Annotated in this window: 209 protein-coding genes, 3 pseudogenes and 1 other annotated feature (2 of these 213 running past the window's edge); of the genes and pseudogenes, 114 read left to right on the forward strand and 98 right to left on the reverse strand. The window is 56.7% G+C overall.

The features are described from left to right. On the reverse strand, positions 1-302 hold the 5' end (the start) of the coding sequence (locus GO007_RS06035; protein ID WP_095096807.1) for a LysE family translocator. Its footprint begins 406 nt before the window's first position; only the first 302 of its 708 coding nucleotides appear in the window; it begins with the start codon at positions 300-302; the stop codon falls past the left edge of the window. A 320-nt stretch (positions 303-622) separates the two neighbouring features. Here GO007_RS06035 and GO007_RS06040 point away from each other — a divergent pair, with 320 nt between their 5' ends. From GO007_RS06040 to GO007_RS06050, 3 genes are all read left to right on the forward strand, one after another. Beyond that, a complete protein-coding gene (locus GO007_RS06040; RefSeq protein ID WP_095096810.1) occupies positions 623-1984 on the forward strand; it encodes a YncE family protein in 1362 nt (453 codons plus the stop codon). Positions 1985-2482: 498 nt separating this feature from the next. Beyond that, entirely contained in the window at positions 2483-2929 is a 447-nt protein-coding gene (locus GO007_RS06045; RefSeq protein ID WP_095096813.1) for a DUF3290 domain-containing protein, read from the forward strand. Positions 2930-2937: 8 nt separating this feature from the next. Further along, positions 2938-3573 carry a DUF421 domain-containing protein gene (locus tag GO007_RS06050; protein ID WP_095096816.1) on the forward strand — a complete coding sequence of 212 codons (636 nt, stop codon included), beginning with the start codon at positions 2938-2940 and terminating at the stop codon, positions 3571-3573. Between the two features lie 441 nt (positions 3574-4014). Here GO007_RS06050 and GO007_RS06055 read toward each other — a convergent pair whose 3' ends face one another. Next, positions 4015-4296 (reverse strand): hypothetical protein, encoded by a 282-nt coding sequence (locus tag GO007_RS06055; RefSeq protein ID WP_095098099.1) that lies wholly within the window; start codon positions 4294-4296, stop codon positions 4015-4017. Between the two features lie 81 nt (positions 4297-4377). Beyond that, a complete protein-coding gene (locus tag GO007_RS29505) occupies positions 4378-4554 on the reverse strand; it encodes a YnfU family zinc-binding protein (protein ID WP_218029264.1) in 177 nt (58 codons plus the stop codon). A 153-nt stretch (positions 4555-4707) separates the two neighbouring features. On the opposite strand from GO007_RS29505, the gene GO007_RS06060 reads away from it, so the two are divergent. Beyond that, complete coding sequence (locus GO007_RS06060; protein WP_095096819.1) at positions 4708-4941, forward strand: hypothetical protein; 234 nt, start codon at positions 4708-4710, stop codon at positions 4939-4941. 19 nt (positions 4942-4960) lie between these two features. Here GO007_RS06060 and GO007_RS06065 read toward each other — a convergent pair whose 3' ends face one another. Beyond that, on the reverse strand, positions 4961-13543 hold the full coding sequence (locus GO007_RS06065) for a glycoside hydrolase family 94 protein (protein WP_095096822.1): 8583 nt from the start codon (positions 13541-13543) through the stop codon (positions 4961-4963). 155 nt (positions 13544-13698) lie between these two features. Beyond that, positions 13699-13857, reverse strand: a complete 159-nt coding sequence (locus GO007_RS29080) for a YnfU family zinc-binding protein (protein ID WP_218029263.1) — start codon at positions 13855-13857, stop codon at positions 13699-13701. 326 nt (positions 13858-14183) lie between these two features. Here GO007_RS29080 and GO007_RS06070 point away from each other — a divergent pair, with 326 nt between their 5' ends. Beyond that, positions 14184-14483 carry a putative quinol monooxygenase gene (locus GO007_RS06070; RefSeq protein WP_095096825.1) on the forward strand — a complete coding sequence of 100 codons (300 nt, stop codon included), beginning with the start codon at positions 14184-14186 and terminating at the stop codon, positions 14481-14483. A 150-nt stretch (positions 14484-14633) separates the two neighbouring features. Here GO007_RS06070 and GO007_RS06075 read toward each other — a convergent pair whose 3' ends face one another. The 3 genes from GO007_RS06075 to yeaG form a co-directional block, all read right to left on the reverse strand. Next, positions 14634-14942, reverse strand: coding sequence for a hypothetical protein (locus tag GO007_RS06075; protein ID WP_095096828.1), 309 nt, complete (start codon positions 14940-14942; stop codon positions 14634-14636). A 248-nt stretch (positions 14943-15190) separates the two neighbouring features. After that, on the reverse strand, positions 15191-16474 hold the full coding sequence (locus GO007_RS06080) for a YeaH/YhbH family protein (protein ID WP_095096831.1): 1284 nt from the start codon (positions 16472-16474) through the stop codon (positions 15191-15193). Positions 16475-16634: 160 nt separating this feature from the next. Then, the gene (yeaG, locus tag GO007_RS06085; protein WP_095096834.1) at positions 16635-18569 is read right to left on the reverse strand and encodes a protein kinase YeaG; all 1935 of its coding nucleotides are present in this window, start codon (positions 18567-18569) and stop codon (positions 16635-16637) included. 429 nt (positions 18570-18998) lie between these two features. On the opposite strand from yeaG, the gene GO007_RS06090 reads away from it, so the two are divergent. The 3 genes from GO007_RS06090 to GO007_RS06100 all read left to right on the forward strand — a co-directional run bounded on the left by GO007_RS06090 (position 18999) and on the right by GO007_RS06100 (position 22248). Beyond that, entirely contained in the window at positions 18999-19745 is a 747-nt protein-coding gene (locus GO007_RS06090; RefSeq protein ID WP_095096837.1) for a MipA/OmpV family protein, read from the forward strand. A gap of 92 nt (positions 19746-19837) precedes the next feature. Next, positions 19838-20692, forward strand: a complete 855-nt coding sequence (locus GO007_RS06095) for an aldo/keto reductase (protein WP_095096840.1) — start codon at positions 19838-19840, stop codon at positions 20690-20692. A 98-nt stretch (positions 20693-20790) separates the two neighbouring features. Continuing rightward, complete coding sequence (locus tag GO007_RS06100) at positions 20791-22248, forward strand: DASS family sodium-coupled anion symporter (protein ID WP_095096843.1); 1458 nt, start codon at positions 20791-20793, stop codon at positions 22246-22248. A 91-nt stretch (positions 22249-22339) separates the two neighbouring features. Here the strand turns inward: GO007_RS06100 and GO007_RS06105 are convergent, their stop codons facing one another. Together GO007_RS06105 and gapA are read right to left on the reverse strand one after the other, a co-directional pair. Continuing rightward, positions 22340-23227 carry a D-hexose-6-phosphate mutarotase gene (locus tag GO007_RS06105; protein ID WP_095096846.1) on the reverse strand — a complete coding sequence of 296 codons (888 nt, stop codon included), beginning with the start codon at positions 23225-23227 and terminating at the stop codon, positions 22340-22342. Between the two features lie 87 nt (positions 23228-23314). Then, positions 23315-24310 (reverse strand): glyceraldehyde-3-phosphate dehydrogenase, encoded by a 996-nt coding sequence (gene gapA, locus GO007_RS06110; protein WP_045855008.1) that lies wholly within the window; start codon positions 24308-24310, stop codon positions 23315-23317. Between the two features lie 339 nt (positions 24311-24649). On the opposite strand from gapA, the gene msrB reads away from it, so the two are divergent. Together msrB and GO007_RS06120 are read left to right on the forward strand one after the other, a co-directional pair. Continuing rightward, positions 24650-25063, forward strand: a complete 414-nt coding sequence (msrB, locus tag GO007_RS06115) for a peptide-methionine (R)-S-oxide reductase MsrB (protein WP_095096848.1) — start codon at positions 24650-24652, stop codon at positions 25061-25063. 44 nt (positions 25064-25107) lie between these two features. Beyond that, positions 25108-25383 (forward strand): YeaC family protein, encoded by a 276-nt coding sequence (locus tag GO007_RS06120; RefSeq protein ID WP_095096852.1) that lies wholly within the window; start codon positions 25108-25110, stop codon positions 25381-25383. Positions 25384-25457: 74 nt separating this feature from the next. Here GO007_RS06120 and yajD read toward each other — a convergent pair whose 3' ends face one another. The 5 genes from yajD to sppA form a co-directional block, all read right to left on the reverse strand. Beyond that, positions 25458-25802, reverse strand: a complete 345-nt coding sequence (yajD, locus tag GO007_RS06125) for an HNH nuclease YajD (RefSeq protein ID WP_095096855.1) — start codon at positions 25800-25802, stop codon at positions 25458-25460. Between the two features lie 148 nt (positions 25803-25950). After that, entirely contained in the window at positions 25951-27204 is a 1254-nt protein-coding gene (chiD, locus tag GO007_RS06130; protein ID WP_095096858.1) for a chitinase ChiD, read from the reverse strand. Positions 27205-27375: 171 nt separating this feature from the next. Continuing rightward, the gene (pncA, locus tag GO007_RS06135; RefSeq protein WP_095096861.1) at positions 27376-28017 is read right to left on the reverse strand and encodes a bifunctional nicotinamidase/pyrazinamidase; all 642 of its coding nucleotides are present in this window, start codon (positions 28015-28017) and stop codon (positions 27376-27378) included. 10 nt (positions 28018-28027) lie between these two features. Further along, positions 28028-29044, reverse strand: coding sequence for an asparaginase (gene ansA / locus GO007_RS06140; RefSeq protein WP_095096864.1), 1017 nt, complete (start codon positions 29042-29044; stop codon positions 28028-28030). 468 nt (positions 29045-29512) lie between these two features. Next, the gene (sppA, locus tag GO007_RS06145) at positions 29513-31366 is read right to left on the reverse strand and encodes a signal peptide peptidase SppA (RefSeq protein WP_095096867.1); all 1854 of its coding nucleotides are present in this window, start codon (positions 31364-31366) and stop codon (positions 29513-29515) included. Positions 31367-31531: 165 nt separating this feature from the next. Between sppA and GO007_RS06150 the strand changes: the two genes are divergently transcribed. Continuing rightward, on the forward strand, positions 31532-32083 hold the full coding sequence (locus tag GO007_RS06150) for an NAD(P)H nitroreductase (RefSeq protein WP_095096870.1): 552 nt from the start codon (positions 31532-31534) through the stop codon (positions 32081-32083). Positions 32084-32128: 45 nt separating this feature from the next. Here GO007_RS06150 and phoC read toward each other — a convergent pair whose 3' ends face one another. Continuing rightward, positions 32129-32875 (reverse strand): acid phosphatase PhoC, encoded by a 747-nt coding sequence (gene phoC / locus GO007_RS06155; RefSeq protein WP_095096873.1) that lies wholly within the window; start codon positions 32873-32875, stop codon positions 32129-32131. Positions 32876-33102: 227 nt separating this feature from the next. On the opposite strand from phoC, the gene selD reads away from it, so the two are divergent. Together selD and GO007_RS06165 are read left to right on the forward strand one after the other, a co-directional pair. Further along, positions 33103-34146 carry a selenide, water dikinase SelD gene (selD, locus tag GO007_RS06160; protein WP_095096876.1) on the forward strand — a complete coding sequence of 348 codons (1044 nt, stop codon included), beginning with the start codon at positions 33103-33105 and terminating at the stop codon, positions 34144-34146. A gap of 4 nt (positions 34147-34150) precedes the next feature. Further along, a complete protein-coding gene (locus GO007_RS06165) occupies positions 34151-36103 on the forward strand; it encodes a DNA topoisomerase III (protein WP_095096879.1) in 1953 nt (650 codons plus the stop codon). 86 nt (positions 36104-36189) lie between these two features. Here GO007_RS06165 and gdhA read toward each other — a convergent pair whose 3' ends face one another. From gdhA to xthA, 3 genes are all read right to left on the reverse strand, one after another. Next, entirely contained in the window at positions 36190-37533 is a 1344-nt protein-coding gene (gdhA, locus tag GO007_RS06170) for an NADP-specific glutamate dehydrogenase (protein ID WP_095096882.1), read from the reverse strand. Between the two features lie 309 nt (positions 37534-37842). Continuing rightward, positions 37843-38253, reverse strand: a complete 411-nt coding sequence (locus GO007_RS06175; RefSeq protein WP_095098102.1) for a pyrimidine (deoxy)nucleoside triphosphate diphosphatase — start codon at positions 38251-38253, stop codon at positions 37843-37845. A 255-nt stretch (positions 38254-38508) separates the two neighbouring features. Further along, positions 38509-39315, reverse strand: a complete 807-nt coding sequence (xthA, locus tag GO007_RS06180) for an exodeoxyribonuclease III (RefSeq protein WP_095096885.1) — start codon at positions 39313-39315, stop codon at positions 38509-38511. A 446-nt stretch (positions 39316-39761) separates the two neighbouring features. On the opposite strand from xthA, the gene astC reads away from it, so the two are divergent. From astC to spy, 6 genes are all read left to right on the forward strand, one after another. After that, positions 39762-40982, forward strand: coding sequence for a succinylornithine/acetylornithine transaminase (gene astC, locus GO007_RS06185; RefSeq protein ID WP_095096891.1), 1221 nt, complete (start codon positions 39762-39764; stop codon positions 40980-40982). Continuing rightward, complete coding sequence (gene astA, locus GO007_RS06190) at positions 40979-42013, forward strand: arginine N-succinyltransferase (protein WP_095096894.1); 1035 nt, start codon at positions 40979-40981, stop codon at positions 42011-42013. Before astC ends, astA (GO007_RS06190) begins: the two co-directional genes overlap by 4 nt. After that, positions 42010-43488 carry a succinylglutamate-semialdehyde dehydrogenase gene (gene astD / locus GO007_RS06195; protein ID WP_095096898.1) on the forward strand — a complete coding sequence of 493 codons (1479 nt, stop codon included), beginning with the start codon at positions 42010-42012 and terminating at the stop codon, positions 43486-43488. Before astA (GO007_RS06190) ends, astD (GO007_RS06195) begins: the two co-directional genes overlap by 4 nt. Next, complete coding sequence (astB, locus tag GO007_RS06200) at positions 43485-44810, forward strand: N-succinylarginine dihydrolase (protein WP_095096901.1); 1326 nt, start codon at positions 43485-43487, stop codon at positions 44808-44810. The genes astD (GO007_RS06195) and astB (GO007_RS06200) overlap by 4 nt, the downstream gene beginning before the upstream one ends. A gap of 10 nt (positions 44811-44820) precedes the next feature. After that, positions 44821-45786, forward strand: a complete 966-nt coding sequence (gene astE, locus GO007_RS06205) for a succinylglutamate desuccinylase (protein WP_095096904.1) — start codon at positions 44821-44823, stop codon at positions 45784-45786. 356 nt (positions 45787-46142) lie between these two features. After that, complete coding sequence (spy, locus tag GO007_RS06210; protein WP_095096907.1) at positions 46143-46625, forward strand: ATP-independent periplasmic protein-refolding chaperone Spy; 483 nt, start codon at positions 46143-46145, stop codon at positions 46623-46625. Between the two features lie 88 nt (positions 46626-46713). Here the strand turns inward: spy and cho are convergent, their stop codons facing one another. Together cho and nadE are read right to left on the reverse strand one after the other, a co-directional pair. Beyond that, entirely contained in the window at positions 46714-47583 is an 870-nt protein-coding gene (cho, locus tag GO007_RS06215) for an excinuclease Cho (RefSeq protein ID WP_095096910.1), read from the reverse strand. Positions 47584-47684: 101 nt separating this feature from the next. Then, complete coding sequence (gene nadE / locus GO007_RS06220) at positions 47685-48509, reverse strand: ammonia-dependent NAD(+) synthetase (RefSeq protein WP_095098105.1); 825 nt, start codon at positions 48507-48509, stop codon at positions 47685-47687. Positions 48510-48787: 278 nt separating this feature from the next. Between nadE and osmE the strand changes: the two genes are divergently transcribed. From osmE to cedA, 8 genes are all read left to right on the forward strand, one after another. Further along, positions 48788-49126 (forward strand): osmotically-inducible lipoprotein OsmE, encoded by a 339-nt coding sequence (gene osmE, locus GO007_RS06225; protein ID WP_041145135.1) that lies wholly within the window; start codon positions 48788-48790, stop codon positions 49124-49126. 283 nt (positions 49127-49409) lie between these two features. Further along, positions 49410-49730, forward strand: a complete 321-nt coding sequence (gene chbB / locus GO007_RS06230) for a PTS N,N'-diacetylchitobiose transporter subunit IIB (RefSeq protein ID WP_095096912.1) — start codon at positions 49410-49412, stop codon at positions 49728-49730. A gap of 168 nt (positions 49731-49898) precedes the next feature. Then, positions 49899-51257 (forward strand): PTS N,N'-diacetylchitobiose transporter subunit IIC, encoded by a 1359-nt coding sequence (gene chbC, locus GO007_RS06235; protein ID WP_095096915.1) that lies wholly within the window; start codon positions 49899-49901, stop codon positions 51255-51257. A gap of 52 nt (positions 51258-51309) precedes the next feature. Further along, complete coding sequence (chbA, locus tag GO007_RS06240; RefSeq protein ID WP_095096918.1) at positions 51310-51657, forward strand: PTS N,N'-diacetylchitobiose transporter subunit IIA; 348 nt, start codon at positions 51310-51312, stop codon at positions 51655-51657. A gap of 12 nt (positions 51658-51669) precedes the next feature. Continuing rightward, on the forward strand, positions 51670-52509 hold the full coding sequence (gene chbR / locus GO007_RS06245) for a transcriptional regulator ChbR (RefSeq protein ID WP_255430873.1): 840 nt from the start codon (positions 51670-51672) through the stop codon (positions 52507-52509). Between the two features lie 102 nt (positions 52510-52611). Then, entirely contained in the window at positions 52612-53958 is a 1347-nt protein-coding gene (locus tag GO007_RS06250; RefSeq protein WP_095096925.1) for a 6-phospho-beta-glucosidase, read from the forward strand. A 12-nt stretch (positions 53959-53970) separates the two neighbouring features. Further along, on the forward strand, positions 53971-54729 hold the full coding sequence (gene chbG / locus GO007_RS06255) for a chitin disaccharide deacetylase (protein WP_095096928.1): 759 nt from the start codon (positions 53971-53973) through the stop codon (positions 54727-54729). Between the two features lie 271 nt (positions 54730-55000). Further along, positions 55001-55240 (forward strand): cell division activator CedA, encoded by a 240-nt coding sequence (cedA, locus tag GO007_RS06260; protein WP_095096931.1) that lies wholly within the window; start codon positions 55001-55003, stop codon positions 55238-55240. 70 nt (positions 55241-55310) lie between these two features. Here the strand turns inward: cedA and GO007_RS06265 are convergent, their stop codons facing one another. From GO007_RS06265 to hxpB, 4 genes are all read right to left on the reverse strand, one after another. Continuing rightward, positions 55311-56702: an L-cystine transporter gene (locus GO007_RS06265; RefSeq protein ID WP_095096933.1), complete on the reverse strand. Its 1392-nt coding sequence runs from the start codon at positions 56700-56702 to the stop codon at positions 55311-55313. Positions 56703-56835: 133 nt separating this feature from the next. Continuing rightward, positions 56836-57426 (reverse strand): metal-dependent hydrolase, encoded by a 591-nt coding sequence (locus GO007_RS06270; protein WP_095098108.1) that lies wholly within the window; start codon positions 57424-57426, stop codon positions 56836-56838. Positions 57427-57517: 91 nt separating this feature from the next. Beyond that, entirely contained in the window at positions 57518-58279 is a 762-nt protein-coding gene (gene kduD, locus GO007_RS06275; RefSeq protein ID WP_095096936.1) for a 2-dehydro-3-deoxy-D-gluconate 5-dehydrogenase KduD, read from the reverse strand. A gap of 144 nt (positions 58280-58423) precedes the next feature. Continuing rightward, a complete protein-coding gene (gene hxpB / locus GO007_RS06280; protein WP_095096939.1) occupies positions 58424-59092 on the reverse strand; it encodes a hexitol phosphatase HxpB in 669 nt (222 codons plus the stop codon). A gap of 151 nt (positions 59093-59243) precedes the next feature. On the opposite strand from hxpB, the gene GO007_RS06285 reads away from it, so the two are divergent. Beyond that, positions 59244-59780, forward strand: a complete 537-nt coding sequence (locus GO007_RS06285; protein ID WP_095096942.1) for a YniB family protein — start codon at positions 59244-59246, stop codon at positions 59778-59780. A 33-nt stretch (positions 59781-59813) separates the two neighbouring features. On the opposite strand, the gene yciA is transcribed toward GO007_RS06285, so the two are convergent. Beyond that, on the reverse strand, positions 59814-60212 hold the full coding sequence (gene yciA, locus GO007_RS06290; protein WP_095096945.1) for an acyl-CoA thioester hydrolase YciA: 399 nt from the start codon (positions 60210-60212) through the stop codon (positions 59814-59816). A 185-nt stretch (positions 60213-60397) separates the two neighbouring features. Between yciA and GO007_RS06295 the strand changes: the two genes are divergently transcribed. Continuing rightward, the gene (locus tag GO007_RS06295) at positions 60398-60634 is read left to right on the forward strand and encodes a hypothetical protein (protein ID WP_095096948.1); all 237 of its coding nucleotides are present in this window, start codon (positions 60398-60400) and stop codon (positions 60632-60634) included. 168 nt (positions 60635-60802) lie between these two features. Here GO007_RS06295 and GO007_RS06300 read toward each other — a convergent pair whose 3' ends face one another. Both GO007_RS06300 and GO007_RS06305 read right to left on the reverse strand, forming a co-directional pair. Further along, the gene (locus GO007_RS06300; RefSeq protein WP_045855040.1) at positions 60803-61339 is read right to left on the reverse strand and encodes a septation protein A; all 537 of its coding nucleotides are present in this window, start codon (positions 61337-61339) and stop codon (positions 60803-60805) included. A 54-nt stretch (positions 61340-61393) separates the two neighbouring features. Further along, positions 61394-62137 (reverse strand): YciC family protein, encoded by a 744-nt coding sequence (locus GO007_RS06305; protein ID WP_095096951.1) that lies wholly within the window; start codon positions 62135-62137, stop codon positions 61394-61396. A gap of 363 nt (positions 62138-62500) precedes the next feature. Here GO007_RS06305 and ompW point away from each other — a divergent pair, with 363 nt between their 5' ends. Continuing rightward, positions 62501-63136 (forward strand): outer membrane protein OmpW, encoded by a 636-nt coding sequence (gene ompW, locus GO007_RS06310; protein WP_095096954.1) that lies wholly within the window; start codon positions 62501-62503, stop codon positions 63134-63136. Positions 63137-63252: 116 nt separating this feature from the next. On the opposite strand, the gene GO007_RS06315 is transcribed toward ompW, so the two are convergent. Then, positions 63253-63960, reverse strand: a complete 708-nt coding sequence (locus GO007_RS06315; protein ID WP_095096957.1) for an SDR family NAD(P)-dependent oxidoreductase — start codon at positions 63958-63960, stop codon at positions 63253-63255. A 120-nt stretch (positions 63961-64080) separates the two neighbouring features. Between GO007_RS06315 and GO007_RS06320 the strand changes: the two genes are divergently transcribed. Further along, positions 64081-64983: a LysR family transcriptional regulator gene (locus tag GO007_RS06320; RefSeq protein WP_095096960.1), complete on the forward strand. Its 903-nt coding sequence runs from the start codon at positions 64081-64083 to the stop codon at positions 64981-64983. A 164-nt stretch (positions 64984-65147) separates the two neighbouring features. Here the strand turns inward: GO007_RS06320 and GO007_RS06325 are convergent, their stop codons facing one another. Further along, positions 65148-66095 carry a quinone oxidoreductase family protein gene (locus tag GO007_RS06325; RefSeq protein ID WP_095096964.1) on the reverse strand — a complete coding sequence of 316 codons (948 nt, stop codon included), beginning with the start codon at positions 66093-66095 and terminating at the stop codon, positions 65148-65150. Between the two features lie 77 nt (positions 66096-66172). Between GO007_RS06325 and GO007_RS06330 the strand changes: the two genes are divergently transcribed. After that, positions 66173-66637: a MarR family winged helix-turn-helix transcriptional regulator gene (locus tag GO007_RS06330; RefSeq protein ID WP_095096967.1), complete on the forward strand. Its 465-nt coding sequence runs from the start codon at positions 66173-66175 to the stop codon at positions 66635-66637. A 23-nt stretch (positions 66638-66660) separates the two neighbouring features. On the opposite strand, the gene trpA is transcribed toward GO007_RS06330, so the two are convergent. The 6 genes from trpA to trpL form a co-directional block, all read right to left on the reverse strand. After that, on the reverse strand, positions 66661-67470 hold the full coding sequence (gene trpA / locus GO007_RS06335) for a tryptophan synthase subunit alpha (RefSeq protein WP_095096970.1): 810 nt from the start codon (positions 67468-67470) through the stop codon (positions 66661-66663). Further along, positions 67470-68663: a tryptophan synthase subunit beta gene (trpB, locus tag GO007_RS06340; RefSeq protein WP_095096973.1), complete on the reverse strand. Its 1194-nt coding sequence runs from the start codon at positions 68661-68663 to the stop codon at positions 67470-67472. Before trpB ends, trpA begins: the two co-directional genes overlap by 1 nt. Before the next feature lie 14 nt (positions 68664-68677). Continuing rightward, a complete protein-coding gene (trpCF, locus tag GO007_RS06345; protein WP_095096976.1) occupies positions 68678-70036 on the reverse strand; it encodes a bifunctional indole-3-glycerol-phosphate synthase TrpC/phosphoribosylanthranilate isomerase TrpF in 1359 nt (452 codons plus the stop codon). Positions 70037-70039: 3 nt separating this feature from the next. Continuing rightward, entirely contained in the window at positions 70040-71635 is a 1596-nt protein-coding gene (gene trpD / locus GO007_RS06350) for a bifunctional anthranilate synthase glutamate amidotransferase component TrpG/anthranilate phosphoribosyltransferase TrpD (protein WP_095096979.1), read from the reverse strand. Continuing rightward, positions 71635-73197 carry an anthranilate synthase component 1 gene (locus GO007_RS06355; RefSeq protein WP_095096982.1) on the reverse strand — a complete coding sequence of 521 codons (1563 nt, stop codon included), beginning with the start codon at positions 73195-73197 and terminating at the stop codon, positions 71635-71637. Before GO007_RS06355 ends, trpD begins: the two co-directional genes overlap by 1 nt. Positions 73198-73232: 35 nt before the next feature. Next, positions 73233-73328: a sequence feature (Trp leader region), on the reverse strand. Beyond that, a complete protein-coding gene (trpL, locus tag GO007_RS29510) occupies positions 73305-73352 on the reverse strand; it encodes a trp operon leader peptide (protein WP_143350152.1) in 48 nt (15 codons plus the stop codon). (Overlaps the previous feature by 24 nt.) Before the next feature lie 135 nt (positions 73353-73487). On the opposite strand from trpL, the gene rnm reads away from it, so the two are divergent. Next, positions 73488-74351 (forward strand): RNase RNM, encoded by an 864-nt coding sequence (rnm, locus tag GO007_RS06365; RefSeq protein WP_076945376.1) that lies wholly within the window; start codon positions 73488-73490, stop codon positions 74349-74351. Positions 74352-74366: 15 nt separating this feature from the next. Next, on the forward strand, positions 74367-74987 hold the full coding sequence (locus GO007_RS06370; RefSeq protein WP_095096985.1) for an L-threonylcarbamoyladenylate synthase: 621 nt from the start codon (positions 74367-74369) through the stop codon (positions 74985-74987). Between the two features lie 86 nt (positions 74988-75073). Here GO007_RS06370 and GO007_RS06375 read toward each other — a convergent pair whose 3' ends face one another. The 3 genes from GO007_RS06375 to GO007_RS06385 all read right to left on the reverse strand — a co-directional run bounded on the left by GO007_RS06375 (position 75074) and on the right by GO007_RS06385 (position 77834). Beyond that, entirely contained in the window at positions 75074-75955 is an 882-nt protein-coding gene (locus GO007_RS06375; RefSeq protein ID WP_095096988.1) for an ABC transporter permease, read from the reverse strand. Further along, entirely contained in the window at positions 75952-76695 is a 744-nt protein-coding gene (locus GO007_RS06380) for an ATP-binding cassette domain-containing protein (protein WP_223261757.1), read from the reverse strand. The genes GO007_RS06375 and GO007_RS06380 overlap by 4 nt, the downstream gene beginning before the upstream one ends. Before the next feature lie 206 nt (positions 76696-76901). Beyond that, the gene (locus GO007_RS06385) at positions 76902-77834 is read right to left on the reverse strand and encodes a LysR substrate-binding domain-containing protein (RefSeq protein ID WP_095096994.1); all 933 of its coding nucleotides are present in this window, start codon (positions 77832-77834) and stop codon (positions 76902-76904) included. Positions 77835-77940: 106 nt separating this feature from the next. On the opposite strand from GO007_RS06385, the gene betC reads away from it, so the two are divergent. The 5 genes from betC (at position 77941) to GO007_RS06410 (ending at position 84294) form a co-directional block, all read left to right on the forward strand. Next, positions 77941-79479, forward strand: coding sequence for a choline-sulfatase (betC, locus tag GO007_RS06390; RefSeq protein ID WP_095096997.1), 1539 nt, complete (start codon positions 77941-77943; stop codon positions 79477-79479). Beyond that, positions 79479-80426, forward strand: a complete 948-nt coding sequence (gene choX / locus GO007_RS06395; RefSeq protein WP_223261758.1) for a choline ABC transporter substrate-binding protein — start codon at positions 79479-79481, stop codon at positions 80424-80426. Before betC ends, choX begins: the two co-directional genes overlap by 1 nt. Further along, on the forward strand, positions 80423-81676 hold the full coding sequence (locus tag GO007_RS06400) for an anaerobic sulfatase maturase (protein WP_095097000.1): 1254 nt from the start codon (positions 80423-80425) through the stop codon (positions 81674-81676). The genes choX and GO007_RS06400 overlap by 4 nt, the downstream gene beginning before the upstream one ends. Positions 81677-82126: 450 nt before the next feature. Further along, positions 82127-83782, forward strand: coding sequence for a tyrosine-type recombinase/integrase (locus tag GO007_RS06405; RefSeq protein ID WP_157349085.1), 1656 nt, complete (start codon positions 82127-82129; stop codon positions 83780-83782). 35 nt (positions 83783-83817) lie between these two features. After that, the gene (locus tag GO007_RS06410) at positions 83818-84294 is read left to right on the forward strand and encodes a hypothetical protein (RefSeq protein WP_143350138.1); all 477 of its coding nucleotides are present in this window, start codon (positions 83818-83820) and stop codon (positions 84292-84294) included. A gap of 29 nt (positions 84295-84323) precedes the next feature. Here GO007_RS06410 and GO007_RS06415 read toward each other — a convergent pair whose 3' ends face one another. Then, positions 84324-84563 (reverse strand): hypothetical protein, encoded by a 240-nt coding sequence (locus GO007_RS06415; RefSeq protein ID WP_095097006.1) that lies wholly within the window; start codon positions 84561-84563, stop codon positions 84324-84326. Positions 84564-86836: 2273 nt separating this feature from the next. On the opposite strand from GO007_RS06415, the gene GO007_RS06420 reads away from it, so the two are divergent. The 15 genes from GO007_RS06420 to GO007_RS06490 all read left to right on the forward strand — a co-directional run bounded on the left by GO007_RS06420 (position 86837) and on the right by GO007_RS06490 (position 100803). Further along, on the forward strand, positions 86837-87028 hold the full coding sequence (locus tag GO007_RS06420) for a hypothetical protein (protein WP_143350139.1): 192 nt from the start codon (positions 86837-86839) through the stop codon (positions 87026-87028). Between the two features lie 15 nt (positions 87029-87043). After that, positions 87044-88000 (forward strand): hypothetical protein, encoded by a 957-nt coding sequence (locus GO007_RS06425; RefSeq protein WP_189339825.1) that lies wholly within the window; start codon positions 87044-87046, stop codon positions 87998-88000. A 10-nt stretch (positions 88001-88010) separates the two neighbouring features. Next, positions 88011-88214: a hypothetical protein gene (locus tag GO007_RS06430; RefSeq protein WP_095097009.1), complete on the forward strand. Its 204-nt coding sequence runs from the start codon at positions 88011-88013 to the stop codon at positions 88212-88214. Positions 88215-88217: 3 nt separating this feature from the next. Beyond that, positions 88218-88370 carry a hypothetical protein gene (locus GO007_RS06435; protein WP_157349086.1) on the forward strand — a complete coding sequence of 51 codons (153 nt, stop codon included), beginning with the start codon at positions 88218-88220 and terminating at the stop codon, positions 88368-88370. After that, positions 88370-89014 (forward strand): phage baseplate protein, encoded by a 645-nt coding sequence (locus tag GO007_RS06440; protein WP_095097013.1) that lies wholly within the window; start codon positions 88370-88372, stop codon positions 89012-89014. The genes GO007_RS06435 and GO007_RS06440 overlap by 1 nt, the downstream gene beginning before the upstream one ends. A gap of 102 nt (positions 89015-89116) precedes the next feature. Next, positions 89117-89491, forward strand: a complete 375-nt coding sequence (locus tag GO007_RS06445) for a hypothetical protein (RefSeq protein ID WP_095097016.1) — start codon at positions 89117-89119, stop codon at positions 89489-89491. Between the two features lie 292 nt (positions 89492-89783). Further along, positions 89784-90230: a hypothetical protein gene (locus GO007_RS06450; protein ID WP_095097022.1), complete on the forward strand. Its 447-nt coding sequence runs from the start codon at positions 89784-89786 to the stop codon at positions 90228-90230. Between the two features lie 811 nt (positions 90231-91041). After that, positions 91042-91284, forward strand: a complete 243-nt coding sequence (locus GO007_RS06455; protein WP_032754115.1) for a hypothetical protein — start codon at positions 91042-91044, stop codon at positions 91282-91284. Between the two features lie 2 nt (positions 91285-91286). Beyond that, positions 91287-91658: a hypothetical protein gene (locus GO007_RS06460; RefSeq protein ID WP_095097025.1), complete on the forward strand. Its 372-nt coding sequence runs from the start codon at positions 91287-91289 to the stop codon at positions 91656-91658. A gap of 15 nt (positions 91659-91673) precedes the next feature. Beyond that, entirely contained in the window at positions 91674-92714 is a 1041-nt protein-coding gene (locus GO007_RS06465; RefSeq protein ID WP_095097028.1) for a major capsid protein E, read from the forward strand. Between the two features lie 294 nt (positions 92715-93008). After that, on the forward strand, positions 93009-94808 hold the full coding sequence (locus GO007_RS06470; RefSeq protein WP_095097034.1) for a hypothetical protein: 1800 nt from the start codon (positions 93009-93011) through the stop codon (positions 94806-94808). 208 nt (positions 94809-95016) lie between these two features. Continuing rightward, complete coding sequence (gene rluB / locus GO007_RS06475) at positions 95017-95895, forward strand: 23S rRNA pseudouridine(2605) synthase RluB (RefSeq protein ID WP_095097037.1); 879 nt, start codon at positions 95017-95019, stop codon at positions 95893-95895. A gap of 174 nt (positions 95896-96069) precedes the next feature. Continuing rightward, positions 96070-97434, forward strand: a complete 1365-nt coding sequence (locus GO007_RS06480) for an MFS transporter (RefSeq protein WP_095097040.1) — start codon at positions 96070-96072, stop codon at positions 97432-97434. An 18-nt stretch (positions 97435-97452) separates the two neighbouring features. Continuing rightward, positions 97453-99804: a beta-glucosidase family protein gene (locus GO007_RS06485; RefSeq protein WP_095097043.1), complete on the forward strand. Its 2352-nt coding sequence runs from the start codon at positions 97453-97455 to the stop codon at positions 99802-99804. A gap of 24 nt (positions 99805-99828) precedes the next feature. Next, complete coding sequence (locus tag GO007_RS06490) at positions 99829-100803, forward strand: helix-turn-helix transcriptional regulator (protein ID WP_095097045.1); 975 nt, start codon at positions 99829-99831, stop codon at positions 100801-100803. On the opposite strand, the gene cobO is transcribed toward GO007_RS06490, so the two are convergent. Continuing rightward, on the reverse strand, positions 100775-101365 hold the full coding sequence (gene cobO / locus GO007_RS06495) for a cob(I)yrinic acid a,c-diamide adenosyltransferase (protein ID WP_095097048.1): 591 nt from the start codon (positions 101363-101365) through the stop codon (positions 100775-100777). The two genes, GO007_RS06490 and cobO, sit on opposite strands and share 29 nt — an antisense overlap. Then, positions 101362-102123, reverse strand: coding sequence for a YciK family oxidoreductase (locus GO007_RS06500; RefSeq protein ID WP_095097051.1), 762 nt, complete (start codon positions 102121-102123; stop codon positions 101362-101364). The genes cobO and GO007_RS06500 overlap by 4 nt, the downstream gene beginning before the upstream one ends. A 255-nt stretch (positions 102124-102378) precedes the next feature. Between GO007_RS06500 and sohB the strand changes: the two genes are divergently transcribed. Further along, on the forward strand, positions 102379-103425 hold the full coding sequence (gene sohB, locus GO007_RS06505) for a protease SohB (protein ID WP_095097054.1): 1047 nt from the start codon (positions 102379-102381) through the stop codon (positions 103423-103425). Positions 103426-103486: 61 nt separating this feature from the next. On the opposite strand, the gene GO007_RS06510 is transcribed toward sohB, so the two are convergent. After that, a complete protein-coding gene (locus GO007_RS06510; RefSeq protein WP_095097057.1) occupies positions 103487-103738 on the reverse strand; it encodes a YciN family protein in 252 nt (83 codons plus the stop codon). A gap of 411 nt (positions 103739-104149) precedes the next feature. Here GO007_RS06510 and topA point away from each other — a divergent pair, with 411 nt between their 5' ends. From topA to acnA, 4 genes are all read left to right on the forward strand, one after another. Further along, a complete protein-coding gene (gene topA, locus GO007_RS06515; protein WP_095097060.1) occupies positions 104150-106747 on the forward strand; it encodes a type I DNA topoisomerase in 2598 nt (865 codons plus the stop codon). 334 nt (positions 106748-107081) lie between these two features. After that, positions 107082-108056 (forward strand): HTH-type transcriptional regulator CysB, encoded by a 975-nt coding sequence (cysB, locus tag GO007_RS06520; protein WP_095097063.1) that lies wholly within the window; start codon positions 107082-107084, stop codon positions 108054-108056. Positions 108057-108300: 244 nt separating this feature from the next. Next, positions 108301-108468 (forward strand): YmiA family putative membrane protein, encoded by a 168-nt coding sequence (locus GO007_RS06525; protein WP_071844914.1) that lies wholly within the window; start codon positions 108301-108303, stop codon positions 108466-108468. A 403-nt stretch (positions 108469-108871) separates the two neighbouring features. Then, complete coding sequence (acnA, locus tag GO007_RS06530) at positions 108872-111544, forward strand: aconitate hydratase AcnA (protein WP_095097066.1); 2673 nt, start codon at positions 108872-108874, stop codon at positions 111542-111544. 44 nt (positions 111545-111588) lie between these two features. Here the strand turns inward: acnA and ribA are convergent, their stop codons facing one another. Then, positions 111589-112179 (reverse strand): GTP cyclohydrolase II, encoded by a 591-nt coding sequence (gene ribA / locus GO007_RS06535; RefSeq protein ID WP_041145188.1) that lies wholly within the window; start codon positions 112177-112179, stop codon positions 111589-111591. Positions 112180-112343: 164 nt separating this feature from the next. Here ribA and pgpB point away from each other — a divergent pair, with 164 nt between their 5' ends. From pgpB to yciH, 5 genes are all read left to right on the forward strand, one after another. Beyond that, entirely contained in the window at positions 112344-113111 is a 768-nt protein-coding gene (gene pgpB / locus GO007_RS06540; protein WP_095097069.1) for a phosphatidylglycerophosphatase B, read from the forward strand. A 135-nt stretch (positions 113112-113246) separates the two neighbouring features. Further along, on the forward strand, positions 113247-113555 hold the full coding sequence (locus GO007_RS06545) for a LapA family protein (protein ID WP_041145190.1): 309 nt from the start codon (positions 113247-113249) through the stop codon (positions 113553-113555). Positions 113556-113561: 6 nt separating this feature from the next. After that, the gene (lapB, locus tag GO007_RS06550) at positions 113562-114731 is read left to right on the forward strand and encodes a lipopolysaccharide assembly protein LapB (protein WP_095097072.1); all 1170 of its coding nucleotides are present in this window, start codon (positions 113562-113564) and stop codon (positions 114729-114731) included. Positions 114732-114925: 194 nt separating this feature from the next. Next, positions 114926-115663 (forward strand): orotidine-5'-phosphate decarboxylase, encoded by a 738-nt coding sequence (pyrF, locus tag GO007_RS06555; protein WP_095097075.1) that lies wholly within the window; start codon positions 114926-114928, stop codon positions 115661-115663. Then, positions 115663-115989: a stress response translation initiation inhibitor YciH gene (gene yciH, locus GO007_RS06560; RefSeq protein ID WP_095097078.1), complete on the forward strand. Its 327-nt coding sequence runs from the start codon at positions 115663-115665 to the stop codon at positions 115987-115989. The genes pyrF and yciH overlap by 1 nt, the downstream gene beginning before the upstream one ends. Before the next feature lie 104 nt (positions 115990-116093). Here the strand turns inward: yciH and osmB are convergent, their stop codons facing one another. The 7 genes from osmB to GO007_RS06595 form a co-directional block, all read right to left on the reverse strand. After that, a complete protein-coding gene (gene osmB / locus GO007_RS06565) occupies positions 116094-116312 on the reverse strand; it encodes an osmotically-inducible lipoprotein OsmB (protein WP_026612282.1) in 219 nt (72 codons plus the stop codon). A gap of 282 nt (positions 116313-116594) precedes the next feature. Then, positions 116595-117344: a DNA-binding transcriptional regulator YciT gene (yciT, locus tag GO007_RS06570; RefSeq protein ID WP_095097083.1), complete on the reverse strand. Its 750-nt coding sequence runs from the start codon at positions 117342-117344 to the stop codon at positions 116595-116597. Positions 117345-117416: 72 nt separating this feature from the next. Continuing rightward, positions 117417-117599 (reverse strand): YciZ family protein, encoded by a 183-nt coding sequence (locus GO007_RS06575; protein WP_095097086.1) that lies wholly within the window; start codon positions 117597-117599, stop codon positions 117417-117419. 159 nt (positions 117600-117758) lie between these two features. Further along, entirely contained in the window at positions 117759-119693 is a 1935-nt protein-coding gene (locus tag GO007_RS06580) for an exoribonuclease II (protein ID WP_095097089.1), read from the reverse strand. An 80-nt stretch (positions 119694-119773) separates the two neighbouring features. Further along, entirely contained in the window at positions 119774-120931 is a 1158-nt protein-coding gene (locus GO007_RS06585; protein ID WP_095097092.1) for a CMD domain-containing protein, read from the reverse strand. Positions 120932-121136: 205 nt separating this feature from the next. Continuing rightward, on the reverse strand, positions 121137-121925 hold the full coding sequence (gene fabI, locus GO007_RS06590) for an enoyl-ACP reductase FabI (protein WP_045855073.1): 789 nt from the start codon (positions 121923-121925) through the stop codon (positions 121137-121139). A 297-nt stretch (positions 121926-122222) separates the two neighbouring features. Further along, positions 122223-122765, reverse strand: coding sequence for a HutD/Ves family protein (locus tag GO007_RS06595; RefSeq protein WP_095097095.1), 543 nt, complete (start codon positions 122763-122765; stop codon positions 122223-122225). A gap of 308 nt (positions 122766-123073) precedes the next feature. On the opposite strand from GO007_RS06595, the gene GO007_RS06600 reads away from it, so the two are divergent. Further along, positions 123074-124450, forward strand: a complete 1377-nt coding sequence (locus GO007_RS06600) for a purine-cytosine permease family protein (protein ID WP_189339840.1) — start codon at positions 123074-123076, stop codon at positions 124448-124450. A gap of 72 nt (positions 124451-124522) precedes the next feature. Here the strand turns inward: GO007_RS06600 and sapF are convergent, their stop codons facing one another. From sapF to GO007_RS06645, 9 genes are all read right to left on the reverse strand, one after another. Next, positions 124523-125332 (reverse strand): peptide ABC transporter ATP-binding protein SapF, encoded by an 810-nt coding sequence (gene sapF / locus GO007_RS06605; RefSeq protein ID WP_095097098.1) that lies wholly within the window; start codon positions 125330-125332, stop codon positions 124523-124525. Between the two features lies 1 nt (position 125333). Beyond that, positions 125334-126326: a putrescine export ABC transporter ATP-binding protein SapD gene (sapD, locus tag GO007_RS06610; protein WP_095097101.1), complete on the reverse strand. Its 993-nt coding sequence runs from the start codon at positions 126324-126326 to the stop codon at positions 125334-125336. Continuing rightward, a complete protein-coding gene (sapC, locus tag GO007_RS06615) occupies positions 126326-127216 on the reverse strand; it encodes a putrescine export ABC transporter permease SapC (protein WP_095097104.1) in 891 nt (296 codons plus the stop codon). The genes sapD and sapC overlap by 1 nt, the downstream gene beginning before the upstream one ends. After that, the gene (gene sapB / locus GO007_RS06620) at positions 127203-128168 is read right to left on the reverse strand and encodes a putrescine export ABC transporter permease SapB (protein ID WP_095097107.1); all 966 of its coding nucleotides are present in this window, start codon (positions 128166-128168) and stop codon (positions 127203-127205) included. The genes sapC and sapB overlap by 14 nt, the downstream gene beginning before the upstream one ends. Continuing rightward, entirely contained in the window at positions 128165-129823 is a 1659-nt protein-coding gene (sapA, locus tag GO007_RS06625; protein WP_095097110.1) for an ABC transporter substrate-binding protein SapA, read from the reverse strand. Before sapA ends, sapB begins: the two co-directional genes overlap by 4 nt. 551 nt (positions 129824-130374) lie before the next feature. After that, on the reverse strand, positions 130375-131943 hold the full coding sequence (locus GO007_RS06630; RefSeq protein WP_095097113.1) for an EAL domain-containing protein: 1569 nt from the start codon (positions 131941-131943) through the stop codon (positions 130375-130377). A gap of 291 nt (positions 131944-132234) precedes the next feature. After that, on the reverse strand, positions 132235-132549 hold the full coding sequence (locus GO007_RS06635) for a PTS sugar transporter subunit IIB (protein WP_095097116.1): 315 nt from the start codon (positions 132547-132549) through the stop codon (positions 132235-132237). A 502-nt stretch (positions 132550-133051) separates the two neighbouring features. Continuing rightward, positions 133052-133339 (reverse strand): hypothetical protein, encoded by a 288-nt coding sequence (locus GO007_RS06640; protein ID WP_095097122.1) that lies wholly within the window; start codon positions 133337-133339, stop codon positions 133052-133054. Between the two features lie 166 nt (positions 133340-133505). Beyond that, on the reverse strand, positions 133506-134411 hold the full coding sequence (locus GO007_RS06645; RefSeq protein ID WP_095097125.1) for an SDR family oxidoreductase: 906 nt from the start codon (positions 134409-134411) through the stop codon (positions 133506-133508). A gap of 97 nt (positions 134412-134508) precedes the next feature. On the opposite strand from GO007_RS06645, the gene GO007_RS06650 reads away from it, so the two are divergent. After that, the gene (locus tag GO007_RS06650) at positions 134509-135351 is read left to right on the forward strand and encodes a helix-turn-helix transcriptional regulator (RefSeq protein ID WP_095097127.1); all 843 of its coding nucleotides are present in this window, start codon (positions 134509-134511) and stop codon (positions 135349-135351) included. A 1-nt stretch (position 135352) separates the two neighbouring features. Here the strand turns inward: GO007_RS06650 and GO007_RS06655 are convergent, their stop codons facing one another. After that, on the reverse strand, positions 135353-137665 hold the full coding sequence (locus GO007_RS06655) for a helix-turn-helix domain-containing protein (RefSeq protein WP_095098117.1): 2313 nt from the start codon (positions 137663-137665) through the stop codon (positions 135353-135355). A gap of 173 nt (positions 137666-137838) precedes the next feature. Here GO007_RS06655 and GO007_RS06660 point away from each other — a divergent pair, with 173 nt between their 5' ends. Together GO007_RS06660 and GO007_RS06665 are read left to right on the forward strand one after the other, a co-directional pair. Continuing rightward, complete coding sequence (locus GO007_RS06660) at positions 137839-139008, forward strand: M20 aminoacylase family protein (protein WP_095097130.1); 1170 nt, start codon at positions 137839-137841, stop codon at positions 139006-139008. 25 nt (positions 139009-139033) lie between these two features. After that, complete coding sequence (locus tag GO007_RS06665) at positions 139034-140425, forward strand: MFS transporter (RefSeq protein ID WP_095097134.1); 1392 nt, start codon at positions 139034-139036, stop codon at positions 140423-140425. On the opposite strand, the gene pspF is transcribed toward GO007_RS06665, so the two are convergent. Further along, complete coding sequence (pspF, locus tag GO007_RS06670) at positions 140416-141405, reverse strand: phage shock protein operon transcriptional activator (RefSeq protein ID WP_189339826.1); 990 nt, start codon at positions 141403-141405, stop codon at positions 140416-140418. The genes GO007_RS06665 and pspF overlap by 10 nt on opposite strands. Positions 141406-141557: 152 nt before the next feature. On the opposite strand from pspF, the gene pspA reads away from it, so the two are divergent. From pspA to GO007_RS06710, 8 genes are all read left to right on the forward strand, one after another. Next, positions 141558-142223 (forward strand): phage shock protein PspA, encoded by a 666-nt coding sequence (gene pspA, locus GO007_RS06675; RefSeq protein ID WP_041147594.1) that lies wholly within the window; start codon positions 141558-141560, stop codon positions 142221-142223. Between the two features lie 141 nt (positions 142224-142364). Beyond that, positions 142365-142589, forward strand: coding sequence for an envelope stress response membrane protein PspB (gene pspB / locus GO007_RS06680; protein WP_041145218.1), 225 nt, complete (start codon positions 142365-142367; stop codon positions 142587-142589). Beyond that, positions 142589-142948: an envelope stress response membrane protein PspC gene (gene pspC / locus GO007_RS06685; protein ID WP_095097137.1), complete on the forward strand. Its 360-nt coding sequence runs from the start codon at positions 142589-142591 to the stop codon at positions 142946-142948. The genes pspB and pspC overlap by 1 nt, the downstream gene beginning before the upstream one ends. 18 nt (positions 142949-142966) lie before the next feature. Continuing rightward, on the forward strand, positions 142967-143185 hold the full coding sequence (gene pspD / locus GO007_RS06690; protein ID WP_095097140.1) for a phage shock protein PspD: 219 nt from the start codon (positions 142967-142969) through the stop codon (positions 143183-143185). Positions 143186-143307: 122 nt separating this feature from the next. Next, entirely contained in the window at positions 143308-144705 is a 1398-nt protein-coding gene (locus GO007_RS06695) for a YcjX family GTP-binding protein (RefSeq protein ID WP_095097142.1), read from the forward strand. After that, complete coding sequence (locus GO007_RS06700) at positions 144702-145763, forward strand: YcjF family protein (RefSeq protein ID WP_095097145.1); 1062 nt, start codon at positions 144702-144704, stop codon at positions 145761-145763. The genes GO007_RS06695 and GO007_RS06700 overlap by 4 nt, the downstream gene beginning before the upstream one ends. A 187-nt stretch (positions 145764-145950) precedes the next feature. Then, positions 145951-147492, forward strand: coding sequence for a transcriptional regulator TyrR (gene tyrR / locus GO007_RS06705; RefSeq protein WP_095097148.1), 1542 nt, complete (start codon positions 145951-145953; stop codon positions 147490-147492). A 69-nt stretch (positions 147493-147561) separates the two neighbouring features. Continuing rightward, on the forward strand, positions 147562-148632 hold the full coding sequence (locus GO007_RS06710; RefSeq protein ID WP_189339827.1) for an AbrB family transcriptional regulator: 1071 nt from the start codon (positions 147562-147564) through the stop codon (positions 148630-148632). Between the two features lie 57 nt (positions 148633-148689). Here GO007_RS06710 and tpx read toward each other — a convergent pair whose 3' ends face one another. Continuing rightward, positions 148690-149196: a thiol peroxidase gene (gene tpx / locus GO007_RS06715; RefSeq protein ID WP_095097151.1), complete on the reverse strand. Its 507-nt coding sequence runs from the start codon at positions 149194-149196 to the stop codon at positions 148690-148692. A 103-nt stretch (positions 149197-149299) separates the two neighbouring features. On the opposite strand from tpx, the gene ycjG reads away from it, so the two are divergent. Continuing rightward, entirely contained in the window at positions 149300-150265 is a 966-nt protein-coding gene (gene ycjG, locus GO007_RS06720; RefSeq protein ID WP_095097155.1) for an L-Ala-D/L-Glu epimerase, read from the forward strand. Here the strand turns inward: ycjG and mpaA are convergent. Then, the gene (gene mpaA / locus GO007_RS06725; RefSeq protein ID WP_095097158.1) at positions 150256-150969 is read right to left on the reverse strand and encodes a murein tripeptide amidase MpaA; all 714 of its coding nucleotides are present in this window, start codon (positions 150967-150969) and stop codon (positions 150256-150258) included. The two genes, ycjG and mpaA, sit on opposite strands and share 10 nt — an antisense overlap. A 188-nt stretch (positions 150970-151157) precedes the next feature. Here mpaA and GO007_RS06730 point away from each other — a divergent pair, with 188 nt between their 5' ends. Beyond that, the gene (locus tag GO007_RS06730; RefSeq protein WP_095097162.1) at positions 151158-152777 is read left to right on the forward strand and encodes a peptide ABC transporter substrate-binding protein; all 1620 of its coding nucleotides are present in this window, start codon (positions 151158-151160) and stop codon (positions 152775-152777) included. 75 nt (positions 152778-152852) lie between these two features. Here GO007_RS06730 and GO007_RS06735 read toward each other — a convergent pair whose 3' ends face one another. From GO007_RS06735 to GO007_RS06740, 3 genes are all read right to left on the reverse strand, one after another. Next, complete coding sequence (locus tag GO007_RS06735; RefSeq protein ID WP_095097166.1) at positions 152853-153422, reverse strand: DJ-1/PfpI family protein; 570 nt, start codon at positions 153420-153422, stop codon at positions 152853-152855. A gap of 602 nt (positions 153423-154024) precedes the next feature. Then, complete coding sequence (locus GO007_RS29515; RefSeq protein ID WP_369125009.1) at positions 154025-154120, reverse strand: YnaM/YnfT family protein; 96 nt, start codon at positions 154118-154120, stop codon at positions 154025-154027. 276 nt (positions 154121-154396) lie between these two features. Next, complete coding sequence (locus tag GO007_RS06740; protein ID WP_370525521.1) at positions 154397-154522, reverse strand: small membrane protein; 126 nt, start codon at positions 154520-154522, stop codon at positions 154397-154399. A 510-nt stretch (positions 154523-155032) separates the two neighbouring features. Here GO007_RS06740 and GO007_RS06745 point away from each other — a divergent pair. Then, positions 155033-155548: a hypothetical protein gene (locus GO007_RS06745; RefSeq protein ID WP_095097169.1), complete on the forward strand. Its 516-nt coding sequence runs from the start codon at positions 155033-155035 to the stop codon at positions 155546-155548. A gap of 136 nt (positions 155549-155684) precedes the next feature. Here GO007_RS06745 and GO007_RS06750 read toward each other — a convergent pair whose 3' ends face one another. Continuing rightward, entirely contained in the window at positions 155685-155930 is a 246-nt protein-coding gene (locus GO007_RS06750) for a DinI family protein (RefSeq protein WP_095097172.1), read from the reverse strand. Positions 155931-156087: 157 nt separating this feature from the next. Further along, on the reverse strand, positions 156088-156282 hold the full coding sequence (locus tag GO007_RS06755; protein WP_076945414.1) for a hypothetical protein: 195 nt from the start codon (positions 156280-156282) through the stop codon (positions 156088-156090). A gap of 279 nt (positions 156283-156561) precedes the next feature. On the opposite strand from GO007_RS06755, the gene umuD reads away from it, so the two are divergent. Both umuD and umuC read left to right on the forward strand, forming a co-directional pair. Next, a complete protein-coding gene (umuD, locus tag GO007_RS06760) occupies positions 156562-156996 on the forward strand; it encodes a translesion error-prone DNA polymerase V autoproteolytic subunit (RefSeq protein WP_095098126.1) in 435 nt (144 codons plus the stop codon). Next, entirely contained in the window at positions 156980-158242 is a 1263-nt protein-coding gene (gene umuC / locus GO007_RS06765) for a translesion error-prone DNA polymerase V subunit UmuC (protein ID WP_095097175.1), read from the forward strand. The genes umuD and umuC overlap by 17 nt, the downstream gene beginning before the upstream one ends. 184 nt (positions 158243-158426) lie before the next feature. Here the strand turns inward: umuC and GO007_RS06770 are convergent, their stop codons facing one another. The 3 genes from GO007_RS06770 to GO007_RS06780 form a co-directional block, all read right to left on the reverse strand. Beyond that, the gene (locus GO007_RS06770; RefSeq protein ID WP_095097178.1) at positions 158427-159509 is read right to left on the reverse strand and encodes an oxidoreductase; all 1083 of its coding nucleotides are present in this window, start codon (positions 159507-159509) and stop codon (positions 158427-158429) included. Positions 159510-159522: 13 nt separating this feature from the next. After that, positions 159523-160269 carry a DeoR/GlpR family DNA-binding transcription regulator gene (locus GO007_RS06775; protein ID WP_095097181.1) on the reverse strand — a complete coding sequence of 249 codons (747 nt, stop codon included), beginning with the start codon at positions 160267-160269 and terminating at the stop codon, positions 159523-159525. Between the two features lie 176 nt (positions 160270-160445). Next, a complete protein-coding gene (locus GO007_RS06780) occupies positions 160446-161516 on the reverse strand; it encodes a YncE family protein (RefSeq protein ID WP_095097184.1) in 1071 nt (356 codons plus the stop codon). A 435-nt stretch (positions 161517-161951) separates the two neighbouring features. On the opposite strand from GO007_RS06780, the gene fhuE reads away from it, so the two are divergent. From fhuE to dbpA, 4 genes are all read left to right on the forward strand, one after another. Further along, positions 161952-164138 (forward strand): ferric-rhodotorulic acid/ferric-coprogen receptor FhuE, encoded by a 2187-nt coding sequence (gene fhuE, locus GO007_RS06785; RefSeq protein ID WP_095097187.1) that lies wholly within the window; start codon positions 161952-161954, stop codon positions 164136-164138. Positions 164139-164351: 213 nt separating this feature from the next. Beyond that, positions 164352-165335: a zinc transporter ZntB gene (gene zntB / locus GO007_RS06790; RefSeq protein WP_095097190.1), complete on the forward strand. Its 984-nt coding sequence runs from the start codon at positions 164352-164354 to the stop codon at positions 165333-165335. Positions 165336-165617: 282 nt separating this feature from the next. Beyond that, the gene (ynaL, locus tag GO007_RS29520) at positions 165618-165803 is read left to right on the forward strand and encodes a proline-rich small protein YnaL (RefSeq protein ID WP_095097193.1); all 186 of its coding nucleotides are present in this window, start codon (positions 165618-165620) and stop codon (positions 165801-165803) included. Between the two features lie 14 nt (positions 165804-165817). Further along, positions 165818-167191, forward strand: coding sequence for an ATP-dependent RNA helicase DbpA (dbpA, locus tag GO007_RS06795; RefSeq protein ID WP_095097196.1), 1374 nt, complete (start codon positions 165818-165820; stop codon positions 167189-167191). A 48-nt stretch (positions 167192-167239) separates the two neighbouring features. Here the strand turns inward: dbpA and ttcA are convergent, their stop codons facing one another. Next, positions 167240-168175 (reverse strand): tRNA 2-thiocytidine(32) synthetase TtcA, encoded by a 936-nt coding sequence (gene ttcA, locus GO007_RS06800; RefSeq protein ID WP_095097199.1) that lies wholly within the window; start codon positions 168173-168175, stop codon positions 167240-167242. A 46-nt stretch (positions 168176-168221) separates the two neighbouring features. Continuing rightward, a pseudogene (locus GO007_RS29525) lies at positions 168222-168629 on the reverse strand (tyrosine-type recombinase/integrase); the annotation flags it as partial. A 516-nt stretch (positions 168630-169145) separates the two neighbouring features. Between GO007_RS29525 and GO007_RS06810 the strand changes: the two are divergent. After that, a pseudogene (locus GO007_RS06810) lies at positions 169146-170078 on the forward strand (omptin family outer membrane protease); the annotation flags it as partial. Positions 170079-170484: 406 nt separating this feature from the next. After that, positions 170485-171216: a hypothetical protein gene (locus GO007_RS06820; RefSeq protein WP_143350143.1), complete on the forward strand. Its 732-nt coding sequence runs from the start codon at positions 170485-170487 to the stop codon at positions 171214-171216. 363 nt (positions 171217-171579) lie between these two features. Here GO007_RS06820 and uspF read toward each other — a convergent pair whose 3' ends face one another. The 8 genes and pseudogenes from uspF to GO007_RS06860 all read right to left on the reverse strand — a co-directional run bounded on the left by uspF (position 171580) and on the right by GO007_RS06860 (position 183084). Next, a complete protein-coding gene (uspF, locus tag GO007_RS06825) occupies positions 171580-172014 on the reverse strand; it encodes a universal stress protein UspF (protein ID WP_095097205.1) in 435 nt (144 codons plus the stop codon). A gap of 81 nt (positions 172015-172095) precedes the next feature. Next, positions 172096-172308: a KTSC domain-containing protein gene (locus GO007_RS06830; protein ID WP_095097208.1), complete on the reverse strand. Its 213-nt coding sequence runs from the start codon at positions 172306-172308 to the stop codon at positions 172096-172098. Positions 172309-172453: 145 nt separating this feature from the next. Continuing rightward, positions 172454-173112 (reverse strand): annotated as a pseudogene (locus tag GO007_RS06835) (porin); the annotation flags it as partial. A gap of 385 nt (positions 173113-173497) precedes the next feature. Next, positions 173498-177025, reverse strand: a complete 3528-nt coding sequence (gene nifJ / locus GO007_RS06840) for a pyruvate:ferredoxin (flavodoxin) oxidoreductase (RefSeq protein WP_095097211.1) — start codon at positions 177023-177025, stop codon at positions 173498-173500. 253 nt (positions 177026-177278) lie between these two features. Beyond that, complete coding sequence (locus tag GO007_RS06845) at positions 177279-178838, reverse strand: carbohydrate porin (RefSeq protein WP_095097214.1); 1560 nt, start codon at positions 178836-178838, stop codon at positions 177279-177281. 132 nt (positions 178839-178970) lie between these two features. Further along, positions 178971-180368: a PTS transporter subunit EIIC gene (locus GO007_RS06850; RefSeq protein ID WP_095097217.1), complete on the reverse strand. Its 1398-nt coding sequence runs from the start codon at positions 180366-180368 to the stop codon at positions 178971-178973. Continuing rightward, a complete protein-coding gene (locus GO007_RS06855) occupies positions 180355-182040 on the reverse strand; it encodes an alpha-glucosidase (protein ID WP_095097220.1) in 1686 nt (561 codons plus the stop codon). The genes GO007_RS06850 and GO007_RS06855 overlap by 14 nt, the downstream gene beginning before the upstream one ends. 45 nt (positions 182041-182085) lie before the next feature. Then, positions 182086-183084: a LacI family DNA-binding transcriptional regulator gene (locus tag GO007_RS06860; protein WP_095097223.1), complete on the reverse strand. Its 999-nt coding sequence runs from the start codon at positions 183082-183084 to the stop codon at positions 182086-182088. A gap of 299 nt (positions 183085-183383) precedes the next feature. On the opposite strand from GO007_RS06860, the gene GO007_RS06865 reads away from it, so the two are divergent. Continuing rightward, positions 183384-183650, forward strand: a complete 267-nt coding sequence (locus GO007_RS06865; protein WP_041145253.1) for a putative hemolysin — start codon at positions 183384-183386, stop codon at positions 183648-183650. A gap of 74 nt (positions 183651-183724) precedes the next feature. On the opposite strand, the gene hslJ is transcribed toward GO007_RS06865, so the two are convergent. The 3 genes from hslJ to GO007_RS06880 all read right to left on the reverse strand — a co-directional run bounded on the left by hslJ (position 183725) and on the right by GO007_RS06880 (position 185907). Further along, entirely contained in the window at positions 183725-184147 is a 423-nt protein-coding gene (gene hslJ / locus GO007_RS06870; protein ID WP_095097226.1) for a heat shock protein HslJ, read from the reverse strand. A gap of 122 nt (positions 184148-184269) precedes the next feature. Beyond that, positions 184270-185259 (reverse strand): 2-hydroxyacid dehydrogenase, encoded by a 990-nt coding sequence (locus GO007_RS06875; RefSeq protein ID WP_095097230.1) that lies wholly within the window; start codon positions 185257-185259, stop codon positions 184270-184272. A 147-nt stretch (positions 185260-185406) separates the two neighbouring features. Next, positions 185407-185907 (reverse strand): DedA family protein, encoded by a 501-nt coding sequence (locus tag GO007_RS06880; RefSeq protein ID WP_095097233.1) that lies wholly within the window; start codon positions 185905-185907, stop codon positions 185407-185409. A 214-nt stretch (positions 185908-186121) separates the two neighbouring features. On the opposite strand from GO007_RS06880, the gene GO007_RS06885 reads away from it, so the two are divergent. The 3 genes from GO007_RS06885 to GO007_RS06895 are packed head-to-tail and all read left to right on the forward strand — an operon-like array spanning position 186122 to position 189298. Continuing rightward, the gene (locus GO007_RS06885; RefSeq protein WP_095097236.1) at positions 186122-188782 is read left to right on the forward strand and encodes a YdbH family protein; all 2661 of its coding nucleotides are present in this window, start codon (positions 186122-186124) and stop codon (positions 188780-188782) included. Positions 188783-188796: 14 nt separating this feature from the next. Further along, complete coding sequence (locus tag GO007_RS06890; RefSeq protein ID WP_370525527.1) at positions 188797-188967, forward strand: YnbE family lipoprotein; 171 nt, start codon at positions 188797-188799, stop codon at positions 188965-188967. Positions 188968-188974: 7 nt separating this feature from the next. Continuing rightward, a complete protein-coding gene (locus GO007_RS06895; RefSeq protein WP_095097242.1) occupies positions 188975-189298 on the forward strand; it encodes a YdbL family probable chaperone protein in 324 nt (107 codons plus the stop codon). Here GO007_RS06895 and feaR read toward each other — a convergent pair whose 3' ends face one another. Next, positions 189299-190207: a transcriptional regulator FeaR gene (feaR, locus tag GO007_RS06900; protein ID WP_095097245.1), complete on the reverse strand. Its 909-nt coding sequence runs from the start codon at positions 190205-190207 to the stop codon at positions 189299-189301. It lies immediately after the preceding gene. 234 nt (positions 190208-190441) lie between these two features. Here feaR and GO007_RS06905 point away from each other — a divergent pair, with 234 nt between their 5' ends. The 4 genes from GO007_RS06905 (at position 190442) to GO007_RS06920 (ending at position 195974) form a co-directional block, all read left to right on the forward strand. Beyond that, a complete protein-coding gene (locus tag GO007_RS06905) occupies positions 190442-191941 on the forward strand; it encodes an aldehyde dehydrogenase family protein (protein WP_095097248.1) in 1500 nt (499 codons plus the stop codon). A gap of 468 nt (positions 191942-192409) precedes the next feature. Then, positions 192410-193939 carry a DUF2235 domain-containing protein gene (locus GO007_RS06910; RefSeq protein ID WP_095097251.1) on the forward strand — a complete coding sequence of 510 codons (1530 nt, stop codon included), beginning with the start codon at positions 192410-192412 and terminating at the stop codon, positions 193937-193939. Between the two features lie 127 nt (positions 193940-194066). After that, the gene (locus tag GO007_RS06915) at positions 194067-194957 is read left to right on the forward strand and encodes an oxidoreductase (RefSeq protein ID WP_095097254.1); all 891 of its coding nucleotides are present in this window, start codon (positions 194067-194069) and stop codon (positions 194955-194957) included. Positions 194958-195029: 72 nt separating this feature from the next. Then, positions 195030-195974: a zinc-dependent alcohol dehydrogenase family protein gene (locus GO007_RS06920; protein ID WP_095097257.1), complete on the forward strand. Its 945-nt coding sequence runs from the start codon at positions 195030-195032 to the stop codon at positions 195972-195974. A 72-nt stretch (positions 195975-196046) separates the two neighbouring features. Here the strand turns inward: GO007_RS06920 and tynA are convergent, their stop codons facing one another. Beyond that, entirely contained in the window at positions 196047-198314 is a 2268-nt protein-coding gene (gene tynA / locus GO007_RS06925; protein ID WP_095097260.1) for a primary-amine oxidase, read from the reverse strand. Between the two features lie 188 nt (positions 198315-198502). Then, on the reverse strand, positions 198503-200548 hold the full coding sequence (gene paaZ / locus GO007_RS06930; protein WP_095097262.1) for a phenylacetic acid degradation bifunctional protein PaaZ: 2046 nt from the start codon (positions 200546-200548) through the stop codon (positions 198503-198505). 285 nt (positions 200549-200833) lie between these two features. On the opposite strand from paaZ, the gene paaA reads away from it, so the two are divergent. The 13 genes from paaA to paaY all read left to right on the forward strand — a co-directional run bounded on the left by paaA (position 200834) and on the right by paaY (position 212009). Then, a complete protein-coding gene (paaA, locus tag GO007_RS06935) occupies positions 200834-201763 on the forward strand; it encodes a 1,2-phenylacetyl-CoA epoxidase subunit PaaA (RefSeq protein ID WP_095097265.1) in 930 nt (309 codons plus the stop codon). An 11-nt stretch (positions 201764-201774) separates the two neighbouring features. Further along, entirely contained in the window at positions 201775-202062 is a 288-nt protein-coding gene (gene paaB, locus GO007_RS06940) for a 1,2-phenylacetyl-CoA epoxidase subunit PaaB (protein ID WP_095097268.1), read from the forward strand. Between the two features lie 7 nt (positions 202063-202069). Then, positions 202070-202825: a 1,2-phenylacetyl-CoA epoxidase subunit PaaC gene (gene paaC / locus GO007_RS06945; RefSeq protein ID WP_095097271.1), complete on the forward strand. Its 756-nt coding sequence runs from the start codon at positions 202070-202072 to the stop codon at positions 202823-202825. Positions 202826-202837: 12 nt separating this feature from the next. Further along, positions 202838-203335 (forward strand): 1,2-phenylacetyl-CoA epoxidase subunit PaaD, encoded by a 498-nt coding sequence (gene paaD, locus GO007_RS06950; RefSeq protein WP_095097274.1) that lies wholly within the window; start codon positions 202838-202840, stop codon positions 203333-203335. A gap of 7 nt (positions 203336-203342) precedes the next feature. Further along, complete coding sequence (gene paaE, locus GO007_RS06955; RefSeq protein WP_095097277.1) at positions 203343-204413, forward strand: 1,2-phenylacetyl-CoA epoxidase subunit PaaE; 1071 nt, start codon at positions 203343-203345, stop codon at positions 204411-204413. Next, positions 204410-205177: a 2,3-dehydroadipyl-CoA hydratase PaaF gene (gene paaF / locus GO007_RS06960; RefSeq protein ID WP_095097280.1), complete on the forward strand. Its 768-nt coding sequence runs from the start codon at positions 204410-204412 to the stop codon at positions 205175-205177. Before paaE ends, paaF begins: the two co-directional genes overlap by 4 nt. Positions 205178-205179: 2 nt before the next feature. Beyond that, positions 205180-205968, forward strand: coding sequence for a 2-(1,2-epoxy-1,2-dihydrophenyl)acetyl-CoA isomerase PaaG (gene paaG / locus GO007_RS06965; RefSeq protein ID WP_095097283.1), 789 nt, complete (start codon positions 205180-205182; stop codon positions 205966-205968). A 3-nt stretch (positions 205969-205971) separates the two neighbouring features. Further along, the gene (locus GO007_RS06970) at positions 205972-207399 is read left to right on the forward strand and encodes a 3-hydroxyacyl-CoA dehydrogenase (protein WP_095097286.1); all 1428 of its coding nucleotides are present in this window, start codon (positions 205972-205974) and stop codon (positions 207397-207399) included. Then, positions 207389-207811, forward strand: a complete 423-nt coding sequence (paaI, locus tag GO007_RS06975; RefSeq protein ID WP_095097288.1) for a hydroxyphenylacetyl-CoA thioesterase PaaI — start codon at positions 207389-207391, stop codon at positions 207809-207811. The genes GO007_RS06970 and paaI overlap by 11 nt, the downstream gene beginning before the upstream one ends. Beyond that, the gene (gene pcaF / locus GO007_RS06980; protein ID WP_095097291.1) at positions 207811-209016 is read left to right on the forward strand and encodes a 3-oxoadipyl-CoA thiolase; all 1206 of its coding nucleotides are present in this window, start codon (positions 207811-207813) and stop codon (positions 209014-209016) included. Before paaI ends, pcaF begins: the two co-directional genes overlap by 1 nt. Before the next feature lie 26 nt (positions 209017-209042). Next, positions 209043-210359 (forward strand): phenylacetate--CoA ligase PaaK, encoded by a 1317-nt coding sequence (paaK, locus tag GO007_RS06985; protein WP_095097294.1) that lies wholly within the window; start codon positions 209043-209045, stop codon positions 210357-210359. A gap of 117 nt (positions 210360-210476) precedes the next feature. Further along, positions 210477-211403, forward strand: a complete 927-nt coding sequence (gene paaX, locus GO007_RS06990; protein ID WP_189339828.1) for a phenylacetic acid degradation operon negative regulatory protein PaaX — start codon at positions 210477-210479, stop codon at positions 211401-211403. 9 nt (positions 211404-211412) lie between these two features. After that, positions 211413-212009: a phenylacetic acid degradation protein PaaY gene (paaY, locus tag GO007_RS06995; RefSeq protein ID WP_095097300.1), complete on the forward strand. Its 597-nt coding sequence runs from the start codon at positions 211413-211415 to the stop codon at positions 212007-212009. A 25-nt stretch (positions 212010-212034) separates the two neighbouring features. On the opposite strand, the gene nadS is transcribed toward paaY, so the two are convergent. The 3 genes from nadS to azoR all read right to left on the reverse strand — a co-directional run bounded on the left by nadS (position 212035) and on the right by azoR (position 213501). Then, positions 212035-212319: a NadS family protein gene (gene nadS, locus GO007_RS07000; RefSeq protein ID WP_095097303.1), complete on the reverse strand. Its 285-nt coding sequence runs from the start codon at positions 212317-212319 to the stop codon at positions 212035-212037. A 1-nt stretch (position 212320) separates the two neighbouring features. Then, positions 212321-212653 (reverse strand): type II toxin-antitoxin system RelE/ParE family toxin, encoded by a 333-nt coding sequence (locus GO007_RS07005; protein ID WP_095097306.1) that lies wholly within the window; start codon positions 212651-212653, stop codon positions 212321-212323. A 242-nt stretch (positions 212654-212895) separates the two neighbouring features. Next, the gene (gene azoR / locus GO007_RS07010; RefSeq protein ID WP_095097309.1) at positions 212896-213501 is read right to left on the reverse strand and encodes an FMN-dependent NADH-azoreductase; all 606 of its coding nucleotides are present in this window, start codon (positions 213499-213501) and stop codon (positions 212896-212898) included. A 258-nt stretch (positions 213502-213759) separates the two neighbouring features. On the opposite strand from azoR, the gene hrpA reads away from it, so the two are divergent. After that, complete coding sequence (hrpA, locus tag GO007_RS07015) at positions 213760-217605, forward strand: ATP-dependent RNA helicase HrpA (protein WP_255430877.1); 3846 nt, start codon at positions 213760-213762, stop codon at positions 217603-217605. A gap of 667 nt (positions 217606-218272) precedes the next feature. Here hrpA and GO007_RS07020 read toward each other — a convergent pair. The 7 genes from GO007_RS07020 to GO007_RS07050 form a co-directional block, all read right to left on the reverse strand. Beyond that, positions 218273-218932, reverse strand: coding sequence for an O-methyltransferase (locus tag GO007_RS07020; protein ID WP_095097315.1), 660 nt, complete (start codon positions 218930-218932; stop codon positions 218273-218275). Positions 218933-218947: 15 nt separating this feature from the next. Then, on the reverse strand, positions 218948-220333 hold the full coding sequence (locus tag GO007_RS07025; RefSeq protein ID WP_095097318.1) for an efflux transporter outer membrane subunit: 1386 nt from the start codon (positions 220331-220333) through the stop codon (positions 218948-218950). Then, positions 220330-221415: an HlyD family secretion protein gene (locus GO007_RS07030; RefSeq protein ID WP_095097321.1), complete on the reverse strand. Its 1086-nt coding sequence runs from the start codon at positions 221413-221415 to the stop codon at positions 220330-220332. Before GO007_RS07030 ends, GO007_RS07025 begins: the two co-directional genes overlap by 4 nt. Before the next feature lie 28 nt (positions 221416-221443). After that, positions 221444-223096, reverse strand: coding sequence for an MFS transporter (locus GO007_RS07035; protein ID WP_095097324.1), 1653 nt, complete (start codon positions 223094-223096; stop codon positions 221444-221446). Beyond that, on the reverse strand, positions 223096-223527 hold the full coding sequence (locus tag GO007_RS07040; RefSeq protein WP_095097327.1) for a MarR family winged helix-turn-helix transcriptional regulator: 432 nt from the start codon (positions 223525-223527) through the stop codon (positions 223096-223098). The genes GO007_RS07035 and GO007_RS07040 overlap by 1 nt, the downstream gene beginning before the upstream one ends. Before the next feature lie 173 nt (positions 223528-223700). Beyond that, positions 223701-224975 (reverse strand): Glu/Leu/Phe/Val family dehydrogenase, encoded by a 1275-nt coding sequence (locus GO007_RS07045; protein ID WP_095097330.1) that lies wholly within the window; start codon positions 224973-224975, stop codon positions 223701-223703. Between the two features lie 237 nt (positions 224976-225212). Beyond that, entirely contained in the window at positions 225213-225482 is a 270-nt protein-coding gene (locus tag GO007_RS07050) for a hypothetical protein (RefSeq protein WP_143350144.1), read from the reverse strand. Between the two features lie 21 nt (positions 225483-225503). Between GO007_RS07050 and GO007_RS07055 the strand changes: the two genes are divergently transcribed. The 5 genes in view from GO007_RS07055 to astE (GO007_RS07075) are tightly spaced (at most 22 nt apart) and all read left to right on the forward strand, a layout consistent with a single transcriptional unit that may run on beyond the window. Beyond that, complete coding sequence (locus GO007_RS07055) at positions 225504-226709, forward strand: bifunctional succinylornithine transaminase/acetylornithine transaminase (protein ID WP_095097333.1); 1206 nt, start codon at positions 225504-225506, stop codon at positions 226707-226709. Positions 226710-226727: 18 nt separating this feature from the next. Then, entirely contained in the window at positions 226728-227744 is a 1017-nt protein-coding gene (gene astA, locus GO007_RS07060; RefSeq protein WP_189339842.1) for an arginine N-succinyltransferase, read from the forward strand. Further along, on the forward strand, positions 227735-229201 hold the full coding sequence (gene astD / locus GO007_RS07065; RefSeq protein ID WP_095097339.1) for a succinylglutamate-semialdehyde dehydrogenase: 1467 nt from the start codon (positions 227735-227737) through the stop codon (positions 229199-229201). The genes astA (GO007_RS07060) and astD (GO007_RS07065) overlap by 10 nt, the downstream gene beginning before the upstream one ends. 22 nt (positions 229202-229223) lie before the next feature. Then, positions 229224-230564: an N-succinylarginine dihydrolase gene (astB, locus tag GO007_RS07070; RefSeq protein ID WP_095097341.1), complete on the forward strand. Its 1341-nt coding sequence runs from the start codon at positions 229224-229226 to the stop codon at positions 230562-230564. A 10-nt stretch (positions 230565-230574) separates the two neighbouring features. Beyond that, positions 230575-230686 carry the 5' portion of a succinylglutamate desuccinylase gene (astE, locus tag GO007_RS07075; RefSeq protein ID WP_095097344.1) on the forward strand. Its footprint extends 884 nt past the window's final position, so 112 of the gene's 996 nt are visible here — the first part of the coding sequence; its start codon is at positions 230575-230577; its stop codon lies beyond the right edge, outside the window.

The raw sequence follows: 230686 nt of genomic DNA on the forward strand, positions 1-230686 counted from the left end.
CGGGTATCTGTGCCTGATGTCGCGATCATCTTAAATCCCAACCAGATCAGGTAAGCGGCACCTACCCACCTCAGCAGATCCAGCGCAACCGGCCAGGCGTGAACAACGGTTACAAGCCCCAGAACCAGAAAAGATACCTGCACAGATCCTGCAACGAAAACATTCCCCATGACTGTAAGCAAAGCAATACGCCTTCCCTGACCAACTCCCCTCGCGATGGTCAGCATCATGTCTGGGCCCGGAGAGATCTCCAGAAGTGTAAGAGCTAACAGGAAAGTCATAAACGTTTCGATGGAAGGCATGTTGATTGCGTCCGGTAAAAATATTCCTGTACGTTACCTCACTCCGATCGGAGCCGAAAGCGGAACATATCGCGACGTCCTCTTCAGGCACAATGCCGCCCCCTAAGCGGAAATCTACAGCTCGCTCACAAGCTATACATAAAACGCCCTGCATTTAAGATACCACCCAAAACAGTAATGATAACTATTTACATCGGTGTGGTATGTTAAATGCGCTTATAACAAGACATATTTCTCATGGCAGAAGGTAAGACTCAGCGCATGGGGTATAACCGGTGGCTGCGTTGAGATGCAGCATCAATACAATTTATGGAGATAAGATGAGAAGAATTTCAGTGCGTTCAGTGCTGTTGGCCTCCGCTATTGCGATGTCAACCGCCACAGCGGCATACGCCGATAGCCAATGGGCAACTGCCACCACGACGTTCCCTGGCAGTATCCGTGCCGGGTCACGGGACGTTCCCGTTAAGCCCGGAGATAAAACTGTCATAGCGATTAAGAGCCTGCAGGCGGGCACGACCGTCACCATGCTGAATGGCACTGAAGTCCTGACACCGAAACCATTGACCGCTGACGAAAAGGGAAACCTTACTATTCCGCTAACCGTTCCGGCCGATGCCGCTACAGGCCTTCATCCACTCACTGTTATCACGCAAAATCCCGCGAGCGTTTCGCAGGTCATGTTGAAATTGTCCCAAATTGTTCCCCCGAAAAACACCGAGGCTTTCAGGCTGCAAACAATTCCCGTGGGTGAGCGGGCTTACCAGTCGGCAGTTTCGGCCGACGGGAAGCTGTTCGTGACCTCTGCACGCGGCCCGAAGGATGGTAGCCGCCTGATGAGGCTGAACGCTGGAACGCTGGCTGTCGAAGCGGAGGCTACTCTGCCTAAAGACAAAAAGGGTGAGCAAATTGGTGTCTTCGGCGTCGGTGTTGATAATGTCCATAATCATGTCTGGACGACGAACACGCTTGCCGAGACGGTGACCGTCTATGATGCAAAAACGCTTTCCGTCGTGAAAGTCTTTCCGGAAGGGTCGGTCACACATCCACGCGATGTGGTTATTGATGAAGCCCGCAATCGGGCTTATGTCAGCGCAGCGCTGACCGGTTTTATCGAGGTATATGATACCAAAACGCTGGAACATATCGGTCAGATGGAGTTCGTGACGAACCGCGGCCGCGACCAGTTTTACAGTACAGATCTTGCCCTCGACAGTACCGGTGGGAAACTCTATGGCGTCAGCCGCGATACGCCCTGGGTGGGCTGGATTGATCTCAAAACGGGCAAGAGCACGACGGTGAAAATACCTCAGGCGCAAGGTGCAACCGACATCGCTCGCGATCCGGAGACCGGCCGTCTTTACGTCGCTTCCCAGGAGACAAACAATGTCGTGGTTCTTGATGCGGACGGCAAGGTTCTCGCTGATACTTACATTGGCGCCGGGGGCGTCTCTGTTGCCTGGGATCCCGTGACGTCGCAGGTTTTCGCCGCCACGCGTGCAGGCGGAACCGTTGCTGTTCTGGACAAGGACGGTAAACTGGTCGCTAATATCCCGATGGATGATACGCCAAACCACCTGACCGCCGGGCCTGATGGTGCCGTTTATCTGGTGTCTATGTATGGTACTACCGGGGATAAAGCTCAAACAGGCTCAGTGACGAAAATCACCCCCATAAAATAACGGCTTTAATCCGCTATGTTATTCGCGGGCAGGTCAGCCTGGCATTATTACTAGCTCTCAGCAGCATATGGGATGGGGGTGTGTTCCCGGCATAACTGGCCGGTATTCACATCCTCTTCCCCGAGCCAGGCTGACGTCCATCGTTCTCCATAAACACAAATTTTTAACAATACGCCGTGTGTAATGTCTGCTGCACGAAGCCGCCGTGTGCAACTCTCTAAGAGGCTGCTTTGAGCAAGCAGCAGACATTATTCATGTGCGCCTTTGATTAAGCTGTTAATGGAAATCAGGGAATTTTTCGAACCAACTACCGCCCTCGCCAGATACTTAAACCATCGATGATTTATACTTCTTATCTATACTTCAGCTTAAAAAATCAATGACAGACCTCAGATGATAGCTGATAATTATTAGTTGTTATGTAACATCAGCGTGAAAAATGGCAATGAATCACTATAATAAAGGTGGGAGTCTTAAAAAATCAGGAGTTATGCCTAGATGAAGTTTTATGGAATAAATTATCTACAAATGCAGTCTAATATAAATGATTATTTAAAATATATTATTATATTTAGCACTTTGTTTATCCTCATTGTCGTTTTTAGCCTGTATATGCGTCATCGCCTGCAGACTAAATATCGGGACTTAACGATTATCGCCTTCTTATTTTTACTCTTCATTTCGGGTGTTCAGTATGCAGATTATACAGATAGCCAAAATGTACACTCACAATCATCGCAAATGGTTAATTTTGTGAGGTTGTTATCAAAAGAAAAAGATGTGAGTGTAAACTCGATCTTTCCCAGTTCAGTACAATTATCGGATGGCGTCATTGTTAAAATTAATGATTCCTATTACCGTATCAACTTAAGTGTGGATCAAAAGACTTACAGGTTAGTAGAAGTCTCGTTAATAAACCCCGAAATAGAAATTATAAGAAATTGAGGAATAAAATGATTGTTTACACACCTATCATTATAAAGTTGGGGCTGGGAATACTGTGTTTGATTGTTCAAATAAATCTCATGGGAAAAGGGAATCTGGCCCCCTCATCCGCAATGGATCAGGTTCAAAACTATGTATTAGGCGGGATCATCGGTGGCGTAATTTACAATGAATCGATAACCGTACTACAATTTATACTAGTGTTGATTATCTGGACTTTGCTTGTTTTTGTTCTTAAGTTTTTAAAAGAGAATAATCGCTTCGTTAAACGAATTATTGATGGCAAGCCTATTACCTTGGTACATAATGGCAGCGTTAATGTTAAAGAGTGTTTAAGAAATGGTGTTTCCGCAAATGATTTGATGTTTAAATTAAGAGCAAATGGCATATATGAAGTGGAGCAACTAAAACGCGTGGTTCTCGAACAGAATGGGCAGTTGACTATTATCCAAAGTGGCGATGAAAATATACGTTACCCAATTATAGTAGATGGGTTAGCTAACCATGATCTGCTTGAGATTATTAACAAAGACAGTGATTGGTTAGAAGGTAAAATTGCGGAGCAAGGCTTCAGTAAAATCAGTGAAGTATATTTAGGTGAATATTTGTCAGGCAGGATTAATTTGTACGGATATGAAAAATAATATCCAAAGTTAACTCTACTTTACTACCCTTATGCTATTGATAACATTGTTTTTTTGAAGTGTTTGATTATCAGGGGGCAGTGATTCCACGTCTGGCTCTGTCTAAGGATACTGACATTAACGTCCGCTTCAGGCATGGAGCGGACAGGCCCGAGGCCATATGACGACGGCTATGAACGAGGAGCGGAAATTACGTCTGTGAGGGGCCGGTCAATGCCGCCGAAGAGGGTATGGCTCGTTTACACCTTGTATCTTTTTTCTTTCATGTGCCTGCATGTTATGGCGCGCAGGATAAATAACGGTAGGGCTAATATTTAACGGCGTATGTTAACGTTGATGATGCTCATCTATTTAAATAGAATCGCCAAAATGCAGAGTTTAGTCAGGGCCAGAAATTATAACTTTTCGGTTTGCATCAGTAAAATATCCCTCTGGGTTATTCTATATATGCCAGTAATGTTCATGGAATTGTCTGGCGGATTCCTTTTCGTCAAGGTATTCAAACCCGAGCAGGCGAATTTTTTCATGGTTGTAAAACCATTCGTTCCCGTGCCGTTCAATGATCTCCCCTGGCGTGAAGCACTGCCCTGATGCTACCCGCACAATCGCATATTTATCATTGCTAAATCTGACCCTGTGAATGCAGAAAGGTTGATTTATTTCGCCGGAAAGACGGCTGCCAATGATATCTCCTTCAATCAGAACAACTTTACTGGTTTTCATAAGCATGACCTTCATTACAGGAGTAAAACAGGTAGGTCGCCATTTTCCCATTTGTGTATCTTTAAAATGCGAGACCGCCGATCAGCCTCCAATACACCAGCATTCTGACGGTCTGAATAATAGCCCGCAGGCGGGGCACTCCAGAACCGCATTTTTCCGTAATTTACCTGCTTTCTGATCGGCCCGGTGGGCACATACCGGGCAAGCCACGTGAACGGGTCTCTCTTTAAAATGCCTGAGTCCATTTGTATAAGACATAAATTGATACTCTATGGAGTGTAATATTCATTATACGCCTTTAAACAAGATTATTTAGATAATGTTATGTGGATTTATTACTAAATCAGCAAGTCAGACCCGCAGACCACCTGGGTGATTTGTGATATAATACCCTTCCGTGAGAAATTTATAATGAAATCAGAAGACATCCTCGACTGGTACCCGGCGCAATTGCCGCCAGTGAAAATTATCCTTGGTGAAGCCGTGCTGGCCGTCGGCAAACAGGGCCGCCCCATTAACACCCGGACGTTGCTTGAGTACCTGCAGGTGATGCAGGACAAACAAAAAAGAAGGGATGACAAAACCGCGATGAAGACCGCAATTGATGTTCTCCGGGACAATCAGCGCACTAACGGCAGACGTTAATGCGCACGCTAAGCCAGCGTCAGTTCTGAATGATATCAATGGTATGGAATTGTCCGTCATCCATCAGCGGAATGCTGTCATCGGGGAGGATGATGCCGTCCAGAGTGGCCTGGTATTTCCCGACGCCACGTGAAACGCTAATGTGATACTGACTGTCGCCGTACTGATATGTCATGGAAAACGACGGCCAGTTGTCCGGCAACAGAGAATGAACGGTAAGGGAAGTACCGCAACGTTTTATCCCCAGCAGCTCCTCTGCCAACAAACGGTATGCCCAGCCTGCGGAACCGGTATACCAGCTCCATCCGGCACGACCCGTATGTGGCGCGACGCTGTACACATCAGCGCTCATGACGTAGGGCTCCGCTTTATATCTTTCCACTCCACCGGCATCCAGCGTGTGGTTTATCGGGTTGATCATTGACCACAGCTGCCACGCGCGTTCTGCATTCCCCATCCGGGCAAACGCCATCACCGCCCAGATGGCGCCATGAGTATACTGCCCCCCGTTTTCCCGCACTCCTGGCAGATAGCCCTGGATATATCCCGGATTCAGCCCGTGTCCATCGAAAGGTGGCGTTAACAGTTTGATTAGCCCGGCCTCGTTATCCACCAGATGCTTATCCAGCGCCTGCATCGCCATGACGCTACGCGCCTCGCTGGCGACCCCGGACAGTACCGACCAGCTTTGCGCAATCGCATCAATTCGACAGTCCTGCGACGCTTTTGAGCCCAGGGGAGTACCATCGTCAAAATATCCTCGCCGGTACCATTCACCGTCCCATGCCGAGGTTTCGAGATTTTTTTGCAGGCGCAGCGCCTCTGAACGACACATTGAAGCGACGCTGGCATCCTGTCGCCGATCGGCAAGCGAAGCGAAGCGTTGTAAAATATCGTACAGGAAGAAGCCCAGCCAGACGCTTTCACCTTTTCCCTCAATGCCCACCTGGTTCATCCCGTCATTCCAGTCGCCGGCCCCCATCAGCGGGAGACCGTGCTGCCCGAAGCGTAATCCATGCTGAATAGCTTTGACGCAGTGTAACCATAGCGTCTCTTCGCTGCTGCTGATGACCGGCGTGTCGTAGACGGACTCTTCACCCGGATGGAGCGGGCGACCTTGCAGATAAGGAATATTCAATTCCAGTATTTCTGTGTCCCCGATCGTTTCGACATAGTGACAGACTGCGAGCGGGAGCCAGAGATAGTCATCCGAACAGCGTGTACGCACGCCGTTACCGTGAGGAGGGTGCCACCAGTGTTGCACGTCTCCCTCAACAAACTGCCGTGTTGCGCACAGCACTATCTGTTCGCGCATCCTTTCCGGGGCGGCGTGACTGAGCGCCAGCGTATCCTGCAGCTGATCGCGAAAACCAAATGCGCCGCCGGACTGATAGTAACCGCTACGCGCCATAAGGCGACTGGCCATCGTCTGGTACAGCAGCCACCCGTTGACCAGTAAGTTCACGGAGGTATCCGGGGTATTGACCACCATTTTATCGAGTACGTGATGCCAATAGCGGTGAACGTTGTTCAGCTCCTGGCGGACGGTATCCTCATTCAGATAGCGGGCCAGGGTCTCCTGAGCCCGGCTATGATTTTCATCCACGCCAAGGACAAAAATAAACGTTCTCTGGTCGCCATCAATTAGCGTGGCCGCGGATTGTACTGCTGCGCAGGGATCCAGCGCGGCCCCCGTTTTCCCCGAGAGCCTGCGCAGCTTCATGGCGTCCGGATTTTGCAATGAACTGTTTCGGCCAATAAACTCGCGGCGGTCGCCCGTCAGCGAGCAGTAGGAGCCGCTGACGGCAAAAAATGCCGTGCGCTCGCCGCCGTTAGCGCCGTAAAAGTTGTTGGCCATCACCCCGCAACCGCCAGAAATGTTGACTGGATACGTAACGATATGGGAGGCCGAACGGGTTCGTAAATCCCCAAGCGTCCACTCCGCATACCCGGTGACGGACAGTTTACGCGTTCGTCCCGAATTATTACTGAGCGTCAGGATCGCCAGTTTAACCGGTGCCTGTTCGGCGACCAGTATCGTCAACTCACTGTCTATCCCGCTCTCCCGGTGGGCAAACACGCTGTAGCCAAAACCATGACGGGTCAAATAGTCGCCGTGGCCGCGCACTGGCAGTATCGTCGGCGACCAGCACGCACCGCTCTCTTCATCACGCAGATAGAAGGCTTCACCACTGCGGTCGCTCACCGGATCGTTTTCCCAGGGCGTTAAGCGGTATTCATGGGCATTTTCATACCAGCTGTAGGCCTGTCCCGCCTCTGAGATAACGCTGCCAAAATCGGCGTTTGCCAGCACATTTGACCACGGAGCTGGCGTCGGCTCGTTTTCCCTGAGGACAATCTGATACTCCCGACCATCCTGAGAAAAGCCGCCGAGCCCATTGAAATGGCGCAGCTGATGGGTATCAGGCGTCCAGTCGGTATGTCGATTGCCCTCCGCTGCAGGGTGCGGAATTAGCAACCTGGCCTGGGGTTTTAGGGTATGAATGCGCTGGTTAAGCTGTTCACTTAGCCCGCCGGCTCGATCATCAAGATACAGGCAGGCGACGCTCATCAGAAGCTGCTTATCCTCGGCGGAGAGATGCTCGCCATTACGGACAAAAATCCCGCCTGATTTATCCAGCAGGCTGGCTCCCGATCTGGCATAAATCAAATCCATAATCTGGTTTTGCAGCGCCTGCTGGTAGCCGCCAGGGCTCTCATTGAGGATCACCAAATCGACCTCCAGCCCTTTCTGGCGCCAGTATCGGTGCGCCTGAATAAGTGTTGTTACCGAGGCGATACCCTCTTCGCTGGTGATACTGAACAGCACTATCGGCAGATCGCCTGAAATCGCCCAGCCCCACAGACCGGACTGACCTCGCCGGTTACGGCTGATAATCTGGCCGTCGGCGCGCAGCTCGTGACAGGGGTAAAGCACCGCGCTGGCGAGACGGTTAAACAGCGTGGCATCATCTTCACTGGCGTTCATCTGGCGTAACACCACCAGACTGTGGGACCAGGCCAGTTCAAAGATGCGGTCAGCGATGGGGTGATCTCTGTATTTTTCAAGCAACGCCAGGCTGTGCTGGCGGCTTTCGCTGATACCGTAAACGATATCGATAGTGACAGGCTGTCCCGGTAGTAGCGTGATAGCGTGGCGAATCGCCAGTATCGGATCAAGAACGGCCCCCGAGGTATTGCTGAGCGGTCCTTTTTTTACGCTTGTCAGCGCATTTGAAGGGGTTCTGCCGCGGCCAATAAATGCTGCCCTGTCGGTTTCAAACGAGATGCTCTTACTGTTATTGCCATGCACGACCACCATGTGAAACATGCACGGGTTCTGTTCGTCCAGCGAACGCGGGCGGCGATGGCACAGGATCGCGTCACGATCGGGGTTAATCTCGGTCTGGATGAATAAATTGCTGAATGCCGGATGGGCCCGATCGCTGGCGTCGGGCGCCAGCACCACTTCGGAATAGGTGGTCAGTTCAAGGTCACGCGGCATTCGCCCCCTGTGTACCAGCGTGAGCCGCCGTAGTTCAATATCATCTTCCGGGGAGACCACAATCTGGGTTCTGACACTCAGCGATCCGAAAGTACGCCTGTATTCAGCGCCGGCATCGGTAAAGATCGCCTCGTCGCCGTTATCGGCGTCTTTGCCGGTGGGATGCCAGGTATTGCTCCAGACTTCGCCCGTTTGCGTATCGCGGATATAGCAGAATGCTCCCCAGTTATCCCGGGTCGTATCGCTGCGCCAGCGCGTGAGGGCAATATTGTTCCAGCGGCTATAGCCACCGCCACCGGGGGTTAACATCAGATGGTAATGGCTGTTGGACAACAGCTGAACTTCAGGCACCGGCGTATCTGCTCCGGTAAAAATACGCGGTTCGTAGCGAACGGGTTTGACCCTTCCTTCATGGGATTCGAAATGACGGCGCGGGCTGTAGAGATCGACCGCATCCGGCACGCGCTCCTGTAACAGCAGGCTCGCCGAGCGGAAGACGGTACTGGACATGAATCGCTCCGTCATCGGGGCGTTAAGCAGCACGTGAGCCAGCGCCTGAAATGCCATCCCCTGATGGTGCGCCATCCAGGACTGCACGACGGCATATAGCTGCCCGGTTGCGAGGCGGGAGGGAGTATAGTCCAGCGCTTCATAAAAACCGTATTCGCCGCGCGCGCCGTTTTTTTCCAGGCTGAGCAGATTCTCGCAGGCTTTCTGCGGAGAGATCGTTAGCGCCAGCAGTGTCGCATACGGGGCGATGACCATATCGTCAGCAAGTCCTCGCCGCAGACCGAGACCCGGTACGCCAAATGCCTGATACTGATAATTGTGCTGAACGTCAAAAGCATGATAACCGGACTCCGATACCCCCCACGGCACCCCACGCTCTTTGCCCCAGCGTATCTGACGCTTAACCGCGGACTGGCTCATTTCATCGAGAAGGCTACCGGGCCAGGTGGGCATCACCAGGTTCGGCATCAGGTATTCAAACATCGAACCGCTCCACGACATCAGCGCGGTTTCATGGTCAATGGTGGTGAACAACCGTCCCAGGGCATACCAGCTTTTTAACGGCAGCTGGTTAGTCGCGATGGCGAGAAAACTGGTCAGACGGATTTCAGACGGCAGAAGATCGTAATGGCTTTTATCGGGTGTGTTCGTATCACAGTTGTAGCCGACGCTGAGCAGGCTGGTCGCCTCGCTGTACAGAAAAGCAAAATCCATTCTCGCATGATCGCTCAGCCGCTGTTCAAGTTCAGTGATAATCTTCAGCCGCATGCGGGCCAGCGCCGTAGCCGATGCCGGAGGCGTTCCTTCGCCGCAATAGCTCGCGCCGGCAAGCCAGCTCAATGTCGGCAGCATCTGTTCGCTATACGTCTGAGGTATCCAGCCAAGCAAATGCGACCATTCATGGCAAAGCTGCACCAGCTGATGCTCAAGGTGTCCTGTCCAGCGCACCACAAGGCTGCTCTCCTGAGCGCACTGCGTCGTCAGATGGTTACACTGGGCGCGCATTTTTTTAAGTTCGCTGAACAGCTGCGCCGGAGGCAGCGACGCTGCGTTCAGGCAGTGCTTGCGCAGCAGTCGCAGACCGGTTGGCGCGTTCTGACCCCAGTGTTTTTCCAGAATGATTATCGTATCGTTCAGCCCGGCCAGGATCTGCTCGCTGTTCAAAACCGGCTGATGACGCATGGCGGACAGGCCTTCGCGCAATGTCAGTAAATGGCCGGCCATATTGCCGCTGTCAACGCTCGAAACATAGCGTGGGCTGAGGGGCGCAAGCGTGCGGGTGTCATACCAGTTAAAGAGATGGCCCCGGAAGTGTTCCATTTTATCCATTGAGTCGAGAGTCATCGTCACGCGCTGTAAAACCTCTCCCCCGGGCAGGTAGCCAAAATCCCAGGCGGTCAGATTGGCCATCAGGGAAAGTCCGATATTGGTGGGGGAGGTGCGATGTGCGATGGTTGGCTGCGGTATTTCCTGGTAATTGTCCGGTGGAAGCCAGTTCTCTTTTGCCGTGGCAAAGGTTTCAAAGAAGGCCCAGATTTCGCGACTCGTCTGACGCAGCAGCTGCTTCTGTTCCTGGTTCAGCGAAATCGCCTTACGTTCAGGCTGGCGGCTTAGCCAGCTCAGCAGCAGGGGGCCCAGACACCATAGAACGCCGACGGGCAGAGCGATAGTCAGAAGCCGTGGGGAAAAATGAAAAGTCATCATCGTCAATGCCGCCCCGGCGACAACATTCAGCCACATCGCCCGATAAAAACGAATCACCGAAACGCCGGGCTGATGGCCGTCGGGGCTGTGGCTGGTCCACTGGATGAGATTGCGCTGACTGACGCCAAGACGCCAGAGCGTCACGGCAATGGCGTACAATGAGTATCCGGCCTCATGCGGCAGTATCGCAAAATTGAGCCCGATACGGGAAAACCGTTTCAGCGCCCCGGCCGCGACGAGTGGAATATGCAGCCGCAAAGGGCGACGAAGAGGTTTATGCAGAAGGTCGTGGCTGATGCTCAGCGCTGAAGGCAATAACCACACCAGCGCCAGCGCGCCAAGCCAATAAAGCGGGTTGGGGACCAGCAGCAGGGAGCAAAAAAGAAGCGCCAGCAAAGACGGGCTGACCAGGCTGCGGCGTAAATTGTCGAATAACTTCCAGCAGGAAAGCGCCGATAGCGGATTTTTATCCCGGGTTCCATCCGCCTTTCTGACGTACGGGCTGAGCCAGTTAAGCAGCTGCCAGTCGCCACGGATCCAGCGCGTGCGGCGGGCAACGTCTGACAGATAGTTGTTCGGGTACTGCTCGTAGAGTAAAACTTCACTGAGTAGCCCGGAGCGAGCGTAGCACCCTTCGAGTAAATCATGGCTGAGGACCAGATTTTCCGGGCAGGCGTTGGCGGTGGCCAGGACAAAGATATCGACGTCATAAATGCCCTTACCAACGAACGATCCTTCGCCGAAGAGATCCTGATAGATATCTGAAGACATCATCGAATAGGGATTATTACCCGGCACGCTGCTGCGCATGGCGGCATAGCGTCCCTGTCCGTTGCGCGGCATTTCCTCCGCCAGCCCGGGCTGTAAAATGCCGTACCCTTTGACGACCCTCTGCCGTAGCGGATCATACTCTGGCAGGTTGAGCGGATGCGCCATTGTCGCGACCAGCTTATGCGCCGTGTCGCGCGGTAACACCGTATCGCTGTCCAGGGTGATGACATATTTAATATGACCCGGCAACAGATGCGCTGGCGCATCTGCGACGCTGGAAAATTGCGCCGCGGGATGGCGCAACCAGTTGTTCAGCAACGCCAGCTTTCCCCGTTTGCGTTCATAACCCATCCATTTTTCCTGCGTGGGGGCCCATTCTGGCTGTCGGTGCAGAAGATAAAAGCGTGGGCGGCTGGCTGGATAGCGGCGGTTAAGATCCTCTGTTTCCGAGATGGCCTGTCTGAGCAGCCCGCTGTTTTCTGGCGGTTTTTCAACGGCGGAATCGGCAAAATCGGTGAGAAGGGCGAAGCGGAGGTTTTCGTTCTGATTACCCAGCCAGCACACTTCCAGGCTGGTGAGGAGCTTGCTGATGCTTTCGTGACTTGTCAGCATACAAGGGACCACTACCAGGGTCGCGCAATCCGCCGGAATTCCAGCGGAAAAATCCATTCGCGGCAGCGGTCTGGGTATTCGAAAGCGGGTGGTCGCTTCGCTCAACAAATCGTTCATTAACTGACTGACCGCCAAAATAAGCGGCAACGCCAAAAGTATCAGCATCCAGCCCATTCCCTGCTGCGCGGTTTCGTGCAAAATTCCGGCCGTCACCGCTGTCGTCAGCAGGCTCAGGCTGCCAAGCCATGACAACAAGGGGATTTTGTTGAAACTATGCCGCAGGCGTATCAGCCCTGAGGTATCTGCGGAAAGCTGCACTTCCAGCAGCTCGCGGCCTCCACCGGCCAGATAATAACCAATATGATGCCCCGGCGTGCCGGGCGCATTTTCCACAGAAAGCGCCAGTACCCGGCTGGCTACCTCTGACTCGCTGAAACGACTGTCTCTGGCCAGGATCTCGATGACGTGGCGGTAATGATCCCGGGTATCAAAGTGCATACGGGAATAGGTGCCGGCAGGATCGAGACGCAATGTCTGTTCTACGACGCTGATTGCCTCGGCGAAATCAGCCCAGTTCGTTTCGCTCAGCAAACGCAAGCCCGCGATGCTGTTGCTGACGGAAAGCTGGCTGGCCGCAAGCTGTTGATTGAAGCGGTGAATAAGAACCTCGGTTGTCACGCCCTGTTCAGCAAGACGCTGGTCCACCCAGGTCAGCGGCAGTGCCAGCGCATTGCCGCGCCCCTGCAGGCGGCGTACCAGTTCTGCGACAAACGCACTGCTCAGCGGCGGCCGCGCGCGCGCCATGTCGGCGACCACCATGATTAAGTCTGCCGGAGTATTCTCGGCACATTCGAAAATCCGCGTAATCCATGTATCTGCCAGGCTGCGCTCTTGCTGGGCTTTTACTACTTCCATACTGACGCGACGCAGATTTTCGATTAGAGACAGACGCAGCATGCCCGGTAGCGCCCAGACCTCGCCTAACGTCAGCGGCGTCACCTGCTGATACGCCGCAATATAGCTGGTCAGGCTGGCCACGTCCCAGCGCCCGTCACCGTGGGCAATAGCTTCAGATGCGATATCGTAAATACGCGGGCAGTGGTGAGGCGATGCCAGGGACGGGAGGCCTTTGCCAAAGCTTTTTGGCAGATGCTGGCGGACAATGCGGATTTGTTCCTCAATCAGGTAGTAATTATCAAGCAGCCACTCACCCGCGGGCATGATGCTCGATTTTTTCCCGGCATTGAGCGCATAACAGTTTTGCGTGATCGCAGCCTCATTATCCCCCAGCCGTTTAAGAAGATAGTAAGGCAGCTTGTCCGGCGACAACTTATGAGTATGCGCCAGTTTCTGGCCGTAACGTTCCATCTGAGGCGTCGAAAACAGCTCTGAGCGCAAGCTATTTTCGCTTGTTGAGTCGTTGGCAGGAAACGGCACCAGTTCAGGGGCTTTCGTAGACATACGGGAGCGGCTAAACCATGCTCGGGGATTCATTTTCATAGCGTTGCTCTGATGCGACATTAACGCGCAGGAGCAGTTGCGAAATCAGTTCAGAAACGTTCTCTCAGGATGGGCGTAAGGCATCAGGGATTTAACAGCTGCCGGTCTTTATTTCAGTATAGAACACCGGTTTGTACGTGAGCCGGCGTAAGGGGTTAGCGTGGCGAGACAAAAAGGGCCTTACATCCCGGGCATAGCATTGCCTGCTTTAACCGAATCTTTGATGCAGGCTGGGGGGATTTTAAGCCGCAGATGGGGCAGGTGGCGGTGGACGTTCCACCGATGAGCTTCATTGCGTAATCGAGAAATGACATGATGATTAACCTTTCAATGAATGTGTTTCAGTCTACCACGTCTGGATAAAATTTAATCTATATAAAAACCTCCCCGTTTATATTTGCTGCTTCTCTCCCTCATCTCAGGCACAGCTGTAGTCCACTTCTGCCACAAAACTGCCCGCGACCCTCCTTTGACTTTCCCGAGGGAAGGGCGGACCGTCGTGCACTTCCCGAGAGCAAAGGCTATGATGCTTGCAGAAAATGACCAGCGTCAGCGCTATCCCAACGGAGAACGGGCCTGATGACGCTGAGGTATCATTCGTCCCCGGCGAGTCAGTATTCGTTTTAACTAAGAGGCGCGTATGTTAAAAGTCACTGCCGAAGATTTTATAAAACCCGAATGCGTTGAAATCGTTCTCCCTTTGTACCGGGAACTGGTATCGGCAACGAAGAAAGAGCCGCGCTGTATCGCTTATGATTTATATATTGATGAGAAGGATCCCGGACATTTCATTTTTATTGAGGAGTGGCCAGACCACGCGGCCCTCGACGCGCATTGCGCCAGCGAGCATTTCAGACGACTGGTCCCTTTAATCGACCAGCATAAGCGAAAAGACGCCCGCTATATCCTGATGAATTGCCGGGTGAATCCGGAGGAATAGCCAGGCCGGCGGTAATGCGGCGCCATCTTGTTGTTCAGGCGGCTCGCGGCGGGTCGATTTAAAGTCCGAATTATCTTCCCCGGTGATGGATGACCTGAGGCGGCTTTGGGCGAAGCGTCACTCACGACCGCCAACGCAACGCCGCTTCCGTTATTCTGCTCCCGCCGGAGCCTTGCGCCTTATTTCAATCATATGGACATAAAAGTCATGGAACTCCTGGTCCTGTTTGGCAACCATTTCAGGAGGCAATGATTTGCGCTCGTCTCTCCACTGCCTGAGCGCTTCCTCGCACTGCCGGTAAGCAGCGTCAACAATCTCAATGGCTGGCTTATCCGTTTTAATGAACGGGACCGTGTGATTATCAAGGCAGATTGATACGGGAGTGCCAAATTGCTCTGCTGATGCGCCGCCCGCGATAGCTCCCAGCAGCCAGCACATGTTCTGAAGCTTTTTTCTCATTACTCTCAACCTCTTAATAAGCCGAAGCAGCAAATTAGCACGGTAGGTCCTCGCTGTCCCCAGGGATAATAACCGTGGCGTTGGCTAAGCGTGATAATGGCGCGACCGAGGACGCGGCGTACGGGAAACGAAAAGGGGAGCATAATGCCGGAACAGGCGCTAACCATTGCGTCAGCGGGAGAATAATATTGCGTGGGAGGGATAGAAAATCAGCCAGAAAATATAATTAACTGGCTGATTTATTTACGTTAGCTGGTGGTATTGGCACTCTGCTTATGGAACAGCTCGCGGAATACCGGATAGATATCTTCCTGGTCGCGTATATGCTGCATGGCGAAGTTTTCAAAGGTCGCCTGCAGGTGTTCATATTCACGCCATAACGTCTGGTGGGCGCGACGGGTGATTTCAATATAGCTGTAGTAACGCACCACCGGCAGGATGTTCTTCGCCAGCAGTTCGTGACACAGCGGCGAGTCATCCGCCCAGTTATCGCCGTCCGACGCCTGCGCGGCATAGATATTCCACTGCGACGGGTCGTAGCGCGCTTTAACCACTTCATCCATCAGCTTCAGCGCGCTGGAGACGATCGTGCCGCCGGTTTCCTGCGAATAGAAAAACTCGTGTTCATCCACCTCTTTTGCCTGGGTATGGTGGCGGATATAGACCACCTCGACGTTTTTATAGGTCCGGCTGAGGAACAGATACAGCAGGATGTAAAAACGTTTGGCCATATCTTTGGTGACCTGATCCATGGAGCCGGAAACGTCCATCAGGCAGAACATCACCGCCTGGCTGGAGGGCTCGGGCCGTTTTTCATAATTCTTATAGCGCAGATCGAAGGTATCGATAAACGGCACGCGGTCAATCTTCGCCCGCAGCTCGGCTATCTCCTGACGCAGCCGCTCTTCTTCCAGCAGCTGTGCCGGTTCGCTTTTAGTGATGACGTCCAGATCCGCCTCCAGCGCGCGCAGCTCGCGTCGCTTACCGGCGGTCATGGCGGTACGTCGCGCCAGGGAGTTTTGCAGCGAACGCACCACGCTGATGTTAGCCGGGACTCCGTTAGCGGTAAAACCCGCCCGATGCGTTTTAAACTCGGTAAGCTGCCGCTGCTGGTTTTTCTTCAGATTCGGCAGGGCGAGATCCTCAAACAGCAGGTCGAGATACTCGTCTTTGGATATCTGAAAGACAAACCCATCCTCGCCTTCGCCATCGGCGCTGGCTTGCCCCTGGCCGCTACCTCCGCCGCCGCCGCCACCCTGCGGTCGTTCAATACGGTCATTTTGCACAAAATGGTCGTTGCCGGGATGCACGCGATTGCGCAGGCCGCCGCGACCCTGATGAAACATCGGTTCGTTGATATCATCCGTCGGAATAGAGACGGATTCTCCGCTCTCAATATCGGTCACCGAGCGCTTGTTGATCGCCTCGGAGATCGACTGTTTGATCTGCGCCTTGTAGCGACGCAAAAAGCGCTGGCGATTCACCGCACTTTTATTCTTCCCGTTCAGGCGCCGGTCTATAAACCAGGTCATATGCCCCCCGTACTGCATTTGCCAACCATACACGTCATACTTCAAGCCGCATTGTGCGTTGCTTACCCCGGACGCTTACCTGAGTAAACCTCCGGGGCTCCCTGCAACTCGAATTGTTGGTATCTCTTTTTTGCCCCGCAGCGATCGGGCTTGCCGCACGTCAGGACGATTTACGTACGCGCAAATACCATTCGCACAGCAAACGTACCTGCTTACGGGTGTAGCCTTTCTCCATCATCCGGTCGACGAAGTCATCGTGCTTTTTCTGCTCGTCGGTAGAGGTTTTGGCGTTGAACGAAATGACCGGCAGCAGCTCTTCGGTATTGGAGAACATTTTCTTCTCAATAACCGTGCGCAGTTTTTCGTAGCTGGTCCAGTTCGGGTTGCGTCCGCTGTTGTTTGCTCTGGCGCGCAGCACGAAGTTGACTATCTCATTACGGAAGTCTTTCGGATTGCTGATCCCCGCCGGTTTTTCAATTTTCTCCAGCTCCGCGTTCAGCGATTCACGGTCGAACAGCTGGCCGGTATCCGGATCGCGGTATTCCTGATCCTGAATCCAGAAATCCGCATAGGTGACATAGCGGTCAAAAATGTTCTGCCCGTATTCGGAGTAGGATTCGAGATAGGCGGTCTGGATCTCTTTACCGATAAACTCGGCATATTTCGGAATAAGATAGCCTTTGAGGAATTCCAGGTAGCGCTCCGACTGCTCCTGCGGGAACTGCTCGCGCTCAATTTGCTGTTCCAGGACGTAGAACAGATGAACCGGGTTAGCGGCAACCTCGGCATGATCAAAGTTAAATACCCGCGACAATATTTTAAAGGCGAAGCGGGTGGAGAGACCGTTCATACCTTCGTCGACGCCGGCATAATCGCGATACTCCTGGTAGGATTTCGCTTTCGGGTCGGTATCTTTCAGGCTCTCGCCGTCATAGACGCGCATTTTGGAGTAAATGCTCGAGTTTTCCGGCTCTTTCAGGCGCGACAGAATCGAGAAGCGCGACAGCGTTTCAAGGGTGCCAGGTGCGCAGGGCGCATGGGTCAGCTCGCTGTTATTCAGCAGTTTTTCATAAATACGCATCTCTTCAGAAATGCGCAGGCAATAAGGCACCTTGACGATATAGACGCGGTCGAGGAAGGCCTCATTGTTTTTGTTATTACGGAAGGTCACCCACTCAGATTCGTTCGAGTGCGCGAGGATAATCCCGTTAAACGGCAGGGCGGAAATCCCTTCGGTGCCGTTATAGTTTCCTTCCTGAGTGGCGGTCAGCAGCGGATGCAGCACCTTAATCGGCGCTTTGAACATCTCGACGAATTCCATAATCCCCTGGTTGGCGCGGCACAGGGCGCCGGAATAGCCGTAGGCATCCGGATCGTTCTGGGCGTAGTGCTCCAGCTTGCGAATATCAACCTTACCGACCAGGGCAGAGATATCCTGGTTGTTCTCATCGCCGGGTTCGGTTTTGGCGATGGCAACCTGCTCCAGAATCGACGGCCACACCTTGATGACGCGGAATTTGGTGATATCGCCGCCAAACTCATGCAGACGCTTGGCCGCCCACGGCGACATGATGGTGCCGAGATAGCGGGTTGGTACGCCATATTCCTTCTCGAGGATCTGCGCATCTTCCCGCGGATTAAACAAGCACAGAGGATGGTCGTTCACCGGGCTGCGCTCGCCGTTCGCGCTCAGCACGTAAACCGGTACGCGCTGCATTAATGATTTCAGACGCTCGGCAAGGGATGATTTACCGCCGCCCACCGGCCCCAGCAGATACAGAATCTGTTTCTTCTCTTCCAGACCTTGCGCAGCATGCTTCAGGTAAGAAACGATCTGTTCAATGGCATCTTCCATACCGTAAAACTCTTCAAATGCCGGATAGCGTGCGACAACCCGGTTTGAAAAGAGACGGGACAGCCTTGGCTCCAGGGCCGTATCGACCATTGCGGGTTCACCAATGGCCATCAGCAGCCTTTCTGCCGCGTTGGCATAAGCACTGCGATCTTGCCGGCAGATGGTAAGAAACTCCTGCAGTGTGAACTCTTCGTCCTTGGCAGCTTCATAACGCTGGCGATAGTGATCGAATATATTCATGGCATGCCGTCCTTTCGTATTTAGCACAAGTTGAGAGCGTTCATATGAATAGTGGGTGCTCCCGGAAGAGGCAAGCAGAGCGCGACGTCTACAGATTCTCCAGCAACCCTTATGCCAGGTTGTCGACAAGATTAAGATAACGTGCCCTGCAATGACATCTTCTAAATTAAAGCGTAGATGCATTTAGAAAACTTGCATGCAGCGAAAAATCAATTTCAATGACATATCAATAACTCATCCTAAAAAAGGCCGCTTTTTCGCACGTCCTGCCGGGGGCCTTCATCGTGTTGTCATGAAGCTGCAGGTCCGAAACCCTGTATTGATGAGCGGGGGAGTCATTTTTTGTAATGACGGGTAAAGAATTTGAGGCATGAGGGCTACGACGTTAAACTGCCTGCGCGGATTATTTGACAAACGGGAATATGGATTGTGAAGAAGATCAAATCTCTGGCACCAGGCGTGTGCCTTTTGGCTTGTGTGTCGGCAGCGCACGCCGACGGGAAGTTAACGCTGGGGGCCGGCGTGGGTATCGTCGAAAGCCCGTATAAGCAATATGACGTCGATGTTTACCCGGTGCCGGCAATCAGCTACGAGAGCGACAGCTTTTGGTTCCGTGGCTTAGGCGGCGGTTACTACTTATGGAATGACGAGAGCGATAAGCTGTCGGTTACCGCCTACTGGTCGCCGATGTACTTTAAGCCGGGCGACAGCGACAGCGAACAGATGCGTAAGCTGGATCGGCGTAAATCGACGATGATGGCCGGGCTGTCTTATGTCCACAACACCCCGTATGGCTTCCTGCGTACCACCCTCGCCGGCGATACGCTGGATAAAAGCAACGGGATTACCTGGGACATGGCCTGGCTCTATCGCTACACCAACGGCAACCTGACCTTAACGCCGGGTATCGGCGTGGAGTGGAGCAGCGACAACCAGAACGAATACTACTACGGCGTTTCGAAGCGCGAATCCGATCGCAGCGGTATGCGCAGCTACGACCCGGATAGCAGCTGGAACCCGTATCTCGAACTGTCGGCAAACTATCGCTTCCTCGGCGACTGGAGCGTATACGGCGCGGCGCGCTACACCCGCCTCTCCGACGAAATCACCGACAGCCCGATGGTGGACAAATCCTGGAGCGGTTTGATCTCCACCGGGATCACCTACACTTTCTGATTGTGCATCTTTATAGACACATCTGTGCATCAAAACAGGGCGTAGCGCCCTGTTTTGCATTACGGTGGTGCAATAAGCGACGGGAGGTAGCGATGACGGTAAAAATGGGCCGCTTTGGCGACCAGCAGGCGGTTCCTGCCATCGGGCAGGGGACCTGGTATATGGGACAAAACGGCGCGCATCGCTCGCAGGAAGTGGCTGCACTGCGAGCGGGCGTTGAGCTCGGGCTGACGGTTATCGATACCGCCGAAATGTATGCCGACGGCGGGGCGGAAGAGGTGGTGGGCGAGGCGCTTCGCGGCCTGCGCGACCGCGTGACGCTGGTTTCCAAAGTCTATCCGTGGCACGCCGGTGGGCGCAGGATGCGCGAGGCCTGTGAAGCTAGCCTGCGTCGTCTGAAGAGCGATTATCTCGATCTCTATCTGCTGCACTGGCGGGGTGATTTCTCGCTGGCAGAAACCGTCGAGGCGATGGAGGCGCTGGTTGCTCAGGGCAAAATTCGCCGCTGGGGCGTCTCCAATCTCGATACCGACGATATGCAGGCGCTGTGGCAGGTGCCCGGAGGCAGACGCTGCGCGACCAACCAGGTGCTGTATCATCTGGCATCGCGCGGCATTGAACACGATCTGCTGCCGTGGTGTCAGCAGCAGCAGCTGCCGGTTATGGCCTACAGCCCGCTGGCCCAGGCCGGTCGCCTGCGCGATGGCTTAATGAATCATCCCGCCCTCAGCAGCCTGGCGCTGGAAAAGGGCGTCACGGTCGCGCAGCTCCTGTTAGCGTGGGTAATCAGCCACAAAGGGGTGATGGCGATTCCAAAGGCCGGAAGCATCGCGCACGTTAAAGAGAACGCGGCCGCGCTCGAGGTGGTGCTGGATGAGAACGATATCGCGGTGATGGAAAGGGCCTTTCCGGCGCCGGGGCGCAAAACGCCCTTAGATATGGTGTAAAGGCGCTGATTTTACAAAGACATCTGCGGGTTTCGTTGATGGATATCAATGCTCAGTTGTGATTATCCTTTTAAAGATAAAAGAAAAAGGAGAATGACATGACTGAACCTAACAAGCCTCTGGACGTGAAGCTGGCTTTTCCCCTCTGGAAAGCCGCCCTGACAATCCTGTTCGGCGCAATTATCTGGTTTACCCCTCCCCCTGAAGGGTTGGCCATTCATGCATGGCAAATGTTTGCTATTTTTGCCGCAACGATCTTTGCCATCATCCTGAAGGTGATGCCGATGGGGGCGGTGACGATGATTGCGCTGATCGTCTCCGCATTTTTAGGGGTGACGCCTCTCTCGCCGGGTAAAAGCGACAAAATCGCGGCGCTTTCCGGGTTTGCCAACGGTACGATCTGGTTGATTGGTATCGCGATGTTCATCTCCCGGGCGGTGATTAAGACGGGGCTGGGCAAGCGGGTGGCGCTGTGGTTTATTTCCAAATGCGGTTCAAGCATGCTGGGCGTAGCCTATGGTCTGGCCCTGTCTGACGTTGTCCTGGGGCCGGGCATTCCCTCGGCGTCGGCGAGGGGCGGCGGCATTATGTATCCTATTACGCAGTCCATTGCGACCGCATACCAGTCGGAACCTGGCGCGACGGCCAGAAAAGCCGGCGCCTTTTTAATGCTCTGCGTTTCTCAGATTGACGCCATTGTCTGTACGATGTTTTTAACGGCGATGGCGGGTAACCCGCTGATAGCCGAACTGGCGAGAAGCCAGGGCATTGAAATCACCTGGACGACCTGGTTTGTCGGCGCGATCGTGCCGGGGATTGCCTCTTTGATCCTGCTGCCGCTGGTGCTGTACGCTATTTATCCGCCGCAGCTGAAGAAAACGCCGGAAATTCCCGCGATCGCCAGAGAAGAGCTGCGCAAAATGGGGCCGATGTCGCTGGCGGAAAAAATCCTCGCGCTTGATTTTGTCCTGCTGATCTTGCTTTGGACGGTGGGCGACATTTTCTTTGCCATTCCCGCCACCCTTTCCGCGTTTATTGGGCTGATGGTGCTGCTGGTCAGCAATATCATGTCGTGGAAAAACATTATTGAAGAAAAAACGGCCTGGGATACGATGTTCTGGTTCGCCGTACTGGTGATGATGGCCAACGCGCTCAACAAGTACGGCATGATTAGCTGGATATCGGAGCGGATTGTCGGCTATGTCGGCCACTTCGAGTGGATAACGGTCTTCTTACTGCTGGTCGCGGTCTATTTCTATACCCGCTATTTCTTCGCCTCGGCGATGGCGCATATTTCCGCTATGTACCTGGCGTTTCTGGCCGTTGCCGTTTCCGTCGGCGTGCCGCCGCTTTTCGCCGCCCTGGTGCTGGGCTATACCTCGAACCTGTCGATGGGGCTGACGCAGTACTCTGGCGGCCCGGGGCCCGCTCTGTTTGGTTCCGGCTATAACACCACGGGTCAGTGGTGGGGCGTCAGTTTCGTGGTGTCGATTGCGTCTATCTTCATCTGGCTGGTGCTGGGGGGCGCGTGGATGAAGCTGGTGGGGTTCTGGTAACGGAACAACGTCGCATGCGGCATCAGTAAAAAAACAGGGCGATTGCGCCCTGTTTTTGATCCCGCGTCTCCGGTTCAGGAGCGCAGCGGCATTAGCCTCTTTTCGCGACGCGGATAGTTTGCGCCAGGCGAGACGGTTTTTCTTCGCTGGCTTTCTGCGATCCGGTGACGCAGCAGGTTTCGACGCAAACGAAGGTTTTGTAGCCGTCGTCCGGCATATCGCCCATGCTCACGGAAAGCGCCGGGCCAGGGTTCCAGCCCACCACGTTGTTGTTATGGTGATGAATAACGTCAATGCTGCGGTTCAGCGCGCCGTCGTGAATAACGCTGCAGGCATCCGCGTTCAGATAGACGCGGTCGGTACGATCCGGGAAGGTCTCCTCGCCGTGGCTTAGCACGCCTTCCTGCGCGTTGTTAACCTTATCAATATAGCGATCGCCCAGGCCGCTGACTTTCACCGCCGCGATATCCCCGACGTTGAAGTAGGTATGCAGGGCGGAGGTGGTTTCAAATTCGCCGTGCGCTTCCAGTTCGATTTCGCAGGTTTTACCCAGCTTGAAGCGCGCGTAGAGCGTAAATTCGTGCGGCCAGTACTGCCGGGTCTTATCGCTGCTTTTCAGTTCGAAGGTCAGCATCACGCCGCTTTCATCTTCATTGTGACCTTTCAGCGTCCACGGCAGGTTGCGCGCAAAGCCGTGGGCAGGAAGACCCTGCTGCGCCGCCGGGCCAAACCACGGCCAGCAAACCGGCACGCCGCCGCGCAGCGCGATGCCGCTTTTAAACGGGGTGTTTGCGCTGAGCCACAGAACTTCTTCTTCGCCGGCAGGTTTCCAGGAGAGCAGGTGGGCGCCCTGGAAGGCGACGGAAGCTTTAACTTGCGGATGGTCAACGACAATCAGGTCGAGGTCGTCAAGCTGGCGGCGGGAGAGGACAGGAGTAACTTGTTCAATAACCGGGAGAGCAAAAATTTTGTTAATCATGGTGCAATCCTTGGTGTACAGGTACTGAGTTAAGCCATAAAAAAAGGCGACCGAAGTCGCCTTTTTGGATCAGGTTCTCATCTCAACTTATTTGGAGATGTGAGCGATCAGGTCCAGAACTTTGTTGGAGTAACCAGTTTCGTTGTCGTACCAGGAAACCAGTTTCACGAAGTTGTCGTTCAGGGCGATACCTGCTTTAGCATCGAACACGGAAGTGCAAACTTCGCCGTTGAAATCGGTAGATACAACGTCGTCTTCGGTGTAGCCCAGAACGCCTTTCATTGCGCCTTCGGAAGCAGCTTTGATGGCTTTCTTAATTTCTTCATAAGAAGCAGCTTTTTCCAGACGAACGGTCAGGTCCACAACGGATACGTTCGGAGTAGGAACGCGGAACGCCATACCGGTCAGTTTGCCATTCAGTTCTGGCAGTACTTTACCTACTGCTTTAGCAGCACCGGTAGAGGACGGGATGATGTTCTGGGATGCGCCGCGGCCGCCGCGCCAGTCTTTGTGAGACGGGCCATCAACGGTTTTCTGAGTAGCGGTAGTCGCGTGAACGGTGGTCATCAGCGCTTCGACGATGCCGAAGTTGTCGTTGATAACTTTAGCCAGCGGTGCCAGGCAGTTAGTGGTGCAGGATGCGTTAGAAACGATGTCCTGGCCTTCGTATTTGTCAAAGTTAGCGCCTTTAACAAACATCGGAGTGTTGTCTTTGGACGGGCCAGTCAGAACGACTTTTTTCGCGCCAGCAGTGATGTGTTTACGAGCGGTTTCGTCAGTCAGGAACAGACCAGTTGCTTCAGCAACGATGTCAACGCCAACTTCGTCCCACTTCAGGTTAGCCGGATCGCGTTCAGCGGTAACACGGATTTTTTTACCGTTAACGACCAGATGACCGTCTTTCACTTCAACGGTACCGTTGAAACGGCCGTGAGTGGAGTCATACTTCAGCATGTAAGCCATGTAGTCAGCGTCTAACAGGTCGTTGATTGCAACGATCTCGATGTCAGAACGTTCTTGAGCAGCACGGAAAACAATGCGACCGATACGGCCAAAACCGTTGATACCTACTTTGATAGTCATATATTCCACCAGCTATTTGTTAGTGAATAAAAGGTTGCCTGTAAAATTACAAAAACCTTACGCAGCGTCAAGCGGAATCGTGTCAATCATTGCGACAAATCAATCCAGAGCACACCTTTGCGCGATTGATTTGCCTCACTCTCCCTTTGAGCCCAATTCCATATGGGGACTGCGCGCGGAATTTTAAAGGTCATTAAAGATAAAAATGTGATTTATGTCACAATTATCTAGCTGCCCATCGGCATCGAATAAGTTTAGAACAAAAGTCCACGCTTCATTGTTAATGTTTTGTTAGAATCGAGCAGTTAAAGTTGTCCTTTCACAGCGAGAAGCATGCACATGTCGAATAAACCCTCCTCGGACGAGCTCAAAAAAGAGTTGAGCGAGATGCAGTTTTACGTGACGCAGAATCACGGCACCGAGCCGCCGTTCACCGGCCGACTGCTCCACAACAAACGAGACGGCGTCTACCACTGCCTGGTGTGCGACGCGGCGCTGTTTCACTCGCAAACCAAGTACGATTCGGGCTGCGGCTGGCCGAGCTTTTTTGAGCCGGTAAGCGACGAGGCCATTCGCTATCTGAACGATTACTCTCACGGTATGCAGCGCACGGAAATTCGCTGCGGTAAGTGCGATGCTCACCTCGGACACGTCTTCCCGGATGGTCCGCAGCCGACCGGCGAGCGTTTTTGCGTAAATTCGGCCTCGTTAAGCTTCAGCGACGATGATAATGGCGAGCAGATCAAGGGCTAAAGAAACGATTCAGCAAATTATTCCAATGCGGAGTTGAGCGGACGATGGATATCGAGCAAATTATCGACAGTATGACCCCGGAAGTTTATCAGCGTCTGGCCACGGCGGTGGAGCTGGGAAAATGGCCGGATGGGGTGGCGTTAACCCCGGAGCAGAAAGAGAACAGCCTGCAGCTGGTGATGCTGTGGCAGGCGCGACACAACGTCCAGGCCCAGCATATGACGATCGATACCAACGGGCAGATGGTGATGAAGAGCAAGCAGGAGCTAAAAGTGGAGTTCGGCATTTCGCCAGAACCTATTGTGACGTTTAAATCCTGATCGGCTCGCGCGGGTATGCTGCTTACGCAGGCCCGGCGGGTTTCGCCGCCGGGCGCTGAAGCTTTACGGACCGGTTACTTCTTGTTCATCATCGCTTTAAGATCGGCAAAAGGGTTATATTTCGCGTCGCCGACGCTCTTTTGCGCGTCTTCGCCCGCCACCACCGTTGAACCATACTGATCGGCTTCCGTGTACTTGGAATGCTCGTGGTCGTGACAGTACAGGCACAGCATCTCCCAGTTACTGCCATCTTCCGGGTTGTTGCCGTGATCGTGATCGATATGGTGCACCGTCAGCTCACGCAGATTCGAATAGACAAATTCACGGGAACAGCGTCCGCAGACCCACGGGAAGAGTTTTAACGCCTTTTCGCGATAACCGACTTCCAGACGGGCGTAGTTTTTGGGGATAAAAGCCATAAAGCCCCATGCCTCCTGTAGCAAATGAAAAGCTGCGCCAAAACCTGGCGCCGCCGATTGCGACAATCATAACCTATCGCCGGACGCGACACACCTCATCTCCTTCAGGGCGCCGCGTCCCGCGCTGCGGGCGGTAACGATCCTGAGGTTAGTGTTTAATCCCTAACGACTCGGCCAGCTGTTTGGCCAGCTGGTTTTGCTCATCGGCGCCGTACTCCCAGAACATCGCGCCTGCCAGCCCCTTACTCTTGATATAGTCGGCTTTGAGCGCAACGGAGCGTGGGTTTTCGTAGGACAGCGCAAACAGCGCCTTGCCGTCCGCCGACTGCACCGACAGCCACGGCACCTTCGCCTGGTCATCCCAGTGCTCGCTAAAGCGCTGGCGCGGATCGTTAAGCAGCTTCGCGACGATATCGTTGTACTTTACGTAGGTATCTTTGCTCAGATCGAAGCCCAGGGATTTGAACAGCGCGATCTGCTCGGTTCCGAACCAGGGCTGAGTCACGGGATTTTTCTGCGCATCGGGTTTGCTCCAGTCGATGCCCGGCTCAACCGCCCGTTTTGGCACCCGACCATAGAAACCAATGCCGAGGTTCATCTGGCCCGGCTTCAAACCGGCGGCAAGATAGTTATTAACCACAAAATCGGCGCTGTACTTATCCGCCGCCACCACCGTCGGCCACCGGGTTGAGTCGTACAGATTAGAGTTGAAGTACTGGGTGCCGTAGGCCATGTCGTAGGTCATCAGGTTGATGTAATCCAGCAGCGGGGCGATAGCTTTGACATCGACCCAGCTTTTGGGGCTTTCGGCGTTGGCTCCCACGGCGATGGTCACCAGCTTTTTCTGGCCAAATGCGGCCCGCAGCTCCTTCAGCAGCGCGGTAAAGTTATCGCGATCGGCCGGCTGGCTGGCAACCAGTCCCCACGCGCCGTTGACCGGATACTCCCAGTCGAGGTCGATACCGTCCAGGCCATACTGCGCGACGATCTCCTGCGCAGAGCGGATAAACGCCGCGCGGCTCTCCTCGCTGGCCGCCGCGCCGGAAAATCCGCGTGCGCCCCAGCCGCCAACGGAAAGCAGAACCTTCAGCTCCGGGTTCTGCTGGCGCAGCGCGGGGATTTTGCGCAAATCAGCCTGTACTTTTGGCGACAGCCAAATTTGATGCAGCCTGGCAGGGTCTTTTAACGCCGCGTTGGTTTCATCCTTTTCGTCGTTGTAGACCAGGCCAAAGGAGTAGTTGAGATGGGTAATCTGGCGCACGTCCAGTTTATCGATATCGCCGCCCGGCCCGGCGGTCACGTCGCCGCCGCCGTTAAAATAGCCGACGGACATCAGGGAGTGAGCAGAGACAACTGAGGCGAAAAGCAGGGGTAATGCTGCCAGTAAAGGCAAAAGTTTCATGGACGATCCTCTTTGACATTAAAAAAAGCAAACACGCCACGGGAATGGCGTGGCGAAAAAAAAGCCCGCCCACACTATCAGCAATAGCCTGTTGAATCTGCGAGTTTGCTCAATGAATCGCTCAGAGGAGGCGCAAAGAAGTGGCCCGAAGCGGCGGCTTCGGGCGAAGGATCAGGCCTGGGTTTCCAGCCAGTCGCTGAGGGTATAGAGCGTCGCGCCGGCGGCGGCCATAGCCATAAAGGCGTGGGCGCTGTCCTGCGGCTGGATATTGACGCCGCGACAGCCGTCGGTAATCACGTTAACGCGATATCCGAGGTCGAGCGCGTCCAGCACCGTAAACTGAACGCAGTAGTCGGTCGCCAGACCCAGCACGATCAGTTCGGCGATCCCGCGCGCGCGCAGCCAGTCGTCGAGCTGGGTTTTGTGGCGATGACCGTTGTCGAAAAAGGCGCTATAGCTGTCGATCGCCGGATTTTCGCCCTTGTGGAACACGGCGGAGATATCCTGCTGCTGAAGCAGCGGATGCAGCTCCGCCCCGGCGCTATGCTGCACGCAGTGATCCGGCCAGAAGGTCTGCGCAAGGCCATCGAGTTCGCCCTGCGAGTAGGGCTCGGCCTGATGCTGGCTGGCGAAGCTGCCGTGGTTTGCCGGATGCCAGTCCTGGCTGGCAACGACTATTTCGCCGCGCGCCAGGCTCCAGTCGATCAGCCGGTTGGCGACATCAACGGTGCTATCGCCCTGCGGAACGGCGAGCGCGCCGCCCGCGCAAAAATCATTTTGTAAATCAACCAACAGCAGGGCACGATTGGTCATCACAAGCTCCTTACTCATCGGGAGTCAGCTCACCGCGCAGGTTTTCCTGCATCAGGCGGCGAATGGCCTCAACGTTCAGATTCTGGCTCAGCAGGTAGTGCAGCTTGGTCAGCGTCGCCTCGACGGTCATGTCGAAACCGCCGATCACGCCCGCCTGGGCGAGGGCGTTGCCGGTGGCATAGCCGCCCATGTTGACCTTGCCGGACATGCATTGCGTCAGGTTAATCACCACAATTCCGCGCTGGCTGGCTTCGGTCAGAACCCGAATAAACTCGCCGTTCTGCGGGGCGTTACCGACGCCATAAGAGCGTAGGATCAGCGCCTTCACCGGCTGGCGGAGAAAATTGCGCACCACGTCGGCGGAGATCCCCGGATAAATCGTCACCACGCCGATCGGCTGCGGCGTAATCGGGTGCACGATCAGTTCGCCCACGCCGTGCGGCGCCGGCGGCGTCCCGAGGCGGCGGATATGGATCCCGGCCTCCAGCAGCGGCGCCAGATTCGGAGAAGCAAAGGCGTTGAACCCGTCGGCATGGGCTTTAGTGGTGCGGTTGCCGCGATACAAACAGTTGTTGAAAAACAGCGCCACTTCGTTAATCGGGTAATTTGCGGCGACGTACAGCGCGTTCAGCAAATTGATCTGCCCGTCGGAGCGCAGCTCGGCTAGCGGAATTTGTGACCCTGTCACAATTACCGGTTTGCCCAGATTCTCCAGCATGAACGACAGCGCCGAGGCGGTAAACGCCATGGTGTCGGTTCCGTGGAGGATCACGAAGCCATCATACTCATCATAGTGGGCGCGAATATCTTCCGCGATATGCTGCCAGTCTTCCGGCGTCATGTCGGACGAATCCATCAGCGGGGCATATTCGTGAATAGTAAAGTCCGGCATCTCCGGACGGTGGAACTCAGGCATCAGCGCGAGCTGACGCTGCAGGTGGCCGGAGACGGGAATATAGCCGTGTTCGGAGCGCTGCATACCGATGGTCCCACCGGTGTAGGCAACGTAAATCGATTTCTTGTGCATAGCATCGCTTAGGTTGTACGTAGACAGGCGCAGTATAAGGTGGTCGGGGAAAAAATACAGCGTATATACCCGTACCCGTCATACTTCGAGCTGCAGATGCGTTGGCGGCGCTTACTCACCCGGTCACATAGTGGCCTATGCTCCCGGGGATTCGCTCGCTTGCCGCGTGATTCGGCCTACGGCCTCACCCCTTCGGGGCCAGCGCAAGCGCTGTTCAAAACGGTTAACCGTTTTGTCATGCAACTCGAATTATTTAGGGTATACCCGGTATTCGGGTTACTGCTGTGCTGGCTGCCCGGTCACATAATTAGCCTATGCTCCCGGGAATTCGCTCGCTTGCCGCGTGATTCGGCCTCCGGCCTCACCCCTTCTGGGCCAGCGCAACGAATTATTTAGGGTATACCTGCTATTGCGGGGGAAAAATAAAACCCCGGCCGATAGCCGGGGTTTGTTGTCGAACGGGGCGGGCTAGCGGATATTGGCGCAGGTTAAGCAGAAGGCGTAGCGGTTCTGCGGATCGTTAAATGCCGCCAGCTTGTCGCTTTCGGCCTTCACCGCATCGGCGGCTGCCGCGACGGGGGCGGGCAGCCAGGCCTGCAGCGCTGCCGGCAGCGACGCGCGAACGGAACCGGTCAGGCTATCAACCACCATTGAGAAGAAGGTCGGATCTTCCTGGTAGTAGTTAATGTGCCACTGTTTCAGCTTCGCCAGCTCTGCGGCTTTCGTCACCGCATCATCGAAGTCGCCGAGGCTATCAACCAGGCCGTTGGCCTTGGCATCTTCGCCGGTCCAGACGTGGCCCTGGGCAATCTGGTCAACTTTCTCCGGGGTACTCTTACGCGCGTTAGCAACCAGCGTAATAAAGCGCTTATAGCCGTTCTCAATGCTCAGCTGCATCATTTGCTGCACTTCAGGCGGCAAGGATTTGGTGGTTGAGACATCCGCCAGCGGCGAAGTGGACACGCCGTCGGTATGTACGCCGATGGAGCCCAGGGTATTTTCAACGGTGTTGATCACGCCAAAGATGCCGATGGAGCCGGTGAGGGTGCTCGGGTTCGCCACGATGTAATCCGCCGGGGTGGAAATCCAGTAGCCGCCGGATGCCGCCATGCCGCCCATAGAAACTACCACCGGTTTGCCCGCCGCTTTCGCCGCGGCCAGCTCTTCGCGAATCACTTCCGAAGCGCTGACGCTGCCGCCAGGGCTGTTAACGCGCAGCACGATGGCTTTCACCTTCGGATCGAGGCGCGCATCGCGGATCTGGGCCGCCGTGGTATCGCCGCCGACGTTGCCCGGCGTTTCTTCACCGTCCATGATCGCGCCGTTCGCGAAGATAACCGCAATTGCGGCACCCTGGTCGGACGGTGTCTTAACGCTGTAATCGTAATAGCTGATGGCGCGATAGTTGTTATCCGCTTTGCTCCAGCCAAACTGTTTGGTCAGCGCCTTTTCGATATCGGTAGAGGTTGCCAGCTCATCAACCAGCTTGCTGTCCAGGGCGTATTTCGCCGTATCGCCGTCGACCTTGCGCAGGCCGTCGAGCACGCCCTGGGCGCCGGGGAACAGCTGCTGGGCGGTGATCTGCCGGTTGGCGGCGATGGTATTGAGATAGTTCTGCCACAGCTCGCCTATCCAGCGGCTGTCGGCTTCACGGGCGGCCGGGGACATATCGTCGCGGATAAACGGCTCGACCGCTGACTTATAGGTTCCGACGCGGAAAACGTGGGTGGACACCTTCAGCTTATCGAGCAGCGACTTGTAGTACAGGCCGTTGGTGGCAAAACCGTGCAGGTCAACTTCGCCCTGCGGCGAGAGCCAAATTTTATTGGCGAAGCTTGCCAGATAGTACTGCCCCTGGCTGTAGCTGCTGCCGATGGCGTAGACCGGCTTGCCGCTATCGCGGAATTCGCGCAGCGCTTTGCCGATGTACTGCATCGACGGCTGGTCACCGCCGGCAAAATTCTTCAGATCCAGCACGATGCCGGTGATATTGCGGTCGTCTTTCGCCTGACGGATGGTTTGTACGATATCAAACAGCGAGTTTTCCTGCAGGCGGTCCGAGCTGGCGCCAAACAGCTGGCGGCCAATCACGCCAAGCTTGCTGCTGGCCGAAGGCTTGTCGACCACTACGCCGGTAATATCCATCAGCAGCGCGCCGCGAGCGGCATGCTCCGTGGTGGTACTGCTGAACTGCGCCCAGATGCCGATGCAAACCAGCACCAGCAGCAGGAAAACCAGGTTTAGCGCGAGCTGACGAACAAAATTAAGTACTCGCCACGTCCATTTAAAAAATCCGGCAATCAGTCGCCAAAGGGTTCGCATGTATTCTCCCTAACATTATAAAAAGTGGGCTAACCGCAGGGGCTGCCGCGTCTGGCTATCCTAAAGAGACCATCGGCGCTTGTCAGCAGGAATCACCCGTCGGGCTGTAACAAAATTCGTGAGCATGTTAATTTTATGAAAAATAACCTCACAGGAGTCACATAGATGGATGCTCTCGACCTACTGGTTAACCGCCGCAGCGCCTCACGCCTGGCTGAACCGGCTCCGGCCGGCGAACAGCTGGAAAATATTCTCCGCGCCGGCCTGCGCGCCCCGGATCACGGGACATTACAGCCGTGGCGGTTCTTTATTATTGCCGATGAAGGGCGCGAGCGCTTCAGCCAGCTGTTGGAAAAAGGCGCGCTGGCCGCCGGGCAGGATGAAAAGGGCGTAGAGAAAGCGCGCAGCGCGCCGTTCCGGGCGCCGTTGATTATCACCGTGGTTGCCCGCTGTGAGGATCATCCGAAGGTGCCTAAGTGGGAGCAGGAGATGTCGGCGGGCTGTGCGGTCATGGCGATGCAGATGGCCGCGCTCGCTCAGGGATTCAACGGTATCTGGCGCAGCGGGGCGTTAACCGAAAGCGCCATCGTGCGTGAAGGTTTTGCCTGCCGCGAACAGGATAAAATCGTCGGTTTCCTCTATCTGGGCACGCCGCTGCTTAAAGCATCAACCAGCATCGCCGTCGCCGATACCGCGCCGTTCGTCGTGCGTTTCTGAGCATGAATTGCCCGGCAGGCGCTTGCCGCCGGGCTGCCTTACTGACTACTTCTGCTGTTTCGCAAACTCATCTTTCGCTTTCTGCAGCTGCTGCTGGAAAGCCGGATTGGTATGCAGCGTCGCCACTACCGCTGAGCCGACAATGCGCGCGGCATCGACGTCGCTTTGCCAGTGATAGCCGCAGATGACCCGGCTCTCGCCGAGCTCGTAGCCGCGCTTGAGAATTTCATTCTGCCGCTGCGGGTTAACTTCGGCCAGTACCAGCGCCGTGGCCCAGCCGATAGAGGTGTGGCCGGAAGGATAGGAGCCGTTTTTCGACAGCTTATCCTGCTCGGTGGTGTTGCAGGTGGCAACGCCGTAAAACGCGAACGGACGAATGCGCATGTACTTCTCTTTCGCCCCGCGGGTTGCGAGGTCGCCGGCATCTTCAATCATATTGGTCAGCAGCTTGTGCAGCGCCGGCGCGTCTTTTTCGGTGATCGGGGAGCCGAATGCGCCGGAGAAGGCGTTCGCCACGCCGCCTGCGCTAAGGTTTGCGTCCTCTGCCGCCAGCTTACCGCGCTCGGTCGCCCGCAGCAGACGTCCTTTCTCATACATGGCCTGATCGTTTAAAAAGGCAATACTGCCCACTTCCGGCGGTGGCGGCAGGAGCGCCAGGCTATCGATGGCCTGCGCATTTTTCAGGTAATAGAGGTCAGGTTTGGTCGTGGCATCGTTACCCGTTGCCACCAGGGCAAAAGCGTTAACGGAGAAGAGGCCTGCCAGGCAAAGGGCGAGAACGCGCTTTTTCATCAAAATTTCCTTTCGTTGTTATCTGTCCAGAGAGAGCAGAACGTTTCTTTGTCACATTTCTGTCATCTTTTAGTAAAAGTTAAAATGCCGTTAAAAAAATGGCTCCCTATCGCAAAATCGCATATTTGTGTGCTTAATGAGCAACTATTCGCGATTTCAGACTGTCGTACTTACCACCTCGACGTTTGGGCGCTACCATAGCGGGATTGCAATGACAGGAGATGTCCATGAGCGAGCAAGCTATTCGTTTAACGCAATACAGCCACGGAGCCGGTTGCGGGTGTAAAATTTCCCCTAAAGTGCTGGAAACTATCCTTAAAAGTGACCAGGCAAAATTTATTGACCCCAACCTGCTGGTGGGCAATGAAACCAGCGACGATGCGGCGGTCTATGACCTGGGTAACGGCACGTCCATCATCAGCACGACCGACTTTTTTATGCCGATTGTCGATAGTCCGTTCGACTTTGGGCGCATTGCCGCGACTAACGCCATCAGCGATATTTTCGCTATGGGCGGCAAACCGATTATGGCGATAGCCATCCTCGGCTGGCCGATTAACACCCTGGCGCCGGAAATCGCCCGCGAAGTGGTTGACGGCGGCCGTTTCGCCTGCCAGCAGGCGGGGATCTCTCTGGCCGGCGGCCACTCCATTGACGCGCCTGAGCCTATTTTCGGTCTCGCGGTGACCGGCGTGGTGCCCACCGAACGTATCAAGAAAAACAGCACCGCCGAGGCGGGATGCCGGCTGTTCCTCACCAAACCGCTGGGGATCGGCGTGCTGACGACCGCCGAGAAAAAATCGCTGCTCAAGCCTGAGCATCAGGGGCTGGCTACCGAAACCATGTGTCAGATGAACCTCGTCGGCTCCGCATTTGCCAATATTGATGGCGTGAAGGCGATGACCGACGTCACCGGTTTTGGTCTGCTTGGGCACCTGAGCGAAGTGTGCCGCGGGGCGGGCGTACAGGCGCAGCTGAACTATGCCGACATCCCGAAACTGCCGGGCGTGGAAGAGTACATTCTCGCCGGCGCGGTTCCCGGCGGCACCGGGCGGAATTTTGCCAGCTACGGCCACCTGATGGGCGAAATGCCGCCGGAGTGGCGCGATCTGCTGTGCGATCCGCAAACCTCCGGCGGCCTGCTGCTGGCGGTATCGCCGGAAGCCGAAGCCGAGGTCCGCGCGGCGGCCGAGGCGTCCGGCGTGACGCTGGCCGCTATCGGCGAGCTGGTTACCGCCCGCGGCGGACGCCCCATGATCGAGATCCGTTGATTACATGCGGCTGTTTATTGCAGAAAAACCGAGCCTCGGCCGCGCCATTGCCGAGGTGTTACCCAAGCCGCATCGCAAGGGCGACGGCTATATTGAGTGCGGCAACGGGCAGGTGGTCACCTGGTGTATTGGCCATCTGCTTGAGCAGGCGCAGCCGGATGTCTATGACGGGCGCTACGCGCGCTGGAACCTGGTCGATCTGCCCATTGTCCCGGATAAGTGGCAGCTACAGCCGAAACCGTCGGTCAGCAAACAGCTTAACGTCATCAAGCGGCTGCTGGGCGACGCCGAAGAGGTGATCCACGCCGGTGACCCGGACAGGGAAGGTCAGCTGCTGGTGGATGAAGTCCTCGACTATCTGCAGCTGGCGCCGGAAAAGCGCCTGCAGGTGCAACGTTGCCTGATCAACGATCTTAACCCGCAGGCGGTCGAGCGGGCGATTTCTCGTCTGCGGGCCAACAGCGAGTTTATTCCGCTATGCGTATCGGCACTGGCGCGCGCGCGCGCCGACTGGCTGTATGGGATCAACATGACCCGGGCCTACACGCTGCTTGGGCGCAACGCGGGCTATCAGGGCGTTCTCTCGGTTGGGCGCGTGCAGACCCCGGTGCTCGGGCTGGTAGTGCGTCGGGATGAAGAGATCGAGAACTTTGTGGCGAAGGATTTCTTCGACGTTAAGGCGCATATCGTCACTCCCCTGCAGGAGCGCTTCGTCGCGACCTGGCAGCCGAGCGATGCCTGCGAATCCTGGCAGGATGAGGAGGGGCGCCTGCTGCATCGCCCGCTGGCCGAACACGTCGTCGCGCGGATTACCGGCCAGCCCGCGATGGTCACGGCCTACAACGATAAGCGGGATTCGGAACCTGCTCCGCTACCGTTTTCGCTCTCGGCGCTGCAGATTGAGGCCGCAAAGCGTTTTGGCTTCAGCGCGCAAAACGTGCTGGATATTTGCCAGAAGCTGTACGAGACCCACAAGCTGATCACCTACCCGCGTTCGGACAGCCGCTATCTGCCGGAGGAGCACTTCGCCGGCCGCCATGCGGTACTCAACGCCATTGGCGTCCACGCGCCGGATTTATTGCCCCAGCCGGTGGTTAACCCGGAAATCCGCAACCGCTGCTGGGACGATAAAAAAGTTGATGCGCACCATGCCATCATTCCCACCGCGCGCAGCAGCCAGGTGCGGCTGACGGAGAACGAGGTCAAGGTCTACGGCCTGATCGCGCGCCAGTACCTGATGCAGTTTTGTCCGGACGCGGTATTCCGCAAATGCCAGATTGACCTTGAGATCGCCAACGGCAAGTTTGTTGCCAAGGCCCGTTTCCTCGCCGAGGCCGGCTGGCGGGCGCTGCTGGGCAATAAAGAGCGCGATGAAGAGAACGACGGTACGCCGCTGCCGGTGGTGGCGAAGGACGATGAGCTGCTGTGTGAAAAGGGTGAAGTGGTGGAGCGGCAAACCCAGCCGCCGCGCTATTTTACCGATGCGACGCTGCTCTCCGCGATGACCGGGATTGCCCGCTTTGTGCAGGATAAGGATCTGAAGAAGATCCTGCGCGCTACCGACGGCCTGGGTACGGAAGCGACCCGCGCCGGAATTATTGAGCTGCTGTTTAAACGCGGGTTTTTAGTCAAAAAAGGGCGCTATATCCACTCCTCGGACGCAGGACGCGCGCTGATTCACTCCCTGCCCGAAATGGCCGCCAGGCCGGATATGACCGCGCACTGGGAATCGGTGCTGACGCAAATCAGCGAAAAGCAGTGCCGCTATCAGGACTTTATGCAGCCGCTGGTGGGAACGCTTTATCAGCTTATCGACCAGGCGCGCAGCACGCCGGCTCGCCAGTTCCGCGGTATCGTTGCGCCGGGAGGCGGTAAGAAGGAGTTCAGCAAAGGCAAGCCGAGAGCCAGGACGAAGGGCAAAAAGCCGGCGGCGGATGCGCCTGCCGACAATCCATAATAAAAGACCCCGCAGGCCGGGGTCTTTATCCGTAGGAACCCATCAGCTGCTCTCCCGGATACGCGCGACCCGGGAAAGCCTGCGGATTAAATCACGCCCTGCGCCAGCATCGCGTCGGCCACTTTAACGAACCCGGCAATGTTGGCGCCGCGCACGTAGTTAGTCTGCTTCGCTTCGCCGCCGTACTCCACGCAGGCGTGGTGAATGTCGAGCATGATGTGGTGCAGGCGGGCGTCAACCTTCTCTGCTTTCCAGCTCATTCGCGCGGCGTTCTGCGCCATTTCGAGACCGGAAGTCGCCACGCCGCCGGCGTTAGCTGCTTTACCCGGAGCGAACAGCACGTTGGCTTCGAGGAACAGATCGGTTGCGGCGATGGTGGTCGGCATATTTGCGCCTTCGGCCACGGCCTTAACGCCGTTGGCGATCAGCAGGCGAGCGGCGTCAACGTCCAGCTCGTTTTGCGTGGCGCACGGCAGCGCAATATCCACCGGCACGGACCACGGCTGCTGGCCTTCGAGATAGTTCAGACCAAACTCGCGGGCATAGTCGGCAACGCGACCGTCGCGGCTGGCTTTAATCGCGCACAGGCGCGCCAGTTTCTCAGGGGTAAAGCCCGCTTCGTCGACCACGGTGCCGCTGGAGTCAGAGGCGGTGATCACGCGCGCGCCAAGCTCCATAGCCTTTTCGATGGCGTACTGGGCCACGTTGCCGGAGCCGGAAACCGCTACGCGCATTCCTTCGAAGCCAAGACCGTGGCGTTTAAGCATCGCTTCGGTGAAATAGACCAGGCCATAGCCGGTCGCTTCCGGGCGAATCAGGCTGCCGCCGAAGGAGAGCCCTTTGCCGGTGAACACGCAGGCGCTGTTGTTGGAGAGCTTACGCATCATCCCGGCCATAAAGCCGACTTCGCGACCGCCAACGCCGATATCGCCAGCCGGTACGTCGGTGTCCGGGCCTAAATGACGATACAGTTCGGTCATCAGCGACTGGCAGAAGCGCATCACTTCGCCGTCGCTTTTCCCTTTCGGGTCGAAATCGCTGCCGCCTTTACCGCCGCCCATTGGCAGGGTGGTCAGGGCGTTTTTAAACGTTTGCTCGAAGCCGAGGAATTTCAGGATCGACAGGTTGACCGACGGGTGGAAGCGCATGCCGCCTTTATACGGGCCGATGGCGGAGTTGAACTGCACGCGCCAGGCGCGGTTAACCTGAACCTGATTACGGTCATCAACCCACACGACGCGGAACTGGATGGCCCGCTCCGGTTCAACCAAACGTTCCAGCAGATTGAGCTGGCGATAGCGCGGATTTTCCTCAAGGAAAGGCCACAGGGTGGTCATCACCTCGCGGACGGCCTGAGCAAATTCGGTTTGATGAGGATCGCGCTGTTGAACGCGGGCGAGAAAACCTTCCAGAGTGCACGTCTGATCCATAGATATAACTTCCCCTTATGGTTGTGGTTGCGTTTATACATCTCATCCGTCAGGTCTGCCTCTTTGCCGGCTGCGCTCGCTCACCCCCGCCGCTTACCGATGTCAGCCGCCGGGGAGCGACTCTTTTGCCGCCGTGATGCAACCTGAATGATTTTATGTATTTTTATTATGGTTCGGCCCTTGAAAAAGCCGATTTTCCGACTATAACACCAGCAATCGTTAGGCAAGCAAGGAAAAGTTATCCTGACAGCAAAATTTATAATCCGCCGGCTGTCATAACTAAAAACGATGATGACGGCAGCGGAGGGGTCAGCGGGGAAGGTCGGCGGCGCTACGGGCGATAAAGGCTTCCAGCAGGGGGATATCCGCCGGCGCGAGGTTGAAGGTTAAGGCTTCCTGCGGCGAGCACCAGCGCAGCTGGCTGTGATAGTGCGCGGTTGGGGTACCGCTAAAGCTGGGCACCCACCAGGCGTGGAGATGAATCAGCCGCCCGGAGACCTCCCGCTGGTGGCTGGCGATGTAGCGGGCGGGAAGGGCGGTGATGCCAAGCTCCTCCTGCAGTTCGCGGGTCAGCGCCTGCGCCTGGCTCTCGCCGGATTCCACCTTTCCGCCGGCAAACTCCCACATTCCCGGCTGGTCAGCGTGCGGCGGACGCTGTGCAAGCAGAATATTGCCATCCTGCTCAATAATGGCGGCGACAACATCAATGGTTTTTAGCATCTGAATCATCGTTCTGTACGGAATAATGGCCTATTATCACCGCCTTTGCGCCGACCAGACAACCCCTTAGCCCGCTGGAGATATGCCGTGCCCGACCGCCCTGGGATCGCTGCCACCAGAACGGCGCCCGGTACCGCGTGGCGATAATATATAACGCGACACCGGGCAGATTGCCGGGGGCGCCGCTTTGTTGATTTTGCTCAGGATAATCAGATTCTCCGGCCAGCCGCGGCCGGAGAGTTGGGGCTGCGGGGGTTACGGCTTAAAGGTAGCCCAGACCGGCGCGTGATCGGAAGGTTTTTCCATGCCGCGGATTTCGTAATCAATTCCGGTTTCTATGCAGCGCTGCGCCAGCGGCGTGCTTGCCAGCAGCAGATCGATACGCAGACCGCGATTATCATCGAAGCCCTTGGAGCGGTAGTCGAACCATGAGAACTGCTCGTTGTTTTCCGGGTTGGCGTGACGCCAGGTATCGACCAGACCCCAATCCAGCAGGCGCTCCATCCACTCGCGCTCTTCCGGCAGGAACGAGCACTTACCGGTGCGCAGCCAGCGCTTGCGGTTCTCTTCGCCGATGCCGATATCGAGATCCGTCGGGCTGATGTTCATATCGCCCATAATCAGCACCGGATTGTCTTTTTTCAGCTCAGTATCGAGGTAGTTTTGCAGGTTCTGGTAAAACGCCGCCTTGGCGGGGAATTTTGTCGCGTGATCGCGGCTCTCGCCCTGGGGGAAGTAGCCGTTGATCACCGTCACGTTACCGGATGCGCAAGGGATTTCAGCCATGATGATGCGGCGCTGGGCCTCTTCATCATCGCCCGGGAAACCGCGGCGCACGCTAACCGGCGTCTCTTTGGTCAGCAGGGCGACGCCGTAGTGACCTTTCTGCCCGTGGTAGAACACGTTGTAGCCGAGCTTTGCCACCTCTTCGAGAGGGAACATATCATCGTGAACTTTGGTTTCCTGTAGGCCAATGACGTCAGGCTGATGCTTGTCGACGATGGCGGCCAGCTGATGCGGGCGCGCCCGCAGGCCGTTGATATTAAAAGAGACAAATTTCATAGTCGCTGCCACTGTGCAAGGTGAATAGTGCAGGGATGTTAGCAGAAATTCGGCAGGCTGGCTGCCGGAAGGCATTTTATTGTCCACAACGCCGGGAGTACGGCGGCGAATGGCTAAATCCTGCACCATTCTGGCGCGCCGCGCGCCAAAAAAGGGCGAATATCTACGATAAATTTCGTAGAGGATCACAAATACAGAATTATATCTTACCGATGAATAAACTATCTATTTTATTCACTGTTCATCACCGTTAATCGGATTGTTATTCACTATTTATGCATTTAATGTGAATATTTTGGTTTTGTAAGCTATTGATATTCCGCGATCAACTTCAATTTATGCATTTTCTCCTCTGGCTGGCACGATGCGTGCAATCTACATTTACAGCGTAATAACTCATAATATTTAACATTATGCATACTTTTTATTTACCGGAAGAGGTCGATATGTCTCAGTCAATTACGCGTAGCAACTTTGATCAATGGATGATGCCGGTTTACGCGCCGGCGGCGTTTATTCCGGTACGCGGCGAGGGCTCACGCCTGTGGGATCAGCAGGGGAAAGAGTATATCGATTTTGCCGGCGGTATCGCGGTGAACGCGCTCGGGCACGCCCATCCTCGTCTGGTTAACGCGCTGACGGAGCAGGCCGGCAAGTTCTGGCATACCGGCAACGGCTATACCAACGAGCCGGCGCTGCGGCTGGCGAAACAGCTTATCGACGCCACCTTTGCCGATCGGGTCTTTTTCTGCAACTCCGGCGCTGAGGCCAACGAAGCGGCGCTGAAGCTGGCGCGCAAATACGCTCACGATCGCTACGGCAGCCAGAAAAGCGGCATCGTGGCGTTCAAAAATGCGTTCCACGGGCGGACGCTGTTTACCGTTTCCGCCGGCGGGCAGCCGGCCTATTCCGCAGACTTTGCGCCGCTGCCCCCGCAGATCCAGCACGCGGTCTATAACGATCTTGACTCCGCCCGGGCGCTGATTGACGACGATACCTGCGCGGTCATCGTCGAGCCGATGCAGGGCGAAGGCGGCGTGGTGCCGGCAGACCCGGCTTTCCTGCGCGGTCTGCGCGATCTGTGCGACGCCCATAATGCGCTGCTGATTTTCGATGAGGTGCAAACCGGCGTCGGGCGCACCGGCGAACTCTATGCCTACATGCACTATGGCGTGACGCCGGACGTGCTGTCGACCGCCAAAGCGCTGGGCGGCGGCTTCCCGATTGGCGCGCTGCTGGCCAGCGAAAAATGCGCCAGCGTGATGACCGTCGGTACCCACGGCACGACCTACGGCGGCAACCCGCTGGCCTGCGCCGTCGCCGGAGAGGTGCTCTCCATTATCAATACGCCGGCAGTTCTGAACGGCGTTAAGCAGCGCCACCAGTGGTTCAGCGAGCGGCTGGGGGCGATTAACGCCCGCTATGGCCTGTTCAAAGAGACCCGCGGCCTCGGACTGCTGATTGGCTGCGTGCTGAAGGATGAGTACGCCGGGAAGGCAAAAGCTATCAGCACCCAGGCGGCGGAGGATGGGCTGATGATCCTGATTGCCGGCGCGAGCGTGGTTCGCTTTGCGCCAGCGCTGATAGTGAGTGAGGAAGAGGTTAACGCGGGTCTGGATCGCTTTGAGCTGGCCTGCCACCACTTTCTCGCGGGAGCGTCATCATGATGGTTATCCGTCCGGTGGAACAGGACGATTTGGCGGGCCTGCTGGCGCTTGCGGGGGTAACCGGCGGCGGCCTGACGTCGCTGCCGGCCGATGAAGCGACGCTGGCGGCGCGTATCGATCGTTCGCAAAAAACCTGGCGCGGCGAGCTGCCGAAAAGCGAGCAGGGCTATGTCTTCGTGCTGGAGGATACGGCCAGCGGGAAGGTTGTGGGGATCTGCGCCGTCGAGGTGGCGGTGGGGCTGAACGATCCCTGGTACAACTATCGCGTCGGCACGCAGGTGCACGCCTCGAAAGAGCTGAACGTCTATAACGCGCTGCCGACCCTGTTTCTCAGCAATGACCACACCGGCAGCAGCGAGCTGTGCACGCTGTTTCTCGACCCGGCGTGGCGTAAAGAAGGCAACGGCTATCTGCTGTCGAAATCGCGCTTTATGTTCATGGCCGCCTTCCGCGAACGCTTTAACGAAAAAGTGGTGGCGGAGATGCGCGGAGTCATCGACGACAGCGGCTACTCGCCATTCTGGGAAAGCCTGGGCAAGCGCTTCTTTGCGATGGAGTTTGCCCGCGCTGACTATCTGTGCGGCACCGGACAAAAGGCGTTTATTGCCGCGTTGATGCCGAAGCATCCGCTCTATATCGACTTTTTATCCGATGAAGCGCGGGCGGTCATTGGCGAGGTGCATCCGCAAACCGCCCCTGCCCGGGCGGTGCTGGAGAAAGAGGGGTTCCGCTATCTTAACTATGTCGATATTTTCGACGGCGGCCCAACCCTCGAGTGCGATATTGACCGGGTGCGTGCGATTCGCAAAAGTCGGCTGGTCGCCGTGGCTGAAGGACAGCCGGCGCCGGGTGAGTGGCCGCTGTGCCTGGTCGCCAACGAGCAGTATCAGCAGTTTCGCGCGATGCTGGTGCATGCCGACCCCGATAGCGATCGTCTGCTGCTGAGCGCCCGCGAGCTGGATGCCCTCAAATGTCACCCCGGTGACCGTATCCGCATGGTGCGCCTGATCCCTGAGGAGAAAAAGTCATGAGTCTATGGATTAACGGCGACTGGCAAACCGGGCGCGGCCCGGCACGCAGTAAAAGCAACCCGGTGAGTGGAGAACAGCTATGGCAGGGCAATGATGCCGACGTCGGGCAGGTTGCGCAGGCGGTTGAGGCCGCCCGGCGCGCGTTTCCGGCCTGGGCCAAAGAGCCGTTTCGCGCCCGGCAGGCGATCGCCGAAAAGTTTGCCGCCCTGCTGGAGGCCAACAAAGCGCAGCTGACGGCCATCATTGCCGAAGAAACCGGCAAACCGCGCTGGGAGGCGGCGACGGAAGTTGGCGCGATGATCAATAAAATTACCATTTCGCTAAAAGCCTACCACAGCCGTACCGGCGAGGCGCAAACCGTCATGAGCGACGGTTCGGCGACGCTGCGCCATCGGCCGCACGGCGTGCTGGCGGTATTTGGCCCGTACAATTTCCCCGGCCATCTGCCGAACGGCCATATCGTTCCGGCGCTGCTGGCGGGGAATACGGTGGTGTTTAAACCGAGCGAGCTGACCCCGCAAAGCGGTGAGGCGGTGGTGAAGCTGTGGGCCGAAGCGGGCCTGCCGCCGGGCGTACTGAACCTGCTGCAGGGCGGGCGCGAAACCGGCGAAGCGCTGAGCGGTCAACCGGATATCGACGGGCTGCTGTTCACCGGCAGCTCCGCTACCGGCTTTCAGCTGCATCGCCAGCTGGCCGGGCAGCCGGAGAAGATCCTCGCGCTCGAAATGGGCGGCAACAACCCGCTGATCGTTGACGAGCCGCGGGATATTGATGCCGCTGTGCATCTGACCATCCAGTCGGCCTTTATTACCGCCGGCCAGCGCTGTACCTGCGCCCGCCGTCTGCTGGTGAAGCGCGGCGAGGTCGGGGATGCGTTCCTGGCCCGGCTGGTGGCCGTCGCGCAGCGGCTCGTTCCCGGCGCGTGGAACGCTGAACCCCAGCCGTTCCTCGGTGGTTTAATTTCCCCGCAGGCGGCGCAGAAGGTCCATCAGGCCTGGCTGCAGCATGTCGCCAGCGGCGGCAGAACGCTGCTGGAGCCGCGGCTGCTGGAGGCCGGAACCTCGTTGCTGACCCCGGGGATCGTCGAGCTTACCGATGTCGCCGAGGTCAAAGATGAGGAGGTCTTCGGTCCGCTGCTGTGCGTCTGGCGCTATGACGAATTTGAGCAGGCGATCGCGCTGGCGAACGCCACGCGTTTTGGATTATCGTGCGGGCTGGTTTCTGCCGAGCGCGAGAAGTTTGATCGGCTGCTGCTGGAAGCGCGGGCCGGGATCGTCAACTGGAACAAACCGCTGACCGGCGCCGCCAGCACCGCACCGTTTGGCGGCACAGGCGCCTCCGGCAACCATCGTCCCGGCGCCTGGTACGCGGCGGATTATTGCGCCTGGCCGATGGCCAGCCTCGAATCGCCGGATCTGACGCTGCCGGAAACCCTCAGCCCGGGCCTCGACTTCCGGCAAGGATCGGCCCGATGAACGCGTGGGAAGTTAATTTTGACGGCCTGCCCGGCCTGACGCACCACTACGCCGGGCTTTCATTTGGCAACGAGGCGTCGACGAAGCATCGCTATCGGGTATCGAACCCGCAGCTGGCGGCGAAGCAAGGGTTAAAAAAAATGAAGGCGCTGGCGGACGCGGGCTACCGGCAGGCGGTGATCCCGCCGCAGGAGCGGCCGAACGTCGCGCTTCTGCGCCAGCTCGGCTTTACCGGCAGCGATCCGCAGGTGGTGGAACGTGCCGCGCGGCAGGCGCCGGACCTGCTGTCCGCGGTCAGCTCCGCTTCTTCAATGTGGGTGGCGAACGCGGCGACGGTGTCGCCCTCCGCCGATTCGCTGGATGGCAGAGTGCATCTGACCGTTGCCAATCTGAACGACAAATTCCACCGCGCCAGCGAGGCGCCGACCACCGAGGCGCTATTGCGCGCCATTTTCCCGGACGAACGGCGGTTTGCCGTGCATCCGGCGCTCCCGCAGGTGGCGCTGTTTGGCGACGAAGGGGCGGCGAACCATAACCGGCTCGGCGGCGAGTACGGCGCGCCCGGCCTGCAGCTGTTTGTCTATGGCCGCGAGCAGGGGGGCGACGGCCTGCCGGTGCGCTATCCGGCGCGCCAGGCGCTGGAGGCCAGCCAGGCCGTCGCCCGGCTGAATCAGGTCAACCCGCGGCAGATTATTTTCGCCCGGCAAAACCCGGCGGTGATCGATAAAGGCGTTTTTCATAACGATGTCATTGCGGTGAGCAATCAGCAGGTGCTGTTTTGCCATGAAGAAGCGTTTGTCGGTCAGCCCCAGCTGCTGCGCCAGCTGGCCGGGCTGGTGGCCGGATTTACGCCGGTCGTGGTGCCGACGAGCGCCGTGAAGGTCGAAGAGGCGGTTGCGACCTACCTGTTTAACAGCCAGCTGTTGAGCAAGCCCGGCGGGGCGATGCGGCTTATTTTGCCCCAGGAGGCGCAGGAGCACGCCGGCGTCTGGCGCTATCTGAACCGGCTGCTGGAGCAGGACAACCCCATCGACGAGCTGCAGGTCTACGATCTGCGGGAGAGCATGGCCAACGGCGGCGGCCCGGCCTGCCTGCGCCTGCGGGTGGTGCTAACGGAAGACGAGCTGCGGGCGGTTAACCCGGCGGTGCTGATGAACGATCGCCTGTTCATCGCGCTCAATGACTGGGTCGAGCGCTACTACCGCGATCGTCTGACGCAGGCGGATCTGGCTGACCCGCAGCTGCTGAGCGAAGGACGCGAGGCCCTTGACCAACTGACGCAGATTTTGCAGCTCGGTTCAGTTTATCCGTTCCAGCAATAAAGGAGACGCAGTGGACGACTTTCTGGCATTAACCCTGGCGGGGCGTTTGCCCCACCATTTTCACGGCGAAACGGCGCACTTCCGCTGGCACTGGCTGGACTGCGGTATTTTACAGCTCACGCCGCACGCGCGCTGCGAGCGGGCGCTGGTGCTCTCCGCCGGGCTCCACGGCAATGAAACCGCGCCGGTAGAGATGATCGATATTCTGCTGCGGCAGCTGTTCAGCGGCGAGCTGCCGCTACGCTGGCGGCTGCTGGTGGTGTTGGGCAACCCTCCGGCGCTGCGGGCCGACAGGCGCTACCTCGCCAGCGATATGAACCGTATGTTCAGCGGACGCTGGCAGGACTTTCCCGCCAGCGATGAAACGAGGCGGGCGCGGCGGCTGGAAACGGTGCTGACGCGGTTTTATGCCGACGCTGGCGGCGCCCGATGGCATCTTGATTTACATACCGCGATCCGCGGATCGCATCACCTCCGCTTTGGGGTGCTTCCGGCGCGACAGACTCCGTGGGATGACGGTTTTCTGAGCTGGCTGGGCGCGGCAGGGCTGGAGGCGCTGGTATTTCATCAGCAGCCGGCGGGCACGTTTACCCACTTCAGCAGCGACCGCTTTGCGGCGCTCTCCTGCACCCTTGAGCTGGGCAAGGCGCTGCCGTTTGGCGCGAATGAGCTGGAGCGGTTTGCCGTCACCCTGCGCGCGCTGATGCGCTTACTGGTCGGCGATCTGGCGGTAGAAGAGGGGCACGAAGCGCTGCGTTATCGGGTGGTCCAGCAGATCACCCGCGGCAGCGAACATTTTCAGCTGCATATGCCGGCGCAGACGCTCAACTTTACGCCGTTTAGCGCCGGGACGCTGCTGGCGGAAGATGGTGAGACCCGCTACGTGGTGGAAAAGGCCCTGGAGTATGTCCTGTTCCCAAACCCTTCTGTCGCGCTGGGCCTGCGGGCCGGGCTGATGCTGGAGCGGTTGTCCTGAACATAAATACGCCCGCTGCCCGTCCGCGGCGGCGTAGATTTTCACCGTGAACCGGATCGTATAATCTTATTTTTTCGTGCCCCGACGTTTGATTACAGATTATTCCTGGCTAACCGCTTTGTTTTTAATCTCTGCTGCTTTATAATCTCCATTATTTCTTTATAAAACAGCTTATTAAATATTTTTAGTTGCAATTACCTCCTCATTTTCCTTATTTTCTCCACAATTGGTGAGAAAATGTTTTTTACACTTTCATTGTTTTACGCTTGCTCTGACTAATTGACGATAAACGTCGTAAAGTTTATCTCGTCAACACGGCACCAGGCCGTGAGAATAACTTAAAGTAAGGACTGAATATGAAGAAGATTACTGCTCTGTTTGTTGCCTCTACTCTGGCCCTGGGCGCTGCTAACCTTGCTCACGCCGCGGATACCACCGCGACCCCGACCGACAGCAAGCCAATGATGCACCATAAAGGGATGCCCGGCGGCCAGCACGATATGATGTTTAAAGGCCTGAACCTGACCGATGCGCAAAAACAGCAGATCCGCGACATCATGAAAAGCCAGCGCGAAAATATGAAGCGTCCTTCCCTCGACGAGCGCCGCGCGATGCATGAGCTAATTGCCAGCGATACCTTCGATAAGGCGAAAGCGGAAGCGCAAATCGACAAGATGGAAGCGCAGCATAAAGATATGGCGCTCTCCCGTATCGAAACCCAGAACAAGATTTACAACATTCTGACGCCGGAACAGAAAAAACAGTTCAATGCTAATTTTGAGAAGCATCTGACAGATCGTAAAGCGCCGGAAGGTAAAATGCCTCCATCTGCTGAGTAATTCAGCCCGCGGAATGAAGACCGCCGGTTCTGCCCAACATACGCCGTCAGGCTTTGGGCAGGACCGGCGGTTTTTTTTCGTCCTCTTATCACGCTGACCCGAGCGGATGTAGCGTAAAATCGCCGCGCAGCAGCGGCTTGCAGAGAATTTTGTAGCCATCATGATCGAAGCCCGCCGGCAGCTGCGTCAGCGTTTGCGCCTGCGCTAGCGTCTCGACCGCCCCCAGCCACAGCCAGTTATGAATCACGTGATAGCGGGTCATATCAGGCCCGGTCTCTTCCAGCGCAACCGGGCCTGGCCAGGGCCAGCACACCAGCTGCAGCTGCGCCATACTGGCGTGCAGCCGGGCGTTATGGGCCTCGACGCTCTCTTTACCGCAGCAGGCGCCGGCGCAGCGTCCCAGCGCCGAACGAAAACAGGCCCGGCCGCGGCTTAGCGGTTCCAGCCCCAGCAGGCCGTAGCAGAGCTGATGTTCATCAGCGAGGTTGGTCAGCGCCTGCAAAGCGGCTCGGCGGTTCGCGAACAGGCCGTGCAGATGCTCCTGGCGGGAAAAGTCCAGCTCACGGGCATACACCACCTGCGGGCGGGAGTCGCTCAGCAGCAGCGAGCAGAGCTGTTTAGTGCGCCGTAGCCGCTTATTGAACAGCGGCTGCTGCTCCTTAATAAGCTGCGCTTCGAGCAGCAGCGCGCCGAGTTCGCCCGCGGTACGATGCCAGCTAATGCGCCGCGCCTGGCGCAGCATGGCGGCTTCATCCGGCGTGCGCAGATGCGATAGCACCCGGCTGCGAATATTGACGCTTTTACCGATATACAGCGGCAGGGTGTCGCTTTCGCCGTGAAACAGATAGACGCCCGGCAGGCTGGGCAGAGACGCCAGCCAGGGACGCAGATGTTCGGGATATGTATAAATTGCCGCCGCTTCAAACTCCAGACGCGGGGCGGATTGCCTTCTGACCACAATGGCTCCTGATGCTGTTTATATAACCAGTATAGCAGTCCGTGGGGGCGGGCGAAAAGAGCAAAAAATAACCCCGGCGGGTGCCGGGGCTGCGGAGAGGATTATTTCTTCCAGAAGTCGTCGAAGACGGTGATCGGCGGCCGACGTTTGTGTTCCGTTTTCAGGTACCAGCCTTCAATAATTTTGGCCGTTTTCTCGTCGAGGGTTTTCCCTTCCAGATAGTCGTCGATATTATCGTAGGTGACGCCCAGCGCGGCTTCATCCGGCAGGGAGGGGCGGTCATCTTCCAGATCGGCGGTTGGCAGCTTCTTGTACAGATGCTCCGGACAGCCCAGCCGCGCCAGCAGCTGTTTACCCTGACGCTTGTTAAGGCGGAAAATAGGGTTGATATCGGTGCCGCCGTCGCCGTATTTGGTAAAGAAGCCGGTGATCGCTTCCGCCGCGTGGTCGGTGCCGACCACCACGCCGTGGGTCATGCCGGCGATGCTGTACTGCGCCTTCATGCGCTCGCGCGCTTTTTCATTACCGCGAACAAAGTCGCTGAGTTCAATCCCGGCTTCCCGCAGCGCCTGCTCGCTGGCCAGCACCGCACCCTTAATATTTACCGTCAGCACGCGATCCGGCTGAATAAAGGCGATGGCATCCTGACAATCCTGCTCATCCGCCTGCGCGCCGTAGGGCAGGCGGACGGCGATAAACTGGCGGCTGTCGTCGCCCTCCGCCCGCAGCTCATTGATCGCCTGCTGGCACAGTTTACCGGTCAGGGTTGAATCCTGGCCGCCGCTGATGCCCAGAACCAGCGACTTAATAAAGGGATAGGTTTGCAGATAGGACTTCAAAAAATCTACGCTGCGGCGAATCTCACCGTCTGTATCGATCTGGGGTCTGGCCCCCAGCGCCTGAATAATTTCTTGTTGTAGCGTCATCGCGCCCTCCGGAAAGTGAATCTGTTTGGCAACCAGCATGGCTTAAAGCTACCTCTTTGCCGTTGAAACGACAAGGATCGTCGTTTTGAGTGCTGCAAAAGAAGGCAATCAATGACATACGATTTTTTTATGGTACGTACTGCGGCCCGCAGGATGCATTGTGCGGCGGGTGAATCTGGCCCTATCGGCCTGAAATTTAGCTTAAATCCACCTTCGGCTTGAAAAGTAACGATATTTATTCCAGGCTTATTCACACGCCAAATAAAAGAGGACGGAATATGAATAAGAATTTAGCAGGACTTATGGGCGCAGCGGCAGTACTGACCATGCTGGCTGGGTGTACAGCCTACGATCGTACTGCAGACCAGTTCACACAGCCGGTTGTTAAAGATGTCAAAAAAGGGATGTCGCGCTCCCAGGTACTGCAGGTGGCGGGCAAACCGTCATCTGAAGTGACGATGATTCACGCCCGCGGCACCTGTCAGACATACATCCTGGGTCAACGGGATGGTAAAATGGAGACCTACTTCGTCGCTCTCGACGAGACCGGTCACGTAATGAACTCTGGCTATCAGACCTGCTCGGAATACGATACGGACCCGCGCAACAGCAAGTAGTATTTGATACTGAGCCCTACGAAGGCCCGACCATTGGTCGGGTTTTTTTATGCGCGCTGATTCTTATTTAATTGCGCGAATTATTTGAGGGAAATGTGAGGGTAGTCAAAACGTGAGGTCAATGAGAGACAATTTTGTTTAACCAGGAATTATCCAGGCGGCAGGCGATGTCGTATACTCAATGCATAAACAATATCAATTGAACAGTGACATGCCTTACCCGGCTCTTCGGCATAATATTCTGCCAGAAGGCCGCCAGGTTCTACAAATTGAGGAAGCGTTCATGGAAAAGAAACATATCTATCTGTTTTGCTCGGCTGGAATGTCCACTTCGCTGCTGGTATCCAAAATGCGTACCCAGGCTGAAAAATATGAAGTGCCGGTCATTATTGAAGCATTTCCTGAAACCCTCGCCGGGGAGAAGGGGCCGGAAGCCGACGTTATTTTATTAGGCCCACAGATTGCGTATATGCTTCCCGAGATTCAGCGGCTGCTGTCCAATAAGCCGGTGGAAGTGATCGACTCTGCGCTGTACGGCAAAGTTGATGGTTTAGGTGTTTTGAAAGCGGCCGTTGCGGCCATTAAGAAAGCTGCTGCACAATAATTTAATTTTAAAACTCGACCTTTCGGGTCGCTGGCGAAGCGAATTTTCGGCTTAATGAAATATCTGCCGTGCCGGCCGCCCGAATAATAAAGAGTTTATTTTCCCGTCAAAGAGTAATTTCATCATTATGCCGTAATCGCACAATTACGGCTTTAAAGGGTATTGACTATGAGTAAAGTGATTGACTCGCTTGAAAAGGTACTCCTTCCTTTTGCTGTTAAAATAGGAAAGCAACCGCACATTAATGCGATTAAAAACGGCTTTATTAAATTAATGCCGTTGACCCTCGCCGGGGCCATGTTCGTATTAATTAACAACGTCTTTCTCAGCTTTGGTGAAGGCTCTTTCTTCTATTCAATGGGGGTCCGCCTGGATGCCTCAACCATTGAAACCTTAAACAGCTTTAAAGCTATCGGCGGTAACGTTTATAACGGTACCTTAGGCATTATGTCGCTGATGGCGCCGTTCTTTATCGGCTCGGCGCTGGCGGAAGAGCGCAAGGTCGACCCGATGGCCGCCGGGCTGTTAGCCGTCGCGGCATTTATGACCGTCACTCCCTATAGCGTCGGCGATGCTTACGCCGTAGGCGCCAACTGGCTGGGCGGGCAAAATATTATTTCGGGGATGATCATCGGTCTGGTGGTGGCGGAGCTGTTTACCTTCGTTATTCGTCGCAACTGGGTCATTACCCTGCCGGACAGCGTGCCGTCATCGGTATCGCGTTCGTTCTCGGCGCTGATCCCAGGCTTCCTGATCCTGTCGGTTTTCGGCATCGTCTCCTGGCTGCTGGCCTCGTATGGCAGCAACTTCCACCAGATTATTATGGACTCCATCTCCACGCCGCTGGCGGCGATGGGCAGCGTTGTCGGCTGGGCGTACGTTATTTTCAACTCCCTGCTGTGGTTCTTTGGCGTACACGGTTCGCTGGCGCTGACCGCGCTGGATAACGGCATCATGACCCCGTGGGCGTTGGAAAACATTGCGCTGTATAACCAGTATGGTTCCGTTGAAGCGGCCATTGAGGCGGGCAAACAGTTCCATTTCTGGGCCAAGCCGATGCTCGATTCGTACATCCTGCTGGGCGGCTCCGGCGCGACTCTGGGCCTGATTATCGCCATCTTTATCGGCTCGCGCCGTGCCGACCATCGTCAGGTTGCTAAGCTGGCGCTGCCGTCAGGCATCTTCCAGATTAACGAACCGATTCTGTTCGGCCTGCCCATTATCATGAACCCGGTGATGTTTATCCCGTTCGTGCTGGTGCAGCCGATTCTGGCAGCCATCACCCTGGCGGCCTACAGCATGGGGATTATTCCTCCGGTGACCAACCTGGCCCCGTGGACCATGCCGACCGGTCTGGGCGCCTTCTTTAACAGTAACGGCAGCGTCGCTGCTCTGCTGGTGGCGCTGTTCAACCTTGGTGTCTCGACCCTGATCTACCTGCCATTTGTCGCGATTTCCAATAAAGCGCAAAGCACCATCGAGCAGGAAGAGAGCGAAGAAGATATCGCTAACGCACTGAAATTCTGATGTCGAGCGGTACGGGAGCTTTCCCGTACCGCCTGAGAAATGAGGGAATAATATGTTTGATTTGGACCATATCGAAGCAGAAGAGATGCCTGAGAATGACCTCGAAGAGGTGGTGATGGGGCTGATTATCAACTCCGGACAGGCCCGCAGCCTGGCCTATGCCGCGCTGAAGCAGGCGAAACAGGGCGACTTCGCCGCCGCTAAAGCGATGATGGAGCAGTCGCGGGTGGCGCTGAGCGAAGCCCACCGCGTACAGACTCAGCTGATTGAAAGCGATGAAGGCGAAGGGAAAATGAAGGTCAGCCTGGTGCTGGTTCACGCGCAGGATCATCTGATGACCTCAATGTTGGCCCGCGAACTGGTCGCCGAATTGATTGAGCTACATGAGAAGGTACAATAGGCCATCTACACGATGAGGCAGCCAAAGATGATGACCACAGAAATCAGTACCGCCCGCGAACAGCAGCTCTTCAACGGGAAAAACTTTCATGTGGTCATCTACAACAAGACGGAAAGCGTTAGCGGGCTTCACCAGCACGACTATTACGAATACACCATCGTTTTAACCGGGCGCTATTATCAGGAAATTAATGGCAAACGGGTGCTGCTGGAGCGCGGGGATTTTGTCTTCATCCCAATGGGGTCGCACCATCAAAGCTTTTACGAGTTTGGCGCGACGCGCATTCTTAACGTGGGCATCAGCAGGAGTTTCTTTGAGAAACACTATCTGCCGCTGCTGCCGTTTGGGCTGGTCGCTTCGCAGGTCTACGCGGTCAAAAGCACCTTTCTCAGCTACATCGAATCGGTGATTGCTTCGCTGAATTTTCGCGAAACTGAATTTGACGAATTTATTGAACTGGTCTCGTTTTACACCATTAATCGTTTACGGCACTACCGCGAGGAGCCGGTGCAGGATGTCATTCCGCAGTGGCTAAAAAATACCGTCGAGGATATGCACGATAAACATAAATTTGGCGAAGGGGCGCTGGAACAGATGGTCGAGCTCTCCGGGAAAACTCAGGAATATTTAACCCGGGCGACCCAACGCTATTATGGTAAAACGCCGATGCAGATTATTAATGACATTCGCATTAACTTCGCCAAGAAACAGCTGGAAATTACCAACTACTCGGTAACCGATATTGCTTACGAATCAGGCTACAGTAGCCCCAGTTTGTTTATTAAAACATTCAAAAAACTGACCTCATTTACGCCAAGCAATTATCGTAAGAAGCTTACCATCGTTAATTAACCGGAGCGGAACCTTCCGCGCTGGAAAATATTCAGATTAACTGTCCGTATTGATACGGAGAGTGGGCTACGCGCAATTCGTGGCGCCACAAGGGAGAATATAATGAGCCAGAAATTAAAAATCGTTACTATCGGCGGCGGCAGCAGCTATACCCCTGAACTCCTCGAAGGATTCCTGAAGCGTTATCACGAGCTGCCGGTTACGGAACTGTGGCTGGTGGATGTGGCGGAAGGGCAGGAGAAGCTCGATATTATCCACGCTCTCTGCGAGCGGATGGTGGAAAAAGCCGGCGTCCCGCTGAAAGTCTATAAAACGCTGGATCGCCGCTCGGCGCTGGAAGGCGCGGACTTCGTCACCACTCAGCTGCGCGTTGGTCAGCTGAAGGCGCGTGAAAAAGACGAGCGTATCCCCCTTAGCCACGGCTATCTTGGCCAGGAAACTAACGGCGCCGGCGGCCTGTTCAAAGGTTTGCGCACCATTCCGGTGATTTTTGATATCGTCAAAGATGTGCAGGAGATCTGCCCGGACGCATGGGTAATTAACTTTACCAACCCGGCGGGAATGGTGACCGAGGCCGTATATCGCCATACGAACTTCCGGCGCTTTATCGGCGTGTGCAATATTCCGATCGGCATGAAAATGTTTATTACCGACGTGCTGCAGCTGAGCCCGGGCGATGAGCTGAATATCGACCTGTTTGGCCTCAACCACCTCGTGTTTGTGCGCGACGTGCTGGTGAACGGCGTATCGCGCTTCGACGAGCTGCTGGACGGCGTCGCGTCCGGGAGCCTGAGCGCCAACTCGGTGAAAAACATCTTCGATTTGCCGTTCAGCGAAGGGCTGATTCGCTCCCTGCGCTTAATTCCGTGCTCCTATCTGCTGTACTACTTCAAGCCGAAAGAGATGCTGGCGATTGAAATGGGCGAGTACTATAAGGGCGGTGCCCGCGCTCAGGTGGTGCAGAAGGTGGAAAAACAGCTGTTCGAGCTGTATAAAAATCCGGATCTCAACGTTAAGCCGAAGGAGCTGGAGCTGCGCGGCGGGGCATACTACTCCGACGCGGCCTGCGAAGTGATCAACGCTATCTACAACGACAAGCAGACCGAGCACTACGTGAATATTCCGCACCATGGCCACATCGATAATATCCCGGCCGACTGGGCGGTGGAAATGACCTGTACGCTCGGCCGCGACGGGGCGAAGCCGACGCCGCGCATCACCCGTTTCGATGAAAAAGTCCAGGGGCTGATTTACACCATCAAGGGCTTTGAAGTGGCGGCGAGCCAGGCGGCGATAAGCGGCGAGCTGAACGATGTGCTGCTGGCGCTCAATCTGAGCCCGCTGATTCACTCCGACCGCGATGCCGAAATGCTGGCGCGTGAAATGATCCTCGCCCACGAAAAATGGCTGCCTAACTTTGCGGCGACGATTGAGAAACTGAAACAGTAACGGGAGCGGCTGATGGAACGCGTGTTAATCGTTAATGCCGACGATTTTGGCCTCAGCAAGGGGCAGAACTACGGCATTATTGAAGCTTGCAAAAACGGGCTGGTGACCTCGACCACCGCGCTGGTTAACGGCGCGGCAATCGGCCACGCGGCCCAGCTCAGCCGCTGCGTGCCGGAGCTGGGCGTCGGGATGCACTTCGTCCTGACGCTGGGCGAGCCGCTCTCCGCGATGCCGGGCCTCACCCGCGAAGGGCGTTTGGGGAAGTGGATCTGGCAGATGGCGGAAGAGGGAAGCCTGCCGCTGGATGAGATCGCGCACGAGCTGGAGTGTCAGTATCAGCGGTTTATCGAGCTGTTTGGCTATGAACCGACGCATATCGACAGCCATCACCATGTGCATATGATTGCGCAGATTTATCCCATCGTGACGGCATTTGCCCGCGAGAAGGGCGTGGCGCTGCGTATTGACCGTCAGCAGGCGCAGCGCGACGGCCTGGCGCAGGATGCGGCGCGCAGCAGCGATGGCTTTGCCAGCGAGTTCTATGGCGACGCGATTTCTGAAGCGTTGTTCCTGCAGACTCTGGATGATTCAATCCAGCGGGAAGAGGCGTCGTTGGAAGTGATGTGCCACCCGGCGTTTATTGATCACGCCATCATGAGCAGCGCCTACTGCTACCCGCGGCTGGCTGAGCTGCAGGTGCTGACCTCCGAGGCGCTGAAATATGCTGTGGCCGAACGCGGCTATCGTCTCGGGACCTACCGCGACGTATAAGGCGCGGATTGGCCCGCGGTAAAGGCCCGGCAGGGGAGACGCTGCCGGGCCTTTTGCTATGCCGGGAGCGCCGCCATCAGGGTTAACACATTAACCATCGCGCCGTTACGACAAACGGTCGTTGCTGAACCCAAACCCCGATGACAATGGAGCGTTACGGCTGTTGCGTTTTGTCGAAGCAAAACGAGTGGCAAGCAGGGGGCGACGCAAAGGGGGATCTTCGGCTATGATGGCGGTTCTGTTCCCGCTTTGTTTAGTGAATCCATGAGCTATGAAAACACTTCGCCAACAAAATCGCCCTGTCATTAGCTACGTGCCTCGAGCGGAGCCAGCGCCGCCGGAACACGCCGTCAAAATGGACGGTTTTCGCGACGTGTGGCTGCTGCGGGGTAAGTACGTGGCCTTTATTTTGCTCGGGGAACGCTTTCGTCGCTCTCCTGCGTTTAGCGTGCCGGAAGCGGCGCAGCGCTGGGCGACGCAAACTCGTCAGGAAAACGAGCTGGCGCCCTGAGCGCAGAATTGAGCAATAAAAAAACCGCAGATAGGGCGCTATCTGCGGTTTTTTTTATCCCGACCTGAGGTTAACGGTGCGCCAGCTCGGCGTCGTCTTCGCTCTCAAGAATGGTTTTATCCGTCTGGCGCAGCCACTGGCTGGTCAGGGTTCCGGCGGTCATTGAACCGCTAACGTTCAGCGCGGTGCGGCCCATGTCGATCAGCGGCTCAACGGAGATTAACAGCGCGACCAGCGTCACCGGCAGGCCCATCGCCGGCAGGACGATCAGCGCGGCAAAGGTTGCGCCGCCGCCGACGCCGGCAACACCGGCGGAGCTCACGGTAACAATCCCGACCAGGGTGGCAATCCACAGCGGATCGAGCGGGTTGATGCCGACGGTTGGCGCGACCATCACCGCCAGCATTGCCGGGTAGAGGCCGGCACAGCCGTTTTGACCAATCGTGGCGCCAAACGAGGCGGAGAAGCTGGCGATCGATTCAGGTACGCCCAGACGACGGGTTTGCGCTTCCACGTTCAGCGGAATGGACGCGGCGCTGGAGCGGCTGGTGAAGGCAAAGGTCAGCACCGGCCACACTTTGCGGAAGTATTTCAGCGGGCTCACGCCGTTAACCGCCAGCAGCAGCCCGTGGACCACGAACATGATGCCAAGTCCAAGGTAGGAGGCGACAACGAAGCTACCGAGCTTGATGATGTCCTGCAGGTTGGAGCCCGCCACGACTTTAGTCATCAGCGCCAGCACGCCGTACGGCGTCAGCTGCATCACCAGGCGTACCAGCTTCATCACCCAGGCCTGCAGGGTATCGATGGCGGTCAGCACGCGCTGGCCTTTGGCGACGTCGTCCTTCAGCAGCTTCAGCGAAGCGACGCCGAGGAAGGCGGCGAAGATAACAACGCTGATGATAGAGGTCGGGTTAGCGCCGGTCAGGTCAGCAAACGGGTTCTTCGGCACAAAGGAAAGGATCAACTGCGGAACGCTGAGATCCGCGACCTTACCGGCGTAGTTGCTCTGAATGGCGTTCAGGCGGGCGGTTTCCGCGCTCCCCTGGACCAGCCCTTCGGCGGTCAGGCCAAACAGGTTGGTCACCAGTACGCCAACCAGGGCGGCGATAAGGGTGGTGAACAGCAGGGTACCAATGCTCAGGAAGCTGATTTTACCCAGCTGTGAAGCATTGTGCAGGCGCGCGACGGCGCTCAGAATAGACGCGAATACCAGCGGCATTACGATCATCTGCAGCAGCTGCACGTAGCCGTTGCCAACGATATTGAACCATTGAATGGAATCTTTTAGTACCTGGCTGTCGGAACCGTAAATAAACTGCAGCGCAAGACCGAACACGACGCCAATGACCAGACCGACCAGCACTTTTTTGGCGAGGCTCCACTGTTTGTGGCGAGTTTGGGCCAGCGCAAACAGCAAAATCGCGAACACGATAACGTTCGCTATAAGTGGAAAGTTCATCCCCGTTCTCCTGATATCTTTATTACCTGGGCTGGCCTGTTTACCAGCTCTTATGGCGCAAGGTTAGCAGAAGCGGAATTCATTACTTATATTCAAATGGAATTGATTATAACTAATTTGATATTTCGTTTATTTATCGTCCGGTCTGCTGACTAATGAAGCGATTAAAGGTTATCTGCAGCGTATTAATCATGCCGGACGACCAGCGCACGGCGCTATTTTCGGCGAGAGTTTGCGGCATCCACACCGCGTAGACAAACAGCGCCATGCACAGCGCGCGCTCCAGCTGGTTGCCCTTGCGCGGCGCGAGGATAGGCAGGCGAAAACGCCAGCGGCAGGGCCACAGCAGCGGCACGCCGGCGGGGGTCAGCATGTCGGCAAGAATATGACTGAGATAGCCGAGCACCAGCCCCTGCAGCGCGTCGGCGGGCACAAACCAGCTTTCCGGGACTTTCAGATAGAAAAGGGTGATCGCCGCGAATACCGCCAGCAGGCTGTGGGTGAACCCCCGATGACCAAACGCGCGCGCCACCGGCCTGGAGATCCAGCTCAGCCGCTGGCCCAGAAGTGATTTAGGGTGATCGATATCGGGCAGCAGGCAGGTCAGCACCGCGGAGGGGACGATATGCCACCAGTCGCCCTGCGCCAGCACGGGCGTGAGCTCCGCATTTTTAGCAAATACCGCACAGGCGATAGAAAAGAAGAGATGGCCTTCCGCCGTCATGATAAAAACCCTAAACTGTCGATTCATACAGTATAGGGTTTTTATACAGTGTGCGAAAGAGGTGACGGTGTAACTCTTTGTCACAAAATTGTCAGCGTGCCAGCCATCCGCCATCCACCGCCAGGGTGTAGCCGTTCACGTAATCCGCCGCGGCCGAGGCGAGAAACACCACCGGTCCTTGCAAATCGTCCGCTACTCCCCAGCGCCCGGCGGGGATGCGGTCGAGGATCTCTTTGCTGCGCTCGCTATCGTCACGCAGCTGTTGGGTATTATTGGTCGCCATATAGCCCGGCGCGATGGCGTTAACGTTAATGTTGTGTCCCGCCCATTCGTTGGCCATCAGGCGGGTTAAGCCGAGTACGCCGCTCTTTGAGGCGGTGTAGGACGGGACGCGGATCCCGCCCTGGAAGGAGAGCATCGAGGCAATATTAACGATCTTGCCGCCGCCGCCCTGCTGAATAAACTGCCGGGCGACCGCCTGGGATAAAAAGAACACCGACTTCAGGTTGAGGTTCATGACATCGTCCCAGTCGCGCTCGCTAAAATCGAGCGCATCGGCGCGACGAATAGTCCCGGCGTTATTGACCAGAATATCTATCCGACCCATGGCGGCAACGGCTTTAGCCACGATTTGGCTTATCTCGTCCTGGCGGCTGAGATCCGCCTGAACGGCGCTGAAGCGGCGGCCCAGCGCCTGGACTTTTTCTGCGGTTTCGTACGGGACCTTACGGTTGACGCTGACGATATCGCACCCGGCCCGGGCAAGCCCCACGGCCATTCCCTGACCCAGCCCAGTGTCACATCCCGTCACGATCGCGACCTTACCCGTAAGATCGAAGGCGTTAAGTACCATATGTCCCTCCGTATGCTGATGTATGCGTGAATACACGCCGTTGCAGCCAGCATAGAGGCACCAGAAGGAAAAAACAATTAAAAATGAAACGGTGTTTTATTTTATGTGGTGAGGCAGCCGTTGCTCCCTCATCACTCCGGCCGCTTAGCCGCGCAGGTCGCTGACGCTAAGCGCCGTCAGCGTTGTCAGCTTAACGTCGCCGAGCGCAAATCTCCGGTCATGACTATGCTCCTCGGCCGGGATCACGATTGAGCGCATGCGCGCCGCCTTGCAGGCGATCATGCCGTTAACCGAGTCTTCGAGCGCCACGCAGTTCATCGGGTCAACGCCTAGCTTTGCCGCGCAGTCGAGGTAGACCTGCGGATGCGGTTTGCTGTACGCCAGCAGCTCGGCGGAGGCCAGAGCGTCGAACTGGTCGCGCAGTTCAAACATGGTGAGCACTTTTTCCAGCATCCGCAGCGGCGAGGCGGAGGCGAGACCGATCTTCAGCCCCTGCGCCTTGCACAGCGCAACGGCTTCGCGCACGCCGGGCAGCAGGGGACGCGAGGCTTCCACCAGCTCAATGGCACGGCTGATAATACGCGCGGTGACGTCGGCGCGGTCCGGCCCCGTCCACGGCTGCTGCGCAAACCACAGGTCCACCACTAAATCGATGCGCAACCCGAGAATATCGGACAGTTCGCCGCGACGGCTGATATCCACACCGAGGCTTGCTATCACCTCCAGCTCCGCCCGATCCCATAGCGGCTCAGAATCAATCAGTAATCCATCCATATCGAAGATTGCGGCATGAATTTGGCGCCTGGCTGACATATGTCCCTCTCCTGTAGCGTAAGTCGATAACCAATTTGCGTTCATGGTATATCATACCGCGCTTTATTGGGCGAAATTCGCCAGTGAAGGTAGACTTAGAACCTGACCGGTTGGTTCTTGGCAGTGAAGGCGTCTTAAACAAGGGGAACCCATGACGTATCAACAAGCTGGACGCATTGCAGTACTTAAACGTATTTTGGGGTGGGTCATCTTTATTCCCGCGGTAATATCGACGCTGATTTCCGTACTGAAGTTTATGTATGAGCATAGCGAGAAGAAACCGGGTATTGATGCGGTGATGATGGACTTTGCGCACGTAATGATTGAAATGATGCGTTTCAATACGCCGTTTCTTAACTTTTTCTGGTACAACTCGCCGCTGCCGGACTTTAAGCACGGCCTGAATATTGGCTTCTGGATAATCTATATTCTGGTCTTTGTCGGGATGGCGCTGCAGGCCTCCGGCGCGCGGATGGGCCGCCAGGCGAAGTTTCTTCGCGAAGGGGTTGAGGATCAGCTGATTCTGGAACAGGCCAAAGGCGCGGAAGGGCTGACGCGGGAGCAAATCGCTGAACGTATCGTGGTGCCGCGCCATACGATCCTCGTGCAGTACTTCCCGCTGTACGTTCTGCCGGTGGTGATTATTATTATCGGCTACTTCTTCTTTTCGCTGCTCGGCTTCCTGTAAAGCGATAGATTGCCCGGCCTGCCGGGCAATGTTTCACTCGCCGGGGATGGCGCGCGGCTTGCCCTGATTGTCCACCGCTACGTAAATAAATAACGCTTCCGTTGCCTTGTAGCGCTGCCCGATGGGTTCCGATGAGACCTTTTTCACCCAGACTTCAATATTAATGGTGATAGAGGTATTGCCGCGTTTTACGCAGCGGGCGTAGCAGCACACCACGTCGCCGACGGCGACCGGACGCAAAAAGGTCATGCCGTCCACGCGGACGGTGACGACGCGGCCGTGGGCAATCTCTTTGGCCATAATCGCGCCGCCGATATCCATCTGCGACATCAGCCAGCCGCCAAAAATATCGCCATTCGCGTTGGTATCTGCCGGCATCGCCAGGGTGCGTAAAACCATTTCGCCCTTCGGGGCGAGGTCTGTTGTTGTCATTCTGTACTCTGTGTGGTCAATGAAGATCTGGCGCGATGCTACTATGAAAATCGCCGCGTGAGAATAGCCGTCGCCGCGCGGCTATTGGCCGTCAGCTGCCAGGCCGGCTGAATATTAATGGGTATGGAAAATGTATGACGGCTAAATCATACTCACTCCCTCGGTAATAAGTTGAGGACGCTAGTATGAACGACGATTTCCAGGCGATAAAAGATGAATTCGAGAAGCATGGGGAAGATGGCGGGGAAGGGATCGCGCAGGCAATGTATGAGGCCTTATCGCAGCGTCTGGCGCCTTACTTCTTTAACCTGGATGACATCAATAAGCGCAGATTTCTCATCAAATTAGATGAGGGAGAAAAAGAGATCGGCACGCGGCAAAAGTATGATTGGTTTGCCGCCCTCAACAGGAACAAACCCTAGCTCGTCAGGCGGCCTCCGTGAGTGCCGCAAACCCGTCGCGAGCAGATCGGGGTCAACGCTCCGCGGCGCAAAAAAAGCACGCTTCGCGTTATCAGAACCCGCAGCGTGCTTTTTAGTTTTAAATTCACAATCAACGATTTGATAGATTAAGGTTTTTACCTTTATCGATCACTTATCATCCTGCGGCATATGTCGATAGATATAGACGCCGCTCAGCAGAGTGAAAACCAGGGTCAGCGCGGTGAGGCCAAAGACCTTGAAGTTGACCCAAATGTTCTGCGGCAGCCAGAACGCAATGTAAATATTCGCCAGCCCGCAGAGGATGAAAAACACCGCCCAGGCCAGGTTCAAACGTGACCATACGTGCTGCGGCAGCGTCAGCTCTTTGCCGAGCATGCGCTGAATCAGCGGCTTTTTCATGACCCACTGGCTGAACAGCAGGGCGCCTGCGAACAGCACGTAGATGACGGTAACCTTCCATTTAATAAACTCGTCGTTATGGAAGAAAATCGTCAGGCCGCCAAAAACGGCGACCAGCACAAAGGTGATCAGCGCCATTTTTTCAATTTTGCGATAGCGCACCCAGGTGTAGATCAGCACGACCGCGGTGGCGACAATCAGCGCCGTGGTGGCGGCGTAGATATCGTAGAGCTTATAGAATGCGAAGAAGACGACCAGCGGTAAAAAATCCAGAAACTGCTTCATGCATAGGTTCCGTAGTTCAGAGCGGGTCGGGAGGTTTCCCGACCCTGGTTAAATTTAGTTGCGGATAAGCATATACAAGCGGAATAAATAGATCAGCAACAGCGCAGAAATCAGGTTGCTGATGGTATTAATCACCACCGCGCCGACGTTTGGCGTCAGTACCGCAAAGCTGGAAGCCAGCAGCAGCAGCGCGGTTTTGGCCAGCAGCCAGCCGAGAACCGCCGGCGCGACCAGCCGCATATTCGCCCACGCCAGGCGGATGCTGCCGCGCATTGCGCTGAAAATCCCCAGCTTATCCTGCACCAGCATAATAGGGGCAAAGGCCAGCACGATGGCTAACAGGACGCCCGGCACCAGCACCAGCATCATCCCGATCTGCACCACGAAGGTGGTGAACAGGATCAGCAGCAGCAGCTTCGGCAGAACCGGCGCCGAGGCGCCAATCGCGCGCAGAGCGCTGACGCGCTGCCCGGCGGAGACCAGCTGAATCATCAACAGAACCCCGCCTGCAAGGATGGCGTTGCCCACCAGCCCGGAGAAGGTTGAGGCCGCTGAGGCGCGCAGCAGAACCTGCTGTTGCTCCGGCGTCATGTTCTGCACCAGCTCAAACAAGCCTGCGCTACCCGCCAGATTATCGCCTTCGCTTAGAATCGAGAGCTGCTCTTCGCTGGGTGAAAACGCGTGGCCAAGGACTACCGTTATTAGCGCGCACAACAACGCAACCAGCAAAATGGTAATGAACTGATTACGAAAAAAATTTCCCGTGTCACGGTAGACGGACTTCGCCGTGATAGACATGCACTCTCCTTGAGTATTGCAGGTGTTAACTAGCCGGCGATTGTACCGCAAATCGCTTCAGCGTAGCAGCCTCTGCTCACGCCAGGCTAAGTATATCTTTGTAAAGAGGAGTGAGCGCCGTATCCCGCTGAGTATGGCTTTTGGCACGGTCGCTGTCGCCGCAAAAGCGGGGCGATGGCTCGCCTGGGCCAGAAAATGCCAAAAATTGATCTGCCTAATCATTTGCTTATTACATTCGACCGCAAAAATTAATCTGGATCAACAAATGTTAAAACTAATGATTTTGTGTGATCTATGTTGGATCAAACATAACTCATTGTGGGTATATTCTTCGCGCTTAATAACCATAATGAGGAAGTGGGTATGAAGAAGTTAGCAGCGGTAGGATTAATTTTGAGTACGCTTTCCGGGGGCGTCTGGGCGCACGAAGCCGGAGAGTTTTTCATTCGCGCAGGTTCGGCCACCGTTCGTCCGACGGAAGGTTCTGACAACGTGTTAAATAGTCTGGGTAGTTTTAACGTCAGTAATAACACTCAGCTGGGATTAACCTTCACCTATATGGCTACGGATAATATCGGCATCGAGCTGCTGGCGGCCACGCCGTTCCGCCATAAGGTAGGTACCGGCCCGACGGGAACCATCGCGACGGTGCACCAGCTGCCGCCAACCCTGATGGCGCAGTGGTATTTTGGCGATGCGCAAAGCAAAGTGCGTCCCTATATCGGCGCCGGTATTAACTACACCACCTTCTTTAATGAAGACTTTAACGATACCGGCAAAGACGCCGGGCTGTCCGATCTGAGCCTGAAGGATTCGTGGGGCGCCGCCGGTCAGGTAGGGCTGGATTATCTGATTAACCGCGACTGGCTGCTCAACATGTCGGTGTGGTACATGGATATCGACACCGACGTGAAATTCAAAGCCGGCGGCGTGGACCAGAAGGTCAGCACCCGCATCGATCCGTGGGTGTTTATGTTCTCTGCGGGATATCGGTTCTAAGCCTCTCAGCAGCACTGGTCGCTATCTGATCAGTGCTGTTGTGATACCTGCGAACGACTTACGTACGTATCCGCCTTACGGAGCGCCTTCCACCCGTAATGTCGTCCTGTGACGCATTACCACGGAACGGTGCGTCCCTGATAATCCAGATACTCCAGCCCCGGCCGCTGGCGTTTTTCCAGCAGCACCCTGATCAGGCTGGGGATGGTCTCCTCGATGGTCAGCGGCGCATCGCCGCCGCCCAGCGCGGTGCGGATCCAGCCCGGCGCCATTGCCACCATAGGATGTGTCGCCGAAGCCGCGCGGGCGGCAAAACTGCGCATAAACATATTCAGCGCGGCCTTGCTGCCTCTGTACAGTTCGCGCTGTCCGCTAAGGTTATTGCCGAGGCTCCCCTGTCCGGAAGACATCACGCCGAGCAATCCCGACGGGGTAACGTGCCGCTGCAGGCGCTCTATGACCCGCATTGGCGCCAGGGCATTGGTCTGCATCACCTGCATAAACTCCTCTGTGGAGACTTCGCCGATGGTCTGCGAAGGATCGCGGTTGGTGGTTCCGGCATTGACAAAGAGCATCTGCAGGCGGCTTCCCGAGAGCCTGTGGTCCAGCGCGGCCAGCTGTTCGTCGTCGCAGATATCCAGCGTTTCCAGGCGCACCCGGCCGGGGTTGTCCTGCGCGAGCTGATGAAGCGGCGTCGGATGCTGAATATCGCGTACGGTGCCGATCACGTTCCAGCCGTGCTGCAAAAATTCGGCGGCCATGGCGTGGCCCAGCCCGCGAGAGGCTCCGACGATTAAAACGCTGTGATGAGCAAGAGGGGTCATAGTAGAAATCCGCAACAAAGAGTGAGGATCTGACTATAGTCATAGGTTATATCAGGCGGAAGGCGCAGCATATGCACTGTTAACATGCGCCGCACGCCATATCTTACGCCAGGATACCTCATGACCGACCCCGATTTTAATCTACTCGTTGCGCTGGAGGCTCTGCTGGCCGAAGAGAGCGTTGCCGGCGCGGCGCGGCGTCTGGGGCTCAGCGCATCGGCAATGAGCCGGACGCTAACCCGCCTGCGCGATGCGACCGGCGATCGGCTGCTGGTCAGGGCGGGGCGTAAAATGGTGTTAACCCCGCATGCGCAAAATATCAAAGCGCGAACCCAGAATGTGCTGTTCGAGATGCGCTCGGTGCTGAATGCTTCCCTTGCGCCGCTCCATCTCCCGACGCTGGAGCAAACTTTCACGTTGCGTACCAACGAAGGCTTCGTCGAAACCTTTGCTCCGGCGCTGATTGCTGCCTGCGCGCGGGATGCGCCGGGGGTGACGCTGACATTTGTGGCTAAGACCGAGAAGGACCCGCAGTTTTTACGCGAGGGGCGCGTGGACCTCGAGATTGGTGTACTCAAGAATATGGGGCCGGAAATCCGCCTGCAGGCGCTGTTTCGCGATCGCTTCGTCGGCGTGCTGGCAAAGAGCCACCCGCTGGCGCAATCGGCAAGCATGACCCGGGAAGCGTATATCTCCTGCGGGCACGTGATTACGTCTCGCCATGGCATGGTGCGGGGGCCGGTTGATGATGCGTTGGCCGGGTTTGGCCTGCAGCGTAAGATTGCCGCGGTGGTGCCCAGCTTCGCCGCCGCGCTGGCGGTTGCCCGCCGTTCACGGCTGATTGCGCTGGTCCCGGCGTCCTACATTGGCGATAGCCTTGCGGCCGATGTTGCCGTTTTTGAGCTTCCGGTGCAGACGCCGGAAATTACCGTTTCGCAGATGTGGCATCCCCGACAGGAGCAGGAGCCGGGCCACCGCTGGTTGCGTCAGCAGGTGCTTAGCGTGTGTCGTCAGGCGTCATAAGAGCAAAAAAAAGCCCGCAACGGATGCGGGCGAAAAATACTGGAAGCAATGTGAGCAATGTCGTACCGAATACCTGAGTGTTTTGCTCAACTATTCGGTAATGAGAAAGATAATGTTTCTCATTTAAGATATCAACCCCATCTTTTGTGCGGAAGCGATTTTTTTTACTCGATCACAAAAACGCTGCGCTTCTGGCTGTTGTCGCGAGGCCAGGCCGCCGCCACTTCGCGCAGCGGCAGCGGCGTGGTGGCGATAGTAAACCCGCCGGCCGCGGCGGCCTGCAGCATCTCCCCGGTCGCTGCCAGCAGCTGGGTCATTGACAGGCTGCCGATCCCGCTTCCCAGCAGCTGCAGCGGCGCCGAACGCAGTACCGCGCCGTTGAGTGAGATATCTGCCCCGGAGAGAGAGCCGACCTGGACGTAGCGCACCGGCGCATGGCCGGGGCTGCTTTTTGCCAGCGCCGGTAGCAGCAGTTCGGCGCTGGGGCCCCACAGATAGTCGACGACGACGTCGATCTGCCCCGCAGCAAGCTCGGCGAACTGAGCCCGCAAAGTGGGATCGTCTGCGGTCAGGTTGATGCAGACATCCGCGTCGAGCGTTGCCAGCGTCCCTGCGTTACGTCCGGTGGCGATCACTTTTTTCGCTCCCAGATAGCGGGCGATCTGGATTGCCAGCTGGCCGGCGCTGCCGGTGGCGCCGTTGATCAGCACCGTCTCACCGGCGATAAAGCCCGCGCGTTTCACCAGCGCAGCCCAGGCCGACATCCCGGGGTTGGCCATAGCGGCGGCGGTAACATCGTCCAGCGCATCCGGCAGCGGCAGGCAGTTAGCCGCGGCCACCGGCGCCCGTTGCGCCATGCTGCCCCAGGGGGCGCGAGGGAAGGCGAAGTAAACGCGCTGCCCGTTCGGCAATGTTCCCACGCCGTCGATGCCGACGACAAAGGGCAGACGACCGTCAAAGCTATAGTGTTTGCCGCTTGCCCGGCCCTTGACGACATGGCTGATGGCGGCGGCGCGTACGTCAACCAGGAGATGGTTTTCATCGGCCTGCGGATCGGCAAAGTCCGCCCACACCGGGCCCTGCTGGAGTTCAAATACGACGGCTGCTTTCATGGCGTTACCTCCGGGAAGAAATTACGTGTAAAATGCACATATCAGATGGCGGCACTATACACCGGGTTAAATAATATATGCAATATGCACATAATAATTATGACATCACCGACTTTCACGGGGCGCTGCTGGATATCATCCGCGTGATGAATCTGCCGGTGCGCGATGAGCAGATACTGCAGGCCGCCGAGGTGCAGCTCGATCAGATCCTTTTTCCGCTGCTGGTGGCGATAGGGCGCTATGGGCCGGTTGGCGTGGTTGAGCTGGCGGATAGCCTGGGACGGGATTACACCACCGTTAGTCGGCAGGTGAAAAAGCTGGAGGCGCAGAACCTGGCGCTGAAGCAGCTTAACGTCAGCGATCGACGGATTAGTGAAGTGACTTTGAGCGAGCAGGGTAAGGCGCTGATTGAACGCATTGCGCTTGCCAGAACGCGGCTGATGAATCAGGTGCTGATGGACTGGACGCAGGAGGATGTGCTGGCGCTGTTCCGCCTGACGCGCAAATACGCGGACAGCCTGCAGCAAAAAACAACCGCCTGACGAGCCGCCAGGCGGTAGAGGTGTTACGCCGCTTTAGTGGCGGCTTTAAGGCCCTGCACAAAAGCCTTCAGCTCGGCCAGCATCGTTTGCGGATCGCTGAGGTTACGTTCGATGATTTTGACGATGGCGGAGCCGGAAATCGCCCCGGCGGCACCGGCGTCAATCGCGGCGGTAACCTGATCGGCGGCGGAAATACCGAAGCCCTGCAGCGGCGGCGCGGCGTTATACTCGCGCAGCTTCTCAATGAGATGATGCAGCGGCAGGGCGGCGCGGTTTTCCGCCCCGGTGACCCCGGCGCGCGACAGCAGATAGGTATAGCCGCGACCAAAGGAGGCGATCTGGCGCAGCAGATCGTCATCGGCATTCGGCGGACAGATGAAAATGGGCGCGATATTGTGCCGCATCGCCGCCTGGCGGAACGGCGCCGACTCTTCGATGGGGACATCGGCGACCAGCACGGAATCCACGCCAACCCGCGCGCATTCGGCATAGAACGCGTCAATGCCGGGGCTGAACACCAGGTTCGCGTACATCAGCAGGCCGATAGGGATCGTCGGGTGCTTGTGACGGATCGCCGCCAGCATCTCGAAGCACTGCGCCGGCGTTACGCCGGCGGCGAACGCACGCAGGGCTGCGCCCTGGATCGTCGGGCCATCGGCCAGCGGGTCGGAGAAGGGAATACCCAGCTCCAGGGCGTCGGCGCCCGCTTCGATCAGCGTGTCGATGATTTGCAGCGACAGAGCCGGATTTGGATCGCCAAGCGTCACGAAGGGAACAAACGCGCCTTCCTGGCGGGATTTCAGTTGTGCAAACAGCGTCTCATAACGTTCCATCAGATTTCCCCTCGCGCTTTCAGAATATCGTGTACGGTGAAGATGTCTTTATCGCCGCGACCGGACAGGTTAACCACCAGCAGCTGCTCTTTTTCCGGATTTTCACGCATCATTTTTAGCGCATGGGCCAGGGCGTGGGAGGATTCCAGGGCCGGAATAATCCCCTCATGGCGGGAGAGCTCTTTGAAAGCCTCCAGCGCTTCGTTGTCGGTTATCGACACGTAGTCGGCGCGGCCGGTGCTGTTGAGGAACGCATGCTGAGGGCCCACCGACGGGAAGTCCAGCCCGGCGGAGATAGAGTAAGATTCTTCAATCTGGCCGTCATCGGTCTGCATCATCGGCGATTTCATGCCGAAATAGATGCCAATGCGACCGTGCTTCAGCGGCGCGCCGTGCTCGCCGGTTTCAATTCCGTGGCCCGCCGGTTCCACGCCGATCAGGCCGACGTTGGTTTCCTCGATAAAGTCAGCAAACATGCCGATTGCGTTGGAGCCGCCGCCGACGCAGGCGATGACCGCATCCGGCAGACGGCCTTCGCGCTCGAGGATCTGCGCTTTGGTCTCTTCGCCGATCATGCGCTGGAATTCGCGGACGATGGTCGGGAACGGGTGCGGGCCGGCTGCGGTACCGAGCATATAGTGAGCGGTATCGTAGCTGCCGGACCAGTCGCGCAGCGCTTCGTTACAGGCGTCTTTCAGCGTGGAGGAGCCGCTGTGCACCGGGATCACTTCCGCGCCCATCAGACGCATGCGGAAGACGTTTGGCGACTGACGCTCAACGTCTTTCGCGCCCATATAAATGCGGCATTTCAGGCCGAGCAGCGCGCTGGCGAGCGCGGAGGCCACGCCGTGCTGTCCGGCACCGGTTTCGGCAATGATTTCGGTTTTGCCCATGCGCTTCGCCAGCAGCGCCTGGCCCAGCACCTGGTTGGTTTTATGCGCGCCGCCGTGCAGCAGATCTTCACGCTTGAGGTACAGCGTGGTGCGGGTGCCTGCGGTCAGGTTACGACATTTGGTCAGGGCCGTTGGGCGACCGGCGTAGTTTTTCAGCAGGTCGCTAAATTCAGCCTGGAACTCAGGATCTTTCTGCGCGCTGACGAAAGCTTCTTCCAGCTGGCGCAGGGCGGGCATCAGGATCTGCGGGACGTACATACCGCCAAATTCGCCAAAATAGGGGTTCAGTAAAGTACTCATTATTGCATTGCTCCTTAATATGCGCGCAGCGTCTGGAAAACCGAGGCCAGCTTGCTGGCGTCTTTAATACCCGGCTGCGACTCAACGCCTGAATTAAAATCGAGTCCGGCACAGCCGCTTTTGGCGGCTTCTACGCAGTTATCGGCACCGAGTCCGCCTGCCAGCAGGACGTTACGCAGGTCCTGGCCTTGCAGAAGCGTCCAGTCGAAACGCTGGCCGCTGCCGCCCTGGCCGTTATCGAAGAGATATTTATCGACGTGCTGCAGGTTGCGTTCCGGCAGCGTGTCGCCCACGCTGAGCGCTTTCCAGATCTGGATTTGACCCGGCAGCCGCGCACGCAGCGCGTCGATATAGGCCTGGTCTTCGCTGCCGTGCAGCTGAACCGCAGCCAGCCGCAGGCTCTCTGCGCGGTCAGCCACCTCCTGGAGCGGCGCATCGCGGAACACCCCGACGTAGCGCAGCCCGGCGGCCTGGATAATCTCTTTAGCCTGCGCCTCGTTGACGACGCGCGGTGAGCCAGGGACGAAAATCAGCCCGCCGTAGAGGGCGCCGGATTCATAGGCCACCTGCGCGTCCTGAGCACGGGTCAGGCCGCAGACTTTGTTTTCACCGAGCAGCACGCGCTTAACGGCCGCGTCGAGGTCATCGTGCTCCATCAGCGCTGAGCCAATCAGGAAGCCGTTAGCAAAGTTGCTGAGATCGCGAACCTCGGCGTAGGTATGAATCCCGGATTCGCAGATCACGGTGACGTCATGGCCCAGACGCGGCGCCAGCTGGCGGGTGCGGTTGAGGTCAATCGACATATCGCGCAGATCGCGGTTGTTGATCCCGACCACCTTCGCCTTCAGCGCGATGGCGCGCTCCAGCTCTTCTTCAGTACTGACTTCGGTCAGCACGCCCATGTTCAGACTGTGCGCGACGGCGGCGAGCTGGCGATACTGTTCATCGTCCAGCACCGACAGCATCAGCAGGCAGGCGTCGGCCTGATAGTAGCGCGCGAGATAGATCTGGTAAGGATCGATGGTGAAATCCTTGCACAGTATCGGCTGCGGTGCGATGGCGCTGACGATGGGCAGAAAATCAAAGCTGCCCTGGAAATATTTCTCATCGCACAGCACCGAGATCGCCGAGGCGTAGTTTTTATACACTCCGGCGATGGCCGCCGGGTCAAAATCCTGGCGAATCAGGCCCTTCGACGGCGAGGCTTTTTTGCACTCGAGAATAAACACGCTGCGCGTCCCGGCAAGGGCATCGTAAAAGTTACGCTGCGTCGGGACGACCTCGTTTTGAAAACTGGCTAACGGCTGCTGCTGCTTGCGGGCTTCTACCCAAATCGCTTTGTCGGCAACGATTTTTGCTAAAACGGTCTGCATTATTTACCCTCTTGCCGCTAATGCGGTCACTCTGTCATAGGCCGCTCCGCTGCGCAGCACGTCAATCACCTGTCGGGCGTTGGCTTTCAGGTCTTCATGCCCGTGTAAACGCATCAGCATAGCGACGTTGGCGGCGACAGCGGCTTCGTGAGCGGCTTCACCTTTACCTTGTAGTAAGCGCGTCAGAATGTCACGGTTTTCTTCCGGCGTGCCGCCGGCCAGCTGTTCCTGGTGATAAGGCGTCAGGCCAAAATCATCCGCGGTCAGCTGATAGCTTTTGATCTCGCCGTTATTCAGCTCCGCGACCACCGTCGGCGCGTGGAGCGACACCTCATCCATGCCGCCGCTGTGGACGACCGCTGCCCGCTGGTAGCCCAGCACGCGCAGGGTTTCCGCGATAGGCAGCACCAGCTCCGGGCTGTAGACGCCAATCAGCGCCAGCGGCGGATGCGCCGGGTTAATCAGCGGCCCCAGCACGTTGAACAGCGTCCGGGTCTTCAGCTGCTGACGGACCGGCATCGCGTGGCGAAAACCGGTGTGATATTTCGGCGCAAACAGGAAGCAGACGCCCAGCTCATCCAGCGCGGTGCGGGATTTATCGGCGTTCATATCCAGGTTGATGCCGAATGCGGCCAGCAGGTCGGAAGAGCCGGATTTGCTGGAGACGCTACGGTTGCCGTGCTTCGCCACCTTCAGCCCACAGGCTGCGGCGACAAACGCGCTGGCGGTAGAAATATTGATGCTGTTGCTGCCGTCGCCGCCGGTGCCGACGATATCGGCAAACGGGTAGTCAGGACGCGGGAACGGCGCGGCATTTTCCAGCAGGGCGGTGGCCGCTCCGGCAATCTCCTGCGGCTGCTCGCCGCGCACCTTCATGCTGACCAGGGCGGCGGCCAGCTGCTCGGGCTTCACTTCGCCGCGCACCACCGCAGAAAACAGCTGGTGGCTCTCCTGCTGGCTGAGGGTTTCCGCCTGATACAGCTTTTCCAGAATCGGCTGGATGGTATTGGTTTGCTCCAGCTTCTGCAGCGCCCAGGCCAGCGTTTGCTCCAGCAGACGCGCGCCCTGGGTGGTAAGAATCGACTCCGGGTGGAACTGGAAGCCGCAAACGCGATCGGCATCATGACGCACCGCCATCACCATCCCGTTATAGTTGGCGTTGATGGTCAGCCCGGCCGGAATATTGCTGCCGACCAGCGAATGGTAGCGGGCAACCGGCAGCGGGTTAGTCAGGCCGGCAAACATCGCCTGGCCGTCGTGCTCGATGCTGGAGGCTTTACCGTGCAGGATTTCGCCCGCCTGGCCCACGTAGCCGCCGTAGGCTTCAACAATCGCCTGATGGCCAAGGCAGATGCCGATGATCGGCAGCTTGCCGCGCAGCCGGGTCAGCAGCTCCGGCATGCAGCCGGCTTCGCTCGGCGTGCCCGGGCCTGGGGAGAGCATCAGCACCGGATTGTCCATCGTGCCGATACGCTCAATTAAGGTCTGCGCCGGAACCGAGTTACGGTAAATCACCACGTTATGGCCGTTGGCGCGCAGCTGGTCTGCCAGGTTATAGGTAAAGGAATCGATATTATCGAGCAGCAGAATGTCGGCCATTAGAAAGTCTCCTTAGCGTGGTGGGCTTGGGCAATTGCGCGCAGCACCGCGCGGGCTTTATTTCGGGTTTCATCTGCTTCTGACTGAGGCACTGAATCCAGGACAATACCGGCGCCGGCCTGAACGGTGGCAATGCCGTCCTGCACGTAGGCAGAGCGAATCACGATGCAGGTATCCAGGTCGCCGTGGGCGGTGAAATAGCCGACGGCGCCGCCGTAGCTCCCGCGACGCTTGCCCTCGGCGGCGGCGATAAGCTGCATCGCGCGCACCTTCGGCGCTCCGCTCAGGGTGCCCATATTCATACAGGCGCGATAGGCATGCAAAACGTCGAGGTCGTTACGCAGCTCGCCGACCACCCGGGAAACCAGGTGCATCACGAAAGAGTAGCGGTCGACTTTGGTCAGGTCGGCCACGTAGCGGCTACCCGGCGTGCAGATGCGGGCGAGGTCGTTACGCGCCAGATCGACCAGCATCAGGTGCTCGGAGAGCTCTTTATGGTCGGTGCGCATTTCGAGTTCGATACGGCTGTCGAGATCGCGATCCAGCGAACCGTCGGCGCGACGACCGCGCGGGCGGGTACCGGCAATCGGGTAGATCTCAATCTGGCGGCTGACGGCATCGTACTTCAGCGAACTCTCCGGCGACGCGCCGAACAGGGTGAAGTCGTTATCCTGCATAAAGAACATGTACGGGCTCGGGTTGCTCTTCTTCAGCACGTCGTAGGCTGCCAGCGGCGACGGGCAGGGCAGAGAGAAGCGACGCGATGGCACCACCTGGAAAATTTCGCCGGCGCGAATTGCGCGCTGCATTTTGCGGACCACGGCGCCGTACTCGTCGTCGCTCTGGTCGCAGTCGCAGGTCATCTGCTCTACCGCGGTGACCGGCAGCGGCGCCGGCGGTTCGTTGAGCTGCTGGCGAAGCTGGGCGATACGCTGCGTCAGACGCTGCTTTTCGCTCGCCAGCGGCGTGAACAGGCTCGACTGGATGCGGGTGCTTTTGCTCTGGTGATCGATAACCAGCAGCGTTTCCGCCAGGTAGAAGCAGTAGTCCGGGCAGGCGGTGTCGCTTTCCAGAGGCGGCAGGTCTTCGAAACCGGCCACCAGGTCATAGGCAAACAGGCCGCCGAAGAACATCGCTTCGCGCTCGTCGTGCGGAACGGTCACCAGATCCTGCAGCAGGCGGAAGGCGTCAAAGACCGACAAAGAGCACAGGCGGGCGTCTTCATCCAGCAGGGCGCTGACCGGCGGGAAGGTTAAGGTCCGGCCGTTCGGCTGACGCAGATTTTCGATGCCGGAGGGCAGAGCGTTGTCGAGTAAATCCAGCAGCGATGCGCCGTTGCTGGAAAGCGCCTGAATGGTGACAGTGTCACCTAAGGCGGTGATGCGCAGCGCGCTGTCAACCAGCAGCAGGCTCTTTAAATCATCCTTACTGTCGATATCGGCAGATTCCAGCAGCAGGGTTGCCGGACGCGCGCCGCACAGCTGGTGGAACAGCGCCGTCGGGTTTTCGCGATAGATGGCGTCGCTGGTGAGAAGCTCGAGTGCCGGTTTTGATGTTTGCATTATTGTTCTCGCCTGTTCGGTATAATAATTTGTCCAATAAAAAGCCCGCTCATTGGCGGGCCGGGTATCTGTATGCTGAGTGCAAAACGCGATCACGCCGCCCGTTATCAGGAGGTGCGCCACCAGCCGTGCAGAGTGATAATTTGCGTTTTCATCGTGATACCCCTTCATGTGAACTTGCGTACTAGTTAACTAGTCCAGAGGAATAATGTCAACCCCTGTTTGCAGATTTTCTCCGCGAGTCGGTATGATAATGCGCTTATTTAAGTCCATGTCCAGCAGGAGTCATCTTGAGCGATACCCTTTACGCAGTGATTTACGATCTGCATAGCCATACCACCGCCTCTGACGGGCGGCTGACTCCAGAAGAACTTGTCCATCGCGCCCACCAGATGCGGGTCGGGACGCTGGCGATTACCGATCACGATACCGTTGCGGCCATTCCTGCGGCGCGGGCGGAAATTGCCCGCGCCGGCCTGCCGCTGACGCTGGTGACCGGGGTGGAAATTTCAACCCTGTGGGAAAACCATGAAATTCATATCGTGGGCCTGAATATTGATATTGAGCATCCGGCGATGCTGGCCCTGCTTGATGAGCAGAAGGCGCGCCGCCAGCTGCGGGCGCAGATGATTGCCGAGCGGCTGGATAAGGCCCGAATTCCCGGGGCGTGGGAAGGGGCGATGAAGCTTGCCGACGGCGGGGCGGTGACCCGCGGGCATTTTGCCCGTTTCCTCGTGGAGGCAGGCCACGCCAGCAATATGGCCGATGTTTTTAAAAAATATCTCGCCCGTGGGAAAACCGGTTACGTTCCGCCGCAGTGGTGTACAATAAAACAAGCGATTGATGTCATTCATCATTCTGGCGGCAAAGCGGTTGTCGCCCATCCTGGGCGCTACGATCTCTCCGCCAAGTGGCTGAAAAGGCTGTTGGCCCACTTTAGCGAGCAGGGCGGCGATGCGATGGAGCTGGCCCAATGTCAGCAGGCGCCGCATGAGCGCACGCAGCTTGCCGCGTACGCCGTACAGTTTGGTCTTCTGGGTTCACAGGGTTCTGATTTCCATCAGCCCTGCCCGTGGATTGAGCTGGGTCGGAAACTTTGGCTACCCGCAGGTGTAGAAGGGATCTGGCACAGTTGGGAAACGGCCGCAGAATAAAATTGAGAGGGAAGTATGAGCCAGTTTTTTTACATCCATCCGGACAACCCGCAGGCGCGGTTGATTAACCAGGCGGTGGAGATTGTGCGTAAAGGCGGGGTGATTGTCTACCCCACGGATTCAGGCTACGCATTGGGGTGTAAGATTGAAGATAAGGGCGCGATGGAGCGGATCTGCCGCATTCGTCAACTGCCGGACGGCCACAACTTCACCCTGATGTGCCGCGATCTCTCCGAGCTGTCGACCTACGCGTTTGTCGACAACGTGGCGTTTCGCCTGATTAAAAACAATACGCCGGGCAACTACACGTTTATCCTCAAGGGGACCAAAGAGGTGCCGCGTCGCCTGCTGCAGGAAAAACGTAAAACCATCGGCATGCGCGTGCCGTCGAACCCGATTGCCCAGGCGCTGCTCGAGACCCTGGGCGAGCCGATGCTCTCCACCTCGCTGATGCTGCCGGGCAGCGAATTCACCGAGTCCGATCCGGAAGAGATTAAGGATCGGCTGGAGAAGCTGGTCGATCTGATTATCCACGGCGGCTATCTCGGCCAGCAGCCGACCACGGTTATCGACCTGACCGAAGATTCGCCGGTCGTGGTACGTGAAGGCGTTGGCGACGTGAAGCCGTTCCAGTAACGGAATCCCTCCTCCCCGGCAGCATCGCGATCCAGGCTGCCGGGATCGCGACAGGCTTGCCCCATCCGCGCATGATGCAGGTAGCTTTATTTTGACCTGAGTCGAAATAGTCCGCCGGGAATCGTCCTTCTGGCGCCAGAAGGCTCGCCGCGTCGTGCAAAGCTTGCGGAGAGCCGATCCAGCAGGATGGCAATCAGCACCACCACGAAACCACTCTGCAGGCCAGTGCCAATCTCCAGCTGTTGAATGCTGCTCAAAATATCGTTACCCAGCCCACCGGCCCCGACCATCGAGGCGATGATAACCATCGACATGGCCATCATAATCGATTGATTCACGCCGGCCATAATCGAGGGCTGCGCGGCGGGCAGCTGCACTTTCCACAGCAGCTGCCACGGCGTGCAGCCAAAGGCGATGCCTGCCTCGATGCGCGAAGCGTTAACCTGGCGAATGCCTAAATCGGTCAGGCGCACGACCGGCGGCATAGAAAACAGAATCGTGGCGAAGATCCCCGGAGGGCGGCCAAGCCCGAACAAAATCGTCGCGGGTATCAGGTATACAAAGGCGGGCATGGTCTGCATAAAATCAAGCACGGTGCGAATGATGCTGCCGATAGCCGCGCGTCGCGCGCTCCAGATCCCGAGCGGAATACCGATCAGCAGGCTGAAAAACGTGGATGACAGGGTTAGCGCCAGCGTCACCGCCGCGTGCTCGCTGTAGCCGCTGTAAATGATATACAGCGAAGCAAGCAGGGCAAACAGCGCGAAACTTTTGCCAATTCGCCACGCGCCGAGCCAGACCGCGATAATCACCAGCCCCCACGGCGAAAGCGCATTTATTACGCTCTCGATGCCCCCGGCGAAGCTGTCGATAGCATGGGCGAAACCGTCAAAGCCGCCGCCGGCGTGTACCAGCAGGCGCTGCACGGCGGCGTCAATCTGACGACTGAAATCGAGGGGGTAGCTCATGATGGCTCCTGACGCGCTGTCCAGATATCGGCATAGCTTTCGGCGAGCTGCCAGCGCGAAACGTCGACTCCGGAGAAAAAGTGTTGAACATACGCGGTCGCAGGCGCGTTGATCAGCTCTTCCGGTTTGCCAACCTGCACCAGCTTGCCTTTTTCCATAATCGCAATACGCGTACCGAGGCGCAGCGCCTCCTCCATATCGTGGGTGACAAAGACGATCGTGCGCCGGGATTCCGCCTGTAGCGACAGAAGTAGCGTCTGCATGTCACGGCGAATAATCGGATCGAGCGCGGAAAATGCTTCGTCCATTAACAGCACGGTGGGATCCATGACCAGCGCGCGCGCGAGACCGACCCGCTGCTGCATGCCGCCGGAAAGCTGAGGCGGATACTGTTCGGCAACGTCGCCAAGCCCGACTTTTGCCAGCATGTCGCGAGCTTTCCGATAGCGGACATCCCGGGATTCGCCGGCCACTTCGAGGCCGAACGCCACGTTATCCAGCACGCTGCGTTCGTCAAACAGCGCGAACGACTGGAAAACCATGCCGATATGACGGCGACGCAGGGCGATCAGCTCGGACTCCCGGAGAGCGGAAAGCGTTTTACCCTGGAATATCACCGAGCCGGAACTGGCCGGGAGCAGGTGGTTAAGCGTGCGCAGCAACGTCGACTTGCCGGAGCCGGAAAGACCGACAATGACAAAAATTTCTCCGCCATATATCTTTAAATTGATATCGCTCAAGGCATTAATCGCCGCGCTTTTGGGCGTCGTTGAGAAAAAACGTTTATTCCCGGATGAATAATAATTTTTATTAACTGACCGTAACTCAAATATAGGTTGTAACATGGCGTCAAATTTATTTTAGGGTGGCCTTAAAAAGCTAACATATAAAACCGTTGGTAGCGCTAATGTATTTTATTAAATCAATATGCGTTTTCTGCATTAGCTTATTTGTTTTCTGCGATTAGATGACCGGAAGAGTGAAAACTCCAGGCTTCATCCAATAACCACGCCTTGACCTTTTCCTGCTGCGCCGAGGCTGGTTTAGCATTGGCGGAAATCAGGTAATAGCCGCGTTCGGTACGGTGCATCGGGCCGCACTGTACCAGCTGTTTACTGGCCAGAAACGGCGCGATCAGGGGCTGCCAGCCGAGGGCGATCCCCTGGCCTTCCAGAGCGGCCTGGATCACCAGGGAATAGGCGTTGAAGGTCCGGGAAGCGGCCTGGTGTTGGCCGTGCACCTGATGCTGGCGGAACCAGTCTTCCCACGTCATCCAGCGCTGGGGCCGGGATTCCGGCAGCTTCAGCAGGGGATAATTCAGCAGAGATTCGGGGGAGGCGGTTGGCGCCATTTCCTGCTTAATCTTTTGATTGCAAACGGGAATGACAATTTCAGGGAACAGCCGCTGATTCTGCGTTCCGGCCCAGCTGCCCTGGCCAAAATAGATAGCCAGATCCGCGCTGCTGTCGCGAAGGTTATAGTCGTTGGGCGAGGTGGTTATCTGTACCTCCACCCCCGGAATTAGCGCCTGCAGCCTCTCCATACGGGGTAACAGCCAGTAGCTGGCAAAACCCATATCGGTATCGATGCGCAGGACATTACGCTGCAGGCGCGTGCGTTCGAGCTGCTCGCTGATTTCCAGCAGGCTGCTGCGGACGATCAGATACAGACTATTGCCGGATTCGGTCAGCTGAACGCCGCGATGACGGCGTTCAAATAGCGGTGAATTGACCAGATTCTCCAGCATCTGAATACGCTGACTGACCGCGGGCTGCGATAGCCCGAGTTCATTTCCGGCAGCGGTAAAATTACCTAAACGCGCCGCCGCTTCAAATACCACCAGCGCCTGTAAAGGCGGAAGCTGTAATTTCCCTGCCATAAATTCACCTTATGCCATAATAAAAAAATAGCCACTTCACAGGGCCTGTCGATACATGAGATAAGGCTAACACGTTTTATTAATTATTTTACTTCGCAGGTAGGTCATGCTTATAAATAAACCGAATATCGTTATTCTGATGGCCGATCAGTTAACTGCCAGCGCCTTAAGAGCGTACGGGAATAACGTTAGTTTGACGCCAAATATAGATAAATTAGCCCGTGAAGGGGTGGTATTTGATTCCGCCTATTGCAACAGCCCGCTGTGCGCGCCATCGCGAGCATCGTTGATGACCGGGCAGTATATTTCCCGTAACCAGGTGTATGACAACGCCGCCGAGTTCCACGCCGACTCGCCGACCTTTTGCCATTATCTGCGCGAACAGGGCTACCGCACCTGGCTGTCGGGGAAAATGCACTTCTGCGGCCCCGATCAGCTGCACGGCTTTGACGAACGGCTGACAACGGATATCTACCCCGCCGATTTCGGCTGGACGCCGGACTGGCAACACCCGGAACGCCGTCTCGACTGGTATCACAACATGAGCTCGGTGCTGGAAGCCGGCGAGTGCGTGCGCACCAACCAGCTCGATTTCGATGATGAGGCATTATTCCTCGCCCGCCAGCGCCTGTATGACGCCGCCCGTCGCCCCGAAGAGCAGCCGTTTATGCTGCTCCTTTCGCTAACGCATCCCCACGATCCCTTCGCGATACCCAAACGCTACCTCGATCGCTTTGCGCAAGAAGATATCGATATGCCCGTCACGCGCGGCAAAGATATTGCAGACGATGCGCATTCGGCGCGAATGCGCGCCATGTATCAGCTGGAACCGGGCTTGATCCACGATGAGCATATTCGGCGCGCCCGCCACGCCTACTACGGCGCCCTGGCCTACGTTGATGATTGCTTTGGCGAAATGGTGCGTACCCTCGAAGAGACGGGGCTGGCCGAAAATACCGTGGTGGTGGTGATTGCCGATCATGGGGAAATGCTCGGCGAGCGCGACCTGTGGTACAAGATGAACTTCTTCGAGAACGCCGTGCGCGTGCCGTTAATCGTGCATAACCCCGCGCGCTTCGCGGCCCGTCGGGTCAGCGAAAGCGTATCGCTGGTGGATCTTTTACCCACCCTTGTCGAGCTTGCCAGCGGCGAAGATCGCAAAGCGCAGGCCATCGCCCCGCTGGACGGCAACAGCCTGGTGCCGCATCTCCAGGGGCTGCCTGGGCCGGACGGCGCGGTGAGCGAATATTTGGCCGAAGGCGCGCTCGGGCCGATGCTGATGTTTCGCCGGGGCGAATGGAAATACATTCATTCCGCCAGCGAGGCGCCGCAGCTGTTCAATTTACGCGACGATCCCCATGAGCGGGTGAACCTCGCGGCGAATGAGCATTACCAAACGGTCGTGCAGGCGTTCGTCGATGAAATCCGGGGGCGCTGGGATCTCGATGCCCTCTACCAGCAGGTGCTCGCCAGTCAGCAAAAACGGCTGTTTTTGACCCAGGTCGCCGGACGGGATGCCATTCCGAACTGGGACTATCAGCCGTTTCAGCGCGCATCAACGCGCTATATCCGTAACCATCAAACCCTGGATGAGCAAGAGGCGTTCGCCCGCTATCCTTCCCCCGTGAAACACCAGGAATCATAATGAAAATGAAACGCATGACCCGACTGATGCTGCTGGCGGTTGCCGGCTGGTTGCCGCTGAGCGGCTTCGCCGCCGATGACGCGCGCTGCGCCACCGTTACGCAGTCCGATCCGGGCTGGACGGATATTGCGGCGACCAACGCCCTTTCCGGGACGATACTGAACGCGCTGGGCTATCAGCAAAAAGTGCAAAACCTGTCGGTGGCGCTGGCGTTTCAGGGGCTGAAAACCGGCCAGGTCGACGTGTTCCTCGGCAACTGGATGCCCGCGCAGGAACCGGTTATCAGTAAGTTCACCGCCGATGGCGCGATTAAGGTGCTCGGCACGAATCTTCCCGCCGCCCGCTTTACGCTTGCCGTACCGGATTACGTCGCCGCCGCTGGCGTAAAAGATTTTGCCGACCTGCAAAAATTTGCCGATAAGTTCGGCCATAAAATTTACGGCATTGCCCCCGGCGCGCCGGCTAACCTCAGTCTGAAGAAGATGCTTGATGCGCATGATTTCGCCCTCGAAAACTGGACGCTAGTCGAGTCCAGCGAAAGCGGCATGCTGGCGCAGGTGGCGCGCGCGGTGGAGCGTCAGCAGTGGATCGCGTTCCTCGGCTGGGAACCGCACGCCATGAACACGCGCTTCCGGCTGGTCTACCTCAGCGGCGGCGACCGGTACTTTGGCGCTAACTATGGCAGCGCTACGGTGAATACGGTGACGCGGAAGAATTTTGCCGCTGAATGCCCGAATCTGAATCGCTTTTACAGCCAGCTGACATTTAACGTCGGGCTGGAAAACGCGGTGATCGCCCGGATGCTGGACCAGCAGCAAACGGCGCAGCAGGCGGCGCGAGAAGAGTTAAAACGCCGTCCGGAGCTGCTGGATAGCTGGCTGGATGGCGTGACCACGCGCGGCGGCGAACCGGCGAAACCCGCGGTTATTCGCTATCTCGGGCTATGAGTCATCATTTCAATCAGTTCCAGCTGATGGCGAAGCCGTCGGGGTCGGTGTGCAATATCGATTGCACCTACTGCTACTATCTGGAAAAGCGGCGGCTCTATCCGCAGCAGCAGGCCCGCTGGAAAATGGACGGCGCGACGCTGGAAAACTACGTGCGGAAAAATATCGCCAGCCAGCCGGGGCAAACGGTTCATTTTCACTGGCAGGGCGGCGAGCCGACCCTGCTCGGGATTGACTTTTTCCGCGAGGCGCTGCGGCTACAGGAGCGCTACCGCAGCGGGAAGCGCATCGACAATGTTTTTCAAACCAACGGGATAAAGCTCGATGATGACTGGGCCCGGTTCCTGAAACAGCACGGTTTTCTCGTCGGTCTCTCCCTCGATGGCGATCGCCTCAGCAACGATGCGTATCGCCTGACGCGCGGGGGGAAAAGTACCTTCGACGCCGTTATTCGCGGTCTGGAGGCGCTGAAAAGGCACAATGTGGACTTCAACACCTTGACGGTGGTGAATGCGGAAAACGTCAAACGGCCGCTGGAAATCTACCGTTTCCTTAAGCATATCGGCAGCCGCTACATGCAGTTTATTCCGCTGGTGGAGCGGCGAGCCGCACAGCCCGATGCCAACGGTCTGACGCTGATTTCTCCTGATTTTTCCGCGCAGTGCCGGGTGACCGAATGGTCGGTGCCGGCCAAAGCGTACGGGCGCTTTCTCAACGCTATCTTCGATAGCTGGGTGCAAAACGATATGGGAAGCGCGTTCGTGATGAACTTCGAGCAGACGTTGGCAAAAATAGCCGGCAGATCCGGCTCCTGCGTGATGAGCGAAACCTGCGGCGACAATCCGATCGTGGAGTCCAACGGCGATATCTATTCCTGCGATCATTTCGTTTATCCCGAGCATAAGCTGGGCAACATCAACCACGATAGCCTCTCCGCGCTGGTTAACTCGGCGCAGAATATCGCCTTTGCCCAGCGTAAGCGGACCAACATCGGCCGCGAATGTCTTAACTGTTCGCTCCGCCCGGTCTGCAACGGCGGCTGTCCGAAGCACCGCTTCATGCTGTCCGACGATGGACGACCCAATAAGAATTACTTCTGCGACGGCTACATGCTGCATCTGCGCCACGTTTTACCGATTATGCAGACGCTGTTGACATTGATGCAGCAGGGGCTCGCGCCGGAGAGGATCAGGAAAATCCTCGCGCAGCATTATTACCGGCAGAGCGGGGGCGCTAAGGGCGGCGACTGAGCGCCGCAGTCTCCGGAGGAGAGAGCGCCATGCTTGTGGTCGCGTGGCCAACAGCAACTACGGGCGGCAGGCTTGCGACATTTTATTGCTGCATAGCGCAGGATTTCGCACCGGGACAGGGATAAATGACCGCGGCTGGTTCATAATCAATGCAGCCCACCGCCGGGCGCCGCTGCCAGAGCGCGGCGAATATAACCTGAAGAAGCATTCATTTTGAAGTTAGTGTAATATGTGCGACCACGTTTGCAGGCGTGTCTCAGTCGTGACGGTTATCAGACTCCGGCTGCGGTACCCCTTCGGGACAAAAGTATTTACCTAACAACAGGTCATGACTTTATTAACTTGTTGTTTCATAAAGTATATCAGACGCCTGGGAAGGCCATAAAACTATATAAGAAATCAAGTTGTTAGCGTTAACTCTATGAAATATATAACAAAAGGGTCAACGCAATGGGTAACAGAGTGGACAACAAAGCCCCGAAATTCACTACCAAACGCGGCAACACTTACTACATCAATTTTCGTCTTCCTGATGGAACCTTCTTTCGTCGCAGTCTGAGCACTGATTCATTAAAAGCTGTCCAAGTGACGATGAGTCGTCTAAGCCCATATATTCCTCTCGTTCAAAATGGCTCGCTATCTGTCGAGCAATTCAAAATGCATATTGACGGTTTCAGAGAAGCCACCCAGAGGGATTTTGATACCTATTTGTTGGATTGGTTGAGGCTAGGCGTTGATGAGGTTAAGCGGATGCCGGAACTCGGACGACTGAACAAGTCAATTTTCCCTGATACTCCTATTTCAGCATCAAAGAGTGTTGAGGAGGCTAAGGGGCAATCTGAGACCCTTCTAAACCGTGTCTATAGCGGGGATGACTCTACCGCTCGGATGTTACTTGCCACTTTGCACCAGAAGAAAGTTTCTTTCGGTCAAAATGACCTAGACCAGGCTTATGAGGTGGCGGGGCAGATTGATATGCATCAGGCTATGTTACATCAGGCATATGAGGCGTTCTATGCTGGTGATATTGTCCGTTATCGTGCTCTTGTTGAATCCATGCAATCACAATTGGCTGAAACTGAGAGACGAAAAAAACCAGCAACTAAACAGGCTGTTGTAACTGTTGATGCTCCTGAAGATGACAATACACCGTTACTTTCTGAGGCCTGGAAGCTGTTTGTAGCTGAGAAGGGGAAAACCTGGGCTATCACCATAGCTCGTGAGAATAATCGTTTCTATGAGGTGCTGATGCATGTTTTAGGGGATATTCCTGTGGGGAGTATCACCAAACAGCACATACGCCAAACTCTGGCAGTGATTGAGAACCTGCCACGCCGAAACGTGAAACCCTACTCAGAGATGACGTTAGAGGAGTGCATAGACTTTGATGTTCCTGAAGACGATTTGATCAGTAGTGCCAACGTCAAAAAACACCTCAAGATTTATTCCTCGTTTTTCAAAGTTTTCCTTAAAGATGAAAAGGATATCTTAGAAAAGGCTCCCACTGAGGGGATTAAATATGAGGTGACGGAGAACAAGGGCGGACATTACTCGCGGCCTGAGATGCAACGGCTCATAGAACGGTTATCTACGTTTACCGATTGGCGTAAAGACTACTTCCTGACTTTGATCTACACAGGTGCTCGCCGGGGTGAAATGGCAGCTATACGCAAGGAGCACATACGCAAGGATGAGGAGTCAGGGCGTTATTACATTTTTATTGCGGACGGTAAAACGGAACACGCACAACGACAGATTCCAATTAGTAAAAGTATTGAGGCGCTGTTGTTAGCTCGAATTAAGCCCCTTAAAGATGGTGATCTTGTGTTTAACGACTTGCCAACCTACGAATATACCGCTATTCAATGGCGTAGTTTAATGGATGATTGCAATGTTCCGAAATACAACGAATTTGGGCAGAAGAGGGTGATTCATGCTTTGCGCCATACCTTCATATCGGAGGCTATAGCGAAAACGGGTAACGCTGCACTCGTTCAATTCGTTGTAGGGCATAGTAGAACGCAATCACTAGGCATAACAGCAAGATACACACACAGACCACCATTGCATGATCTATTACAAGTTGTAGATAGTGTGAACTGGTGATATCACCCATTTGAAAGTTAACGCAGGTGTAGCCAATGGCTGGAAATATCAGAATTTATTATGACTACGAAAATACTGAACATACTTTAGATGTATGGTCTGACGCAAACTCACCACTAAAAAGTGACCCGAAAGTAATGAATGCTGTTTTGGCTGAATTACCGGGACATGCTGCACCAAGTATCAAACGTGTTGTTGAGTTAACAACAGACGGAAAACCTATGATATATGATGAGTTTCGTATAGAAGACCCCGACACCGGTCTCCCATATGGCTTACTTTATACAAGACTTGGGCATGATGGCTGGGTTTATCTAAGCGATATCAATAGTTATGGTGCACGTATAGGCAAGGAACTACAGGGGGAGTATTTTACGATGGAAAAGGGACATAATTATACCACGAATGATAAAAAACTCTTTCCTGCAAATGCTAAGGTTGATTGGGAGCGTTTAAGTGTTTTTTGTAATGAGCATGAGTATCATTTAATTCCGTGGTCTCCATCATTATAGAGTTTACGGGCTTTTACATTCTTTATAAATCAATTACTAGCCTCTGTATCGAACGTTTTGGCATAGGGGCATTTTCCTTTAGTTAAATAGGTGAATGTGTAATTGCTGTTCTCATAGATGCATAGCGTTTTTCCGTTCTCCGTCTGTTCCTCCTGTGGGTTGGTTAGGGTGATTTGTCCGGCTCTTGCACTGATACAATAGAGCAGGGCTAGCACAATGAATGCAGGTATCAGCAGTTTTAACAGAATGCCTTTCCCGTCTCTTTTCATGAATCCTCTCCTTAGTGAACCAAGTCACCGTACATCACCGTACAATTAGCAGAAATGCAAGAACATGATCACTGCTGAACGCACTGTAAATGCGACCCATTCTCATTTAATTCATAATTTCAAAATATCCTATAAATTTCAATGTGATAACATTTATAAACTCTAGTTTGCATAGTGTTATGTTATGCGGTGGCTATGCATACTCGCTGCATAAAAGTTTGAATAAAGACAGTGTGTTATTGCAAATCTATAAAATTCAATAAGTTATTGTTTGGTGGGGTAGGTCACGCCATCGTAGGCGACAGGTTTAACATGTCATTAATGATAATGATTCTTAATATCATTTATAGTTGCAGATTGATTGTTTTTGCACGAAAAGTTTCATTCGAAAGATTACGTGAAAACTCGTTCAGCATCCTTCCGGTGTCCTCTTGCACATTACATACCTCTAAGCCTTGCTACGCCTTGCTACGCCTGGCTTTGTCTCTCTTTGCACATAATACGCTATTGCACATAATTCCTCTAAAACAACTTAAAACAGCCTTTCTTTTCATTGATTAAAAGGGGGTATTAATTAGTATTAAGAGGGTATTAATCAGTATTAAACGTTAATTAAATTGTATTTATTGCACATGAATATTGTTATGACAATTATATGTCACCATAGGGGACAGATACACCTCCGTAGGAGATAAGGGGGTATCAATATCGATAGGGGTAACAAAGTTTTGTGGGGGGTTAAAGATTGAAAGTTACGTTTTGGCACTTTCATATGTCCCCTATGGGGACAGTTAAATGGCTATGTGTCCCCAACGGGGACAGTTAACTCTCCTATCTGTCCCCATACGGGACACTATAAGACTAATATATATAATACTAAATAAATAAAACTATCTTTTAATCTTTTAATAATATTTAAAGAATGATCTAAGCGTTGGCTTTGCCACCCTACGGGAACGCTTAATAGTATATGACAGCTTACGCGTCATGAAAGATTATGGCATAGCTTCCACTCCTCTTCGATTCGTGCAAACTAGCCACTGGCTAAAGCTCATTCGCTAATGCTCATTCACTAAGCCTAAGTAACCTTCAAACTCTTACACTCTATAATAAGAAGAAAAAGACCTTCTTATTCTCTTCGTGCAAGGTTTTAAGTTAACTTAGGTTTATGCATGTAGATAATGTGAATGTTTCTTTTATGCAAATTCTAGTTTATTAAGAGACTGTTTTCTTTTTTTAGTGAGAGTGAGGGTTGGACTGACAGTGGTCAGCCCTTACGGAGAATACTTGAGCCTTAGCGATAGTATGATACTAAGTAGAATATTCCTTTATGAGTCAGCGAAGCGTAGAGGTTATCGCAGATAGCCGATACTCATTTGAAATGTGTCATAACACATTCAAGAATTACTATACTAACCTCACTATCTACTATGCAAAAGGAAAACCCCCTTTCACATAGACTTTTCGAGAGATATCCCCGTTCACTAACGAGGGGAACACTAACTCCTACAACTCCCACTCAATAAAAGAAAAAGCCCTTTTATTTCATGCAAGCTGTATAGAGATAAGTCTATCTACAATTCATAGCTCACACTCATTCTTTCGTGCAAGCTCTTCATTAAGATAGATCTATGCAATAATACCTTTTGTTGATAACTGCAATATTTTTCTAGTAAAATTTCTATCAACAATAACTGTGCAAACTTCCCCAACTATACCCCTCACATTCATTCGTGCTAAAGCCGTGCAAGGTTGCACTCGTGCAGACTCTTGAGAGTCTATTATATATAGCGAATTTACTAAGTGTATGAAACTAAAAGAAAATATACCCCATTTTTCGCCAGTTTTACCATTAAAAATACAAAAAGTGGCGATAAACTTACTATAACTATTAGTGTGCAATAATAAAAAGTTCAATTTTTTATTTACATAAGCGCTATTGTAATTAAATTTTTGAACTTTTCTAGAATATTTCTGAGAATATACCTATGCACACTAAAGCCGGATTTATATACTGTTATATACTTTATCTATATAAATCAAGTATGTAACATTTGTAAACCCTATTGACTTTTCGTAAAGTGCTAAAAATAGTGCACTTTTTTTGCATTTAGGTATTGACAATATAGTGATAACGTGTTAGGATAGTTTATATAGTGATGAGTTAAACAAATAAGCCTTCACTACAAAGACGTTAACCGCAACGCACTGTGAGCCTTCGGGCGGCACGGTGTTTTTTATATGTAACCATAATAGAAGGAGCCAATATAATAATGGCAAATACAAAATACCCCGATGTTCAAGCAATCCTTGATGCGCTGCTTAGTGGTGAACTTAGTCGAGCACAGGCGCAGCGAAGTAAGAATGTTGCAAAGAGTTTAGGACATACAGAACGATATGAACGCTACCGCCGCTCTGTGGCATTGTTTGATCAAATTATGCATATCAAAACTATTAAGGATTAACAGCAAGGGGGGGAATTGGCATACTCAACATATGATGATATTTATTGGAGTGACGTAGATTTAGATAGCGATTACACAACAAATGAAAAGTTATTATCTCGTTATGAACCTTCTCAGCAACATCCACTCTCAGATTTCTCTAATACTAACGAACAGCTAACAGTAATTAATGGTTATCTTTACCGGGTTGATAAAGAAACTGGCGAGATATACCATTATGGTGATGATTGGCAAGAATATGTAGTTGGCGGTGATATTGTAAATCATATTTTTCTTCAATACAGTATCGCTGATACAGCTAAATCTAAAAAAGCACACCGTGAATACTCTAACAAGCTGGGAGATAAATCAACAAACGCAGCACACAACGGAATTAAAGAGTATGCGCACATACTGAATAAACGAGACTTTGAAAAATTATTCATACTGTGTAATGAGGTTGACCGTAGAAATCTTGTCTTTATCAAACGTAATAAACTCTGTGACATCCTGAACACCTCATACGACCATTTAAAACGAGTCCTAAATCTGCTTGAAGAGAAGCAATATATCAAGGTAGACAAGGCAGAGCATGAAAAAGATACTTTCAAAATCTGGGTTAACCCTTCCTTTATATGGAAAGGTGATTATTCTAATCGTTGGTTATCTGCTTACATGCAAGGATTTGATATTTTACCTCGTATTAAGCAACGAAAGGAGTCGGTATCAATATTTGCTATTACCGAAAAGGCACTGAATGATTATGATGTCTGGTATGCAGAACACGGTCATTATGCACCTTCACCATTATCAAGAGATTGGTATGAAGAAATTCAACGTTATGACAATGCATACGGTGAATCTCAGAGGAAAGCAAAAGAAACCTACGATAAAAAAATGGCAATACTCAACTCTGCAATATCTGAGAATGCTTTTATTAAGGCGTGCTTGGGGGTAGAACAATACAGAAAAATTCTTAAGAATTTTAAATAAAGGAGAATAAATGACGAATATCGATGCTGTATACAGGCATTTATTGTGCTCTCATACACGTAAACTAAAACAGATTCAGGAAGATTTAGGTCTAACACGCGAGGATGTATTATTGAGCATCAAGAGTCTCATTGAAGAGGGCATTCTCCACACTAAATCCCCAGCCTTGAAAGGCTTTAATAAAAACCTAATCAGAGAAATCACTCAGGAGTAAATAATGCAGGAATACGAATATACAGAAAATGAAAAATCGCTCTTTAGAAGCATAGCTGAAGGTTTAGATCTTACATATGAAGAACTTGAATCCAAAATTATCAAGGAATATCTGGAAAACCTCCTCGATAGAATCAAATATAACAGAGGGGAATAATGACTACAACAGTTAACGACACTTCCAGCACTAAATCAACATCCAGCACTAAAGCAGAGAATGGCTTCTGTGTTATCGCAAGTATGGCTAACGAGTCTTCTGCGAGCTACATTCAGGAATACAGTGCTCTATCCTTCGATAGTGTCCCTCAAATTGGTGTAAAGCGTAAAGCAGACGTTTCCAGTTACGCGATCGAATCTGGAAGCGAAGTGAGTGACCATATTCAGATTAAAAATGATTCAATCAATATATCCGGCTGGATTACAGAGAGTCCTATTGAACTACGAGGCGATATTATCTCTTCAAGTGGTGCAAATGGTACCCGGGTGAGACAGGCTATTGACTGGCTTAACGCTACATTTGAAGCCCGCCAAACTATATCACTGGTTACAAGGGACGCTGTATTAGAGAGTGTCGTCTTAACAGGAGTATCTTATAACTACGACGATGCACTGGATGCAATGAAATTTGATTTGTCATTTGAAAAGATTAGATTAGTGCCTTCTAAAGAGGTAGATGTAATCGCTACTAAGACAAAAAGCACTACTAATAAAGGTAAGACAGTAAAGACAAAGGCACCAACAAGTAACACTCCTAAAAAAGATAGCACAGTTACTACCCTGTCATCCCAATATAATTCCTAAATAAATTCGGAGCTACCAATATGGATTACGCAGAAGCATTAATAAGTTTTGCCTTATGGGGCATATTAATATCAGAAGTAACACACAAATACTGGAGGAACGTTGAGTAAGAATAGAAATATATTGAATGTTAACAAATTACAGCTTAGAGCAGTAGCCAGAAATAAAAGAAAATCTAAAGAAAAGAGCGTTCCTAAGTGGGATGCTATTCCAGAATATGACGACCCCCCAGCACTCACACAGGAAGAACAGGAAATCATTGATAGTATTTGTAATAATAACGTTTTTTATTCTCCTCGTAAACGAATAGCCACTAAATTTAACGATGAATTAGAAAGGTGGCAAGCGTTAGGCTTTAAAAGTGAAGATGAGCATATTGCATGGAAGAGACTTAATAACAGGGATGAGGCGTCTAGCACTTATACAGACCTTGCAGACACTATCCTAAAAATCACACAGGGACAGAAAATTGACTGAATATAATACAATATATGAAATGGTGCAAGCCTATGCTAATTATTGCAATGACAATGACATGCTGCATGGGCGCACTGACCACCCGGACGGGGATTATTACATGTATTTCACCTCCGGGAAGATAAATCAAAAACAGCAAGATACAGTCGTATTCTGTTTCACTAAAGAAAAGAACAGCGATAATAGATATCCTTCTTATATGATTCAGACAAGCTGAAGAGTGAATAACACTCTTATCAAATATAATGCCCCTGTAAGGGGCTATAACACACTTTAAATAAAAAGAGGTATAATGAGTAGCATTAATAGTTTGAGCCGTGGTAAGGGCAGAGAAGCAGTAGAGAAATATAACCAACAACAAGCTATCCTGGAAACTCCTGTAGGGACTTCAGAAGAAGCAGAAGCCTATCATCATGTTAAGAACAATAAGATCACATATCTTGATATCTTTTCTGCATACAACGATGAACTGAATGGGAGTGTCTTAATCAACCTCACCACAGCCATTGATAACTTCTATAACACCCCTACAGCTAATAATTTGAATACTGTCAGTGAAGAGATTAAGATCGCTAACAGATTTATTAAAGAGGCTTCAGAAGTTATGGAGGTTTGTATTACTAATAATCCTGATAGTGCAGAATTAGCTACAGAGATTGACATTTATCAGAGTGCTACAGAGTGTATTCTAGGTGAAATTGCACAGTTAGCATCGAATATTACAGGAGAGGAGGCGTAAGCCTCTCTTCACTCTTTAAGGCCTCCTTTATGGGGGCACTTGAAATAAAACTCGTTACAAGGTGAAATACAATTTCAATTGTCACTTGAGCGTATTTTATTTCACTTTTCTATTGACAAATACATATTTTCATGTTAATATTATCTTATAGGGTAAGATATTTTCCATTCCCCTGCAACCATTCTCTTTGAGAAACTCAATTACTCCTTATTTAAGTTTCTTCTGATTCTTTCGTTTATTCTCCAATGTGTTGAGGGTTTGCTCTGCTTACTGGATCTAACACTGGTTTGTAGAGCAGGGAAGTCGTCTGGAATATTTTGTGCAATCACACTTTATATTCATATTAGACGGTTTCTCAAAGAGAATGCATCGGTATGCACCTATGAGTCGTTTGGTTTTTACCTGTATTTCAAAAGAATACCAGTATTCCGAGCCTCCAGACGGCTCTTAAGTGTATATCTATCTAGATTACACAATTTTGTTATTGACAATTAGTCAATTGCTTTTATCACAGATTATGCAATGCATAGTGTATGGGAACGCAAGCGACTCTTATCGGTACCAAAAAATATCATCGAGTAGCTCCGATGCAGGGCGAAAGTCCTTTACAGGTGGAATTGAGAAGCCCACTTGTATAAACAAGAAAAATATATGCCAATATTTTAAAACTAGTCAAAGACAGCCCCTTTTGGGGCTTCTTTTTTATCTACTTGAAATAATTCTATTTCACTCTTTCAAAGTTACTTTTGATAACAATCACAACAATTGAAAGTCACTTTTAAAGGCTCATTACATACATAGAGAATATAATATGAAGACAATCAATAACAAATCTATGTCCCTTTCTGATTTTACTACCACTTGTGAAAAAGTAGCAGAGATTATGAAGTGTGACGTAAATACTGTTATGCGGGAAGCCGCTAAACGACTTCTTGATGAAGAGCAAACCCTTGTTAAAGGGCTTAACTACTCTGAATTGGAAACTCTCTCTCAAGAAGAAAAGACTAACGCTTTCATTGAAAAAATGAAGAAACATAAGAATAGGAATAAATAATAATGGCAAATTTTGGTAAAATCTCTGGTGGCACTAAACTAGATAATAGTGTTATTGCTTACACCGCTGACCATGTCCTACAGGATATGAAAATCAGTTACCCTGATGGCATCCCTGCTGATTTGGTAGCTGGCTCTGTTGTCTCCCTGAGTTCAGGCGCAATGGCAACCTCTACAGATAATATTAGCGTTGTAGTCTCTCCTTCTGTTGCAGGTCAGAAATTCCTCCGTGTAGCTCGCACCCCTTTTGCAATGCTGATTAAAGAAGCGCTTATTGTAGATAGCTCTCTTACTCTTGATGAAGTTGTAGCAGCTCTGACAGCACAAGGCTTTGCATTCACTGATTATGCAGAAGTAGCACTCCGCACCACCTAATAAGGATAATAATAAATGTCGGAACTAATGAATCTATTTACTGGACAAAATGCCAGTTTTGCGTCTCCTTTTGAGTTCGCTAATAAACAAAATAAAATCATCACCTCTCTCGGTTTATTCCGTAGTGAAAACCACGATGTAAATAAAATTGCCCTTGACCGTATCGTAGATGAGAAGATGCTAAAAGGTCTGGAGAGAGCAATGCATGTTCAATCTGACTGGAACAGTGCAAGCCTTCCTGAATTTGGAACATTCCTCTATCAAATGAAGTACTCTAACTCCCTGAACTCTGTAACGAGTCGTGAAGTAGAAGAGTATCGCCGCCGTGGGGCTATTGTAGAAGATAGTATTGCTGCTGTATTGAGTGATTTCTCTGATGCACAATATGATCAGATGGCTAATACTGTAGAAGCTGATTTGATTAGTGCTCTGCTGGCACTGAAAGTTGAATCTCAGTATGCAGGACAAGGTGATTTAGATTTCCTTGAACTGGCTGAAACCACTAAGACAGGCTTTGCTCTTGATATAAGCTCTTCTGCTAACGTATTCCAGCAACTGAGCGCAATCAACCGTGTAGTGAATGTTAATCTGGGAACCAGTCTTGCACAGCAACGCACCGGAACAATTATCCTTGCTGCTGGCACTGCCGCTGACGCTCTGCATTATCACACCAGTATTAAAGACTTCCTTCTTTACACTGTCCCTATGGGGAGTGATGCAAACCTGTTTACTCAGATTCAGGGTGCTAATCCCGCATACGAAAGCTGGATGCTGAAAGGGAATATTGTTATTGACGTGACTGGATACACTCAAATCACTGATGTAATCGGTGAGAATGGATTTGTGGTTATTCCTAAAATGTCAGATGCGTCTAATGCATACGTCCTACATACAGGAATTGGCACACGCCATGCCACGCTGGGTAAAGAAAGTGGATTGTATCACCAATACATCACCACTGACCCACAGTGGAACTATCCAAGCATTGCAACTGAAACGGCCTATCTGCCGATTGTAAATATTCCAGATGCAATTGTATTTGGTGGAGTAGCTTAATAGCTACTGAGTAAAATATAAGCCTATAGGGGTGAGGGAGACAACCGAAAGCAAATCGGCCCCGCTCCTATGGGCTTTTTTCGTTTTAAGAGGATGAGAATATGCGATTTATAATGAAGGCAGCTAACGTTGCATTAAAGGGTGAAGATGCAGAGAAGCTTATTAATGTGTCAGAACTATGCAGACAGTTTGATTTGAACGTGAACACATTCAACACAATGAGATTTAGATATGGCTGGAGCATTGAACAAACTCTGTGTGTATTGTTAGCAGAGAATAAAGAGGGATAAGCTTATGATGGATATAAAAATCAGCACCCTGCGCAACACGGTAGATTTTACAGTAGATAAAAATAGCCTGAAAGCTGCTAAAGACTCTATTCTAGGAATTAAGAAGTTTGCAGAGAGTCAGAAAATAGCTATCAAGCCATTTGTAGACCAGCGAGCGCTTAATAAGAGTATGAAGCAAGCTATTAAACAAGCTAAAGCTAATAATGTTATTATGCAGAACGCACAGAATAAAGCTAATAATAGGGGGAATGGAACGAACACCCCTAATAATAACACTCAAGCTAATAATGCTGCTAAACAGCAAGCACGTATCGCAGCTGCTAATGCTAAAAGACAAGACCAGGCTGATCTAAAAATGAGAGCTACACGCTTACAGCTGGGTGGAATTATTGGAAGAACGGCAGAGGAAGAGGCTAGAGTATTACGTGAGGCTCAGGCCATTACAGACCAGTATAAAGCTGGCACAATATCAATGGCCAGACAGAACCAGCTCATCAAAGAACAAATCACTCTGTTACGTAGAGCAGCCAGAACGAGACAGGCTGGAGCTAATGCACATGCTACAGGTGGATTTGGTAAACGCTTAGGAAGCCTCGCCAATGGCGCTACAGGCGGATTGGCTACCGGGGGCGTGTTAGGTATGGCTGGAGGCATGTTAGGGCCGCTTGCTGGCGCTGCGGTCGTTGCAGGGGGCTTAACTGGAGTCGCTAATAGTGCCAAAGAAACACGTATGGTTGTTCAGGGTGCTAAGGCTGTAGGTGTCGATCCGAACCTCCTTCTTGCTATGTCTCAATGGGGACAGAGTAACGGTGTAGACTCTGCTAGTCCTGATAAGATTCAGGATAACTTAAAAGATATCCGGGAACGTTTAGGGGATACTGCTGCTAACTCTACATTTGATGCTAAATCAGGGAAATGGAAAGGTGGAGACCAGGGTGTAAATAGCATAATGAATGCTACTGGAATGAGCCTTAATGAAGTGAAACAGTATCAGGATAGTCCTGCTGATTTCTTAAATGTTGCTATTAAGAAGATGCAGACTAAAGGAATGAGCGATGCTGAAATCGGACACCAGATTGAAGATTTAGGGGATGACCTTCTCTATTACCTCCCATTATTTAAAGATAATGCTAAAGCTCTCTCAGACCAGTTTGCACAGATGAAACAAGATGGCTCTTTATTAACAGAAGAACAGAAAAACTCTGCTGTTGTATTAGGAGACGCATTAAGTAGAGCAAGCGGCTCATTAGATGGTGCATGGCGAGAGGCTCTTGTCGGATTTGTATCCGCGATGGGTGGCCCTGATGGTATGGCTAAAACGATTGAAGGACTCACGCCATTATTTAAAGGGCTGGGGGCTGTATTAGGGCTTTTAGTTAACATAGTCTCTTCTGTAACTCAGGCTATGACAGCACTGGTAACGTGGGTAGCTAACTTATTACACCTCCCTGAACTATCCGCTAATGTGAATAAGCAAACTCAAATGGCAGATTCACAGCCCACCTCCTCATATTGGGGAATTAACAGAGATAGTGATAATAATAGTGGGTATAAGCCTAATGTTCCTGTAGCAAATGACCTTGTATCAGGTGCCAAAGCCAGTATCGTTAATCAGCCTGTCCAGGTGGCATTAGCTCCAGTAATTAATGTTGCTCCTGCTACAGTTCAGCAAACTATCGAACTCAAGCCTGATACATCCAGCATTGGCCCATTCATTGATTTCCAGGTGACAAATAAGCTTCAGGCTCAAGCTAATCAACTAGCAATTGACATTCAAGGTGCTACGAGTGCTGGCGGTAACTAAAAAAGAGGGGCTTACGCCCCTTTTTCTATTTCTAAAATTCTCTTAACCACTTAACAGTTCATAGCCAACAAAGTGGGTTACAAACTAGGTTACAAACTGGTGAACATCGCGTATAATAGTTTTCAATGAAATGTGCTAACACATTGATTTGTATAGGTTTATATATAATATCCCGACGCCTGGGAAGGCGACACCTTAAGGAAGCTCAATGAGCGAGAAACTACAGAAAGTGCTGGCACGCGCTGGCCACGGCTCCCGCCGTGAAATTGAATCCAAAATCGAAGCTGGCCGCGTCAGCGTTGATGGCAAAATCGCTACCCTCGGCGATCGCGTAGAAATTGTTCCTGGTTTAAAAATTCGTATCGATGGTCACCTGATTTCGGTGAAAGAGTCCGCTGAGCAAATTTGCCGCGTTCTGGCCTACTACAAACCGGAAGGCGAGCTCTGCACCCGCAACGATCCGGAAGGTCGCCCGACGGTCTTCGACCGTTTGCCGAAGCTGCGCGGCGCGCGCTGGATCGCGGTCGGTCGTCTGGATGTGAATACCTGCGGTCTGCTGCTGTTCACTACCGATGGCGAGCTGGCGAACCGACTGATGCACCCGAGCCGGGAAGTTGAGCGTGAATATGCCGTACGCGTATTCGGCCAGGTCGATGAAGACAAGCTGCGTCAGCTGTCGCGCGGCGTACAGCTGGAAGATGGCCCTGCGGCCTTCAAAACCATCAAATTCACCGGTGGCGAAGGCATTAACCAGTGGTACAACGTCACGCTGACGGAAGGGCGTAACCGCGAGGTTCGTCGCCTGTGGGAAGCGGTTGGTGTCCAGGTGAGCCGCCTGATCCGCGTGCGCTACGGCGATATTCTGCTGCCGAAAGGCCTGCCTCGCGGCGGCTATACCGAGCTGGATCTGGCTCAGACGAACTACCTGCGCGAGCTGGTGGAGCTGCCGGCGGAAACCGCCTCTAAAGTGGCGGTAGAGAAAGATCGCCGCCGCGTGAAGGCGAACCAGATCCGCCGCGCGGTTAAACGCCATAGCCAGGTGGGTAGCAGCAATAACCGCCGCTCCGCTGGTCGCAGTAAAGATTGATGTCGTGACGTCCGGCGGCTCCCGCCGGACGCTTATTTTCCCTCCCGCATGTGATTCCTTTCACACTTCCGTATAAAGACAAAAAACAGGAAATACCCGGACAAATAACGCAAAGTGAAGCGCCGGCGAACGCCATATACTGGCAACACTGATTACAAAAACAGGTAGCCAAAAATGGATACAGCAGGAAAACTATCGGCCAGCTATGTCGTTATCGGGGTCAAAGAGAAAATAGGCTATGGCTTCGGCGACTTTGCTTCTAATTTGTCATTCGGTTTCGTTTCGCTGTTTTTACTCTTCTTTTATACCAATATTTATGGCATCAGCGCGGTGCAGGCCAGCCTGATATTTGTTATTGCCCGGGTAATTGATGCCATTTTTAATATCCTGATTGGTTTTGCTATTGATAAAACGCACAGTCGTTACGGCAAGCTGCGTCCCTGGTTATTATACGGATCGATTCCGCTCGGTTTTCTGACGGTGCTGTGTTTTGTACCGTTTGGCGGCGAAGCGAAATTCTATTTTGCCTTAATCTCTTATACGATATATTGCCTGGCGTATACCGCGGTAAATACGCCGTACTCGGCATTGACTAACCGCCTGACGCAGCATGAAGCCTCGCGCTCGTCATTGTCGGTATATCGCTTTGTATTGGCGATCGTCGGCTATTTAATTGTTTCGACGACCGCCGATCTGCTAATTTCGCCGTTTACGGATAAACAGTCAGGCTACGTTTTCGCGGTTTCGTGCTTTGCGCTGCTGGCCACCTTTCTGTTCCTCGCCTGTTTTGGCATGACCAAAGAGCGGGTGGGCGAAGACGAGGATGAGGCGCCTGCGCCGACGCTGCGCGAGATGCTGCGTGCGGTGACGGGCAATTTTCCGCTGCTTAACCTGTCGCTGTTTACGGTATTTTTCTATATCGCCTATACCGTCTGGATGGCGATAGCGATCTACTTTATTAAATATATCATTGGTAGCGAAGGCTATACCGCGACCTTCTTTTTGATTCAGTCTGCGGCATATATCGTCGGGACGGTTATTTCTGAAAAAATTATTGCCCTGATGGGTAAAAAGAGAATGACGCTGATTGCGCTGGGGATTGGTATCCTGGGGGTGATGATGCAGTATTTTGTGGCCGGAAATAACCTGTGGCTGATTATGACCGGCGTGTGCCTGTATAGCATTACGCTGGGGATGGGTTTTGTGGCGATGTGGTCGATGATTGCCGACACCGTAGAATATGCTGAATGGCATCACGGCGTGCGCAGTGAAGGCGCGATCTACGGCTTCTTTAATTTCATCACTAAAATCGCGATGGCGATTGGCGGCGGCTGCGCGGGATGGATGCTGGACTATTATCATTATGACGCAGGGAATATCACGGCGAGCGCGATTAACGGGATTAATATTTTGATGACATTATTCCCCGGTGCCATGTTTGCTCTCAGCGCCATATTTGTGGCGTGCTATTCGCTGGATGAAAAAACCTACCGCGATATTGTCCATAAAATTAGCCTGCGCAAGCAGAATGCGCTGTAACCTCAGGGAGCCAGAGAGATGAAGAGTGAATTTAATACCGTGATTGCGGCGATGACGGCAGAGGAAAAAGTGGCGCTGCTGACCGGCAGCGGCCTATGGCGCACGGCATCGCTGCCGCAGCATGGCATCAACGATATCGTCATGACCGACGGAACCTACGGCGTGCGCTACAGCAGCGCACAAATCGACGGCAGTGAAAAATGGAGCATGGATGACTTTATTTCGGTCATCACCCAAACCGCTGACCAGGTCAGCGCGGAGGAGCCAGCGGCGAAGGGCGGCAGCGAAGCGCTGTTCAGCGCCTCGCTGCCGGCAACCTGCTTTCCCAACGGATCCAGCTTAGCCTGTAGCTGGGACGTGGAGCTGGTGTATCAGATGGGCCAGGCGTTGGGCCGCGAGTGTCAGCAGATGGGCGTCGGGATCCTGCTGGGGCCCGGCATCAATATTCGCCGCACGCCGCTGGCGGGCAGAGGCTATGAATATTATGCCGAAGATCCGGTCATCTCCGGCGATATCGCCGCGGCGCTGATTAACGGCCTGCAGCACGAAGGGGTGGGCGCCAGCCTGAAGCATTTTGCCGCCAATAACTCTGAATATCGCCGTACCGAGATGGATTCGATAATCGAAGAGCGGGCGCTGCGGGAAATCTATCTGGCGGGATTCCAGCGGGCGATAGCGAAATCGCAGCCGTGGACGGTGATGTCCTCCTACAACCGCCTTAACGGCGTACAGACTTCGCAGGATCCCTTTTTACTGACCCAGGTATTGCGGGATGAGTGGGGCTACGATGGGCTGGTGATGTCCGACTGGTACGGCATCAAGGACCGTCCGGCATCGCTGCTGGCGGGCAACGACCTGGCGATGCCGGAAACCCGACGCGACAAGCAGACGCTGCTGGCGGCGATCGAGTCCGGAGAGGTGCCTCTGGCGGTAGTCGACCGCGCCTGCCGGAGAATGCTGGCGCTATTAGAGAAGGTGCAGCGCCACCGTCGCCCGGAGACTAAGGCCGATTTCGCGGCCCATCACCAGCTGGCGCAGCAGCTGGCCGGGGAGTCCATCGTCCTGCTGAAAAATGAAGACAATCTGCTGCCGCTGACCCCGGAGCGCAGCCGGCGGATTGCGGTGCTGGGCAAACCGGCGCAGGAGCCGGTAATTCAGGGATCGGGCTGCGCCACGACGGTTCCCTATTTGCTGGATCGCCCTCTGGATGAGATCTTCGATTTGGCGGGCGACGAGTTTTCCGTCACCTGGGCGGTTGGCGCGCCGGATGATTTGCGCTGCGATGAGCAGGCTCTGGCGCAGGCGCGGGCGGTGGCGCAGGAAGCGGATGTGGCGGTTATCTTTGTCAGTACCGCGGTGGGCGAGGATGGCGAAAACGGCGATCGTCATGATCTAAACATCCTGGCGGTACATGAGCGCCTGATCCGCGAGGTGGCGGCGGTACAGCCCAACGTGGTGGTGGTGCTGGCCAATAGCGATGCGGTGGTGATGCCGTGGCTGGCGGATTGTAAAGCGCTGCTGGAAACCTTCTTCGCCGGTCAGGGCATGGGAAGGGCGGTGGCGGAAATTCTCTTCGGCCAGCGTAACCCCTGCGGTAAACTGACGGTGACGGTGCCGAACGCCCTGGAAGAGACGCCGGCGTGGCTGAACTACCCGGGAGAGAACCTGCGCCACCATTATGGCGAAGGGCTGTTTGTCGGCTATCGCTACTATGACAAACGCCGGATGACGCCGCTGTTCCCGTTTGGTTTTGGCCTAAGCTACAGCCGGTTTACCTACGGCCAGCCTGAACTTTCAGCCTCTCGCGTCGGGGCTGACGATACGCTGACCGTGTCGTTCACCCTGACCAACGACGGCGATCGGGCGGGGAAAGAGATCGCGCAGCTGTACGTCAGCGCGCCGGGCGGTGAGCTGCTCCGCGAAGAGCGGGCGCTGAAGGCCTTCTGTAAAGTGGCCCTTGCTCCCGGTGAGCGCCGTCGCGTCAGCCTGCAGCTGCCGGTTGCTGAGCTGGCCTGCTATCACCCGGGGCTGGCGGATTGGGTTATCACTCCGGGCCGCTGGCAGGTGCGAATTGGCGGCTCCTCGCGCGATCTGCCTCTTACCGCCGAAGTCGATGTGGTCTGCCCGCCGCGCTACGTGCCGCTGCGGGATGACAATTCGCTGCAGCAGCTGATTCAACAGCCCGAGGCGCTTGACCGGGTGGTTGCCCTGATTGCGCGCAAGAGCCGGCTGCCGCCGGCGCAGATCCGCGACAGGCTGATCCAGCTGGCGCCTGATCTCTTCTGCGGCCTGCTGATCGCCCTGACGGAGTTTTTGGCGCTCGATATAGACAGCGACGAGCTGAATCGCGTACTTGCCGGGCGCGAATAATCGTCCGACTACAGGAGATGGCGCATGTTTCCCTTTTCAGTCACTCACCCCCGTTCGGCGACCGAGGCCGGGCGGCATACGGTTAACAGCGGCTATGAGCTGATTGCTTTTGATGCCGAGAAGCTGAATGCGTTTGCCGCCGAGGTACGCTACTGCGAACCGCACTGGCACCCGGCGCCGGAGCTGATAACCGTGCTGACGGGACGATTTTCCATCGTTGTCGGCCAGCAGAGCGCGGATCTGGCCCAGGGAGACATGCTGTATATCAATGCCGAGGCGGTGCACTCATTATGCGCGGAGGAAGCCGGCAGCCAGCTGGTGACCGTGCAGTTTTCACCGGGCCTGTTCGATGAGCTGCATCCCGCGCCGGTGCTGAGCTGGTGTACTCAGGGGCGCAGCTGCACCGAGGCCGATGGCGCGGTGCGTCAACGGTTGCTGAGTTTGTTAAGTCAGCTGATTGACAACCGCGCCCCGTTTCAACGCATCGCGACTATCTATCTGCTGCTCGATGCGCTGGTGCTGGCGGGGGAAGCGGTGCCGCAGGCGGAAAGCTCCCTGCGCGAAGATGCGATGATAAAGAAAGGCATCGACTTTATTAACCAGCATTTTGACCAGCCGCTGACCCTGAGCGAGGTGGCGAGCCGCAGCGGAATGAGCTATTCGTGGTTCTCGCGGCTGTTTAAGAAGGTGAGCCGGCATAATTTCAAGGAGTATCTGACGCTGGTGCGGCTGAACAAGGCGAAGACGCTGCTGCGCGATACCCGCACGCCAATTACCGACATTAGCCATAGCTGCGGCTTTCAGGAGCATAAGTACCTGATTGCCGCCTTCAAAAAATACTGCGGGCTGACGCCGACCGAGTACCGTAAGCGCTTTATCTCCCGGCAAAATAGTCTCGAAAGCGTACTGGCTCCGGGCGAGGATTGCCTGTGCCTGGCGCTAAACGACGCGCTGCTGGAAAGGCTGGCGCTTAGTAGTCAATGCCCATCTGCGCCTTGATACCGGCGTCAAAGGCGTGCTTAACCGGGCGTAATTCGCTGACGGTATCGGCAAGCTCCACAATTTCGCGGTGGCAGCCGCGTCCGGTGATAATCACCGTTTGCTGGGCCGGGCGATTGCGCAGCGCGCTAAGCACCTCTTCAAGCGGCAGATAGTCGTAGGCCACCATATAGGTCAGCTCGTCGAGCAGAACCATGTCGAGGCTTTCGTCGCAGAGCATGCGGCGAGCGTGTTGCCACACGGCGAGACAGGCGGCGGTATCGCTTTCGCGATCCTGCGTATTCCAGGTGAAACCGGTCGCCATCACCTGAAACTCGACGCCGTGCGGCTCCAGCAGGTTACGTTCGCCGTTCGGCCAGGTGCCTTTAATAAACTGGATCACGCCGGCCTTTTTGCCGTGCCCGATTGCGCGGGTGACGGTACCAAAACCGGCGGTGGTTTTACCTTTACCGTTGCCGGTAAAGACGATAACAATCCCGCGTTCTTCCTGGGCTGCGGCTATGCGGGCGTCGACCTTATCTTTTACCCGCTGCTGACGTTCGCGGTGGCGTTCTTCACTCATTGTGCAATTCCTGGTTTACGCCCTGGCTGGGCATCGAAGGTCATTCCCGTTTTGCGACGGCTATCGTCGCCCATGAGCCACAAATACACCGGCATGATATCGGCGGGGGTCTTAAGCTTTTGCGGATCTTCCGTCGGGAAAGCGTTGGCGCGCATTTGCGTGCGCGTGCCGCCCGGGTTGATGCAGTTGACCCGCAGGTGGCGGCTCTGATACTCCTCCGCCAGCACCTGCATCATCCCTTCGGTGGCGAATTTGGACGCCGCGTAGGCACCCCAGTTGGCGCGACCCTGACGGCCTACGCTTGAGGAGGTGAAAACCAGCGAACCGGACTCGGATTTGAGTAATAAAGGAAGCAGCGCCTGGGTCAGCATAAAGGTGCCGTTGACGTTGACCTGCATAACCTGCTGCCAGACTTCCGGCTTTTGCTCATCCATCGGGCAGACGTCGCCGAGCAGACCGGCGTTGTGCAATACGCCGTCGAGGCGCGGGTAGTGGACGCTTATCTGCTGTGCCAGCTGCTGGCACTCCTGCGGGGTGCAGGTGAGCAGATCGAGGGTAAACCAGGGCGCCGGGATCCCGCCGTCCTGCTCAATTTCCTGCGCCACGCGGCGCAGCTTCTCTTCGCTACGGCCGAGCAGGATAACGCTGGCGCTGTAGCGGGAGTAGGTCAGCGCGGCTTCGCGGCCGATCCCGTCGCTGGCGCCGGTCACCAGGATGATGCGATCTTTCAATAAATGATGCTGCGGCTGATAGTGCACGGTGACTCCTTGGGTGACCTGCTGACGGGTCACGCTTTCTCTTCGGTCGTTCACTTTTGCGTTTTATGCCTGAAACGGCCGGGTATTGCAATCGGCGAAGCGGAAACTCTTTGCGGAATTAATATCTTGCAACGATTTCATCGTCGCTGAAAAAAACAAGAAGGCGCCTCGCACACGACACAAAGCGCAGAGACTTCCCGGCAAAGGCTGATGTACACTGTGCTTCAACGTCAGTGGTTAACACAAGGTGAAAACGTGGAATTACTTGCTCAATATGGCTTATTTTTGGCCAAAATAGCGACTGTTGTCGTCGCTATTGCGGCTGTCGCCGCAATTATCGTTAACCTCGCCCAGCGCAAGAAACAGCGCGGGGAACTGCGGGTCACCAACCTTAGCGAGCAGTATAAAGAGATGCGGGAGGAGCTCGCGGTGGCTTTACTCGACGGCCCGCAGCAGAAGCTTTGGCATAAAGCGCAAAAGAAAAAGCTCAAGCAGGAAGCCAAGGCCGCGAAAGCGCGGGCGAAGCTCGGTTCTACGGAACCAAACGGCAAACCCCGTGCCTGGGTGCTCGACTTTAAAGGCAGCATGGACGCCCACGAGGTGAGCAGCCTGCGCGAAGAGATCACCGCCGTTCTGGCCACGGCGAAAGCGCGCGATCAGGTCATCATCCGCCTGGAGAGCCCCGGCGGCGTGGTGCACGGCTACGGCCTGGCCTCCTCGCAGCTGCAGCGCCTTCGCGACAAACAAATTCCGCTGACGGTGGCGGTAGATAAAGTTGCCGCCAGCGGCGGCTACATGATGGCCTGCGTTGCCAATAAAATCGTCTCGGCGCCGTTTGCCATTCTCGGCTCCATCGGCGTGGTCGCGCAAATTCCTAACATTAATCGTTTCCTTAAAAATAAGGATATCGATATTGAGCTGCATACCGCCGGGCAGTACAAGCGCACCCTGACGATGCTCGGTGAAAACACCGATGAAGGACGGCGCAAGTTTCGGGAAGATCTGAACGATACCCATCAGCTGTTTAAGGATTTCGTCCACAAAATGCGGCCGACGCTGGATATTGAACAGGTGGCAACCGGCGAGCACTGGTACGGCGTTCAGGCGCTGGAGAAAGGGCTGGTCGATGCCGTAGAAACCAGCGATGAGCTGCTGCTGGGGCTGATAGACAGCCACGATGTGATTAGCGTGCGTTACCAGCAGAGGAAAAAGATGTTTGACCGCTTCACCGGCAGCGCCGCTGAAAGCGCCGATCGTCTGCTGCTGCGCTGGTGGCAGCGGGGACAAAAACCGCTGATGTAGACAAAATAACGCGAGGCCCAGGCCTCGCGTTTTCGTTCAGAACCCTGCTGAAAGCAAGGGCTTAATCGACCAGATGATATTTTTCAGACAGCGCATGCGCCAGGTATTTAAACATGTTAAATACCGCCGTGCTCTTCGCTGTAGGCAAACCCTGCTCATCAAGATAAAACTCGCCGCTAAATACCAGAATGCTGTTACGCTGAACGACGTCGGTGGCTTCGATCCCGGCTAGCGTATCTTCATGTTCGCGAATAAGTTTGTTGGCTTTTTCAAGCAGCGTCTGGCGATCGATTGGTTGGGTTGTACCTTGCATAACGGCCTCCTGTGATTCTTCGCGCAATAGTCTACGCCGCACGGCGGGCAGGGGCAAATTTTCCATTGACGCTGCAGGGGTACTGACAACAGCCTAAGAAACATGACTTTACTGGCGGGATTTGCTTTTGCATGCTAATAAAGTTGCGTAACGAATTTTATCAGGTACAGTGTGACGCTTTCAGCGATCTGGCAGCAGATTTGCTTGACATTCGGCCAAAAATTATTCGTGCTATGTCACCTGACTGAACAAAGTCAGTAAACCCGGCTATCTGGTTTTATGGACGTGAGGCCGGACGTGCAGAGGGTTGATATTCTTCGACGACGACGCAACATATGACGGACGTCGCCAGCGGATGGTGAATCAATGTGCGATGTATTCCTGGATGAATCAAATTAGGTAAAGGTGAATATGGGTAAAGCTCTCGTTATCGTTGAGTCCCCGGCAAAAGCCAAAACGATCAATAAGTATCTGGGTAATGACTACGTGGTTAAGTCCAGCGTCGGTCATATCCGCGATTTGCCGACCAGTGGCTCAGCTTCCAAAAAGAGCGCCGACTCTACCGCCACCAAAGGGGCCAAAAAGCCTAAAAAGGACGAACGTAGCGCTCTGGTCAATCGCATGGGCGTCGACCCGTGGCATGACTGGGATGCGCACTATGAAGTACTCCCGGGTAAAGAAAAGGTAGTTTCAGAACTCAAGCAGTTGGCGGAAAAAGCCGACCACATCTATCTCGCAACCGACCTTGACCGCGAAGGGGAAGCCATCGCATGGCACCTGCGGGAAGTTATCGGTGGTGATGAAAAACGCTACAGCCGCGTCGTATTTAACGAAATCACCAAAAACGCGATCCGTCAGGCTTTTGACAAGCCGGGCGAACTGAATATCGATCGTGTTAATGCCCAGCAGGCGCGTCGTTTCATGGACCGCGTCGTGGGCTATATGGTTTCTCCGCTGCTGTGGAAAAAAATCGCTCGCGGCCTCTCGGCAGGCCGCGTTCAGTCCGTTGCCGTGCGCCTTGTGGTCGAACGTGAACGCGAAATTAAAGCCTTCGTACCGGAAGAGTTCTGGGAAATTGACGCCAGCACCACCACGCCAGGCGGAGATGCTTTAGCGCTGCAGGTTACGCACAAGAACGACAAGCCGTTCCGTCCGGTTAACCGCGATGAGACCATGTCTGCCGTCGCGCTGCTGGAGAAAGCCGGCTACAGCGTGCTGGAACGCGAAGATAAGCCGACCAGCAGCAAGCCGGGCGCGCCGTTCATCACCTCAACCTTGCAGCAGGCGGCCAGTACGCGTCTGGGCTTCGGGGTGAAGAAAACCATGATGATGGCGCAGCGTCTGTATGAGGCTGGCTACATTACCTATATGCGTACTGACTCGACGAACCTGAGCCAGGATGCGCTGAGCATGGTGCGCGGCTACATCGGTGATAACTTTGGTAAAAAGTATCTGCCTGAGAACGCCAACCAGTACGCCAGCAAAGAAAACTCGCAGGAAGCGCACGAAGCGATTCGTCCTTCTGATGTGAACGTGATGGCGGAAGATTTAAAAGGCATGGAATCCGATGCGCTGAAGCTCTATCAGCTGATCTGGCGCCAGTTTGTCGCCTGTCAGATGACGCCAGCGCTGTACGACTCCACCACCCTGACGGTGAAAGCCGGTGACTTCAAACTCAAGGCGCGTGGCCGTACCCTGCGTTTTGATGGCTGGACGAAAGTCATGCCTGCGCTGCGTAAGGGCGATGAAGATCGCGTCCTGCCGGTGGTTAATCAGGGCGACAGCTTAAGTCTGGTCGAGCTCAGCCCGGCGCAGCACTTTACCAAACCGCCTGCGCGCTTTAGCGAAGCATCGCTGGTTAAAGAGCTTGAGAAACGCGGTATTGGCCGTCCGTCAACCTATGCGTCGATCATTTCGACTATTCAGGATCGCGGCTACGTTCGGGTGGAAAACCGTCGCTTCTATGCGGAAAAAATGGGTGAGATCGTCACCGATCGTCTGGAAGAGAACTTCCGCGATCTGATGAACTACGACTTTACCGCGCAAATGGAAGACCGCCTCGACCAGGTGGCGAATCATCAGGCCGAGTGGCGGCAGGTGCTGGATCACTTCTTCGGTGACTTCACCGCTCAGCTGGAAACGGCGGAGAAGGACCCGGAAGAGGGCGGCATGCAGCCTAATCCGATGGTGCTGACCAGCATCGACTGCCCGACCTGCGGCCGCGAGATGGGTATTCGTACCGCCAGCACCGGCGTATTCCTCGGCTGCTCCGGCTACGCGCTGCCGCCGAAAGAACGCTGCAAAACCACCATTAACCTGGTGCCGGAAAACGAAGTGCTCAACGTGCTGGAAGGCGACGACGCCGAAACCAACGCGCTGCGTGCCAAGCGTCGCTGCCAGAAATGCGGCACGGCGATGGACAGCTACCTTATCGATCCTAAGCGTAAGCTGCATGTCTGCGGTAACAACCCGACCTGCGACGGCTATGAGATTGAAGAGGGCGAATTCCGCATTAAGGGTTACGATGGCCCGGTAGTTGAGTGCGAAAAATGTGGTTCTGAGATGCACCTGAAAATGGGGCGTTTTGGTAAGTACATGGCCTGCACCAACGACGAATGTAAGAATACGCGCAAAATTCTGCGTAACGGGGAAGTGGCTCCGCCGAAGGAAGATCCGGTTCCGCTGCCGGAGCTGCCGTGTGAGAAATCGGACGCCTATTTTGTTCTGCGTGACGGTGCTGCCGGCGTCTTCCTCGCGGCGAACACCTTCCCGAAATCCCGCGAAACCCGCGCGCCGCTGGTTGAGGAGCTGTTCCGCTTCCGTGACCGCCTTGCGGAGAAGCTGCGCTATCTCGCCGATGCGCCGCAGCAGGATCCGGAAGGCAATAAAACGCTGGTGCGTTTTAGCCGTAAAACCAAGCAGCAGTACGTTGCGTCTGAAAAAGATGGCAAAGCCACCGGTTGGTCAGCCTTCTACATCGACGGCAAATGGACTGAAGCTAAAAAGTAAGCGCCTTACCCCTAAAAAGGGCCGCACACTGCGGCCCTTTCTTTTTCCGCTCGTCGCTGAAATCCTTGAAGTTTTGCCGCACATCTCCGGCCTTATAACCGCCTTATTATTTTCCGTTAGTGTCTATACACTGTAGATATAAATGATATAGTGGTTATAGTTAATCCCTTTTTTATTATTAAATCGTCTTACTACATTCTCGTTTCAGGACGCTTTGTGGCGCCAGCGCGGCGAATCGCCGGGGCGGCAGCGGCGCGTAGCCTCTCTGCCGGCGGGCGGCCTGAACGTAAACTGTATCAAGCGAATTCATTTTACGCGTTAACGGATATCAGCCATGAAACTACAGCAACTCCGCTACATCGTTGAGGTTGTTAACCATAATCTGAATGTCTCCTCTACCGCCGAAGGCCTGTATACCTCGCAGCCCGGCATCAGCAAGCAGGTCCGCATGCTGGAAGATGAGCTGGGTATTCAGATTTTTGCCCGCAGCGGCAAGCATTTAACTCAGGTGACGCCTGCCGGTCAGGAGATTATCCGCATCGCCCGCGAAGTGCTGTCGAAAGTTGACGCCATCAAATCAGTGGCGGGCGAGCACACGTGGCCGGATAAGGGGTCGCTGTACGTGGCGACCACTCATACCCAGGCTCGCTATGCGCTGCCTGGCGTGATCAAGGGCTTTATTGAACGCTATCCGCGCGTCTCGTTGCATATGCATCAAGGGTCGCCAACGCAGATCGCCGAGGCGGTCTCAAAGGGAAATGCGGATTTTGCCATCGCTACCGAGGCGCTGCATCTCTATGATGACCTGGTGATGCTGCCGTGCTACCACTGGAATCGTTCGATTGTCGTGACGCCTGAGCATCCGCTCGCCTCCAGAGGCTCGGTGACGATTGAAGAGCTGGCCCAGTATCCTCTGGTGACCTACACCTTTGGCTTTACCGGGCGCTCCGAGCTGGATACCGCGTTCAACCGCGCCGGCCTGACGCCGCGCATCGTTTTCACCGCAACCGATGCCGATGTCATCAAAACCTACGTTCGCCTGGGACTGGGGGTTGGGGTTATTGCGAGCATGGCGGTTGACCCGGTGTCCGATCCGGACCTCGTCAAACTCAGCGCCAACGGCATCTTCAGCCACAGCACGACGAAAATAGGCTTCCGTCGCAGTACCTTCCTGCGCAGCTATATGTATGATTTTATTCAACGTTTTGCGCCGCATCTGACGCGCGACGTGGTGGATACGGCGGTGGCTTTGCGCTCGAATGAAGATATTGAGGCGATGTTTAAGGATATTAAACTGCCGGAAAAATGATTTGTCTAAATATTCGGCATCCCATCCCCGGGATGCCAATACCTATAATGACGCGTAATTAACATTGTAAACCTCGTATAACTCACAAATTTCATTATTCCTTTTAACACGGTTGCAATTATACCTACTCCGATCAAAATAACGGTTAAAGATAATAATTCCGGGCAAAATTCACTGGATTAATAGATGGTCCGTAATTAAGATTTAACTGTACCTGATAATTTCAACGATTGGTGGTGAAGATATGATAAGTGATATCGATTATATGAAGTTGGCGATGTCACAGGCCGGTGACAAGACGGAAGTGGATCCTGTGTTGAGAAGTCGGGCCTGGGGCGCTGTGTTCATCGGGCTTGCAATGTTCTGGAGTATCGTTGCACTAGTCATCTGTAACGTCTGGATCGTGAGCTAAGCGACGCTTTTCCGCCTTTGTAAAAATGTCACTTTTATGACAGTAAGAACCTCGGTGTTTATTTCACTTTAATAAACTAACGGCATTAAGGAGGATATATTTCGCCACGATGGTTTTTAATCAATAATCCATTCCTTTGAACTAATCGTCAGAGAACCGGCGATTAGTTCTTTTTCGCATTTCGCTCCTCAGAGCTCTTCCTGCTAATAATAATATCCCTCGCGATCTCATCTCTTTATAACCACAAAAAACCTGCTGTCTATTTTGGTGCAATATCTTTGTACGATTTCGCCGATTTTAGCAATTCGGGTTGTTATCAAAGTGTTATGCCTGGTATGTGTTATCTTTAATATTAACCCTGAGGAGCATCAGGGCATGCCATCCCTGAGATAAAGGAGGAGCTATGTCGTCAACCCTACGAGCAGCCAGTAAGGACGCGCTACAGGTCAATGATAAAACCTACCACTATTACAGCCTCGCGCTGGCCGCTAAAGAACTGGGCGATCTGACCCGTTTACCGAAATCGCTCAAAGTACTGCTGGAAAACCTGCTGCGCTGGCAGGACGGTGACTCGGTCACCGCAGAGGATATCCACGCGCTGGCAGCCTGGCTCAAGCAGGCCCACGCGGACCGGGAGATTGCCTATCGACCGGCGCGTGTACTGATGCAGGACTTCACCGGCGTGCCGGCGGTGGTGGATTTGGCCGCCATGCGCGAAGCGGTGAAACGCCTGGGAGGTGATACCGCTAAGGTTAACCCGCTTTCCCCCGTCGACCTGGTGATTGACCACTCGGTAACGGTGGACCGCTTTGGTAACGATGATGCGTTTGAAGAGAACGTTCGCCTGGAGATGGAGCGTAACCACGAGCGCTATGCTTTCCTGCGCTGGGGGCAGCAGGCGTTCAGCCGCTTTAGCGTGGTGCCGCCGGGTACCGGCATTTGCCACCAGGTCAACCTGGAGTATCTCGGCAAGGCCGTGTGGAGCGAAGAGCGCAACGGGGAGTGTTTTGCCTGGCCCGACACCCTGGTCGGCACCGACTCGCATACCACGATGATTAACGGCCTCGGCGTGCTCGGCTGGGGCGTCGGCGGCATTGAGGCCGAAGCGGCAATGTTAGGCCAGCCGGTATCGATGCTGATCCCCGACGTCGTCGGCTTTAAGCTGACCGGCAAGCTTCGTGAAGGGATCACCGCGACGGACCTGGTGCTGACCGTCACCCAGATGCTGCGCCAGCACGGCGTGGTGGGTAAATTTGTCGAGTTTTACGGCGACGGACTGGACTCACTGCCGCTGGCGGACAGGGCAACCATCGCCAATATGGCGCCGGAATACGGTGCAACCTGCGGCTTCTTTCCGATCGATGCGGTGACTCTCAGCTATATGCGCCTGAGCGGCCGTAGTGAAGAACAGGTCGCGTTAGTGGAAGCCTACGCCAAAGCGCAGGGAATGTGGAGGATGACCGGCGATGAGCCGGTATTTACCAGCACCCTGGCGCTCGATATGGGCTCGGTAGAAGCAAGCCTCGCCGGGCCGAAGCGTCCGCAGGACCGCGTCGCGTTAGGGGACGTGCCGAAAGCGTTTGCGGCCAGCACGGAGCTGGAGGTCAATCACACGCAGAAAGACAAACGGTCGGTCGACTATACGCTGAACGGACAGCAATATTCGCTGCCGGACGGGGCGGTGGCCATCGCCGCCATCACCTCCTGTACCAACACCTCCAACCCCAGCGTACTGATGGCCGCCGGCCTGCTGGCGAAAAGGGCGGTTGAGCTCGGCCTGAAGCCGAAGCCGTGGGTCAAAGCGTCGTTGGCGCCGGGATCGAAGGTGGTTTCTGATTATCTTGCGCATGCGGGACTCACCCCTTATCTCGATACGCTGGGCTTTAATCTGGTGGGATATGGTTGCACCACCTGTATCGGTAACTCGGGTCCGCTACCGGAGCCGATTGAAGAAGCGATTAAAAAGGGCGATCTGACCGTAGGGGCGGTGCTCTCCGGGAACCGCAACTTCGAAGGGCGCATTCACCCGCTGGTGAAAACCAACTGGCTGGCCTCGCCGCCGCTGGTGGTGGCCTATGCGCTGGCCGGCAATATGAACGTCAACCTGACCCGCGATCCTCTGGGGGACGGCAAAGACGGTCAGCCGGTCTATCTGAAGGATATCTGGCCGAGCGGCCTGGAGATCGCGCAGGCGGTAGAGCAGGTTTCTACCGACATGTTCCATAAAGAGTATGCCGAGGTCTTTGAAGGTACGCCTGAATGGAAGGCTATCGACGTCGAGCGTTCAGATACCTATGACTGGCAGAGCGACTCAACCTACATCCGCCTGTCGCCGTTCTTCGATGAGATGGGCGTTGAGCCCAAACCGGTAGAGGATATTCGCGGCGCGCGAATTCTGGCGATGCTCGGCGACTCGGTGACCACGGATCATATTTCTCCTGCGGGAAGCATCAAGGCGGAAAGCCCCGCCGGGCGCTATCTGCAAAACCGCGGCGTTGAGCGTATCGATTTTAACTCCTACGGATCGCGACGCGGTAACCACGAGGTGATGATGCGCGGGACGTTCGCCAACATCCGTATTCGCAACGAAATGGTGCCCGGCGTTGAAGGCGGCATGACCCGACATCTGCCGGGCAGCGAGCCGGTGGCGATTTATGACGCGGCCATGCTCTATAAGGACGAAGGCACGCCGCTGGCGGTGGTTGCCGGGAAAGAGTACGGTTCCGGCTCCAGCCGCGACTGGGCGGCGAAGGGCCCGCGTCTGCTCGGCGTCCGGGTGGTGATCGCCGAATCCTTTGAACGTATTCACCGTTCTAACCTGATAGGCATGGGGATTTTGCCGCTGGAATTCCCGCAGGGCGTAACCCGCAAAACGCTGGGGCTAACCGGTGAAGAGCGGATTGATATCAGCCAGCTGCAGGCGCTAGAGCCCGGCGCAACGGTGCCGGTAACCCTAACGCGGGCGGACGGCAAGCAGGAGGTGATTGCCTGCCGCTGCCGTATCGATACCGCCACGGAGCTGACCTATTATCAGAATGACGGCATTCTGCACTATGTGATCCGCAATATGCTGTAAAAAAAAGGGCCAGCAATCGCTGGCCCTGAATTAATGGTGCCGAATCAGTTATTCAGCAGATGCCCCATCTTGGCGGCCTTGGTATCCAGATAGTGGGCATTCTTCGGATTGCGTCCGACGATGAGCGGCACGCGCTCCACGATATTGATCCCGGCCTCGGTCAGAATTTCTACTTTTTTCGGGTTGTTGGTCAGCAGGCGGACGCGCTCGACGTTCAGCAGTTTGAACATATCAGCGCACAGCGTAAAGTCGCGCTCGTCGGCGGCAAAGCCGAGCTGATGGTTCGCTTCTACGGTGTCGTAGCCCTGATCCTGTAAGGCATAGGCGCGGATTTTGTTTAACAGACCAATGTTGCGGCCTTCCTGACGATGGTACAGCAGGATCCCGCGACCCTCTTCGGCGATATGCGACAGCGCCGCTTCCAGCTGAAAACCGCAATCACAACGCAGGCTGAAAAGGGCATCGCCCGTCAGACACTCAGAGTGTACGCGAGCCAGGACGGGCGCCTGGCCCGAAATATCGCCGAAAACCAGCGCGACGTGATCCTGCCCGGTTGCCAGTTCTTCAAAACCCACCATCAGGAAATCGCCCCAGGGGGTTGGCAGTTTGGCTTCTGCCACACGTTTAAGCTGCATGTGATTCTCCAGACTTTGTCAGCACCTGAATGTGCTTTCTGTTTGCCGCTATTTTGCCACAAGGCCGTAAGGTTCTCCTAATTACGCACTACTGCCTGCGCGTAAAGCGCACAAACGAACCACTTTCCGTTATGATAGTCGGCAGAAAGGATTAAGGAGATGAAATGCTGTCGATTGCCAGACGAACCGCCACCGGTGCGGCACTATTAATGATTATGCCCGCAGTGGTTTGGCTAGCCGGCTGGAAGTGGCATCCGGAACTTCCGCAGCGGGGGTTAAAGCTGCTGTACTGGGTTACCGAAAGCGTGACACAGCCGTGGGGCATCATCACCCATACGATACTTTGCGGCTGGTTCTTATGGTGCTTGCGATTTCGCCTGCGGGCGGCCGTGGTGCTGTTTATGATTCTGGCGGCGGCCATTTTGCTCGGGCAGGGCATTAAGTCCTGGATCAAAGGCCAGGTGCAGGAGCCGCGTCCCTTCGTTATCTGGCTGGAAAAAACGCAGCAGGTTCCGGTCGATCAATTCTACGCGTTAAAACGCAAAGAACGCGCTAAACTGGTGCATGAACAGCTGGTTCAGGAGCAGGGGATTCCTAAATTCTTACGTAAACACTGGCAGAAAGAGACCGGTTTTGCTTTTCCATCCGGACACACCATGTTTGCGGCCAGCTGGGCGCTGCTCGGCGTGGGGCTGCTGTGGCCGCGGCGTCGCCGGCTGACCATCGCGCTGCTGATGGTCTGGGCTACCGCGGTGATGGGGAGCCGGCTGGCGCTGGGAATGCACTGGCCGCAGGATTTGCTCGTCGCTACGCTTATCTCATGGCTGCTGGTGACGCTGGCCACCTGGCTGACTCAGCGGCTGTGCGGCCCGCTGACGCCGCCTGGGGAAGAGGCGCAGGATATTAAGAAACGGGCGCTAAAACAGGGCTAAAGTTGTTTTTCGCGCCATACGACCCCATATCCTGTCGTGGTGTCGTGCTTTTCCATTCCACCTCTGCAGCGAAAATGATACTTTATAGGGCTGAACGCGGGATTTTTTCGCGCAACCCACATAACGGGAAGTAGTGTGAAATATTTACTCATTTTCTTACTGGTACTCGCGATCTTCGTCATCTCCGTGACGCTGGGTGCGCAAAATGACCAACTGGTTACGTTCAACTATTTACTCGCACAGGGTGAATTCCGGATTTCAACGCTGCTGGCGGTTCTCTTTGCGGCAGGGTTTGCGATTGGCTGGCTGATTTGCGGCCTTTTCTGGCTGCGGGTTCGGGTTTCGTTGGCTCGCGCTGAGCGTAAAGTTAAGCGCCTTGAGCATCAGATTGCGCCTGCGGGCGTAGCGCCAGTCGACGCAGGCACCCCTGCGGTGAAGGAATAATCGTTTATGCTGGAGTTGTTGTTTCTGCTTTTGCCCGTAGCCGCCGCGTACGGCTGGTACATGGGGCGCAGAAGTGCACAACAGTCCAAACAGGACGACGCTAGCCGCCTGTCGCGTGATTATGTGACCGGGGTTAACTTCCTGCTGAGTAATCAGCAGGATAAAGCCGTGGATCTGTTCCTCGATATGCTGAAAGAGGATACCGGCACCGTTGAAGCTCACCTGACCCTCGGCAACCTGTTCCGCTCCCGCGGCGAGGTTGACCGGGCGATCCGCATTCACCAAAGCCTGATGGAAAGCGCTTCGCTGACCTACGATCAGCGCCTGCTGGCCGTGCAGCAGCTGGGGCGCGACTATATGGCCGCCGGCCTGTACGACCGCGCGGAGGATATGTTCAAACAGCTGGTGGATGAAACCGACTTTCGCCTTAGCGCGCTGCAGCAGCTGCTGCAAATTTACCAGGCGACCAGCGACTGGCAGTCCGCCATTGATGTTGCCGAACGTCTGGTGAAGCTGGGCAAAGAGAAGCATCGCGGGGATATCGCCAACTTCTGGTGCGAGCTGGCGCTGCAGCAGATGGCGAACAGCGATATGGACAAGGCTATGTCGCTGTTGAAAAAAGGCGCCGCGGCCGATCGCAACAGCGCCCGGGTATCCATTATGATGGGCCGGGTGTGGATGGAAAAGGGCGATTATCCGAAGGCGGTCGAAAGCCTGGAGCGGGTGATCAATCAGGACAAAGAGCTGGTCGGCGAGACGCTCGAAATGCTCCAGACCTGCTACCAGCAGCTGGGCAAAATCGACGAGTGGGAAACGTTTCTGCGCCGCTGCGCCGATGAAAATACCGGCGCGACCGCCGAGCTGATGCTGGCGCAAATCCTCGAGCAGCGCGAGGGGATTGAAGCGGCGCAAAGCTACGTCACCCGTCAGCTGGAGCGCCATCCGACGATGCGCGTTTTCCACAAGCTGATGGACTACCATCTTAACGAAGCGGAAGAGGGGCGCGCGAAAGAGAGCCTCGGCGTGCTGCGCGATATGGTTGGCGAGCAGGTACGCAGCAAGCCGCGATACCGCTGCCAAAAATGCGGCTTTACCGCCCACACCCTCTACTGGCACTGCCCGTCCTGCCGATCGTGGTCCACCATCAAACCGATTCGCGGCCTTGATGGCCAGTAACATTTAAAAAAAAACCTCATTAGTTACAACATACTAATGGCTTTTTTCACCTTCCCACGGTTAAGCCATCGAACCGCCATCGTCGGGCAGGCGCTGAAACGCAGCCTGTTATTTTCCCCTTATCGCAGGTAGAATGCTGCCCGTTTACCTTTTTTGCGCCGAGCCCGGCGCCCATCAACAATTAAGGTCTGGTCATGACGTCTACTGCTACATCTTCTTCTCGCGTTGTCACATCCTCTCCCGTTGTTGTGGCTCTCGATTATGATAACCGCGATAAAGCGCTGGCGTTCGTCGACCGCATCGACCCGCGGGACTGCCGCCTTAAGGTTGGCAAAGAGATGTTTACGCTGTTTGGGCCGCAGTTTGTTCGCGATTTGCACCAGCGTAATTTCGAAGTTTTCCTCGATCTCAAGTTTCACGATATCCCTAACACCACCGCTCACGCCGTTGCGGCGGCGGCCGAACTTGGCGTCTGGATGGTCAACGTCCATGCCAGCGGCGGAGCGCGGATGATGACCGCGGCGCGTGAAGCTCTCCTGCCGTATGGCAAAGATGCCCCGCTGCTGATTGCCGTCACCGTGCTGACCAGCATGGAGGCCAGCGATTTGCAGGAGCTGGGGATCACGCTCTCTCCGGCCGACCATGCGGCAAAACTGGCGGCGTTGACTCAGCGCTGCGGCCTCGATGGCGTAGTCTGCTCGGCGCAGGAAGCGGCGCGTTTCAAACAGGAGCTGGGGCAGGCGTTTAAGCTGGTGACGCCCGGCATTCGTCCGCAGGGCAGCGATGTGGGTGACCAGCGCCGCATTATGACGCCGGAGCAGGCGCAGGCGGCCGGCGTGGACTATATGGTTATTGGCCGTCCGGTGACGCAGTCTGCCGACCCGGCGGCGACCTTACGCCAGATTAACGCATCGCTGAATATGGGGGCATAATGACCGATTCTAACAGCCGTCTGGTTTACTCGACGGAGAGCGGACGTATCGATGAGCCAAAGCAGGTTATCGAGCGCCCGAAAGGCGATGGCGTGGTGCGTATTCAGCGCCAGACCAGCGGCCGCAAAGGCAAAGGCGTATGCCTGATCGTCGGCATTGATGCGGATGATGAAGCGCTGGCGAAGCTGGCCGCTGAGCTGAAAAAGAAATGCGGCTGCGGCGGGTCGGTAAAAGAGGGGGTGATTGAAATTCAGGGCGACAAACGCGACCTGATAAAATCGCTGCTCGAAGCTAAGGGTATGAAGGTGAAGCTGGCCGGCGGCTGATAATAACAACAGGGCCACGGTAAATACCGTGGCCCTGATTTTTTTCCGGTGCGTGAGTCAGCAAATCCGCGAGCAATTATTTTTTATTTGAACTGATTTAAAACTTATTTACCCACCTGGTGACCGATAATCCCGCCGACCGCTGCGCCGCCCAGGGTGCCCAGGGTGCTGCCGTCGGTTAATACCGCGCCGCCCAGTGCACCAGCGCCGGCGCCAATGGCGGTATTACGATCGCGTTTTGACCAGTGAGAACACGCGCTCAGGGACATTACCACTGTTACAGCCAGAACTGCCGCAGCCATTTTTTTGCTCATTGAAGTCATCATAATTTTCTCCTGAATAATCTATTCATGGATACAACTTCCTTTAAAGCATAGCGTGAACTATGAGTTAAGGGGTATTCCATGAAGTTTAGTTGCGCAGGTGTTACTTTAATCACGCGGGTGATAGTCACTTCCTGTTATATCGCTAACAATAATTCTACTTTCTTTAAATTTAACCGGCAGGTAAAAAGTCTGAATTGGGGGCTCGGAATACTCTCAGACGTGGCGCCACGCGGCCTGCGCCCACCTGGGTGGGCGACGGAGAAAGGGATCGCAGAGGGATCAGGAGACGTTGACGATATCGACGGTTAAACCACTTTCAGCCAGCTGCTGGCGGGCGGTATCGTGCAGGTTGCTATCGGTAATGATGCGATTAAAGCGCCCAACCGGGCCGAGCGGGTAAGGGTGCACGACGCTAAATTTTGAACTGTCGCTCAGCACAATCGCCTCACAGCCTTTTTCCAGCACCGCGTTAACCACATCCGCGCGCATCATATCCCGTCCGGTAAAGCCGGTCTCAGGCTGCCAGCCGTCGATGCCAATGAACGCCTTGCTGAAATGGACCTGCTGAATAAACTGCCGGGTCAGCGGGCCGACCATGCTCTCGCTGCGTTTTTGATAGATCCCGCCGAGCAGAATCACTTCTCCCGGCGTCTCTTTCAGCAGGTGGGCGATATAGCTGCTGACGGTAATGATGGTGATATCCCCACGCTCGGCAAGCGTCCTGGCGAGCAGGGCGTTGCAGCTCCCGTTCTCGATAAACACCGTCTCGCCGGGAGAAACCAGCGTAGCGGCCCGCATAGCCAGCTCACGCTTAATGGCGAAATAGGTCATCATTCGCGTCTCTACGTCCTCGCTATCCAGCGGAACGGCAAAACCGTGGGTACGACGCAGATAGCTCTGCTTTTCCAGCAGATTTAAATCCTGACGAACGGTCACTTCAGAGACACCGGTCATCTTCGCGAGATCGGCCACGCTCATGCGGCCTTTATCGATGACCATTTGCAAAATACTTTGTTGTCGGGCGTTCATAGCAACATCACTGTTAGGGGGCTATTTTACGGGCAATCGACGCTGCGCGGTCGCTTGCGGCGCGAAGGGCTGTCAGATTTCCCAGGGGGCTTTCGGCTGACCGGGCTTGTTTTCCGGCTCATCGTTGGCAAGAGCCTGCAGCTCGGCCTTGAGAATCTCCAGATTATGAATCGCGGAGTGATAGTCTCCGGCAACCAGAATATCCAGCACGGTATCGATACGTTGGGCGAGCAGGCGGGCATTCAGATCAGACATAGTATTATCCTGGTTACAAAAGCGAATGAAATCAATGATGCAAAAAACGGATGCAAAAGAGAAGTGAAAAGATCGCACAACCTATCTCATCTGGAGATTTTTAGCGCAGGAGCGGGAAAACGAACGGCTCCCGGAGTCGGGAGCCGCTGAGGAGTACTATCAGGCGAACGGACGGGCAATAACGCTGCGGGTTTCCATTCTGACTTCGGCAATTTTAACGTCGATAACGTCGGTCACCTTGTAGACGGTTTCACCCTTAATCTGCACGGTGCCGTTTTCCTGGCTGCAGACCAGCTCATCGCGGACGGCGTGCAGGAACGGCGCCGGGATAAAGGCTACAGCGCCGTTATCGACCAGGCGCACGCGCATGCCGCCGCGGCTGATATCGATAATTTCAGCCGCGAAGCGCGCATCGGTGCCGGCTTTCGGGCTCAGGTAACGCGCGTACAGCCAGTCGCCGACGTCGCGCTCTGCCATCCGGTTCAGACGACGGCGTTCCGCCATCTGCACCGCTACGTCATCCTGCGGACGCGCGATGGTTTCACCTTTAATAATGGCTTTCAGCAGGCGATGGTTAATCATATCGCCGTACTTACGAATCGGTGAGGTCCAGGTGGCGTAAGCTTCGAGGCCAAGGCCGAAGTGCGGGCCCGGTTCGGTGCTGATTTCGGCGTAGGACTGGAAGCGGCGGATGCGGCTGTCGAGGAAACCAGACGGCTGCGCGTCCAGCTCACGGCGCAGCTTGCAGAAGCCGTTAAGGGTCAGAACTTCCAGCGGATCGACGTGCACGTCATGGGTCTTCAGCAGCGCGGCCAGCTGTTCAGTATTTGCCGGATCAAATCCGGTATGGACGTTGTAAACGCCAAAGCCCAGCTTGTCGCGCAGCACGCGAGCGGCGCAGATGTTGGCGGCAATCATCGACTCTTCAACGATGCGGTTGGCGATACGGCGCGGCTCGGCAACGATATCCAGCACTTCGCCTTTCTCGCCCAGCACGAAGCGGTAGTCCGGACGGTCCTTAAACACCAGCGCATGGGTTTTACGCCATTCGCTGCGGCGCAGGCACACGTCCTGCAGCAGGGTAATCTGCTGAGCGATGGTTTCGCTTTCAGGCTGCCAGCTGCCGGTGTTTTCCAGCCAGTCAGAGACGTTGTCGTAGGCCAGCTTGGCCTTCGACTCAATGGTGGCGGCGAAGAATTCAATATCGTCTTCAATCGTACCATCGGCCGAGAGGATCATGCGGCAGGCCAGCACCGGACGGATTTCGTTGGCGCGCAGCGAGCACAGGTCATCGGACAGTTCGCGCGGCAGCATCGGGATGTTAAAGCCCGGCAGGTAGTTGGTGAAGGCGCGAATTTTTGCCGCGTCGTCCAGCTTGCTGCCTTCGGCAATCCAGGCGGTCGGGTCGGCAATCGCTACGGTCAGGTGCAGCTTACCGTCAGCGGCGGCTTCCACATACAGCGCATCGTCCATATCCTGGGTGCTGGCGCTATCGATGGTCACGAACTCCAGCGCCGTCAGGTCGCGACGCTGCAGCCCTTCGTCCAGCATCTCGGTGGCCACGCCGTTTGGCGCTTCTTTTTCCAGATTATGGCGCGCCAGGGTGACCCACCACGGCACGAAGTGATCGTCGCTGAAGGTGATGAACTGGGTTAATTCAGCATAGAAGCCGCGATCGCCTTTCAGCGGATGACGGCGCATTTCGGCAACCGCCCAGTCACCCTCGCTAAAATCGTGGCTGACGCTGCGATCGGCGCGACACGGAATGGCATCTTTCAGCAGCGGATGATCGGGAACGATAGACAGGCGATCGTCTTTTTTATGCACTTTACCGACGAAACGCGTCAGGAAAGGCTCAACCAACTCTTCCGGCTCCGCGCTTTCACGTTCTTTTTCGGTATGGACCACGGCGGTAATACGATCGCCATGCATCACTTTTTTCATTTGCGGCGGCGGAATGAAATAGCTTTTCTGCGAGTCAACTTCGAGGAAGCCAAAGCCTTTTTCCGTACCTTTAACGACCCCTTCAACGCGAGGAGTCTGAGAATGCAGTTGCTGTTTAAGCTGCGCTAGCAGCGGGTTGTCCTGAAACATAATTTGGTATTTTCGTGGCTAAAAGAGCGGCTGTCATTTTTACGCGATTATGCCTGTTGCAGCAAGCGCTGTTTGGCATTTTACGTCCGTTGATGAACATTGCCGAGGGCGATTTTCAGCCGGTTGATCCAGCCGCACAGCCCGCACCACGCCAGAATATCGATAACCTGCGTTCGGGAAAGCCCATATTCGGTGAGGGGAGTTAGCTGAGCCGCGCTGAAGCGGTCGGGAGAGCGGGTTAACAGCTGCGCCGCCAGATAAATTGCGCGTTCGGATTGATGCGTCTCGCCCCACGCCTGAAGCGCACGATCGTCATGGCGTAATGCGTCGGGAAACGCCTGGGAGCCGGTCCATTCTCGCTCCCAGGCGTTAAAACAGCTGACGCTGCCATTGATCCGCGCCGCCATCAGCGCGACCAGCGGAGCAAAGGGCTGGTTTTCACTCAGCCGGGTCAGCAGCTCATCCTGGGCGTTAAGGATCGTATCGTCGACCGCCAGCAGCGGCGCCAGCTCGGCCAGGCCGGGGTGTCGCTGCCAGCCGATCAGCCGCGCCTGCCTCTCGTCGTTAGCATAGCGCAGGTCGCCATCGTTAACGTCGGCCAGCCAGTCGACGTCCGCGGCGGTAAAGCCTTCCGCCGGCGCATCTTCCTGCTGTGGCATTCCCGGCATCCAGCGTACCGGAAAGCCTAGCGTCGCCTGGAAGGTCGCGATTGCGCGGGCCTGGAAGCCCACGAAACCGATAATCTGGTTAATCAGGATAATATCGCGGCTGGTTAAGCCAACTTCGTCCAGCTGGCTGCGGGAGAGCGCGGTAATTACCGAGGGAGAGCCTGCCAGCTGGCGCGCAAATTGCGTAATCTGTGCCAGACGACGATTGCTCTCGCGCGATGAGTCCGGGCCCGGCAGCGGCGCCAGGCGCGCCGCGTAGTGGTTACATAGGCGCTGTACGCCATAGACCTGCGCGACGGTTAGCGCCGTGCTCAGACGATCGTAGGCGCTAAAGGTTTGCAGACGATTCACCGTCACTGACGTCGGAAAGAGCGCGTCGGCCAGACATCGCGCCGGAGCCAGCCAGCCCGCATGCGCGTGGAGCAGCTCTTCGGGCAACGTCAGGTCGAGTAAAAAGCGGTCTTCGACATAAGCGGCTTCAGGGACGAGCGGTAATACATCCACCGGGCAGATTGTTGACTGGGTTTCGTGATACCAGTGGTTTTTGCCATACACGCGGCGTTGCTCCATGGGCGTTCCTTGATCGATATGTGTCCGGCCGCACTTCTGTGGGCCATCTATGCATAACTATCCTGGCGTAACCCTGAAGCAGTAGAAAATATTGATACGTGCTAACAAATAGCTGATTGGAATAACAGAGGGGGAGAGATGTCGCGAAACGTCGTCAGTTGTCGCAGAGCAGGACCCTCCTCACGGCGTGAGGAGGGTAAAGAACTTATTTCAGTTCCAGCTCGTTCATGGCGGCGATGCTGAAACCGCCGTCCACGTGAACCACTTCGCCGGAGATGCCCGCAGAGAGGTTAGAGCACAGGAATGCTGCGCTGTTGCCGACGTCTTCGATGGTCACGGTACGACGAATCGGGGTGACGGCTTCGCAGTGAGCCAGCATTTTACGGAAATCTTTAATCCCGGATGCCGCCAGAGTACGGATTGGACCGGCAGAGATGGCGTTGACGCGCACGCCTTCCGGACCCATTGCGTTCGCCATGTAGCGCACGTTAGCTTCCAGTGACGCCTTAGCCAGGCCCATCACGTTGTAGTTAGGGATCGCGCGCTCTGCGCCGAGGTAGGAGAGCGTCAGCAGGGCGGAGCCCGGGTTCAGCATCTCGCGGCAGGCTTTCGCCATTGCCACAAAGCTGTAGGCGCTGATGTCGTGAGCGATTTTGAAACCTTCACGGGTTACCGCGTTAACGTAGTCACCGTCCAGCTGATCGGCCGGTGCGAAACCGATTGAGTGAACGAAACCGTCGAATTTCGGCCATACTTTACTCAGTTCGGTGAACAGAGATTCAATGCTCTCATCTTCAGCCACGTCGCACGGCAGTACGATGTTGGAACCCAGTGCCGCAGCAAATTCTTCCACACGACCTTTCAGTTTGTCGTTCTGATAGGTGAACGCCAGTTCAGCCCCTTCACGGTGCATTGCTTGCGCAATACCGTAGGCGATGGACAGTTTGCTGGCAACGCCAGTCACCAGAATGCGCTTACCGGAAAGAAAACCCATAGCTTTAATCCTTATCGTTATTGCTTATTTTTACTTTAACAATCATGTGGTTAGTGTTGTTATTTCAAAATAACTCAAATTTAGCCGAGAATTATATCCCACTGACGACCCCCTGTGTCACGATATTTTTCAGCAATAGCCGACATCCAGCAGGCAATATCGGCGCCGCCGCTGGGTTCACGGGCGTCAACCTTCACGGTCGGCGTCGGCGGTCTGTCGCATCCCTGTCATCGCGTACTCTCCAGTATATCACCGGATATCGCAGGCGTTTTGCGCCGTTCTCCAGGCTAAATGCGGCTAACGTACGCTAACGCTAGCCAGCAGCAGCCTGGCATCGGCGGAGTGCGGGATCAGCTCCCCCGGGGACGTCTCCTGCCACCAGATGCCGCTTTGGGCAGCATGCAGCTGCTCCCCCAGCCGCCAGCGTCCTTTCAGAACATACGCGATCCCCGTTGCGCCGGGCCGCTGTGCGGCGGACACCACGCTGACCTGCGCCGTGGCCCGGCTACGCTGGGTCATTATATTGAAGTCCAGCCCCGGCCGCGAAATCCCCTCGCTGGTCAGCGGCCATTCGCCGGCAAAGGCCCACGGTTCCCACAGCCTCAGGCGATGAGCAATATTATCGCCGCGCAGCCACAGCGAACCGCCGTCTAGCAGCGTTATCACCCGATCGACGCCCGGAAAGGGCGAAAACGGTCCGTCGTTCTGTAAGGTGGCGATACTGGCCCGCCAGAGAAACGGCGCATCGGGCGACGGCACGCTGACGATCTCTCGGGTTTCGCCGCCGCCGTTTTTCCACGGCGTGACGGGCAGGGAGGATAACTGAAAGGAGACGATCATCGGGATTCAGGCCTCTGATGGCTGGAGATTAAGGGGCGCGCATCGCACGCGTTTGGTCGCGATGAGATGTTTCTTTTTTGTATATTTCTCTCACACAAAATATTTACATCTTCATCACAAATTTATCATGTGCACGGTGCGTACGGTTGTCAATGCTTGTATATACATGACCTGTCATATATGCGGGCCTACGACAATGCGCGTAGATGCAAGAAACCGGGTCCTGGCAGTTGAAAACCGTTTATAGCGAGGAAACTATGTCTTCTTTTTCGTCAACAGATGGGCAGTCAAAAAGCAGTGAACGGAGCATAACGGAAACGCGCTCGATCGATTTTATCCCCGAAGGCGAGAGACATGGACATCCTTTCAGCCAGTTTACGCTCTGGTTTGGCGGCAATCTGCAAATTACCGCTATCGTTACCGGCGCGCTGGCCGTGGTGCTGGGCGGTGACGTGGTGTGGTCGCTGATTGGCCTGCTGCTGGGCCAGGTTCTTGGCGCGGCGGTGATGTCATTGCACGCCCTGCAGGGCCCGCGCCTGGGGCTGCCGCAGATGATTATCAGCCGCGCGCAGTTCGGCGTTTTTGGCGCGGTGGTTCCGCTGGTGCTGGTCTGCATTATGTACGTCGGCTTTTCCGCCAGCGGCACCGTACTTGCCGGGCAGGCGATGGCCAGGCTGCTGTCGGTCTCCAACGTCGCCGGTATGCTCTTGTTCAGCGCGATTATCATCGTCATTGCCGTGCTGGGCTATCGGGTGATCCATAAGCTGGGCAAAGTGGCGAGCATTGTCGGCGTGCTGGCGTTTGCCTATCTGTTTATTACGCTGCTGCTCGCCGCAGACCTGAAGGCTATCGCGCAAAATAGCCATTTCTCCCTGCCGATGTTCCTGCTGGCCGTGTCGCTGTCCTCGTCGTGGCAGATTGCATTTTGCCCGTACGTCTCCGACTACTCTCGCTATTTGCCGGGCAACGTGTCCGGCGCCAAAACCTTTTTCTCCGTCTTCAGCGGCACGGTTCTTGGCACCCAGGCCTCAATGACGCTGGGGGTGCTGACGGCAGCCATTGCCGGCAGCGCTTTCCCCGGGCATGAGGTGAGCTTTATCGTGGGATTAGGCAAAAGCCAGGTGATGGCGATGGTGATCTACTTTGCCATCTGCTTCGGCAAAATCACCTTCACGACGCTGAATGCTTACGGCAGCTTTATGTCGCTGAGCACCATCGTTTCCGGTTTTCGCAGCCAGACGTCGTTATCGCAGAGATCGCGCATCATCTTCGTGGCGCTGATGGTGTCAATATCGTGCATTATCGCCCTGTTGAGCGAGCCGGCGTTCCTGAAGAACTTCACCCATTTCCTGCTGTTCCTGCTGGCATTCTTCGTTCCGTGGAGCGCGATTAGCCTGACCGATTACTATCTTATCTCTTCCGGCGCGGTGGATATTCCGGCCCTGTCTGACCCGAAAAAACGCTACGGCTACTGGAATAGCTACGCTATTACAATTTATGTGGTGGGGGTGCTTATCCAGCTGCCGTTTATTGAGAACCCGCTGTTCCACGGCTCTTTGACGTGGATATTTGCCGGTAACGACGTATCGTGGATTATCGGCTGGTTTGCCTCCGGGCTGCTGTACTACTCGCTGCGGCGCTTTGACCGCCGGGTGTTGCCGGCGCAAACCATATTGCCGGACTGAGCGCGCGCCTCGCAGCGCAGATAAGCAACAGGCCCGGGTAGGGCGTCAGCCTTGCCCGGGTGATTGAAGGGATTATTTACCGTCTTTACGCCAGGCGTCAGCGGTCAGCGCTTCGCCAAAGTGGCCGGCGATCAGTCGTTTAGTCAGCTCATGCAGCGGCGAAGCCAGCACGTCGGCGGTGCTGCCGCGTTCCACCACTTCCCCCTGATGCATCACCAGAACCTGATCGCTTATATGCTTCATCATGCCTAAATGCTGGGTAACGTAGATATATGAAATACCCTGTTTTTCCTGCAGCTCCAGCATCAGGTTGATCAGCTGCGAACGCATCGACATATCCAGCGACGCCAGCGCCTCATCGCAGATAATGACCTTAGGCCGCAGGATCAGCGCGCGGGCAAGGCCAAGACGCTGTTTTTGCCCCGGGGCCAGCATATGCGGGTAGTAGCTGACGTGGTCCGGCAGCAGGCCGACCATCCGCAGCGTCTCAATAATCTGCTTCTGCCGCGCCTCCGGTTCGAGCCCGGTATTCAGACGCAGCGGGAAGTCGAGGATCTGCGAAATACGCTGCCGCGGGTTCAGCGAGGTTGACGGGTCCTGGAAAATCATGCGGATACGCTGGCTGCGGAAGGAGTAGTCGCCAAATGCCAGCGGACGGTCGTCAATCAGCAGCTCGCCCGAGCTGGGTTCAACCATGCCGGCCAGCATTTTCGCCAGCGTGGATTTCCCCGAGCCGTTCTCGCCGATGATCGCCAGGGTCTGCCGTTCGCGCAGCGTAAAGCTCAGGGGCTTAACCGCTTCCACCGTCTGACGACGGAACCAGCCGGTACGATAGCGAAAGGTCTTACTCAGATTGCGGACTTCCAGCAATGTTTCGACCATTTCACTCTTTCTCCATGTTCAGCGGGAAATGACAGGCGTACAGATGCGCCCGCGCGCCGGTCAGCCGCGGGGCTTCGATGCATTTGCGCTGGGCGTACGGACAGCGCGGCCCGAGGCGGCAGCCGATCGGCAGCTGCTCCAGCAGCGGAATGGCCCCCGGCATGGTATTCAGGCGGCTTTTGTGCGGCAGCGCGCTGCCAAAATCAGGGATCGCGCGGATTAACGCCTGGGTGTAGGGGTGATGAGGCGTGGTTACCAGCTCTTCGCTCGGCGCGGATTCCACGGTCTGCCCGCAGTACATGACGTTGATTCTGTTCGCCCATTTGCTCAGCATCTGCAGATCGTGGCTGATCAGCAAAATAGTGGTGCTGTTGTTCTGATTCAGTCGCGTCAGCAGGCGGATGATTTGCGCCTGGGTGGTGGGTTCCATCGCGTTAGTCGGCTCATCGGCGATCAGCAGACGCGGCTGGTTGGCAAGGGCGATGGCGATCATCACCTTCTGACACTCCCCGTCGGTTAATTCGTAGGGGAAACTGCGCATCGTGTCCTTATGATCCTTAATCCCCACGCGATGCAGCAGCTCTATCGCCCGACGTTTACGCCAGCCCAGACGCTGCCACCAGCGGCCTTTAAAGGTCCAGCCGGGAATGTTCTGCATCAACTGCTGGCCGACACGTTCCGAAGGGTCGAGACAGGACTGCGGCTCCTGAAAAATCATCGACACGTTGTGGCCAATCAGCTTGCGACGCTCGCGGCCGGAGAGCCGCAGCAGGTCGATATCATCGAAGCGCATGCGGTCGGCGGTGACCCGCCAGTTGTCTTTGGTTACGCCGCATATCGCCTTGGCAATCAGGCTCTTACCGGAGCCTGATTCGCCTACCAGGCCGCGAATTTCTCCTTCGTTCAGGGTCAGGCTGACGCGGTCGACGGCTTTGACCCAGCCCTCGTTGGTTTTGAATTCGATGGTTAAATTGCGAATATCGAGTAACGGCATTATTCCACCCCGGCGATAATTGCGCGGCGGATACCGTCGCCCAGCAGGTTGACCAGCAGGACGCTAATCATAATGGCTGCGCCCGGCAGCATCACCGTCCACGGAGCCACGTAGATCAATTCCAGCGCGTCGCCGAGCATCGCGCCCCATTCCGGAGAGGGAAGCTGCGCGCCGAGGTCGAGAAAGCCCAGCGCGGCAATATCAAGAATCGCCATCGACAGCGCGCGGGTAATCTCGGTCACCAGTCCGGAGGCGATATTGGGCAGGACCGCGAACCAGAGAATATTCAGCGTTGAGGCTCCGTCGAGCCGGGCGGCAATGACGTACTCTTTTTCCAGCTCGTCATGCACCATGCTATAGACCGAACGCACGATGCGCGGCAGCAGCGCCAGCCAGACGGCGAACATGGCGTGGCTCAGATGCGGTCCGGCAAAGGCGACGACGATAATGGCCAGCAGCAGCGAGGGAATTGACAGCAGGGTATCGAGAACATGGTTCAGCATCGCCGACAGCAGGCCGTGGGTTGACCCGGCAATCACGCCGAGCACCAGGCCAAACAACGAGGCGCCGAAGGTGACGACGAACGCGCCGCCTACGGTGGGCGCCGCGCCGCTAAGCAGACGGCTCAGGACGTCGCGGCCAAGATCGTCGGTGCCGAGAAAGAACGAAACCTCGCCGTAGCGCGACCATGAGGGCGGCAGCAGCTGATAGCCGAGGAACTGCTGATCGATGCCGTAAGGGGCAAACCAGCTGCCGAAGATGCACAGCAGCAGCAGCCCGCCGCAGCCGTACAGGCCGATCATGGCGCTGGTGTCGCCGTAGAATTTGCGCCAGACGGTGCGCAGCGCCCCCGGGGGGCGTTTCTCCAGGTAAACGCTATCGTAGGGCATACCATTCCTTATGTTTCAGAGGGTTAGCCATGGCTCCCAGAATATCGGATAGCACGTTCACGGTAATGACCAGCGCGCCGATGACCATCACGCCCGCCGAAATGGCGGCGTAATCCTGCTGACGAATGGCGTTGATCAGCCAGCGGCCCAGCCCCGGCCAGCTGAACACCATTTCGGTGATCATCGCCAGCGTCAGCATGGTGGCAAACTGCAGCCCCAGGCGCGGAATAACCGGCGGCAGGGCGTTATGCAGCACGTGGCGATGTAAAATCGTCCGCCGCGAAACCCCGCGGGTGGCGGCGGCCTTGACGTAGTTAGTGTCATACACTTCGCTGGTGCTGATGCGCATCAGGCGAATCACTTCGGTGGTTGGCGCAACGGCGAGGGTCAGAACCGGCAGCACCATATGGCGTACGGCGCTGACGATCATTTCATGACGCCACGGCGAATCGGAAAGCCACGCGTCGATGAGCGCAAAACCGGTCACCGTTTTGACCTCGTAGAGCAGATCGAAACGCCCGGATACCGGGAACCAGCCCAGCGTCAGGGAGAAGAACAGCGTCAGCAGCAGCGCCAGCCAGAAAACCGGAATCGAAAAGCCGAGCAGCGCCAGGGCGCTAATCAGGGTGTCGGGCCATTTGTTACGCATAATGCCGGCAAGCATACCGACGGGGATACCCACCAGCAGCGCAAAGCCAAAGGCGAGAATGCACAGCTCCATGGTGGCCGGAAAGACCTCTTTGAGCTGCTGTGAAATCAGCTGGCCGTTGATGCTGGAGACCCCGAAATCCCAGTGCAGCAGCCCGGTGAACCAGAACCGCCAGGCGTTCCACAGCGACGCGCCCTGTAGCGGAGCGTGCGGCGTAAAGTAGCTCAGGCTGAAGCCGACGAAGGTCAGAAAAAAGAGCGTGACCAGCAGTAACAGCAGGCGTCGCAGGGTAAAAATGATCATGGTTTTTTCACCTCATCTTTTTTCACGTCGTCTTTTTTCTCCCGCGAGACGCCGGCAAAGGACGCGTTACCGAACGGGCTCAGGATCAAACCTTTCATATCATAGCGGTAGGCCTGTAAACGCAGCGACGAGGCTAGCGGCAGCACCGGCAGTTCGCGGGCGAGAATATGCTGCGCCTCTTTATAGGCTTCAATACGCGAAGCCAGCTGCTGGGAGGTTAACGCCTTTTGCAGCACCTCGTCGAACTCACGGTTGCACCAGTGGGCGAAGTTGGTCTGCGAGGCAATGGCCGCGCAGCTCAGCAGAGGACGGAAAAAACTGTCCGGATCGTTACTGTCCGTTGCCCAGCCGGAAAGGGTCAGATCGTGGTTCATATCCATCAGCCTCGCCTCCTGAAAACGGCCCTCAACCGGAACAATGATCACCTTCACGCCGATCTGCGCCATATCGGCCTGAATCAGCTCGGCGGTTTTCAGCGGGCTGGGGTTCCAGGCCTGCGAGCTGGTGGGAACCCACAGCCGAAGCGTGAGATTTTCCAGCCCCAGCGCTTTTAGCTGGGCGCGGGCGGCGGTCGGGTTGTACTCGGTTATCTTCGCTTCGTTATCGTAGGCCCAGGAGGCGCGGGGCAGCATCGACGCGGCGGTTTCCGCAGTGCCGTAATAGATAGATTGCATCAGACGCTGGTTATTGATTGCCAGCGCCAGGGCGTGGCGAACCTGCGGATTATCCAGCGGCGGCTTGGCGGTATTGAACGCCAGCCAGGCGATATTCATCCCCGGACGCAGGGTCAGGCGCAGGCGAGGGTCGTCGCGCAGAATAGTCAGCTGGCTGGCGGCGGGCCAGGCCAGCACGTCGCACTCGCCGGTCAGCAGCTTCGACAGGCGGCCGGTGCCGCCGGAACCCAGATCGACTACCACCTGCGGCATCAGCGGTTTGCCGCGCCAGTAGCCGGGGTGACGCTGCAGGCGAACGTACTGGCCCGCGCGATACTCTTCCAGCTGGAATGGCCCGGTGCCAACCGGCTGGCGGTCGAGCTGCTCCTGACGATCGCTTTTGGTTAGCTGGGCGGCATACTCTGCGGACATCACGGATGCATAGTGGGTTGCCAGGTGCCAGAGGAACGAGGCGTCCGGGCGTTTCAGGCGGAATTCGACGGTTTGGTTATCGAGCTTGCGTAAGCTCTCCACGCTGTCGGCGAACTGCAGGCTGTCGAAATAGGGGAAGCTGCTGCCGTTGACGTTATGCCACGGGTGGTCGCGATTAAAAATACGGCTGAAGGTGAAAATGACATCATCGGCGTTAAAGGCGCGACCGGGCTTAAACCAGGACGTCGTCTGGAAAGGCACGTGGCTGCGCAGATGGAAGCGGTAGGTGGCGCCGTTGTCCAGCACCTCCCAGCTTTCGGCCAGCTCAGGCACCAGACGGTAGGTATAGGGGTCAACATCGAGCAGACGATCGTAGAGCTGGGCTGCCAGCGTATCGACAATCAGGCCGCTGCTGACTTTCTGCGGGTTAAAGGTATTAACCTGGCCGCTAACGCAGTAGACAAAGCCGCTATCGCGAATATCGGCGTGATCAGGCAGCGCGGGGGCGGCAATGGCCTGCCCACACAGCATAGATACGGCTGCCAGTAGAGAGCATAGTTTCAGGCGCATAGTGGTTTTATGATTTCAGAGCAACGCTCTGTCTTATTAATATTCAATGACATTTCTCATCACCTTTATCGTCCTGAGACGTCGTTAGCCGCTGTGCCTGGCGGTGAACCGCTCAACGCTCTGGCCCGATCCTGACCGCGCCGGGTTTCACCTTGAGTATATCCCGGAAACCACCCTGGCATTCTCATTCCGGGGCAGGACGACGATAAAAAAGGGTTCAGCATCAGCAGTAAAGAGCCCGGCGGGCGGATGTGCGCCTGGCCAGATAAGGCGGTCGGTTTCATCTTTTGCTCTGTTGCGGGCCAGCTACGGGTCAAAACGCAGAGTGCTGGCGTATTTTTGGACACATTCAGGTTCTTTAAATTTTCATGCGAAGCATGGCGGGTCATCCGCTCTGGTTACGCCAACGGCAAATGCCGAAAAATATAAGGCGCTTAAGTTCAGGGTGCGCCGGGCGCAGCCTTGTCTGGTGAGACATGGTATCTTTTTCTTGCTAACTTCTCCAGTTAGCAACGACTTAGGGTTTTGATGGGCCGACCGCGAACGGGATTTTATTGCGCCGGATCGGGCGCCTGCGGATTGCTGGCGGTGGATAAATATCTCTTCAGTTCGCCGGCGCTCATGGGTTTGGCGTAATACCACCCCTGAACGTAGGCCTGCGGTATCCGCCGTTGAAGAAAGCGTTTCTGATGTTCTTTCTCTACGCCTTCGAAGATAACCTGATTGTGCATATTGCTAAGCAGCGTGATGATGTTATTGAGCAAGACGGAATTAATAGAGTCAGTACCAATCGACTCCGTAATGGTGCGATCGACTTTTATTTTATCCACCTCCAGTTTTGATAACCAGTCGAGATTGGAATAACCGGTACCAAAGTCATCAAGCGCAATCTGATAACCCGCGGCGCGGAAGTGGGCAATTTTCTCCCGTAAGCTGGCAAGGTTTGCCGTCTGCCTCTCGGTTAACTCCAAAGCGATCAGCTGCGCAGGAATATTAAACTTTTGGCTAACGATATCGAGATGGTCTTTAAAGGATTTAGAGAACAGGTCGGAGGAATTGACGTTAATACTCAGGTAGATTTTGTGGTTATTGATAATGTCATGCAGTTCGCTAATTGACTGTTTGACAACATAGCTGCTGATTTGGTTAATAACGCCTCGTTTCTCCGCTAAGGGAATAAATACATCCGGGGGAATAATACCCAGCTCATTATCTTTCCAGCGTATTAACGCTTCCACGCCCACCGTCTCTCCGCGATCCAGCGAGACTATCGGTTGATACTCGATGCTGAACCGCTCGTTGCGCAGCGCGAACTGGAGTCTGGTGAGGAGCGAGCTTTTTTTGCGGATGTAGAGGTTAATGCTGATAGAGAGCAGTACGCCAATCAACGTCGATAGCAGCAGTACGGCGGCCTTTATTGCCCACGGGATATCTTTAATGCCGTGTGGGGACATGCCGGAAACCACGCAAAGATCGTACTCCTTGCTGCAAAGTTTAGATAAGGAGTATTTTTTATAATGGCCGCTACCGTGCTCCGTGTCATGCACCGCCGCGGTCTCATTGCCGATAAAGAAGATGTGCTGGCTGTGATCGTAGTTGCCCACGATGGCGCTGATGCTTTTGTTTTCCGGGTCGGAGGTGAAGCGATTGAAAATGAACGGCGAAACGGTGATGGCGAGGTTGCCTTTGGCATAAATGCTGGCTTTGAATTGCTGGTTTATCGCTTTATCGAGATACCATGTTCCGCCGCCATAGCTAATTTCGGCGGGGGTGTCGGCAATATTTTCTGCCGGCGAAAAGGTTCCCCACAGCGCGGAACAGCGCATGCTTTTACCGTCGATGTACGCAATATCTTTCAGCAGCGATTTAGACCATAAAAGCGCCCTGATGCTGCTTAAATAATCTGCAGAACAGGGTGGGCTTTGCGATATTCGATCCTTATCAGCATAAATTTCGTCGATTTGTTTAATGACTAAAATGCTTCTTGATAATATATTTTTAGAATATTGTTCGGTTTTATTTTTATCAAAGGTGTAAAGCGCCAGTTTTGCGCTGAGATAGCCAATAAATAAACAGGAGACAATGCACAGAATGGCGATCTTCTTTTCTTTTATGCTCATTTTTCCACCGTGCGATGTTGTGCCAGGTTCCCTGAAATATGCTGCAGGCGCTATGAGTATAATTGCCCGTGGACGTGAAAGACACCTCCCTTTTTATTAGGGGCAGCTGGCAGGGCGGCAGTGGCGATCCGCCGCAGGAGAGCATGTTTGCATAGATAAGGCCGGGGAGCAGGGAAAGAAAGCGCAGGGGCTATGCCGATCGCACCGCCGACGGGCGTGACGCTAAATCGGTGCGGATCGCATATCCACTGTCAATCCGCACGGCGTCGCGTATACAAAGCTACGGCGATATTAGAAAAGTGATTGCGGCATATGGGCGATGGCAAACTTCAGGACCTTTTCACCATCAAAAGATGCATAAGGTAAGCTCTCAATAACGGCAATTTCCTGATGATGGTTCAGCGCGTTGGTGAATTCTTTTATTTTGTATTGAATGTGAGGAGCGACCAGCACGCAGTCATATGCGGGGGCTACGCTAGGGTAATTCTCAATACCCACGGCGCTAATTAACAGATCCAGATTCTGCGTATCGGCTATTTTTTGCATTCTTTTCGCTAAAATACCCGCCGTTTCGCCAAACAAGCAACATATCAGTAACTTTTTCACGGTTTAACCCTCTATGAAGTCCCGTGTTTACCTTATTACGCTGTTGGCGGCGAAAATGCGTTAGCCATCAATTTTTTGGCTAACGCTTAATCTCTTTACAGGAACTCGCAGACTGCGCCAGGCAGGTGCTAAAAATGGCGCAGGTTGGCTCATTCAGGAAACGACTTTCTTACGTGAAACCACGAAACGATCGTTGTTTCGGGTCAGTTTGGTTCCGTTTGTGCAGTACTCCATAGCAAAGTTAAAAAACGCATCAGAGTCGAGCTCAAAATCGAGCTCGATTTTAATGGGTTCACCGGACTTTAGAAGCTGTTCTGCTTGTTCTAAACTGCTGGCTTTAATTATTCCCACAACTGCACCTCGTCTTAGCTTTGGTGGCGTCCGAGCCCTGTTATACACCCTAAACCTTACAAACATACGACAATCGTCTTTTTTATTTGTATTTTTTTTAGCCGATCGCCGCCGAAGGGCGTGAGGTCAGAAGGCGGTAAAAAAGGTCGGGTCAGTCCAGCGGCAGCAGCCGATTATAGCGTCCGATATACTCTCCAGGGGTGATTTCTAACTCGGCGCCGTCGTGATGAATGGCGACGAAGGTGCGCAGCACCAGCCCGCTTCGTTTCTCGGTAATTTTCCAGCCCTGCTGGTGATAAGCGTCGCGGGTTGAGCGAATACACAGATCCGAGAAGATCATCATCACGGAGAGCGCAGGCGAGCGATGGCTTTTCATCGTATGGGTCAAGCTGACATGCGCCGCATAGCGACTAAGGGTATGAATGTTAACCGGAATCATGTGCGTTTTCAGTCCATTGAAAGATGATGGCGCAGATGATAGTTCACATTAGAACATCTTACCAGTTACAAATCGTTAACCGATTTCGCTCGCGCTTTGGAACTGCGAGCATGCCGGCGGCCGGGAAGGGCCGCCGGCATGCGGTAAAGCGGGAAGGCGATAGCGCTTATCGTGACGTTGTCACGCGGCGGTAATCCATATTATGCAGATCGTCAAGCAGCGTTGGGCCCTGCGGATGCCAGTCGAGCTGCTGGCGGGTAAGGGCGGAAGTGGCGCGTAAATCCATATTGGCAAAAGCGGAAAACCAGCCGAAATGCGCCGCAGATTGTTCGGCGGCTAACGATTTAAGCGGAATGCCCAGCTTTTCCGCCACCACTTCGGCAATCAGCCTTGAAGCCACCGCCTCCTCATCAACGGCATGATAGCGCCGGCCTTTTTCACCTTGCTCCAGCACCCGCAGATACAGCCGGGCCACATCGTTAAGATGCGCCGCCGACCAGCAGTTATTTCCGTCGCCGACGATCGCTGCGACTCCTTTTTCGGCGGCAAGCTGAATGTAGTACGTCAGCAGCCCCTGGCGGGTAGTGTCATGGACCTGCGGCAGGCGCACTACCCGCACGTCCACGCCGGCTTCCAGCAGCTGGTTTCCGGCGATCTCTGAGGCCACGCGCGGGTTTGGGTGTCCGGGATTGAAGTTCGCCTCGCTCGCCGGCTGCCCGTCGTCGCCATCGCCCATAGCGGTGCCTGAAGTGATAATCAATGGACAGTGACGGCCCGCCAGCGCGTTGCCGATGGCGAGAATGACGCGGCGGTCTTTTTCGCAGTTGGCGACAAAGCGGCTGAAATCATGATCAAAGGCGGTGTGGATCACCGCATCGGCAGCGCTAACCGCCGCCAGCAGCGTTTCGGGATCGTCCAGCGTGCCGTACTGGACGTCAGCGCCGGCGGCCTTCAGCGCGGCGGCGCTGGCGTCAGAGCGCGCGAGGCCGATGACCTGATGTCCGGCCGCCTGTAGTTCCGTGAGAATACGCGAGCCGATAAAACCGGTCGCGCCGGTGAGAAAAATTCGCATGATCTACCTCCAGAATGAGTATCCAGGCTATGGTAGTCTTAACGGGATACTATAAAAGTAGGGACATTATCAGGGTATAAATACTAACAGGCTAACTATGACCGACACCTCAACCCAGGCACTGGGCGAATTTTTGCGGGCGCGACGTTTACGCCTTGATCCGACCGCGTTCGGCTTTCCGGCCGGTCGGCGACGTACGCCCGGACTGCGGCGGGAAGAGGTCGCCCAGCTCGCCAGTATTAGCCCGACCTGGTACACCTGGCTGGAGCAGGGGCGCGGAGGCGCGCCGTCCCGGGAAGTGCTGAGCCGCATTGCCGGCGGGCTAAGGCTGACGACGCCGGAGCGCGATCACCTGTTTATTCTGGCATTCGGGCATTTGCCGGAGTCCCGGTTGATCGTCAGCGACGATATTACGCCGCGCCTACAGCGCGTGCTCGATGTACTCCACGTTCCGGCCATCATCAAAACGGCGACCTGGGACGTCATTGCGTGGAACCACGCCGCGGCCTGCATCCTGACCGACTACGGGCAGCTGCCGCTGGCCGAGCGTAATATTCTGCGCCGGCTGTTTACCAATCCTCAGGCCCGCGGCGCGCTGGAGGAGTGGCACGCCGTCGCCCGACTTATCGTCAGCGCCTTTCGCGCCGACGTCGCGCGGGTCGGCGCCTCGCCGGACACCGATCGGCTGATTGCCGAGCTTTCCCGCCAAAGCCCGGAGTTTGACGCCTACTGGCGGAGTAATGATGTCGCCGGGCACGGTGAAGGATTTAAGCGCATGCACCACCCGCAGATAGGGATGATTGAGCTGGAGTTCTCTACCTTTAGCGTCGAAGGGCGCGCGGATCTGAACATGATGGTTTTCAACCCGGCCAGCGAAGAGAGCCGGATTAAAATCGACGCCCGGATCAAGGAGCAGAGGCTGCAGGCAGAAACCCGATAGGCTATTCACGCAGCGGAGATAGCTCGTACAGCACCAGCGCATTGCTTTGCAGAGAATCAACGCGATGCCAGCCCGATTGCGGGCTCTCCTCGGCGACGCTCAGCGCCGGGCGCGCGTGGTGCATCAGCCAGCCGAAGTCTTCGTCATCCGGCCCGCTGTGGCTGCGAAACGCCTCAAAAAGCGGAAACAGCGCCCCGTGATGCTGATCGAACAGATGCTGCTTTATCCGCCAGCGTCCGGCCAGGCCAAGCAGCTGAATGCTGTAGGGCTGGCTGAAGCGCTGGGTAAAGGTCTCTTCGCTGGAAAGCCAGGGATTGAACACCACCGTATTACGCAACAGCAGCTGATAGTGCCCGTTATGGCGCAGCAGCAGCAGGTTTTTATCCGCGATCAGCACTTCGCCGCGCAGGCGCCGCCATAGCCACAGAACCCAGTACACCGGACGCGGCAGACCGTGAAGGTAATGCAGGGCCAGGCTGGAGGTATCCAGCCTGCCGTTAGCGCGCGCCTCGCCCTGCAGGCCCGAGTTCAGCCAGAATCCCGCCAGCCACACCCGATCGGCCAGCCCCAGCAGGTTATCCATCAGCAGCGCGCCGCGAAAGAACCGGCCGTTGGTGTCTCGGGTGTTGCCGGTTAGCGTGTTCCACGACAGCAGCCAGATGGGAAGCGTGAGCTGATGCTGGCGCAGGGCGCCCTGGATCTGCCGCAGCTTATGCACCGGATAGCTTTCGCTGGAGGCCAGCCTGCTGCTATCCAGCTGGGCCAGATCCAGCAGCTCGTTGGCGTCGGCCTGGCAGGCGAGAAAATCGGCTTCGGCAAGGATCGGCGAGCGCAGAAAAGGATCGTCGTTAATCGCCTCTTCGTTAAAACGGTGCCAGACTCCCAGCTGCGCCTGCGGCAGTAAAGCCTGCAGCGTTTCACGCTGCTGACGCCAGGCGTGCAGGCGCGCCTCTGCGCTGGCCTGGGCCGACCAGTGCCAGACAAAGCGCCAGCTGGCGAGCGTGGCGGGGGGAAAATGGTTAGCGGCGAGGCGTAAGAAACGCTGGAGCAGGTCGCAGCGGGTGGTCAGCCCGGTATGCAAAATCGCCCCCCAGCCCATTTTTGCCAGCCAGCTAAAAATGCGCTGCAGGTTATACCAGCAGGCGTAGCCCGCCATCTGCGGGTCGTCCCAGCCGGTGCCGAACAGCCGGCTGCTGAGAAAGGGATCGTTAATATCGATGGCGTAAATCGGCAGGCTGCTGTGCAGCCGTTCGAGCTCCCGGCGCACGTCTTCGCGCAGTAAATCGTCGAGTTCGCGAACGGTGACGACCATTCGGGTATGGCGCAGCGGCGCAGCGCGGTTGGGAAACTGGCGGATATCAATCTGGCGCGTCTGCTGGGGATTGAGCAGCAGCGGCGGGCTGTCCCAGCCTTTTATCTCCGGCTCATTTAGCCGGGCGTAGAGCCGCTCGACGGCAACCGGCTGCCAGTCGTCGCCGGCCACGGTCCCGGCGCGCGGGCGCGCGGCCTCCGCCATCGGCTGCGGGTGCTGCTGGCGATACTGTCGCGGCGTCAAACCGTGCTGGCGTTTAAACAGATCGCTCATCATGCGGGTGCTGGCAAAACCGTGATCCTGAGCGACCTGCTGCACCGTTTTACGGGTGCTGATTAGCTGCTCAGCCGCTTTGTTCAGGCGCAGCGCGGTGATGTACTGCACAAAGCTCATGCCGACTTCTTTGTGAAACAGACGCGACAGCCAGGCCTCGGAGACAAACTCGGCGGCGGCGACTTCGTGCAGCGATAGCCGGTGCCGGTAGCTGGCCTCTATGCGGGCTACGACCCGGGCAATTCGCCGGCTCCAGTTTTCCGCTCCGCGCCTCGCGCCGGCGGCGATCGGCTGCGTAAAACGGGTGGCCAGCAGCAGGACGATTTCGCTCAGCCAGCGGTTGGCCTCGAGGCGATAGCGGGGCTGGTGATTAACCAGCTCAATCACCAGCAGCTGACGCATCAGGCGGCGCAGGCTATCGTCGGCATCGCGGGTATCGAGCGAAGTTTGATAGTCGAAGGAGAAGAAATCACCGTCGAGACGCGTCAGCCAGCTACCGGAGAGCGTCAGAATCATCACCGCGTTGGGAACGCGGCTGCTCAGATGCCAGGGGCGGTTGCGGTTCACTATTTTCAGCCGATCGGCATCCAGCAGATGATCCCCATCGCCGTCATGCAGGGTGACGTGCCCTTGTAATGCCCACAGCAGCGTCAGCGCGTCGCCTTCCGGCTGACTGAACTGACGAATATCGCGAACCGCGACGCTAAAGTCGCCTGAATGATGTTCCACCGTCATCTCCTGGCAAGGACAAAAAATAGCGTGTTATTTTTTGTCATAACCGATTTGTATGAAAAACACTTCTCAATATTCCGTCAATATAAAACAAAAAACGGCGTATTAAAGCCGGTCTGGCAGCATAAACTCGAAAGTGTCGCGCAAACACAACAACAGGAATAATAAAAATGACACATCCGCTTATTGAAGCATTACAGGTTAATGAAGCGCAGTTTATTGCCCTGCGTCGCCGCTTTCACCAGCAGCCGGAAATTGGTTTTGCAGAGCATAAAACCAGCGATGAGGTCGCCCGCCTGCTTGGCCAGTGGGGTTATGACGTGCACCGCGGCCTGGCGGGTACCGGCGTGGTGGGTACGTTAAAAGTCGGCAGCGGCGAGCGTCGCCTTGGCCTGCGCGCGGATATGGACGCGCTGCCGATGCAGGAGGCGAGCGGGAAAGCGTGGGCCAGCCAGGTCGACGGCCGCTTTCATGGCTGCGGGCATGACGGACATACCACGACCTTACTCTACGCCGCCGAGTATCTGGCGCGCACCCGTCGGTTCAACGGCACGCTGCATCTGATTTTCCAGCCGGCGGAGGAGCTGCTGTACGGCGGTCGGGTGATGGTTGAGGACGGGCTGTTCGCTAAATTTCCCTGCGACACCATTTTTGGCCTGCACAACATGCCGGGGCAAGCGCTGGGGAAAATCGGCCTGCGCGACGGCGCGATGATGGCCTCTTCGGACACGCTGCATATCGAGGTAAAAGGCGTTGGCGGCCACGGCGCGGTGCCGGAGCATACCGTCGATGCAACCCTGGTGGCCTGTCACATCACGCTGGCGCTGCAGTCTATCGTGTCGCGCAATATCACGCCGTTTGAACCGGCGGTGGTGACCGTCGGCAGTATTCAGGCCGGGCATGCGCCGAATATTATCAACGACAGAGTGCTGATGAAGCTGACGGTGCGCACGCTGAATGAAGAGGTGCGTGAAACCGTGCTGCAGCGGATCCACGATATTGCCGTCGCGCAGGCGGAAAGCTTCAATGCCACCGCCACGCTGACCCACGTCAACGGCAGCCCGGTGCTCAGAAACGATCCTGCCGCCAACGAGAGAGTTCGGGCGGTGGCGACGTCGCTGTTCGGCGCCGGGCTGGTCGGGGAAGTGAAGCCGTTTATGGGCAGCGAAGATTTCGCTTTTATGCTCGAACACAATCCGCACGGCTGCTACTTCACCATCGGCGCCGGGGATGAAGCGGAACGCTGCATGGTGCATAACCCTGGCTACGACTTCAACGACGAGATCCTTCTCCCGGGCGCGGCGCTGTGGTGCGGCCTGACGGAAGAGTATCTGCGTTAATCACCTGCGACGGGAGATCCCTATTATGAGTTCCGTATCTTTGAACGCAACGTCGTTCGTCGGTACCGATCGCCTGCTGGCGGGTATCGTTCTCAGCGTGCTGACGTTCTGGCTGTTTGCCCAGTCGGTGATTAACGTCGTTCCGGCGATGAAAAGCAGCCTCGATATTTCCCTTGAAACCCTGACCCTGGCGGTCAGCCTCAGCGCCCTGTTCAGCGGCTGTTTTGTGGTGGCCAGCGGCGGGCTGGCGGATAAATTTGGCCGGATGCGCATGACCCATCTGGGACTGGGGCTGAGCATTGTCGGCAGCGGGCTGCTGGTTGTAGCCCAGGGCCCGGGGCTGTTTCTGGCGGGCCGCGTGCTGCAGGGGCTATCGGCGGCCTGCATCATGCCGGCCACCCTGGCGCTGATTAAAACCTGGTATGAAGGGAAGGCGCGCCAGCGGGCGGTGAGCTTCTGGGTGATTGGCTCGTGGGGCGGCAGCGGCCTGTGTTCATTCGTGGGCGGCGCGATTGCTACCGGTCTTGGCTGGCGCTGGATTTTCGTCTTTTCCATCGTCGTGGCGCTGGCGGCTCTGCTGCTGCTCCGCGGAACGCCGGAAAGCCGCAGCCAAAGCGCGCAGCGGCAGAAGCTGGATCTCAGCGGTCTGCTGACTCTGATTGTCTCGCTGGTGCTGCTGAATTTGTTTATCAGCAAGGGGCATAGCTGGGGCTGGAGCAGCGGGCTGTCGCTGGCGCTGCTGGCGGGTTCACTGCTCTCAGGCGGCTATTTTATCCTCAGCGGACGGCGCAAGGGCGACGCGGCGCTGATCGATTTTGCGCTGTTTCGCAATCGCGCCTACGGGGCGGCGGTGCTGTCAAACTTTATGCTCAACGGCGCTATCGGCACCATGATGATTACCAGCATCTGGCTACAGAAGGGTCACAATATGACCCCGCTGGAGACCGGGATGATGACGCTGGGCTATCTGGTCACCGTGCTGGTCATGATTCGCGTCGGGGAAAAGCTGCTGCAGCGCTACGGCGCGCGGCTGCCGATGATCGCCGGACCCATTTTTACCGCCGTCGGGATCCTGCTTATCTCCTGCACTTTTCTCGATAAATCGCTCTACATCGTAACGGTCTTTTTTAGCAACGTGCTGTTTGGCCTCGGGCTGGGCTGCTACGCGACGCCGTCGACGGACACCGCGGTGGTTAATGCGCCGGAGAACAAAGTTGGAGTGGCCTCCGGTATTTACAAAATGGGCAGCTCGCTGGGGGGCGCGATGGGTATAGCCGTGACGGCGTCACTTTTCGCGCTGTTTCTGCCCCTCGGCATGGCCAGCGCCGCGCAGTACGCGCTGTGGTTCAACGCGGCGCTGTGCCTGGCATCGACGGCGGTGAGTGCGCTGATGCTGCCGCGAACGGTTCATAGCTGATGCTTTTTGAGTAACGCCCGCAGCTGGTGGTAGGTGAGCCCAAGCAGCTCTGCCGCCTGCTTCTGATTGTACTTTGCCTGCAGCAGGCTGGACTGCAGCAGGCTCTTTTCCTGCTCCTGCTGAAAAGCGCGCAGATCCAGCGGCAGCGCGGGGCCGTCCGGGGTCTGCTCCGCGACGGCTGGCAGAGGCTGCTGCGGCTGAAAGGGGTTAATAATAATGTTATCCAGCTCGCTGTCGCTGGTGCCGTGGCGATAAACCGAGCGTTCCACAACGTTTTTCAGCTCGCGGATATTGCCCGGCCAGCGGTAGCCTGACAGCGTCGCGCTCGCCCGCTCGCTAAAGCCCGGGAACAGCGGGAGCCCCAGCTCGCGGCACATCTGAATGGCGAACTGGTTTGCCAGCAGCATAATGTCGCTTTGCCTTTGGCGCAGCGGCGGCAGCTGCACCACGTCGAAAGCCAGGCGGTCGAGGAGGTCGGCGCGAAAATGACCGTTTTCAACCATCTGCGGCAGATCGGCGTTGGTGGCGCACACCAGCCGCACGTTGACCTGCAGCGGCTGGCTGCCGCCCACGCGCTCCAGCTCCCCGTACTCAATCACCCGCAGCAGCTTTTCCTGTACCAGCATCGGGGCGGTTGCCAGCTCATCAAGAAAGAGGGTCCCGCCGTCGGCGCGTTCAAAGCGTCCCGGATGGCGCTTGCTGGCGCCGGTAAACGCCCCGGCTTCGTGGCCAAATAGCTCGGAGTCCAGCAGGTTCTCATTCAGCGCGGCGCAGTTGAGTGAGATAAACGGCCCCTGCCAGCGGGATGAGAGAAAGTGCAGACGGTTGGCGATAAGCTCTTTGCCCGTCCCGCGTTCGCCAATCACCAGCACCGGCTTATCCAGCGGCGCCAGCCGTGAGACCTGCTCCAGCACCTCAAGAAAGCTGTTGGCTTCGCCGAGCAGGTTGTCCTTGTATTCCGCCATGATGAAATTCGCCATTTAGTCGTGTGATTCACCAGGTTACTTTAGCAACCCGCTGAGCATATAACAACCATGCCTTTTAAAATCAATAAGATAAAAAATTGGCATGCTATTTGTATTATTCTCTGCACAGGCCGATGCCTGATAACAGAACTATGAGGATTGAAATTATGGGTATTTTTTCTCGTTTTGCCGACATCGTGAACGCCAACATCAACTCTCTGCTGGAGAAAGCGGAGGACCCGCAGAAGCTGGTTCGCCTGATGATCCAGGAGATGGAGGATACGCTGGTTGAAGTCCGCTCGACCTCGGCGCGCGCGCTGGCGGAAAAGAAACAGCTGAGCCGCCGCATTGAGCAGGCGCTCGCGCAGCAGGCCGAATGGCAGGAAAAAGCCGAGCTGGCGCTGCGTAAAGATAAAGACGATCTGGCCCGCGCCGCGCTGATGGAAAAACAGAAGCTGACCGACCTTATCGGCAGCCTGGAAAATGAGGCGCAGCTGGTTGATGAAACCCTGGCGCGGATGAAAAAAGAGATCGGCGAGCTGGAGAACAAGCTCAGCGAAACGCGCGCCCGTCAGCAGGCCCTGACCCTGCGTCACCAGGCGGCCAGCTCATCCCGCGATGTGCGTCGCCAGCTGGACAGCGGTAAAATCGATGAAGCAATGGCGCGTTTTGAATCTTTCGAACGCCGCATCGATCAGATGGAGGCGGAAGCGGAAAGCCACGGCTTCGGTAAGCAAAAATCGCTGGACCAGCAGTTTGCCGACCTGAAGGCCGACGACGAAATCAGCGAACAGCTGGCGGCGTTGAAAAGCAAAATGAATCAAAATAACTAATGACATACGCAAAATCCTTCAGGCCGCGCTGCGCGGGAGCTTTGCCCGGCGGGAGAGCGGGGCAGACGATGCCGCCGGCCTGAAGGATGAAGCGTCGCGGCGCCGTAACGCGCCGCCGCTCACTCACTGTAAGGAGTACACATGAGTACGCTTTTTATTGCCATACCCCTGACGTTATTTGTGCTGTTCGTTTTGCCGGTGTGGCTCTGGCTGCACTACAACAATCGCTCTGCCAGCGGCAGCCTGTCACAGAATGAACAGCAGCGCCTGCTGCAGCTGACCGATGACGCAAAGCGCATGCGCGAACGGATTCAGACGCTGGAAGACATTCTTGATGCCGAGCATCCAAACTGGAGAGACAAATAATGGGCGGACTCGATTTGAGTAAAAAATTGTGGCGAATTCCCCAGCGCGGCATGGTGAAGGGCGTTTGCGCCGGGATCGCGCACTACCTTGATGTGCCGGTGAAGCTGGTGCGTTTGATAACCGTACTGGCGATGATTTTTGGTCTCTTTTTCTTTGTGGTGGTGGCATACGTTATCCTGACGTTCGCCCTCGACCCGATGCCGGAAAGCGAGCTGTACGGCGAGAAGGTGCCGGCCAGCGGCGAGCTGCTCGCCGAGGCGGATCGCGAGCTGGCGGCCAGCGAGCGGCGCCTGCGGGAAATGGAGCGCTACGTCACCTCCGACACCTTTACCCTGCGCAGCCGCTTTCGCCAGCTGTAGCTTAACCTGAGGACACGTATGAACATCAAATGGCAGCAGGCAGGACAAAAAGTAAAACCGGGTCTGAAAATCGCCGGCCGGCTGGTGCTGCTGACCGCGCTGCGCTATGGCCCGGCGGGCGTTGCTGGCTGGGCAATCAAGTCGGTTGCGCGTCGGCCGGTGAAAATGCTGCTGGCGGTTGCTCTTGAGCCGCTGCTCAGCCGCCTGGCAAACCGTTTAACCCGCAACATGAAGTAACGGGCGGGGATGCGCAGTGCCGCACTTTATAACTTCTCGGCTTATCCCCATCTAATGGCTTATGATTAAAGCACTTTCTTCAAAGCACTAGCCTGAAATATTACGGATAGCATGGGATGGCAATGAAGCGACTTAAAACTGAATTCAATGCGCTGGTCAACCGTGGCGTTGACCGGCACCTGCGTCTGGCCGTCACCGGCCTAAGCCGCAGCGGCAAGACCGCGTTTATCACCGCGCTGGTCAACCAACTGCTGAATATCCACTCCGGCGCGCGCCTGCCGCTGCTCAGTGCGGTCAGAGAAGAGCGCCTGCTGGGCGTCAAGCGCGTCCCGCAGCGCGACTTCGGCATTCCGCGTTTTACCTATGATGAAGGGCTGGCTCAGCTCTACGGCTCGCCGCCGATGTGGCCGACGCCGACCCGCGGCGTCAGCGAGATCCGCCTGGCGCTGCGCTATCGCTCCGGCGAGTCGCTGCTGCGCCACTTCAAGGATACCTCCACGCTGTATCTGGAAATCGTCGATTACCCCGGCGAATGGCTGCTGGATTTACCTATGCTGGCGCAGGACTACCTCGGCTGGTCGCGGCAAATGACCGGGCTGCTGCAGGGCCAGCGCGCGGAGTGGTCGGCGCGCTGGCGCCAGCTGTGCGAAGGGCTGGATCCGCTGGCTCCGGCCGATGAGAACCGGCTGGCGGACATTGCCGCCGCCTGGACCGACTACCTGCACGCCTGCAAGCGCGAAGGGCTGCATTTTATTCAGCCGGGGCGCTTCGTGCTGCCCGGCGATATGGCCGGCGCGCCGGCGCTGCAGTTCTTCCCCTGGCCGGACGTGGACGCCGTCGGCGAAGCCAGGCTGGCCCAGGCGGACAAGCACAGCAACGCCGGCATGCTGCGCGAGCGCTTCAGGTATTACTGTGAGAAGGTGGTTAAGGGTTTCTATAAAGACCATTTTCTGCGCTTTGACCGCCAGATTGTGCTGGTGGACTGCCTGCAGCCGCTGAACAGCGGGCCGCAGGCCTTCAACGATATGCGCCTCGCGCTGACCCAGCTGATGCAAAGCTTTCACTACGGCCAGCGGACGCTGTTCCGCCGCCTGTTTTCTCCGGTGATTGATAAGCTGCTGTTTGCGGCGACCAAGGCCGATCACGTGACCGTCGATCAGCATGCGAACATGGTGTCGCTGCTGCAGCAGCTGATTCAGGACGCATGGCAAAATGCGGCATTCGAAGGGATCAGCATGGACTGCCTGGGGCTGGCGTCGATTCAGGCCACCCAGAGCGGGCTGATTGCGGTCAACGGCGAGAACATTCCCGCCCTGCGCGGCGATCGGCTGAGCGATGGTCAGCCGCTGACCATCTACCCAGGCGAAGTGCCGGCGCGCCTGCCGGGCCAGGCATTCTGGCAGCAGCAGGGCTTTCAGTTTGAGAATTTTCGTCCGCGGGTGATGGATGTCGATAAGCCGCTGCCGCATATTCGCCTGGACGCGGCGCTTGAGTTTTTGATTGGAGATAAATTGCGATGAGCGAACCGTTAAAACCGCGCGTTGATTTCAACGGACCGCTGCAGGCGGAGCAAACCGAAGCGCTGAAGTCTGCGCGCGCGTTTGCCGGCGCTGACGCGGAAAAGTTCGCCCCCGCGCGGGTCGACCTGCTGACAGAAGACGAAGAGGGCACGGCGGAAGCGGTGGTGGAATCGGTTCTGCGGCCGAAGCGCAGCCTGTGGCGGCGGATGGTCAGCGCCGGGCTGGCGATATTTGGCGTCAGCGTGGTGGCGCAGGGCGTACAGTGGACGATGACCGCATGGCAGACTCAGGACTGGATTGCGCTCGGCGGCTGTGCGGCCGGGGCGCTGATTGTTGGCGCGGGCGTCGGTTCCGTTGCCACCGAATGGCGGCGCCTGTGGCGTCTGCGCCAGCGCGCCCATGAGCGCGATGAGGCCCGCGATCTGATGCACAGCCATGCGGTAGGAAAAGGGCGGGCGTTTTGCGAGAAGCTTGCCCAGCAGGCGGGGCTCGATCAGGCGCATCCGGCTCTCCAGCGCTGGTATGCCGCGATCCACGAAACGCAAAGCGATCGTGAAGTCGTGAGCCTGTATGCCCGGCTGGTTCAGCCGGTACTGGATGCCCAGGCGCGGCGGGAAATCAGCCGCTCGGCGGCGGAATCGACGCTGATGATCGCCGTCAGCCCGCTGGCGCTGGTGGATATGGCGTTTATCGCCTGGCGTAATTTACGCCTCATTAACCGAATTGCCACGCTGTACGGTATCGAGCTGGGTTACTACAGCCGCCTGCGCCTGTTCCGTCTGGTGCTGCTGAATATTGCCTTCGCCGGCGCCAGCGAGCTAGTGCGGGAGGTTGGTATGGACTGGATGTCGCAGGATCTGGCGGCCAGGCTATCGGCCCGCGCGGCGCAGGGCATCGGTGCCGGGCTGCTCACCGCGCGGCTGGGGATCAAAGCGATGGAGCTGTGCCGCCCGCTGCCGTGGATCGCTGACGATAAGCCACGGCTGGGGGATTTCCGCCGCGAGCTGATCGGTCAGCTGAAAGAGACGCTGCAAAAAAGCAAAGCCCGCCCGGAATAATCTGCTTAGCCGCAGGTCGTCGCTTCCCGGCGGCCTGCGGCTAATTCCCGCGTTTAATCGCCTGCCTTTACGCCACAACGGCCGTTTTTCCGCCATACTGTCAATATTTGTTGACAGCTATCTTCACGCCAGCAAATAACTGTCCTATTATTCATCCGTCATTGGCCTTTTTAGGGTGAAAACTCCTATGCGTCTTGAAGTCTTTTGTGAAGACCGTCTTGGTCTGACCCGTGAATTGCTCGATTTGCTGGTGCTGCGGGGGATCGATCTCCGCGGCATCGACATCGACCCTATTGGCCGAATCTATCTTAATTTTGCCGAGCTGGAGTTTGCTAACTTCAGCAGCCTGATGGCGGAAATCCGCCGTATCGCCGGCGTTACCGACGTGCGTACCGTACCGTGGATGCCGTCGGAGCGTGAGCATCTTGCGCTGTCGGCGCTGCTGGTCGCGATGCCGGAACCGGTGCTCTCTTTGGATACCAAAGGGAAAGTCGAGCTGGCGAACCCCGCCAGCTGCCAGCTGTTTGCGCAAAGCCCGGAGCGGCTGCGTAATCATCCGGTTGCGCAGCTGATTACCGATTTTAACGTCCAGCGCTGGCTGGAAAGCAGCCCGCTGGAGTCGCATAGCGAACATGTGGTGATCGGCGGGCAGAACTTTGTGCTGGAGATTACCCCGGTGTACCTCGAAGGTGAGCATGGCGAACGCGTGCTCACCGGCGCGGTGGCAATGCTGCGTTCCACCGTACGCATGGGACGTCAGCTGCAGACCATGACCACCCAGGATACCAGCGCGTTCAGCCAGATTCTCGCCGTCGGCCCGAAAATGCGCCATGTGGTTGAGCAGGCCCGCAAGCTGGCGATGCTCAGCGCGCCGCTGCTGATCGTCGGCGACACGGGTACCGGGAAAGATCTTCTGGCGCACGCTTGCCACCTCGCCAGCCCGCGGGCAAGCAAACCCTATCTGGCGCTGAACTGCGGTTCTATCCCGGAAGATGCGGTGGAAAGCGAGCTGTTTGGCGATGCCATTCAGGGCAAAAAAGGCTTCTTTGAGCAGGCTAACGGCGGCTCGGTGCTGCTGGATGAGATCGGCGAAATGTCGCCGCGCATGCAAACTAAGCTGCTGCGTTTCCTTAACGACGGCACCTTCCGCCGGGTGGGGGAAGACCACGAGGTTCACGTCGATGTGCGGGTGATCTGCGCCACCCAGAAAAATCTGGTGGAGATGGTGCAGAAGGGGCAGTTCCGCGAAGATCTTTACTACCGCCTCAACGTACTGACCCTGCATTTACCGCCGCTGCGCGACTGCCCGCAGGATGTCATTCCGCTGACTGAACTGTTCGTCGCCCGCTTTGCCGATGAGCAGGGGATCCCGCGGCCGAAGCTCTCCGCCGATCTCAGTACGGTGCTGACCCGTTATAGCTGGCCGGGCAACGTTCGCCAGCTGAAGAACGCGGTTTATCGTGCGCTGACGCAGCTTGATGGCTACGAAATGCGGCCCCAGGATATCCTGCTGCCGGATAGCGACGTCGCTTCGCTGCCGGTAGGCGAAGAGGCAATGGAAGGCTCGCTGGACGATATTACCCGTCGCTTTGAGCGTTCCGTCCTGACCCAGCTTTATCGTAGCTTCCCGAGCACCCGTAAACTGGCGAAACGTCTGGGGGTTTCTCATACCGCGATTGCCAATAAGCTGCGCGAGTATGGCCTCAGCCAGAAGAAGGGTGAAGAATAGAGCAGCCTCGTTCGCCGGCGGCGCTGACCGTCGGCGAACGCGCTGCAGGCTTATTTTCCAGGAATTCAGATGTTAACTTCGCCTGGCCCGCTGCTGTCGTGGCTGAAACTCCTGACTCTCTCCGCCGCGCTCTCGTTTGTGCTGTTCTGGCTGCACCTGCCCGCGGCGCTGCTGCTGGGCCCGATGATCGCCGGCATCATCTTCAGCCTGCGCGGCGCGACAATCAGCGTGCCTCGGCCCTTTTTTATCGCCGCTCAGGCCATTATTGGCTGCATGATCGCCCAAACCCTGACGCCCTCAATCTTTGGCGTGCTTCTCGGCCACTGGCCGCTGGTACTGTTTATTCTCTTCGCCACGCTGGCCTTCAGCGCGCTGGCCGGGTGGCTGCTGGTGCGCTACAGCTCGCTGCCCGGGGCAACCGGCGCGTGGGGCAGCTCGCCGGGCGGCGCCTCGGCGATGGTGGTTATGGCGCAGGATTACGGCGCCGACGTGCGGCTGGTGGCCTTAATGCAGTATCTGCGGGTGCTGTTCGTCGCCGGCGCTGCGGCGCTGGTGGTACGCTTTGCCCTTGGCGGCGAGGCGCAGGAGATGAACCAGCAGATCGTCTGGTTTCCCGCTATCGGCTGGCAGCTGCCGCTGACGCTGCTGTTGACCGCCGCCGCCGGCTGGCTGGGCCTGCGCATGCGCTTTCCTTCCGGCGTGATGCTGTTGCCGATGCTGGCGGGGGCGCTGGTGCAGGGAGAGGGCTGGCTGATGCTGGAGCTGCCGGAATGGCTGCTGGCGTTGGCTTATGCCGCCATTGGCTGGAGCGTTGGGCTAAAATTTAATCGGGCGATTTTTCTGCTGGCGCTGAAGACCCTGCCGCAGATCCTCGCTTCCATTATCGGCCTGATTTTGCTCTGTTCGCTGATGGCGTTTGGCCTGACGCAGGTGCTGCCGCTCGATTTTATGACCGCCTATCTGGCGACCAGTCCCGGCGGCCTGGATACGGTGGCGATTATTGCGGCGGGAACGCGGGCCGATATGTCGTTTATCATGGCGATGCAGACCCTGCGCCTGTTCACCATCCTGTTGACCGGTCCGGCGATTGCGCGGTTTATTTCCCGTAATGCGCCGCGAAAAGAAAAAAGCCCTCGATAAACGAGGGCTTAGAGCATTCGGGCCGGGCGTGGTGCGCGATCCGAGGAAGAGGCCTGATTACGCTTTCAGCGCAGCCAGGGCCGCATCGTAGTCTGGTTCTTCGGTGATTTCATTCACCAGCTGGCTGTAAACAACCTGGTCATTCTCATCAACAACGACCACTGCGCGAGCGGCCAGACCGGCCAGCGGGCCAGCAGCAATGGCAACGCCGTAATCAGCCAGGAACTGCGGTGCGCGCAGCGTGGACAGGGTCACGACGTTGTTCAGGCCTTCAGCGCCGCAGAAGCGGGACTGAGCGAACGGCAGATCGGCTGAGATGCACAGCACAACGGTGTTGTTCAGCTCGGATGCCAGTTGGTTAAATTTACGTACCGATGCCGCGCACACGCCGGTATCGATGCTTGGGAAAATATTCAGTACTTTACGTTTGCCGGCGAACTGGCTCAGCGCGACGTCGGAGAGATCTTTGGCGACCAGCGTAAACGGCTGCGCGCTAGCGCCTGCCTGCGGAATGGTGCCCTGAACGGCAACGGGGTTGCCCTGGAAATGCACGGTTTGTGACATGTTTATCTTCCTGTTTACATATAGTTAACGTCACGGGTAGTGTATGACATCCGTTATCAGCACGGCAAATCCTATTTAATGTTTCCCCTGGAGGAACCTGGGAATGCGAAACCTGCGAGTGTACGAAGAAGCCTGGCCGCTGCATACTCCGTTTGTGATCGCCCGCGGCAGCCGTAGCGAGGCGAAGGTGGTGGTCGTTGAGGTGGAGGAGAACGGCGTTAAAGGCGTCGGCGAGTGCACGCCGTACCCGCGCTATGGGGAGAGCATTGCCTCGGTGATGGCGCAAATTCTGACGATCGGCGAGCAGCTGGAAAGCGGCGCGACCCGCGAGCAGCTTCAGCATCTGCTGCCGGCGGGGGCGGCGCGTAACGCCGTCGATTGCGCGTTGTGGGATCTGCAGGCGCGTAGCGTGGGCAAAGGCATCCCGCAACTGCTGGGGATTGCGTTGCCGAACCGGGTGGTGACGGCGCAGACGGTGGTGATCGGTACGCCGGAGCAAATGGCGGCCAGCGCCGCGGCGCTGTGGGAAAAGGGCGCGCGCCTGCTGAAGGTCAAACTGGACGATCGCCTTATCAGCGAACGGCTGATCGCCATTCGCAGCGCGGTGCCGGAGGCCACGCTGATTGTTGACGCCAATGAATCCTGGCACAGCGATGGCCTGGCGGCGCGCTGCCAGCTGCTGTCCGATATCGGGGTGGCGATGCTGGAACAGCCGCTGCCGGCGGATGCCGATGAGGCGCTGGAGAATTTTATTCATCCGCTGCCCATCTGCGCGGATGAGAGCTGCCACACCCGCGACAGCCTGCCGCGGCTGCGCGGGCGCTATGAGATGGTCAACATTAAGCTCGATAAAACCGGTGGCCTGACCGAAGCGCTTTTCCTCGCGCAGGAGGCGGAGCAGCAGGGCTTTGAGCGCATGCTCGGCTGTATGCTCTGCACCTCGCGGGCGATTTCAGCGGCGCTGCCGCTGGCCCCACTGGCGCGTTTCGCCGATCTCGATGGCCCGACCTGGCTGGCCGTTGACGTGGAGCCGGCGCTGCATTTCAGCACCGGCGTTCTTCATCTTTGAGAGTGCCAGCGTAGCAGGTCGATCATCGCCTGCAGATACGTTTCCGTGGCCTCGTCGGCGGATATCGGCGGAAACTCTGCGGTGATGCACGGCAGGCCGATATCGGCGCACCAGCTGCCGAAAGAGCCGGGCGTTTCATAGCCCACGCTGCCGACCAGCGGCAGGGCGAACGCGTCGGCCAGCCACCGCCCGAGCTCGCTGTGGCCCGGATCCTCAATGCAGGCCAGCGGATCGTGAAACGAGACCACCCACGTCGGGTGGATCTGGTGGATCAGCTGACACAGGGCCTGGCTTTCCGGCTCCGAGCCGGGCTTTTCGCCGGTCAGCAGTACGACGTCGCGCTGCTCGGCCGCGCTGTTCCAGCGATAGACCGTTTCCCCTTCTTTCCAGTTTGCTGCGGGAAAATTGCGATTGAGATCGACGCCGCGCGCGTTGGCGCGCAGCCCCAGCTGGCAGCCGTCGGGGTTGACCGCCAGCACGACGTGATGACGACGCAGTTCGGGCTTCAGGGTTCGGAGCGCGCAGGAGAGGGTGACCACCGACGAGTTTTCATCGCCGTGAGTGCCGGCAAGAATCAGGCCGCTGCGGCTATCGGCCAGCGGCGCGGGGAACCACAGCAGCGGCGCGCCAAGGTGCGACTGACCGTAGCGCTGGGTGCCGGGCGGAAAGGCGCCGCGCTGGGTACGGGGACGAGAAACGGGCATAGGGCATCCTGTTAGCAGGTTATTTTCAGCAGTGTTGTGTAAAACCGCCCCGGAATCAAATAGTTTCCCTGGACGATGAAATCAGAATACGCGTCAATTTTCTATCACAAGCCGTTTGCAATTTCAGGTGATGAAACAAATAATCATCCTTCTGCCAGCTCTGGTTTTTTTATTTTAAAGGGGATCTTATGAAGTATCCTGTCACATTGACATGCGGCGCGCTGTGGTTAGCCAGCGTTTCATCTCTGGCCTGGGCGGCGGATGTCCCTCCGGGTACCGTCTTAGCCGAGAAACAGGTACTGGTACGGCACATTAAAGATGAGCCGGCCTCATTAGATCCCGCCAAAGCCGTGGGCTTGCCGGAAATTCAGGTGATCCGCGATCTTTTTGAAGGTTTAGTCAACCAGGACGCTAAGGGCAATCTTATTCCCGGCGTCGCGACCCGCTGGCAGAGCAACGATAACCGGGTCTGGACCTTTACCCTGCGTGATGACGCCCGCTGGTCGGACGGTAGTCCGGTCACGGCGCAGGACTTCGTCTACAGCTGGCAGCGCCTGGTCGACCCGAAAACGACGTCGCCCTTTGCCTGGTTTGCCGCGCTGGCGGGCATAACAAATGCACAAAATATTATCGATGGTAAGGCCGCGGCGGATACGCTGGGCGTTACCGCCGTGGATGCGCGCACGCTGCGGGTGCAGCTGGATAAACCGCTGCCGTGGTTCAGCAATCTTACGGCCAGCTTTGCGTTTTATCCGGTACAGAGAGCGAACGTGGAGAGCGGCGCTAACTGGACGCGTCCGGGCAGTCTTATCGGCAACGGGGCCTACGTTTTAAAAGACCGGGTGGTTAACGAAAAGCTGGTTGTCGTGCCTAACAGCCACTATTGGGATAATGGCAAAACGGTTATCCAGCAGGTGACCTTTGTGCCGATTAACCAGGAGTCGTCGGCGACCAAGCGCTACCTGGCCGGGGATATCGATATCACCGAGTCTTTCCCGAAAAACCTGTATCAAAAATTGCTGAAAGATATTCCAGGGCAGGTGTACACGCCGCCGCAGCTGGGGACCTACTATTACGCGTTTAACACGCGGAAGGGGCCGACCGCCGACGAGCGCGTGCGCCTGGCGCTGAGCCTGACCATCGACCGTCGCCTGATGGCGGAAAAAGTGCTGGGAACCGGCGAAAAGCCGGCCTGGCACTTCACCCCGGACGTGACGGCCGGGTTTACGCCGCAGCCCTCGCAGGCGGAGAGCATGAGCCAGGCCGAGCTGAACGCCCAGGCCAAGGCGCTGCTGCAGGCGGCGGGCTATGGTCCAGGCCGTCCGCTGCAGCTGACGCTGCTGTATAACACCTCGGAAAACCACCAGAAGATTGCCATCGCGGTGGCGTCAATGTGGAAGAAGAATCTTGGCGTCGACGTCAAGCTACAGAATCAGGAGTGGAAAACGTATATCGATAGCCGAAATACCGGTAATTTCGACGTGATTCGCGCCTCGTGGGTGGGGGATTACAACGAGCCTTCCACCTTCCTTTCGCTGCTGACCTCGACCCATAGCGGTAATATCTCCCGCTTTAACGATCCGACCTATGACAAGATTTTAGCCCAGGCGGCGCAGGAGACTTCGGATAAAGCGCGCAACGACGATTACAACGCGGCGGAAAAGATAATCATGGCCAAAGCGCCTATTGCGCCAATTTATCAGTACACCAACGGACGGTTGATCAAGCCGTGGCTGAAGGGCTATCCGATTACCAACCCGGAAGATGTCGCCTATAGCCGGACAATGTATATCGTCAAGCACCCGTAGTTTCATCATCTCATCGCCATTCGGTTATGGCGCGGTTCTCCACGCCATAACCGTCTGCCAACGATCTTCCGCCAGCTATTGCTGCTGCAGCACTTCGGCAAATTTCGCCAGCCACTGCGGGTGCGCGGGCCAGGCGGGAGCGGTGACCAGGTTGCCGTCAACATGCGCCTGATCGATACCTATTTCGGCATAATTTCCGCCGCTGAGCCGGACTTCCGGGGCGCAGGCCGGGTAGGCGCTGCAGGTTCGTCCTTTTAGCACGCCGGCCGCGGCCAGCAGCTGGGGGCCGTGGCAAACGGCGGCAATAGGTTTACCCGCGCGGTCAAACGCCTGCACCAGCTTGAGCACCTCCTCATTCAACCGCAGATATTCAGGCGCCCGCCCGCCGGGGATCAGCAGCGCGTCGTAATCTTGTTCCTTCGCTGCGGAAAAATCGGCGTTAAGAATAAAGCGGTGGCCGGGTTTTTCGCTGTAGGTCTGGGCACCGTCAAAATCATGGATCGCCGTCATGATATAGTCACCTTTGGTTTTATCGGGGCAGACCGCGTCAACCTGATGACCAATCATCTGCAGCGCCTGAAACGGCACCATCGTTTCGTAATCTTCGGCGTAATCGCCGACCAGCATCAGAATCTTCTTGCTCACTATCATCACTCCTGTACGAATAAAGGTGTCTAAGATATAGCCTGGTAGAAGAGGGAATGCGAACCGTCAATCGTCGTCTGGCGGAGCTTCATTCCATCCGGCGGCGGCTGATTTCTGACCTGCCGCCCGCAGATGCGACATTCCGCCATTTATTTGCAATACAATTGTAACGAAAACGATTGCTTACTGGTTTTATATGGTTCTTAATGTTACCCATAACATTAATTAATGGATATAAAGGGACGTTGTGAACGTTGCTGAAACTGGTGCCACCCTGTTATGGCTTGTTGGTGTTATCGTGGTTATTTTCGCCATCGATCTTAAATTTAAGCGTAAGTATCGGCGTAAGCGGACCAAGGATTAGGTTTACCGGCCAGCGCGTCGGCACCCGTAGCGGCCCTGGTCGATAAGTCGGGGGACAGGTTACGGCATGAGAGAGGAGGGGTTGAGCGCGGACGGCGGTAAGCCAGGCGCAATATGCTCTTTCTCCAAAGGAGAGGGCGGCAGAAAGCAACGACAGGGAAAAACGATAATCGCTGATGTGCGGTAGGTAGAATCAGCGATACGGGGTCCAGGAGGTTCGACGATGACCCGAAGAGCAATCAGAATTCGTCGGGGTTATTGGATACAGCGATTCCAACTTTTGCCAGGCTCAATGCCAACAGGCTAAACACGGCAAGCGTTGTTACAACGATCATAAGTGTGGTCACAGCAATCTCGATAGTTTAATACTGACAGTAGTCAGACTGCGTACCTGAGCAATAGTTCCGCAAATAAACAGAACTCGTTCGGGGGACGATGGCCTGACGTGACACAATAATAATATTTTGCGCCTCCCCAGGCATAGGGCAGCGCAATAATTCTGGTTATTCAGGATATTTCAAATAGATACCGTCAAGGACGGTCCGTGCGGCCACGCAGCCGCATGGGTTAAAGGGGCTAAACGCGCGCTCGTCCCCCTAACTTTGTTGCCGTTAGCGTCTTTTTTTGAACGTAAACTTTTGTTTCTTGCGATCCCTTATATACGAAATAAGAGAAAAAACAGCGATCAGGAGCAGTGCGACCGCCAGTGCCAGAAAGAGTAAATTCGCCATACGCATTTATTCCCCGAGAAATTTATGGATATTCTTGCTTTTATGCGAAGAAATTTACTCTTGCCTTAAGAAAAATCCTAATGAAATATTTTTCATAGCTAATAAAAAAGATTTTTTAATGACGTTTGTGAGTAGGTATTGAATTTTAATGTCGATTAAACTCGGTTTTATTAGCATAATATTTCAATTAATTGGCGGTATTTTGCTTGAAAATGCTGAGGGGAGTTTGCGATATTCGGACCCGCAACGAGCCTTATTGGCCCAGTTTTTATGTGCTAACTAACTGAAAAAAATTAGAAACATCGGTTTGCTGTCTGCAGGAAAGCCCACAGGTGCGAAAAATAGCCGTCGATCGGAGCCGTCGATCGGCGCCGTTGGCGGCACCTGCCGCTCATGGCGTGAATTTTTGCGGCAAAATGTGTTTGCAAAAAACGGCTATGGACAAGAGCGGATCATTTCTCAGCCTCCAGGATTAGGTTAATCTGAAAGACACTTCGTCTTATACGGGTTATCAGCATGGGATTGCGTACTATTCAGGGAATGTTTTTTTCTTTGGCATTGATGCTGCCGCTTGTTTCTCAGGCTTCAGATGAAAGGAATCAGCCCAGCAGTGATTTAAATGATGGCGTTGAAACTTTCAGCATTAGCTGTTTTGGTATGCTGCAGCAGACCACCATCGATATTAATGAGTGCACGGCAAAGAAACTCGCGCAGCTTCGCTGGGTAAAAGATAAATATCTGACGACGGCCGCGAAACGAATAGCGCAGGACAGCAGGGACGATCCGCTTCGTTTACAAAAAATGGCGTCGGCATTTAATGATGAAAGTAAAGCCTGGGATAATTTAATTGATAAGGCGTCTACCGCGGCCGGGATTGATTCTGAAGGTGGGACGCTGAGAGGGACTACGGTGGCTTTACGTCAGGAAGGGCTCGTTGAGCTGCAGGTTCATGATATCTGGCAGCACTGGCTGCGCTTTGAGGACACAACCCCGTCGGTTTTGCCGGAGCCCAGGTTTAAGTCTGACGAGTAGGGGATGAGGATTTAAATCACCGCCGGCGGCGGGGAAAAGATTTACCGGGGAAATTTATGTCCAGGGAACGGTATTGGTTAGTGCTAACGCCGGTCCCCGAAAAAAGCCGCTGTTGATATTAGCGCTGCGGCCTGGTTTATTCGTCTGCGCTCATCCACATGTCCGCTTCTTCAAACATCTCCTGGACGGCGCGGCTGATCTGCTCTTTTTCATGCTTGCTGGCATCCGTATTGATTGCGGGCAGCGTCATCATCGGCTTTACGCGAACGTCGGCCTCAGGAAAAATGCGGTGAATTCGTTTCGTGAGTTCAGCCATAATGGTCTCTCTGGCCCCGGCGAACCCTTCAAAATTTCTTTTATCATAAACCAGTTCTACAAACATGCTTCGGCTCCTGTAACTGTAGGCAGTAGTTATACTGTTTTTTTGTACAGTGTCAAGGCGAGAGGGAGAACAGCGCACGTTTTCCACCTCGCCAGTCGACGAGCGTAGGGCTGGTACGTAATGAGCGGCGGTCGGTTATTCCGTCACTAAACAACCTTTAATCGACGTTGTTGAAATAGTCTCGCGCAACTGCTTCGACGTTCTTCGCGTCAATTCCCGTTTTTTCAGTAATCAACTCGATGAACTGCCTGAACTTGTCGGTCATTACGTTGCCGCCATCCCAGTGGGCAACGTAGAAACGGCACTGATAGCGATAAAAGTGGAGGGTGGTATCTCCTAACGTGTAGTACATAAGAATCTCCCGTTCAGTATGTCGGACGAATCGCCATAGTTTGTGGTTATGGTGCCCCACCATAACGCTCTGCTTGCAGCATCTATCCTGCTACTAATTGCGTTAGATTTCCAGAGACGCGTTATTTTTAGCGCCGCCGGGCATGGCGAAGCGCAGCGTCTGTTTAAATATTGCAGAACTTCAAGGTCTTCGCGATAACGTGGCATAAGCGGCTTGATTAACCCGGATGATTTATTAATACTGTATATAAACACAGTTATTATGTCGGGTGAGTTTATGATGACGTTCTACAAGCCGGTTGAGCTGTCGCAGCGGTTTTTGGTGCCGCTGTTTCGCGATCTTGTTCCCTGCGGATTCCCCAGTCCGGCCCAGGATTATGTCGAAGATACGCTTGATTTGAACAAGCTGGCTATTAAGCACCCTAACGCGACCTATTTTGTCAGGGTGAGCGGGGATTCAATGACGGGCGCCGGGATTGATGATGGCGACCTGCTGGTGGTCGATCGCTCGCTGACCGCAGAACATGGCGATATTGTGATTGCTGCCGTTGCCGGCGAGTTTACGGTAAAGGAGCTGCAAACCCGGCCAGTCCTTCAGCTCACGCCGCGCAACCTCAACTATTCCCCTATCGTCTGTCAGCCTGGAGAGGAGCTGCAAATATTTGGCGTGGTCACCTTCACCTTAAAATCACACCGACATGTTCGCGCTTGTTGACGTCAACAGTTTCTACGCCTCCTGCGAAACCGTTTTCCGGCCAGACCTGCAGGGAAAAGCAGTGGTGGTGGTCTCAAATAACGATGGATGTATTATTTCACGCTCGGCGCAGGCAAAGGCGCTGGGCATCCCCATGGGGGCGCCTTACTTCAAAATTAAAGACGACCTGCAGCGTTTGCAGGTGTCCGTTTTTAGCTCGAACTATGCGCTTTATGCCGATCTCAGCCACCGGGTCATGTCGACGCTAACGGAGATGGCGCCGGCGATTGAAATATATTCCATCGATGAGGCTTTTGTTAATTTAGCCGGTATCTCCAGCTATATGCCGCTTGAGACATTCGGTCATCAAATGCGCGATCGGGTCATGAAGCATACCGGGCTAACGGTTGGGGTTGGCATCGCGCCGACCAAAACGCTCGCCAAGCTGGCTAATTTCGCGGCTAAAACGTGGCGCAAAACCGACGGCGTAGTCGAATTATCGAACCGCGATCGCCAGCGTAAGCTGCTCTCTCTGGTACCGGTGCATGAAGTTTGGGGCGTGGGTCGTCGGATCGGGAAAAAACTGGAGCTGATGGGCATCGAAAACGCGCTGCAGCTTGCCGACAGCTCTACCTGGGTGATACGTAAGCACTTTAACGTCGTGCTGGAGCGCACGGTGCGTGAGCTTCGGGGAGAATCCTGCCTGCAGGTGGATGAGTTTGTGCCGACCAAACAGCAGATTATCTGCAGCCGTTCATTTAGTCACCGCATCACCCAATATAGCGATATGCATCAGGCCGTTTGTGCCTATGCTGAACGCGCGGCGGAAAAACTCAGGGCAGAGAAGCAGTACTGCTGCGTGGTCAGCGTCTTTATGCGGACCAGTCCGCATGCCGAAAATGAAGCGTTCTACGCTCCCCAGGCCAGCGGCCGGCTGGCAACGCCCTCTGACGATACCCGGGATATTATTCGCCTCGCTGTCCATGCGCTGGACAGAGTGTGGAAGGAGGGCTTTCGCTATATGAAAGCCGGCATCATGCTGAGTGATTTTTTCAGTCAGGGCGTGGCGCAGCTTAATTTGTTTGATCAATATCAGCCGCAGGCGAACAGCGCCGCGCTGATGCAGGTGGTGGATAGCCTCAATCGTTCGGGCCGCGGCAGCGTGTGGTTTGCCGGGCAGGGCATTCAAAAAAGCTGGGCGATGAAGCGTGAGATGCTATCGCCCGGCTACACGACCCGCTACGCAGATTTGCCCGTCGTCAAATAGGCCGCTTATGCATTCCCGGCGCGACAACCGCTCTGCCGCTGGATCGCTATACCGCTCCGGCGGCGTCATGGCTCACCGCACATTATTGGCTACCGATGGCGAGCGTGTGGGAAAACGCCGCCCGGTGCTGAATACGGGGGGAAGGGCATGACCTGCCAAGCCGCAGGCCATGTTAATTCGAGGATTATTTCAGCGCGGCCAGCTCATCGGCGGTGAGCGTTAACGTCTGCAGCGTGCCGGTTTCGGCGGAGCGAACGGCGGCCTCCAGTACCGCCATCACGGCGAGCGCCTGCAGCGGCTGTACCGGGTTTTCAATCTTGCCGGTGAGCGCATCGCGCACGTTGATGTAGTACTGCCGCTGATCGCCCTGCGGCGCGCTCACTTCCTGAACCTGCGATTGCGCGTCAAAAATGCTCAGGCTGTCGTCATCATGACCCCAGCCTTCGCTGCCGGGAATAACGCCCGCCAGCAGCTGGCCCTCCTGCTGGTCGGCTTTTTGTTTGACCGCGCTGCCTTTGTCACCGTGAACGGTAAAGCGCGCGCTGCCGCCGGCGACCAGCATGCTACAGTGCAGAATGACCTTATGCTGAGGATAATTTAAGACCACGTGCGCCCAGTCATTAATCTCGGCGCCCTGGCGCAGGGTGGCGATGTTACCCTGCACCGACTGCGGCAAGCCGAACAGCTGCAGGGCCTGATCGATCAGGTGCGGACCTAAATCAAACCACAGGCCGCTGCCCGGCACGTTTTGCTCTCTCCAGCGCACGCGAACTTCCGGGCGGAAGCGGTCGAAATGCGACTCAAAGTGCTTAACGGTGCCGATAAGCCCCTGCTCAATAACCTGCCTGATCCCGAGGAAGTCGCTGTCCCAGCGGCGATTGTGGAATACCGAGAGCAGCAGCTGCTTCTCCTGCGCCAGCGCGATAAGCTCGCGAGCCTCCTGCATATCGAGGGTAAAAGGTTTATCAACGACCACGTGCTTACCGGCGTTTAACGCCAGCTTAGCTAGCGGGGCGTGCGTGGCGTTAGGGGAGGCGATCACCACGAGATCGATATCCGGATGCTGGATCGCCTCTTCGGGTGAGGCCACGACGGTAATATCAGGAATATCACGCTTAACCTTTTCCTCATCGCGAGAAGAGACGATGGTCAGCTTCAGGCCGTCAATCGAGCGGATCAGCGGCGCATGGAACGTTTTGCCCACGAACCCATAACCGATCAGCGCAATATTAATGTTCTTACCGTCACCGGCGATAACTTTGTTCATTATTTTCTCCACGTTATTGAGCGTCAGCGATGTTGATGTGCATTGAAATGTCGTCCCCGGCGTCTTCCCAGGCTTTATCCAAAAATAACTGATGAATTTCTGCTAATCCGGCGACCAGATAAGGCTCGCAGTGGTTCAGCTTCATATGGTCGGCAACCAGCCAGCACTCGGTGCTGGCCGCCAGCATGGCGCGCTTGATCTCCGCGTCGGCCTCCTGGCTGGCGCTTAAACCCAGCTGCGCATGCAGCGCGCAGGCGCCGAGGATGGCGATATCAGCCCGATAGCGCGCGAGCAGCGCGAGGGTTGCGCTGCCGGCAAACAGGCGCTGCTGCATATCCCATCTGCCGCCTAACAGAATCAGCTGAATATCCGCCCGGTCGCTGAAGTGCTGGGCGATATCTAAAGAGGTGGTGATAACGGTCATCGGCCCTTTGATGTGGCTGGCGACGGCCAGCACGGTGCTGCCAGCATCTAAAAAGATCGTCGAGCCGGCGGGAATTTTCTCCGCCACCATTTTACCTAAGCGCTGCTTCGTTTTTGGCAGCAGGGCATTTCTGCCCTGGCGGTTCATCGCCGACAGATCGAGGGCGATGGCGCCGCCGTGATTCTTTTGCGCCAGCCCCTGCTTTTCAAGATCGGTCAGGTCGCGACGAATGGTGTCTGCGGAAACCTGCAGCTTATCTACCAGCTCGCTGATGCTGACCTGCCCATTTTCGCTAATAATATCAAGTAGGTATTTTTGTCTGGCGGTTTTGTGCACGGTCTTTAATCCTGCAAAATGCTGCAATAAATCGCATAATACAGCATTTTGCGGCAAAAGAAATCCCGCACCGGCGAAAGCGGGCGCAGCGTGACGGGGGGCGGGGCTTGTTAGTTAAGGGGAAGCGGTTATTTTCCCCTTAGCCCGATCGTCAGGTGCCGGAAAGCGGTGAAAACTCAGTTGAGCTGAATGCGGGCAACGCTGTCCGGGCCCTTGGTGGAATTATCCTCATTGAAATCCTGCTTGATGCTGACGTAAAGAGTGTCCTGATCAGGGGAGAGCAGCAGGCTGTTCGGATGGCTGGCGAACGACCACGCATTTTTCAGCGCATAGGTGGTGGCGTCCAGCTGGAGTACCTTCTTCGATTCGCGCTGGCTGATATAAACCTCATTGCGCTTCGCGCTGAACTTAATACCCAGCGCATCGCCGTCGATACGCTTAATGACCTTACCCGTACGTTCATCAAAGACCAGCGTCGTTTTGGCCTTGGAATCATCGGTAACAAACAGGCGGCCGGTGGCCGGATCTTCCGCCAGATTGAGGAACAGGTACTCTTTGCCGTCGCCCGGGGTCCAGCGCTGCTCAATTTTGTGGCTTGCCGGGTTAATCACCAGAATTTCCCCGCCGCCGTTTGCCGCATAAATGCGATCGGTGAGCGGGGAGTAGATCAGTCCCGTCACCCACTTCCCGGCATTATCAATCCGGCCCTTCAGGGTCATGGTTTTCGCATCTACGATGGAGATAAAACCCGGATCGGCTACGCGGCCAATAAACAGCTGGTTATTGTGGAACAGCACTTCACGGGCGCCGATAGGGTCGCCGTCCTTATCCTGACCGACGAACATCAGGCGCTGTAGCACCTTACCGCTTTGCGCATCCACTTTGGATACCCCGCCGTCCAGCGAGTTGGTGGTGTAGAACGCCTTGCCGTCATCCGCGACCGCCATGCCGAAGTTCTTCAAATCGGTATGGGTTTCAGCCTTAGTGGCCAGCGTGGCGGGATCCAGCCGGTAGATCATGCCGCCGTTAACCGCTTTAAATCCCTGGGCGCTGGCGACAACGAGCGCGCTTTGCGCCGGCAAATAGGCCATCTCGTACAAACCATCGCCCAGCGTACGTTGGCTTAATGACGCGGGCGCTTTGGCAGGCGGCGTCTCCTCGGCCGAAGCCTGCCACGCCGTTAGGGTTAACGCGGAGAGAAGCGCAGCGCACAGCGCTGATTTACGCGGGCCAAATAACGATTTCATTCTGAACCCCATCATTGGATAAATCACTCCCGCAGGGCAAAGCCGCAGCGGGAACGTAAAAAAACAAGAATGAGAATCATAATCATTTATGCTGCGGACGCAAATCATCCCGGCCTCAGGCGCGGCCCTGAGCGCCTGAACGGGCGCAAGGATGGACGACGAAGCGGCTGTTTTCGCGTTCGTTTCCGCACAGTCCTGCGGCAGATCCGGTTCGCGATGATGTCAGGTTGTTGATTTACAAAAAGTATACACTTGCTTACATTTAACTGACAAAATAGCCTGCGATAAATAAGGCAAATAATTATTATTCCCATTCTCATTTGTTGTTTTCTCGCGCCGTATGCCGCCTTCAATCTGCTGACAAAGAGCGATTTTTCAGCGCTGCGGTGAGCGAGATAACGTCACTCACAATAATAATTCCTGATGGGAAAATTTATGTTTTTCAACGACAGGGGCACAGGCGGTAGACCGCCTGCACAGAGTTTATCTAAACCATTTACCGTTTCACTGCTGGCGCTGGCGATCCAGGCCTTTGCCCACCCCGCGCAGGCGGCGGAGAAGGATGAAGACGCGGCGGCCGGGACGCAGCAGGATATGGTGGTCTACGGCAGCGCGGGAAATGCGCCCGAGGAGCAGCAGGATTACGCGGCAAAAACCACCCGTGCGGGGACGAAGATGCTGCTGGCTCCCCGCGATGTGCCGCAGTCGGTCACGATTGTGACCCAGCAGCGCATGAAGGATCAAAATCTGCAGACCATCGACGATGTGCTGACCAACGCGACCGGCGTCTCCTCGCAGCAGATCGACAGCGAGCGTTCGTATTACTATTCGCGAGGGTTTGAAGTCACCAGCTTCGCCTACGACGATATCCCCACCTCGCTTGGCGATGCCTGGAACTACGGCGATGCGCAGGAAGATACCGCTATTTACGATCGCATCGAAGTGGTTCGCGGCGCCACCGGCCTGATGACCGGCGCGGGCGACCCCGGCGCCACGGTGAACATGGTGCGTAAAAAGGCGGACAGCAAAACCCTGACCGGGAACGTGAGCGCCAGCTACGGCAGCTGGAATAAGCAGCGCTACGTGGGCGACCTGTCGGCTCCGCTCAATGCCGACGGCAGCGTGCGTGGGCGAGTGATTGCCGGCTATCAGGATCAGGATAGCTGGCTGGACCGCTACCATAAGAGCAAAAAGTTTCTCTACGGCGTCGTGGATGCCGACCTGACGGATAGCACCCACGTATCGCTGGGCTGGGACTATCAGAAGTCGAATACCGGCAATCCGACGTGGGGCGGGCTCCCCAGCCTGTATAGCGACGGTTCGCGGACCCATTACGATCGCAGCACCAACACGGCGGCCGACTGGACGCGTTACGCCATTGAATCCCGCAAGGTATTTGCCGGCCTGACGCAGGAGTGGGATAACGGCTGGTCATTCCGCTTCAACGGCACCCACGGCGAACAGACCCTGAACGACACGCTGCTGTATGTGATGGGGAATCCCGATGCCGATACCGGCGAAGGCGCCAGCGGCTGGGGAAGCAAGGATCGCGGCAAGCGAACCCTCGACTCCTTCGATGCCTATGCCAGCGGGCCGTTTGAGCTGCTGGGTCGCCAGCACCAGCTGATGGCCGGCGCCAGCTACAGCCGCCAGCATAACGCCAGCTTTAGCCAGGACGGGCCGATGGATAGCGAGCAGCTCGGGGTCTTTAATAACGGCTGGAACGGCAGCGTGGCGCAGCCGGAGTGGGGGGACTGGTATCTGAATGCGGATGATATCGTGCGGCAGAAATCGGCCTATACCGCCGCCCGGTTCTCGCTCGCCGACCCGCTATCGCTGATCGTCGGCGCGCGCTACACCCAGTACAGCGCCAACGGCAGCAGCGGCGATATGCGTAAATACAACGTGACGCCGTACGGCGGCGTGGTTTACGACATTACGGAGAGCCTGTCGGCATACGCCAGCTATACCTCAATTTTCTCCCCTCAGACCAAACGTTCGGCGGATGGCGGATGGCTGTCGCCGATAACCGGTAAGAACTATGAATCCGGGCTGAAGGCCGACTGGCTGGATAGCCGGCTGACGACCAGCTTCGCCATCTTCCGCATTGAGCAGGAGAATGCGCCCGAGGCGGTAAGCGGCGAGTTTGTGAACGGCTCCAGCGAGCAGGCCTACCGCGCGGCAAAAGGCGCGGTCAGCAAAGGGGCGGAGCTGGAGGTCAACGGCGCGGTCAGCGACAATATGCAGCTGACGTTCAGCGCCACGCGCTATGTCGCCACCGACAGCAGCGGTCGTTATAACAGCTTTGCGCCGCAAACGCAGCTTAAGCTCTTCACGCGCTATCGTATTCCGGCGCTGCCTGAGCTGACCGTAGGCGGCGGGGCCACCTGGCAGAATCGGGTCTACCAGGACGTCAGCGGGCCGGACGGTGAAACGCAGCGCCTGTATCAGGGCAGCTACCCGCTGGTGAGTCTGTTCTCGCAGTATCAGCTGACAAAACAGCTTACCGTGCAGGCCAATATCAATAACCTGTTCGATCGTGAATATTACTCCTATCTGGATGATTCTGCGGTGTACGGGGAGCCGCGCAGCGTCTCGGTGAGCATGAACTATACGTTTTAATTTCCCCCACCCGCAGGCTCCTCGCGAGAGGGCCTGCGGGCAGGTAGGCCTGGTGCTGGGGCCTACCTGTGCATAGGTGCGGGCCTTATCGGTGCCAGCGCGCTGGGGTAGCGGCTTTTGTCAGCGAATTCAGCACCCTGCTTGTTTTAGCTCTTGCTTAACGGAGGCGTCAGGCTAGACTACGAAAATTAAGCATGAGTTAACGGAGGTCTGGTGGAGGCGATTAAAGGTACGGAACTGAATGTGCCGGATGCCGTTTTTGCATGGCAGTTTGACGGACAGGGCGGCGTAAAGCCGCTGACGAATAGCGACACTATCGATAAAGATCATCCCTGCTGGCTACATCTGAACTACACCCATGCCGACAGCGCGCAGTGGCTGGCGCAAACGCCGCTGTTGCCGAATAGCGTGCGGGATGCGCTGGCGGGCGAAAGCACCCGACCGCGGGTGACGCGGGTCGGCGACGGCACGCTGATTACGCTGCGTTGTATTAACGGCAGCACCGACGAACGGCCGGATCAGCTGGTGGCGATGCGCTTATATATGGATGAGCGTTTAATCGTCTCTACCCGACAGCGGCGGGTGCTGGCGCTGGACGATGTGCTCGGCGACCTGCGTGAAGGCACCGGCCCGGTGGACTGCGGCAGCTGGCTGGTGGACGTCTGCGATGCGCTGACCGACCATGCCAGCGAGTTTATCGAACAGCTGCATGACCGGATAATCGACCTTGAGGATAATTTGCTGGATCAGCAGATCCCTCCGCGCGGCTTCCTGGCCCTGCTGCGTAAGCAGCTGATTGTGATGCGCCGCTATATGGCCCCGCAGCGCGATGCCTACTCCCGGCTGGCCAGCGAACGTCTGCCGTGGATGAATGACGACCAGCGTCGGCGCATGCAGGATATCTCCGATCGCCTGGGCCGCGGCCTGGATGAGATCGATAGCTGCATCGCTCGTACGGCGATTATGAGCGATGAGATCGCGCAAATTATGCAGGAGGCGATGTCGCGTAGAACCTATACCATGTCGCTGATGGCAATGGTCTTTCTGCCCAGCACCTTTCTGACCGGCCTGTTTGGCGTCAACCTCGGCGGGATCCCCGGCAACGAGTGGCATTTGGGCTTTTCTATCTTTTGCATAATGTTAGTTGTTCTGATTGGTGGTGTTGCGTGGTGGTTGCATCGTAGTAAATGGCTGTAAATAATCGCCTTTTATCAGCCTCCGGGCGTGAAAACCCGGCAATGTTTGAGCGAAATCAATAAACCATCTACCCGTTCGGGGCAATATCTCTCTCGCAGGTGAATGCAACGTCAAGCGATGGGCGTTGCGCTCCATATTGTCTTACTTCCTTTTTTGAATTACTGCATAGCACAATTGATTCGTACGATGCCGACTTTATTGAGTCGGCTTTTTTTTTGCTCTCCTGCGGCCAGCTTCTACGCTTAATGGGTGGTACACCCGCCCATAACCGGGAGAGTCAAAATGCGATACCAGCCTTTAACGTCAATACCCATTTCACCTGAGCCTAACGACCCGACGCCGGTGCCGGACCCTCGGCCTCGTCCGCATCCTTTACCCGACCCGCCGCCGGATGATGAGCCGATTAAATTGTCGCATCAGAGGCGCAATTCTGCGAGGATACGCGCCTGTCAATTGCGCGCCCTTTAACACGAGAAAAAATTGTGACCGCTTTTTCAACACTGAACGTTTTGCCCGCCGCCCAGCTCGATAATCTGAATGAGCTGGGATACCTTGCGATGACCCCGGTCCAGGCGGCGGCTTTGCCGGCGATTCTGGCCGGTAGAGATGTGCGCGTGCAGGCAAAAACCGGCAGTGGGAAAACGGCCGCATTCGGCCTTGGCCTGCTCCAGCAGGTTGATGCCACGCTGTATAAGACGCAGTCTCTGGTGCTGTGCCCGACGCGCGAGCTGGCCGATCAGGTCGCCGGCGAGCTGCGTCGGCTGGCGCGCTTTCTGCCGAATATTAAAGTTTTAACCCTGTGCGGGGGCCAGCCCTTTGGCGCCCAGCGTGATTCGCTCCAGCATGCGCCGCATATTATCGTCGCCACGCCGGGACGCCTGCTCGATCACCTGCAGAAGGGCACCGTATCGCTGGATGCGCTGCAGACGCTGGTGATGGACGAGGCGGATCGGATGCTGGACATGGGGTTCAGCGACGCCATTGATGAAGCGATTCGCTTTGCGCCCGCCGAGCGGCAGACGCTGCTGTTCTCGGCGACCTGGCCGGCGGCCATTGCGGCGATTAGCGGACGCGTGCAGAACAATCCGCAAACCATCGAGATTGATTCCGTTGATGCGCTGCCGGCGATTGAACAGCAGTTCTTCGAAACCTCGCAGAAAGGCAAAATTGCGCTGCTGCAAAAGCTGCTTAGCCAGCATAAGCCGGCGTCCTGCGTGGTGTTCTGTAATACCAAAAAGGATTGCCAGGCCGTTTGCGATGCCCTCAACGCCGCCGGGCAGAGCGCGCTGTCGCTGCATGGCGATCTTGAGCAGCGCGATCGCGATCAAACCCTGATCCGCTTTGCGAACGGCAGCTCGCGCGTGCTGGTGGCGACCGACGTCGCGGCGCGCGGTCTCGATATTAAATCCCTGGAGCTGGTGATTAACTACGAGCTGGCCTGGGACCCGGAAGTTCACGTACACCGCATCGGCCGCACCGCGCGCGCCGGTGAGAGCGGGCTGGCGATTAGCCTTTGCGCGCCGGAAGAGGCCCAGCGTGCCAATATTCTTGCGGAAATGCTGCAGCTAAAACTGAACTGGATGAACGCGCCGACCGGCGGCACGATCGTACCGCTGGAAGCCGAAATGACGACCCTGTGCATTGACGGCGGTAAGAAGGCCAAAATGCGCGCAGGGGACGTTCTGGGTGCGCTGACCGGAGATTTGGGATTCGATGGCGCCGATATCGGCAAGATCAACGTGCATCCGGCGCACGTCTACGTGGCGCTGCGCCAGGGCGTGGCCCATAAAGCGTTCAAGCTGCTGCAGAACGGCAAGATTAAGGGCAAGAACTGCCGGGTTCGTTTACTGAAATAGAATAGGCAAGGGCGTCTCAGCCATCGCGCTGAGACGCCAGTTCGCGGTTTACTTCACTTCCACCACGTTCAGCCGCAGCTCGTCCAGCTGGGCATCATCTTCTTCCGGCTGCCAGCCGGCGGGCTGGAGCGGGATCTCTTCGCGATCGAACGCCAGGTCGCCGCCGTCAACCACGTCAGAGCCGTGGGTAATCCCTTTAAAGTCAAACAGGTTGACGTCGCTAAGATGTGACGGCACGACGTTCTGCATAGCGCTGAACATGGTCTCGATACGCCCGGGATAGCGTTTATCCCAGTCGCGCAGCATGTCGCCGATCACCTGACGCTGCAGGTTAGGCTGGGAGCCGCAGAGGTTGCATGGGATAATTGGGAAACCTTTCGCCTGCGAGAAGCGTTCGATATCTTTTTCGCGGCAGTACGCCAGCGGGCGGATAACGATATGCTTACCGTCGTCGCTCATCAGCTTCGGCGGCATGCCTTTCATCTTGCCGCCGTAAAACATATTGAGGAACAGCGTCTGCAGAATGTCGTCACGGTGGTGGCCGAGGGCGATTTTTGTCGCGCCGAGCTCGGTGGCGGTGCGATAGAGGATCCCGCGGCGCAGGCGTGAACAGAGCGAACAGGTGGTTTTACCCTCAGGAATTTTCTCTTTGACGATCCCGTAGGTGTTCTCTTCGACAATCTTATACTCGACGCCGAGCTGCTGCAGGTACTCCGGCAGAATGTGCGCCGGGAAGCCGGGCTGCTTCTGATCGAGGTTTACCGCAACCAGAGAGAAAGAAATGGGCGCGCTTTTTTGTAAACTGCGCAGGATTTCCAGCATGGTGTAGCTGTCTTTCCCGCCGGAAAGGCAAACCATAATTCGGTCGCCTTCTTCAATCATATTGAAATCGGCAATGGCTTCGCCGACATTGCGGCGCAGGCGCTTCTGCAACTTATCGATGTTGTATTTTTCTTTTTTAGTAAGATCTTGATTTTCTTGCATTATTAACATTCTCTGAAACAAAAAGGGCATGTAGGGCAAAGTTAAATCACAGTTCAAGCCTGGCGTTGAGTATCGATACCCGATCGCCGTTCATTTCTTCAGTCCATGAACTGTAGACTTCAGACACCATTTTCGCGTTTCCATGCCCCATCTGGTTAGCAATAAAAGACGGGTTAGCGCCGGCTGATAGCAGCCAGCAGGCAAAAGTATGTCGGGTATGGTACGGATTCCGACGACGAATGCCAGCGCGTTTTACTGCGACTTCTCATCTACTACCGATACTGCTGTGAGAGTAGTCGGCTTCTGCACCTCGTTCCGCTTCCTGGGTATAAAAACAAAGCGCAGTTTTTGTGGTTCGCGAGCGCCGTACTCACCTGCGGTGAAAAGTAATTTTCGTCAGAGATTGCGAGGTAGTCGGTGCGTGTTGTGCTTGCAAAGCTTCCCGCGCAGGTTCAGGCATCTTTAATTGCCCGGTAGCAGAATGCAGAGGTGATTGGGGTAGGGGGAAACCATCTATAAATATTTGCCTGAGGTAAACGAGAAGTAATAAAAAACTCGACCTGAGTCGAGGGGCGGTGCTGGCAACTCGATCAGAGAAACTTAAATTTTTCGAGGCTATCTTTTGCCAGTTAAAAGCAGTGCACCAGGATTTAAATATAATTATTAGCACCCTGATAATTTATTTGTTAAATAATTCGCTATAGATAATTAATAGACCTGCGGGTTGAGTGAGAATCGAGTGAAAAACACAGTTTTTTGCTGCAGCAGGTGATCGATATTAGCCAGCAAATACATCAGGGATATCTGCAAAGTACGGGCTATTCCTCTCTAAAAAAGAGGAATGTAACCCGTCAGGAGGTTGGAATTCCTGGCGACTGAAAAAACAATTACAAAAATTGACAGTTGCCTCACATTTGTATGAGATTTAAACTTCATCTGCAACTTATGGATTCCCTTTTGATTATGGAAAAAAAGTACTGTTGCAGTAATGATGATGGCTACTCTTTCAGGAACAGCTTATGCGGAGTCAACGCAGTTAACCCCGAATTTCTCTCCGGAAAGTTTTACTGTATCGACCTCTGCAGGGATGCTAAGCGGAAAATCTCATGAGATGGTTTATGACGCGGATACAGGTCGAAAAGTTAGTCAGCTGGACTGGAAAATAAAGAATGTTGCTATTCTGAAAGGTGACATCTCCTGGGATGCGTACTCCTTTCTGACGCTGAACGCCCGCGGCTGGACGTCTCTGGCTTCGGGATCCGGTCATATGGATGATTACGACTGGATGAATGATAACCAGTCCGGATGGACAGACCACTCATCTCATCCCAGCACGAATGTTAATTATGCCAATGAATACGATCTCAATGTGAAAGGCTGGATATTCCAGGACGAAAACTACAAAGCTGGTGTAATCGCCGGTTATCAGGAAACACGTTTCAGCTGGACGGCTACCGGTGGTTCTTACGACTATGATAACGGTGCTTATACCGGCAATTTCCCAACCGGAGAGCGTGGTATTGGTTACAGTCAGCGATTCTCTATGCCATACATTGGTCTGGCGGGTCAGTATCGTATTAATGATTTTGAATTTAATGCCTTGTTTAAATTCAGTGATTGGGTCCGGGCACATGATAACGATGAACACTATATGCGGGATCTGACCTTCCGTGAGAAAACGACTAATTCGCGTTATTACGGTACGTCGATTGATGCCGGATATTACGTCACGCCTAATGCCAAAGTTTTTGCCGAATTCACATACAGCAAATATGAAGAAGGCAAGGGAGGTACTCAGATTATTGATACCAACAGCGGCGAGTCGGCCTCAATTGGTGGCGACGCTGCCGGAATTTCAAATAAAAACTATACTATTACAGCTGGTCTGCAATATCGGTTCTAAATCAGTACAGATCCTGGGTATACCTTCTGTTGGATATAAAGCCCCTTCTGGGGCTTTTATAGCACTGTGTGACCCACGACTAGCGCGGGCTATTCTGGCGATTCACCGCGATCCTGGCCGGGGATAGTCTGTTGCTAAACTTTCGCCAGGAGTTTTGTGGTGGCAATGAGCGAGAAGCTGACGTCAATTGAATCTGTTCTTGAGAACAGATACCAGCCCAATAGTGACTTTAAGGTACCGGAGAACCACCATGATTTTGTACTAAGAACACATTTTTATGCTGAGTTAATTTTGTAATGCTGAATACATATTTATTCAGATAAAATAGATCTCACTATCTACATGGTATTAGTTTTCCCGATATACTATCACCTGATTATTCGAATAAATGATGGATGGTCCTACTATGCTCACATCTGACGCGCGTTATCAGCTCTTAGCTATGTATAGTGCACAGCATCTACGTGCTGTTGCAAACAGAATTATTGCTCGTACTGAGTTACCCGCACTACATTTTTCTTCACTAGTCTGGCGGGGTATGTGGTTACCGATAATCCCGCCACTTTTACAATCTGACTCATCTAACGAATTCTTTCAAACTACTGGGTTTCACTATCCGTCCACTTCACGCCTTAAGTCCTGGCTTACTCCAGATAATAAGGGTATTCTTGATATCAACTCTTCAGGTAAGCTTATATATCTTGCTGAGTTTATTGAAAAAGACTGGCATCTTCATCAGCAAGAGCCAATATGGAGAAAACATCCGACAAACAGACTTAACGGCTATGCATATAACATTATACAGATCCTAATGTATGATAAAATTTCTGATGATTATCCAACTGAATACTATCGTACAATTCAGTATAATCTTTTAGATTCAACATTAAAAAATAAAAATCTCAATGACTGGATTAATGCATATCAAAAAAATTCAAAAGACCCGTTTTTTGTTGCCACATTAGACTTGACTCGGATATCGAATATGAAGTCAACTTTTTTATGGCAAATTACGCTTGAGACGAGAAATGGACTATACACAACCTTATCTATGGAGGCAACACCAGGTTCCTCACATTATTCTTACGCACATCCTATTAGACGCAAACGGGTTCATTCATTTATAGGATATGTTTGAAAGTTGAGTTTATTGTGCATAAAAAAGGACTGATTACCTATTTTTTTTGCTCTTCCTTTTACATGTGCAAATACTCGACACCGTAACGAGTTGAATATTTAATCCATTTCCTGCATGCAAAAGTCTGCTCCAGGCTCGAAGCAGACTGCTGTAGGGCTAACTATTAATCACAACATTTACAGGAAAGCTATTATTCTGCCAGCAGCGTTGCTGACGGCGGCAACTAATGGCGTCTGACGTTGATGAGTATCAGTCTGTGGCGTGTATGGTACGGATTCGCGCCGGGGATGTCAGCACATTTAAGAGAGTTTAATCGGTGGCGGATTAAGATAAAAAGCCCGCACCGGCGGCGGGCTGAAGAGGTTAGCGGACAACCAGTACGGAGCACTCGGCATGACGCACGACGGCCGCGGCGTTAGAGCCGAGCAGGTAGGTCGTGATATCCGGGCGGTGAGAGGCGATGATGACTAAATCTGCCGGCAGCGACTTCGCCAGCCCCAGAATGTTGTCTTTCGGCGAACCTTCGGCAATATGGAAATGCACCCGGTCTTCAGGGATGGAAAACTGCTTCACCACCTCTTTCAGCCGCGTTTCAGAATCCGCTTTGAACTCATCCATCGGCGGCATCTCTGCGGTATAGGCCATGCCCAGCGAGGCATAATAGGGAAGAGAGGGGATCACGGTCAGAAAGTGGACTTCCGCATCATCAATCCGTGCTTCGGCTTCAACGTGGCTGATAACGCGTTGAGTTAATTCTGTATCGGAAATATCTATGGGTACAAGAATTATTCTGGTCATAAAACCTCCTGTTTAATTAACCTTTAAAAGTGTACGACATTCAGGGGCGATATGTACAATGACCAGGGTCACACTTTGGCTTCAGACCACGGGGCGTTCGGTAAATTTACCTTTGATAACCCCGTCATAAAACCGACCTTTGGAAACCACCTGCAGAAAGTTGTGAAAAACCCGCGGTGGTACGTTGCAGTACTGCAGAGTTTTATTGTCACGAAAACGTATTTCAAGGATGCCGGAGGTTTCGTCGTAGGCGACGGAAGTAATTCGGGATGATTTTACGGGATGATGATGCATTGCTGGCGTCCTTTACGAGCGGTCTTTTAAGCAATATATCATCCACTGGACGACTATTTTAACACAACAGGTATATTGTTTTGATTTGGTTAAAATGTCGGCAGAAAGGGAGGCGCAGACCCGTTGTCGCCAGCGGGCCGCGGCATCAAAACTGGTAGACCAGGCCTGGAGACACGGCATCATCGGTGCCGATGCCGATGCCGATGCCGATGCCGATGCCGCTGTTTGCGTAGAAGCTGTCGTTTTTATCCAGCAGGCTGATTCTGTCATCGACATAGGTGGACATGGTTGAAGTAATCGGTCGCGCCGATATTGGCATACTTCACCAGATCTTTATCGCCGTCGGTGTTGTTCAGGCCTCTACCTTTCGACATCAGGAAAGAGACGGCCGGACGCAGGCCAAAATCGAACGGATACTGAGCGGTGACTGCAACGTTCTGCGTTTTGTTGGCGATCGCACCGTTCTGGTTGCCGTAAGGGGTCATATTGCGGGTTTCAGAGTAGGGAGATATTGCTGGCGTCATATTTCAGGCCGGTGCTCCAGGCGTCGGCCTTGTCGCCGCCGGCGGGTTGGTCTGCTCGTTGGTACGGTCGGCACTCGCCAAATTTCAGACCGGCGAATGCCAGACGGATCCAGGCGTGGTTAGTCTCTGATTCGCTATTATTGGCCTGAGCGTTATATTCCCATTGGCCGTAGCCGGTCAGCAGACAGCTAATATAAGCTTCGCCTGTGAAGCCAGGACGGATACAGCTTATATCGTCATCAGAATACGTATCATCGGAGAAATAATGTAAGCCATCTACTAATGGTGGTCAGTGCTTTCTTTTTATTTGGAGAATCCTTTAATGTTTTTTTTGACTTCCTGCGAAGAGATTGGATTATTTAAAATGAAGGGTGTTAGGTTATGTGGAATATAAAATTCTTCGCTATAAGTAAAGTCTAAAATAAATAACGCCGCTGCTGCGGTGATAGTTTTAGTGAATCTATCAATGCAATACATATAAAATAAAAATTATACGGCGGCAGATTAATGAGATATTATTCGCGCGTTATATGCCTTTGTTTATTGTCAGCAGATTTTTGGTTGCCGCATTTTGGTGTCCTGTTACGGACTATTTAAACGATAAAATGACAAGCCCGAATATGTATTCGGGCTTTTTTTATGGCAACGCTCAGGTGCAGTGAAAATTAGCTTTCGACGGTGGGTTTCTCCGCTTTACCGGCCATCCGGGCAAGGAAGTCATAGCGCTTTTGCAGATCCGCCGCGGCATCCTGCCACAGTTGCTCTGCCACCTCCGGCTGCTGCGCGTTGAGGCGACGGAAGCGCTGCTCGTTTAGCAACGTTTCCGCCAGCGCGTCTGACGGCGGGCGAGAGTCTAGCGCCAGCGGGAGCTTACCTTCATCCGCGCGGCGCGGATCGAAGCGGTACAGCGGCCAGAACCCGGTCGCGGTCAGCTGACGCATCTGATCGTGGCTCAGCGCCAGATCGTAACCGTGCTCTTCGCATGGGCTGTAGGCGATAATCAGCGACGGTCCCGGATAGGCCTCCGCTTCCTGAATCGCTTTCACCGTCTGATTAAGCTGGGCGCCCAGCGAAATCTGCGCCACGTAGACGTGGCCGTACATCATCATGCTGACGCCGAGGTCTTTGCGCGATTTACGCTTACCGTGCTCGCCAAATTTGGTGACCGCGCCGAGCGGCGTGGCCTTCGATGCCTGGCCGCCGGTGTTGGAATAGCACTGGGTGTCGAGAACCAAAATATTGACGTTCTCGGTCAGGCTCAGCACGTGGTCGAGGCCGCCGAAGCCGATATCGTAGGCCCAGCCGTCGCCGCCGATCAGCCAGATCGATTTTTCCACCAGCGCGTCGGCGTCGGTCAGCAGCTCCTGCGCTCCCTCAACGCCGGCCAGCGCGCGGCGCAGCTCCGCCACCTGCTCACGACGGACGTCAGGAGCGGCCTCGGCGTGCAGGGCAGCGTTCAGCTCCGCCGGGATCGTATCGGTAAACTGCGTCAGCAGGCGCATCACCCGTTGACGATGCTGATCCACGGAGAGGCGGAAGCCAAGGCCAAATTCGGCGTTATCTTCAAATAAAGAGTTGGCCCATGCCGGGCCGCGCCCGTTGGCGTCGGTGGTATACGGCGTTGACGGCAGGTTACCGCCGTAAATAGACGAGCATCCGGTGGCGTTGGCGATCAGCATCCGGTCGCCGTACAGCTGGGTCAGCAGCTTGATGTAAGGCGTTTCGCCGCAGCCGGAGCAGGCGCCGGAGTACTCAAACAGCGGGCTTATCAGCTGAGAGGTACGAATATCAATGCGCTCCAGCGCGTTGCGGTCGATCTCCGGCAGGTTGAGGAAGAAGTCGTAATTGACCTTCTCCTCCTCAACGTGCTCAAGGCGCGACATCATATTGATGGCCTTGATCTCCGGGTTCTGCCGGTCTTTAGCCGGGCAAACCTCAACGCACAGATTACAGCCGGTACAATCTTCCGGCGCCACCTGCAGAACGTATTTCTGTCCGCGCATATCGCGGGATTTCACATCCAGCGAATGCAGGCTGGCCGGGGCCGTTTCCATCGCCTCCGGGGAGATAACCTTGGCGCGGATTGCCGAGTGCGGGCAGGCCGCGACGCAGTGGTTACACTGGGTACACAGCTCCTCTTTCCAGATAGGGATCTCTTCGGCGATATTGCGTTTTTCCCAACGGGTGGTGCCCATCGGCCAGGTGCCGTCCGGCGGCAGAGCGGAGACCGGCAGCGCATCGCCGAGTCCGGCCAGCATGGCGGCGGTGACGGTTTTGACAAAGTCCGGCGCGGAATCGGAGACCACCGGCGGGCGGTTCGGGCTGGCGGCGTTGACCTGCTGCAGCGGCACTTCGGCCAGCGACTCGCGGGCCATCGCCAGCGCCTGCCAGTTGCGCTCAACCAGCTCCTGACCTTTGCTGCTATAGCTTTTGGCAATCGCGCCCTGCAGCTCGGCCAGCGCGCTGTCGCCCGGGAGAATTTGCGTCAGATGGAAGAACGCCATCTGCATCACGGTGTTGATACGCGCGCCGAGGCTGCATTCGCGGGCAATTTTGGCGGCGTTGACGACATAAAAGCGCGCCTGCTTCTGGTTAAGCATCGCCTGCACTTCCTGCGGCAGGCGCGACCACGCCTCATCGGCGGCGTACGGCGTATTCAGCAGGAAAATCCCGCCGGGCTTCAGCCGCTCCACCATCTGATATTTATCGATAAACTGCAGCTGATGACAGCCGACGAAATCGGCCTGCGAGATCAGGTAGGAAGAGCGAATCGGCTTCTCGCTGACGCGCAGGTGCGAAACGGTCAGCCCGCCGGCCTTTTTCGAATCGTAGACGAAATAGCCCTGCGAGAACCACGGCGTCGAGTTGCCGATGATTTTGATGTTGTTCTTGGTGGCCGATACGCTACCGTCGCTGCCCAGACCGTAGAACAGCGCTTCCAGCTTTGCCTCCGACGGCAGGGTATTTTCCCCCAGCGGCAGGGAGAGGTTGGTGACATCGTCATAGATACCGACGGTAAAGCGCGGTTTCGGTTTGGCCGCGCTCAGCTCGTTAAACACGGCCAGCACGCACTCCGGGCCGAACTCTTTTGACGACAGGCCATAGCGGCCGCCGATGGTGCGCGGCAGCGTTTCGCGTTCCCCGCGGTTAAACGCCTCCGCCAGCGCGGTCATGATGTCGAGGTACAGCGGCTCAGCCTGGGCGCCGGGCTCTTTGGTGCGGTCCAGCACGGCGACCGCGCGCGCGCTTTCCGGCAGCGCTTCCAGCAGGTGGGCGGCGGAGAAGGGGCGATAGAGGCGCACTTTCAGCACGCCGACTTTTTCGCCGCGGCCGAGCAGTTCGTCCACCACTTCTTCGCAGGTGCCGATGGCGGAACCCATCACCACAATCACCCGTTCAGCCTGCGGATGGCCATAGAATTCGAACGGCTTATAGCGACGACCTGTCGCGGTCGCGAAATCGTCCATTGCCGTTTCGACATGGTCGTAGACCGCGTCGTACCACGGGTTGGTGGCCTCACGGGACTGGAAATAGGTATCCGGGTTAGCGGAGGTTCCGCGAATTACCGGATGTTCAGGATTCAGCGCGCGCAGGCGATGGGCGTCGATTTCATTCTGCGGCAGCAGGCTGCGGATGGTGTCATCCGCCAGCGGCGCGATTTTGTTGATTTCGTGCGAGGTGCGGAAGCCGTCAAAGAAATGGATGAACGGCACCCGGCTTTTGAGGGTCGCAATATGGGAAATCAGGGCAAAATCCTGCGCCTCCTGGACGTTGCTCGCGCAGAGCATCGCGCAGCCGGTCTGCCGCACGGCCATTACGTCCGAGTGATCGCCGAAAATGGACAGCGCATGGGTCGCGACGGTACGCGCGGCGACGTGCAGGACAAACGGCATCAGCTGACCGGCCAGTTTGTACAGCGTCGGGATCATCAGCAGCAGACCCTGCGAGGAGGTAAAGGACGTCGAGAGGGCGCCGGTTTGTAAAGCCCCGTGCACGGCGCCGATAGCCCCGGCTTCCGACTGCATTTCGACCACCCGAGGTACGTCGCCCCAGATGTTTTTTAGCCCGTTACCGGCCCAGGCGTCGGCCTGCTCGGCCATCGTTGAGCTGGGGGTAATTGGGTAGATGGCGATAACTTCACTGGTGCGAAACGCGACAGAAGCGGCCGCGCCATTACCGTCGATAGTAATCATAAAAAGAGACCCTAACATTGCGCAAACAAAAAGAAGGGACCCGCAAAACGGCGGCGGATCCTGTAATTATAAGTAGTGAGTATAGGGGCTTTCGGTATGCCCTTGAAGTTGTGCGTCTTTCGAGTGCACAAATTGATCCATAAAACTCCCCCCGCCGGCGGGCGGAGAGAGTCGCTGTTACAGCAGGTATCTTCCTGATTACTATGCCCTTAGCATCAATATACCGGGCGAGCTGGCGCCGTCAGCGTGGCGGTTAAAACCAGGTCTCAAGCTGGGCGCCAAATATCAGCGTGCCTCCGCTGTGGTAGCCTGCGCTGCCAAAGGTGTCGGTGGTGGAATAGTTATCCAGCGCTTTGTCCCAGTTCATCCAGGTGGCGAAGAAGCGAATTTCCGGGCGCTCGAAAAAGTCGGTCACGTTGTGCATTTTAAACGTTGGAGCAAAGGTCAGCTTGTAGTAGCTGCCGCGGGCGGGCTGATTGCCGTTAAAGCCTCTCGGGTCGATATCCATATACTGATAGCTGGCCTCGTACTGCAGGGCAAAGTTCTGATTGAGCTCCTGGATAACCCTTGCGTTGAGGGTTACCCAGTCGTAGCGATCGCCATCCAGATAGCGGTTATTGCTGCTTTGGGCGACGATGAGCGGCGCCAGGCTAAACCGCTCGGTCAGAGAGGTGATGCCATAGGAGGCGAATTTGACGGTCCAGGCATTATCGATCAGATAGCCGTCCGACCCCGGGCCGCGCACTTCCGCCCCCAGCGACTGACCATACAGCAGCGCCGTTTTGGACAACCCGGGCCGCAGGCCGTAGAAACTGTCGCCATGATACGCCAGCATGGTGTTGAAGCCCTGGGACGCCGCCTTATCCGTCGCCAGCCCGTCATTAATACGCTTATCGTTATCCTTAGAGTAGAGGCCGTTTACCATCCACTGCCACGGGCCTAATCTATTATTGAGCGACAAGGTATAGTTCTGAATATAGGTATTGGCGGCCCCGGTCATGTTGTTATATTCAACGTTGTCCATAGCATCGATATCATTGAAGTTGCGGCCGTAAATCGCCAGGTTGGTTTTTACCTCGCCGGCAAAGTTAACGTCATAAATACCGGCCCCGGTGCCGATCAGATTCATCATGTCGGAGTCGAGCCAGTGAATATCGAAGTTATCCCGATCCTCTCGTTTGCCGGCCCACAGGGTTGCGTGCTTAAACGCCCCGGAAAAGACGGGGAGGTCGCTCATTTCGGCAAATGCCTGGCGCAGGTTCATCTGGCCATTAAAGGCGCTGTCGGTATTATAGGTTTTATCCCATTCGGCAATTTTCATGTAATAACGCAGCTTAGCGTTATTATCATAGCGACGCAGATAGTTAATATCTGCGGTAACGTAGGTGTCTGACTCATTGCCAAGACGGCCAACGCTGCCGCCGGTGCTTCCGGCGGGCGTCAGGGAAGGGCCGACGGTGCTGGTGGCCCCTTGCTTTCCGGTCAGGATCCCGGTGCGTGCATAGCCGCCGATTTTAATTTCAGCCGCGTCATGATCAACCGGCTGATTTTTTATTGACGCAATATCGCGATCCGTTTTTTGTTCAACGGCCAGCAGCCGCTGCCGGGCCTGGGCGGCATTATTCTCGGCGGCGGCGGCTCTCTTTTCCGCATTATCAATTTTTTTTTCGGCGTAGCGTAACTCTATTTTTGACTGTTTTAATTCAGCCTCAAGTTTTTCCAGCCGGGCATTGATGTCATGCAGTGTAATATCGGCGGCGTGCGCGGATACCGGCAGCGCCAGCGCGCAAAGCGTAAGGGTATAAACTTTCATTATTAATCCCTGTGCAGAGAATTCCCGGACTGCGGGCATAGGGAAGCCTGCAGCACGGGAGAGTGTGCCAGCAAAATTATGTCGGTGCGGTTAAGCTGTCAGGTTGCGGTGCTGATGGTTAATTGATGGTTATCATTTTTTGCCTACGGTTTTATTGGTATTGACAAAAAGGGTCGCGGCAATAAAGGCAAAAATAAATACCGCGATGCCGACGGTGATATAGCTAATAAACTGATAGCGGTCGTAGAGGTACATCAGCGGGGAGAGCAGGACCGCCAGGCCGTAGGAGTTGGCCTTGATCGCCAGAAGCGAGAGCACCATCCCGCCCAATGCTGAGCTGGTGAGCATCACGGCAATGGCCCGTATTCCCGACTGCATCACAATCCCGAACAGGGCCGGCTCTGAGACTCCCAGCAGCTGCGTTATAGTGGCGGAGATGCCGGCGGTCTTAAAGGCCACGTTCTTTGATTTCAGCGAAATAGCCAGACATACGGCGGCATTGGCAAAACCGTACATGGCGCAGACCGTAATCAGCGGATTAAAGCCGGTGCCGGCAATCAGCGACGTTTCAATCATGATGAACATATGGTGCATCCCGGTCATCACGGCGATGGGATAAATAAAGCCAATCAACAGACCGCCGATCCCTGCCGGCAGGGCGAGGAACTGCCCAATGGCCATTACCGCATAATGTTCGAATCCGTGCACCAGCGGGCCTAATACCAGCAGGGCAATGGCGATCGCGATCAGAATGACGATAAAAGGAGTGAAAATAAGATCCATCGAGTTCGGCATCACTCTGCGGAAATAGATCTCAAGCTTCGCGCCGATAATACCGGTAATGAGCGCGGTGAGTATCGAACCCTGATAGCCGACCAGCGGAATAAAGCTAAATATATATATCGGAGCGGCGTTGCCATATGCCACATCGTAAGCGTTGGGCAGCGCCGGCGAGACCAGCATAAGGCCAATTAAAAAGCCGATAATCGGCGTACCGCCAAACTTTTTAAACGCCGACCAGCAGATAAACGCCGCGAGGAAGGCAAAGGCGGTATCGCAAAGGACGGTAGTCAGCGTCTGCAGATAAACCGGGATATCCTGCACGTTGCTGCCAAACCAGCCCAGTACCGTATCGTTAAAGATCACTCCCTTCAGACCGAGAAACAGGCCGGTGGCGCCGAGTACCGGAACGATCGGCACGAACACGTCAGAGAGGTTTCTGATGCCCCGCTGCAGCCTGCCCGTATTCTGCCGGCTCATCTCATCTTTACTGACCTCGGCCACCTGGAACTCGTCAACAAACGCCTGGTAGACTTTGTTGACGATGCCGGTGCCGAGAATGATCTGATACTGACCTGAATTATAAAATACGCCTTTCACTTCACTAATATGGCGAATTTTTTCGTCATCAATGGATTCGCGATCTTTCACCTGTAAACGCAAACGCGTTGCGCAATGGGTGGCCGAAGCGATGTTATCCTTGCCAATAGTATTAACAATATCAACAGCGATATTTTTATATTTGTTCATTTTTAACGCATCCCTTAATGAGAATGGTCTGGTAGGGTTTCAGGGTGGAAGTCACGTTGGTGTAATTACTGAGCACTATTTCCCCGTCAGGCAGGGTAAACGGCTGCTCTTTGGCGCTGAGGTTGGTGATGGAGATAAGGCGCTCGGTGGCCGAGCTTCTTGCATAGGCGATAACGCTATCGGCAACCTCTTCCAGGGGCGTGAATGCGCCGTAAATCAGCGACCCGGGAAATTCGACATTTCTCAGGGCAATCATCTTCTTGTAGAAAGAGAATACCGAGTCGGGTCGCGCAAGCTGGCTTTGCGCGTTCAGTGACGATTCCTCAGATGACAGCGCCAGCCATGGCGTGGCGCCGTTATTAAATCCGGCATTGACCCCGTCGGACCACGGGAACGGCGTACGCGAATTATCTCTTGAGCGGCGGTTAATAAAATCCATAGCCTCTTCGGCGCTGAAGCCTTCCGCCAGTGAACGGTAATAGTTATCGTGGCTTGAGATATCATTAAATTCGCTGATTTCACTGCGGCAGAAGTTCTTCATCCCCAGCTCCTGCCCCTGATAGATGAACGGCGTGCCGTGCATAAAGAAGTACATGGCCGCCAGGGCCTTGGCGCCGGTCTCGTTCTGATAGTCAGCGTCGCGAACCAGTTTCGACAGGGCGCGAGGCTGGTCGTGATTCTCGATAAAAGTGGTGCCCCATCCCGCACGGGTGAACGCCAGCTGGCTGGCAAACATGGTTTCCCTAAACTCCTTGACGCTCCAGTCGCATTGCCTGAACCATTCTGAACCATTTTCAACGTCGATATCGGCGGCGTGGAAATCAAATATCATGTCGAAATAGCCTTCCGGCCCGATAAAGCGCTCATATTCTTCCAGCGGTACACCAGGGGCTTCACCGACGGTCACGCAATTGAATTTTTTAAAAGTCTTTTGCTTCAGTTCGTTGAGGAAAAGCTCGATGCCCGGTCGATTACGGGCCTTACTTTTAACGGAGGCCAGGCCGTCAATACCGTCTGGCGGCAGCGCGCCGAAGTCCTGATCCTTTTTGATAAAGGTAATAGCATCGATGCGGAACCCGGCGATCCCTTTAGCCAGCCACCAGTTAATCATCGCGTAGATTTCTTCGCGCAGCGCCGGGTTTTCCCAGTTCAGATCGGGCTGTTTTTTATGGAACACGTGGAGGTAGTAGGTCTCTTCGCCGGGCACTTTTTCCCACGCGCTGCCGCCAAAAATAGAACGCCAGTTGTTGGGGGCCGCGCCGTTAACCGCAGGTTTAAAAATATAGTAATCGCGATAGCGGGAATCCGGGTTCGCCAGCGCCTGGCGGAACCAGCGGTGCTCGTCGCTGGTATGATTGACCACCAGATCAATCATCACTTTTATTCCCATTTCTCCGGCCCGAGCAATCAGCTCTTTCACGTCCTGCATATTGCCAAAATCAGTGTTAACCGCGAAATAATCGGCGATGTCGTAGCCGTTATCCGCCATCGGCGATTGATAAAACGGCGATACCCAAATGAGGGTAATTCCCAGGGTTTTGAGGTAGGGGAGTTTCGCAATGATGCCGCGAATATCGCCAGTCCCGTCGTTGTTGCTGTCATAAAAACTCTTTGGGTAAATCTGATAGACGACGGATTCCTTCCACCATGCGGGCTGCTGGGGTGTATTCATCACTTCTCCTTGATATGAAATCGATACCATACTGATGTAAAAAAATTAAGCGGACGCTCTGATAATCAGTTCAGACTGCAAATCCTGCTTGTCGTACTGATAGCGGGTGCCGGCGATGAGTGCGAGCAGGCGTTCAACGGAAATTCTGCCCAGTTGCTCAATCGGCTGGCTGACGGTGGTGAGAGGGACGTTGATCATCTCCGCCACCGGCAAATTATCGAAGCCCACAACCGCAAGATCCGCCGGAACGTTAACGCCGCCGGCGGTGAGGCCGGCAATCAGGCCGCAGGCGACCTCATCGCTGCCGGCGAAAATCGCGTCGGGGCGCGCGCTGGCCTTCATCTGCAACATTTTGGCGGCGAGACCTTGTCCGTCTTTATAGGTATGCATCTGGCGGAAGATTAGCTCGGGATCGACATCCAGCTTCCCGGCCTGCATGGCGTCGATAAAACCCTGGTTTCTTCGGCTGCCGTGGCCTTTCTGTCCGAAGGTGCCCCCGGTTGAGTAGGCGATATTTTTATAGCCCTTGTTGATTAAATAGGTCACGGCGTTATAGGTCGCGCGGCGATCGTCAACCTTAACAACCGGCAGGCTGGTGGCCTCGAGGCTGGTATTACACAGCAGGATCGGGCCATATTGCTGGTATTTCTCCAGCACGTTCTTATTGCTCTCAACTGCGCACAAAATCAGGCCATCAATGATTTTTTTCTTCAGCAGGTCGAGGCAGTTCTTCTCCTCCCCGGCGCTGTCGTGGTTTTGCACGATCAGCACCGAATAGCCATTTTTACGCGCGGTGACTTCCAGCGCATCGACCAGGCTTGCGAAGAAGGGGTTGGTAATGCGGGAGATAAGCACCCCAATGCGGTGCGTTTTCACGCCGCGCATCTGTTGGGCAACGGTACTTGGCTCGTAATCAAGCGCCTTCATCGCCGCCAGGATCTTCTCTTTTTTATCATCAGATATATAGGGATGATTATTCAGGAAGCGGGAGACTGTGGTGACGGATAGCCCGGCTTTTTCTGCTACGTCTTTTATGGTTGCCATAGAATTCTTATGAAATCGATATCATAGTTCGGTAAGCTATTTTCAGCCGTCGGTTAAGTCAACTGCCATGTTTTAAAATATGATCGAACTCACAACAATTTATCTGCCGGGAGCGGCTGCGGTTATTGGGGGGCAGGGAGAGAGAGGCCACCAGGCTGACGATCGGCGAACCGCCGGGAAATTTGCTAGAAAATGTTAATGTGGCGCATAAATACCTGTTTCACCTCTCGACGTCGGGCGCCGGGCTGCCTATTATTCTTGGGTTTGTTTATTTTAAGATGTTTCCGAGGGGAGAGACGATGCGAGCTGCGTTTTTAGTTGGATGTGCCGCGTTATTACTGTCGGCCTGCAGTAGTGAACCTGTTCAGCAGGCGACAGCGGCCCACGTATCACCGGGCATGCGTGCTGCGATGAGCAGTACCGGGCAGGCAAACTGCGCGATGATTGGCGGCTCGCTGTCGGTGGCGCGTCAGCTGGACGGCTCGGCGATAGGGATGTGCGCGCTGCCTAACGGCAAGCGCTGCAGCGAGCAGGCGCTGGCCGGCGGCAGCTGCGGTAACTACTAAGCATCAGCCCCATACGGACGTCCTCTGCGGGCATCGTGCCCGCAGCGCCGACGCGCGCCAGCCGGCCCGTAGAATTAGTGAACCAGATCGGCGAGCTTATACACTAACGTCCGATCGGCGGTCGCCAGCGTCAGCTGATTTTCGGTGAGATCGACCTGTGCCCCGTCGCGCAGCATTTTGCCGAGCGTGGCGTCCAGCTCGTTAAGCTGCGGATCGGCGCACAGCATCCGGGTCATCGCCAGCTCTTTGACCTTCAGCTCGCCATCCGATACCTTGCCTTCGCCGCTAAAGCGGTTGCACATATTGCCTGAGACGAACGTCTTCTCGCCAAAGCTCAGCTCCAGCGGCTTCGTGCCGTCCTTAAGCGGCTGACCGTCGACGCTGGTCAGGATAAATCGATGATGCTGAAGCTGCTCCGCGCTGGTGGACACCTTGCTGTTATATACGCAGCCGGAAAGCAGCATTCCTGCCGCCAGCAGTGCAGCAAACTTATTCATTTTTTCTCCAGAAATATTTCACATCTTTAAGGTAGGCAGAGTGTAACTGTACTGCAGGCAAATTCTGTGGGGCTTATCTGAATGTGCCCCCCACCGGGGGAGGGCACAAAAGGAGAAGGAAATCAGACCAGCGCGTTGGCGCAGGTTTCACCGGCGTCAACCTGACGCAGGTTATCGAGGGTGGTTTGCGAAATACTGATTAACGCCTCGGCGGTGAGGAACGCCTGATGTCCGGTGAACAGCACGTTATGGCAGGCCGAGAGGCGGCGGAACACGTCATCCTGAATCACGTCATTGGATTTATCTTCGAAGAACAGATCGCGCTCGTTCTCATAGACGTCCATCCCCAGCGCGCCGATTTTCTGATGCTTCAGGGCGTCGATGGCCGCCTGCGAATCAATCAACGCGCCGCGGCTGGTGTTGATGATCATCACGCCATCCTTCATCCGATCGAATGCCGCATGGTTCAGCAGATGATAGTTCTCATCGGTCAGCGGGCAGTGCAAAGAGATCACGTCCGACTGCGCGTACAGCGTCTGCAGATCAACGTACTCGACGCCGAGATCCAGCGCGGCGGCGCTTGGGTATGGATCGAACGCCAGCAGGCGCATGCCAAATCCTTTCAGGATCCGCAGGGCCGCCACGCCGATTTTCCCGGTACCGATCACGCCAGCGGTTTTACCGTACATGGTGAAGCCGGTTAAGCCTTCGAGGGAGAAGTTGGCATCGCGGGTACGCTGATAGGCGCGGTGAATGCGGCGGTTCAGCGACATCATCATGCCGATGGCGTGCTCGGCGACCGCTTCCGGCGAATAGGCCGGCACGCGCACCACCCGCAGGCCCAGCTCTTTGGCCGCATCCAGATCGACGTTATTAAAGCCGGCGCAGCGCAGGGCGATGTACTTCACGCCGTGCGACTTCAGCTCTTCCAGCACCGGGCGGCTGCCGTCATCGTTAACGAAAATGCACACCGCCTCGCAGCCGTTGGCCGTTTTCGCGGTTTTTTCGGTTAACAGGAAATCGAAGAACTCGAGTTCAAAGCCATATGTATCATTAACATGCTGAAGGTACTTTTTATCGTACTGCTTTGTACTATACACAGCGATTTTCATAAGACTTTTCTCCAGTGATTATACCGTCACGGTAGCATATTTAAAATAATCGTACAATTCTTAAAAATTAGTTTAAATAACAGGTTATAATCATAATTCTAGAGTATATCTCTGCGCCGAGGTATCGCTTTAAAACATAATGCGTTTTTACCCCAGGCTGAAGCTAAAGGCGCCGGGCGCCAGCAGGATCAGCGGCCACAGCAGGCCGGAGCTGACGTTGGCGAGCTGAAAGCGCCAGAAAGAGGTGCCGCTGGCCCCGCTGGCGAGCGGAAGGGTGGCGCGCAGTGGAGAAAGGAAGCGGCTGAAAAATACCGCCCAGGCCCCGTGGCGGCGCAAAAACAGCTGGCTGCGGGCGAGGCGCTCGGCGCTAAGCCAGCGCAGGCGGTGGAGATGGTGCCGGTAGCGGCGTCCTGCCAGCCAGGAGAGCCAGAATCCGCCGATTGCCCCGAGCCCGGCGCTGAGCCACATTAGCAAAAAATGCCCGAGGCTGGCGGACGCGAGGGTGCCGAGCAGCAGCAGGCCGGACGTGCCGGGCACCAGCAGCGAGACGATGGCGCAGGATTTAATAAACGTCAGCAGGAACACCAGCAGCAGTAGCAGCGCATAGTGGCTCTGTGCCGACTCAATCAGCGAGTAGATAAACGCCACGCTCCCCCTCCGGCCTGCTCTGATGACGAACAGCCAGTGTGACAGGGACTGGCTAAATGAAGGCTAAATCAGCGGCGGGTCAAAAATCGTCGCGACGATGGCGGCGCAGCGGCTATTCTTAGGCAGGACGCAAACTTTAACTCACTGGTCGAACGTGCCACAATAAGCGCTACATTCGGCATATACTATTGTTGATTCAGGATATTAAGCGCCCATGAAGGGTAAATATAAAGCCGCTATCGCGCTGGTGTTAGCACTCCTTTTGCTCCCGTTGGCGCTATTGTCTACGCTGACCCACTGGGTGCCGACGCTGGCCGGGATCTGGCTCCCGGCGGGGACCCGGATCTCGCTTACCGACAGCCCGCGCCTGACGCGCACCGCGCTGCGTATCCCCGATTTACGTTACATGGTTGGCGACTGCGAGCTGGCAAGAGTCACCAATGCCGAACTTTCCCACCCTAGCCGCTGGCGCCTGCATCTCGATGAACTGGATATCAACAGCGTCTGCCTGAGCAAGCTCCCGGAGAGTGAACCCGCGCCCGGCGCACCGCGTACCCTGGCGGAATGGCAGTCCATGCTGCCCTATAGCTGGCTGACCATTGAGAACCTGCGCCTGTCGCCGTGGGAAAAATGGCAGGGGCGGCTGGTGATGTCGCTGACGCCGACGCAGCAGGATATCGGCTACAGCGGGCCGGAGGTCAGCGTGCAGGCCCGCCTGCGCGGTCAGGCGCTGACCGTCAGCGACTTCTCCGCGCGGCTGGTTGAAGGCCAGGCTCCGGTCAGGCTGGTCGGCGAGTTCCATATGCCGCTGGTGCCGGACGGTTTCCCGGTTGACGGCTATCTGCTGAGCACCTTTGAATTTCCGCAGGAGCCGGGGCTGGTTGACGCCGAGCTGGAGTGGCAGAAAAACCGCGGGCAGCTGCTGGTGACGCCGCGGGGTGAGGTGCAGCCGATGCTCGACCTGCCGTGGGAAATTACCCCCGAACGCATTGCGATTAGCGATGGTCGCTGGAGCACCGAATATGCCGGCTATCCGCTGAGCGGCCGCGTGGCGCTGGCGGTCGACGACTGGCAGCAGGGAACCGAGAATATGCAGGTCAGCGGGCGCCTGAACGTGCTGACCCAAGGGGAGGCCGGGAAGGGCAACGCGGTTCTGAACGTGGGCCCCGGCAAGCTGAGCATGGATAGCAGCGATATGCCGCTGCGGCTGACCGGCGAGGCGAAGCTCGGGGATCTTATCGTTTACGCCGCGCTGCCGGCCAGGCTGAGCGGCCCGCTCACCGCGCCGGAGCTGACTTTCCACCCCGGCGCGCTGCTGCGTTCGCGCGGGCGGGTGATTGACTCACTGAATATTGATGAAATACGCCTGCCGCTGGCGGGGGTACAGGTTACCCGGCAGGGCGTGGACGGCCGGCTGCAGGCTATTCTGCGCGCTCACGAGCAGGAGATGGGCGACTTCACGCTGCATCTTGACGGCAAGGCCGACAATTTTATGCCCGACCGCGGCCGCTGGCAGTGGCGCTACTGGGGCGACGGCCACTTCACGCCGATGCAGGCGCGTTGGGACGTGAAGGGCGCGGGAGAGTGGGTGGACAGCGCCATCGTCCTGAACAGCCTGTCCACCGGATTTGATAAGCTGCAGTACGGCACTATGTTGGTCAGCTCCCCTCGGCTGACCCTGGAACAGCCGATTCGCTGGCTGCGCGACGAACAGCATCCGAAGCTGACCGGCGCACTGTCGCTGGATGCCGGCAAAACCAGCTTTAGCAGCGGCAGCGAACTGCCGCCCTCGACGCTGAAATTTAGCCTCAACGGGCGCGACCCGACCTGGTTCCAGTTTAACGGTTCGCTGCACGCCGATAAAATCGGCCCCGTGCGGCTGGCCGGCCGCTGGGACGGCGAGCGTCTGCGCGGCCAGGCGTGGTGGCCGAAGCAGTCGCTGACCGTCTTCCAGCCGCTGCTGCCGCCGGAGTGGAAAATGAACCTGCGCGAAGGGTCGCTGTACGCCCAGGTGGCCTTCTCTGCCGCCGCCGATCAGGGCTTTGAGGCCGGCGGGCACGGGGTACTGAAAGGCGGTAGCGCCTGGATGCCGGATAATCAGATCAACGGCGTCGATTTCGTGCTGCCGTTTCGCTTCAGACAGGGGACCTGGCAGCTCGGCACCCGGCGGCCGGTTTCGCTGCGCATCGGCGAGATAATCAACCAGGTGACGGCGCGTAATCTCTCCGCCGACCTGCAGGGCTCATACCCCTGGAGCGAAAGCAACCCGCTACAGCTAAGTAACGTCAGCGTCGATATTCTCGGCGGCCAACTGACCATGCAGCAGCTGCGCATGCCGCAGCGCGATCCGGCGCTGCTGCGCCTGCGGCACATCTCCAGCAGCGAGCTGGTGAGCGCGGTGAATACCAAACAGTTCGCCATGTCCGGGGCCTTTAACGGCGCGCTGCCGCTGTGGCTGGATAATGACAAATGGATAATCAAGGACGGCTGGTTGAGCAACCCCGGCCCGATGACCCTGCGGCTCGACCAGGATATGGCCGATGCGATGGTTAAAGACAATATTTCGGCGGGCGCGGCGATTAACTGGCTGCGCTATATGGAGATCGCCCGCTCGTGGACGCGCATTAATCTCGATAATCTGGGCGTCCTGACGCTGCAGGCGACGATTAGCGGCACCAGCCGCGTCGGGGAGAGAAGTAATACGGTGCATCTCAACTACTCTCATGAAGAGAACATTTTTGACCTGTGGCGCAGCCTGCGCTTCGGCGACAACCTGCAGGCATGGCTTGAACAGAATGCGGCGCTTCCCGCTCAGCGCTGTAAGGATAAGCAACACTGTACGCCTGTTGGGACAGGCTCTAAGGAACAACGATGATAAAATTGCTAACGATGCTGCTGGCAACGACGGTACTGCTGACGGGCTGTACGCCGCGGATTGAGATTGCGGCATCGAAGGAGCCGATCACCATCAATATGAATGTCAAAATTGAACATGAGATTCATATTAAAGTGGATAAGGACGTTGAGGATCTGCTCAAGTCGCGTAGCGATCTATTCTGAGGTGGCGATGAGAAAACGACTGTTGACGACCGCCCTGGCGCTGGCGCTCTTTAGCACCTCGGCGATGGCCCTGACGCTCGGCGAGGCGCGGGAGCAGGGACGGGTTGGCGAAACGCTCAGCGGCTATCTTGCCCCGCTGCGCCAGGATCGGGAAACTCTGGATCTGGTGAAGCAGATCAACGCCGCGCGTAGCGAAGGCTATCAGCGGCTGGCGGATGATAACAACCTGCCGGTGGATGAGGTGGCGAAAATGGCCGGCCAGAAGCTGGTTACGCGGGCGCAGTCGGGTGAATACGTGCAGGGCCTGAACGGTAAATGGCTGCGTAAATAATCAGCGGCAGCGTTTGCGGTACTCTCCCGGCGAAACGCCGAAGCGCTGCTTAAAGGCGGTCGAGAAGTGGCTATGGTCGCTAAATCCCCAGCGATAGCCGATCCCCGCCAGCTTTTCATCATCGTGGGCGTTGCTCAGCGCCCTGGCGCAAAGATCCAGACGCCGGTTCTTAATATACTGGGCCACCACCAGCCCCTTATCGGCGAACAGCCGGTAGAGGCTGCGCACCGACATCCCCGTTTCGCTGGCCAGCCACTCCGGGCGCAGATGCTCCGCCTGAATCGACTCATCAATCAAAGCCATAATTTTCTGAAACTGCTTCTCCCGACGCGACGGCTGCCCATCGTGATGGTGCAGCATCGGGCGCAGCAGGCAGACGATGGCCTCCAGCGCGGCCTCGCTCTCGCTCTGCGAAAGCGCCGGGCTGCTCATGCTTTCGTGCAGCAGGCGCTGGCTTAGCTGCACCATCGGCAGGGATTTCTCCAGCCGGGTGACGACGCGGATTTCGCTCCCGCGCAGCTGCTGCTCCAGCAGCTGGCGGGGCAGCAGCAGCGACGCCTGGCGCGAGGTTTGCTGCCAGAAGATAGAGCAGGGGCGGGAGGCATCGATCAGCGTGATATCGCCCGCTTCCAGCACCACCTGACGATCGTCCTGCTCAATGGCCGCCTGGCCGGAGAGCTGGAACACGGTATAAAACCAGGCATCGTTATCGCGCTTGATTTCGTTGCGGGTGCGGTACAGATTGACGCCGCGCGCGGTGACGGTGCTGACCTTGAGATTGCCGGCATAGCTGGCATCTATCTCCCCGTGAAAGTCGCTGTCCAGGGGACGCGCGGCAAAATGTCCGCAGACCTGATTGATTTTCGCCAACCAGTGCTGGTAGTCCTGTCCGTTATCTGCCGCCGCCATAGCTCGTCTCTTGTAATAATAATGTTTTCGCATTGTTGCATTTACGCTGTGCCAAACAAGAGCGAAGCGCGGAGTATATGAAAGAACTATTACCTGAGGCACATTTTTGCCCGCGCAATATGCCTAATTGCGGCGGCTGTCACAGCGGCAAAAACGAATGTCACAGAGAAAAAAGCGTGCAGCCTGAGCGCGTCGTAGACTGAATTCACGATCCGTAAGGAATAAGGAAGCGATATGTCCACAGCACAGGTAGCGCTGCTTGCCAGCGTACAGCAGTTTTTAGACCGGCAGCATGGCGTGTATATCGACGGCAGCCAGCAGGCGGCGCAGAGCGATAAGCGGCTGACCGTCTGGAATCCGGCGACCGGAGAGGCCATCGCCAGCACGGCGGATGCCGGCGCCGCGGACGTCGATCGCGCCGTGATGTCGGCGTGGCGCGCGTTTGTCTCCCGCAGCTGGGCCGGACGTACCCCGGCCGATCGTGAACGTATTTTGCTGCGCTTTGCCGACTTGGTGGAGCAGCACGGCGAGGAGCTGGCGCAGCTGGAGACGCTGGAACAGGGCAAATCGATTAACATCTCCCGCGCCTTTGAAGTCGGCTGCACGCTGAACTGGATGCGCTATACCGCCGGGCTGACCACCAAGATCAGCGGCCGCACGCTGGACGTGTCGATTCCGTTCCCGCAGGGCGCGCGCTACCAGGCGTGGACCCGCAAGGAGCCGGTCGGGGTGGTGGCGGGGATCGTGCCGTGGAACTTCCCGCTGATGATCGGCATGTGGAAGGTGATGCCGGCGCTGGCGGCAGGCTGCTCCATCGTGATTAAGCCCTCGGAAACGACGCCGTTGACCCTGCTGCGCGTGGCGGAACTGGCGAGCGAAGCCGGCGTGCCGGATGGCGTATTTAACGTGGTCACCGGCAGCGGGGCGGAGTGCGGCGCGGCGTTAACCTCGCATCCGCAGGTGGCAAAGGTGAGCTTTACCGGCTCGACGGCGACCGGCAAACAGATTGCCCGCGTGGCCGCCGACCGGCTGACCCGCGTAACGCTTGAGCTGGGCGGCAAAAACCCGGCCATTGTCCTGAAAGACGCCAATCCGGAGTGGGTGATTGAAGGGCTGATGACCGGCAGCTTCCTCAATCAGGGGCAGGTGTGCGCCGCCAGCTCGCGGATCTATATCGAAGCGCCGCTGTTCGATACCCTGGTGAGCGGCTTTGAGCAGGCGGTGAAGTCGCTACAGGTCGGTCCGGGAATGCTGGAGTCAACCCACATTAACCCGGTGGTCTCCCGGGCGCACTGCGACAAAGTCGCCGCCTATCTCGATCAGGCGCGGCAGCACAATGCGGAGCTAATTACCGGCAACAGCGGGCCGGACGGCAAGGGCTACTACATTGCGCCGACGCTGGTGATTAACCCCGATGCCGGGCTGCGGCTCAGCAGAGAGGAGGTCTTTGGCCCGGTAGTGAACCTGGTGCGCGTCGCCGATGGCGAAGAGGCGCTGCGTCTCGCCAACGACAGCGACTTTGGCCTGACGGCCAGCGTCTGGACCGGCGATTTGAGCCAGGCGCTGAGCTACACCGAGCGCCTGCAGGCGGGCACGGTATGGGTCAACAGCCATACGCTTATCGACGCCAACCTGCCGTTTGGCGGCATGAAGCAGTCCGGCACCGGGCGCGACTTCGGCCCGGACTGGCTGGATGACTGGTGTGAAACGAAATCGGTCTGCGTGCGCTATTAGCCGCTGAGCCCGGCGCCTGCAATCCGGCTACCGGCGCGGATTACAGGCGCGGTATCGCCCTAACGCCCATCTTTGCTCTCCGGCAATAGTGGCAATCACCGCTAATACCGTGAATAAAAGCAATAAAGAGCGTCGGCGCTTTTTTTCACTTTTTTATACCAGAAAATTATATTTTCCTCATATCCGGCGCAGGTTTTAAATATAGCCTCCAGCTTTTGCGGCTGGCTTAATGAATTTATTTTGCATAAATCGTTCACCACGACGGCCGGTGAGTTGCTGTCCTCATGACGATCCCCGTAATAACGTTGACTTGATTGGCGTGCCAGCCAAATGCTCCGTCGGCACCTGCTGCTAAACAACCCGGGAGTCGCCGGGCGTTTTTTAATTGTTCTCCTGAACCGATTACAGTCTGCTATTTTTAATTTGTTAAACCCACCCCTTCTAACACGGCCTGTCGATGAGGTTCATATGAACTTACTGGTCTTTTGTGACGGTACCTGGAATACGCCCCAGCAGCTTGATGACGGCAAACCCGCGCCGACGAACGTGGTCAAACTGCGCAACGCCGTGGCGGAAAATAGCGGCCAGCGCGTTTATTATCATCCCGGCGTTGGCACCGACGGCGGCATGGTCGATCGTTATATTGGCGGCGGCATAGGCGACGGTCTGGATAAAAATATTATTAGCGCCTATTACTGGCTGGCGACCAACTATCGACCCGGCGATAAAATATGGTTATTTGGCTTTAGCCGCGGGGCTTATACGGTAAGAAGCCTTGGAGGAATGATTTCACGCTGCGGTTTATTAAATGCCGGCGGAGCCGGAACCGGCGACGACAAAGTCTGGGAGGACATCAACGATCTGTTCAGCCTTTACCGACGGCCGGCGGCCAGCGCGCCGGCGGTGATTGCCAGCGTCGGGCGGCCTTTCTATGAGGTCGCCACGGGAAATCCCACCAAAGAGAGCGTGCCGATCTATTTTATTGGCGTCTGGGAAACGGTGGGCTCGCTGGGGATCCCTGACGATCTGGCCTTAGCCAACCTGCTGGACGACCCGAAAAAGTATGCGTTCCACGATACCTCCTTGAGCCCGATCGTCAAAAACGCCCGCCACGCGCTGGCGCTGGACGAGCAGCGGCAAAGCTTTATCCCGACGCTGTGGGATAACGTGGCGGCAAACCCGCGGGTGAAGCAGCGCTGGTTCGTCGGCGTGCACTCGGACGTTGGCGGCGGCTACGCGCAGTGCGGACTATCGGATATCCCTCTGCAGTGGATGATGTCCGAAGCGCGCGATCTCGGCCTTGAGCTGCACCCTGATATCGCTACCCAGCTCAGGCCCGACGCTCAGGGCCTGCTGCACGATTCGGTGACCGGGGTGTTTAAGCTGCTGCACACCTGCCCGCGCGGGGTGCCGCAGATTGTGGCAGGCAGCGCCGATATTGATGACAGCGTTGTGCGGCGTCAAAGCCAGCCTTCGCTGCTCCACGGAAGCTACCGGCGCCTCAGGGCGCTGACGTCCGGGCATCCGGTGACGCTTGACGTCTTTGCCCGTGAACGCTGGAACGAAACCGGAGTTTGGCTGGAGGCGGGCGTCGAGTACCGGTTCAGCGCTTCGGGAAAATGGATGGACAGCTCGATTCCCTGCGATGCCGACGGCACCGACGACGGGAAGTTTTATCCCGGCGAGGCGGCGCAGATCCTGGCTTCCGTAACCGATAAGCTGGAGATGCTGTGGAAAGGGGCGACGAAAAATCAGGACGTCGATTTTTGGCTGAGCAGACGCGTTGGCACGGCGCCGTGGTTCGCGTTAATTGGCGTGGTCGCCAATAGCGCCGCCGCCGCGCCTGCCGTTCCTCAGCAGCTGCATCAGATCTTTGTCATTGGCAGCGAATGTCGCTTTACGCCGGCCAGGAGCGGCTATTTATACGCCTGGGCCAACGACGCCTGGCAGATGTACGATAACAACCGCGGCAGCGTCTCCCTGACCATCAGCCGTTAAACCGGCCCCGGGCCGTGAATAATCGTTTTCTGCGGACCGGGACTTGCTGAAGGCGGTGATTTGTCGCTACTGTTTGTTTTCTCTTCTCGCCGTCAGGGCGGGAAATACCCATCAGGAGGCGATAGTCATGTCGAAGCAACCTGCAGTTGCGCTTATTGGCCCCGGCGCCATCGGTACCACCATCGCGGCTGCGCTGCATGAGGTCGGCCGTACGCCGGTGGTTTGCGGGCGTACCGCTCATCAGCAGCTATCGCTGCGTTTCGACGGCGGACAGATTAGCGTGCCCGGACCGGTGCTGACCGATCCTGCGGCTATTGCGCGCCCGTTCGATCTGGTTTTCGTTGCGGTAAAGGCGACGCAGATTGACGGTATTGCCGCATGGCTGACGGCGCTGTGCGATAAAAATACGCTGGTATGCGTGCTGCAAAACGGCGTTGAACAGCAGGAGCAGTTTGCCGCCAGGGTTGCGGGGGCCGCGGTGCTGCCTGCCGTGGTGTGGTTTCCGGCGCTGCGGGAAGCTGACGCCTCCGTGTGGCTGCGCGCGGCCCCGAGGCTGACGCTACCCGACACCGCGCAGGCCAGGCTGGTGCAGGAAGCGCTGCGCGGGACCCGCTGCGCCGTGGATCTGGCCGCTGATTTCACCACCGTGGCGTGGCGCAAGCTGCTGCAGAACGCCGTCGCCGGCCTGATGGTGCTGGCGGGGCGTCGCGCCGGCATGTTTGCCCGGGAGGATATTACCGGCGTGGCCTTAGCCTATCTGCGCGAATGCCTGAGCGTTGCGCGCGCCGAGGGCGCACTATTAAGCGATAGCGTGCCGCAGGAGATCGTTGAGGTCTTTCACCGCGCGCCGGCCGATCTGAGTACCTCCATCCTGATCGACCGCGAGGCCGGGCTGCCGCTGGAGTGGGATATCCGCAACGGCGTGGTGCAGCGACGCGGGCGCCAGCACGGCATCCCGACGCCGCTGAGCGATCTTATCGTACCGCTGCTGGCCGCCGCCAGCGACGGGCCGGGCTGAGGGACACAATGACCGCAGGAATTCGAGGCGCAGACTCTGCTATTATCCTGCTTTTATTGTGCCGTGCGGAATATGCTCAACCACGCCATCTGCTACCATCGTTACGGGCCGCCTGAGCGCGTGCTGACCCTGCAAACGCAGCCTCTGCCGGCGCTGGCGGTGGGGAAAGTACGCGTGCAAATGCGCTATGCGCCGCTTAATCCTTCCGATCTCATCCCCGTCACTGGCGCCTACCGCCACCGCACGACGCTTCCCGCCGTTGCCGGCTATGAAGGGGTGGGCGTGGTGGTCGCAGCATCGCCGGACTCGGGCGCTGCGCCCGGCCAGCGCGTGCTGCCGCTGCGCGGCGAAGGAACCTGGCAGAGCTATCTGGATATCGCCGGGGAGTGGCTGGTGCCGGTGCCGGACGGGATTGACGACAGGCTCGCCGCGCGGGGCTATATCAATCCCCTGACCGCGCTGCTGATGCTCAGACGCTGGCCGGTGGCGGGGAAGAATATCGTGCTGACCGCCGCCGCCTCATCCTGCGCCAGCCTGCTGGGCCAGTGGGCGCTGCGGATGGGCGCGCGTTCGGTGTGCGGGGTGATTCGTTCCGCGCAGCATCGCGCCGGGCTGGAGCGGCAGGGGGTTTATCCGCTGATGACGACGGATCGCGGCATGCTCGGTCAGGTGCTCCAGCAGACCGATCTGCTGTTTGATGCGGTGGGCGGCGAGTCGTCCAGCGAGATGCTGGCTATGTTGCCGGCATCTTCGACGCTGATCTCCTACGGCCTGCTTTCCGGCGCGCCGCTGATGCAATCGCGCGACGGCGCGCGGGTGAGTAAATTTCATCTGCGCGAGGCGCTGCCGGCGTCAGGCGTCGATGAGTGGCGGGCGGCGTTTAGCGACATCTGGCGGCTGTTGCCTCAGACCATCATGCCCGCGGCGCAGGTGCTGCCTTTTCAGCGCTGGCAGGAAGCCATCGTCGCCAGCCGCCGGCAGGGAAGAGAGAGCAAAATCCTGCTCGATTTCAGTTAGCCCCGGAAGGCTCTCTCCGGGTTGCCGTAGATATAGATAACGCCGCCGGAGTCCTCTCCGGCGGCGCTGCGGTTACTTCTTCTTCTCGCCGAGAGTCGGGGTTTCGTCGAAGAAGTTCCACGGCTTCAGCAGCGCGTGGGCCCATTCGGTAGGCATAATCGGCCACTCTTCGGCGCGCGCCACGTGGGTGGTGCCGGTGGTTATCCACACCACGTCATCATGGTTGTCCAGCGACTCGTTATCTTTCGCGTACTGACCAAGGCCGGTATCGTGAATCGAACGGTTAGGATACTTGCCTTCCGGGTAGCGCTCTTCCTGATGATAGCGGGTGACCCACAGCTGCTTATCCATAAAGCTCAGACGATGATAAATCCACTCATCGGGGGCAAACTTGGCGCCGGTCGCCACCGGATGCGTCCCGCCGGCGTAAGGGATTATCTGGTACGACACCGGGTTGCCCATCCGGTTTTCTTTCGTGGTGTTGCTCAGCAGGCGGATCGTGCCCGGATCAAATTTCTGCGCCGCTTTCTGTTCCGTATCGATGGCGTACTGGTTAATCTGCATGGTGCTGGTCCGCGGGCCGCCGGCGGTATTCGGCTTCACTTCCGGGTCCATCGCCACCAGGCTGTTATTCTCGCCGTCGACGTCGAGATCCAGGCGGAAGTTGTAGATATGCTGATGGGTGGTGCCGACGATATTATGGTCGATCAACGTCCCGTAGCGGGTATCCTCCTTGGCGCTCGGATCGTGCATGGTCTTCGCCAGTACGCCCTTCACGGCTTCAATCCCGGTGGCTCCCGCATCGATGCCGATGGTGCCGTTCTCGTGGAATACCCAGTCAAAGATGTAGTCATAGTTGCCGACGGTGCTGATCCAACGAACCACCAGCTCGCGGCGCTCGGTGCTGACGTTGGGCTGACCCATCTCCTGATGCTTATATTCAGGCCCGGCATAGCGTTCGAAGATCGCCACGGCGCGTGGGATGGTGGTTGGTGCGCCGGTATAGTCGGCGATGGTTTCATCCAGCAGCACCGAGTTGGCCGGGGCGTCTTTGCCGCGCACGATAGGCGAGGTTAGGGTGCCCATACCGTAATCACCGGAGTCGAGATAGGCCTTAAAGTACCAGCCCACGTCCGGATCGCCGTACGGGACAATCATCCCGCCGAGGGAGCCTTCGTACATCACCTGGCGCTTTTTACCGTTGTCGTTATAGGTCACAGTGGACAAAATCGGCCCGACGCGCGAGTTCAGCCGCAGGTGGAAATCCCAGTTCTGCCAGTGGATCATGTCGCCGGTAATGGTGTAGTTTTTGCCCTCCGGCTCGGTGATATCCAGCGGCTTGACCGCCGGCTTCACGCGGTCGCGGCCGTCGTAAGGGCGGGACTCCATCGGCACCGGGATCACCGGACCTTCCTCAATCTTGATGATTTTCTTCTGCTCAAGGTCGACCACCGCCACCAGGTTCTCAATCGGGTGCGCCCAGTAGTTGCCGTCGCCGGTATCCAGATAGCTCACCACCTTCAGCAGTCGCGCGTCCTGTTTCAGGCCATCTTTGCCGTCAAAGTAGCCGACGGTCAGCGGAGTGGTAATCACCTTTTTGGTGTCGGTGATGCCGTGCTTTTTCAGCACCGCGGCAAACTCATCGCTGGCGTTGATGATGTTTTGCACGCTGGCGAAGTCGTCGAGCAGCACCATGCCGTGGGCGTCTTTAATCGCTTTCCACGAGAGGATTTTCTTGTTCTGTAAATCGACCACGCTCTCGATAACGTGCTTACCGTCGAGCATCACCACGTCGGCGGTGCGCGGGGCGTCCACGGCGGTGCCGTTCAGGGCGAAAGCCCACACCGCCGCTTTATCCGGCTCGTGCAGGGAGATTTCGGTGAAGCGCGTATTCGGCTTGAACTCCGGCGCCGCTTTGACGATGGTGACCGCTTCGCTGATTTCCGCCGAGGTTAAGGAGTTGAGCGGGTGGGGGCGTTTTTCAACCTGGAAGGTTTGATCGAGGCCGGACTGGAACACGTCGTTGATAAAGGTCTCGGAAACCCACGCTTTCCCCTCTTTCATCACTACCGGAACCTGCAGGTTAAGCGGCTTGCCGTTGACGATGGCCGTTTTGGCGCCGGGTTTCACTTTGACATAGGCGCCGTCTTTGATCAGCGTAAACATTTGGGCATAGTCGTCCCACTGCACGTCGGCGCCAAACTCCTGCAGCGTCTTGTCCATCGGAACCATATGCGCTTCGCTACCGTGCGCCAGTACCGGCGTCTGCCAGGCGCAAAACAGGGCGACAGCCAGGGCCAAAGCCGTTTTACGCGGGGAAAGAATCGAGCCGTTTGCCATTGTGACCTCGTCTTATTGTTGTGTTGTGCCTTGCCGCTGCGAAAGTCGGCTTCAGTAGCACTAAGCTATCAGCGCCGGGCCATCAGGCGTTTGTTTGCTCTTGCCAGGTTGTTTGTCAGATTTGCCAGTTATGCCCCGGGCAGGGCGTAGCGGCCATGTTCCGGGGCGATGGAGCGGTTGATTTGCCGTCAGGCCGGGAAATCGCCGAGCTGGCGGGCAACGAGGGTCAGAATGGAGTAGAGCGCCACCGGCTGCTGGTGCTGGTTAAAAATCTCAACCGCCCACTCGACGACGCCGGTGGCTTGCTCTTCCGCCGTACGCTGGCGCTTGACCGTTTTGCGCTTGCAGGTCAGGCGCACCTGGATGGTGTCTCCCGGCTTCACCGGCTCGATAAAGCGCAGGTTTTCCATGCCGTAGTTGGCGATAACCGGCCCGACGCCGGCGTCGACGAACAGCCCGGCGGCCGCGGAGATCAGGAAATAACCGTGCACCACGCGCTCGCCGAAAATCGACTCGGCGGCGGCAATCTTATCCATGTGGGCGTAGAAGTGGTCGCCGCTCAGGCAGGCAAAATTGACGATATCCGCCTCGGTCAGCGTGCGGCGCGGCGTCAGCAGGCTGTCACCGGGCTGGATCTCTTCGAAATATTTGCGGAACGGATGGATGCGGTCCTCAGCCACCTGCGCGCCGCGAACCCACTGTCTGGAGATGGCGGCCAGCATGGTCGGGCTGCCCTGAATCGCCGTGCGCTGCATATAGTGCTTCACCGAGCGCAGGCCGCCGAGCTCCTCGCCGCCTCCCGCCCGGCCCGGCCCGCCGTGAACCAGCTGCGGTAGCGGAGAGCCGTGGCCGGTGGACTCGGCGGACGACTCTTCGTTGAGGATCTGAATACGGCCGTGGCAGCGGGCGGCGGCGAGAATAAATTCTCGCGCCAGCTCGCCGCTGGCGGTGACCAGCGTCGCCACCAGGCTACCTTCGCCCGCCCGGGCGAGGGCCAGGGCGTGCTCGCGGTTTTGGTACGGCATCAGGGTTGCTACCGGGCCGAAGGCTTCGATGGCGTGCACCGCCGGGGTTTCATCCGGCTGCGGGCAGAACAGCAGCGCCGGCGGGAAAAAGGCCCCGGCGGCGCTGAGATCCGCCCGGCCGCCGAGGAGGATTTCGCAGCCGGCCGCAATCAGCTTATTGACGTTCTCCTGCACGTCCCGACGCTGCTCGCCGTTCACCAGTGCCCCCATCTTGACGCCTTCCTGCGCCGGATCGCCAACCACCACCTTCTGCAGGCGAGCGATCAGCGCCTCGCTCACCGCGTTGATCTGCGCCTGCGGCACGATGATCCGGCGGATAGCGGTACATTTCTGCCCGGCTTTGGCGGTCATTTCGCGCACCACTTCGCGAATAAACAGCGCGAACTCCGGCTGCTCCGGGGTGATGTCGTCGCCCAGCACGCAGCAGTTCAGCGAGTCGGCCTCCATGGTGAAGGGGATGGATTTCGCCACCAGGTTCGGGTGCACGCGCAACTGCTGGCCGGTAGCGGCGGAGCCGGTGAAGGTCACCACGTCCTGGCTGTCGAGATGGTCGAGCAGATCCCCCGCGCCGCCGCAAATCAGGCTGATGGCGCCTTCCGGCACCAGGCCGCTGTCAGCGATAGATTTCACCATCGCCTGGGTCAACTGAGCGGTGGCGGTGGCCGGTTTGACGATCGCCGGCATCCCGGCCAGCCACGTGGGCGCCAGCTTTTCCAGCATCCCCCAGCAGGGGAAGTTAAAGGCGTTGATGTGTACCGCCACGCCGGACTTTGAGGTCAGCACGTGGCGGGCGGCGAAGCCTCCCTGTTTTGATAGCGGAATCAGCTCATCTTCCGGCCACAGGTTATCGTCCGGCAGCTCCCGGCTGCCCAGCCCGGCGTAGGTAAACAACGTGCCGATGCCGCCTTCGATATCGACCCAGCTGTCGGCGCGGGTCGCCCCGGTTTGTGCCGAAATGGCGTAAAAGTCGGCCTTATGATCCAGCAGGTGTTTGGCCACCGCCTTGAGCATCGCGCTGCGCTCAATAAAGGTCATAGCCTGCAGCGCTTTGCCGCCGCGCTCGATGGCAAAGCGGCGCGCCTGCGCCATATCCAGCCCTTCGCTGGTGACGTCCCACAGCGCCTCGCCGCTGATGGCGTGGTGAATAGTACGGGTGCGGCCCCGGCCGGTCTGCCAGGCGCCGGATAAGTAGCTGGCTAACTGCTGCATCGCGAATCTCCAGATGTGTTACGTGAAATATCTATAAATAGTTATTTTATGAATCATTAAATGCAAGCCTATATTTAATAATTTATTAACATTGTGATCGATGATGCCGTAAGGGTGGGCTGTATGTTGCTGTATTTACGCTGGTTACGGAATGTTTTGCGGCGATCGTCACAAAAAGAACAAACAAAATTTGTGGTTTTATTTAACCTGAGTGTAACTTTTATAAAACAAAGTGATTCATAAAAACTGATTTGTTGAATTTATAGGAATCATAAAGGTGATGACGTGACAGAACAACAACGCTTTGACCAGCGCATCGCGCAGGATACGGCCATCGAACCGCAGGACTGGATGCCCGATGCCTATCGCCAGACGCTGATCCGCCAGATTGGCCAGCACGCGCACTCCGAAATCGTCGGCATGCTGCCGGAAGGGAACTGGATCACCCGTGCGCCGACCCTGCGCCGCAAGGCGATCCTGCTGGCAAAAGTGCAGGATGAGGCCGGCCACGGCCTCTATTTATACAGCGCGGCGGAAACCCTCGGCTGCGCCCGGGAAGATCTCTATCAGAAGATGCTCGACGGGCGGATGAAGTACTCCTCCATTTTTAACTACCCCACGCTGAGCTGGGCGGATATCGGCGTGATCGGCTGGCTGGTGGACGGCGCCGCCATCGTCAACCAGGTCGCCCTGTGCCGCACCTCCTACGGCCCCTATGCCAGGGCGATGGTCAAAATCTGCAAAGAGGAGAGCTTCCATCAGCGCCAGGGATTTGAAGCCTGCATGGTGCTGGCCCAGGGCAGCGATGAGCAGCGGCAGATGCTGCAGGACGCGATCGACCGCTTCTGGTGGCCGGCGCTGATGATGTTTGGCCCCAGCGATGACAGCTCGCCCAACAGCGCGCGCAGCATGGCGTGGAAGATCAAGCTGCACTCCAACGACGAGCTGCGCCAGCGCTTTATCGACAACACCGTGCCGCAGGTGGCGATCCTCGGCATGCGAGTACCGGACCCCGATTTGCAGTTTGACGAAGCCAGCGGACATTACCGCTTCGGCGAAATCGACTGGCAGGAGCTTCACGAGGTGATCAGCGGCCGCGGGATCTGCAACCACGAACGGCTGGCCGCCAGGCGTAAAGCCTGGGAAGAGGGGGCGTGGGTGCGGGAAGCCGCGCTGGCCCATGCGCAAAAACAACACTCCCGCGACGCGGCGTAAGGAGAAGCATGATGAGCAACGTTTACTGGCCGTTATATGAAGTTTTTGTCCGCAGCAAACAGGGACTCTCGCATCGCCACGTGGGGAGCCTGCACGCCGCCGACGACCAGATGGCGCTGGAAAACGCCCGCGACGTCTATACCCGCCGCAGCGAAGGCTGTTCGCTGTGGGTGGTGAAGGCCAGCGAAATTATCGCTTCGCAGCCGGAAGATCGCGGCGAATTCTTTGACCCGGCGGAGAGCAAAATCTACCGCCATCCCACCTTCTACAGCGTGCCGGACGGCATGGAACATATGTGAGGCAGCGATGAATAACCTGAATCCCGTTGCAACCTATGCCCTGCGTCTGGGCGATAACGGCCTGGTGCTGGCCCAGCGTCTGGGGGCGTGGTGCGGCCACGCGCCGGAGCTGGAGATCGACCTGGCGCTGGCCAATATCGGCCTCGACCTGCTCGGCCAGGCGCGTAACTTTCTCAGCTACGCGGCGGAGCTGGCGGGGAGCGGGGACGAAGACACCCTGGCCTTTGGCCGCGACGAGCGTCAGTTTCACAACCTGCTGCTGGTGGAGCAGCCGAACGGCAGCTTCGCCGACACCATCGCCCGCCAGCTTTTTATCGACGCCTGGCACGTAGAGCTGTTCACCCGCCTGGCGGAGAGCCGCGATGCGCAGCTTGCCGCCATCGCCGCCAAGGGGCTGAAGGAGGTGCGCTATCACCTGCGTTTCAGCCGCGGCTGGCTCGAACGGCTGGGCAACGGCACGCCGCTCTCGGCGCAAAAAATGCAGCAGGCGGTTGAGGGCCTGTGGCGCTTTACCGGCGAACTGTTTATGGCCGACGCGCTGGAGCTGAGCCTGGTCGAGCAGGGGATTGCCGTCGACCCGCGCGAGCTTCAGGGGCCGTGGCAGAGCGCGGTGCATACCGCGCTGCTGGAGTCGGGTCTGCAGATCCCCGAGGAGGCGGCGTTTCGCAGCGGCGGCAAGCAGGGTTTGCACAGCGAACACCTCGGACCGATGCTCGCGGAGATGCAGTATCTGCAGCGCGCCTATCCCGGCCAGCGCTGGTAGCAGGAGGTGGCTATGCAACGACTGACCGCGATCGCCCCCGCCGACGTTCACGCTATCTGGGCCCTGCTCAGCGCGATCCCCGACCCGGAAGTGCCGGTGCTGACCATTACCGACCTCGGAATGGTGCGCAGCGTGGCGCCGCGCGGCGAGGGCTGGGTGATTGGCTTTACGCCGACCTACTCTGGCTGCCCGGCAACGGAGCACCTGCTGGGCGAGATCCGCGCGGCGATGGCCCGCCACGGCTACGCGCCGGTGCATATCGTCCTGCAGCTTGACCCGCCGTGGACCACCGACTGGATGAATCAGGCGGCCCGCGAGCGCCTGCGCCAGTACGGGATCAGCCCGCCGCAGGGGCACGCCTGCCATGCCGGTATGCCGCAGGAGGTGGTTTGCCCGCGCTGCGGCAGCCTCCACACCTCGCTGATTAGCGAATTCGGTTCTACTGCCTGCAAGGCGCTCTACCGCTGCGACAGCTGCCGTGAACCCTTTGATTACTTTAAATGTATTTGAGGTTGCCATGACGACGTTTCATTCGCTTACCGTCGCGAAAGTGGAGCCGGAAACCCGCGATGCGGTGACCATTACCTTTGCGATCCCCGACGCGCTGCAGACCGAGTACGCCTTCCGTCCCGGCCAGCACTTGACCGTGAAAGCCCGCCTCGGCGGGGAAGAGCTGCGGCGCTGCTACTCCATTTGCCGCAGCCGCTCCCCGGCCGAAATCAGCGTGGCGGTGAAGGCCATCGACGGCGGCCGCTTCTCACGCTATGCGCAGCACGATATCCACCAGGGTATGGCCCTGGAGGTGATGGTGCCGCAGGGCCATTTTGGCTACCAGCCGCAGGCCGAACGCCGCGGCGAATACCTGGCGATTGCCGCCGGTTCCGGCATTACGCCGATGATGGCGATTATCGGCGCCACGCTCGCCACCGAAACGCAGAGCCGCTTCACCCTGATTTACGGCAACCGCAGCAGCCACAGCATGATGTTTCGCCAGGCGCTGGCGGACCTGAAAGATCGCTACCCGCAGCGGCTGCAGGTGGTGCACCTGTTTAGCCAGGAGTCAATGGACAGCGACCTGCTGCAGGGGCGCATCGACGGCGCTAAGCTGCGTGCGCTCTCCGGCCGGCTGCTGGACTTCAGCCGCTTCGACGAGGCCTTTATCTGCGGCCCGGCGCTGATGATGGATGAAGCGGAAGCCGCGCTGGGGGAGCTCGGGATGGCGGCGCACAGCATTCATCTTGAACGCTTTAATACCCCGGGCAGCAGCGTTAAGCGCGCGACCGGCGTGCAGGCCGGGGGCCGAACCGTCACCATTCGCCAGGACGGCCGCGATCGGCTGGTGGCCCTCAGCGCGGAAGATGACAGCATTCTCGACGCGGCGCTGCGCCAGGGGGCGGATCTGCCGTTCGCCTGCAAAGGCGGCGTCTGCGCTACCTGCAAATGCAAGGTGCTGCGCGGGGAAGTGGCGATGGCGGCAAACTACAGCCTCGAAGCGGACGAGCTGGCGGCCGGCTACGTGCTCAGCTGCCAGGCGCTGCCGACCAGCGGCGACGTGGTGGTGGATTTTGACGCCCGGGGGATGGCATGAGCGAACTGCTGATTACCCGCCACGGGCGGGTGCTGCACCTGACTCTCAACCGCCCGCAGGCGCGCAATGCGCTCAATAATGCGCTGCTGACCCGGCTTGCCGAGGCGCTGGAAGCCGCGGCGGCCGACCCGGACATTAGCGTCTGCATGATTAGCGGCGGCCAGCGCGTGTTTGCCGCCGGCGCCGACCTTAACGAGATGGCGGAAAAAGATCTCCCGGCCACGTTCGATGATCTTCGCCCTCGCCTGTGGGCGCGAATTGACGCCTTCAGCAAGCCGCTGATTGCGGCCGTGAACGGCTACGCCCTCGGCGCGGGCTGCGAGCTGGCGCTGCTCTGCGACCTGGTGGTCGCGGGGGATAACGCCCGCTTCGGGGTGCCGGAAATCACCCTCGGCATGATGCCCGGCGCGGGCGGTACCCAGCGGCTGATCCGCTGCGTCGGCAAGGCGCTGGCCAGCCGCATGGTGCTGAGCGGCGAAACGATCGACGCCCGGCGGGCGCAGCAGGCCGGTCTGGTGAGCGATATCTATCCGCCGGCGTTAAGCGATGAGTATGCCCTCAAGCTGGCAGCGACCATTGCCCGCCACTCGCCGCTGGCGCTGCGGGCGGCGAAGCAGGCGCTGCGCCAGGCGCAGGAGGTGGGGCTGCAGGCCGGTCTCCAGCAGGAGCGTCAGCTGTTTACGCTGCTCAGCGCGACGGAAGATCGTCGCGAAGGCATCGACGCCTTTTTACAAAAACGTACCCCGCAATTTAAAGGACGCTAATCGTGGAAGCTTTTATTCTCAGCACCGTAGAACAGGGCGTGATGACGATTACCCTTAACCGTCCGGATCGCCTGAACAGCTTTAATGACGTGATGCATCAGCAGCTCGCCGAGTGCCTGACCCAGGCCGAACGCGACGACAGCGTGCGCTGCCTGCTGATTACCGGCGCCGGGCGCGGCTTTTGCGCTGGCCAGGATCTGAACGACCGCAACGTTGACCCCAGCGGCCCGGCGCCGGATCTGGGGCTGTCGGTGGAGCGCTTCTATAACCCGCTGGTGCGCCGCCTGGCGGCGCTGCCGAAGCCGGTGATTGCGGCGGTTAACGGCGTGGCGGCCGGGGCCGGGGCAACTCTGGCGCTGGGCTGCGACCTGGTGCTCGCCGCGCGATCCGCCAGCTTCGTAATGGCCTTCAGCAAGCTTGGGCTGGTGCCCGACTGCGGCGGCAGCTGGTTTCTGCCGCGGATCGCCGGACGCGCCAGGGCGATGGGGCTGGCGCTGCTGGGCGAGAAGCTCAGCGCCGAACAGGCCGCCCAGTGGGGGATGATCTGGCAGCTGGTGGAGGACGCCGAGCTGGCGGACACCAGCCTTCAGCTGGCCCGTCATCTGGCGACGCAGCCGACCTTCGGCCTCGGCCTGATTAAGCAAGCCCTGCTGGCTGCGGAAACCAACGGCCTTGATGCCCAGCTTGACCTGGAACGCGACTACCAGCGCCTGGCCGGACGCAGCGCCGACTACCGCGAAGGCGTGAGCGCTTTCCTCGCCAAACGTCCTCCACTGTTCAGCGGGAAATAGCCTATGAGCACAACACTGCATACCGTTGCCGTGATCGGCGGCGGCACTATGGGCTCAGGAATCGCGGAGGTCGCCGCCGGCGCCGGACATCAGGTGCTGCTCTACGATATCGCCGGCGATGCGCTAACCTGCGCGGTGGACGGTATTCGCCAGCGGCTGGCCTCGCGCGTCGCGCGCGGCAGGCTGACGGCAGAGCAGGCCGAGGCGCTGCTGGCCCGCATCGTGCCGACGACGGAACTGGCCGCGCTGGCGCCGGCGCAGCTGGTGATTGAAGCGGCTTCCGAACGTCCTGAGATCAAAAAAGCGCTGTTCAGCCAGCTGGCGGAGATCTGCTCGCCCTCCGCGCTGCTCACCAGCAACACCTCCTCGATTTCGATTACCGCGATTGCCGCCGGGGTGAAGCACCCGGAGCGCGTGGCCGGCCTGCACTTCTTTAACCCGGCGCCGGTGATGCGGCTGGTGGAAGTGGTCAGCGGCCTGGCCACCTCGCCGGAAGTGGTTGAACAGCTGTGCCGGTGCGTTAGCGCGTGGGGTAAGCAGCCGGTGCGCTGCCGCTCAACGCCGGGGTTTATCGTCAATCGCGTGGCGCGCCCGTTCTACGCCGAAGCCTGGCGGGCGCTGGAGGAGCAGGTGGCTCCCGCGCAGGTCATTGACGCCGCCCTGCGCGACGGCGGCGGTTTTCCGATGGGGCCGCTGGCGCTGACCGACTTGATCGGCCAGGACGTCAACTTCGCGGTGACCTGTTCGGTATTTAACGCCTTCTGGCAGGACCGGCGCTTCCTTCCCTCGCTGCAGCAGCAGGAGCTGGCGCTGGCCGGACGGCTGGGCAAAAAGAGCGGGCAGGGGGTATACCGCTGGCCGCTGGACGCCGAGGCGGATCTGAGCCTCAGCGCGGTGGCCGAATCGGCAGGCGCGCGGAAGGTGACGCGGAAAAGTGACAATGTCACCGAACTTGACGAGCTGCTGCTGATGGAGACCGAAGGCCAAACCGCCGAAGCCCTGAGCGCGCAGCACGGCCGTCCGGTGGTGGTCTATGACCACAGCGCCGGGGAGACGGTGGTGCTGGCGAGCGCGGAGTCTAATCCGCGCTCGGCCACCGATAAAGCGGTGCGCTATTTTCAGCAGCAGGGCAAAAAAGTGCTGCAGGTTGCCGACTATCCGGGGCTGCTGGTGTGGCGCACGGTGGCGATGCTGGTGAATGAAGCGCTGGATGCGGTGCAGAAAGGCGTGGCCGATCCGGCGGATATCGATACCGCGATGCGCCTGGGGGTGAACTACCCGCACGGCCCGCTGGCGTGGGGCGCCCGGCTGGGCTGGAACCGCGTACTGCGCCTGCTGGAAAACCTCCAGCAGCACTACGGCGAAGAGCGCTATCGCCCCTGTTCGCTACTGCGCCAGAAGGCGCTGCTGGAGATGCGCAATGAACGATAAGGCCTGGCGCAACGCGCGCGCAATGTATGAACACGATACCTGCGCCCAAACGCTGGGGATCGACATTATCGAGATGGACGAGGGCTACGCGCAGATGACCATGACCGTCGCGCCGAACATGCTTAACGGCCATCAAACCTGCCACGGCGGGCAGCTCTTTTCCCTCGCCGACACCGCCTTTGCCTACGCCTGCAACAGCCAGGGGCAGGCGGCGGTCGCCTCGGCGGCAAGCATCGATTTTCTGCGCCCGGCCTTCGCCGGCGACCGGCTGGTCGCCACCGCGCGGGTCAGGCAGCAGGGCAAACTGACCGGCGTCTACGACATCGAAATCGTTAACCAACAACAGAAAATTGTCGCCCTGTTTCGCGGTAAATCGCACCGCATCGGCGGCACAATCACAGGAGAAGTCTGATGCGTGACGCCTTTATTTGTGACGGAATTCGTACGCCGATCGGCCGCTACGGCGGGGCGCTCGCCAGCGTGCGGGCCGATGATTTAGCCGCTGTTCCGCTGCGCGAGCTGCTGAGCCGCAATCCGCGCCTCGATCCCGGCTGCATTGACGACGTGATTTTCGGCTGCGCCAACCAGGCCGGAGAAGATAACCGCAACGTGGCGCATATGGCGACGCTGCTGGCGGGCTATCTGCCGAGCGTCTCCGGCACCACTATCAACCGCCTGTGCGGCTCCGGGCTGGACGCGATCGGCTTTGCCGCCCGCGCCATTAAGGCCGGGGATGCCGACCTGATGATTGCCGGCGGCGTGGAGTCGATGTCGCGGGCGCCGTTTGTGATGGGCAAGGCCAGCGCGCCGTACCAGCGTCAGGCGGAGCTGTTTGATACCACCATCGGCTGGCGTTTTGTGAACCCGCTCATGCAGCAGCAATTCGGCACTGACAGCATGCCGGAAACGGCGGAGAATGTAGCCGAGTTGTTAAATATTAGCCGCGCCGATCAGGACGCGTTCGCCCTGCGCAGCCAGCGGCTGACGGCGAAAGCCCAGCGTGACGGCATCCTGGCGCAGGAGATCGTCCCGGTACAGATTATTGGCAGGAAGGGGGCGGTCAGCGTCGTTCGCGACGATGAGCATCCGCGGGCGGAAACCACCCTGGAGCAGCTTTCTCAGCTAAAAACCCCGTTCCGCAAGGGCGGCGTGGTCACCGCCGGCAACGCCTCCGGGGTCAACGACGGCGCCGCGGCGCTGATTATCGCCAGCGAACAGCAGGCCCTGGCCCAGGGGCTGACGCCGCGGGCGCGCATTGTGGCGATGGCTACCGCCGGGGTTGAACCACGGCTGATGGGGCTCGGGCCGGTACCCGCCGTGCGTAAGGTGCTGGAGCGCGCGGGGCTGAATATCAACGATATGGACGTTATTGAACTGAACGAAGCCTTCGCCGCCCAGGCGCTGGGCGTGCTCAGACAGCTGGGGGTGGCGGATGATGCCGCGCACGTTAACCCCAACGGCGGCGCCATCGCTTTAGGCCATCCGCTGGGAATGAGCGGCGCCCGGCTGGCGCTGAGCGCGAGCCTGGAGCTGCAGCGGCGCGGCGGGCGCTACGCCCTGTGTACGATGTGTATTGGCGTGGGTCAGGGCATTGCCATGATCCTCGAGCGAGTGTGAGCTAATTTACCTGCGAGTACCCTAAAATGATAACTAATACAAAATTAGATCCGATTGAAAACGCTTCTCGTGATGAATTACAGGCTCTGCAAACCCAGCGTCTGAAGTGGACGCTGAAACATGCTTACGACAACGTTCCGATGTACCGCCGCAAGTTTGACGCGGCGGGGGTGCATCCTGACGATTTCCACGAACTGAGCGACCTGAGCAAGTTCCCGTGCACCACCAAACAGGATCTGCGCGATAACTACCCGTTCGATACCTTTGCGGTGCCGATGGAGCAGATTGTGCGCATCCACGCCTCGTCCGGGACCACCGGCAAACCGACGGTGGTGGGCTACACGCAAAATGATATCGATACCTGGGCCAATATCGTCGCCCGCTCCCTGCGCGCCGCCGGCGGCACGGCAAAAGATAAAATCCACGTCGCCTACGGCTACGGCCTGTTTACCGGCGGCCTTGGCGCGCACTACGGCGCGGAGCGTCTGGGGGCCACGGTGATCCCGATGTCCGGCGGCCAGACGGAAAAACAGGCGCAGCTGATCCGCGATTTTCAGCCGGATATGATTATGGTCACGCCCTCGTACTGCCTGAACCTGATTGAAGAGCTCGAGCGGCAGATGGGCGGCGATGCCAGCCGCTGCTCGTTGCGGGTTGGCGTATTCGGCGCCGAGCCGTGGACGCTGGCGATGCGGGCGGAAATCGAGCGTCGTCTCGGGATCACCGCCCTGGATATCTACGGGCTTTCGGAAGTGATGGGGCCGGGGGTGGCGATGGAGTGTCTGGAAACCGCCGACGGCCCGACCATCTGGGAGGACCATTTCTATCCGGAAGTAGTCAACCCGCACGACGGCACGCCGCTGGCGGATGGCGAACACGGCGAGCTGCTGTTCACCACCCTGACCAAAGAGGCGCTGCCGGTGATCCGCTACCGTACCCGCGATCTGACCCGCCTGCTGCCGGGCACCGCGCGCAGCATGCGGCGGATGGATCGCATCAGCGGACGCAGCGACGACATGCTGATTATTCGCGGCGTCAACGTCTTCCCGTCGCAGCTGGAAGAGGAGATCCTCAAGGTGGAGCATCTGGCGCCGCACTACCAGCTGGAGGTAAATCGTCGCGGCCATCTTGATTCACTTTCGGTGCGCGTGGAGCTGAAGGAGAGCAGCCTGTCGCTGAGCCACGAGCAGCGCTGCCAGATCTGCCATCAGCTGCGCCACCGCATCAAGTCGATGGTCGGGATCTCCACCGATATCAGCATCGTCAACTGCGGCAGCATCCCGCGCTCGGAAGGGAAGGCCTGCCGGGTGTTCGACCTGCGCAAGGTCGCCGCCAACGGCTAGGTCAGCGCCTCCCGGCCCGGCCGGGCGATGAAATCCCCGGCGGGACGCAGCGCCCCTGCCGGGAGTTCCCTGTGCTATGATTCGTCATGGACTACTAACCGCAACGGAATGAATCATATGAGCAGGCTTGATAATTTTATTCAACAGGCGGTGACGGCGATGCCGATTAGCGGGACGTCGCTGATCGCCTCCCTGTACGGTGATTCCCTGCTGCAGCGCGGGGGCGAAGTGTGGCTCGGCAGCGTGGCGGCCCTGCTCGAAGGGCTGGGATTCGGCGAACGTTTTGTGCGGACGGCGCTGTTTCGCCTCAACAAAGAGGAGTGGCTGGACGTGGTGCGTATCGGCCGCCGCAGCTTCTATCGTCTGAGCGACAAGGGGCTGCGCCTGACCCGCCGCGCGGAGCACAAAATTTATCGCGCCGCCGCGCCGGAGTGGGACGGCACCTGGCTGCTGCTGCTCTCCGAGGGGCTGGAAAAAAACACCCTCGCGGAGGTGAAAAAGCAGCTTCTGTGGCAGGGTTTTGGCGCACTTGCGCCGAGCCTGCTCGCCTCGCCGGCGCAGAAGCTGGCGGACGTGCAGTCGCTGCTGCATGAAGCGGGGGTGGCGGAAAACGTCATCTGCTTTGAAGCGCACTCTCCGCTGGCGCTCTCCCGGGCGGCGCTGCGCGCGCGCGTCGAGGAGTGCTGGCACCTGACCGAACAAAACGCGATGTACGAAACCTTTATTTCGCTGTTTCGCCCGCTGCTGCCGCTGCTGCGCGACGTCGATAGCGCGGAGCTGACCGCAGAGCGCTGCTTCCAGATCCAGCTGCTGCTAATCCATTTTTATCGTCGGGTGGTGCTAAAAGATCCGCTGCTGCCGGAGGAGCTGCTGCCGGCGCACTGGCTGGGGCAGACCGCGCGCCAGCTGTGCATCAATATTTATCAACGCGTCGCGCCCGGCGCGCTGGCCTTCGTCAGCGAGAACGGGGAGAGCTCGGTCGGCGAACTGCCGGCGCCGGGGCCGCTCTATTTTCAACGTTTTGGCGGCCTGACCGCCGCTTAAGGAGAGCCGATGCCGATTTATCAGATAGACGGTATGACCCCGGTGGTACCGGATGAAAGCTACGTTCACCCCACGGCGGTGCTGATTGGCGACGTGATCCTCGGTAAAGGCGTCTACGTCGGCCCTAACGCCAGCCTGCGCGGTGATTTCGGGCGCATCGTGGTGAAAGATGGCGCCAACATTCAGGATAACTGCGTGATGCACGGCTTTCCCGGCCAGGATACGGTGGTCGAAGAGGACGGGCATATCGGCCACGGGGCGATCCTTCACGGCTGCGTTATCGGCCGCAACGCGCTGGTCGGGATGAGCGCGGTGATTATCGACGGCGCAACGATTGGCGAAAACAGCATCGTCGGCGCCTCGGCGTTCGTTAAGGCTAAAGCCGAGATGCCGGCCAACCATCTGATCGTCGGCAGCCCGGCGAAGGCCATTCGCACCCTGAGTGAGCAGGAGATCGCGTGGAAAAAGCAGGGGACGCGGGAGTATCAGGCGCTGGTCGGGCGCTGCCAGCAAACGCTGCATCAGGTGGAGCCGCTGAAAGAGGTGGAGCCGCAGAGAAAGCGGCTGGAGTTTGATGAAAGCCTGCGGCCGAAATCATCATCCTGAACCAGAGCCCTCTGGCTTCGAGGGCCTAGTATTTAGCCAGCTCGCGAAAGAGTGCCGGGTTCGCCTGAATCGCCGCCAGCACTTTTGCCGCAAGCCCCGTTGGGTTACGTCGTCTGGATTCCCAGCTTTTAATGGTATCCACGCTGGTTCCCAGCGCTTGCGCCATTTCCGTCTGGGAAACGTTCAGCTGCGCTCGAATAGCTTTTACGTCAGCGATCTCATAGCGAGTCACGCGGGCTGGGGCTTTATCGCCATTTTTGATATCAACGGCTTCTTTGAGGGACGTTTGAAGCTCATCAAAAAAACTCATGTCACACCTCATTTTTCAGTAGTTTAGCTAGTTTTTTGAGCTGCGCTTTTTCAGCATCGGTCAGATTATCTTTGGTGCTTTTCGGGTACGCCAAAACCAGATAGATAATCTCAGCGGTGGCGAGGAAATAAATCACCCTTGCGCTGCCGCTTTTCCCCTGAACGCCGGTCGCCATCCTGATTTTCCGTAGTCCACCCGTATTCTGGATGATATCCCCGGCATCCGGATTGCCAATGAGTTCTTTCTGCAGCGCCCGAAGCTCATCGTCAGTAGCAAGCTGTTTTATCTGCCGGGTAAACAGCGGCGTTTCGATAAATTCAATCGCACAGCACATGAGTACGCTCCTTGTTAAGGTACCATGTACACCTGGGCGTGTACATGGTACCTATCGCTGATTTTTCGACATTTTGTCAGGTCAGGCCTGGAGATCGGAGACAGCTGGCCGCAAGCCGTGAGCGCTATCGTATACGTTGGGGGATTTACAGGCAGAATTGGCTGCTGATTTTAGGAGGCGTCTCGTAAGGTGGGGGACGGGGAGAAGAAACTCCCACCGGGCGGTGGGAGTGGCAATCTAAATTACGCTGCAACCACGCTATCGATGGCCGCTTTCGCGTCGTTCTGCGCTTTGGCAGCCACTTCCGGACCGTAAGCGATACCTTCAGCGAAGACGAAGTTCACGTCGGTGATGCCGATGAAGCCGAGGAAGGTCGACAGGTACGGAGTCACCAGGTCAGTCGGGGTATCTTTATGGATGCCGCCGCGGCTGGTCACAACGACAGCGCGTTTACCGGTAACCAGACCTTCCGGCCCTTTCTCGGTGTAACGGAAGGTGACGCCGGCGCGTGCCACCAGGTCGAAGTAGTTTTTCAGCTGAGTCGGGATGTTGAAGTTGTACATCGGCGCGGCGATAACAATCACGTCATTCGCCTGCAGCTCAGCGATCAGCTCGTCGGACAGCGCCAGCGCTTCCTGCTGACGCGGAGTCAGCGGCGCATCGCTCGGACGCAGAGCACCAACCAGTTCGCCATCCAGTACAGGGATCGGGTTTGCTGCCAGGTCACGCACGGTGATCGCGTCTTCAGCGTGCTTTTCACGCCATTGTTCAACAAAATAGTCGGACAGCTGACCGGATTGCGAGTACCCTGCCAGAATACTGGATTTCAGAACTAATACTTTGCTCATGGGTGTTTCCTTATATGAGATTGACGGGTCGATGCCCTGGTGCTTGCTGACACTTTATTCACAATCATGCCACAGAGAAAGCGCAATAAATCGAACTCTGTGTTCAGTTTTTTTGAACAAGGCACGAAATGCACAGCTGTGGTAATCTACAGCAATACTTCAAAAGAGATTTTTCCTGGCAGAGCACTGCCCGATAACGCTATGACAGAACAACAAATTTTCACCTTCCCCCAGATCTTCCAGCAGCTTGACGGCCTGATGCTGCGCGACAGGTCTCGCTTTTCCCGCCGTCTGCACGGCGTGAAGAAGGTTAAAAATCCTGAATCCCAGCAGGCTATTCTGCGGGAGATGGCGCAGGAGATTGCGGCGGCGGCAGGGAGAGTCCTGCTGCGCGAAGCGGCGCGGCCGGCGATTACCTACCCGGAAAACCTGCCGGTAAGCCAGAAAAAACAAGAGATTCTCGAAGCCGTGCGCGATCACCAGGTGGTGATTGTGGCGGGGGAGACCGGTTCCGGTAAAACCACCCAACTGCCGAAAATCTGTATGGAGCTGGGGCGCGGGGTGAAAGGCCTCATTGGCCACACTCAGCCGCGTCGTCTGGCGGCGCGTACCGTGGCGAACCGCATCGCCGAGGAGCTGCAAAGCGAACCTGGCGGCTGCATCGGTTATAAGGTGCGCTTTAGCGACCACGTCGGCGACAACACGATGGTCAAGCTGATGACCGACGGTATCCTGCTGGCGGAAATCCAGCAGGACCGCCTGCTGATGCAGTACGACACCATCATTATCGATGAGGCCCACGAACGCAGCCTCAATATAGACTTCCTGCTTGGCTACCTGCGGGAGCTGCTGCCGAAGCGTCCGGATCTGAAAATCATCATCACCTCGGCGACCATCGATCCGGAACGCTTCTCGCGCCACTTTAACCATGCGCCGATTATCGAAGTCTCCGGCCGCACCTATCCGGTCGAGGTTCGCTACCGGCCGATCGTTGAAGAGGCCGATGACACCGAGCGCGATCAGCTGCAGGCGATTTTCGACGCCGTCGAAGAGCTGGGGCATGAAAGTCCCGGCGATATTCTGATCTTTATGAGCGGAGAGCGGGAAATTCGCGATACCGCCGATGCGCTCAACAAGCTCAACCTGCGGCATACCGAAGTGCTGCCGCTCTATGCCCGGCTGTCGAACAGCGAGCAGAACCGCGTCTTCCAGTCCCACAGCGGGCGGCGCATCGTGCTGGCGACCAACGTCGCGGAAACCTCGCTGACGGTGCCGGGAATTAAGTACGTTATTGACCCGGGCACCGCGCGCATCAGCCGCTACAGCTTCCGCACCAAGGTGCAGCGCCTGCCGATTGAGCCCGTTTCCCAGGCCTCCGCTAACCAGCGTAAAGGCCGCTGCGGCCGCGTATCGGAAGGGATCTGTATTCGTCTCTATTCCGAAGATGATTTTCTGTCGCGCCCGGAGTTTACCGACCCGGAAATCCTGCGCACCAACCTGGCATCGGTTATTCTGCAGATGACCGCCCTGGGGCTGGGGGATATCGCCGCCTTCCCGTTCGTTGAGGCGCCGGACAAGCGTAACATCCAGGACGGCGTGCGCCTGCTGGAAGAGCTCGGGGCGATTACCACCGACGAGCAGATGACCGCCTATAAGCTGACGCCGATGGGCCGCCAGCTCAGCCAGCTGCCGGTTGACCCGCGGCTGGCGCGGATGGTGCTGGAAGCGCAAAAGCACGGCTGCGTGCGCGAGGCGATGATCATCACCTCGGCGCTGTCGATTCAGGACCCGCGCGAACGTCCGATGGACAAGCAGCAGGCCTCCGATGAGAAGCACCGCCGTTTCCACGATAAAGAGTCGGATTTTCTCGCTTTCGTCAACTTATGGAACTACCTCGGCGAGCAGCAGAAAGCGCTGTCATCGAACCAGTTCCGCCGCCAGTGCCGCGTCGATTTTCTTAACTACCTCCGGGTGCGCGAGTGGCAGGACATCTACACCCAGCTGCGCCAGGTGGTGAAAGAGCTGGGCCTGCCGGTAAATAGCGAGCCGGCGGAGTACCGCGAAATTCACACCGCGCTGCTGACCGGGCTGCTGTCGCATATCGGCATGAAGGATACCGACAAGCAGGAATTTACCGGCGCGCGTAACGCCCGCTTCTCGATCTTCCCGGGCTCCGGGCTGTTTAAGAAGCCGCCGAAGTGGACCATGGTTGCCGAGCTGGTGGAAACCAGCCGCCTGTGGGGGCGCATCGCCGCGCGCATCGACCCGGAATGGGTGGAGCCGGTGGCGCAGCATCTGATTAAGCGCTCATACAGCGAACCGCACTGGGAGAGGGCGCAGGGGGCGGTGATGGCGACGGAGAAAGTAACCGTCTACGGCCTGCCGATCGTCGCCGCCCGCAAGGTGAACTACAGCCAGATTGACCCGGCGCTGTGCCGCGAGCTGTTTATCCGCCACGCGCTGGTGGAGGGCGACTGGCAGACCCGGCACGCCTTCTTCCGCGACAACCTCAAGCTGCGCACGGAAATCGAAGAGCTGGAGCACAAATCGCGCCGCCGCGACATCCTGGTCGACGACGAAACGATGTTTGAGTTTTACGATCGGCGCATCGGCCATGACGTCATCTCGGCGCGCCACTTCGACAACTGGTGGAAGCAGGCCAGCCGCGAGACTCCGGATCTGCTCAACTTTGAAAAGAGCATGCTGATTAAAGAGGGTGCGGAGCAGGTCAGCAAGCTGGACTACCCGAACTTCTGGCACCAGGGCAACCTCAAGCTGCGTCTGACCTATCAGTTCGAACCGGGCGCCGACGCCGATGGGGTGACGGTGCATATTCCGCTGCCGCTGCTCAACCAGGTGGACGAGGCCGGCTTCGAATGGCAAATCCCCGGCCTGCGTCGGGAACTGATTATCGCCCTGATTAAATCGCTGCCGAAACCGGTGCGGCGCAACTTCGTGCCGGCGCCGAACTATGCCGAAGCCTTTTTAGGCCGCGCGACGCCGCTGGAGCTACCGCTGCTGGATTCGCTGGAGCGCGAGCTGCGGCGGATGAGCGGCGTGACCATCGACCGCGAGGCCTGGCAGTGGGATCAGGTGCCCGATCACCTGAAAATCACCTTCCGGGTGGTGGATGATAAGAACAAGAAGCTCGCCGAAGGCCGTTCGCTGCAGGAGTTAAAGGATGCGCTGAAGGGGAAAGTGCAGGAGACGCTCTCCGCGGTGGCCGATGACGGTATCGAGCAGAGCGGGCTGCATATCTGGAGCTTCGGCACCCTGGCGGAAAGCTATGAACAAAAGCGCGGCAACTATCGGGTTAAGGCCTGGCCGGCGCTGGTGGACGAACGTGACAGCGTCGCGATTAAGCTGTTCGACAATCCGCTCGAACAGCAGCAGGCGATGTGGCGCGGTCTTCGCCGGCTGCTGCTGCTGAACATTCCGTCGCCTGTCAAATATCTGCACGAGAAGCTGCCGAACAAGGCCAAGCTGGGGCTCTATTTTAACCCCTACGGCAAGGTGCTGGATCTGATTGACGACTGCATCTCCTGCGGCGTCGATAAGCTTATCGACGAGGCCGGCGGGCCGGTTTGGACCGAAGAGGGCTTTACGCAGCTGCACGACAAGGTGCGCGCCGAGCTCAACGATACGGTGGTGGAGATTGCCAAACAGGTTGAGCAGATCCTGACCGCGGTGTTCAACGTCAACAAGCGCCTGAAAGGGCGCGTGGATATGAGCATGGCGCTGGGGCTGTCGGATATCAAAGGGCAGATGAGCGGCCTGGTTTATCGCGGCTTCGTCACCGGCAACGGCTTCCGCCGGCTGGGCGATACCCTGCGCTATCTGCAGGCGATTGAAAAGCGGCTGGAGAAGATGGCGGTCGATCCGCACCGCGATCGCGCGCAGATGCTGAAGGTTGAGAGCATTCAGCAGGCGTGGCAGCAGTGGCTGAATAAGCTGCCGCCAGCCCGCCGTGACGACGAGGACGTGCAGGAGATCCGCTGGATGATCGAGGAGCTGCGCGTCAGCTTCTTCGCCCAGCAGCTGGGTACCCCGTACCCCATTTCCGATAAGCGGATCCTGCAGGCGATGGAGCAGATAGTCGCCTGATGGTCGTTTTAGGGCAGGGTGAAGGCGTGTTTTCTTAGCTTGCTCTGTGAAGTGTTCGGTGGAATGTTCCGTTCACCATTGGTCCCGCATACTTCTGTTTACTGCGGCATAGGTGAACGGCACAGGGCCGGTTTCGCCCGGCCCTGGGGACCCGGCATCCCGGCAAGAAAAATCGTCGCTGCGCGATACCTTCGTCTCCGCCGTCTGGCTATTCGGGGACGGCAAGAGGTAACGTCCCTGTAAGGCTTGCCTCCGCCAGGTTATTCGTCCCATCCCTGGGACTCACCCCTTCGGGGCCGACGTCAACGTCGTTCAAAAACGCTCCGGGCGTTTTTGTCCATGCTGGCGGCGGCCAGCCGCCTGCGCCTCAGCGATTTTTAGCCGGCCCAACCCCCCTGCTGCATATCCCGATGCCTCATGCCTGCATGGTCATTGCTGAAAATTCTTTCAGCAATGAAATCGCAACCTAATTGCCACGGGTTGGCAGCGTGGGGCGGGCGAAACGCCCCCGTGCCGTTCACCCGCAGCGGGTGTGAGAAAAACGTCGGATTCAACGTGAACGGAACATTCCACGGAAATGAACGAAATATTCCGCGGAGGTTAATGAGAGAAGTTTCTCTTAGCGAGCAGCCACGTTAATCGGCTGGGGCCGCTGCCGGTAGCGGAGCTACCCGTTGACCCACGCCAGCGTAAACCCATCCCAGCCCTTGCTGCCCACCGTCTGCAGCGCCGTCACCGTCAGGCGCGGGTCGCTGCCCATCATCTCAATAAACCGCCGCACGCCCTGGACCCGCTCATCGGCGCTATGCGGATTAGTCACCTCCCCATCCCGCACCACGTTATCGCCGATAATCAGCGTTCCCGGCCGGGAGTAGCGCAGGGCCCACCGCAGGTAGTGTGGGTTGTTGGGCTTATCGGCATCGATAAAAATCAGATCAAAAGCGGGGCGATCGCCGAGGCTCTCAAGGGTTGCCAGCGCCGGGCCTTCGCGCACCTCGACCCGATCGTCCACGCCCGCCAGCCGAATATTCTGCCGCGCAGTTTGCGCATGGTGCGGGTCGGCTTCCAGGGTCAGCAGCTCGCCGTCCGGCGGCAGCTCGCGCGCCATCCAGATGGTGCTATAGCCGCCGAGCGTGCCGATCTCCAGCACCCGCCGGGCGCGGGTGATGCGCACCAGCAGCGCCAGAAACTGGCCCTGGTTGGCGGCAACGTCATAGGCCGGAAGGCCGGCGCGCTGGTTATTCTCCAGCACCTGCTGCAGCAGCGGGTCGTGCGGGATCAGCGTTTCAACAAGATAATTATCTACAGCAGACCATTGTTGTTGCATGCAAAATTTCCTGTATTACGTCCCTGATGAATCAGACCAGCCGCCTCCCAGCGACCGATATAAATCAACCTGGGCCAGCAGCAGGTTATTTTTCACCTGCACGACGCTGATTTGCGTCGAGAACAGGGTGCGCTGGGCGTCCAGAACCTCGAGATAAGAGGAGTAGCCGTTACGATAGCGGTTTCCGGCAATCCGCAGCGTCTCCTGCGCCACCGCCTCCTGCTCCTGCAGCTCCGTGAGCTGTTCGCCGTAGCGGGTGATGGCGTCCAGGCTATCGTTGACCTCGCGAAACGCGCCGCGCACCGTTTTCTCATAGCCATACAGCGCCTGGTTACGCTGGGCCATCGACACGTCGACCTGGGCGTTCAGCGCCTGGCGGTTCAGCAGCGGAGCGAGAATACTGCCGCCGATGCTCCACAGCCGCAGCGGATTATCGAGCAGATCCGGCAGCGTACGGTCCTGCATGCTGCCGGTGGCGGTCAAATTGATCGACGGCAGCAGCCGGGCCTGGGAAGAGGCAAGGGTGGCGTCGGCGGCGAGCAGCTGGCGCTGGGCCTGCGCGATATCCGGTCGGCGGTTCAGCAGGCTGGAGGGCAGCTGCGACGACAGCGACAGCGGCGTCAGATGGGCAAAGTCCTGACGCCTGATCTCCTGCGGGTTGCTGCCGATCAGCACGCTGAGGGCGTTCTCCTGCTGGGCGATTTGATGCTCCAGCGGCGGGATCTGCGCCCGGGTAGATCGCAGCTCCGAATCGGCCTGCATCAGCTCGAGGCGCGAGGTATAGCCGGTCTCAAACTGGCGTTTAGCCATGCTGTAGGCGTCTTCGCGGGATTTCAGCGTCTGCCGGGTGACCCGCAGCTGCTCGTCCAGAGAGAGCAGCGTCAGATAGCCGACGGCCACCGAGGCGGCGACGGTAAGGTCTGCGGCAGCGGCGGCTGCCTTCTGCGCCTCAAGGCTGGCCTCGGCGGCGCTGGCGGCGCTGCGGTTGGCTCCCCAGATATCGACGTCATAGCTGGCGGTAAGCCCGCCTTTATAGACCGTACTGTGGATGGGCAGGCCGGTGGCGGCGGACTGCGCGCGGGCGCGGCTGCCGCTCAGCGAGGCGTCAAGGGACGGAAACAGGCTGCTGTCGGCGGCATAGGCCCGCGCCTGGTATTCATTCACCCGTTCGCGGGCGATCAGCACATCGCTGTTATAGCGCAGCGCCTGTTCCACGTACTGATTGAGCTGGCTGTCGTGAAAGTTGCGCCACCACACGCCCTCAAGCGGGCTGGCGGGGCCGATTTCGGCGCGCCAGGCGGCGGGGATCTGCAGCGACGACGCTGCGGGCGGCACGTCTGCCGACCGGCAGCCGGCCAGCGCGACGCTCAGCGCCAGCGCAAGGGTGAGCCGGCGCATCATGGCTTCTCTCCCTCACGGGTATCGATGGTGACCTGCACCGACATGCCGGGGCGCAGGTGCTGGCTATTTTTCTGCCCCTCATCGACCGCGATGCGCACAGGAATTCGCTGGGCAATTTTAACAAAGTTGCCGGTGGCGTTATCCGGCGAAATGGCGCTGAATTCAACGCCGGTCGCCGGGGAGATGCTCTGGACGACGCCGCGGAACGCCTCGCCATCGAGCGCATCGACGCTAAAGGTTGCGGCCTGGCCAATGCGAATGTGCGCCAGCTGGGTCTCTTTCATATTGGCGATCACCCAGTGCTGCGGCGGCACCAACGACGTCAGGTGGGTACCGGCGCTGACGTAGGCGCCGAGACGCACGGAGATCTGCCCCAGCTGTCCGCCGGTTGGCGCGACGATCCGCGTGTTCTGCAGATCGATATCCGCCAGCTCCAGCGCAGCCCTGGCGCTGGCAACGTCGGCTTCCAGCGCGTCGCGGTTGACGATGGTGGATTGCAGATCCTGACGCGACATTTCCAGCGTGGCTTTCGCCTGTTCAATATCGGCGGTGCCCTGCGCGGCGCTGGCTCTTGCCGAGTCGCGCTCGCGAATTGACAGCGAACCGTCGGCGGTCAAATCCTGCACCCGCTTTAAGTCGGCCTGGTTTTTTTGATTCTGCGCGCGGGCGTTTTGCAGCGCGGCCTCATTGCGGGCAATCACCGCCTGGGCGCTTCGGCGCTGCTGTTGGTTATTTTTCAGCGCCGACTCCTTCATCGCCAGAGTAGCCTGCGCCTGGTGGACGCGCTGCCTGTAGATCCGGTCGTCAATCTGGAACAGCGTCTCTCCGGGCTGGACCTCGGCAAAATCCTGGACGTTGACGGCGGTGATATAGCCGCTGACCTGCGGGCTGATAAAGGTGGTCTGCCCGCGCACGTAGGCGTTATCGGTAAACTGGCTGTGGCGGGTAAACGGCGGCAGCTGCCACGCGTACAGAATCACCAGCACCCCAACAAGGCCAATGGCGGCGGCGCTGAAAATAGAGACTACGCGGATATTATTGCGGGTATTGGCCTGTTGCCTGGCGGCATCCTGCTGACTCATAACGACTCCAGAGTAAAAATTATCTTTGTTATTTGTTTCCCGTCGCACGTTTAAGCGCAATGCGAGCGGTAATACGCAGCCTTATCAGGCGCCAGAACACCCAGATCAGCGTGCCGGCGGAAATCAACGCCGTCAGCAGATAGGTGTCATTGTAGGCAAGAATATTGGCCTGCAGCGTTGAGGCGTTCTGCAGGAGCGTACTGGCCTGCACGCTTAGCAGCGTGCTGTCGCCAATCTGGCTTTGATACATCTGGCTGTATTGCTGCAGGCGCTCGGCAATCAGCGGATTCAGCGTGGTTATCTGGTCGGCGAGCTGACTGGAGTGAAACTTTTCCCGCCAGGTCTGAAAGGTGCCGAGGATCGCCGACCCCAGCAGGCCGCCGATATTCTGGCTCATGCCAAACAGCACCGAAAAGCTCACCAGGTTGCGCTGGTCGGCAATGACCCCGCCGATCCCGGCCAGCATCGCCGGCGCCAGGAAGAACGCGCTGCCGAAGCCGAGCAGGAACTGGCTGAACATCAGCTGTTCGGGACGCGTCAGGATGGTCGAGCGGCTGTCGAGCAGCGAGGCTATCATGATCAGCGCCAGGGCGGTGGCGGTGGGCCAGTAAAGCCGCTGCGGGTTGAGGGTCAGGCAGCTGGCGACGATGCCGCAGGCGATCCCGGCGAAAATCGACCACGCCAGCTGGGTCATCTGTTCGTTCTGCAACCCCACGTACTGCAGCCAGCCGATAACCCCGGTGTTTTGCTCCGCCAGCACGATCCGCATTAGCAGCATAATTAATCCCAGGCGCAGGATGCTGCCGCTGGAGAGCCAGTGGGTGTTGAGCAGCGGGTTGCTGCGGTTGTGCTCGAAGACGATGGCCAACACAATCAGCACCACCGCGCCCGCCAGCGCCCAGCCGATCCACGGGGCTTCAAACCACCAGTCAAGGCGGCCCAGCGAGAGAACGGCGCAGACCAGCGCCATGCCGGGGGCCAGCAGAATAAAGGTAATAAAGTCCTTTTTCTCGAACACTTTCTTCCGATCGCTGGGGGGCAGCTTGAGCACCATTACGCAGGCGAGAGAGACCAGCGCCAGCCCCAGTTCAAAAAAGTAGAGGCCGCGCCATTCGTCAATCTGCAGCAGCTCCGTGGAGAAGAGGCGGGCGAGAGGGATCGCCAGCGACGAGCCGGTGATCCCGATGGTCAGCGCCTTCAGGCGGTGGCGGGCGGGCCAAGCCTGCACCTGATAATAAATGCCCAGCGAGCTGAGCGCCGCCGCCACCATGCCGTGCGCGGCGCGGACCATCATGGCCGAGCTGAGATCGTTGACGAAGAGGTGGAAAAAGGTCACCAGCACGTACAGAACCAGAAAGCCTTCGGTAAAGGCGCGCAGGCCGAACTGCTGGCGAAATTTTACCAGCAGCAGGTTGATCGAGACGTTGGTCATGACGTAGACCGCCGGCAGCCAGGCGATTTCCGTCGACCAGGCGGCGAAGGTTCCCTGCAGGTTCTGCAGGTTGGCGGTGACCACCGCGTTGCCCAGCGCGCCGGTCAGGCAGACCAGCAGCCCGACAATGCCGTAGGCGATACGCTTTGGCGTCGGGTGGATCGGCGTCGAGGGCGAACCGAGGATCGCCGGCTTTTCATGCGGCGCCCAGTCATGGGGCACGTAGGGGTTTTCAGGACGGCGAGGCATTACTTTTTCTCCACCTCGCGCAGCAGTTTTTCCAGTACCAGGTGCGTTTGCTGCCGCTCTTCGGGGCTGATGGCGCTTAAAATCTCTTCGCGTAAATCATCGGCCACCGTTTTTACCTGCAGATAAAGCTCAAGGCCTTTGTCGGTGGCAACCAGCAGGCGCTTGCGCCGGTCGCTGTCGGTTTTTACGCGCTCCACCAGCGCTAACTCCACCAGCCGGTTGATCAGCGGGACGATAGTGGCGCTCTCTACGCCCAGCTCCTGGGCCAGCTCGCTTTGCGACAGCGGCTGCTGGTTGCGGGCAATCGCCGAGACGGCGACCCAGCTGGCCTGGCTCATGCCGAGGTCCTTGAGGCGGCGGTTGACCGCCAGCCGCCAGTGATGGGCGGTGAGGTACAGTAAATGGGAAAAGGTAAGCTGTCGGTTATCCATAGTCTTCTGCAAAGTCATTAGAGCTCTAATGAGTTTATGCCCGACGGATTGGCGAATTCAAGGTTAAATAGAAAAATGGTTAATGGTCTGTTCGAAAAATGTACGTGCGGCGGCGAAAGGGCAAAAAAAGCCCGGGCCAGGGCCCGGGCGGTTGTGGCGATCGTCGTCGAGCCTTAGCCCGGATAGATCCCGCGATCTTTACGCGCCATCAGAATACGCTCACAGGCGACGATATAGGCCGCGGTACGCAGAGAGCACTCTTTGTCGGCGGCTTTCTCGCAGACGTGGACGATCGCATCGGTCATGATGCGGTCCATTTTGGCGTTGATCTCCTCCTCGCTCCAGAAGAAGCTCGCCATATCCTGCACCCACTCGAAGTAGCTGACGGTTACGCCGCCGGCGTTGCAGATAACGTCCGGCACCACGATCACGCCGCGCTCGGCCAGCACGTCATCGGCCTCAGGGTAGGTCGGGCCGTTAGCCCCTTCCAGCACCAGCTTACAGCTGATTTTTTCCGCGCGCTCGCGGGTGATCTGACCCTCCAGCGCCGCCGGGATCAGAATATCCATCGGCGTGGTCCAGAACGCTTCTTTCTCGATTTCGCGGGCGCCAGGGAAGCCGGCAATCTGCTTTTTCTCCGCCTGCCATGCGGTCAGGGCGGCCATATCAATCCCGCCCTCGTTGAACAACGTCGCGGTGTGATCCTGAATAACCACCACGCGGGCGCCAACCTCGGAGAACAGGCGGGCCGCTTCGCTACCGACGTTACCAAAGCCCTGCAGCGCGACTTTCGCGCCCTCAATTTCAATCCCGAAGCGGCCAGCCACTTCGCGACCGGTGATAAATACGCCGCGGCCGGTGGCCTTTTCACGACCGAGAGAACCGCCGAGGTGGATCGGCTTGCCGGTGACTACGCCGGTGATGGTGGTGCCGTGGTTCATGGAGTAGGTATCCATCATCCATGCCATCACTTTGCCGTTGGTGCCGACATCCGGCGCCGGAATATCTTTTTGCGGTCCGATGATAAGGCCGATTTCACTGGTGTAGCGGCGGGTCAGGCGTTCCAGCTCGCCTTCCGACAGGCTGAACGGGTCGACGCGAACGCCGCCCTTAGCGCCGCCGTAAGGAATATTGACTGCGGCGCACTTGATGGTCATCCAGGCAGAAAGCGCCATCACTTCGTTCAGGTCAACGTCCGGATGGTAGCGAACACCACCTTTACCCGGTCCACGCGAAAGATTGTGCTGTACGCGATAGCCTTCGAAGTGGCGGATGGTGCCGTCATCCATCTGCACCGGAATGTCGACGATCAGCGCGCGTTTCGGGTGGCGCAGGGTTTCCACCCAGTAGGCGAGATCGCCCAGATAAGGCGCTACGCGGTCGATCTGGCGCAGATAGGTTGTCCAGGGAGATGCACTACTTTCAGATGCGTAAGATAACTTTTCCATAAGAGTCCTGTTCTCAATGTTATTTATGTCGTGTAAAACCGTGGAATAGCTACAGCAGTAAACTCTGTGTGATGAATAATATCACCAATTTTATAAAGCAGTATTTGACGGCAATTACGAATTTTACATTTTTGTTAGAAATTTTATTTTTTAAGTGAATAACTACGCACTGAAAACCCGCCTCATGTCGTGCATCAATATGCATATTTTATGCAAATTAGTGAATATAAAAATAAATTATCTATATTTATCATTACCTTGATGATCTTCAAAAAGTGAATAAATTGCTAGCCAACCGTATTGACTTTGTAGCACAGTAGGCGCCAGCATGAGAGCACGCAATGCACAAGCTATTAACCATGACTTAACAATTGCCCTTGCGTTTATAAGGCCTTTATTTTTTGCGCTGAATTTCATTTCATCGCAACGGATTCGCTCGCAATAAAAACGGCGCACGGGAATGGTTAATTTCGAATATCCACGACTGACAACATTAATTATTGTCAACAATTGTTCCGGAGAAGTGTTATGTCAGGCAGCATTACTCGTGAAGATTTTGATTCTTATATGGTTCCCTGTTTCGCACCGGCCCCGTTTATTCCGCTGAAAGCGGCAGGGTCGAAAGTTTGGGATCGGCAGGGTAAAGAGTACATCGACCTGGCGGGCGGCATCGCCGTTAACTCTCTTGGCCACTGCAATCCGGCGCTGGCGGCGGCGCTGAAAGAGCAGCTCGACAGCCTGTGGCACATTGGCAACGGCTATACCAACGAGCCGGTGCTGCAGCTGGCTAAAACCCTGGTTAACGCCACCTTTGCCGATAAGGTTTTCTTCTGCAACTCCGGGGCGGAAGCCAACGAAGCGGCGCTGAAGCTGGCGCGCAAATATGCGCACGATAAGTTTGGCGCCGATAAAAGCGAAATTATTGCCTTCAATAACGCCTTCCACGGTCGCACGCTGTTCACCGTGTCGGTGGGGGGACAGCCGAAATACTCCTGTGATTACGCGCCGCTGCCGCCGGATATTACCCATCAGCCGTATAACGATATCGCGGCGCTCACCGCCGCCATCTCAGCGCGAACCTGCGCGGTGATCGTTGAGCCGATTATCGGCGAGGGCGGCGTGGTTCCGGCCGATCCGGCATTCCTCAGGACGCTGCGGGAGCTGTGCGACCAGCATGACGTCACGCTGATTTTTGACGAAGTTCAGACCGGCGCCGGGAGGACCGGCGCGCTCTACGCCTACCAGCACTACAACGTGGTCCCGGACATACTCACCAGCGCCAAAGGGCTGGGCGGCGGCTTCCCGATTGGCGCCATGCTGGTGAAAGAGGCGTGGGCGCAGGTTTTCCAGCCGGGGACCCACGGCACCACTTTCGGCGGCAATCCGCTGGCGGCAACGGCGGCCAACGGCGTTCTGGCGCAGCTGGATGAGGCGCTGCTGGCCGGGGTTGGCGAGCGCCACGACGCTATCGTCGCCGGGCTGAATGCGCTAAACGCGAAGTACGATCTTTTCAGCGCGGTGCGCGGCGTCGGGCTGCTGATTGGCGCCGAGCTGGCGAGCCGCCTGCGCGGCCAGGCCAAAACGCTGACCAACCTCGCGGCGCAGGAGGGGCTGATCGCCCTGATCGCCGGACCTGACGTCCTGCGCTTTGCCCCCGCGCTCAATATTCCGCTGGCGGACATTGAGGAAGCCTTCGTGCGGCTCGATCGCGCCGTCGCCCGCCTGACGCGCTAATCCGGGAGACGGTTTATGATGCTATTTCGTCCCGTCAGGGAAAACGATCTCGACGACATCATTCGCCTCGCCTCGCGGGCGGGGGTCGGCATGACGTCGTTACCGAACGATCCCGCGCGCCTGGCCGCGCGGATCCAGCGCAGCGTCGACACCTTCGCCGGCAGGCTGCCCCGCGGCCAGCAGGGCTTCCTGTTTGTGCTGGAGGATACCGATCTGTCGCGGGCGGTGGGCGTCAGCGCCATTGAGGTGGCGGTGGGGCTCGACGAACCCTTTTATAATTTCCGCCTGCAGCGCACGGTTCGCGCCTCGAAGGAGCTGGGGGTCTATAAAAATCAGGAGCTGCTGAACCTCAGCTACGACCACACCGGCCATAGCGAGCTCTGCACCCTGTTCCTCGACCCGGAGTACCAAAAAAACCGTAACGGCCTGTTCCTCTCCAAAGCGCGGTTTTTATTTATCGCCGCCTTCCGGGAGCTGTTTTCGCCGCATCTGTTCGCCGAGCTGCGCGGACGCAGCGATGAGCACGGTAATTCGCCGTTCTGGGATGCACTGGGCCACCACTTCTTCGATATTCCGTTTGCCGATGCCGACCGGCTGACCGGCACCGGCATGAAAACCTTTATTGCCGAGCTGATGCCGGCGTATCCGATTTACGTCTCGCTGCTGCCGGAAAACGCCCGCGAAGCGATTGGCGAGGTGCATGCCAATACCTCGCCGGCGCGGGCGATCCTTGAAAAAGAGGGCTTCAGCTGGCGCGGGTCGGTGGATATTTTCGACGCCGGCCCGGTGCTGGAGGCGCAAACCGACAGTATCAGAGCGATCGGCGAGAGCCGGTTTATCCCGGCCATGCACGCCATGGCGCAGCGGGCGGCGCCGATCATCGTCGCCAATAACCGGTTTGAACATTTCCGCGCGGTGCTGCTGACCCCGGAAGAGAACAACGAACGCGCCGCGCTGGACGCCCTCGAGGTTAGCGAGACTGACCGGGTTCATGCGGTAACACTTAATCCGGAGAGCAGAACATCATGGCAATAAACGCACATTTTATCGCAGGCGAGTGGCGGCAGGGTTCGGGGGCGCCGTTAACCAAGCTGGCGCCGGAAAACCAGGCGCCGCTGTGGCAGGCGGCCAGCGCGGGAGCGGCGGAGGTGCAGGCCGCCTGCGCGGCGGCGCGCGGCGCCTTTTACGCCTGGTCCCATCTTGCGCTGGCGGAGCGTATTGCCAGCGTGCAGCGCTTTGCCGCGCTGCTGGATGCGCATAAAGAGGCCCTGGCGGAGATGATTTCTCGCGAAACCAGCAAGCCGCTGTGGGAAACCCGCACCGAGGTGCAGGCGATGATCGGCAAAGCGGCGATCTCCATTGACGCCTACGCCGAGCGTACCGGCTATCGCGAATCGCCGATGCCGGACGGCAAAGCACTCCTGCGCCACAAGCCGCACGGAGTGATGGCGGTCTTCGGCCCGTACAACTTCCCCGGCCATTTGCCGAACGGTCATATTATTCCGGCGCTGATCGCCGGCAACACGGTGGTCTTTAAGCCCAGCGAACTGACGCCGGCGACCGCCGAGCTGACCGTGCAGTTGTGGCAGCAGGCCGGGGTTCCGGAAGGGGTTATCAACCTGATTCAGGGCGGCAAGGAGACCGGCCAGGCGCTGCTGGAAAACCGCGATATCGACGGGGTGCTGTTTACCGGCAGCGCGTCAACCGGCTTCCACTTCCACCGCTATCTCGGCGGCCAGCCGGAGAAGATGCTGGCGCTGGAGATGGGCGGCAACAACGCGCTGATCGTCGCCGACGCGCTTGACGTCGACGCGGCGCTGAACGTGATTATCCAGTCGGCGTTTATCTCCGCCGGGCAGCGCTGCACCTGCGCCCGCCGGCTGGTGGTCAAACGCGGGGAGCAGGGCGACGCGCTGCTGCAGCGGCTGGCTGCCGCCAGCGCCAGCATTCGCGCCGGCCGCTGGGATGCCGAACCGCAGCCGTTTATGGGCGGCGTTATCTCCCTGCAGGCGGCGCAGGGGATGCTGGCGGCGCAGGACAAGCTTGAGCAGCTGGGCGGCAAGGTGCTGCTGCGCATGACCCAGCCGGATCCCAACTCCACGCTGCTCACCCCGGGAATTATTGACGTCACCGGGATCGACGTGCCCGACGAAGAGTATTTCGGCCCGCTGCTGACGGTGGTCCGCTATGAGCAGTTTGATGAGGCGATCCGCATCGCCAACAACACCCGCTACGGGCTGGCGACCGGGCTGATTTCCGCCGATCCGGCGCTGTTCGCCAGGCTCGCCGATGAAGCGCGCGCCGGGATCGTTAACTGGAACAAGCCGCTGACCGGCGCCTCCAGCAAGGCGCCGTTTGGCGGCGTGGGCGCCTCCGGCAACCACCGCGCGTCGGCCTGGTACGCGGCGGACTATTGCGCCTGGCCGATGGCCTCGCTGGTCAGCGAAACGCTGACGCTCCCGGCGGCAACGTCGCCCGGTCTGCCATTCTGACAACGGATTCTGTGAGGACACTATGTCTGGTTTTGAAGCTAATTTCGATGGCCTGGTTGGGCCTACGCACCACTACGCCGGGCTGTCGGTCGGTAACGAAGCCTCGCAAAATAACCGCGACGGCGTATCCAACCCGAAGAAGGCGGCGCTGCAGGGCTTATGCAAAATGAAGGCCCTTGCCGACAGGGGCTTTATTCAGGGGATTTTACCCCCGCAGCCGCGGCCGAATATCGCCGCGCTGCGCGGTCTGGGCTTTTACGGCAGCGATGAGCAGGTGATCGCCCGCGCCGCCGCCGACGCGCCGCATCTGCTCTCGGCGTTTAGCTCTGCATCGTCGATGTGGACCGCCAACGCGGCGACGGTATCGCCATCCGCCGATAGCGCCGACGGCAGGCTGCATTTTACGGTCGCCAACCTGACCAACAAGCTGCACCGCTCCCAGGAAGCGCCGACCACCGCGGCGATTTTACGCGCGACCTTTGCCGACGAAGGCTATTTCGTCCATCACCATGCCCTGGCCCAGCACGGCGACCTGGGCGATGAAGGGGCGGCGAACCACAACCGCTTCTGCTACGACTACGGCCGTCAGGGTCTGCAGCTGTTTGTCTACGGCAGGCGCGCCAGCGGCGGCGTGGCGCCGCAAAAATATCCGGCGCGTCAGACCCTGGAGGCGAGCCAGGCGGTGGCCCGCCTGCACCGGCTGAACCCGGAATATACCGTTTTTGCCCAGCAGGATCCGGCGGCCATCGACGGCGGCGTGTTCCATAATGACGTGATTGCGGTAAGCAATCGCCACGTGCTGTTCCATCATCAGCAGGCCTTTGTACAGCAGCAGGCGCTGCTGGCGACCCTGCGGGAAAAAGCGGCCCGCCTGGATATTCCGTTTGTCAGCGTCGAGGTTCCGCAGGCCCAGGTGGGGCTTAACGACGCCGTCGCCTCGTATCTGTTCAACAGCCAGCTGCTGAGCAAGCCGGATGGCAAAATGCTGATCGTGGTGCCGGAAGAGTGCCGCCAGCGGGAGAACGTCTGGCAGTACCTGAGCGGGCTGGTGAGCGACAGCGCCTCGCCGATCGACGAGCTGGCGGTATTCGATCTGCGTGAAAGCATGCGCAACGGCGGCGGCCCGGCCTGCCTGCGCCTGCGGGTGGTGCTGAACCACGCCGAGCTGGCGGCGGTGAATCCGCACAGCCTGATGGACGACGCGCGCTATCGGCAGCTCACGCAGTGGGTCGAGAAGCATTACCGCGATCGCCTCCACGCCCGCGACCTGGCCGACCCGCAGCTCCTGAGCGAGGTGTATCAGGCCCTTGATGAACTGACGCAGATTTTGCGCCTGGGCTGCATCTATGACTTCCAGCGCTAAGGGACCGGGAATGGACAACAAGGTGAATGATTTACTGCACTGTCGGCTGGCGGAGTGGGCGTTTCCCGCAGAAATTGAGGCGCGCTGGCTGGCGGACGGCGTGCTGCAGCTGCTGCCGCAGA

This window comes from Klebsiella sp. 10-1, assembly GCF_009758445.1.
In the GTDB taxonomy this organism is placed as follows: Bacteria; Pseudomonadota; Gammaproteobacteria; order Enterobacterales; family Enterobacteriaceae; genus Klebsiella; species Klebsiella scottii.

Coding starts and splice junctions, on each gene's coding strand:
- paaZ (WP_095097262.1), bottom strand. CDS start 200,548: ATGCAGCAGTTAGCCAGCTACTTATCCGGCGCCTGGCAGACCGGCCGG.
- yeaG (WP_095096834.1), bottom strand. CDS start 18,569: ATGAATATATTCGATCACTATCGCCAGCGTTATGAAGCTGCCAAGGAC.
- tpx (WP_095097151.1), bottom strand. CDS start 149,196: ATGTCACAAACCGTGCATTTCCAGGGCAACCCCGTTGCCGTTCAGGGC.
- GO007_RS06415 (WP_095097006.1), bottom strand. CDS start 84,563: ATGAAAAGAGACGGGAAAGGCATTCTGTTAAAACTGCTGATACCTGCA.
- GO007_RS06575 (WP_095097086.1), bottom strand. CDS start 117,599: ATGTCTGATCTGAATGCCCGCCTGCTCGCCCAACGTATCGATACCGTG.
- GO007_RS06105 (WP_095096846.1), bottom strand. CDS start 23,227: ATGATTAACAAAATTTTTGCTCTCCCGGTTATTGAACAAGTTACTCCT.
- trpB (WP_095096973.1), bottom strand. CDS start 68,663: ATGAGTACTTTACTGAACCCCTATTTTGGCGAATTTGGCGGTATGTAC.
- GO007_RS06650 (WP_095097127.1), top strand. CDS start 134,509: ATGACCGACACCTCAACCCAGGCACTGGGCGAATTTTTGCGGGCGCGA.
- betC (WP_095096997.1), top strand. CDS start 77,941: ATGCTTATAAATAAACCGAATATCGTTATTCTGATGGCCGATCAGTTA.
- GO007_RS06040 (WP_095096810.1), top strand. CDS start 623: ATGAGAAGAATTTCAGTGCGTTCAGTGCTGTTGGCCTCCGCTATTGCG.
- GO007_RS06150 (WP_095096870.1), top strand. CDS start 31,532: ATGGATGCTCTCGACCTACTGGTTAACCGCCGCAGCGCCTCACGCCTG.
- GO007_RS06595 (WP_095097095.1), bottom strand. CDS start 122,765: ATGATCGTCTCCTTTCAGTTATCCTCCCTGCCCGTCACGCCGTGGAAA.
- ribA (WP_041145188.1), bottom strand. CDS start 112,179: ATGCAGCTTAAACGTGTGGCAGAAGCCAAACTGCCAACCCCCTGGGGC.
- umuD (WP_095098126.1), top strand. CDS start 156,562: ATGACGTTCTACAAGCCGGTTGAGCTGTCGCAGCGGTTTTTGGTGCCG.
- GO007_RS06755 (WP_076945414.1), bottom strand. CDS start 156,282: ATGTACTACACGTTAGGAGATACCACCCTCCACTTTTATCGCTATCAG.
- feaR (WP_095097245.1), bottom strand. CDS start 190,207: ATGGCGGCGGCAGATAACGGACAGGACTACCAGCACTGGTTGGCGAAA.
- GO007_RS06320 (WP_095096960.1), top strand. CDS start 64,081: ATGACCGACCCCGATTTTAATCTACTCGTTGCGCTGGAGGCTCTGCTG.
- paaB (WP_095097268.1), top strand. CDS start 201,775: ATGAGCAACGTTTACTGGCCGTTATATGAAGTTTTTGTCCGCAGCAAA.
- nifJ (WP_095097211.1), bottom strand. CDS start 177,025: ATGATTACTATCGACGGTAATGGCGCGGCCGCTTCTGTCGCGTTTCGC.
- GO007_RS06325 (WP_095096964.1), bottom strand. CDS start 66,095: ATGAAAGCAGCCGTCGTATTTGAACTCCAGCAGGGCCCGGTGTGGGCG.
- GO007_RS06055 (WP_095098099.1), bottom strand. CDS start 4,296: ATGAAAACCAGTAAAGTTGTTCTGATTGAAGGAGATATCATTGGCAGC.
- pgpB (WP_095097069.1), top strand. CDS start 112,344: ATGCTGTCGATTGCCAGACGAACCGCCACCGGTGCGGCACTATTAATG.
- astD (WP_095097339.1), top strand. CDS start 227,735: ATGGCAATAAACGCACATTTTATCGCAGGCGAGTGGCGGCAGGGTTCG.
- GO007_RS06695 (WP_095097142.1), top strand. CDS start 143,308: ATGAAGCGACTTAAAACTGAATTCAATGCGCTGGTCAACCGTGGCGTT.
- GO007_RS06845 (WP_095097214.1), bottom strand. CDS start 178,838: ATGAAAGTTTATACCCTTACGCTTTGCGCGCTGGCGCTGCCGGTATCC.
- GO007_RS06885 (WP_095097236.1), top strand. CDS start 186,122: ATGAAGGGTAAATATAAAGCCGCTATCGCGCTGGTGTTAGCACTCCTT.
- pspC (WP_095097137.1), top strand. CDS start 142,589: ATGGGCGGACTCGATTTGAGTAAAAAATTGTGGCGAATTCCCCAGCGC.
- GO007_RS06285 (WP_095096942.1), top strand. CDS start 59,244: ATGACGTATCAACAAGCTGGACGCATTGCAGTACTTAAACGTATTTTG.
- kduD (WP_095096936.1), bottom strand. CDS start 58,279: ATGGTACTTAACGCCTTCGATCTTACGGGTAAGGTCGCGATCGTGACG.
- pspD (WP_095097140.1), top strand. CDS start 142,967: ATGAACATCAAATGGCAGCAGGCAGGACAAAAAGTAAAACCGGGTCTG.
- fhuE (WP_095097187.1), top strand. CDS start 161,952: ATGTTTTTCAACGACAGGGGCACAGGCGGTAGACCGCCTGCACAGAGT.
- paaF (WP_095097280.1), top strand. CDS start 204,410: ATGAGCGAACTGCTGATTACCCGCCACGGGCGGGTGCTGCACCTGACT.
- GO007_RS06750 (WP_095097172.1), bottom strand. CDS start 155,930: ATGTTTGTAGAACTGGTTTATGATAAAAGAAATTTTGAAGGGTTCGCC.
- GO007_RS06915 (WP_095097254.1), top strand. CDS start 194,067: ATGTCGAAGCAACCTGCAGTTGCGCTTATTGGCCCCGGCGCCATCGGT.
- GO007_RS06295 (WP_095096948.1), top strand. CDS start 60,398: ATGAACGACGATTTCCAGGCGATAAAAGATGAATTCGAGAAGCATGGG.
- GO007_RS06410 (WP_143350138.1), top strand. CDS start 83,818: ATGGCTGGAAATATCAGAATTTATTATGACTACGAAAATACTGAACAT.
- GO007_RS07055 (WP_095097333.1), top strand. CDS start 225,504: ATGTCAGGCAGCATTACTCGTGAAGATTTTGATTCTTATATGGTTCCC.
- tyrR (WP_095097148.1), top strand. CDS start 145,951: ATGCGTCTTGAAGTCTTTTGTGAAGACCGTCTTGGTCTGACCCGTGAA.
- GO007_RS06910 (WP_095097251.1), top strand. CDS start 192,410: ATGAACTTACTGGTCTTTTGTGACGGTACCTGGAATACGCCCCAGCAG.
- spy (WP_095096907.1), top strand. CDS start 46,143: ATGAAGAAGATTACTGCTCTGTTTGTTGCCTCTACTCTGGCCCTGGGC.
- osmB (WP_026612282.1), bottom strand. CDS start 116,312: ATGACTTCAATGAGCAAAAAAATGGCTGCGGCAGTTCTGGCTGTAACA.
- GO007_RS06525 (WP_071844914.1), top strand. CDS start 108,301: ATGATAAGTGATATCGATTATATGAAGTTGGCGATGTCACAGGCCGGT.
- pspF (WP_189339826.1), bottom strand. CDS start 141,405: ATGGCGAATTTCATCATGGCGGAATACAAGGACAACCTGCTCGGCGAA.
- rluB (WP_095097037.1), top strand. CDS start 95,017: ATGAGCGAGAAACTACAGAAAGTGCTGGCACGCGCTGGCCACGGCTCC.
- chbA (WP_095096918.1), top strand. CDS start 51,310: ATGTTTGATTTGGACCATATCGAAGCAGAAGAGATGCCTGAGAATGAC.
- GO007_RS06640 (WP_095097122.1), bottom strand. CDS start 133,339: ATGATTCCGGTTAACATTCATACCCTTAGTCGCTATGCGGCGCATGTC.
- GO007_RS06480 (WP_095097040.1), top strand. CDS start 96,070: ATGGATACAGCAGGAAAACTATCGGCCAGCTATGTCGTTATCGGGGTC.
- selD (WP_095096876.1), top strand. CDS start 33,103: ATGAGCGAGCAAGCTATTCGTTTAACGCAATACAGCCACGGAGCCGGT.
- paaY (WP_095097300.1), top strand. CDS start 211,413: ATGCCGATTTATCAGATAGACGGTATGACCCCGGTGGTACCGGATGAA.
- GO007_RS06075 (WP_095096828.1), bottom strand. CDS start 14,942: ATGAGAAAAAAGCTTCAGAACATGTGCTGGCTGCTGGGAGCTATCGCG.
- paaE (WP_095097277.1), top strand. CDS start 203,343: ATGACGACGTTTCATTCGCTTACCGTCGCGAAAGTGGAGCCGGAAACC.
- GO007_RS06420 (WP_143350139.1), top strand. CDS start 86,837: ATGGCAAATACAAAATACCCCGATGTTCAAGCAATCCTTGATGCGCTG.
- GO007_RS07040 (WP_095097327.1), bottom strand. CDS start 223,527: ATGGATAACCGACAGCTTACCTTTTCCCATTTACTGTACCTCACCGCC.
- GO007_RS06470 (WP_095097034.1), top strand. CDS start 93,009: ATGATGGATATAAAAATCAGCACCCTGCGCAACACGGTAGATTTTACA.
- yciH (WP_095097078.1), top strand. CDS start 115,663: ATGACCGATTCTAACAGCCGTCTGGTTTACTCGACGGAGAGCGGACGT.
- GO007_RS29080 (WP_218029263.1), bottom strand. CDS start 13,857: ATGTCATTTCTCGATTACGCAATGAAGCTCATCGGTGGAACGTCCACC.
- GO007_RS06430 (WP_095097009.1), top strand. CDS start 88,011: ATGACGAATATCGATGCTGTATACAGGCATTTATTGTGCTCTCATACA.
- GO007_RS06460 (WP_095097025.1), top strand. CDS start 91,287: ATGGCAAATTTTGGTAAAATCTCTGGTGGCACTAAACTAGATAATAGT.
- GO007_RS06120 (WP_095096852.1), top strand. CDS start 25,108: ATGGATATCGAGCAAATTATCGACAGTATGACCCCGGAAGTTTATCAG.
- ttcA (WP_095097199.1), bottom strand. CDS start 168,175: ATGCAAGAAAATCAAGATCTTACTAAAAAAGAAAAATACAACATCGAT.
- chbB (WP_095096912.1), top strand. CDS start 49,410: ATGGAAAAGAAACATATCTATCTGTTTTGCTCGGCTGGAATGTCCACT.
- GO007_RS06405 (WP_157349085.1), top strand. CDS start 82,127: ATGGGTAACAGAGTGGACAACAAAGCCCCGAAATTCACTACCAAACGC.
- GO007_RS06450 (WP_095097022.1), top strand. CDS start 89,784: ATGAGTAGCATTAATAGTTTGAGCCGTGGTAAGGGCAGAGAAGCAGTA.
- GO007_RS07035 (WP_095097324.1), bottom strand. CDS start 223,096: ATGCCTCGCCGTCCTGAAAACCCCTACGTGCCCCATGACTGGGCGCCG.
- xthA (WP_095096885.1), bottom strand. CDS start 39,315: ATGAAATTTGTCTCTTTTAATATCAACGGCCTGCGGGCGCGCCCGCAT.
- GO007_RS07025 (WP_095097318.1), bottom strand. CDS start 220,333: ATGATGCGCCGGCTCACCCTTGCGCTGGCGCTGAGCGTCGCGCTGGCC.
- GO007_RS06730 (WP_095097162.1), top strand. CDS start 151,158: ATGAAGTATCCTGTCACATTGACATGCGGCGCGCTGTGGTTAGCCAGC.
- GO007_RS06660 (WP_095097130.1), top strand. CDS start 137,839: ATGACACATCCGCTTATTGAAGCATTACAGGTTAATGAAGCGCAGTTT.
- choX (WP_223261758.1), top strand. CDS start 79,479: ATGAAAATGAAACGCATGACCCGACTGATGCTGCTGGCGGTTGCCGGC.
- paaI (WP_095097288.1), top strand. CDS start 207,389: ATGAACGATAAGGCCTGGCGCAACGCGCGCGCAATGTATGAACACGAT.
- GO007_RS06920 (WP_095097257.1), top strand. CDS start 195,030: ATGCTCAACCACGCCATCTGCTACCATCGTTACGGGCCGCCTGAGCGC.
- ompW (WP_095096954.1), top strand. CDS start 62,501: ATGAAGAAGTTAGCAGCGGTAGGATTAATTTTGAGTACGCTTTCCGGG.
- GO007_RS06875 (WP_095097230.1), bottom strand. CDS start 185,259: ATGAAAATCGCTGTGTATAGTACAAAGCAGTACGATAAAAAGTACCTT.
- ynaL (WP_095097193.1), top strand. CDS start 165,618: ATGCGATACCAGCCTTTAACGTCAATACCCATTTCACCTGAGCCTAAC.
- GO007_RS06080 (WP_095096831.1), bottom strand. CDS start 16,474: ATGACCTGGTTTATAGACCGGCGCCTGAACGGGAAGAATAAAAGTGCG.
- GO007_RS06175 (WP_095098102.1), bottom strand. CDS start 38,253: ATGCTAAAAACCATTGATGTTGTCGCCGCCATTATTGAGCAGGATGGC.
- GO007_RS06270 (WP_095098108.1), bottom strand. CDS start 57,426: ATGACGGCGGAAGGCCATCTCTTCTTTTCTATCGCCTGTGCGGTATTT.
- cedA (WP_095096931.1), top strand. CDS start 55,001: ATGAAAACACTTCGCCAACAAAATCGCCCTGTCATTAGCTACGTGCCT.
- GO007_RS06465 (WP_095097028.1), top strand. CDS start 91,674: ATGTCGGAACTAATGAATCTATTTACTGGACAAAATGCCAGTTTTGCG.
- GO007_RS06400 (WP_095097000.1), top strand. CDS start 80,423: ATGAGTCATCATTTCAATCAGTTCCAGCTGATGGCGAAGCCGTCGGGG.
- astB (WP_095097341.1), top strand. CDS start 229,224: ATGTCTGGTTTTGAAGCTAATTTCGATGGCCTGGTTGGGCCTACGCAC.
- sapF (WP_095097098.1), bottom strand. CDS start 125,332: ATGGTCGAAACATTGCTGGAAGTCCGCAATCTGAGTAAGACCTTTCGC.
- cysB (WP_095097063.1), top strand. CDS start 107,082: ATGAAACTACAGCAACTCCGCTACATCGTTGAGGTTGTTAACCATAAT.
- pncA (WP_095096861.1), bottom strand. CDS start 28,017: ATGACCAATCGTGCCCTGCTGTTGGTTGATTTACAAAATGATTTTTGC.
- sapB (WP_095097107.1), bottom strand. CDS start 128,168: ATGATCATTTTTACCCTGCGACGCCTGCTGTTACTGCTGGTCACGCTC.
- GO007_RS06315 (WP_095096957.1), bottom strand. CDS start 63,960: ATGACCCCTCTTGCTCATCACAGCGTTTTAATCGTCGGAGCCTCTCGC.
- GO007_RS06585 (WP_095097092.1), bottom strand. CDS start 120,931: ATGGAGCAACGCCGCGTGTATGGCAAAAACCACTGGTATCACGAAACC.
- mpaA (WP_095097158.1), bottom strand. CDS start 150,969: ATGCCCGTTTCTCGTCCCCGTACCCAGCGCGGCGCCTTTCCGCCCGGC.
- GO007_RS06890 (WP_370525527.1), top strand. CDS start 188,797: ATGCTGCTGGCAACGACGGTACTGCTGACGGGCTGTACGCCGCGGATT.
- pcaF (WP_095097291.1), top strand. CDS start 207,811: ATGCGTGACGCCTTTATTTGTGACGGAATTCGTACGCCGATCGGCCGC.
- paaK (WP_095097294.1), top strand. CDS start 209,043: ATGATAACTAATACAAAATTAGATCCGATTGAAAACGCTTCTCGTGAT.
- GO007_RS06265 (WP_095096933.1), bottom strand. CDS start 56,702: ATGAACTTTCCACTTATAGCGAACGTTATCGTGTTCGCGATTTTGCTG.
- GO007_RS29515 (WP_369125009.1), bottom strand. CDS start 154,120: ATGATCGTTGTAACAACGCTTGCCGTGTTTAGCCTGTTGGCATTGAGC.
- GO007_RS06740 (WP_370525521.1), bottom strand. CDS start 154,522: ATGCGTATGGCGAATTTACTCTTTCTGGCACTGGCGGTCGCACTGCTC.
- GO007_RS07030 (WP_095097321.1), bottom strand. CDS start 221,415: ATGAGTCAGCAGGATGCCGCCAGGCAACAGGCCAATACCCGCAATAAT.
- GO007_RS06100 (WP_095096843.1), top strand. CDS start 20,791: ATGACTGAACCTAACAAGCCTCTGGACGTGAAGCTGGCTTTTCCCCTC.
- osmE (WP_041145135.1), top strand. CDS start 48,788: ATGAATAAGAATTTAGCAGGACTTATGGGCGCAGCGGCAGTACTGACC.
- GO007_RS06490 (WP_095097045.1), top strand. CDS start 99,829: ATGTTTCCCTTTTCAGTCACTCACCCCCGTTCGGCGACCGAGGCCGGG.
- gdhA (WP_095096882.1), bottom strand. CDS start 37,533: ATGGATCAGACGTGCACTCTGGAAGGTTTTCTCGCCCGCGTTCAACAG.
- GO007_RS06370 (WP_095096985.1), top strand. CDS start 74,367: ATGAGCCAGTTTTTTTACATCCATCCGGACAACCCGCAGGCGCGGTTG.
- GO007_RS06440 (WP_095097013.1), top strand. CDS start 88,370: ATGACTACAACAGTTAACGACACTTCCAGCACTAAATCAACATCCAGC.
- GO007_RS06485 (WP_095097043.1), top strand. CDS start 97,453: ATGAAGAGTGAATTTAATACCGTGATTGCGGCGATGACGGCAGAGGAA.
- topA (WP_095097060.1), top strand. CDS start 104,150: ATGGGTAAAGCTCTCGTTATCGTTGAGTCCCCGGCAAAAGCCAAAACG.
- sapC (WP_095097104.1), bottom strand. CDS start 127,216: ATGCCCTACGATAGCGTTTACCTGGAGAAACGCCCCCCGGGGGCGCTG.
- GO007_RS06455 (WP_032754115.1), top strand. CDS start 91,042: ATGAAGACAATCAATAACAAATCTATGTCCCTTTCTGATTTTACTACC.
- sppA (WP_095096867.1), bottom strand. CDS start 31,366: ATGCGAACCCTTTGGCGACTGATTGCCGGATTTTTTAAATGGACGTGG.
- GO007_RS06700 (WP_095097145.1), top strand. CDS start 144,702: ATGAGCGAACCGTTAAAACCGCGCGTTGATTTCAACGGACCGCTGCAG.
- gapA (WP_045855008.1), bottom strand. CDS start 24,310: ATGACTATCAAAGTAGGTATCAACGGTTTTGGCCGTATCGGTCGCATT.
- astD (WP_095096898.1), top strand. CDS start 42,010: ATGAGTCTATGGATTAACGGCGACTGGCAAACCGGGCGCGGCCCGGCA.
- chbC (WP_095096915.1), top strand. CDS start 49,899: ATGAGTAAAGTGATTGACTCGCTTGAAAAGGTACTCCTTCCTTTTGCT.
- GO007_RS06895 (WP_095097242.1), top strand. CDS start 188,975: ATGAGAAAACGACTGTTGACGACCGCCCTGGCGCTGGCGCTCTTTAGC.
- astB (WP_095096901.1), top strand. CDS start 43,485: ATGAACGCGTGGGAAGTTAATTTTGACGGCCTGCCCGGCCTGACGCAC.
- GO007_RS06330 (WP_095096967.1), top strand. CDS start 66,173: ATGCAATATGCACATAATAATTATGACATCACCGACTTTCACGGGGCG.
- hrpA (WP_255430877.1), top strand. CDS start 213,760: ATGCTGCGCGACAGGTCTCGCTTTTCCCGCCGTCTGCACGGCGTGAAG.
- GO007_RS29505 (WP_218029264.1), bottom strand. CDS start 4,554: ATGTCTTATACAAATGGACTCAGGCATTTTAAAGAGAGACCCGTTCAC.
- GO007_RS06865 (WP_041145253.1), top strand. CDS start 183,384: ATGCGAGCTGCGTTTTTAGTTGGATGTGCCGCGTTATTACTGTCGGCC.
- trpA (WP_095096970.1), bottom strand. CDS start 67,470: ATGGAACGTTATGAGACGCTGTTTGCACAACTGAAATCCCGCCAGGAA.
- yciT (WP_095097083.1), bottom strand. CDS start 117,344: ATGAACGCCCGACAACAAAGTATTTTGCAAATGGTCATCGATAAAGGC.
- nadE (WP_095098105.1), bottom strand. CDS start 48,509: ATGACGCTACAACAAGAAATTATTCAGGCGCTGGGGGCCAGACCCCAG.
- acnA (WP_095097066.1), top strand. CDS start 108,872: ATGTCGTCAACCCTACGAGCAGCCAGTAAGGACGCGCTACAGGTCAAT.
- GO007_RS06645 (WP_095097125.1), bottom strand. CDS start 134,411: ATGCGAATTTTTCTCACCGGCGCGACCGGTTTTATCGGCTCGCGTATT.
- GO007_RS06070 (WP_095096825.1), top strand. CDS start 14,184: ATGTTAAAAGTCACTGCCGAAGATTTTATAAAACCCGAATGCGTTGAA.
- ansA (WP_095096864.1), bottom strand. CDS start 29,044: ATGCACAAGAAATCGATTTACGTTGCCTACACCGGTGGGACCATCGGT.
- GO007_RS06045 (WP_095096813.1), top strand. CDS start 2,483: ATGAAGTTTTATGGAATAAATTATCTACAAATGCAGTCTAATATAAAT.
- GO007_RS06305 (WP_095096951.1), bottom strand. CDS start 62,137: ATGTCTATCACGGCGAAGTCCGTCTACCGTGACACGGGAAATTTTTTT.
- phoC (WP_095096873.1), bottom strand. CDS start 32,875: ATGAAAAAGCGCGTTCTCGCCCTTTGCCTGGCAGGCCTCTTCTCCGTT.
- astA (WP_189339842.1), top strand. CDS start 226,728: ATGCTATTTCGTCCCGTCAGGGAAAACGATCTCGACGACATCATTCGC.
- ycjG (WP_095097155.1), top strand. CDS start 149,300: ATGCGAAACCTGCGAGTGTACGAAGAAGCCTGGCCGCTGCATACTCCG.
- GO007_RS06745 (WP_095097169.1), top strand. CDS start 155,033: ATGGGATTGCGTACTATTCAGGGAATGTTTTTTTCTTTGGCATTGATG.
- GO007_RS06375 (WP_095096988.1), bottom strand. CDS start 75,955: ATGAGCTACCCCCTCGATTTCAGTCGTCAGATTGACGCCGCCGTGCAG.
- GO007_RS06065 (WP_095096822.1), bottom strand. CDS start 13,543: ATGAAAATGAATCCCCGAGCATGGTTTAGCCGCTCCCGTATGTCTACG.
- GO007_RS06665 (WP_095097134.1), top strand. CDS start 139,034: ATGAGTTCCGTATCTTTGAACGCAACGTCGTTCGTCGGTACCGATCGC.
- lapB (WP_095097072.1), top strand. CDS start 113,562: ATGCTGGAGTTGTTGTTTCTGCTTTTGCCCGTAGCCGCCGCGTACGGC.
- yajD (WP_095096855.1), bottom strand. CDS start 25,802: ATGGCTTTTATCCCCAAAAACTACGCCCGTCTGGAAGTCGGTTATCGC.
- pyrF (WP_095097075.1), top strand. CDS start 114,926: ATGACGTCTACTGCTACATCTTCTTCTCGCGTTGTCACATCCTCTCCC.
- GO007_RS06510 (WP_095097057.1), bottom strand. CDS start 103,738: ATGCAAGGTACAACCCAACCAATCGATCGCCAGACGCTGCTTGAAAAA.
- hxpB (WP_095096939.1), bottom strand. CDS start 59,092: ATGTCAGCCAGGCGCCAAATTCATGCCGCAATCTTCGATATGGATGGA.
- GO007_RS06855 (WP_095097220.1), bottom strand. CDS start 182,040: ATGAATACACCCCAGCAGCCCGCATGGTGGAAGGAATCCGTCGTCTAT.
- GO007_RS06780 (WP_095097184.1), bottom strand. CDS start 161,516: ATGAAATCGTTATTTGGCCCGCGTAAATCAGCGCTGTGCGCTGCGCTT.
- GO007_RS06385 (WP_095096994.1), bottom strand. CDS start 77,834: ATGGCAGGGAAATTACAGCTTCCGCCTTTACAGGCGCTGGTGGTATTT.
- nadS (WP_095097303.1), bottom strand. CDS start 212,319: ATGAGTTTTTTTGATGAGCTTCAAACGTCCCTCAAAGAAGCCGTTGAT.
- trpCF (WP_095096976.1), bottom strand. CDS start 70,036: ATGCAGACCGTTTTAGCAAAAATCGTTGCCGACAAAGCGATTTGGGTA.
- GO007_RS06355 (WP_095096982.1), bottom strand. CDS start 73,197: ATGCAAACATCAAAACCGGCACTCGAGCTTCTCACCAGCGACGCCATC.
- astA (WP_095096894.1), top strand. CDS start 40,979: ATGATGGTTATCCGTCCGGTGGAACAGGACGATTTGGCGGGCCTGCTG.
- trpD (WP_095096979.1), bottom strand. CDS start 71,635: ATGGCCGACATTCTGCTGCTCGATAATATCGATTCCTTTACCTATAAC.
- msrB (WP_095096848.1), top strand. CDS start 24,650: ATGTCGAATAAACCCTCCTCGGACGAGCTCAAAAAAGAGTTGAGCGAG.
- GO007_RS07045 (WP_095097330.1), bottom strand. CDS start 224,975: ATGGAAAAGTTATCTTACGCATCTGAAAGTAGTGCATCTCCCTGGACA.
- GO007_RS06850 (WP_095097217.1), bottom strand. CDS start 180,368: ATGAACAAATATAAAAATATCGCTGTTGATATTGTTAATACTATTGGC.
- GO007_RS06435 (WP_157349086.1), top strand. CDS start 88,218: ATGCAGGAATACGAATATACAGAAAATGAAAAATCGCTCTTTAGAAGC.
- GO007_RS06770 (WP_095097178.1), bottom strand. CDS start 159,509: ATGAACAAAGTTATCGCCGGTGACGGTAAGAACATTAATATTGCGCTG.
- cobO (WP_095097048.1), bottom strand. CDS start 101,365: ATGAGTGAAGAACGCCACCGCGAACGTCAGCAGCGGGTAAAAGATAAG.
- hslJ (WP_095097226.1), bottom strand. CDS start 184,147: ATGAATAAGTTTGCTGCACTGCTGGCGGCAGGAATGCTGCTTTCCGGC.
- yciA (WP_095096945.1), bottom strand. CDS start 60,212: ATGACAACAACAGACCTCGCCCCGAAGGGCGAAATGGTTTTACGCACC.
- umuC (WP_095097175.1), top strand. CDS start 156,980: ATGTTCGCGCTTGTTGACGTCAACAGTTTCTACGCCTCCTGCGAAACC.
- GO007_RS06830 (WP_095097208.1), bottom strand. CDS start 172,308: ATGCATCATCATCCCGTAAAATCATCCCGAATTACTTCCGTCGCCTAC.
- GO007_RS07020 (WP_095097315.1), bottom strand. CDS start 218,932: ATGCAACAACAATGGTCTGCTGTAGATAATTATCTTGTTGAAACGCTG.
- GO007_RS06165 (WP_095096879.1), top strand. CDS start 34,151: ATGCGGCTGTTTATTGCAGAAAAACCGAGCCTCGGCCGCGCCATTGCC.
- pspB (WP_041145218.1), top strand. CDS start 142,365: ATGAGTACGCTTTTTATTGCCATACCCCTGACGTTATTTGTGCTGTTC.
- GO007_RS06580 (WP_095097089.1), bottom strand. CDS start 119,693: ATGTTTCAGGACAACCCGCTGCTAGCGCAGCTTAAACAGCAACTGCAT.
- paaC (WP_095097271.1), top strand. CDS start 202,070: ATGAATAACCTGAATCCCGTTGCAACCTATGCCCTGCGTCTGGGCGAT.
- astC (WP_095096891.1), top strand. CDS start 39,762: ATGTCTCAGTCAATTACGCGTAGCAACTTTGATCAATGGATGATGCCG.
- fabI (WP_045855073.1), bottom strand. CDS start 121,925: ATGGGTTTTCTTTCCGGTAAGCGCATTCTGGTGACTGGCGTTGCCAGC.
- GO007_RS06095 (WP_095096840.1), top strand. CDS start 19,838: ATGACGGTAAAAATGGGCCGCTTTGGCGACCAGCAGGCGGTTCCTGCC.
- GO007_RS06710 (WP_189339827.1), top strand. CDS start 147,562: ATGTTAACTTCGCCTGGCCCGCTGCTGTCGTGGCTGAAACTCCTGACT.
- paaD (WP_095097274.1), top strand. CDS start 202,838: ATGCAACGACTGACCGCGATCGCCCCCGCCGACGTTCACGCTATCTGG.
- GO007_RS06050 (WP_095096816.1), top strand. CDS start 2,938: ATGATTGTTTACACACCTATCATTATAAAGTTGGGGCTGGGAATACTG.
- chbR (WP_255430873.1), top strand. CDS start 51,670: ATGAGGCAGCCAAAGATGATGACCACAGAAATCAGTACCGCCCGCGAA.
- paaX (WP_189339828.1), top strand. CDS start 210,477: ATGAGCAGGCTTGATAATTTTATTCAACAGGCGGTGACGGCGATGCCG.
- GO007_RS06860 (WP_095097223.1), bottom strand. CDS start 183,084: ATGGCAACCATAAAAGACGTAGCAGAAAAAGCCGGGCTATCCGTCACC.
- GO007_RS07005 (WP_095097306.1), bottom strand. CDS start 212,653: ATGTGCTGTGCGATTGAATTTATCGAAACGCCGCTGTTTACCCGGCAG.
- chbG (WP_095096928.1), top strand. CDS start 53,971: ATGGAACGCGTGTTAATCGTTAATGCCGACGATTTTGGCCTCAGCAAG.
- GO007_RS06970 (WP_095097286.1), top strand. CDS start 205,972: ATGAGCACAACACTGCATACCGTTGCCGTGATCGGCGGCGGCACTATG.
- GO007_RS06905 (WP_095097248.1), top strand. CDS start 190,442: ATGTCCACAGCACAGGTAGCGCTGCTTGCCAGCGTACAGCAGTTTTTA.
- tynA (WP_095097260.1), bottom strand. CDS start 198,314: ATGGCAAACGGCTCGATTCTTTCCCCGCGTAAAACGGCTTTGGCCCTG.
- GO007_RS06250 (WP_095096925.1), top strand. CDS start 52,612: ATGAGCCAGAAATTAAAAATCGTTACTATCGGCGGCGGCAGCAGCTAT.
- GO007_RS06300 (WP_045855040.1), bottom strand. CDS start 61,339: ATGAAGCAGTTTCTGGATTTTTTACCGCTGGTCGTCTTCTTCGCATTC.
- GO007_RS06060 (WP_095096819.1), top strand. CDS start 4,708: ATGAAATCAGAAGACATCCTCGACTGGTACCCGGCGCAATTGCCGCCA.
- sapD (WP_095097101.1), bottom strand. CDS start 126,326: ATGCCGTTACTCGATATTCGCAATTTAACCATCGAATTCAAAACCAAC.
- pspA (WP_041147594.1), top strand. CDS start 141,558: ATGGGTATTTTTTCTCGTTTTGCCGACATCGTGAACGCCAACATCAAC.
- chiD (WP_095096858.1), bottom strand. CDS start 27,204: ATGAAACTTTTGCCTTTACTGGCAGCATTACCCCTGCTTTTCGCCTCA.
- azoR (WP_095097309.1), bottom strand. CDS start 213,501: ATGAGCAAAGTATTAGTTCTGAAATCCAGTATTCTGGCAGGGTACTCG.
- uspF (WP_095097205.1), bottom strand. CDS start 172,014: ATGACCAGAATAATTCTTGTACCCATAGATATTTCCGATACAGAATTA.
- GO007_RS06630 (WP_095097113.1), bottom strand. CDS start 131,943: ATGAGCATAAAAGAAAAGAAGATCGCCATTCTGTGCATTGTCTCCTGT.
- sapA (WP_095097110.1), bottom strand. CDS start 129,823: ATGCGCCTGAAACTATGCTCTCTACTGGCAGCCGTATCTATGCTGTGT.
- GO007_RS06820 (WP_143350143.1), top strand. CDS start 170,485: ATGCTCACATCTGACGCGCGTTATCAGCTCTTAGCTATGTATAGTGCA.